Raw genomic sequence first — 229375 nt, 5'->3', positions numbered from 1 at the left:
CCCCTCATACTCGTCCATCAGCCTCCGTAGCGAGGCTTCGACATTGACGCCTATCGGTAGCCGCGTGCGTAGGTCATCCAGAGAGACCGGATTCTTAGACGAAGCAAGGATGGTCTCGACCAAATGGTGATCCTGAATGTGCTCACTCATTGCCGATCCTCTTCACGTAGATTGGCTCCATCAAGTCCGATTGCTTGATCTCTGCGATCCCGCTGCGCGCGAGTTCGAGCGTTCCGATCAGACTGGTGGCAATGTTGGATCGAAGGCGTAGACCGGATGCCTTCGGGATAAGGTCGACCAGGTTGGTCCATTCGCTGGGCATCTCGACCTTGAGACGCGTTATAGCCTCATCGACTGAAGCGAGGTCAAAGGGCTTCAGGATGCGAGGCTCGGCGACGAAGTCCTTTTCTTTCGGTGTTGGATACGCGGCAAGGAATTCGTGGAAGGAGACAACGAGACGGTTGCTCTGAACCCCTGCCCCGCCTGCACCACCTGGGCCAAACCAATCCTTGTTCAGCATGATTTGCTTCTGGATTTTATCGGCTGCGGTTTTGACGGCATCGAGGCGCTTCAAATGAAATGCCAAGGCGTCTTCAGAGAGTTCTTCCTTGCCGTCAGACTTGGGTTGTTTGAGCAGGATGCGCGACTTCAGGTAAGTCATCCATGATGCCATCACGAGCCAGTCGGCCGCGAGTTCCATTCTAAGGGCCATGGCCTTGCCGACGACGGCTTCAAACTGTGAAACGAGTTCCAGGATATCAATTTGCAGGAGATCGATCTTCTGGGAGCGTGCGAGTTCCAGCATTGCCTCAATCGGGCCTTCCCATGCTGAAAATCTGACAATGAAACGCTGATCGTCCTCATCGACAATCTTGTCTTCCAGAAACTCCAACCCACCTATCCCTTTCAAACAGAAGGGGAAGAGCTTGCGCCCTCCCCCTGATTTCGTTCCAGGCAGAGGAGCCTTAGAAGCGGATTGCCAGACCGACCGTGGACTTCAGGTCCTTGATCGTGACGTCGTCGTTCTTCAGGCGTGACTGGCTGACTTCGGTGCGGACAGAGATGTTGTCCTGGACCTTGGTTTCCACGCCCGCGCCGAAACGAATGCCATTGAAAGTTTCCTTGCTGCCACCAACCTCAATGTCAGCGCGCTCGTAACCGACGAGACCATAGCCGAGATACCTTGGCGAGAACTCATAACCGAGGCGACCCGTCGCGCCATAACCGAGGTCCTTCTTGATCTTCTCGCCACCGACTGACATGTCGAAGCCGCTGAAATCCAGATTGCCTTCGCCGCCGAGGTAAATCTTGCTGTAGGTCTTGCCGTAGCCAGCGTTCACGCGACCCGAGAACGAGCCATCCTTCTCGCCGTCGATCTTGGTGTTGCTGTAGAGACCATCGACGCCTGCGTAGAAGCCGTCGAATGCGCCATCAGCAAAGGCAGGAGCGCTTGCTAGAACGAGTGCGCCAGCTGCAATAATGAGTTTCTTCATTTAATTAGTACCTTTCTCACATCATGCCCTGCATGCACCTTTCGCTGCCTGGCGATGATTAATGGTTCAGGACTATATAAATGGTGTCAACTTAATTCGGCACGTTGTGTCCGGTAGTGTATTAAAGTGACTTTTATGTCCTCTTAGGCCTGATAAACCCAAATAACAGGTCATAAATGGCCTTTTACAGACTGCTCGTTGTGTGATTTCTTCCTTTCATCACGAGCATATATCATCTGACGCGAGCTTCCTCTGGAGATGAAACATGCGTTTGGATATCAATTTCGACTATACGATCTCATTTGTCCGTTACAGGCATCAGAACCCTGATGTGGCTCATGGCCGTTCGAATGTCGAAGTTGAAATTCGAGAGCTGTCTCCGAGCGAAGCACCATTGGTCGCCAAGATCGGCCAGAAGACAAACTCTATTCAGGATGAAGCCAAAAAATTCTCATTTAAAAAGGGCGAAGAGCCTCGTGAAATTCGATTCGTAGATGGGCGATATTTTGTAGAAAAATACTCGGTCGAAGAATTCAGTACGTGTCTTGAGAAAGGTTTCGAGGGGACTCTCTTTGATAAAGCCCATCCTAGGGTGTCGAGGGCTTTTGAACGTGAGATCAAGTACACGACGGGCGAGCAAATTCTGGCGGCCCAGCCATTTGGCGCACCTCATCGAACCATAAGTGACGACAAGGGTGCTCGAATGGCAAAAAGCCTCACGAAACTGGCCGAACAGCTTTTGATCGTCGATGGTGTTGTTTATGAAGAAATCCCCGAACCTGTGTTCACGATTTCTAAATACACCGACAAGCCTTCGGTCACATGTCGTGGCCAAAATTCTTTCTCTCAATTTGATTATGAAGAGCACTCAATCTACGGCCTACTTTCGGACAGAGGCGATACTACGTGCAATATCAACCTCGCACACAAGCATTCTCAAGGGGGAAATCGTAGAGAAATGCCGCACATAGAGGTCTTCGATCCCACAGTTTTTACATACGATGGCGACAACCGAGACACGATGCTTTTGGCGGCTTCTCTCAGAAATTGCTTGGACAAAGACGCCGCAAGCTTGCCTTTGCCGTACCTTCAGAAATGGTTCGATTTCCGCGACGCTTATGAAGACGCAGGAAATCGAGTGACTGACAGGTTAATTGCGGCAGTAAAGGAATTTTGTGAGATCGAGCTAAGCGCCGACTTAGTCGAAGACATTCGCATTGCTGCAATACGTGAAGGTGATGATCGCATGTACATGTACCGAGTGAAGAGTGAGGACAATCTTCACTCCGCTCGACAAGGAGTTCTTCGTGATGACCTAGATGGCATCAAATCTGCCGCTGAAAAAACTCTCAATCGCTGGGATAAAAGAGACGATCATGAAACGTGGCCGATCCTGTCAGGACCTATCTCTTCAATTAGCATCGGACAGAGAAATGTGATGGAACTCGGTTCAAAAGGGCATGTAGTTGATTGCTGCAAGCTCTCAGGAATGGATCTCGATGCAGCGACCAGAGCAGTCGAAAGTGGCAAGCGGATAATTGCATCTATTCACGCCTACGCAACAGGTAATCATGCGGTCGCTACTCTTGATGAGAATGACTTCATCGAGATCATTTCTCCGATTGATGAAAGCCTGCGTGTGGAAATGGAAGGCCATTTCGCTGAATTCGTTCGCGTCACCAATGAGGCCAGGCTCAAGGAAGAAGAGATGCTGGCATTCGAAACCATCAGCCTCGGGAGCTAATTAAATGCGCTTTGAAGTCCCAACTCATTATGAAACGAAATATCTCCTTCCGAAAAAGAGAAATGATGAAACGGCTGTGTTCTCGACGGTGGTCGCCGTTGACATTCGTGAGGTTCCTGCGGATGAAGCACCTATCGTTCATGTTCTTGGTGAGATGAAGCCGGAAATAGACCCTGACAGTTCGTTTCAGTATCGTGCACGATACCAAATGATCGACGGAAAATCTGTCGAAGTGCGCTCAATTGAAGGTGAGCTTTACGTTCAGATCGCCACTGTTGATATGCTTATGGAGCAGCTGAAAAGTGCCAAGAATGACGAAAATAATGTGTTTTCAGGCGGAACTTATGGTGGTCGATCAGCTGGTTTGTTCGGAGACAAGCGGTACCAAAAAGAGACATTGGCTTACTCGAACTTCCAGGACTATGAAGCTGCCAATAAAATAAACGGCGTGAGAAAGGTAAACTCACTCCTGGATGACACGACGCAGGCACTGCAGAAATATGCCGATGAACTGGCGATTATCGATGGTTTTGTCTATGAAAAAACTGTCGAGCCTGCGCTTTTGCTGACATACACGTTCGAAGGCAAGTTGCAGCTCTGCTTGTCTGAATCCCGTAAAAACCAGCTCTCGAAAACCAGGTATTATCTGCAAAGGAACGAGGACGCTTCTGGCATGCGGTTCGGCTTGGATGAATTGGATCGCGCGCTCGTTGAGGGCAAGCGGATTGCAGATGCTGCCGGGATTGAGTTTGTCAACCGGGTAGTTATTGACCGGATATCCCCATGGGAAATCGAGTTCCGTGGTGATATGGAGATGCTTTATAATACGGCTAAGAGTTTCGTCCATCATGTTTCGAAAAACGTCCGCGCCCTTGATAAGTATCTGGCAACAGCTTGGTATGATATGAGTATGGCGGTAGCGAAACATCATCAGCCGACAGCTGAAATGATTGATGCCATGAGGCGCGTGGAAGCCGCTAATTTGGATTCATTGGTTAACGACAGAGGGAATTCGGAATTCTCGACATTCAAGCACGACGTAAATTATGCCTGTCCAGCTAACTTCGTTAAGTCCGTTGCAGAGGTCAAGGAGGCGCTGCGTTTATGGGATAGCAGAACCCCTGGCGCTCTTGAATGGTTCGATACGAGCCTGAATGTTCTGCCTACTTACAGCGATAGCGAGCGAGCTTGGGAGGTTGTCGACTGTCATACGTTGCGCGACCTCGCGCTGGAGTATGACACCGATCTCTCAGAGTACCTGACAGCTGCCTTGGAAGGACGAGGCAACATTGTAGTTGTCAGTCCGATCAAGGGCGGCACCGAAGGCTCCAAGGCGATAGTGCTCGTTGAGACAAACGACAATGAGCCGAGGGTTGCTTCTTACGTCACCCGCCACGGCACCAAGCTTTCCGATGAGCATGGCACGCTTGCGCTTCAGCACGTCAGTAAGGGTCTGCAACTGGCTGAGGAGCAGAGTCTCAACGCGCAGTTCAGCCTGTAAGCAAATAGCCTGCCAAGCTGACAACTCGGCAGGCTGTTAAACTATCAGACGAACAGGTTATCAGGCCGCCCTAAGCGGCCTTTTCGTTTTCCTGCTCCTCGGCGATCTGTTCGAGCACGGTTGGAACCATGGCCTTTGCGATCTCGGCAAACATTGGAATGATGACCGAGTTGCCGAATTGCTTGTACGCCTGCGTATCCGAAACCGGGATGATCATCTCGGCCTCACCTGGGTACTCAAAGCCCATGAGACGTGCGCACTCACGCGGTGTGAGGCGTCTCGGGTTCTTGCCCTCCTGATGGATCAGGATCTCAGCGCCATCCTTGTAGTATCGAGCTGTCAGTGTGCGGGCGATGTCATTAGGGCCATGCATGCCGTAGCCGAAGCCGTTGCCCTTCTCCTTGTGGAGAGCGGCATGAGCCTGCAGGTATGCCCATAGACCGTCAGTCAGCGTGTATTTGTCATGGACCACGCCATCGGTTGCAAATCGATCATCGCCTTCAGGAGCTTCGCCTGGCGCATGTAGAATGTCTCCAAGCACGGGCTGGCGATTGGTTCTGGTGTTGACGGTGTCGAAATCGAACTGGAAACCGTCGCGGAAGCCGACAATCGCGATGCGAGGACGACGCTGCGGAACCCATGGCGTGCCTTCCATGATCTTCCATGCGATTGTATAGCCGAGTTCTTCCTGAAGGACGTTCTTTATCACCTCGAAAGTGCGACCCTTGTCGTGAGCAGCGAGGTTTCGAACGTTCTCAAGCAAGAATGCCTTCGGACGCTTTTCCTTGATGATGCGCGCGACGTCGAAGAACAGGGTGCCTTGTGTTTTGTCCTCGAAGCCATGGGGTGTGCCAGTTGAGTTTTTCTTCGAAACTCCGGCCAGTGAAAACGGCTGGCAATTATGGACAATAACGCCCTCTGCAACGTAGGAATTATCTTCTTCGACCTCGATATTGTAGACGGTAGCAGTTTCACCTGTCTTTTTGACGGACTTCACCTTTACCCAAGCATAATTCCCCTCGATAAATGTGAGGCCGTGATTGGTTGGGGCAAGCGTCGTGTGGTACTGAGCGCGCTGATTTACATTGCGTCCTTCGATCACCTTCGTGGGAGGGACGTTGGATCGCTTAACCGTCGCGACTCGACCGTAAACATTGCGAGCCAATCTCGCCATTTGAAGTGAAAGCGCTCTGTTGATGGATGTCGCCGAATATTTTTCAGAGTCCTTGTGCTTGTAGCCATCAGCGTCCATCCAGCCATTCCAAATCTCCTTCTGTGCGGATAGGGGCAGCGAGAAAATTCGTCGTGGAAGTTGCTTGCCGTCAGCACAGCGACCAAACTGAGCCAGAAATTCGACAAAATCCTTCGAACAAATGTGGAATTTAACGACGGTTCGCTCTGTAACTCTCGTGCAAGAGAACCCCGCCGCCTTAATAGCAGTTTCTAGATTGTCGGCGTCCTCTGTGCCAGTGCAAATTAGCACTTTACGAATACGAGAATTTTCTCGCCCTTCTTCTGTTCTTGGATAATCGGCGATCCATCCATCGCCTAGCCATCGACCTACAAGGTACCAGAAAGCGTTGCCGCTGAAAGGCTCATCGCCTTGGCTAAGAAATTCCGTGTCTACAGGCAGTGCGGCGTAGTGATCACCAGTTAGATCTTGTGCGGCGATCCATTCAGGCTCGCCAAATGTGTAATCATAACCACGACGAGCATTGTTCCATGAACGCTGCTTCTTGCGCACGTAGAAAGGATGTTCATCAGTCGTTTTGAACGATGGGATGCCTGTTATTTTGACGTCATAAAGTTCTGCATCATCGCGGCGCATGGCAGTTAGAACCTTGCGCAGCCGATGCTGATGAGTGGCGACCATGTCGCCAGCTCTGATGTCTTCGATAGGACGGAAGCGAGTCTCGGTCTCGATTAGAGTGCCAGCAGGGAAGCAGGGAAACCCTCCAACGAGAATGTCGTGATCAGGAATTTCCGAAGCTTCGACCTTAGTGATGTCACCAGCGACGGGATGCCCAACGCCGTAATTCGCCATGTAGGTTTCAAGCGCGTTTTGGTTCCATTCGCTCGTAAAAACGCATTCTCCACCTGCATTTTCGAAAGCCTTTCGAAGGCCGCCAATGCCAGCGAACAGATCGATAAAACGGAATTTATTCTGACTTTGATGTCGAGGCTCGGGCTGAAGAGCCTTAAGTTTTGTCGTAATTTCGACTGGGGTCGGCTCAGCGCCGTTCTCCCACTTCTTCAATTGGGCGGATTTAACGCCTAATTTCTTGGCGATAGCGGCCGTATTCTGCCCAGTGGCAGCGCGAAGCAGAAATGTTTCTGCATAAAATGGGGAAGCGTTTTCTGTACTCATACATAAATGCTTCCCCTTATTTCAATTTCTGGCAACAGGGAAATAATGAATAATTAAAGGAATTATGCGTTGCCTGCTGGAATCATGTCCTCCAAAGGAATATTTCCATCGGAAAACGCCTCTTCGACCTCATATTCATAGAGGTGCGGCATCACCAGTCCCAACGGAATTTCCAGAAGTTCCATTTCATCGAGGTTGATGTAACGGTCATCGCCTTCGTCCTCCATCTTGAAGTATGGACCGATAGGCTCGTTGTTCATGGCTTTCTGGATCAACATCGTGATCGGACATGACTCGGGTCCTGCCCCTGGAAGGTCTGGTTCGACCTCGATTGCCTCGGGGCGTGGCGACGTCGTAGAAACGATGGTCAAGTGGTTTGCATCCTCGTTTGAGGAGAAGCGCGCATAGCTTGCCTCATTGCGGATTTGAATCTGCTTCATCGCGGACTTCCGCAGCACAATCGTGCGACAGTCGGCAGTGAAGACGAAGAAGCCTTCGGAGTTCTCCGCCGTTTCTATCTCTTCGGTGAGCACCTGGAGATCGCCTGATGCGATACGATAGCGCCGCTCGTTGCCAGACTTAAGTTTCAGTATGACGAACCAGCGCTCAGGATCAGGATCGATGCCTGCGTCGACGAGAACCTGCAAGTGATCTTCCGATATCATGCGAGCGCGCATTTCTTCCAGCGAGATGCCTTCCTCGTCGAAGGCTTCTACGTGGCCCGCAAGCGTAGGGTAGATATCCTCAATGTCACATTCGAGCGCATCGGCGAGGGCGCAGACAGTATCGAAATGCGTGAATCCAATACATCGTTTGGCCATGGCGACCTCAAGCACGTCGACGTCTAGCTGTTCAGCCAGCTCGTGGATGGAGGTCTCGGCATTCTCGATGAGCTGGGATAATTTATTCACAATAATTCTCCGCACTAATTACATATTTATGGTCGGTGTGGGCGCGGTGTGGGTCAATCGAAAACGTATGCTCCGAAGGAAATATTCGCCTTTACATTCGATGTTTTGCTAGTAAACTTTCGACAGAAATCGCGGGGTATCGCGGTGCCATTTCGTAGAATATTTCTTTAACGCCCCGCGCTGGCAATTTTTCGCCCGTGTCAGTCGCGAATTCAAAGCCAGCTATCTGCTCTACGCCAATCCCTGCACGATTATGTTCCAGAAAAATTGGTGCGATGTGTCGCATATAGTCCTGGTTGGTAAGATGGCTTAAATCCACGATCCAGTAATCGATCTTGTTCATCGTCTTTGTTCTTTTATTCAGATCGACCATTTCGTTGTAGAGCGTAGCTTGATCCACTCTGGTGATGTGAGAACGATGTGCGTGTAGATCTCGTGCAAATTGCAGCTCGTCTTCTTCGGCTCGCAACATGCTGCGCGCAATTCCGTCGTGAAACGACATGTGGCACTTAAAACATACGATATAGAGGCCTTTTAATTGTTGCACTCCAATCGAGATATCTTTTTTGGGACGGTACCACTCCCAGACCTCATGGCATTCGACCTTATCAGCTCGATTATGGGTCTTCTCTGGAGCCATTCGATCCAGGAACTCTCCACTTCGTTTGCCGCAGATGACGCAACGATTGTCGGTCTTTGCGTAGTTGGTGGTGCGAATATAGTCCCACGTGACATCATCAAAGATCGTCCTGAGGTTCACCTTTTTTACGGTGTCCGGCTCCTGTGGGTAGAAGCGAAGTTTGGGTGGCTCCTGCCTGAAGGCGAGGGGCAGATATCGATCAAACGGCTTCAGATCGGTGTTTGCGGGGACGAAATAGCGCCCTGCTTTGGCGATATTAGGATCGTACTGGGCACCAATCGCCTTGGCATGAAATCCGAGGTTCTTCGGTATCGGAAGGTAGATGGGTTCGTGATACGACGGCTTATAAGGCAGGAGATGCTGATCAGTCGCCTTATCTTTCCTGATCACGGGAGGCATGACGATGGGGCGCTGTCGCCTTGCTTCATCCGCAAGCCCTTGTATAGCCGTGATCGCGTGGCCGATACCGTGCTCCGTGACAATCGGAAAGCGCTTCAAGTCTGAAACGATTGCGTGCATCTGCTGGCTGAGTTCCTGTGGCATCTCATCATAGGACGCCTTGTTCGCTGCCAAATCTTGCAACCGCTTGAGCATCTCTTGGATGCGCTGGAGCGCCTTCTTTTCGGTCGACAACACATTTTTCAGGTGCTTCATTTCTTTTGCATTTTGTAGGTATTGCTTTTTAAGAAGCGGCAGGCGGCGGTTCCATATTTTCCCGGAACCTATTTCCCACATATTTTTGGCCAAGGGTATGCGCGCCCAAGAAGGGCCTTTTGCGCTTTCTGTGATCGTATTTTTCAGCTGGAGATTGATTTCGTTGGTATTCTTGATTTTCTCGCTGAGATTTTGGATTCGCGTGCTTATGGACGCCTGACATTTATTGGCTATTATCGAAATTTGATCGACCGCGAATCTTATATTATTCGGCTGCTTCATCCGCCGATTCCCTTGACTAAATATTTTCCTTTAATTAAACCGCTAGCACGATCAGAAGAAAACCACACAGAGTGCTTGACCACTGATCGATAAATATGTCCTCATCTATGGATATGAAAACGAGCAGGATGCCGATGCTAACTAGAAAATTGCTGGGAATTATCTCTGCGGTCACATTGATGGTCGGGATTAACAATGCGAACGCACAGGATCGCAGCAATCCCTTCGTCGCGCCTCCGACCGAGGCCGAAGAACAGGCTCGTCAGGACGAACGCATGCGCAATATTGTGTGGGAACTGCAACCTGAGCTGAAATCTCTAATCATGCAGGACGTCTCTGCTGCGCAGGCGTCTCTGGAAATCAAAATGCGCAGACGTATTGATGCGGCGATCAAGGAAGTGTCAGCAGATGTTGCTAAGCAGGTCCCTGCGCCTTCCGCCGGTGGCGAAAACGGTGGTTCTGAAAATTCGCCGGTGGCCAGCAATATCCCAGAAAATTCCAAGTTCATTTCTTGCGTAAATGGAAAGGCGCTTTATCGTGACAGCAACAACACACTCTTCCAAGTGGCGGAAAGCGGCGACGGCATCAAGCATTGCTCTAATTAGCGCTGTTCTGGCTGGCTGCACGTCTTCGCTGCCAAAGCCAAACACGCTTCCCTCGACAAAGGCAGAGCAAGGGAAAATCGCTCAACAGTTCGTTGACGACACTCCTCTCGCCATTGAGCGGATCAAGGTGCCGAAGTCGTCGATGAAGGCTGTCTCGGTAGGTGCTCCGCTGCCGTCGCATATCGCCTCGATGCCTATCGATGTGAAGTTCCCTGCCGATAATGAAGCGACGCTTTCTTCGCTCGTACAGACATTGAGCGCTGTGAATGTCCAGGTGGCGTTCCAGTGGAGCAATCCGTCTCAGGGTGAGGATATTCTGAAGCGCAAACTTCCTTTTCTCGCATTCCAAGGCACGATTGGGGAAATGATGTCAGCCCTTCGAACGGGGCTTGGGATCGTGACCTGGTATGAAAATGGCCTGATCTACATTTCAAATCAGGAACGATATGCGATCACGCTGCCGCAGAATAAGGATATTCTTGATTCCGTTAAAGATGAGATCAAGAACCTTGGTGCGGACAATATCGTCGTTTCACTGCGCGGCGGTAAGATCATTTACACGGCGTCTCCGACGACGCAGGACCAAGTCATCGGTCCATTCCTTGATCGGATGGCTCGCAATCTAGCTGTCGTCAACCTTCAGGTTGCGGTCGTTAGCCTCGCATTGAACGATAAGTCCGATACTGGTTTTGACTGGAACAAGTTTCAGATCGCCCTCAATAGCACTCCTAAGGGCATCGATGATCTGACGCGTAGTAAAGAAGATACCAGTAATGGTTCAAGCGGCAACGACAACGGTAACGACAATGGCAGTGGCAGTGGCGAGTCACGCGGCACGCCTGGCGACCTCGTAGGTCATGCAATCGACCTGACAAACGCTGGCCTTACGTTGTCGAAGACCAATCTTGGTCAGGTGTTCGGCACATATGGGGCGGTAACGGTCGCTGGTGCCGTGAACTTCCTTTCGAATTTTGGAACGACCAACATTACCCAGAACGTCTCATTAAAGACGCTCTCTGGCTCTGTCGTGAAACTCCAGTCGGGTCAGGAAGTCCCGTATGTGAAGGGCGTTTCCAATACAAACAATGGCGACAATTCCATCGGCTCGACCGAAACTGAAAAGGTTGAGACTGGCCTCACTATCGAGATGAAGCCGCACTACGACTCTGATGCAGAAGTCGTCACGGTCGATGTCGATGTCAAGCTCGACGCGATCCTTGAGTTCGTAGAGCTGAAGGCTGGCAATCAGATCGGCACGTTAACGCAGCCTCTGGTCCAGAAACAGAATATGAACGACATCGTTCGTGTTCAGGCTGGCCGCACGGTGGTTATCGGTGGTCTCCAGTATGACAGCGATGAAAGCAAGGGCAATGAGCCTGCCTTCTTGCGCAAGCGCCTGCAGGATACAGGTCGCTCGGATAAGACCGCTGGTGCTCGTAGTCGGAATGTCACGCGCAACGCTCTCTTCATCATCCTCCGTCCAACTTTGACAGTATACGAAGCGGAGCGGTGACATGGCAGCTAATCGAGACAACTGGGTGCCGCTCAATGCCGTTGTTGGCTGGAACGAGGGCGTTGGAACCAAGAAGGACGCGGCTGATATTGCCAAGGGCTACATTGCCAAGCGCTTTACCGCGTCTGGTGCCAGCTGGTATGCAGTTGCTCCATTCCTTGGCGGCTATTTCTGGGAAGCTCAGGAAGGTGGTCAAGGCAAGGGGTATATTGAGTCCGTCATAGAGGCGCTGACCGAAGACCCTTCAAAGCAGTATTGGTTCCCGACAGGCGACCGTGCATTCCGGGTAATGATGCGCGACGGCAAGCCGATTGGCATTTTGCTATCTCAACGCGAGAGCCAAGAAGTCTTTGCCTCTGGTGTTCCTCCCCTTCTTCCGAAGTCGAAGATGTACCCTGCGCAGCGCAAGGGCACAGCAACGATGGCCGTGGGCATGGCAATGAGTGGTGCGGGTGCGCTATATTTCATTTCTGCGCTGACATTTTATGCTCTCGTCGCAAACCCAGGACCTTCGGTTCCAGCCGCAAACTTTGCGGAGATGCCGCATGCACAATGGAATCGGGTAGCCAACACCAAGGTGACTGAGATCGTGTCCAAGCTGGAATTTAAGGACAATGATTGGAACGCAGTGATGCGTGCCCATGATGTTCCAGGTTTGCAGGAATTGAAGGACAAAACGCAAAGCCTGCTCGATAAAGTGAAAGAAAATATCGAGCCGATGCCTGTGGCTGAGCCAGATCGTTTTTCGAACCTTGATGCCGACCCAGTTCCGCCACCAGCTGGTCCGCAGCCTGAAGGAGCGGCTAATGATCAGACAAAAGTTCCTCCGGTTGCAGGTAGCATCGAAGCCCTCAAGGAAGAGATTGCTAAGAAGAATGCTGCTCAGAACGCAAACGATGTAGGGCAAAATGGTGGAGCTGATCAGATTACTCCTGCCGCTGAAACGGAAGGAGAGAAAAAGTGAAATTTCGAACCGCTATAGGTGTCGGCCTAATTTTCTCTTCGTTTGCATTTTTTGGCGGTGGAACCTTAATTATTAGGGACGCAACGGACGTACAACTTCGTGCAGAACGGCAGATCGCGGCCACAGAAAGACAGTGCCTCAAGCTACTAAATACACTTCCGAATGCAAAGGTAACGCCAGTTAATGGCGATGTGACCGTTACAATCGGTAAGATTATTGAGCCTCGCAAGGCTTTAACTGACGCGACAGTGGCTGCTTTGATGTGCCCAAACAAGACGCTGGCTGATGTCTGCTTGGGAGATAAATGCCCAGGAGCAACGGATGGCGAGATCGCGCTCAGGCTTAGATTCGTGAAGGGAAAGTAATGCACTCTTTTTTCGCATGGATTTGGAATTTTGATTTTGACAATCCATATCTAAAGGCCTTTGATTGGATATCGGCTGTTGCAACCTTGCTATATGGAATTTGGGCGGAAAATACGCTTATTTCCATTGTCGGCATTTTTGGCTGTGCAATGGCTTGGTATCGTCCCGTCAGTCGTTATCAGCGCTGGCTCAAGAGTTTCGTTCAGAAACGATGAAAGGAAAATAATCATGGTCGATCTAAATTCGAAGAACGTTCGTATTCTGGACTGGGTGCTTGCGCTTGGCGTCCTTGGATACGGCATTTATTCGCATTCATGGATTATTGGCGCAATTGGTGTCGCTGGCCTCTGGGCAGCTTGGTACCGCCCAGCCTCGCGTATGTCGGCTTTCGTAAAGCGGGCAAAGAAGTAATTCTGACAGATTGAGTTTATTTATGAAATCGGACCTGGCGTCGAAGTTCTTAAAAAAGGTTGGATCGGTCTTTCGCCGCAACAAGGCGGTTGTGATCGATAGCACTGACCTGCTTGAACTCGACGCCTCAGAAGATACCGAAGCAGTCGATGGCGAAATTCTCACCCTCGACCCCATTGATCTGAGCCAGTTTAGAAAAGCGGCCGACGACCGACTTCGTGAAATCTGGGACGGACCCGCGTTTGATGAGCCTCGCGATGCTCTTGCTGGCGAAATAATAATCCATGGTGATCTAGACCAGCGTGAGGGTGATTACGCGAGTCAGGGGAGCATGCTGGCGCTGCCTGCCCCCGCCCCTATTCTTGCGGGAACTTCTTCTGCTGATTTCGATGCAATTTTGGTCGACAATGATCAGGGAGAGAGCTTGGATGAAGAGCGGGAGCCGAAGGCCGACCTCTCTTTTTCTTCTTCTTCAGAGGAAGACGCTTCACACGAACCTGCATTACCGATCATTGATGAGAAAGAGGAAGCAGGGTTTCCGGTAGATCCAGTCCCAGTTTCAAAGAAGCTTTTCCGTCCCGATGGCTCGGAGATGGGGCAGCATCGTTTTGGTCAGTATCTCGTCGAAAAAGGGCTGGTGACGAGCACGCATCTGGACGCGGCCTCTCGGGAGCAGGCGGTCACTGGTGATCGAATTGGTCAAATCCTGGTCAGCAACGGCCTTCTTTCGGATTCTGATCGGGTAAAGGCAATTCTAGCGACTTCGTCTGAGCGCATTGCACAGGAAAACGTCACCCGTTCGAAAATTCCGGTCGAAGTCCTTGAGGACATGCAGATCATTATTTCGGCTGAGACGGAGGACACTCTTTATGTGTCCACGGCGACTGACGAAGCGCGTGTGCTTGAAATTATCCGTGAATATTACGGTTTAATTGACGTAAAATTTGTTTCCTACGACCCGTCGCGTCTCGCTGGCTTTATTTCTCAAATGCAGAAGACGACCAATGTCGTCGACACTTCGAGCACAAAAGAAAACATGCTCAATAGAATTCTCTATCGAGCACTCGGGGAAGCTGCGTCAGATATTCACATCATGCCGCGCCGCAAGTCCTATTCGATCATGTTTCGTATCTTGGGCGTCCTGCGCATCGTTCATGAAGGTCCGCTCGATGAATATAACACCATGCTTGCCCAAGTTAAGGACAAGGCCTCGATGGACTTAGCCGAAAAGCGCAAGGCTCAGGATGGTGGTTTTAATATCGAGTATGCGGGTAAGGGCATTGATTTTCGTGTGGCTACTAACCCAATTGCCGATGGTGAAAAGGTTGTGTTGCGCGTTCTTGACCCTGATCGCGTCCAGCCAAGTCTTGGTAAGCTCGGTATTACCGATGTCGCCAAGTGGAGAAAGGGATTTAACCAGCAGCATGGCCTATGCCTTATCTGTGGCCCGACTGGTTCAGGTAAGACCACGACGCTCAACTCGTCGATCAAAGAAATCAATCGTTTCGAGAAGTCGATCTATACCGTTGAAGACCCCGTTGAGTATCGCATCCCATACGTCACGCAGGTGTCGGTCAACCCAGCCGTGGGCCTTACATTTGCTCAGGCTATCCGCGCTTTCATGCGATCTGACCCTGACGTCATCGTCCTTGGCGAAGTGCGCGACGAAGAGACCGCTCGAAATATGATCAAGGCTGCCGACACGGGCCACCTGGTTCTCGCTACCTTGCATACTGGTTCGATTGTCGGTGCCGTCAGCCGCCTTCGAGACCTTGGTGTCCCGCCTCGCGAGCTGCGTTACCTGCTCCGCTCGGTTCTTGTCCAAACCCTGGTCCGTACGGTTTGCACGGAGTGCCATGGAACAGGTGAAGGTCATGAAGGAGGTAAGTGCCTTAAATGTCATGGTACCAGGTACACTGGACGCACTGTGGTTTCTGAATGCGAGTATTTTGAAGACCCAACTGAGGTCGACAACATCATTAATGCGACTGAGCAGAACGTAAAACGTACATGGCCGACTATGGTTGAGGATGCCGTAAAAAAAATGCGTGCAGGTGTCACGGACGAATATGAATTGGTTCGTGTGTTTGGCGCGGCAGTTGAGCCATATCTTCGCGGTGACAAAGACATTCAGGAGATATACTCATCATGATGGCGTTGATAGTAGTTGTGATGGCAATCGCACTCTCAGCTCTCGTCGTATTTGGCGGAGTGAGTTACTATAGCCACGATATAGGTGTAAGAACAGAGACAGCTGCTGTTGTAAGGGCGAACTACGAGACACTTGTAAGTGGCGTCCTCAATTATAAGTCTGTGAATAATGGTCTAATGCCAGAAAATATAGATCAATTGGTTGGCTTTTTGCCGAACGGCAAGATTCCTCAGTTTCCGAAATATTCACGTGACTTGCAGCCTTATCAGTGGAAAATAGAAGGAGACCATTTATGTCTCTATCGAGTTCCCTCTAACCAGATTAATATGGGAATAGATCGTGGTATTTGGACATTTGTTAGTTCAATATCTAAGTCGCAAACGATCAAGGTTGATACGAATTGTGAGGATGCGGCGCATGGATCGGAAACGACGGAAAGCGTGGGGTTTAATTACCCATATCTCGCCGCTAGGCCCTCTATCGCACTACTCTTTAAGGTAAACTGATGGCGGTATTTATTGCACGCGTTGTGACGGACACGGGGATTAAATCAATCAAGGTTGAAGCTCTTGATTCCCAAGAGGCCGAAAAAAAGGCACTGCAGCAAGGTTCCCAAGTCCTTTCAGTAAAGCGTCGTTGGAATTTCGACCTTTCGACTGGAATGAGCGCAGGTGAGCGAAACACGTTCATGTTGCGGTTATCCTCGATGATTGGCTCGAAGATGCCTGTCACCAGAGCGTTGGATTTGATGGCAACTACATTTACAGGTCGAATCCGGAAATGTGCTCAAGGTCTGATGGCGCAACTTGAGGCTGGTAATACTCTGGCTGATGCCATCGACCATGATCGCAAAAATTTTCCAGTGGCAACCGCCGCTCTCGTGAAGGCAGGTGTTCAGGGAGGTGAGACTTGGAAGGCGCTGCGCGATGCGGCCGAGTTCGAATATCTGATATCTGGCATTCAGAAAGGCGCAGCTAAGGACATTGCCGCAGCAATCGGCACTTTTATTGTTTCAGCGGCCCTCATGATCAGCTCTGTCTATTATTTTGGTCCTCAAGTAACAGAGAACCCAATGTTCAAACAATCAGAAGCGGTCAACGTTGGCTGGATTGAAGTTGTTGGAAAAGTTCTGTGCGGAATTCAGGTTTTCATGTTGGTGGTTTTTGCACTTTTCTTATGGCTTGGCACTGCAGGGCGTGCGCTGGCTCCAGATTTTGCAGATAAGCTGATCCTTAAAATTCCCTACTACAAAGATCTCGTTCTCTCGCGAAACGCGTATGTGGTTCTCTATAAGTTTGGGTTGCTCGTTGGGTCCGGAATCCCCATGGAAGAATCCTTAGCCCTTACCGCTGAGGGGTCTCCAAGAGGGGCATTGAGAACGGATATTGAACGGTCACTTGTGTTCATCAGATCCGGTAAAACCTGGGCGAATGCATTGGAGACATTGCATCCGACTGACCGTGCCGCTCTATCTTCCTCGACAGACCGTGAGGACACGGCGAGGACGCTGGACATGCTGGCTCGCCAGTATCGAGACATGTATATGTCTCGCATCAAATCGTTTGCCCCTGCCCTTCAGATGGTCGCCGCTCTCTTCATGACGGCAGCGGGGGCGCTGTTATTCGGGTTGGTTATTTTGCCGATGCTCCAGTTTTCTGCGGGTATTTAAAAAAAACCGGAACTTTGGTTCCGGTAGAGACACATATTTGAGTCCGACGAAAGCAGCTACGACACACAATTGCCTTTTGAAAAAGCTGACATCTCGGTATATTAAAATTACTCGACCACGGTGCCCTCATGAGAGCTGTTGCGTCAAAGCCGACGTGGGAGAGTCTAAACCTGTCTAAGGAGCCTTCAAACGAGGCTCCTTTTCCGTTCATGGGGCGTATGATTGCTTTATCTCTGGCGGCTCTATGACTGTGATCAAAAGAGAACGTCCCGCCATTTTTGCCAGTTCTCGCGCATGGCGCTGTAGGTCACGCTTACATTCTTGAAAACATTCTAGTTCGATCTTGTCGCCATCAAATGTTCCAATGCGACCCCATCCCTTTTCATAGGCTTTCGCTAGGAACGTGTTTTGGAGTTCGTCACCTGGTTCGTATGAGTAATGACATGAGAAGATATGCCAACAGGGATGAGCATCACCAGCATCTTCCAGCCATTTGTTAGCCTTCTCGTCCAAATCTTGTTTTGCCAGTTCAAAGTATCCATTGAGGCCTTCTGGTTTGTCGTCCCCATCGTATGATTCAAAGAAATCTAGATGGCCGTAACTAGTCACACGATGAATCTCTCCAGATGGAGATATCCATCCGAAACAATCGTCACTGAGAAACGGCCGAATTATGCTAGCTAGCTCTTCTATCCTGCTTTCAACCTCAGGACTGTGATGTGAATGAGCGGAGGGTATGCCTGGTCGTGTTAGTCCTACATTTCTAACCATCGAATAGCTCCAATCGATTGGTACAAGTGTTGTTTGTCGGCCTGCATAGTGGAATCGGCAAATTGTAGCTTCGGCTCCTGCAGAGGAAGAACGTTTGTCTTTCTCATGTGCTGGGGGCGGACTAAAATTTATCTGAGTATTCCTGTTCAATCATAAAACGTCGGAATGCGCGTGCCGCAACCCGAGGTCGGTCATTTGTTTCTGTCGGCGTGTTTTCCAGATAAAAAAGGCCGACAGAAACCCTTTTTCAGAAATGTTTAGAAAAAAATGCATGCTAAATTTGTTGACCAATACAGACTCTATTTAAGTTTCGTAAAATCAATGTCTTAGACGCGAAATAAATCCCGTTTCGTGTGCTTGACGGTAATTAATTTGGGGCGAATTCTTAAGTTGTCAGGGTGCCAAAAACAAACAAACCGCCCCGGCAAGAAACATCATCAGGCTTAATTGTTAGCCTATTCAGGAAGGAATAATCATGTTTCAGCTTATCGTAGCCGTTATTTCCATCGCTCTTATCGCTGCACTCGCTATCGCCTCGATCTTCTACGGCGGCGACGCTTTCACGAAGTCTTCGGAAAAGGCCACCGTCACCACGCTCATCAACCAGGCTCAGCAGATTGCTGGCGCTGCCGCCCTGTACAAGACGGATTCTGGGGTTCGCGCGCAGTCCATTACTGATCTCGATGGTTCGGTCGCAAATTCGGTTCAGTATCTTTCTCAGATACCAGGCGGCACCAAGGTGACGAATAACGATACAGCGGCCGCAGGCGGCTGGCAGATTTCCACTGACGGTTATGCCTACATCCCGTTCCTGGGTAATGCTGATACCGTTTCCATTTGTGAGGAAGTTGTAAAGCAGCGAGTTGGCGTCTGCTTTGACGGTACGGATTACGGAACTGCCGTTGTTCCGACTGCATCGTCGCAGGCAACTGGCTTTGCCCTGTCTCTCTAATTCTGAGCGCTACCAGTTCTCGATTAGGGTCGGAGGGATTTCTCCTTCCGGCCCTATGTGAATGTTAGGGGTTTGTCATGTTTCAGCTTATAGCAGCAGTTGTCGGTATTCTGCTCCTCGCTATTCTCGTGATTGCAGCGTTGTATTACGGGGGCGGTGCCCATTCCGATGCGAAAATTCGTGCGGATTATTCTGGAAATATGAATACTGGCGCGCAAATTGAAGGTGCGTTGCGCCTATATTTCAATGACCATGCAATGTACCCGCCATCAGATCTTGAAAATGATGAATTACTTCAGTTTCTGGTTGATAATAAATATCTTAAGGAAATCCCCGCTGGCGATTGGACGGTGAATCCTCAGACGCTTTCACGGCCAATTAAGACACAGACTATCGAGGAATGCTCCGCGATGAATCGTGTTGCGGGCTTTAAGACCGACGCTTCGGATATCACGGGCGAACCCTACAAAGGCTGCCCACCATGTTCGGGCGCTGAGGGGACCCCTGAAGAGACGTTGGCCAACAAATATAAATCCTGGCCTGTCTGTCAGCTTATCAATTGATCCCTTCACGCTGTTCTCCTGTAAGGCGGGTCATATTGACCTGCCTTTTTTTACGCCTTTGTTTTTGGCCGATTTTATATCTTTGTTTTTAGATCCAGATCGACTGAGAGGTTATCCTAGTCACTCCAACTGGGATGGCGGATAGGTTTTAGTCCCACCAAAGAAAGTAGCTGGGGCCGAGAGCTTTAGCTCCTTTGGTTTTTAGCTTATTTCTCCGTCGAGTATCACTCGTTCCTAATAGGCGCATAGTCTGAAAATCTGGCGACGGTGAGGGCAAAATTCTCCTTCGGACACGACGCAAACTGAACAGCGAGTATCCGACCACGATCAATCCGCTAGGGTTTCCACGAATAATGGCTTTAACCAGAGTGCTTCAGGAATTGGTTTGCAACGCGGAGGGTCGGTGTATCCGGCGTGCTCGATTAATGGGGAGGTATAAGGGGCGGTTCGATCACAGCCCCTTATATTGTCAGTATGCGCAGATTGCGGTCGCCCGATGGGAGCCTGCAGACGGATTGATTGCCCAGGAACACGAATAGGACTGCGCATCTCGGTCAAGTTTCGAGCCAATCAGTGGCTCGCTACCTGCGGCCGAGCAACTGCCAGCCACGACCTTTGCTGTGGGGCCATATGCGCTACAGGTAGCTACGCATTCCGCACCAGAGCAGGACGTCGACACTTCTGGAAGCGGACTGAGCGTAACCGATGGGGTTGCAGATCCAGTGATTGCGAAAGAGATTTCGTTCTGATTGCCTTCAATCCGGCCTCCGCCACTAACCGATACCGTGTCCCGAGCGAAATCGGTTATAGAGGATGAGGCTGTGATCATTATGTTCGGCCTGCCACTCACGTAGAGCATGCCTCCGTTGATCTTGAAGACTGGCGAGGCCAAAGGAGCGACTGTCGCCGTCTGGTGTATCTTCACGGTTCCGCCTGCGATGCTCACAGGCGACGCCGACGCTGTGCCATATACGAAACTGTTTTCTCCGATCAGAACCGTGCCTAGGTCGTTTGTGATGGGGCCAACTTCTGAGTTGATGACGTCGAGAATGCCTTTTGGCTTCACTTCGAGGGTTGGAACGCTGCCAGTCAATTTCACGTTCTCGAACTTTACGCCGCCTGTGATTTCGAGCGGCGTCGCGGTTCCGGTGAAGTTCAGATTCCTGCTTCCGCTTTTATTGACAATTGAAATGCGCCTACCGTCGAGCTGGTTGGTGACATTATTGATTTCGTTAGTCGTGACGTTGACGTCCGTCTTCAGATTAATCGTGGAGTCGGATGGGCGATTGTAGGCAATGTTGTTGAGCGCGTCGGTCAGTTCCTCGGCCGAATTCACATCAATCGTAGTGTTGCCTTTTACGGTACCGAAGATGGGCATCGCGAACCCACCGTTTGCAGTCAGATTGAACGTGCCACTGGAGCCAAGGGACACTTCAGTACATACGAGGTCAGTTTCGGTATTCGGCGCAGGAGCAAGCAGATAGGCAACCACATTGGCGTTTCGGATTGCCGTCAGGATTTCTGGAGCCAGGCTGGGCGGTGCTCCTTCGGTTATATAGTCTCTACCATTAGCTGCTTCGAAGGCGTAAGCGCCCTGTGCTCCAGTCGGTGCCACGGCGCAATAGGTGATCTTTTTATCGTAGGCGGTGCGGCGGAAAGGGATGAATGAAGGTACTTCATTCGAGACAGCGCCGTTCGTCAATTCAACGGGAATCATGATCTTGCCATCATGAGTTTGAAGGCTCCCGCCAATCATATGGCTCATTTGAAGCATTTGCGCTTGAGTCTTTTGAATGCCAAGCGAAACTTCTCCCGATTTAATAAGGGAAAAGATGCTGTAACCAATGCCTGCGGCAAGGCTTATGGTAACAATCACGATGATCAAAAGCGCAATCATGAAACTCTCCGAAACGGCATCTACCTAATTTACGGCCGAAAAAGCTGTTAAGCAAAGCGCAAAACGTTTTAGATTTTAATGCGACGGAGTTTGAATCTCAAAATTGTCTGACGGGAACAATTCAGAGCGAATTCGTTGTGTCAGATGCACCCACAGGCAGGCTGTGTCTTCCGCATCGCCTCCAGCTGTGTGAGCAGTGCCTGTTCGTTCAATCCCCATCATCTCGAAAGCTTTGTTGAGACCGATTGAGGTTGTCGCACCAACCATCATGCTGAATTGCTGGCCAATGTTGTGGTACGCTTCGGAAAAGGGGTTTTCGATCTGCTTCCTCATGCAGTCGATCATTATGGCTTCGCGGTCATTTCCCCAAGCCATCCATGCTTTTGAAGCGGACCCCCAGTTCTTTTTCAGGGTATTGGCTACATCAACAAGCGGCCTTCCCTGCTTGCGCATGCGTTGCGGTGTGATCCCCGTCAAATTAGTGCAGTATTCGGAGATGGTTGAATATTCCGGCTTCACCAAATACGAATCTGTCTTCTTGATCTCTAGTCTCTCGACGTCTACCTCTGAGAGACCAATTTCGATAATCTCCGCCATCTCGCCCTCAGGCGCTTGGCCTTCCCAGCAGGTCAATTCGAAATCAACAACGAGAACGCGATCCTTCCGGACTTTGAATTTTCCAAGCATACGAACTCCAAACAAATCTGTGTGTTTCACACATGGTCACATAGGCCTTGGAATTTCCAAAGGTCGAAATCGTTGTAATGAGATTTTCGCCCCATTGACGAGGGCTTCAAAAAGTTCGAAATAGCGTTTGCGCGTAATCTGATAGGAAACAATCGCGTAGGGAGTTGAAAAATGAGTGCAGTCCAACAGTCGAAATCGACGGACGCAACGCTCACTCTTCCCGGTCCATATAAAGTCACCACATCTTCAAACGGTGATATGGCGAGCATATCAAGGTCCGGCACCAAGAGTGTTTCCGTCAAGACATCTTCCCTGGAAGGGATCAAAAGCGTTCTTACAAAATTCTGGCCAACGGGGAACGAGAAAATTGCCCCTGGCGCTACGATGGTCCTGATGGACACATTCTCAGGAGACGGGGCCAGAATAACGCTCGGCAGCCTTCTCGACCTTGCAAGGGTAATTGACGATCTCGAATTGATCGGAACAACTGCATCCGGCCAAGCTGCATCGGAAGCGCCCGCAAAGCGCAGAGGCAGACCTCCGAAAGCTGAGAAAGCAGAATCCTCCGCAACTGCACCAGCCCAAGCGGCCGCCCCAGCACCTTCAGCTCAAGCTTCTGAAGCTCCTCAAAAGCGCCGTGGACGTCCCCCTAAGAGTGCATCAACGGCATCCGCAGAGACGAAGACGGCCGATGCGCCCAAAACGGGCCGTGGACGGCGCAAGAAGGCCGTCACGGAGGCTAAGGCAGCCGAACAACCTTCGCCTCAATCGGCTCCTCAGAAACGGGGCCGCAAGCCAAAGGCAGCAGTCGCTACACAGAATGCGGCACCTGCCAAAGCTCCCAGCAGGCGAGGTCGTCCTCCAAAAACTGAAGCATCGTCACCGCTGTTGAGCGGAGCACCGTCATGGTTCGGAGGGCAATTCGAGCCTAGGTATGAAGGGAAGACCGCAAGTGGTGGTCAGTTCTCGTTGGAGAAGGTGCCGCTCAAGCTGGAAAAGCCAGGCTCAAGGCATGTGATGGGAGTCGCTAAAGAACCTCAGGATGTCATGGCTTGGGGATATGAAATCCGCTCCAGCGGCACTCATGTCGCTTGGGTGATCGTCTCGGGTCCAGCTCAATTGCATATCGTTAGTGACGATGGCACCCAAGCTGTGCCTCAAGCGTCTATTTCTGACGTGATGTCTACGATCTCAACGAGGGCACCTGCCAGTCGGAAGGCCGCCTAACCGAAGAGATTGAACTCCTGAACCCCTTCGTCGGGTTCGTCATTTCGGGTATGGCTCTTAACGGCAGTCAGCAGTCGAGAGCCATACTCCGAAACTTGGTCTCCTGAAATCGCTTTCAGTTTCGTGAGTTCCTCGATTGAGGTCGGTTGGGCTGAGATGATCTCTTCCAGTGCCCTATCCGTGACGACTGCAGATCGATCAATTCCGGACTCGGTCGCAATTTCCTCTCTGAGGCGGAGCAGGTCATCGAGCATGTTCCTCAAGCTCTCAGGCAAGCCAACACCTGCCCTCTTTTTCGGCATCATTCTGCGCTGGCGACCCATTGGAGTTAAGTGGACAACGTCGTTGCCCTTTATGAGGTCAAAGGCTTTTTCGCCGAGTTCGAGCGTGCTTGATTTGGTCGACCTCAAATATCCTCCGGCCACCAGTTGACGCGCCATCGACTGCCATTGCTTCCGATTGAAATCAGAACCCAATCCAAAGGTGGCTACGTCCTGATGGTTGTTGGCCATCACGCGTTCGGTGGGAAGCCCCTGCAGAACTTCAATGAGATACCCTGCCCCATATTTTTGTCCGGTCACGCCAACGGTTCTGACCAATAGATTGCTTGGTTTGGTCGCATTGTAAGTGACAGCTGGATACATACAGCGATCACAGGTTCCACATGGCTCTGGGAGATTTTCACCGAAACATCTGAGGAGCGTCGTTTTCCGGCAGTCAGGGCTTTCAACGAATCCCTGCATCATCTGCAATTTTCTGATGCTCAAGATCGCCTGCTGTCTTTCGGTCGAGTTTTCAGCGCTGTCTTCCAATTTTACGCGAAGGTGGCGCATCTGATGAACGACGTCTTTTGGCGAATAGAGAAGGACAGCCCTGCTCATCTGACCGTCGCGCCCTGCCCTACCTATCTCTTGGTAATATCCTTCCGCCGTAGGTGGCATCGTTGTGTGGATGACTAGGCGAATGTCGGGTTTGTCTATACCCATGCCAAACGCGATAGTCGCAACGGCAACGACGGGCTTCTCGTTCAAGAACTTATCTTGGTTGGCCCGCCGCACATCGGGTTCCATGGCTGCATGATATGGGATCGAGTTGATGCCATTCTCAATCAGGAGGGCGTGAAGTTCCTCGACCTTTCTGCGAGAGGAACAAAACACGATGGCGTTCTCGTCTCCGTTTTCTTTCAAAAGCTCAATGAGCTGACTCGTTTCGTCAGTCTTGTCCTGGATATCAATCGCGATGTTCGGGCGATCAAAACTTTCTATGAATTTCCGCGCATCAGTAATACCAAGACGTGTTGCGACTTCTTCCTGTGTGTCGGGATCGGCAGTCGCCGTCAGTGCAATTCTTGGAACATTGGGAAACAGATCGAGGAATTTTCCAATGTTGAGGTAACTGGCGCGAAAATCGTGGCCCCACTGAGATACGCAATGCGCTTCGTCGATAGCAAAAAGGGAAATCTTTGCACTCGACATGAGGCGCTTAAAAGAACCGAGGCTCAGTCGTTCTGGCGATATATACAGAATGTCGAGATTGTTAGCGGTTAAGGCTGCCTTTATCTCATCGATTTCTGTCCAGCTGGTCGTAGAAGTCAATGCGACTGCGCGTACACCTTTCTTACGAAGTGTATCTACCTGATCTTTCATCAATGCCAATAATGGTGAAAGAACGACTGCTACCCCGTCGCGCATAAGCGCAGGTACCTGATAACACAGCGATTTTCCTCCACCTGTTGGCTTGAGGACGAACGCGCTATGCCCATTGGCAACATGATTGATAATGTCGTCCTGTCCCGCTCTGAAGGTTTGGTAACCAAACACCCGATTTAAGACCTCGGAGGCCTTTTCTCCTGGGTTCTTTGCGCTAAAAGGAGGCAAAGGGAGCGATTGTTGGGCAGAATTGTGCGATGTTTCCCTATTGTTCTCCGCTTTTGGGGGTGGATTGAACGATTGGGAGGCACCAGACTGCATTTTTGACTGTTTCCATTGGGTTATTTGGTCTGCATTGGTTAAAAGCGGTTGCCGTGGCTGATGTTTAACCTTCAACAATGCTCGATTGCGTGGGCGCAATTGTCAATCTTGGAAGGGTGAGCTTCATCAAAAGGCGTCAAAACCAGTGCTGCGGGGGGATTAATGGCCTTCGAACGGGCAAAATCACCAAAAAAATGAACAAACCTAGGTCTTTTCACATATTTGCCTCTTGAAGTTCGAAAAAAAGAGCATATACAAGCCGTATGAATAACCGAGAGACGCCCTGAAAACGAATGATCCATCAAGAGATCGATAGGGCCGACTGGGAATTCTCAAGGAAGCCAAACAGAGTTTAACGTGGGAAGGATCACTCACATGGCAGAAGAAAAAACCACTACATTCGACCACCTGATGAATTTTATGACTGCCTATGTGCAGCATAATCAGGTCAATCCGCAGGATTTGCCGAACGTTTTCGAACGCGTGAAGAACGTGGTTTTCAACGTGGCAGGTGAAACTGGTGCGGCTGTGGTCCCGTCTGGTGCTACGACGACCGCAGCAGCTGAACAGCATGCTGCTCGTCGGGGTCGGAAGCCTCGTTCGTTGGTGGTTGGTGAAGTCGCCCAGGAGACACCCAGCGAAAGCGCGGGTGCTGAAGGTGGCGAAGAACGCTCACAAGAAGCCCTGCCGTTCCTGGCAGTGGTCGGCAGCGAGCCTGTCCAGAAACGCGGCCCCGGTCGTCCGAAGAAAAATCCCGAAGTCAGCTACCCTGCTCCGGCAACAGGCGAAGGGCAGCAGGGATATAAGTTCGCGCACATCAGCCGGACGCCGTTCAATAATATGGACCCCGAAGCCGCCATCAAGCCGGACTCCATTGTTAACCTGATTGATGGCGTCGAGCAGACCTTCATCAAGCGCGCTCTGGCAACGAAATACGGTATGACGCCGGAAGAATACCGTGCCCACTTCGGTCTGCGCCCTGACTACCCTGTCGTCGCTCCGAATTATGCGAAGAAGCGCCAGGAGATCATGAACAAGACCATCGCCAACCAGCGCGCCAAGGCAGAAGACGTATCGGCGGACAAGGTTTCCGAAGGAACGTCGGCTCCGCGTCGTCGTGGTCGCCCGCCGAAGGCCGCGTCGGCTCCGAAGGCTAACGAGGCCAAGACCGTGAAGCGCGGCCGTCGTCCAAAGAGCGATGAGGCCAAGGCAGCTTAAGCCTCGGTAATCTCAAAAAAGAGGGCCTCTCATATATGGGAGCGCCCTCTTTTTTTATTTGAAGTGCAAACAGCTATTGCTTTGGTTTCGCTTCGAAATTCATTTCCTGTTTAAGAAATAATTTTTTGCCTGTTCTAGGCTTTCCCACTATTTTTATTCTTGGCCTTGTTCTGTTCCTTGGATTGGATCACCCTTAATCGAGTACATCGTGGGGTTTCCTATGTCCGATGAAGAGTTGATTATCGAAGAAGATATCGAAAGCGTAAGTCCGCAGGCCAATGATGCCAAAGCGCGTGCGCGGGCGAAATCTATCGTCTCTAAGGCCATTCTATCATCTGCACAGCCGCTCGAATTCCGCGAGCAGAAGGATCGCATGCTGATCGGCATTTGGTATGCGGCGATGAACACGCTCATTGAATGTATGCAGGTCGAGGACGTTCTCTTGGTTCTTGCAGCCAAGATGCATCAGATTACGGGAACTGGCGATAACGCATTGTCCCCTCCCCGCACAATTTCCGAGAAGGCCATGCAGTCGTATATCGACTCCGTTGTCGAGGCAGGCATGACCATTATCGAGTGCCTGGAAAAGGCCCAGGAGCAGCTCGAAGAAGAGGAACTTGATGAGCTGTTCCCTGAGACAGTCTTGGATGCCGCCACTGTTGTCCTGCAGAAAGCGTGGGGGCCAGACCATCTTCGTCGGGCTATCCAAGAGCAAACCGCTCTGTTGGTTCGTGGTGTTATACAGCCTTCGAACTTCATGGAACCCTTGAAATATATGACGCCTGCAACTCCGAGCACTGCGAAGGCAGAGCCTGTAGAAGATGCGGTTCCCGTTCACGACGTTTCAGAAGTGCCCGCTAAACCTACCCATGTCATCGAGTATGTCGACCCCTCGCCCATCGTGATTAAGCGACGGCAGATCAACGAGAGAACCGTCACTGCCTACATCGCCAATGACGTGTCCTCAAAAGGGCTTAACGGATGGGCCTGCTGGGTGTCGTCTTCTGGCAATGACAGAATGGAAGAGACGCTTCATTGTGGGACTGTGCAGGATCAGAGCGGCCACAGCGGATGGGTTCAGGCACTCCATGAGTGCTTGTCTGTTATATGCGCGAACACAATGTCTGCACGTGGGCAGATCGAGCTATATTCCAAGGACTTCATGAGGGCGATTGAAGGTCAACCTGGCATGCGCATGCCGCATCACGAGGAGTTGTGGAAGGAGATCGACGCCGCAATCGAACACAACAATATCGACTTCAAGTGCTCCGCATTTACGCTGACAAAAAATTACGCCGAACGCTGTGATATGAAAATCCGGATACTTTTGTCTGGAGAGTGATGATTAATGCTTGCCGATGCCCGATTAATTGAATCAACATTGGTTAACTAGCAAACTCTAAAAAGGCTACTCTTATGCCAGAAGAGAATTACGTTGTTGTTCTAGACAAGGATCGCGATTTTTGCCGCCTGTTCCGGTCTAATTCAGAAGATGTTCCTGCTGGAGAAATCCTGTGGAGCGGAATGGGCCTGCGCCGTGGTTACGACGCGATGATCCGCTTGAATAAGGAACGGAAACCAGTCGAGATTTATTCGGTTTGTTCGACAAAATCCAAGAAGGGCCGAGAGATTTTCAAGCTCGTCAAAGGGCAGCCAAAAAAAGAGATTCATGTGCTCTCAATTCACGCTGAATATAAGCCAGCATGTGAAGAGATAAAGCGTTTAACTGAAGCACGGAACGCTGCCGAAGAGGCTGAAAAAGCTCATGCTCGCGCAATCATGAAGCGCGTTGGAATTCATTCGAAACGCATCCCAAAGTGGACTGCCAGGGATCTTGAATATATTGCGTGGCTGAAAGAAACAGGGAAAATGGCGGCTTGAGCTGGAGATAAATCGGTGCAACAATTTTTAAGCACCTTTTTATAACCAGGACCAATTCAATGCCGAACATGAAATTATCAATTGCACTAGCCGCTGTGCTGGCGCTCGCTGGCTGCACTTCAACTGAGATCTATCCGATCCATTCTGCTGAAAGCCGCGCGCAGTTTAATCGTGATTACGAAGCTGGCTATCGTTACCAGCATGGCATTGGCGTCCCACAGAATTATGAGCTTGCTGCTTCCGCTTATCGGCGTGCTGAGAAGGCTGGTGACGTTCGTGCGATGAACAATCTCGGTGTCATGGCTCTTCGAGGACAGCTTGGTGGGTTTGGCGGTTCTGGGGCTTCTGGATATTTTTCGAAAGCTGCCAAGGCTGGTAGCTCGAACGGCTATTACAACCTAGCCCTCCTGCAGGAAGTTGGCCGTGGAAAGCCAGACTATGCTGGCGCACTGCGCAACTACAAGATCGCCGCAGAGATGGGCAATGCCGCTGCTCAGGTCCGGTTGGCACAGATGTACCAGAGCGGTATCGCCGTTCCGGCCAACCCGAGTGTAGCGAAGTCGTACTTCGACATGGCCGCGATGGCGGGCAATAGCGAAGCGGTCGAGAAGATGAAGGCTGTCCATGGCCGTACGCTCACCGAGGTCGACATCGCTCGCCTGGTCGGAAGCGAGAATTGTGGGTGCGAGAACCCATCCCAGAAGGCCATGGCTGGCCGTGGCATGGTCGATCTCAAGGAGCTTGCAGACTGGGGTGACGCCCCTGCCCGCTATAATCTCGGTGTCCGTTACCTGAATGGCGCAGGCGCTCCAAAGAATGCCTCTGAAGCTGCTCGCTATTTCACTACAGCTGCACGTCAGGGCTATGCCCCTGCACAGCGTCAGTTGGCGCAGATGCACCTTCGGGGTGAAGGCGTTGCGCCGAGCAAGATCCTTGCGCACGCATGGTTGAACCTAGCCGCCCGCTCCACTGGCACGGATGGTGCCGACGCTCGGGCCGAAATGCAGAAGCTTGAGCTTTCGATGACTTCCTCTGAGATCAAGGAAGCTCAGAGCTTGGCGCAATCTGGAGCACTTAGAGGACGATGAAGAGAAGAGATTTCCTGAAGTTCGCGCTGGCAGGCATTCCGTTTGCCACGCAGGCCCAGTCGTCTCCAATCTCCTGGATTTTGGATACCCTGTCTGAGGCGTCTTCCAATGCCCACGTATGCGGAGAGCAGGACGCTGCAGTTCGTGGAACGCTGAAGAGGCTGAAAGGCGTGAGCTTCCCAGCTTCAGGAAAGGTCCTCGTGGTCAATATTCCGTCTGGAGTGGTCACGGCCTACACGAATGGCGATCCGGTTATCGAGAGCCGAGCTGTGGTGGGTATGGATATGACCCCTACCCCCGAAATGTCGACCCGTATCACCTATGTGCGGCCCAACCCGACCTGGACTGTGCCTCAGAGCATCATTCGTCGAAAAAACTGGAAGCAGAAGCTCGCCAGTGATCCCTCTTTTTTTGAAGAGAACGGGTTCGATATCGTGGTGAACGGTCAGACGATGTCGCCATCGGAAGCCTCGCAATATGCAGAGTCAGCATCCTCATTCATTCAGCGGCCGAGTCCATACAACGCGCTTGGACTGCTGAAAATTGGACTCCATAATGCGGACGGCATATATCTGCATGATACCAACGAGCCATCCAGATATGATTCCGATGTGCGCGCTGGTTCTGCTGGATGTGTTCGCATTGAGCATGTTCGCGATGTCGCGGCCTGGGCTTTGAACAGGACACGCGAGGAAATCGACGCATTGATCGATAGCGACGACATGACAGATTACACCCCGCCTAATCCAATCACGGTTATCCTTGGATATTGGACTGCGTGGCCAGATGGTGACGGCATTATTCGCTACTACCCAGATATCTATGGTCTGGACGGAGAGGGAGCGAATTGCGCGGGTGTTCCGATGCGAGATTCAAGTGATGGCTATCCGCAATCTTCGTCACCGAACGGGCGCTTAATCTGGCGTGAATACTGAGGAAAATTCTATGTTTGAACAGACATTAAAGATCGCTGGTTTCACTATAAATCTCGTTCTTTTGGCATTCTTTGGCATTTTGGCGTTGGTTCTTACTTCTTATGGTTTAAGCTTTTTGGCTGCTGCAGGCGGCCTGCCGAGCGCTTCCTCAGTAAGTTGGGCGCTGACGAACCCCATTGGGGTCATAAACAGTGTCGCTTTAGCAGTGACCACTGGTTCAATTTTTAGTGCAGTTATCAATTATGGTGGGGCTTGGGTAACAATGATTGTCGCCATGGGTGCATGGTGGATGACTGCTCTCGGCCTTCGTTGGTTATATTTTACGATTTCGAGAGCAGTATCTTATTGAATTTATTGCAGATGCCCTAGGCTTTTTAGAAGGACATCTGCAACTGATCTCCCTCTTCTTCCGGCACGTATGATGGCTCGATTTTGTAATCGAAAACCTCTTCAGCCCAGTCCGCCCAATCACGAGGAACTCCGATTTCGAGCGCTTTCTTGATTGTCATGAAGCGTGAATTTGCTTCAGCAAATGGACGATCAAGGGCCTCTGCACATTGTTCTCGCAGCATGGCGACATCTTCTTCATGGAATGAAGCCTTATTAGAATAGTAGGCGTCTAGCAGAATTCGAGCCTGGAAATCTCTTAGGCGGCCGTCTGTGAAATTAATCGCCAATTTCTTTTCCCATGTGTCTGCTCGATGAAATGAAGTTAACAAGGGCTTATCTTTGTCGCTGATGAAGCCGGAATAGATCTTTTCTTCCGAGGTCATGTTTGCGAGGCGTGGATGCGCATGCCCTCTGTATGCCTCTACTGCTTGTTCAGCTAAACGTCCCCCCTTGATTTCTTTGGCTTTCGCGATTATTGATTTGGTGTCGATGGACGGATCGATTGCTTTCGCAGTCATTTCGTCCAAGAAAATTGGAGCCATGTTGCTTTTGACAATCGGGAACGGGGTGTCTTTGGTGAACAAGGTCGCCTTTATGTCGTCGACCATATCTGGTATGTTGTCTGCTCTGAGATCAGCTAGAATCCATCCTTTCTGGTCGTTTGTTCCCAAGACTGCGCAAGGAATAACTTTTGCTTCTGAGAAAAATTGGAACAATAGCAGAGGTTTGCCGTTCCTATACGCGCCCGATAGCAGTTCTTCTTGTCGCGCAGGAAGGCCGCATCGCATCAAAGTGTGCCAAGCATTCGGTGTAGTGTTGCGAACAAGAGCCGCGATTTCGAGTGTCCCATACGCGTCAGCCAAGGCATCGTGTGCGTCTAGTTGGATTCCGTTTGCCTCGCAAAGCTTCTCTAAACGCCAGGTAAGCTTGCCCTCGTCACCCATTGGGACTTCCAAGGCATTCTCATTGAGTGTTTTTGCCAGACGAACGAGATGGAATACATCAAGCTTTGATGTCTTTTTTCCTGATGAAAACCAAGGGTTATTCAGATTTCTGAAGAGAGTTGTACGGATCAATTCGTCGTCGAATGAAGGTCCGCGAAATGTTACCAATGTTCTTTCCTGTCCATATCCAGGAACAAGAAATTTTTCCATCTTGCGTGCAGCTTCATATTCGGAAACACCATCCTCGTTATCGAGGTCTCTGGCTTGCATTTTAGTGACGGTCAAAGCCGTTGGAGATGGCACTACCCATGGAAGCCGCTTAACCCGGAAATTGATTTCTTCACTGATATTGAAGTCCAGATCAGTCTTTAAGCCGCCAAATTGCGTAATCTGCCCATGACGGATGTCTGCATCCGTAGCTTCAGTATCGTAGATAACGAGGTCTGACATGAATTCACTCCAGCATTTACATCAGAGTCCAATGGAAGTTCGCAATAGGCAAGCAGTAATGTCTAAGTCTGCAGCGTCATTACCCAACGTTATCGCGAGAGTTGTTAGGTGGGATGCCGATGGCGCTGCGAAGGTTGAGGTTCTTGCTGATGCGCCTGGTGTGCGTGAGGGGCAGGTCTATGTAGCCCGAGTTCGCATAGTCCCCGTTGGCTTTCAGCCGAGCGACTTTTCTGTTCTGAAGAAGTATGGCCTCAGGCTTGGTGGCATTGTCCTTATGCGAAAGGCAGAGGTGTCCGAAGACGGCATCCTCTTAGTGAAATCGGTCGAGACCATTGTCGCCCGCGAGACCGATAACTTCCCCGTCCTACTCAACGATGCTGCAGTTTGCATTCTCCCCCCGAAACAGGGGACGAAGATGGTGGATCGGGCAATCGTCGTCATAGGGATGGACAAATCAAAGACAAATGACCCCGTAGCCGACTTCAAGAAGAACCAGATGGGTGAACTCGACAAGGCCTGTCAGTTTGGTGTCGCTGGGATCGTCCTGACTGGTGAGGATGACGAAGGTGAGGTTTGCGAGACCATGATTGGCGGGGACAAGCCTCGGACTGCTGAAGAATTGATCGCCTTGTTCGAAGAGACGGTGCCATCGGCGATGATCGATGAAGCGACGTACTCCAGGTCGGCTTGGCGGGTGGCCCCCTACTTCCATATCGAGATTGACCCCGATAGATCTTCCAAGTTGTCAGCGCAGCGTCTTAATATCGAATACGGCGAAGGCGATGAGCTTTCATGGACGCGATCAAACGTCGTATTGCGAACGCTTGGGAATAGTTGGTTGCTTTGTGATGCATCAGCTGGGAATGATGTTATCCGGCAGGAAGCAGGCCTGCTGTTGGATGTCTTCGAAGAGGCCTAGTTCGGCCTGAATAATTTCTCGCTTGGCGTTTACCGCCGACGCAGACATACTGAAATGATCACGGGCCGCCACACGTCCTCTCGGGGAGTGTAAAAGGGCGGCCCTTCTTTTTTGCTTGACGGTCTGCTTCGGCGCTGATGTGTATTAACAACTTACAGGAACATAGACTGTCTTTTCTCTAAGGAGGACCAGACCTTGATCCCGTTCCGCTCAGCTGTGATCGCTCTTTTCCTGCTGTTTTTCGGTAGTATTCCTTCTTTTTCGGCATCATTCGATGAGAAAGCGATCTTCGACGCAATGGGTCGACTGGTAAGCACTTGGTCGGATGGGAGCGGCTTCAACGCAGGCTGCAGTGTATTGCTTATATCTCCCAACCTCATGATTTCTAACAAGCCTTGTGAAGGCCCTACCCTGATGCCATCGAAAGGAAGTTGGTTATGGGTTGGATTCGTGGCAGTCATTTATGGATAAAAGCCAAATCGGAATATGCGGCTTCGTTAGAACCACTTGAAAAGGGGAAATATTGGCAAATATACCAAGCATTTGGCAGTCCTTCTAAGGCCTACAAAGTGGCGAAGATTGCGAAGTCTCCACCAAAGCCGGGTGACAAGCTAACTGGGATTGCTGGATGGAGGCGAACCCGAATTTAAGGAGTGTCATGTCGGATACATGGAGGTTGGACCTGGCACCATCGTTTTCACCTGCGAGCCAATTCGTAATGGCGGACGTCCCCACATGCTCTTTAACAAACAAGGAGAGTTGGTGGCGTTGGCGATGCCGAGGATGTTTTACCAACCCCTCGATGAGAACGCGAAGGACTATTGGCCAGAGGGCTACCAATCTGCCCAATTGGTTTCTGATCTGGTAGAGCAGAGTCCCATCCTTGCGTCCATAGCTCGTTCTGGGAATGGATTTGAAGGTCTTACTCCGGCTCTGAAGATTGTAAACTGCTTTTCTGACGCCTCTGCAGCAAACAGGAGTGTCACAATAAAACAGGTTTTCCAGTGTTCGGTTTTTTGGGTTACGCCTCGTGCTCTAATGATGTGTAGTCTTGGGGAAACCTGCCCCGCGCTACCTGACACGGTGGAAGGTAGGACGTCCCTCGACTTCCTACTCACCGCTGAAGGGCTTAATCGCGACAGTCCGCTTGTGCTCCGCCAGACTGATATTCCGCGACTGCCTGACGCCGAGACTATTCAAAATTGCGACCGAACGACGGGTTATAAGGGCGGGTTCCAGACTTGTGTCGTAACCGAAATGAGCAAGAGGTTTGACCCTATCCTCAAATGTTTTCAGGGCCTCACGGATGGCGAGAAACTCGCCTGCTTTGTATCTCAGGCCAAGGACCCAGAGCTGACCAATCTGGTCGGTTGTATGGGCGGGGGAAACCCATCGATTAGCAAAATGATGGGTTGCGTGAAGAAGCAGGACGCTGTGGCTTCAGCCGAAAAGGCAAGAGACTGTATCGCAACCTCAACATCTATCGACACTGGGATCGATTGCCTGGTTGAAGATTCTTCGAGCATTGAAGGTAAGGTGGCCCACTGCATGGCCGCCATGTCTGACGATCCAATTAATGTGCTTGGATGAAGTTTCGGCTAACCGGATTTAAATGTGGGATGAAGAAATTCACCCCCATCATGGAATCGGTTATTCGCGCCGCTTAAACCATGGCCATGAGAGACCGGGACATAGACAGTTCCTGGTCTGTGACGATGGTTTAAACGGCGCACCGCGTACCCGCCGCAGGCCGACAGGCCTGAGCGGAGATCAGGTACCGACGATTTTAGCGTCGGATGCGGACGGCGGTAGCCAATCTTCGCCGTTTTAATTGCCTGATGAACGTCCTTCCAAAATCCGCATTCAGCGGGCAGTGCCTGATCCTTCCATCGGCCTGACAACCACCCTTCCTCGAATGTCGGAAGAACGTCTTTACACCCGCCAGTCACGGCCAAGCCGCGTCTGGCGATCTCTGCGGCGGAGGCGCACGCATCGGGTGCCTCAAACGCCAAATTTCCAATCGTGGTGGAATATCCACCCCACACTTCGATGACCTTGATGCCAGCCAGACGCGCCTTGCGCGTCATCATTGCGATCAGCAATGACCTGACCCAGTAGTTGATGGCCCTGTTGCGGGCTTTGTTCTTTCCGCCGCTACGCAGCTTGCCCAAGCCCTTCTCGAAGGTGATGAGGCCAATACCCCACTTGCGACACAGCCGGATCGTCCTGTCACAGATCTTGGCCAGCGCCTCACGCACCGTTTCGGCCGATGCATCGAGCGGAAGATCGAATTGAACGAGCTGATGCTCCAAAAGCTCTGTGAGGCTGAGTGTCGTTGGATCGACTATGTTCTGAGCGACGCTAATCCCGACGAAGTTCGGATTGAGGTCAATCCCAAGGGCACGACCTGAAACGACCCTGATCGGCGGACGTCGTTCCGGATGATCAGGCAAATCCTCAGGATCAATCGTGACATGAAGCTTCTGATCATCGATGCGAAATGTGATGTTGATCTTCTTTTCCGCCGCGAGCTTCGCGGCTTGCCGAACGACCTCACCCGCATTGCCATGCAGATGAGCCAGATCGAGTTTAACCAAACGCCACTGCAGCTTCTGACCCGTTACACGCGGCATGAGCATCGAGAAACTACAACTCAGCCCATCTTCTGCCAGTTTGAAGTGTCTGTTGCCAGCGTATTTCTTATCGCCTCTTGAACAGAACGGTCTAAGTCGCTTATTCCTCCACTCTGCATTATCGATCAGATTTTTATTACGACGTTCGAAGTCTTTGCGACCACCAAACAGCATCGACCCATCTGGGACGATCTTGCGCAAATCTCGCGCTTCGAGCGTGGCACAATGCAATACCCATGCGTCAACAATACCGCCTGCGAACCTGGCTTTTACAAACTCACGTAATTCTTTTTCCTTGAGAGTTTTTCCGTCCCGATCAGCATTTGCATAGCCAGTCCGCACAGCTGCTGAATAGACCCGCCGAACCGCTTCAATAAATTCACGATCTTCTTTACTACAGCGATATGGAATTGAAATGGTTTGCAATAAATGTTCCCGGTTCGTTCTAACTGAGATTTAAACCATTAATACTAAATGTCAATCAATAACCCACATTTGAATCCGAATAGCCGAAGTTTCTTCACCTGTCGCGCGGGCTAGGTCTGCAATTGAGTGCATTGGGTCTTCACAAGGACAAACAGACACAATGTACTGCCTGTCTAGGCGGATTCCTGGAGACGGCGCTCGGATAGCGGGCTGCTTATCTAAACAGAACCCTGAAGATAAGGTCATCTGCATAGCTGGAGACACCCCAGAGGTCAGAGCTGCTCAACGTGTTTTCAAATGTGTATTGGAGGGGCGAGATGTGAGTTCTGCGTTGGAGAACTGCGCCGATGGTGTCCTCGGCGAAAAGTCCAGGCGCAGTTTGGCTTGCATCTCGCGGTCAAATGGGGATCGATCAAAGATAGCGGAATGTGCAGTAGGAGCGGTACTGCCTCCTGAGGCCGCTCGCCTCGCTGGATGTGCGACCAGCAGTCAAGGGCCAACTGAATTCGCTTTGTGCGCTGTTTCGCCTGCGATGAACGAAGAGTGGAGAATCGCGGCTGAGTGCGCAACTCAGTCTGGAGGCGAACCCGTTTCGTTTGTTAGCTGTACCTCGGGTCGCTTGACTTTGCGAGAGCTGACGAAGTGTTTTAGGGGACAGATTGGAAAGGACTGCTTTGGACCTAACAATACCATCGTAGTCACGTTGAGGAATGCATTTCACGACCTGACTTACGGGCCTGGTGAAAACAATGAGATCGTTAAGGCTATCCGTGCCATTGGGGATCTTACTGGCGGGCCTAATTCGGTAATAAACAAGCCTAGCCAGATTTGGGGCGGAAACGAATCCATCTTCAACAAACCTGCCCAAATCTGGGGTGGTGATCACTCTGTCTTCAACGATCCCGGTCAGGTATTTGATCCAAGTCGCTGGAGGTTCTAGAGACCGTGCCCTTGCGGTGGAATCGGTCGTCCGAGGTCATTCCTTTGGCCCTCTCTCATGCTCCAGTCGTTTGGAATTATCCCCTCCCCCAGGTTGCTCATACAAAGCGAGGACCTTGGGGTGGGGCTGATCGTCTATGGCTTGGCTTGGATGCCCCTCCCCTATCGCGTTTTGGCGGTTTCGGATTTGATACCCTGGTCTAGTCCGAATGACTGTTTGCCAATCAGCCAAGCTGGGAAACAGGCAACATGCTAGTCTGATAGTTTGTGTGGAGCGCTCTACGGTCGTTTGCTCTCCACGAACGATAAGTGGCACCGACCTTGCGCGTAGCGCGTCGTAAAGCGCCGCCAAGCTTTTATCCCCTCAATCGGTCTCCTTTGCGGATCGACCTAGTGCTCCCATTGATCCAATTTCAGACTGCCAAAATGGCACCTTGGCAAGCTCTCAAACTATCAGATTGGCAGAGTGGCACTTTGTGCGTGCGGCCCCTTAGCCAGGCTCACTGTTTGGCAAAGTGTGTGAAAACGGGTTTCGCAAATTCATAGAATGCCAGATCAACAGTATGTTCGCCTGTGAAGCTGTTGGCTTGTCGGATTGAGAGGAAATCAAACTGCCATCTTGACAGCCTTTCATCTTGCTAGTTTGGGACTTTCCGAAACTGGTTGACCATTAAAATCACAGAGTGCGAGAAAGTCAGTCGCACAGCTTCACAAACAACTAAATAGCGCCTTTGGTAACTCATCAAGCTAGTAAGCTGAGAGCTTACCAGAGTGCCAAAGTGTCTGTCTGATAACTTGGTAGGCTGTCCGTCTGCCAAGAAATCAGTCTGTTGGTCTCATAAACAGCGCCTTTGGGAAACTCCCAGATTGTTTGAACATCAGCCCGCCAATGTCCCAAGCTGATAAAATGATAGTTTGACAAACGGGGTTTCTGAGAAACTGCGTGATTGTGAAACTGCTTGTATGCTGGTTTCACTGTTTAATCGTTTTGTTGTTCCGCAGATTGGCAATTTGCGGTTCTCTCGACCGGAGAGATTGATGGCTTAGGTCATTGGCAATTTGATAGTTTGACTGCTGGAGATCATAACAGTTTGATAAACTGTTAGACCAGCCCATGAGGGGCGCTGAACCCGATGGCCTTTCGAGGCCTGGGTAGCTCAGATGCCTCGTTCAATCTGGCAAGTTGTCAAACAAACAAACTATCAAACGTAATAAAAACAATGTGTTATGAGTGTCGACCTCGATGGGGCTTCTCCAGTTGATTGCTCCGATCCGTGTGGGATGCACAAACTAACAGATTGCCAGTTTGATAGGGCAAGAGGCGTTGTTGGTCAGATCATGAGACCTCGGATTCATCAGTCTGGCTGATCAGCTGATTGATAGGCGACCAAACTCGGACGTTGCGAGTTTGGCATTCTGTGCCCCGGTGAAATTGATAAAATGATAGTTTGATAGGCAGTCATTTTTCGGCTTTTCCAGTTTGATTTCTTGGCAAGCTAATATGTTGGTTGTTTGAGAAAAGCTGAGGCTGTGAGGCTATCTGTTTGGCAGAAGGGCAGAGTGGCAGTCTGTGCTTCTGTGAAAATGGTAGGGAGGTAGCCTGTTAAACCCCGAAAGTGAGAAGTTGCCAATCTGGTAGGTTCGCAAAAACACAAACTAACAGGTTTGCATCTTGCCAGTTTGACAAGAGGGTAGAATGGCAAAAACAGAGTCTGGCCAATTGCCAATCAAATGGCATGTGTGATTGCTGGTTTGTGCGATTGGTCGCTTCGGAGATTGGCAGATTCGCAGATTATGATTCTGCTCGGTTGACAGGTTGCGAATGACGCAAACCGTCAGTTTTGCAGTTTGCCTTAGTGTTTGAATGATATTTTATCGACCTGCCAAACGCACATAAAATCAATGTGTTACATTGCCAAACTGGTCGCCACCCAGCTTCTGAGTTTGTGAGGTTAATAGTTTGTTAACCAATTGGGATTCTCATGGTGGGCAATTCACGGTATTTGAAATGTGGGGATCGGCCCCCTGATTCGGGTGAAACAAAAATGGAGGGAAGGCTCGTTATGAGCGGCAACAGCCAAACACTTGCGACGAACAAGCTAACTTCTTCCGACAAGAAGAGTGCGTTCATGAATCGTGAGCCGCCGAAATCTAAGCTAGACATACTGAACTCGGGCCTTGCCGAGCGTATGCGGCAGGCACAGCATTATCCTGACGCCACACCTAGTGGCACAATCGTCGAACTGCAGCGTATGACGGAGATGGCGGCCGAGACCATTGGCCAACCTGCTCCGGCTCCGCAACCTGTTCAACCGCCTGTGCCACAGGCTCGCGTGGAGCATCCGGCTCCCGTGGTTCAGCAACAGGTTCCACTGGAAGACAAAGCGTCGGTTTCTGTGCCGGAAGCGGCGGTGGTTGCGCCATCAAAGAGGCCCAAAACCAAGTCAGAAAAGTCATATTCTCTGGATGATAGCACCCATCAGTTGATCGCCCGATTGTCGCGAACCGAAGCCATTCGCTTGGATCGGCGAGTGCCGACGTCAGAAATCCTTCGCCACATGATCAATTACGCGAAGGCAAATATGAAAGACGATCAAGTCGTGCCTACGGATGATGGCTTGGGCCTTCACGTTCAACGCGTTGAAAGGAAATAAGATGACCAGCATCGTTGGTATCTTGGGACGCAAAGGTGGCTCTGGCAAGTCGTTGCTCGCGCACCTGCTGGCTCATGGCGTGATGTACATGGGCGGCTTCTCTGTGATGATGATGACGGACGTCCGCACTGCTCGGCCACCAGAATGGGTCGATGCGCGCAAATATATGCTCGCGAGCGTCCCTCAGGGTAGGGACATTAAAGACATCATGGTGCCAATTCTGACTTATATGGAGGCGGTGCCGAATTCCGTGATGGTCGTCGACGGCGGAGCCAATCGCCGTAACATCGACTTCGTCGTTTCTGAACTCTGCGACATGATCCTGATCCCAACCGGATCTGGCGCTGAGGAGATGCAGGTCGCGGAGGCGGATTATTTCGAATTGGCGGCCTACTTCGAAACAAAGGAAATGAAGAGGGATATCTTTATCGTCCTGAATAAGTGGCCGGGAGAAGCCCGTAAACGGCACGCTCTGGAGAGCAAACCGCGCATTCGGGAAATGATCCATCGTTGGGACAGGATGGGTATCCTTTTACCTGAGGTGTTCCCCTACATTCAGTCGTTTAGCGACATGGCCGATGGGCAAGACCCCAAATATACCCCTCTCATTGATGGGAAGGCACGGGACTTCGCCAGGTTGATCACGAATCGGCTGGGATTGGATATCGAGAGGGACAAGGCCGAAGAAGAAGCCCGAAAGGCCTTGGCCGAAAACCAAGGTGAGAATTCGGCATCAGGTACCGAGCCAGTGCAAACGGCCGAAACCAATGAACCAGCGAGATCGGAGACAACTCCATCCGAGGAACAGCTCGCTTCTGCCGATAAGAGCGAACAGGTCCGTCGTCAGTTGGTGGAGCAAGTTCATGAAGCGCGGCCCGATCCGGCTCCGGCCAATCACTATCCCGAATTAATGCGGAAGACTGCATAATTCGGCTATAAATAAGCTTGTTTAGGGCTTCCGCTGACCACATACTTGGTTGTCGGAGGCCCTAAAAATATGAATATAAAAACCAAAATAGAAATAATTCTGGCAGAAATAGCCGCCATTTCGGAACAAATTCCAGAATCAAAGCAATTTGGTGACTTTCTTTCACGTGCAATTTCGGCCTCGGCAGATCGTGCTTCCCTTTGGGACTCGCGTCTCTCTACAGCTGCGAGATTGACCGTTGCTTCAAGCGCGATGGACTTCGTGTCCTACTTCCTTTCCAGTGGCGGCGATCTGACCTCAATTGCGGGCAGATTGAACAGGCTTGTCGACCAAGCGCTTGAATTTGCGCCTTTGCAGCTACCTGAGCACAAGCATGAAGACGGTGTGGATGCACCAGACCTCTGGAACGGTCCTGAAGGCGGCCCATTCACATATCTGGATAAAGACTATCCATTGATGCTGGTTCGTCGCCCACATCTCCCTGGTGGAAATTGGACTCTGCTTTATTCCAATATTCCAGTTTCATTCGGCACGACTTCAAGCGAGGCGGCTGAGAAGGCTGACGCCCTGATTGAATTGAGAGAAAAAGCATCGAATCCTTGCCATGCAGTCGACGCTTAATGTCAAAAGATGTAATAAAAAGGCCGAATATGATTTCGGCCTTTTTATTACATCGAGAGCCACAGCTGCCGCCCGAGGTCTTCACTGTGATGGAGCTTCTGGTCCGCGTGGGCCGTAATTAAAGGCCTTGTCCTTGGCGTTTTCGAGGATGTTTTCCAAACCGACCGTTTCCCTATATGGAGCAATGGGGTCTGGTTTTGGATGAGGGGGTGTCTTCTCAACAGCATTCATCAGAGGCTTCTTCAGCTGATCCGGAAGTGCGTTGATGATTTTTTCCGAGAGGATTTCCCATGGCTCACGGTCTGGATCGTCCATCATTCCCTTCAGGACGCGATCACAGGCTTGCTCGATGGCGGCAGAGATGCGCGGATCGAGAAGGGCAGGGGGGCTGGCCGCGATCCATTCCTTGCCCTTGCGAGTCAGGTTGAGATCCTCGTCGACGAGGCCACGGCTCATGAACTTGTCGATGTGGTTTGCCCAGGTCGAGGGTTTGCCTAGTCCAGCTTCGACGGCATGTTGCAAAAGGACGGTGTCAGCACGGCGAACAGTAACCTTGCTCTCGGGCCATGTTTCCTGACCAGGATACTGAGGGCCAACTTCTCGACGCCATTCCAGCTTTGATACGTAGGTTGCGACCTCTTCGCTGAACCCCATTTTCTTCAGATGGATGCCAGCCCGCTCGCCAACGCCAAACTGAAGCTCGTGAACCTGGCCGCTCTTGATCATGTCTCGGGCGATGAGAGTGCGAAGGCCTTCGTCGTGTCCCTGCTTAACTGGATCACGTGCGATTTCGGTACGACCAATCGGGTATGGAGCGTCGTGAACGTCAGTGTCGGGCTTGTCGGGTATAATATTCTCATCAAATTTGTAGCCGGACTTCTGAAGGGCCTTGGCGACCTTGCGTAGGACTGATCTGGAGATGCCGCGAGAGTTGGCGCGTGGATACGATACTCTTCCTGCCTCGTAGAGGCGCTGCATGGAGGTGGCGGCTTCCTTTGGCGACATGTCCATCTTGTCGCCCGCGCTCACCATGATGTCTGCAAGATTGCCTGGATGGCCCTGGGAACGTTCCTTGCGCTCAGAAGCGTCTAGGACAGGGAAACGCACGGCCTCAAGCTTCTTGGCGGTCTGGAAGTCGAGAGGGGCCTTTACGTCGCAGTCTGCGACCCATGGGCGGCCTTCTTTGGCAGGAGCCACTAGGCGAAGCCTGACGACAGGCGGCTCTTCCTTCTGTACCAAGCCGAGAAGTGCTGTACCTACTCGGCCGACAGCGACCCCGTCGCGTGAAAAGACCGAGCCGATCATTCGATCTACGATGGCTCGCGTACGGCCTGCAATGGCATCTCGCTTGAGAACATTTGAAGCGCCCTCGATGGATTCCAGAACGGACTCCTCATCCATTCCTCTCAGGCGAACTCTCAGTGGGTGAGCTTGAATATCGGCGATTAATTCGGCCACGTCCCATGCAATTACGTCGCCTTCTTCGTCAGCGTCCGTTGCGATAAATACGCGTTCTGCATTCGCAGCTTCATCGCGGATTCGTTGGCCGATTTCCGGTTCACGCAATTTGCGTTCGAATTCTCTAAATCCGCTGTCGATCCCGACAGGGGTCAGCCTGTCGGGCATTGAGTAGAGGTGCCCTTTCGTCGCTTGCACACGAGCGTCGATGCCGACGCTTTTTAGAATTTCCTGTATGTGCTTGGCCTTTCCTGGGGCCTCAATAACGAATAAATCGGGCATTTAAAACCTATTTACTTGGAGAAGATTCGCACCACCTTTTCGACTGCCTGTGCGATGACCTTACGCATCTTTTCCATCACCTGATCTAGGTGCTTCTGGAAGTCTTTTGCAAGGTTTTTGTCTTCGTTTGTACCTGAAATAGGTTTGTTTCCTTTTTGCAGGATGTCAAGCTGAGCATTGAACTTCTTGCTGAATTCTTCCGCATCGAAGCGGTCGCCATGGCTCTTTTCAAGCTTGGCAAAACTTGCTCCGGTTTTTTCAACCGCTTCCGCCATTCTTAGTCGGGCATCGGTGACGTTTTCCCACTGAGCGTTGAATTCAGGATTACTCATGGCATTGTCCAGCGCCAGCTTGGCTTGAACACTGGTGTTTTTGCCTTCCTGAATATCTGAAACCAACTGAGAAACAGAGATATTTTGCGCAGTGGCCATTTCAGCAAGCGCTTCGCCGCCGAGGCTTTTCCCGAACGTTTCATTCAGAATGCCGACTTCCTTGTCGAGAGCTTTGATGCTGTCCGACATTCTATGGAAATTGCTGTTCAACTGGGATGCTCGATAGTTCAGGACGCGCTCCGACAGGCCTTCTTTCGCAACCTTTCCGCTATTTCCAGTCTTGGAGAACATCTTGGCGAGAAGACCTGTGATACTAGGAGCGCCGCCGCCTCCCATCTGCTGTTGCATCTTTTCGGCAGCTTCAGCAGCCTTCTGAGCCTTTTGCTTGTTCTTGACCTCTGTCTGGTACAGCTCCTTCGCACGAAGCTTCTGAGCGTCGCCTGAGTATCCAAAATCGCCTGCAGCCTTTAGACATGCGGCGTAAATTGGATTGTTCTCGTTCAGTTCGTCTTCAGGCTTAGCTTCAGGGTTGGCTTCCGATGTGGCTTCTGGAGCCTGCGAAGACTCCCCTGAACCAGACGAAGGCGTCTCTGCTGCCTCTGCTGACGCAGCCTGTTCCGTGGACACCGCAGGTGCCTCGGCTTTGGCCTGTTGAGCCTGAAGATACGCGGCCTCTATCAGCTGATCTCGCTCACTCTTTACGGGCGCGGCTTCAGTAATAGGGGCCTGTGTCTCTGGGCTTACGACAACAGTTTCGTCATGAACTGCATCGCTATCGGCGGACTTATCGAGAGGTCCGCTGACGATGTGAGACTCTTCGTCAGTCTTTTCGATTTGTTCTTGAACCGCAAGGTCGCGCTTTGGAAGTCTCATTTATGCAGTCTCCTATTGTGACAATTAAGGGATTATCCGCTAATTAATGGCGGATAATGTCCTTTCGAGTATCGTCATTCATAATAGAAAGCTGGTTTGCAAGAATGAACCCGATTTTTTCGAGCATATCGTAAGATTCAAACTGCATGTACGTCTGCACGGCAACCATGTTTTTGATGCACTTCAGTGCATTGGTCGAAGTCTTGTCGCAAGCGCCGAGACGTTCGGAGTCGAGGAGGAAATTTCTCGACATGATTTTCATCCAGTCGTGATTGCTGATCCCAGCCTTATCGAAGTCAGCATTCTGGAAACCCGGCATCTTTTGGACGCTACCCTGCGCCCAATCGAGGAGTTTTTTATCCTTCTGTGCAACGCGGTTACCGATGTAGTCCGCAGCAACGCTAGTGGCTATGGCAGATCGGCTGGAGTAGCTGATGTTGTTTGCAGCCTTCTCACGTTCCGAAGGTTCATTGATCGTGTCCTTCGACAATGGGGTAACAGTCGAACCAGCGAATGCGTTCAGGACAAAGAGTTTTGCAGCGGCTTCGCGTTCTGGCGTATAGGTCGAGACTGCGCCGTCTTCCTGATAGAAAACCGAGTCAGCGGCACTGATGTCGGCATTTGGCTTCTCGCCAACCGCCGAGCAGAGACCAATATCAACGTCTGCCTGGGTCGCGTATTTGCAGTGTGCTTCGACGCGAGCAAGCATTGCAGCAGACTGGCCGTCCTTTGCGGGACCTTCTTGCCCCGTAAGGAACTTGTCGACCTCGACCGCGAGCTGGCGGGAATACTTCTTCGCGCCTTTACCAGCGGCACCGCCACGAGATCCGGTGATCACGCGGCAAGAGTTCGAACCTGATTCAGCATCACGGATCGCGTCAATACGAGCCTGCTCAATCGACTTGACTGTCGCACGGTCATCCTGCTGGTCGGCAAGCGTGTGTTCGGCACCGCTCTGTTCACGAAGATTGCCCGAGAGCTGACCAGTTGAGAGCTTCATTGCTTCGATGATAGCGAGCTGCATGGCCGCCAGCTTCTGGCTGAAATGGTTGGCGAGGTTCTTGGCGTTGCCGTTGGCATTACTATGGTCATAATATTTGCCGCAACAACTGCTTCCTGCCGTCTGAAAATCAACACTCAGCGACGTACCTAGTCCGGCCGGGTTCGATTGATTTGGCTGATTGGAACCACCTGTCGTGCCCGTGGACTGAGCAAAAGCGGCCGACGCCATTCCGAGGGAAGCAACGAGGGATAGACCAATTATTTTCTTTAGCATTAGATGCCTCCTATTATCTAATAATTACCGAAACAGCTTGCTCAGTGAAGCTCTGGAATTAATGTCATTGTTGTTTAGCGCATCGAATTTAGCAAACTTTGCGCCGTAAACGGTTTCTGCATTCGACTTCGGGTTATTGAACGGATTTCCGGTCTGAGCGTCCGCCATCGTCATTTCCGGTGTAAAACCGCCGTAATCTGCGGTCTGAAAGGCGTCGCTTCCGAAAGCGCCAGCGATCTGCTCAGCCACTGGAACGGCGGCATTACAGGACCAGTTTTGTAACTGATTGGTGAGATTTCCGAGCGATGGAGGTTTGAATAGAATATCTGCACCAGCATTCTGGAAGAGCTTGTCAAGGCAACTCATTCCGGCAAAGCCCGTCATGCCGCCCGTGGTCTGTGCCATACTGCTGAAACCGAATTCCTCGCTGGATGCCACCGAGACAATATCATTGACATGCTTGTTTGCTTGATCAACCAGGCCTTGCGCGATTTCTGGTTCACAGGTTCCGTCGACGCCTGTCGCGCCCGAGGAATTAGTAAAATTTGCGGTAGATTGATTTCCCAGCATGCCGCCATTCGGCGTGTAGCTATTGATAACAGACGACAGGTTAAATCCAGCGCCCTTTGACATCGCCTCACTCAGAATATTTCCGATGTTCGGGTTTGAAGAGTTCAGCTTTCCTGTTCTGAGGAAATTGTCGAATTCTGAAGTGCCAACTGTCATGGCACCCGCAATCATCGAAGATTCATCAAGCTTGAACCCGCCAATCGTGCCGCCAAGAAACTGATTGGTGCCCATGGCAACCAACTGCGACCATGTTGACTGAACGGCATCAACGGAAATCGGAAGTTTGGTTTCTCGCTCAAAGGTCTTCAAGCTAAGGTTATTTGCGCTCGCCAATGAGGCAAACAGCATTGTTGATGCAAGAGCCAGAGAAAGAACAAAGGTCTTTTTCATTAGCATTACTCCTTCCGATTGGACTCAATTCGGTCGGCAACTGTGTAGACGGAGCCATTCCATCCATAAGTTGCAAACCCCTTTGAGGTTTCCAAAGTTATATCGTTATATCCGTCTCGTTCAGTGATAACGCGAGACGCGTCTTTCATTGTCGATGAGCTGAGGATCGCATTCCATTTTCCATCAGTTTGCTTGACCACTCGGACAGGACATCCTGTCTTTGTTCCGCAAACGGACTTGCCGCTAAGTCTAAGGAGAACGAGGTCCTTCTTCTTCGAAATAGGCGTCGCAGAGTATTCAATCTTTACTCCGCTACCTGTGGCAAGCAGTTTGCCTGCGCCTTCGCCAAAGAACGACGCATAGCTAGCCGTTTGAGCAGCGGGCACTTCTTGCCACTCAATTGATGTCCACCGCTCATCTTTAGTAGGTTCAAACGATTTACTAAATAGATCCCATTGCCATTTCATTCCGTCGACGACGATATTGTCTGGTTGACGCTTCCCGACTTTGATATCGTCAATCTTTGTCGCATAGCGGTCGAAAACAACGTTCCATCTTCCGTCTTTGAAGTGGGAGATGGTTGTACGGCATCTCTGCATATCAGCGTCACACGAATTGGTGTGAACGAAGCGAGCGATGATTTCACCTACACCGTCGCTATCCAGATCTACGACAGCCGTCTGAACAGCAGCACCAACGCGATCAGCAAGGTATGACGAGAACATCACATTCACGAGTTCGCGTTCACGTGAATTCACCTGCTCTCTGAGTTCGACAGGCGCGGCATTTGCCGTGATTGCGATCAGTGAAGCCGCAAGTATTAGGGAAAGGCGTTCGATCATTTAAAGAGGTCTCCGATACGGGGAGTGCCAACGGAATCACCATTCGGCAAGCTGATGGAAACAGGGAAGGAGCCTGGGTTGCTACCCATGTTGATGCCGCTGAGAATTTCTCCCGGCTTCAGGATGCTACCGCCGTTGATGCCACTTCCGCCCATGGCCTTATTGAAGATCTGAGAAGCCTGCTCGCAGGCTAGATTCTTGACCATGTTGAGAATGCCGTCGAGGCTCGGTGGCTTGAAGAAGATGTCCATGCCACCGCCCTTCATCAGATTGTCGAGGCAGGTGGTGGAGGCGAATGAGCCTGGGCGCTGCGAGAAGTTCTTGGTGGCAAGATCACCGAAGGAGTCTACGTAGGCCGAGCGCTGTTGATCCAGCACGCTTTCCACTTCAGGCGCGCAGTCGTTCGCTGCCATGGCATTGCCCGCAACCGAAAGGCCAACCGTTGCAGCCACAACTGCAATCTTTATTCGCTTCGAAATACTCATATGCCACCTCCAGACTTCATTTCAAATTCACTTGCGACCTCAAAACCAGCGCCTCGAATAATTCCCAGCGTTGATGCATCGACGATGCTATGGGCCACCCTCGGCCCGAGCGATTCAACCAATGCTCGAATGTCTGCCATAAATAGCGGAGCCACTTTATCTGAGCCGTCTGTAGCACCGCCAGCGCTCTCTTCGTCAGTCATAAGCTGGATTGCCCGAACTACATCAGGATAGTCGCGGGCGGCGAACCAAGCAAGAAACCGAATGCGCTTTGGCCGACCAAAATCAGCGAAGATATCGGCCTTAGAGAGAACATACTCCAGGATTTCACGGCCGTTCTTTAGGGTCTCAAGTTCACGCACAATGTCGTTATCTTGATCAGTCGGCTTTAAATCCTGTTTGCTCATGCAAGAAGCGACGTCGTCCGGTAGGAGATCAAACCATTTTTCCATCGATTCTTTGCTTAACCAGTTCATACACTTGTTCCTTGCGGCATTTCGCTTGAAGATAATTCTATTAATTGAACATCTTGCAACAGTTCCAGGCAAGCATCTAGGAGAAAGAAATGGAAAACGTAACTCCAGCATACGGAAATAGGGTCGAACAGGGTGGTATCCTCGGCGATATTTTTGGACTTCCGTTTATGGCGGCCGATCAGGTCAGAGACCTTGGCGATGCCTTGACCCAGATGAATGAGCTGACTCCAGCTCCAGTTCCAACAAACGACGACACCTATGAGCTGACGCCTCCAGCACCTGGCCCACGTCGTTAAATTCCACGAAAAATAAGCCAATATTCCGGCCGAAAAATAAAATTCGATAATTAAGCACAAAAATCGTTGACACAGCTCGGGTTTGATTTCACCTTTAAATCATCCCGAGCAAACATTTAAGGAGCTTAATTATGTCGGATGATATCACCTCTGAATCCCAGACCATCGCCGTTGGTCAGCTGCGCGCCTTCATCGAACGCATCGAGCGTCTTGAGGAAGAAAAGAAAACTATAGCGGATGATATTAAGGAAGTATTCGCCGAGTTGAAGGGGTCTGGTTTCGATTCGAAAATTGTAAAGACGATTATCCGCCTCCGTAAAAAGGAAGATCATGAGCGCCAGGAAGAGGAAGCTATGCTTCAGCTCTACATGGATGCTCTTGGAATGAGTTAATTAAGACTTCCTATCCCATCAGTTTTACTGGTATAGTGAATGCAGGGCGGCTTGTTAACACAGGTCGCCCGTTTTCTATTGAGAAGATAGATATGCCAAGTTTAGGAGGCATCACCTCCTTCCACGGGTCGAGGCGTCCTGTGCTGACCGGAATAAAAACTCTTAGCTTAACGGGATTGAGGGCGCTTGAGTTCTTAATTCTGATATCAGGGCAATTCAACGCGATCCAGTCATGATTTTTAAGCCCGAAAACAATAGCGGCTGTCTTCCATTTAATACCCCCTAAAGCCTTGTTGTCGGTATCTGACCAGCAGAGAACCGGATTTTTCTCGTAAAGGCTTAGAGCAAATCGGCGAGCTGCCAAAGGTGTCAGATATAGGTCACCATTTTCATATTTCGCGCCGCCACGGATAATGAGACCATTGATCCACTGCATGAGGGGATGGCTTTCCATTTGTGACGACATTGATGACCTCGTTTTTCATCGATTTATTATTCAATGGTTGCGGTAGGGGCCGCCAGCTGTAAAGCTTTGAAGACAGATTGATTGATTGGGAGTGTCATATGACGTCCGAAGCCTCGATGATTGCGGATCTTGCGAACATTTTAACTGAGGGGTTGGATGGCTCGTTCACGGTTCTACCGGCGACTTTTTATGTTGCGATTATTCATCCAGAGCTAGGTCTTGCCGCTGTTGTCCCCACTGACAATGAGCGTCTTGCGCAGAATGCAGCCAGCGATCTTACGACCAAGGCAGCCATGGCGGGCATCGCCTGGCCTGCAGTTCATTTTGGCATCTCCCAATCGCGGGTAGCGCCCCCATGGTTGATCCGCGCTGGTGCAGGCAGCATTGTCGACATCACAACCAGCATGAAGATGTTGTCGGCGGCTCGCCCAGTCCTTGGAATGCAAGGGGCCTTGAGCGTCATCAATCAGCTGGTCAGCATCAAGAAGGCTGTGGAAGAGGTCGCGATAAAAACGACCGTAAAGCCGAAGCGGGCGTTGGATGAAAAGATGCAGAGGATGCTCAAAGTCAGCATCGAGCAGGTTCTGCAGGATCGCACGGCCTATTTGGCTGGTGTCGAGATAGATGCAGACGACCTTGCGTCTCCAAGTTTCATGCTGCCCGCATTGCTTGTATCCGCTGGGCTTAAATGGGCCATTCCTGTCGCATCAAAAAAAGGGCAGGGCGGGTTTCTGATCACGATGGAAAAAGATGACAAGGCGGTATTGGGATATACCGTTACCAAGATAAATCATTCGGCTCCGCTTCTTCTTTTCGTGCCGATGGTTGATGTTATTAGACGCTCATTCAAGAATGGCGAATGCATCATGGATGAAGTGGTTCAAGAGTTTTCGGATTATCTTGATCGGAATCAGCTTGATAACAGTGAACTTGGCGACATGGAAATAAATGCCGCGTCCAGATAAGGGATATTGAGGTTGGAGATATGACATTAAGACTGCCTAAAAGCCAAAGTAGAGATAATGGATTTGGCGCAGAAGCAGACATGATCTATCGCGAGCAGCGCGAGGAGAGATTTCGAACTAAGGTCGCGATTCAGCAGTTTCTGAACCACAATGGTCCGCTGTTCCGTGCTTTCGCCAAGGCAGGCACTTCGATCAATGAAGTTTTGGATGGGGACGTATTGCGCGTACATGCATCCAACGCCATGAAGTTGGCGGTCTTGATTGCGGCCGAGATCAACAAGAAGTCGCCTGAAGAGGTGACAGCTGCAGAAGCAAAGCCGTTTCGCACCGACGCTGCTGAATACGTCGCCGATCTTTGGTTGAGCAACAAACCTATTGATGTCGAAAAAGCGGCAAAGGAAATGGCGTCCGCAATCAATCTGGCTGACAAGAGCTGGGATTTCGACAGCTTCAAAGATGACAAGATGTCTGATGATGCATCCTTGATGATCTCAGCCGTATCTCTGGCAGGTTCCTTGTCGAAACTGGTTGACATCTACGATTTCCGTCTGGGCAAAGAGGAAGCTCTTGGCAAGGTGGTCAACTACGTTGTGAGAACGGCATCGAAGATGGCCTCTGACATCCTTCCTGGAGAAATTCGTGACGCTGATCGCCGGAACGTGACGCAGACGCTTTCTCGCAATCTTTGCTCGCTTATGGAAGCTTGCTATGAACGCAAGGCAATTGAAGTTGCCTCGCATCTTGAAGGAAGCAAAATGACCGAGGCCCAGAAGTCGAAGTGGCTGGCCGAAACAAAACCCGTCGATGACATTCTCAGGTCATTTTCCGAATGGTCGACTTGCTTCGGAGCGTTCGCCTTGGCCGCCTCTCAGGGAATGAAATCGCAGAACACTCCTGAAAAGGACAACAAAACGGGTCTTTGACGCCTTCACAGTCGAATTAATCTGATCCACACTGATTTAAGTGAAAATCTACGTGGATCAGATTAATGGACGCGATATTGCTCGACCTATCGCTGGCATATTCGACATTTGAATATCCAATTTTGACTGCATTTATGACGCTGGTTTTGTTCCTGACTGGCGCAATGTTTGCCAGCTTTACTGGTCTCGTCGTGCATCGAATTGGACATCTTTCAGAAGATGACTCGATCCTGTACGCAATTTCGTTCCCACCGTCTCGATGCGAGGAATGCGGCAGGAGGTTAGGACTGATAGACCTCATTCCGGTGATAGGTTGGGTCATCAGGGGAGGGCGGTGTCCAGATTGTCGATACTCGGTTCCAAAAATCTATCCAATCATAGAAGCCATACTGGGTATTTGCACGGCAGCCATTCCGTTCATCGTAGGGGATTTCGATTGGTGGGTTCTAAGCCTCGTCATTTTGCTCTGGACTGGGTTTCTGATCGCCTGGATCGACTATGAGCACCATATTATCCCTGAAGAGCTGACGTGGTTCTTACTCTTCGCTGGGCTTCTGGTGACGCCTGCCGTCTTTGATGTATATGACCGGATCATTGGCGCAGCTCTCTGCGCGGCGGCGATGTGGTCAGCCATGTTCGCCATTGGCATCGTGACGAAGGAAAACACGCATGCGGGAGGCGATGTCGCTTTCGCGGCTGTTGCGGGAGCATGGATCGGCGTCCAGTTTGTGCCGTGGTATCTGCTAATCCTTAGCGCACTCTACATCCTCCACGCCTTTCCTTTGCGGCTAAGGGGGATCAAGTGGGTGCCGATGGGGCCGTCACTTGTCTTGGCGCTTTTGATCTCAATGCTGATTTTGCATGCTAATTTTGATCGGCTTTTGTGAATTTCAAGGCAGTTCGCTTAAAATGTTTACGTTGGATTCTTACGGAGTCAGCGGCCCGTTTTTGTGCGCCTGCTAACTTGCGGAATAAGCGGAAGCAATATGGCGAAGGAAACTTATAGAGGCGAATTTGTTAGTTGGCGTGGCGAGCAGAAAAAGGGCAGGCCAGGCTTCGCGAGCGTTCGCTATGAGTCCAGCGGCCATTTGATTGATGCTGTTGCAAGCGGCCCCTTTAGTCCGTTGATGCAACCAGGTGAATGGTTCCTGGCAGAGGGAAAGGTTGTTCAGTCTGAATTCAGAGGTCAGCCACAGCTGAAGCTTTTTCTTAGTTCTGTATTGCCCGATCTGCCGCTTACGGAAGTTGGGGCCATCCAGATTTTTAGGACGACCTTCAATTTTGATCGGCACGCAATATCGCTAGATGCGATAAAGGAATTCGTGGCTAAACACGGTTCGAAGGTTGCGCTGAAGGTCGAAAAGAATCCCCAGTTGCTTTTCGAAATGTCGAAGAACCCAACTGAGTGCGGGCCGGAAATTTTAAAGGCTTGGAATCTTCGGGTTTCCGCGCGTGAGCCTTTCCGCGTTTTGGAAGCGGCTGGCGTCAGCGAAGTAGCTTTGAAATCAATTATTCAGTTTCATCGTGACAATACGATGAACATTATTAATTCCAACCCATATGAATTGGCGGAATTGCATAAGGTTGGATTTCTGGAAGCCGACAAAATTGGCAAATACAAGAAGATCGATAAGGGCGACCTTCGCCGTGTTCGTTCTGCGGTAAGGGAAGCCATTTCCGGCAATCGGGCTGGGAATGGCAGTACCTATTCGCCTGTGAACGAACTGCTTGATCAGCTTCCGGTAAAGGATATCGAAGACAAGGTCGCCCTTGGCGTTCTCTTTTCGGATTCAAGCCTTGATGTGACGCAAACCTCCGAAGGTTTCATCGCGCAAGATGTCGTCATGCGTAACAACGAAATGTTCATTGCCACCAAAGTCAGTGAAATGGTTGAGGCTGGCCTTAAGGCATCGAGCGATCACATTGATGAGGTGTCTGAGAAGGTGCTTTCTCAGCAGAAATACGCAGTGTTCGATGAAATTCAGAGGTCAGCCGTTATGACTTCTGCCAGAGAGCGTATTGCTATCCTCACTGGCGGTCCCGGCACAGGTAAGTCGACGGTGACGGAGGCTATCGCTGAGATTGCGAGCCTTACGTCTACAGGCCCAGTTATCCTTGGAGCGCCGACAGGTAAGGCCGCTGTGCGACTTACGGAGACGACCAAAAAGAAGGCCTCGACCGTCCATAGGGTGCTTGGAGCTAAGGGCGGTGCCAGTGTCTCTTTCGACTACAACGGAAGCAATCAACTTCCGGCTGGATGCACTGTTATCATCGACGAAGCGTCCATGTTGGATGTGGAGCTGACTGCGGCCTTGTTGGAAGCAATCCCATCGGACGGCAAGCTACTGCTCGTCGGTGATAAGCATCAGTTGCCAAGCGTCGGCGCTGGTTACGTTCTGGGCGATCTGATTGGAGCAGAAGGAGTGAATGGGATCAAGGTTCCCGTCTCGGAACTGAGCAAGGTCTATCGTTCTGATTCCGTGATCGCTACGAGCGCTGCAAAGATGCGCGAAGGAACCTTCAGTGCAGGGTTCTTGAGCAACGTAATGCGCGACGGCATCGTTATGTATGACCTGGATGGCCAGGCGATGGCGGACAAGGTCGTCTCGATGTTCAATGACGATCAATTGGATCGTTTTCAGGTAAATCATCTTTCCGAGATTGCGATTCTTTGCCCGCAGAGAACTGGAATTTGCGGTACCAATCAGCTTAATGAGATGCTGTCGAAGAAGCTGAACCCACGCGGCGCGGCAATCTTTAATGACGCGACGAAAAATGGCCCAAATGGTCCTCTGCCAAGGGTTGGAGATCGCGTCATGGTCACGAAAAACGACTATGAGCACGACATCATGAATGGCGATATTGGAACGATTAAGTCTGCAGCGAACGCGAAGAGCGCTGATGGTCGCCAGACCAAGGTTGTAAAGATCGAATTTGACTCTGGAAAAACGGTCGAAATACCTGAAAGTCGAGCGAGGGAACTGATCCTTGCCTACGCGATTACAGGTCATAAATCACAGGGAAGCCAGTACAAGGTCGTGATCATGCCGATCAGCCCCGATCATGAGCGCATGCTGGATCGCACGCTGGTCTACACAGAATGGACGCGAACGAAAGAAAAGCTGGTTCTCGTCGGTAATCGCGATTTGCTGGACGCTTCGGTCAAGAAGGTGACAGCAGGAGAGCGAAAAACCAGGCTGAAGACGTTTCTGGGTGAAAAACTCAGCTACATCAACGGTGTTGAAGCGAAGAAATCTGCGACTGCCATTGCGGTCTCGGGAAGTGCCATGTCTCGTCCAGCAAGGGTATCTCGACCTGCACCTTTGGCGAGACCTGCGCCTTTGGCGCGGCCTCCCGCATTAGGGCGTCCTGCTGCGCTAGAGCGACCGACACCTTCTCCAACATCTCCTGCGCCTGGGTTATCGCGTCCGTCTGGATTGGGCAGACCTGCGCCTGTAGCATCTCCAGCTCCTTCGGTTGTTCAAGCCGGAATGGGGCGTCCGGCATTCCAAGGCATGGGAAGGCCTCCAGTTCCTACAAAGTCGGCTGAACCAGAAGAAGAGACGATGCGCCCAAAATTCTAATTTCGGCGATTGTCCTTTAATTCTTGACCTCGAATTGCCCTTATTCGACAATAGATTAAATGGATAATTCGTCGTAATTAGGATTGAATATGTCACTAACTAGTTTTCTTTCCAGCGTAAGGTCTGCCTCCGATAGTCTTACAAAGAAGCCATTGTCTTCATTCTGTTTTTTGGAGACCGCAGATGGTGAGGACATCCTGATTGGGAAAGATGGTTCGATGGCATCGGTGGTTCGTATCGATGGTATCCAGCGAATTATCGGCGATGAGGAACTGGATTCCATTATTCACGACATGAACCTTAAAATGTCTCCTTATCTCGGCAGGGAAGGGCATTCTATTCAGGTTTGGTTCTGCCGTGACCCAGACCTCGCTACCCAGATGGTCAAGGACCTCGTTCGTCCTAGTCGAGGAGTGGCAAAAAAGCTCGGCCTCGATTTGGACGATTTGTTTCATTCCGAAGAAACGACGTTGCCGAAACACGTCGTGTGGGAAGGCTTTTACATGGTTCTGTGGACTCGATTGTCCATTCTGACCAAAAAGGAATCCGAGAACGCTCGTGCCGATCTGGTGCCGCCAAAGATGATGCCATCATTCGCCGATGCGCAGGATTTTACGCGTGTCAGCCGTGCCATCAAGGATCGTCATAGATCGTTCGTGCGCAATTTCGTCAGCGATCTTCGGCAAATGCAACTTCGTGCAGCTGTCCTTGAGACGAAGGAAGCTATTAAAGTCATGAAGTGGTCTGTGTACCCCGACCTCGTCGGGGCAGATTGGAAACCATCTATTCCAGGTACTACTATAAATATTCGTACTCCGGAATTTTCGGACTACGATGCCTCTCATTTGATGTGGCCGCGATTGGAAGAACAGATTTTTGACCGAGAAGGGGTGCGCATATCGCCTCGAATAGTCCAGCTCGGCTCAAAATATTTTGCTGGCATGGACATGGTCATTGGACCACAGGAAACGCAGTCCTTTGGTCATCTTCTCAATCGCATGCTTGAGGACGAATTCCCATGGCGTGTCTCCTTCATGATCGAAGGCGAGGGGCTACGGTCGATGGACGTCAAGGCGTTCCTTGCGTCGGTTTTCCAGATTACCAACAGTGACAATCGTCAGATTCACGAAGCCATCAAGGCCTTGAAGGCTGAACGACAGAGCGGAACCACCGTAACGAAGTTCCGAGTTTCGTTCGCGACTTGGGCAGATGTTGGTGAAAATGGCTTGCGGACGATTGAAGAGCGCGCTGCGCGACTTCAGCGTTCAGTAGAAGCGTGGGGCTATTGCCATGTTTCTCCGCTGGTCGGTGATCCGATGGCGGCAGTCATGTCTACGACCCTCGGATTGGATGTCGGTTCCACGGCCCCAGCTGGTGCAGTGCCGTTGCCTGACGTGATCGCGATGTTGCCTTGGAACCGAGACGCATCTCCTTGGAGGTATGGCTCCGTTCTGTTCAGAACTCCTGATGGCCGTCCTTGGCCGTATCATCCTGGTTCCTCGCTTCAGGACACCTTCATCGATCTGATCTTTGCTCCTCCAGGCAAGGGTAAGTCGGTTCTGATGAACACCATCAATCTGGCACTCTGTCTCTCGCCGTCGTCGACGACTGGAACGGGTGGTGCCCAGCTGCCGCGTATCGCGATCATCGATATCGGCCCTTCCTCGCATGGTCTGATTTCTGTTTTGCAGGAAGCTCTGCCGCCAAATCGAAAGCACGAGGTCGCCTACAAGCGTCTGCGGATGGATCATGAGCACTCGATCAATCCATGCGACACCCAGCTTGGTTGCCGTAAACTCTTGCCTCTGGAAAAGTCGTTCCTCCTGAATTTTTTGACCACGCTTGGAACAGAGCCTGGAGCGGAACGTGCTCCAGAAGGATTGGCGGGTATTCTCAGCGTCGCTATCGATGCCGTCTACGAGAAATACAGTGATCGTAGCCGTAAAGGATCACCGAAGCGCTACAATGCGAATGTTTCTCGTGCTGTCGACCGTGCGATCAACAATTATGCCATCCCGTATCAGCCAGGCGTCACCAGTTGGTGGGAAATCGTCGATGAACTTTACAAAAGAGGCGACACCCATACGGCAATGTTGGCTCAACGTCATGCCGTTCCTCGCATCGAAGATTTTCAGGCCATTTTATTCGACGATCAGATCACGGACATCCATGGTTCGGCAAAGACCATGACGACCGAAAAGGTCGTTGAGGTCGCAGCTCGTATTATAAATAGCGCAATTCGTGAATATCCGATCCTACAACGCCCAACCAATTTTGATATCGGCGAAGCTCGGGTAGTCGCGCTCGATCTTGATGAAGTGGCTCCAAAGGGTGGTGGTCCTGCCGACAAGCAGACAGCGTTGATGTACATGCTGGCGCGATTTGTTCTGGCTCGCGATTATTACCTTAATCCTGATATCATCAGCGACATTCCTGAGGACTATCGCCCTTACCATATTCCTCGTATCAGGCGTATTAAGGAAACCCCGAAGCGCATCGTTTATGACGAATTCCACCGTACTTCTAATTCGGAAGCCGTTCGCGCCCAGGTCATGATCGATATGCGTGAAGGCCGCAAATTCGGCGTTCATATCTGCCTCGCGTCGCAGATGCTCGAAGACTTCGATAAGAACATGATTGACATGGCGACAGGGCATTGGATTCTGGGCGTCGGCACCGAACGTGCAGTCCTCGAAACCCAACGGCAATTCGGCCTCAACGAGACGAGCACCGCAATCGTTCGCAGCCGTCTCAATGGTCCTCGTGAGGGCGGTGCTCCATTCCTTGCAGTCCTGAAGCTTAAGGAAGGCCATCACGAACATCTGTTGATCAATACGCTTGGGCCTACCAAAATCTGGGCGTTCTCGACGACCGCCGAAGACGTTGCTCTTCGTAATCGTCTATATGATCTGCTTGGTGCCGTTGAAGCCAGAAGGCGTCTATCTATTCGCTTTAAAAACGGTTCGGCTAAGAGCGAGGTCGAAAGACGGGTTGCGGTAATGATGGAGCGCGGTGGCACATCCGAGGATGAAGCCGAATCCGGCATCATCGAGGAGCTGGTTCAGGAAATTACGGCCATGCAGATGTAGCGGCATTGCAAAGGGGCGGCTCAAAGGCCGCCTCTCTTGTTTGATGCGCGCTGCACGGGTACCCTAGCAGAGACCAGCCTAGAGAATAGACATGAAGTTCGATTTGCCTGCTGGGCGGATGCCCATTGAAGCCCCCAAGCCTTTCAAAGTCGAATATCCGTATGGGAAGCCTGGAGATGGTTTTCGCATCTTCGCTCGTGAAGGCAAGGCGACTTGTGTGGCTTACCATAAAGGTGTCGACCCATTTCAACTATCGGGCATCGAGCAAGGCAATCTGTATCGCTATGGCCCAGGTGATGAACAATACGAGACGCTGAAGGCGAGCATGCAGCAAGACGGCTTTGTTGGTGGCGACGGCCAGCGGATTATCATCCATGTCGACGAGAACCGGAGCTGGGTTGCGGAAGGCAATCATCGCCTGAGAGTAGCCTTGGAGGTCGAACTTCCAGCGGTCGAGATCGAGGTTCGGTATTTAAACCGTTGCGACGAGGATTTCCTGCTTATTCCTTTTGATTACAATGATCCCGAAATTCGGGTGTATTCCGATTAAAGAATCGCGTTATCCAGAACGGATTATCCCTTCTAAAATTCGATAAATACCCATTCTCTGTGGATATTAGGTTGACCGAAACCTATTATCAGAGACAATATCTGGGACGAATTTAGGAGAGAATTTTGGACACAATTAAAAAGATTATCCAAGTGATCCGAGAGATTGGTTTTCGGAACATAATGCTCGCTTTTGTCCTCTCTGCATTTATCAGCATTTGTGGTGGGTCAATCGTCAGCCATTATTTTGGAGACAATGCAGCTGAGGTCGCCGATCTTTCCAAGGCTGAGGCTAAAGAAGTTGGGTACAGCGATTTTCTGAAGCTGGTCAAAGACCACAAAATTAGCACTGCTAAAATCCAAGCCAGCAAGGTTGAAGCGGTGGGTAGTGATGGCCAGAAATATAAGCTTAATCACGACCGTTGGTTATTTTCGACGTCTTTTCCCAAGGATCTTGCGGATGCTGGCGTAGATGTGACATTCCCTGGGCCTGAAGATAAGTCGGTTGGTGAAACTATTGGCTATGTGGTTGCCATAACACTCCAGATCGCATTCTTGACGCTTTTGGGTTTGGTGGCCTTCGTGTTCCTGCGGAGTGCCTCTGGTAGTATGTCCAACTGGCCAGAGCTTGCGAAGGAAAACACCATTCGTTTCGCAGACATTGCAGGGCAGGACGAAACCAAGTTTGAGTTGGAAGAAATCCGCGATTTTCTGTCGAATCCGGCTGCCTATGAAGCGACAGGTGCAAAGCCTCCGCGTGGTGTCTTGATGGTTGGACCTCCCGGAACAGGCAAGACCATGCTTGCACGCGCTGTGGCCAATGAAGCGGGAGTGAATTTCTTCGCTGTCACGGGGTCAGATTTTTCCGCGATGTATGTTGGCGTCGGGCGCAACCGTGTAGCCAAGCTTTTCAAGGAAGCGCGCAAACATGCGCCTTGCATCATCTTCATCGATGAAATCGATAGCGTCGCCCGGAAGCGTGGTGGCGGCTCCAGTGATGTCGGACGCGAGCAGGACACGACCCTCAACCAGCTCCTAACGGAAATGAATGGCTTCAAGCCTCGTGATGGCATCGTCGTCATCGGTGCTACGAACCGTATCGATGTGCTTGACCCAGCACTCACGCGTCCTGGCCGCTTCGACCGCCATGTCTTTGTGAACAACTCGGATATGGATGGTCGTAAGGCAATTCTCGAAGTCCACGTGAAGGGCAAGCCTATTGGTTCCGATGTCGATCTTATGGTCGTTGCGCGCGGCACTCCTGGGTTTTCGGGCGCTGACCTTGAGAACCTCGTCAATGAAGCCGCCATTGTCGCTGCTCGGGCCAAAAAGACGGTCATTACCGCAGCGCATTTCGAGGAAGCACGTGACAAGGTCCTGATGGGACTGCAGCGCAAGTCGCTCATCTTGGACGAACAGGAAAAGAAGCTGATCGCGGTCCATGAAGCGGGGCACGCTGTGGTGGCCACATTGACCAAGGGGTCTGATCGTGTTCACCAGGCGACGATCATTCCGCGAGGCGCGGCGCTTGGTCTGGTCATGCGTCTACCTGAGCGCGACCGTTTCTCGGTGCCGTTGAGCAAGCTCCTTGCCGATCTTGACGTCGCCATGGCAGGTCGCGCTGCTGAAGAGCTTGTTCTGGGTAAGGAGAACATCACCACGGGCGCTTCAGGCGATATTGATCAGGCCACGAGTCTGGCAAGGAAAATGGTCACCGAGTGGGGTATGAGCGAAGTCATCGGCATGGTTCGTGCCGTCGACGAAAATGGCAAGCCTACGGCGGCTGCAGAACCGGAAATCCGCAAGCTGATCGATGAGGCATATGCTCGCGCCAAGACCTTGCTGGAAACCCATCGAGACGCACTGGATCGTTTGACGCAGGCGCTCTTGGACAAAAAGACGCTTGATGGTACGGAGGTCACAGAGATCGTGACTGGCGTGGTGAATGATTCCGCAGCCTGAGGATCTCGGGCAACGGGAAGGGCGCTGAGATCACTCTCAGCGCCCTTCTTTGTGTTAAGTCTCGTCAGTTCACATGCGAGGGGCGGGACCAGTCTCAAGATTGAGTTCCGCCTCAGGCTTCACCGCCTCTGCGATGGTTCGCATGTGCCCGTTTATGGTCGTGCGCTCGCTGCCTGACGGGTAGGGATCGCCCTTGTAGTCGTCGCTCGCGTATCGGCCATCTTCCACGCCGTGAACGAGGTAGTCTGAGCATCCGCCTCTCTCGTGAATCTCATCGAATACCCATGCCTCGAAGGCGCGAGCAAAGAGTTCGTTCGGGCGTCTATAGTAGTCTGACGAACCACATAGTTTCTGGGCTTGGACGTAGTAATTGCTGTCGCCTTCTCCGTAATCGGTAACGCGCCCGTCATTTACTCGGGCAATCATATCCTCGACGTGCTTAGCTCGCGCCCTTCTGTCGTCAAGCCATGGCCCGACTTCCTTGAGGTACTTCTTGTTCGTTCTTTCAAGCCCATTTTCAATTATGTTTTTGATCGAAGTTTCGTGTTTCTCGATCTCTTTCGAGTAATTTTGGAGGCTTGTCGTCAGCCTTTCAATTATCTCTTCTTTCGTGAGAGGGCGTTTATAGAACGACTTCATCGTGTTGCTACACGCGTCGCCAATGGCCTCGGCGCGATGCGGTATGAGTCTCTTAGGCTCGATGCCAGGAATGTTCCATCCAGTCGCCGATGGAATACCACCTGGCACTTGCGCTGGAGTGCCCGTGCCTAGCCAGTGATCAAGCGCATGTGCGAATTCATGAGCAAGAGATCCGGCTCCAGAGAGTTTTGTCATGTTGATGACGCGCTGACCTGGCTCGTAATGGGCGGCGTATCTTCCGCTTCCACGTGCGCCGAAGGCCAGGCCAAGCGTGCCATCGAGCGAGAGTGCCTTTGGTTCCCATCCCATGACTTCAGCAAGGTCCATCAATGCCTCGTAGCCGAGGTTCAGAACCTGCTGGCGCTCAGCATTTGGGAGCCAATTTCCGAACTGAACGCCACGGAAGCCGAACGTCTCCAGAAAATCCTCAGGCGTAATGTCTTGACCACCACGGTCGTAAGTAAGACCTGTACGTTCCAGCTTGTCGAGGTGAGGGCGCTTTGGTTCAATCTTCTCGTCGCCCTTCTTGACAGCGCGCTTGGTGGTATTCTGTTTTGCCCATTCCCATGCAGCATCTTCGCTTTCGAATCCGCTCTTCAGGACCTTTTTCGAGCGCAAGAGAGTGAAGCCGCCGCCCCAGCCCCTTACGACCTTCATGTTGCGCTTCCAGTCGTTTTCCTTGGCTGGGAAACCTGCCTTGATCATGTCCTCCGCTTTGATTACGTCCGATAAGCTCAAAGAGAGTGGGGTGCTTGTGGTCTTGTAAATCACCCATTTTGCATTGCCGAGGCTGTTTTCCTTGGCGTGGGCTTCATATCGCCGATGGATATCTAAAACATCCTGAGTGGTTTTGCATGCCACCGCCATGTCTCTCACAAGGCCAACCAAATCTACAAAAGCTTTGCGCCCAGCCATAGGTTCGACACCGTGCCAAGTCCGAGGCTGTTGGGCCATCTGGTCGCGTATGATCTTAACCAGCGCCGCCGCCTTTGGCTCCATGCCGTTCTCGACCAGCTGTTCGTAGTCAGGCTTTGGCCAAATGTTATCTTTCTTGACGTGGAGAACGACTTCTTCGTCAGTCATGGACTCGACGTCAGCTCGCGACATTGCGTTGATGTGCCAGTCCTTGCGGGCACCCGCAATGAATTCGCCAGCATCTTCGATTTTGTTCGGTTTTGTGGGTTCAGACATGACTGACTCCTCCTATCACATTCCTGGCGCTCTGTTTTGAAGTTTCAGCTCTTCAGGAGTCGGCCATGCGTAGGCGTAGGTGCCCATGAAGTCTGAGAAGACGATGACATCGAAATGCTCATCCTTCTCGTTGTTGTATCCACGGTAGTGGCCGACAGGAGATGTCCTGTATCCAGGAATGATGTTTCCCCCTTCAAAAGGTGCGTCTTGTGAGACCAGGTCGGCATGCTCTTCGATAAACATAGCCAGAGGTTGACCTGCAGGTAGTTGTAGGCACGAGACGCGTTCAATCGGAAAGCCATCCAGAAGATTGTCCATATAAGAGCCGAATAGCGCGCGAATTTGTTCGACCATGAACTGAGGATGCTCTCTTATTTCGAACCATTCTCCTTCATGATGGTCGGAGTAGAGGTCCTTGAGGCCGAGGCTCTCGTAAGTCGGAGCGTTTTTGGCATTAATCTTGGCCATGAGGTCCATAAAGGACAGGCCGTCACGAAGATCGCTCGTTACGATGTCGAACATGCCGACATTGTATTTGTCTTCGACCTTGTCTGAATCGCGCAATTGCTGGGCAGTCATGCCGATGTCCATGATGTGCATCTCGGCACCTGCGACGCCGTGGCAGGCAGCATATTGGTCATTCAAAGTCTGCATGAATGAACAGAGTGACTTGCCGTCGTCGGTGACGCGGATAGCTGACTTCTTGAATTCCTCCAGCGGCATTGGACGTGAGCCGCCCTCGATGTGGACGACTTTCTCATCGAAGTTAATGGAATAGCGGATCGCTTCATTGCGGAACGGGTCACGAACCGCCCACATGCCTATGCCTTCTTCGTTTTCTGGAACTATGCAAATGGCGTTATTCAGCTGTTCATCCGAATATTGAACAGCATCGCCTTCCACATATGATCCTTCCCATTCTCCGTTGGGTTTTTGACGTAAAACGACGAGGTCTGAGAAAACGAATTTGGAGCATCCGGCGAAATTCATGATAATGCCAATCTGTTATCTGTTTATTTCGATAATGCTTGCTCGTGTGGTAGCTTTTCACAAGGAAATCTCTGCGTGAAATTCAGTTCGCGATGTGATAAAAAGGGCTTGCTCGAATTAAAGGAAGTTGAGAATGACAGCAAATACTGCTTGGCGTCTTTATCTTGACGACGATGCTGACGATGCACGCAGGCCGGATATCTCCGTTGAAAATCCTGGCTGGCGAATGCGAGCAGGACTACCGAAGAACCCGCCGTTCTTGCAGCATCTTGGAGGCTGGGTGATTGCGAAGAATTATCAGGAAGCCATCGAAGCAATCAACGCATTGGGCTTTCCAACCTTCGTTTCATTCGACCACGACATCGCGAGCAAAGAAACGGGTGTTGATGTCGCCAAGTATTTGATTGATATCGATCTTGATACTGGTGCGATGCCTGAAGACTTTGCCTTTGAGGTTCATTCGGCAAATCCTGTCGGACGCCGAAACATCATCATGTTGCTTGAGGGCTATCTAGGGCAGAAGGAATGGCCTTCTAATTCACCTAAGTGAAAATCCGCTCCTATTCAGGGGCGGCCACCGGAGCGGCTGGAATTTCGTTGTTTTCTTTTGAAGATGTGGCACATAGAGCCATCGTGCCAATCACAAGTAACATGCCTATAGTGGCCTTGATCGCTATGTTCCAGGTGTCCGTAGCTTTTCGCTTCGGGGATTCGTCAAACATTTCATCTCGTTTCATATTTAAAAACGGTGCGCCGTGCACGATTTTTCCCACTCTATAGCAGATTGGATAATTTCTTCAATATTTGAATATTGCGGTTTCCACCGAAGTTCGTTTTCCGCAAGGGTGGTATCCGCAACAATTATGGCTGGATCGCCCTCGCGCCTTTCTCCTTCGATAATTTTGAAGTCATTCCCTCCGATTCTATGGGCAATTTCGACGACTTCTTTTACCGAGGTGCCAACGCCTGATCCGAGGTTGATGGTGATTGATGGCTTGCCTTGCTGCAGGCGCTGGAGCGCGAGGATGTGTCCATGGGCGGCATCTGTGACGTGAATGTAGTCACGGACGCAGGTGCCGTCAGGTGTCTCGTAGTCGAAACCGTTGATCTGGATGCTGTCGGTGATCCCAATCCCTGCCATGGCTGCAAGCTTCACAAGGTGGGTAGGGCTGTCAGGCCATTGCGGCACACGTTGCTCCTTGTCCACGCCAGCGACGTTGAAGCATCTGACGATAGCGTAGGTGAAGTTGTATCGCTTCTGTGCGTCGGCCAGAATGGCTTCGAATGAGGCTTTGGAATCGCCGTACGGCGTGTTTGGAGCCAGTGGATGGTCTTCCCGAACTCTGTCTGTCTTTGGTTCTCCGTACACCGCCGAAACGGAAGAGAAGACGAACCTGCAGACGCCAGCCTGGAGTGCGGCTTCGAGCAGTGCTTGCGACTTGACGGTATTGGTTAGATAGGTCTGCTCAGGGTTGGCGATGGAGTAGGGGACTGAAGTCACGGCGGCCAGATGAATGACGGCCTTTATGTCATGCGCTTCGATGATCCGGGTCACAAGCCCGGTGTCTCCTATGTCGCCCATATAGAGCATCACGTCGTTATCAAGGGCTGATCTGCGGCCGACAGATAAATCATCCAGGATCACTACTTCTTGGCCTGAATTGATGAGTTCAAGAACGACATGACTGCCGATGTATCCTGCTCCACCCGTCACAAGAATAGTCATTGAATCACCGTGTCTTTCAATTCGTTATAAAGATAATATGTCCGCAACGATTACGCCACCGATTTATTTCGCATTGAGGTTCTGGATTTTCTCGACCTTTTATTATTGGCGGAGAATTGAGGAAAATGCCATGGAACAGAAATATCTGCGCAGCCCGAAATCGGCCGAAATAGATGGATCGATGGCTGAATATCTTCGAGATGTAAAATAGGCAGAGCTATTTTGATAGCGATCAGGAGCGGCTGTTGCCCCGAAGCCATAAGCAGGGGCAGTCATCATCACATGGTCAAGCCACGCTCAGGCGTGATGTCTTCAACAAGTGATTTGAAGCTTTGATCTACAAAGCCGTGCACCGAGGCAATGTCGTTCGCCCGTGCGCCTGCAGCCATCATGTTCGAAATCGTCGGTGACAGTTCGATCTCGCCTTCAAACCGCAATGGATCGCCGCTCCCGTTGATGAAGTCATGAAGGCCAAGAATGCCGCCTGTTACCTTGATTGGTGTGTTCCAATCCCTATGAACGATCTCCTCAATGGGCATACTGAAGGACACCAGAGGGGTGAAGCCAAACGGGCAATTGTCGATGGCGTAAACCAGTTCCTCGACGTCGATTAGCGACGGCCTAGTGTCGTCGGCTGCCTGTTGGACCGTCTCCCATGTCTGTTTTCGCTCGATTTCGAATGTGAATGCGTCGTCATCCAGTTCCCCGCCTAAATCGAGGTCATGAATTTCGAGGACGGCGGACTTCCATTCGTCAGTTGATATGTTGGTCAGCTTCAGAAACTCCAGAAACGCTCCGCTTGGCTTGATCGTCGTCGAGCTGCTCCGTTCTGACCAGAATGCTGTACATACCTCGGTCGGATCTGTCTGCCCCTCGGGCAGGGGCACATATGCGCAAACGGTGTTGATGCCTCTGACCGCATCAATCGGTCGACTGAGGTCGTGAGACCTGCCCGCTTCTATGGTCGCGTCGGAAATTGCTTCCGATGTCATCTCAGAAATTTCGTTGACGGATCTTTCAGGATGAAGCTGGCGGAGAATGTCGACCATTGCGTCATTGACCAGATGAAAGGCTCGGCTGTTTTTTATCTCTGCCTTCCACTCAGATCGTAATTCCTCCGACGCTGATGTGGGCTTAATATGGGATAACGCTATCTCTTTGTCGGCGGTTTTAAAGAAAGTGGATGCAACCTGATCGGCGAGCGATTTGCTAAACTGGCTTCTGTCATTCTGGAATGCGGGCGCGAAATGCTTCTTTGATGCCTCCTTCAAGATGTCTTGAACTGCAGGCGATGATAGACAAATAGCGATATCGTTCTCGAAAATACGTGGAATATTTCGAAACGAATCCAGATGAAAACTCGGCTTCCTAATGCGCATTATTGATATCCAAAAGAGCAGCGATCCTTTTCTAAAATCACTGCTCTTCAAGAAAGTTTCAAACAGTAGGCAACAGTGCGTCTTCTTCGGTGTTTTCACGATTAACCGAGTAGGCCTCGAAGACTGCTTCGCCGTAGTTCTTGATGACCATCTCGTTCATGAACTCGACGTCGGCTTCTTCGGGTAAAGACGAATTTTCAGACGCTTCTTCCACCTTATAGAGAAGGTCTTCAATTTCGTTCCCGACGACATCGGGGTCGACCTTGCCCTGTTTCACTTCGAGTAGATAAGCAGCTTCCGGACGAGGGAAGGTGATGAAGGACGTCTCGAAGAGTTCAAGGGCTTCGTAGCCGATACGCAATGCGTGGCTGAGAGCCTTCCAGTCCTTGCCCTGGCCTTCCTGAGCCATGCGAGCACGGCGACCGTAGTTTTGAACGACGTTATCGCAGATATCCTTTGCGTCCTTCAATTCGATGGTCGCCGCAGCAAGCTTGTTTGAGATCTTCAGATGGCTCAATTCCTTGCCGTCGACGGTCTTTCGGAACACTTCAGACACATGAGGTGATTTCACTTCAGCGACGATCATATGGAGATAGGCACCGAGCACCTTGCGTGGTCCCTCTTCCTTTACCAGTCGGTCAAGGATGACCTGCACCTTTTGGGCCGCGTCCAGACGCTCTCCCTTGAGACCGTGAGACATGGCCTGTTGACGGCAATAGCCAAGAAACTTCTGCGACTTGCGCGAGACAAGCAGGTCAGAATTGGCTTGCAGCTCACGCCAAACTGGATGGGTGTCGCCAATATGGAACTGATCGGGCGCAAACAGGATTTCGAGCGCCATCGGCTGCCCAGTTGTCAGCAATTGCATGTAGCGCAGAAGATCGTGTCTTTCGTCGTCGACATCATCCTTTGTGTTTGCGCGAGTGTCATCAGCGCCAACGGCCTTCGACCAATTGACCTTGCCCAGAAGAATTTGTTCGACGCTCGGCTGCACTACCGACTTGATGTCCATATCGGACGTCTCGGTGTTGGTTCCGAACAAATGCGATCCATGGGTGACTCTAACCAAAAATTTCTGCGGCACGATAAACTCCTAACGATGCCCGCAATAAATCAAAAAACAAAGAAAATGTAAATCTACATAATTCGGATTCTTGCTATGTCAATATTTCGCCGATTAATGTCGGCCTTTGTGGAGGACGGAATTGGGAGATAAAAATAATATATTGATGCGCTCGCTATCATCTGATATTCAGGGCCTAACAACCAAGGAATTGTCATGTTGAACCCTTTGAAGATTTTTGTGTTGAGGCGAAGACGACGTTGAGCATCCGCTCCGCCGTTCGGATTCACGCATCTATTTATCAAAGGAAAACATCATGAACTTCTTACAGCTTGCGGCTGCTCCAATTGCAGTTGCCTTTTCCAAATGTGCTTCAGTAGCGATTACTCCGGTTCTCAAGCCCAACCGTACTCCTGGCTTCGACTATCAGTGCAATGACGTCATGTCGGTTGCAGCATCTGCTGGCATGAAGCCGCGTGAGCTGGCGGACCTCATCGTGAGCGAGATCAAGTCTGATCCGATGTTTGCTGACGTATCAGTTGGTGGTCCAGGCTTCATCAATCTGAAGCTGGCATCCTGGTTCGTTGAGGAGCAGGTACTTAACATGCGGGCATCAGTCGACCTTGGTATTGAGAAGGTCGCGCCTGATCAGCTGGTTGTCATCGACTTCGGTGGCCCAAACGTCGCCAAGCCTCTTCACGTCGGTCATCTGCGGTCGTTCGTTATTGGCGAAAGCCTGCGGCGGATTCTGAAAGCGGTTGGCTATGACGTGGTATCAGACATCCACTGGGGCGACTGGGGTCTGCAGATGGGCATGCTTCTGCATCAGATCATTCAGCAGTACCCGGACGATTGGGCGGCTGAAGCTGTTCCCGAATTTGACGTCCATGTGCTCGAAGAAATGTACCGGACTGCCAGCAAGGCGACCAAGGAGGACGGGGCGGTTCTGGCAAGCGCCCGGAACCTCACTCAAAAACTTCAAGCTGGCGACCCCTATCTGCTGGCAGTCTGGAAGGAGATGCGGGAAGTCTCGCTGTCTTCGATCTCTGGCGACATCACAAAGCTTCAGGCACACTTCGATCTGATGCTAGGTGAGTCGGATGTGAATGATGCGTTGCCAGCCATGCTTGTAGAGCTGGAGGCAAAGGGACTGTCGCGGGTTAGCGATGGTGCGCTTGTCGTTGATGTCGCTGAAGGCCAGCCGCCACTGATCGTGCAGAAGTCCGATGGCGCAGCCCTCTATGGGGCAACCGATCTAGCGACTGTCGTGCAGCGTACTAAAGGGATGGGCGCGTCGAAGATTCTCTATGTCGTCGACCAACGGCAGGAACAGCATTTGCAGTCGGTTTTCGAAGTGGCGCGGAAGGCGGGCTTTGATCATGGAGCCGAATTGGCGCACGTCGCCTTTGGAACCGTTAATGGCAAGGACGGCAAGCCATTCAAGACGCGCGATGGCGGAGTTGCAAAGCTGACCGATCTGCTTGCTTCTACCGTTGAGCAGGCGAAGGCTCGTGTCAGCGACGGCAATCAGGAGATTGCGGAGAAGATCGCCATTGGTGCCCTGAAGTTCGCCGATCTGTCGACTGATCGTATCTCGGGCTACATCTTTGATCCCGAGCGGATGACCGCGCCTGAAGGAAAGACGGGGCCGTACCTCCAGTATGCGTGCGCTCGTATCCGCAGTGTCGTAGCCAAGGCGTCTGCCCTGCCATCTGAAGGCAACACGGGAAAGATCAATGTCGAGCACGAGGCCGAGCGGCAATTGTTGCTGACTTGCATTAGCCTTCCAATGGCCCTGCAGGCGGCCGCAGACCGTTATCAGCCGAAAGAGGTTGCTGAGTTTGCATTCTCGGTCGCCCAGGCGTTCAGCCGCTTCTACTCCGAATGCCAGGTCGTATTCGATGGGAAGGTCAACGCATCGCGGTTGGCGATCTGCCAGTTCGTAGAGGTCGTCTTGTCCGAATGCCTCTATCTGCTCGGCATCGAAGTTCCTGAGCGGATGTGAAGTTGAACTCTCAATTTCACTGAAACGGGCTATTTCACTGGTTGGTGAAAATCGTGGTTTCAGTGAAATTTCTACTGATCACCAGAAACGAAAAACCCCAGCTCTCAAGGGCTGGGGTTCGGGACTTATTCGGCTCCTCGTAGCTCGCGCCATTGGATGGAGTTGATGCCCATGAACATTATTGTGCGCTGGTTCAGCTTAGGCGTCAATTGCTTTACAGGCCCCGATTTAATCCGTAGTTTAATGGCAATATCCCTCCAATTATAATTGAAAAACAAATTTTCAGGGTTCTGGGCGGCTAAAAATGTTGGTGGTTGCTTGCTGGCCATGGTGAGAAGATCGACCTTGCAGAATTCCGGAGAATGAAATGACCCAAAATGCATCTGAAAATATACTGGACGCCGCCCTTGTCGTGATCGGCAAAGACGCCACCGTCTGTATTCTTGACCTGCCAGAACGACTTCGCGGAACGAAATTCGAGAATGTCGGATTCGATGACGATGGATTTTTCCTTACTAGCACTGATGGAGACAGATACGGCGTAAAAGACGGGATGTCGGCGGAGGATTACGAGCAATCGTGTTCGACTGGCCCATTTATGCTGCGCGAATTCGTTGGAGGCGAAATTCAGGCTGAGGAATACCAGGTTGACGCACTTCCTCGCACGCTTGGCATGAGTTTTGGAGCATAAGAGATGAAAGAAGGTGAGGTCATTGTAGGAACCGTTCGCGCCAAGCGGGATGACGATCAATACGTCGTTGTTCAGCGCGATGGTACTGTGCTCGATGTCACCTTCAAGGGCGATATCAAGCCTGCGATGGGCGGGGATGTTGTTGGACGTCTCCACTTTGACGATTTTGGCAAAGCTGAGATGCATCTGCGTGAGAGCGTTCTGGACGTGATCATGGAAGGCTCTCACCGCATCATAATGATGGGTAGCCGTACCGACATTACTGCACGCATGCTCGCCAAGCTTTTGGCTCGTTCTAAATCCGCAGTCGTTTCTCCTGGGACGGGGGTGTCGATTGAGCGTGCTCCAGTCAGTGAGGACGACCATTTGAATTGGGCGCTTGGGGCCTTCACGGACGAGGCGGCCCGCCGAGGTGTTGCATTGAACGTCATTGACGTTCAGGCGGTCGCTCGTTCCAATTGGGAAACATCATCGCTTCGTGACAGCTCGTTGCCTGCAGACGTGGAAGGCTCAATCAGAAGCTTGAATGACCTGACCGTCCTCCTGCGTGCTGGTTTCAAACCTTATTGCAGCCGCGTGACGGAAGAGATCACTGGCAACAAGGAAATCTCGCTGAATTTCATTCTGCCATACTCCCCGTTTGTGGGGCCTTCGGCCTATGGACGTGAAATCGCATCAATGGGCAGTCGAGCATTCCCACTGGTGAGTATGGACCTCGATGAGACGCGCAAGTTCTGCGCAGCCCGCACCATTGCACTCGGCCTGGCTCACAACTGTCTTGGTGCCTCTGAAGGACTGCAGGCGGACGTAGAAAGCTCTCCTCGTGCCCGCCATATCGCTGCTTGCTTTGCAGATGCAACGGCTGCGCTTTTGTTCCTTCGTGATGGTGGTCGAAGCACTGTTATCGCGGAGATGGCCGATCTCAAGGAGGCTTCACTGCACTACGGCCAGAGCCGTTTCCATACGACACCTGGCACGCTCAAGGACGGTGTGCTCGCACAGGCGACGCATAAGGCTTTGCGCGCGGCTTTTGCGGCTGACGTCCCGCATGATGCATCAATGAGAGACATCATCACGGTTGCGACAAAGATCGCAAAGAAGGTGGCATTGCCTGCTAGCCGTTTTGGCTCTGAAGATGGGCGTGATGTCGCTAACGAACGCGAGATGAAGTCCGCAGCGCTCGTGGCCAAGAACATCGGCATCAGCTTTGCGAGCATGGACCCTGATCAGAGGCAGGCAGTCGAAGATCGGTATCGCTTTGAAATCCAGCAGTTGGTGAGTGAGTTCTCGTTGAATGAAAATGCCAGTGCCCGTTTGGCTCTCTATGAGGGTTATAACGTCCCTGACGACCTCAAGGGCGTATTCGATGAAGAGGCAGGGCATTTATATGCGCTGTCGAACACGGCCAATGAGGTGACGAAGAAATCTGTCATAGACAGAGATCGATTAGCTACTCGCATTAAGGGAAGGCATGCATCCGATCTGGAAAATGATTTTGTCCAGTTTGGAGAGTCGTTGCCTTCACCTCGTCTCTAGGGTCTCGGAGCCGCAGTAGGCTCGATGACGCCCTCGCGAATGAGCGTATTGGGGCGATAACGCCAAGCGCTGTATGACAGGCAATGGAACGGCTCTCTATAAAGGGCCGGATTTTTCTCCAGCATCTCTCTCTTCAGCTTGCGATGCTCTGCGTAATGAGCGCTGGCGTTTTCCACGGACATCCAGGCGGCTTTCAATTTACCGCCACGTTCAAGGTAGTCGTCGATCATATCCAGCAGGAAGAGATTGGGAGCCGACTCTTTGCGGATCTTAAGGAGATACCGTACAGCCGCCGCTTCATTCCCTTCGCCAAGTCGATCAGCGATGATAGCCAGCGCCAAGGCGGTTGAACGAGCTACACCTGCCTTGCAATGAACCAGGAGCTTTCCACCAGCATGTTCGCGTCCGAAGCTGATGGCGGCTTCAACGTGCTGTATAGCGGGCATCGCGACCGTGCTTTGATAAGTGTCCACATCCTCAAACATCAGCACCAATTGGTCAGGATGCGGCTTCTTGTGAAAGCGAAGACCGTTGCGGAATAATGGGTCTTCAATAGTAAGAACCGCGTCAAATCTTCTTTTGGCGCGAGTTGCGCCTGAAAGAGATGTCACAGAGATGTTTAAATCCAGATCGTCAGTCATTATATTGGCCTTCCGTATTGAGGGCCAATTTTAATGTAATAGCTGAATATAATTCAATGCTTTAATCTTGCAGATAGGGTTCGGAGCTAAAAAGTTCCCAAAACTTCCACCATTCATCGATGGTCATGCGGCCTGCAAATGCCGCTTTGTGAACTCTTCCCTCTGGGGTGTCGTCCGTCGTGTAGCCTGTTATGTAGAACGTATACCAGAAGGGGGTCTTTTCGGGATACTGTTGTTCTACCTCGGCCAACAGTTCCAACGCCTGCTCTCTTGGGTCTTTAGCAGGAGCAGGAGGATAGATCGGTTGCAGGCCTTCAGCCTTCATGGCCTCCAAAACCTGATCCGTCACCACCTCTTCTCCTCCGCCGAAGAGGAAATCGAGTGTGTTTTCGTTCTTTCCTCTCAGATGGGCAACTACGTCCGCTGCCATGGACCATGAGGACAAAATCTCGGCCGTCCGCTTTTTGGTGTCGTGCCATCCGACGTTGCAGAGTGCTCCATATAGCTGTTCGGCAAATGATCGTGTCTGGGCCGCTTCTTTTAGGCGTGCGGAGGATAGGATCGTGTCTGGGAGGCTTGGCTTCTGCCAGGTCCTATAGGAGGTTTCTTGCTCTGCTGGTTGGAACGAGATTTCAGAGCCGAAAATTTTCAGTCTTCCGACTGTGTAGCTTCCGTCTTTGTTTTTTATTCGCCAGAGGCGGCCGAACAAATCAGCAGGAGTAACTTCTTCGATACGTTCGTTGTTTGGGAGGAGAACGTTATAAGCCTCCACCATATGGCCTGCGATCCAAAGAGCAGTCGCCTTGCCATGAGATGAAGACCAGAAAAGCTCTCCATCCCAGCGCAAGACGCCGTTCAATTCCACGAATTGTCCCCTTGGCAAATTACCATAGGGGATTGTCTTCATGGACCTGCTTTTGAAAGGGTGCATTCGGGACCTGGCGGCTTGAGCTGCAGAGTACGATGAGATGTGTTTATCTCATTCGGTCCCGAATGCAATATAGATGGTGTCCTATTTAAGCGACACGCAGGGTAGCGTTACCTTCCTTTCGGGCGACGATCATTTCGTGGATACCGCTTTCGATGAACAAAGCTTCGATTGCGTACTCTGCCATGTAATCGATGCCGAATTCTTCCGTGCGAGCGACAACATCTTCCCATTCCATCTTCGTGTACTGGCAGAAAGCCTCACGAAACTGCTCCCAGCGCGGAGCCGTGAAAGCGCCGATGTCGTCCTCGGAGTCCATTGCCTCGGTGAGAATGCTGGTTGCAAAGCCCTGCAGAACGAGAGGAACCCAGATCATCGCGGCGAAGGGCTTTTCCAGGTCGCTTCGAGAGACGTAGCTCGGGTTGAAAAGAACCGTGGGGCCATCAAAATCAGCGAAGGTCTGGAAGGGGAGAGCGTCGTCAGCATAATTCTCTTCGAAGCTGATGAAAGTCCAGCCATGGAAGAAGGAAGGATTGAGGTTGGAGGCAGGGGTCAGGGTGGTGATGTTGGTGGTGGTCATTTGAGCTTCTCCTGTAATTCGGCGGTTCGTGCCGCGCTTGTTGATGAAGCTTTTAGACCATGTGCCAATTCCAAAAACAAATGCGCAAACGGCCAGGATATAAGTGAAAATCGGGCTATCCCAGAAGGGATAAGCCTGACTGGAATTCAATCCAATCAGGCTAATTACTCAAATTGCTTGGAATTATTTAACTTCGCTTCCATACACAGGAACCGAGGGGGTCAACAACAGCAAAATGCAGGAATTTTGAACCTTCTTTTTCCAGTTCATTCCTTCTGTCATCGCACCAATCCGAAATTCGGTTGAGATCGGAGTTGAATGGAAAGAATGCGATGCGCCGCAATCCGTCGATGGAGTAGAGAAGGCCCCATTCCTGATTTGAGCAGCACGCCATGGGAAGGAGCTTGTCCTCGTCTTCATCCCATACGGGTGTGAGACCAGTTGCCGTCTGGATTGCTTTAATCTGATCTGCTGGAGGCGTAGACGGGCTGTCTGCCTGCGCAAACATCGACTGGATGGCTTCGTTCCAGCTCGGCCTGGCCTGCTTTGCCAACGCTTTATCGATTCGTTTGATGGCGATGGTCGCTTCGTCTTCGATGGAAGACATCGCAATTAGAATGACGGACAGCATATTTTGCAGCTCGCCCTTCTTGGAACTGGTAGCGTATGCAGCCTTCTTGTTTGCCTCTGAGCCGATCTTGTACAGCTTCTCAAAAATAGCGTGCTCTCTTGGAAAGTCGTTGATTTTGATTTTCTTCTGAGCGGCGATGACATCATCAATCACTTTCCGCAGAGTTGCACCGTTTGCGAGAACCAGATTGCTGAGCACCTCTTTCGTCTTCTGGCCCTTTTCAGGTGCGACACGGTCAGAAGAATTCAAACGCACTTGTTCGAGTGCGGAACGGATGAAATTTATATCTGTGGCCATAAGAAAACCTCTCCACGCCATTAGCGTTGTTGCCCAACAAATATTTAAAAAGAAGAATAGTCAACTATCTTTGTTGTGGAATACATGAAATAGAGGGGCATTTCGCCCCTTTCTTTTTGGCGAAATTACTCTTCACCGACCAGTTTAAACCATTCTTCTTCGTCGATGACCTTCACTCCGAGATCGGTAGCTTTCTTCAGTTTGCTACCTGCACCAGGTCCTGCGACCAGGATGTCGGTCTTTGCAGAGACGGACGATCCAACCTTTGCACCATAGCGCTCTGCCATTTCTTTGGCGCTGTCGCGTGTGAGGCGAACGAGCGATCCGGTAAAGACGACTGTCAGCCCCGTAATCGAAGAACTGATTGTCTCAACGGGCCTGGAGGCTTCGACGTTGAGGTGCTTCACCAGATTGTCAGCCATGGCTGCAGTTTCGGCACCTGCAAAGAACTTCGCCAGCGATTCAACTACTGCCGTGCCGATATCGTTGAGTTCGGTCAGTTCAGCGATAGCCTTCTGATCGCCATCAGCTACGGCTTGAGCGTTGGCACGGAACTGCTCCCAGTCACCATAGTGACGAGCGAGCGCCTTTGAGGTGCTCTGTCCTACATGACGGATGCCGAGCGCATAGATGACACGCTGCAAGGGGATTGTCCGCTTGGCTTCGATGGCCTCGAAGAGCTTCTTCACGGATGTCTTGCCATAGCCTTCACGGTTCTCCAGCTTCTGCAGGCTTTCGGTATTACGTGTAGCGAGGGTGAAGATGTCCTCAGGCGTGTTGATAGGCAGCGCGTCGTCATTGAAGAAGGCTTCGATCTGCTTGTCGCCGAGGCCTTCAATGTCAAACGCATCACGCGAAACGAAGAATTTGAGATGCTCCTTGCGCTGGGACGGGCAGATAAAGTCGCCTGAGCAACGACGAACTGCGCTCTCTTCACCGGTTGCGGTGATTTCCGTCACAACAGCTGTCTGAAGTTTGCATGGACAAACGGTCGGGAACGAGAAGGGAACAGCGTTCTCTGGGCTGGAAGCAACCGAAACGAGCTGCGGCACGACGTCGCCTGCACGCTGAACAACGACACGATCACCGATCTTGAGGCCAAGGCGGGCGATTTCGTCGGCATTGTGTAGCGTTGTGTTGGAGACGACGACACCACCGACGTTGACAGGTTCCAAACGTGCAACAGGGGTAAGAGCGCCTGTGCGGCCGACCTGAATGTCGATGCCGAGAAGGGTGGTGATTGCCTGTTCGGCTGGGAACTTGTGGGCGATAGCCCAACGCGGCGAGCGAGATACAAAGCCGAGGCGTTTCTGTGTGGCAAGGTCATCGACCTTGTAGACAACGCCGTCAATGTCGTAGGGCAGGCTGGAGCGTTCAAGGCCGATCTTGTTGAAATGCTCGATGACTTCCTGTGGATTGTCAGTGGAAATCATCAGAGGGTTCACTTTGAATCCCCAGGTTGCGAACAGGTTGACCACAGCCGACTGTGCATCTGCAACCTGCTCGGATAGTTCACCCCAGGCGTAAGCAAAGAAACTCAGATTACGTTCGCGCGTGACATTGGCATTGAGCTGACGAAGCGATCCAGCAGCCGCATTGCGCGGATTGGCATAGAGGTCGCGATTGGCTTTGGCGGCCGCTTCATTGAGTGCAAGGAAATCACTCTTGGCCATATAGACCTCGCCACGAACCTCGACGATGGCGGGCACGCCAGCAGGAAGCTTGTGAGGGATATCCTTGATCATTTTGGCGTTGGCAGTGACATCTTCACCGATTGTTCCGTCGCCACGGGTTGCCGCGTAAGCCAGCTCGCCATTTTCGTAGCGGATGGAAAGGGAAAGACCGTCGATCTTTGGTTCGGCCGTCCAACGCAGCGGAGTGTCATCAGAAATGTCCAGCTGACGGCGCACGCGAGCCATGAAGTCGTAGACGTCTTCTTCGGTGAAGGCGTTATCCAGCGAAAGCATTGGACGGGCATGGGTAATGTTGCGGAATTTCCCGGAAGGCTGTGCACCAACAGCGTCTGTGGGGGATTCAGGGAGTTTGAGATGAGGAAACTTCGTCTCAATCGCGATGTTGCGACGCTTGAAGGCATCATATTCGGCATCCGAAACTTTAGGAGCGTCGTTGGTGTGGTAGGCGATGTTGTGAGCGGCTAATTCTGCGGCCAGCCGCTTCAATTCTTGTCCGGCCTGCTCTTCAGTCAGTGCATCGATGGCGATTTGAGCTGTCATGAATTTCCTCTTTTTTGAAGCGCGGGAGAAAATTGGGATGGGAAGTCCCAAATATCTATTCTATTAGCGCTGGAATTGCTTTGTGGGTAACATTTTCCTGCATGTTTATCCAGCATTTTGTTGTGCATTCAAACATTTTTTGTTTTACAAAATAAATGAGGCGCAAAAAGCGCCTCATTCGCTTTTATTGATCAATTGCGATCTATGAAGTTGCTGACGCTTTGATAAATCCGCAGAAAAGGGGATGCGGATCGAAGGGGCGAGATTTCAATTCTGGATGATATTGAACCGCCACAAACCAAGGATGGTCCTTTCGTTCGACCGCCTCGACATATTTTCCGTCTTCAGCATATCCTGTGACGAACAGGCCAGCATTCTCCAGTTCCTTGAGATAGGCCTGGTTGAACATATAGCGATGGCGATGTCGCTCTGATATGACTTCGCTGCCGTAGATGCCTGCGACTTTGCTGCCTTCTTTGAGGTGGACATCAGCAGCGCCAAGCCGCAGAGAGGCCTTCGATGGTTTTTTCGTTCCTTTTGACTCTTTGAATCTGCTGTCGATCTTTCCAATGGCATGGATGACCGGAAACTCGGTCGAGCCGAATTCCTCAGACGAAGCGTCAACAATGCCTGTGCTTTGTACTGCTTCGAGGCAGGCAAATTGAAGCCCGAAACAAATGCCAAGGAAGGGGATGCCGCGTTCGCGCGCCAGCTTGATCGCCGCAAGCTTGCCCTCCTTGCCCCGAGATCCGAATCCGCCTGGGACAAGAATCCCGTCGACCTCACCGATATGGTTGATGCCAATCTTTTCGATCTCTTCAGGATCGACCCAGTGGATGGTTGTTTTGAGACGATTGGCTATGCCGCCATGGATGAGCGCTTCACTGAGGGACTTGTAGGCGTCCTTGAGCGTAGGCTTGCCGATCACTGCGATAGTGATGTCGTACCGAGGGTTGTGGATGCGGTTCGAAATGTCTTTCCAAGTGTCGACCTTCAATTGAGGTGCGGGATCAATGCCGAATGCGGCCAGCACTTCGCGATCAAGGCCTGCATGGCTGTAGCTCAGTGGGATATCGTAGATGCTGGAAACGTCGAGCGCTTCGATAACCGCGCTATCGCGGACGTTGCAGAAGGTCGCCAGTTTGCGGCGTTCATCTTCATCAATGCGGCGGTCAGAACGCACCAGCAGGATATCTGGCGAGATACCCAAGGAGCGTAATTCCTTGACTGAATGTTGGGTCGGCTTCGTTTTCAGCTCACCTGCAGAAGCGATATAGGGCAACAGTGTCAGGTGGATGTAAATTGCATCGCCTCTGGGCAGATCATTTCTAAGCTGGCGAATGCTCTCAATGAAGGGCATCGCTTCGATGTCGCCCACTGTCCCACCGATTTCGCAAATTACGAAATCGGACTCTTCGTTGTTGGAAAGGATGAATTCCTTGATCTCGTTCGTGACGTGAGGAATCACCTGAACGGTAGAACCATTGTAATCACCTCGCCGTTCCTTTTCGATAATCTGCTGATAGATGCGTCCAGACGTTGTGCTGTTGGCACGTGAAGCCGAACGCCCCGTGAAACGCTCATAGTGACCGAGGTCGAGATCGGTTTCGCAGCCATCGTCGGTTACAAACACTTCGCCATGCTCAGACGACGACATCATTCCTGCATCGAAATTGAGATAAGGGTCCAGTTTCTTGACTTGCACGGAATATCCGCGCGCTTGAAGAAGGGCTGCCAATGCGGCTGATGCGACACCTTTACCGAGCGAAGACACAACGCCACCCGTAACAAATGCATACTTAGTCATGAACTGGCTTTCTTATACTGACCTGATATAAAAAATGGTCGGCCATTGGGCAGAAAACCGCAACGGCAAATGCTTGAAAATATCGACTATTTATGGAGACGACATTTTCAACTGCTTGAAGCAGTCGGAGGCGCTTGATCGGGCTGGAGGATCAGATCAAGACGCTGGTTGAATTTTGCTCGTAATTTGAAATCAAATTGTCTACAAGTCGCTTTGTTTCTTCCTTTATGTATGCCGTAGCATCGATAATTTCGCGTGCACGCATGAACTCCATCGTACGGAAGTGGCTGACGTCCGGCTTGAGGATGAGATCTGGCCTGTGTATTGCCGTTTTCATATCAATCAGCGTCTTTTGAAAAATCTGACTGGCTCCGTAAGCGGTCTCGATGGTCGACTTCACCGGATTTAACGTTTTGGTTGTGCCAACGATATCTACACCAATAACGATATCAACCTCGCCCCTGAGGTATTCGAATGGCACAGGGTTGGTCGTACCACCATCAATCAACGTGCAATTATCGCGGAAAACTGGTGCAAACACAGTTGGAATGCACGAAGAAGCGGCCAATGCCGAGAGAAGGTGACCCGAGGTCATGACATGGTCGCATTCTCCGTAAAAATCGGTCGCTATCGCCTTGAATGGTATGCGCAGCTGTTCAAATTGATTCGGTATCGAAGAAGGCAGAAAACCCTCAAGTAGGCGCTCTATGTTGAATTTCATAACAGATTGCGGCCCCTTTGACATTAAGTCCCAGAGATTGCCTGATCTTGTTCTCCAGAATCTAGCATAAAGGCTTCGTCTGCTGGATATTGAATCGATTGCATATTCTTTTAGCTCTTTGCCAGACATCCCTGAGGCATAAGCAGCGCCCATAACTGATCCGATGGATGTGCCGATCAGTAATGATGGTCTGACACCCAGTTCATCAAGTGCTTCAATCACATTAATATGGGCAAAACCTCTCGCTCCTCCACCTCCGAAGGCAACGCCTATGCTAGGGGACGTAACGATGGGTGGGAATACATTGAGATTCATTCGTCAAGGCCCTTTTTGATAGCTCAAATTGTTAGAAAAATCCGAGGCTCCGATACCACGGCGATACAATGTCTAATTCATCCAAGATATATATTCCTACTTTCTCTATGAATGTTTCAATGGGGTCCAATCGACGAAAGGGGCCAGGCAATAGAAACGAGCATGATTTTATAATCTGCTAGTTGATTTTATTTCCGGCATGGCTATATGGGGAAACTGTTTGGAGCTTCGGCTCTGCCTTCAAACAGGGATATAAAATGACTGAAGACCATACTGTGCATGCGCAGGAAAGTGAAGCTATCGTTCACCTCACGGCGGATGTCGTAAGCGCTTACGTGTCAAACAATCCTGTTCCATCAGGAGAGCTTCCGAGGCTTATTGCTGACATTCATATTGCCCTTACAGGATTGGGTCCGTCTGGCAATTTCAAGGCTCAAGAGGTTGAAGAGAGAAAGCCTGCCGTTCCGATCAAGAAGTCCGTGACGAACGATGAAATCACCTGCTTGGAATGCGGGAAGGCCTATAAGTCTCTCAAGCGCCACCTCATGACCCATCACGGGGTAACGCCCGAGCAGTATCGTGATCACTGGAAGTTGCCACGTGATTATCCGATGGTCGCCCCCAGCTACGCTGCTGCCCGTTCGGATTTGGCAAAGACGATGGGTCTGGGACGCAAGCCGAGAGCGGCAGCCTAAGAAGCTGTCTAAAAGACGATTTAGAAAACTACTATTAAGGGGGGTGCCCAGAGGCGCTCCCCTTAACTCTTTTAGGACGAGAGCGATCACATTATGGCCTCGCCTGTTATATTTTGTCACCTGCTCGCTTAACGCCTTCGTTGTCTTTCATCGATAAAAGCCGTGTGCTGCTATAAGTGCAGAACCGGATCTGATACGATAAATTGTTGAGGGGTCTGCGTTTTCGCACCAAACGCATTGGATTGCCGCCTTCGGGATTTGGCGTTGACATCGAGAACAAACTCTCGGTTTCTGTATCCTGCTCATTCTACTGATAGCTCCATTACTCACGGATAATTAAACCGTGTTTCAGTTTATCATCGGTTTTTGGACTTAGTGGCAAAAACGCATCTAAGTCATTTAAATAACTTATAATATTGGCAATCTGATGGCTGATTTAAAGGTTTAAGCCGATCAAGATATAAAAGCAGTTTCCCCATTAAAATCCTTGGAATTGTTGTAGAGTCTCCATTTTCAGCTTAAATTAAAATCATAGCTTTAATTAGGAGAATATATGAGACATCTATCCAAGGTGGTTTTAGCCTGCGCTTTATTGTTGCCCGCGAACGCTTTCGCTGGTGAGGTTTTGTCTTCTGGGAAGGCTTCTTGGTATAAGTGCTGTTCTCGTACCGCCAACGGTGAGAGATTTAATCCTGACGGATTAACGGCCGCCCATCGTAGTCTGCCGTTTGGCACCAAAGTTCGTGTTGAAAATGTAAGAACTGGCCAGGCTGTGGTCGTTCGTATCAATGATCGCGGTCCATTCTCGAAGAATCGCATTATTGATTTGTCGCGCGGTGCTGCAAACAGGATCGGTTTGATCAATTCAGGCGTCTCAACTGTCCGCCTTAAAATCGTTAAATAAGATCTCGATTTTTGTCAGTCAATGAACAAGGCCCCGATTTCTCGGGGCCTTTCTTATTATCCGTGCGCTTCCTGATCTGGATGTTTAAAGTACGATTTCACCCAGGTCGACAACTGGTCAAGATAAGATGCAATCACTGGAACGACGATCAGTGTCAGAATTGTCGAGCTGATCAGGCCGCCAATCACAGCATGAGCCATCGGAGCGCGCTGTGCGCCTCCGCCTGCCATGGCCATCGCCAGCGGTATCATGCCGAAAATCATTGCTAGCGTGGTCATGATGATTGGTCGGAAGCGAACCGATCCAGATTTGACGAGTGCGTCGACGAATGACGTCCCTCGACGTGTTTCCTGATTGGCAAAATCGATGAGAAGGATGCCGTTCTTCGTCACCAGTCCCATCAACATGATGAACCCAATTAAGGAGAACATATTGAACGTGCTCCCTGATGCGAGGAGTCCCAGGATTACACCAATAAGAGACAGCGGAAGTGCAGCCATGATTGCCAGCGGTTGGACAAAGCTTCCAAACTGCGAAGCGAGCACGATGTAGATGAAGACAATCGCCATAGTGAGCGCGGTCAGCATCGGACCTACTGTGTTGGCCATGTTCTTGGCTTCGCCGCCGAATGAATGACGGTATCCGACAGGGAGCTTTTCGTCCGCAAGCATCTTCTGAATTTCGGTCGTGACTTCGCCGAGTGGTCGCCCTGTTACGTTCGCTGAAATCTTCACCTCGCGAGCGAGATCAGAGCGGCGGATTTCCATTGGGTTCTTACTCATCACGATGTCGGCAAACTGGTTCAGTCGAACCATCTGCGTCGTGCCGTCCTCATTCTTGCGGTCGGTGGCGACAAGCATGTTCGCGACATCATCGAGATTGGAACGCTGGTTTTCCGGCAGACGGACGACGATGTCGTAGGAAACCCCATCGTTGGCCGTCCAAGTGGTTACGTCTTCACCCTTGACCAATGGCGGGATCGTTCCAGCAACCTTTGCCAGATTGACGCCGAGGTCTGCAGCTCGGTCGTGGCGCAGCTTTATCGAGAGTGCATCCGAGGTCGTCTCAGCAGACGATTCGACCTCAATTATGCCGTCGATCTTGCCCATTTTGTCGATGAGGCCTGTTGCGATCCGCTCCAGTACCTTGTCGTCATCACCGAGGAGACTGATCTGTAGCGTCTTCCCACGTCCGCCAACGCCTTCCTGTGACACTGAGCTTTCAATACCAGGAATGAGGGCAAGGCGCTTTCGGACAGGACCTTCGATGTCGAACGACGACCTGGTGCGTTCCTTGAACGGTAGCAGCTCCACTTGCACCTTGCCTTTGTGCTTTCCAGAAGCGCCGCCCGTGTTGATCGTCGAGTAGGTTGAGGCAATTTCAGGGAATTCCTTGAGGGCGTTTTCGACCTGTTTGATTTTCAGTGTCGTGTAGTCCAGCGACGATCCTGTCGGGCCAGTTACTGCTACTTCGAAGCGGCCCTGATCGGCCTTTGGCGCAAATTCGACGCCTACAAGTTTGACCATGAACAGGCTGGAAACGAACACGATCATCGTTCCGGAAAGCGTCTTCTTGCGATGGATCAGCGTCCATTTGATGAAGCGGACATACTGGTTGGTCAGGCGTTCGAAGCCATGCTCAAACTTCACAAAGATGCGTCCAATCGGGCCGCGTTTTGCGTTCGGCTGAGAGGCTGGATCAAACCAGACCGATGACAGCATCGGATCGAGGGTGAAGCTCACGAAAAGCGAAATCAACACGGCGACCGAGACAGTCACGCCAAACTGGAAGAAAAAGCGGCCTACGATGCCTTCCATGAACGCGACAGGTAGGAAGACGGCGATGATGGTTGCGGTCGTTGCCAAAACAGCGATGCCGATTTCGTTCGTGCCATCGAGTGCCGCCTGGAAGTGGTTCTTGCCCATATGAAGGTGGCGGGTGATGTTCTCGCGAACAACAATCGCGTCGTCGACCAGAATGCCGATGGAGAGCGTCAAAGCCAGCAAGGACATGGTGTTGAGCGTGAAGCCAAGCATCTGGATCACGGCAAAGGTGCCGATTATGGAGATCGGCAAGGTAAGGCCCGTGATGACGGTGCTGCGCCATGAACCGAGGAATACGAAGACAATCGCAACAGCCAGCAACGCTCCTTCTACGAGGGTCGACTGAACTTGCTCGACTGACTCTTCGATGGATAGGGAGTTGTCGGCAATGATCCGCAACGTGAGACCGCTGTCGGCATATTCCTTGTTCAAGGTTTCGACGACTTTTTTGACGGCCGTGGCAACCTCTACGGTGTTGGCTTCCTGGCTTTTGACAATGTCGATGGAAACAGCAGGCTGGCCGTTTAGGAGGGCACGGCTCTCAGCGTCGGCAGCACCATCGTTGAAGGTTGCGATGTCACGGACGTAAATCGGCAGATCGCCCTTCTTGGCGACGACGAGGTCCATAAAATCGCGGGGCTGTTCAACACGGCCATCGACCTGCAGTGTCGTTTCCGTGAGCTTCGTCTTGATCGTGCCTGAAGGGAATTTCTGGTTCTGCTGACTGATCGAGGTAATCACCTGATCGACACTGAGGCCAAGGGCTTCGATGTCGTGTCGGTTGAGCAGGATTTCGAACTGACGACCTTGGCCACCAACAACCGTCGCCTGCCCAACGCCGGAGACGACGTTCAGGCGCTTAACGATTTTCTGATCGGCAATTTCCGTAAGCTCAGGGAGAGGGACAGTCTCCGAACTCAAAGCCACCGAAATGATTGGCTTGTCGGTCGGATTGAACCTGACCACTCTTGGCTTGTCTACGCCATCCGGAAGCAATTGCTCGATGGACGAAACCTTGTCACGGACATCCTGTGCCGCCAGCATCCCATCGATTTCGAGCTTGAACTGGGCGACGACGACGGAGCGTCCCTCGTATGAGGTGGAGGTCAGCTCATCCATGCCGCTAATGCTGTTCAGCGTTTCTTCGATCCGTCGAGTGACGTCCGTTTCAACGGTGTCTGGAGAGGCTCCAGGATAGGTCGTGATTACGACGACAACGGGGATGTCGATCTTTGGATATTGGTCTACGCCAAGCTTCTTGAACGAGAAAACACCAATGATGACGATGAACATCATCATCATGGCCGCAAAAACTGGGTGTTTGACACTGATTTTCGTCAGAAACATCGATTATACCTTCACAATCTTCACGCTATCGCCAACGGACAGACCCCGAAGCGGGCGTGTAAGAATTAGATCGCCAAGGGCGAGGCCATTTTTGATGACGACAATCTTGCCGTCTTCCCAATGGTCGTCGATCTGGACTTCGAGTTTGGCGATCTTGTCGTTCTCGATCTTCAGGACGTAATTCTTCCCATCCTCGTCAATCACCGATTCAATTGGAATAGCAGTCACGTTTTCAGCCGATCTGGTGATGATCTCGCCAGTGGCAAATGTGCCAGGCCATGCTTTCAGGTCTGGGTTCTGGACTTGCAGGAACACGGTAACAGATCGGGTGCCTTCGTTCGCAGCCGGAGCAATACGGATGACTTCGCCCTTAAGCGCGACATTCGAGACGTCGGTATTGAGTTCAACTTTGTCGCCAATAGAGACATGCGAAATGCTGCGGGTAGGAACCTCAACAGCGATCTCCAGCTCTGCAGTGTCGACGATGGAAAGCAGGTCTGCGTTGACGCCTACTGTCTCAGATGGCTCGACCTTCCTGGAATTGACCACACCGTCGTGCGGAGCTTTCAAAATCGTGTCTATGGCCGCTTTCCGGGCTGTTTCGAGCTGAGCCTTGTTGACCTCAAGCGTGGTTTCAATGGCTGCCTTTTCAGAACGAGCTTTGTCCAGAGCGGCGGCGGAGCTGTACCCCTTGGCACTCAGCGCCTCCGCTCTCGCTAACGCCTCTTGGGCCGTGTGCAGTTGTTCTTCGGCCGAACGAATGTTGCTCTGGCTCTGGGTAAGGGCGATGATCTGATCATGGTTGTCGAGGGTAACCAGCACGTCTCCTTTTTTGACTTTATCTCCGACCTTGAAGAACACTTTGTCGACAGTGCCAGACGACTTGGATCTGATAATCGTCGAATTCACAGGCTTCAGAGTGCCGCTTATGCGAACGCTCTCGGAGAGGTTTCGGAATGCAATGGCCTCAACTTCAGCTTCGTTTAATTCGAATACCTTCTCTTCATTTTTCATCGATGCGGCCGTATCAGCGACGACTTTAGGCGACATGAAGAAATAGCCGGAATATGCAATGACGCCTGCGCCAATAACGGCGAGGCCGATTTTTTTTAACATATGAAACCCCAGTGATTTATGCGCATGCACATATTTTCGGTGGAAAAAGTACCGCAAACAATACCTGCTTGCAAATGAATGGCCCGTGAATAAGCAAGAAATGTGAATATCTAACGAAAAATTAATGATCTCGCGATTTATTGCAGCTTGCGAGGCACTGCGTGATAGTTGTCCAAAACACAGAGCAGGCATCATGTCGGACATACCTCTACCAGTCGAGATGATTGAGGCCGAGTGCCCGATGGCTTGGGCATCGGAAAACCTTGAGTTCTTGGGCGCTGGTGATACCGCCTATGTTTATAAACATCCAACTGACGATACGAGGGTTATCCGTGTGTCGGACTATCCAGATGGATGGTTTCTGTATGCGGAACAGGCGTTGGACGCTTGCGACGATGACGAAGGCGAACCGTCTCCATTTTTCCCGAAGGTTTATTGGATCGGGAATAAAGATAGCACGCTTATTGGTGTTTCTGAACGATTGGATGAAATCGAAAATGGCAGCGAGATGGACGAACTGGTGGAAGCTATCTCCGCAGCTCTTATTTGTCAGGATGAGAAAGCATGGGCGTACCTTGACGAGGAGCTGCCTGATTTTAGGGAGTTCTCGCAGAGACTCTACGCTCGCATAGACCTCAAAGACGGAAATATCATGAGAAGAGGGGATCAGTTGGTGATCAACGACCCCCTCAGAGCTATCCCGCACGCAATGGAAGAAAGCTTCAGGGAGCGACACAGCTTTTCAACAAGGTCGATTCTTAAGCCGTGATGCCCGTGGTTCTAAGCGTTGCCTTCCTTTGTCCGTGGAGGGTGTCATCGGGCGAACTCGCTCAAGAGCTGTATTGCGCCGGATAGAGATGTTCCAGCTTGGTCGCTACAGCGTCGAGAACCTGTTCACACTTCTCTTCTGAAAGGTATCCGGCCTGGCGTAGCTTAGTCTCCATGTCGATCCAATATGGCTCGCCATTGGCGGCCAGATGCGCACCTTCGAGGTCATCGCTGACGGTTTCAGGTCCGAAGCCGCCTGCGTAGCCATAAATCTTGCCGTTAAGGCGCTCTGGCCAATCCGTAGTGCGAAGCCCGCGTCCACCGGAAGCGTCGAACAGAACGTGGTGGTTTTCAGCGGTAATCAGGCGAGCGACGTCGACATTGGCCTCGTTGTGTTGAGTGATCACAACGCCGCCAAATGATCTGATGGCTTCATCGAGTTCGGCAACTCCAAACGGGGCACGGCCCAGATTGAAATTCAGCTGCACGCGGCCGAAATTCGCCGCCAGTTCTCGTACATCATCGGCGTCGACTACAAACGAATTGACCGCTTTCCCGCAGACGTGGAGAGCAGAATTGATTGGCTTCGTCCACGGGTGCTTGGCAAAGCTTTCAATAAGCGACATCGGCCCGTAGCGCTCGTCCTTGTCTGCGGCCGTAAATGAAAGCAATACACCCCATTCGACGAATGGATGGCGCTCAGAAACTTCGGCAATCCAATCGAAGCTTGTTTCTTCGTCGACGCCTGTCAGGGTGCAATACTTGAACATTCGATCATTCCTTTAGTTTTTTCAGCCCGAATGCGATCCATTCGGCCTGCTGGATCAGCTTTTGGCGATCCACGTCCGCGAAATGCCTGAGGTTATCTTCGGGCACACCTGCATCAAGTGCTTCCTTGGTCTCGGGGTCTTCAGGATCGAAACCTTTTAAGCATTTCAGGATTTCCCATTCAAAAAAGTTCTTGAAATCCTCGTCAGAAGGCTCCCCATTCCCGTATATGCTAGCTTTGATCGACGCAATGGCGACAATCGCGGCAATAACGTCGTCACTTATACTGTATTCTGCAAGGCTTTCAATAATATCATTTCTTGTCATAAGAATAAATACCTACCCTAGTACGGAATCTCGTCGTCCAGTCCATCTGAATCCAAGAATTTATTTGTGGATTCATTCTTAGGAGCCTTAGCGACGTCACTGACGGGGGTAGCCTCGCCATCAGAGGTCTCTGCGGCAGCTTGGCTCCCCTTCCGAAGTGGCAAACGTCCAAGGCCACCACCAGCCTTTGCAGCGAATGGTGTGGATGCCGCAGGCGTTGCGGAGGCAGTCGGACGGGACATTGGGGATGAGAAGCCGCTCGATGTAGCAGGGCGGCTGACCGGAGCAGAGGTCTTGGCCATCGCAGGCTTAGCTTCCGAAGTCGCTGTTTCGTCAGCGTCGATGTCCATTGCGCCGATATCGCCAACATACTGAGGCACGATCACCTGAGCGTTGCCCTGGCGGTCGTAGTCGAGTTCACCCGTGAGATGAATTCGGGTGCCAACGGCCACGGTTTCGAGGAATGACTGAGCCATCTGATTGAAGCAGAGAACCGTGTGCTGAACCGTCAGCTTCTTCACGTCGCCATTGATGCGTCGAAAGTTCCATGTTTCCAGCTTGAACTTGACGTATTTCTTTTTACCTGAAGTTTCGAGGATCTCAGGCTTGGCTATGATGTTGCCAACCATAATTACGCGATTAATCGACGTCATAAATTTTCTCCACTATATCTTGTTGACAATGGTGATCTAAATAAACGATATGCACAATGAAAATTCGTCTTTTTATTCGGATTTTTCTTACAAATGCGCTCTTTGGTTTCCTGCTTTGTAAACTGAGCAAAAATTTGACTCGTTGAGCATTTGAGATTAGGTAGGCCCAATCTCAAACTTGGACGACATTGATGCTGGCTACCATTCTCGCCGAATACGATTCCGGCATGGTTTACCCCAATGGGTATCGTCACAGCCAGGTTCTTGAAGGTGTCAAGAAGAACTTGGCCATAGCTCCAAAGTTCGTCATGGACCCCCATGCTACGGCAATGGCAGCCAATGTCGCTTTGTCAAAGCCTTCTTCCATTCTGGCCGCGCTCGGTTTTATCAATCTTGCTGCCAGCCCCATGTGGATTGAATTCCTCAACCCGGAATTACGAAACGCTCTTGCTAATCTTGGTAGCCCGAATCTGAAACCTGAGAACTCCGTTGTTGCGTTAGAGCGAACAGGCTTCATGTTGCAACGAGACGGTGACACCTTGGTAATGGACTACGTCCACACTGCCAGAACCAGCAATAACCTCATGATTACTGATCTGGCACCCATTCAGGCATCCTATTCGTTAGACGATCTCGATGAAATAAAAAGCAAGTCGTTTCTTCATCTTATTGCTTACTGGCGAAAGCAGGCTGACGTAGAGCGAGTCGGTAAAGGACGTATTCGGGAGCACGACAAGTTGCTCTCGAATGATAAGGCGGAATTCTTTGCTTATTCGGAACTGGTGGATCGCTTCAGTTGGCGGCCGCATCCCGATATGAAAACTCTCAGACCGATCATGGTTTCTATGATGGGAGAGGAGAAGACAAGCGAAGTCGAGCGGCTACAGGCTGCAGAGATGCGGCGCTTGTTCATCATGCAGATTCTGCCCGCATTGATTTTGCTGAACTGCCGCAATGCGGTGGACGTCGAAAAGGTGCCAGCCCCTGACAAGCTCAACAAGCAACGAGCCAAGAAGGGGCGGCCGCCTATCTCCGAGCATAATGTGGTGAAAATCCATTTGTCCGCGACGCGAAAGAGGGTCTACGAGGCTCACGGAGGTGTCGGCCACAATGTAAGAGGCGGACTCGTCATCGGGCACTTCAAGGTCCGCAAGAGCGGCATTTTCTGGTGGTCCCCGCATTGGAGAGGCAGTCCGTCAGACTCCACCTCTCCAAAAACTTACGTGCTTACGCGCTGAGGGCCATTTCCTTCTCTTGGATTGCGAACACCGCATCGGCTGGCAAGTAGGCCTGCTGAAGCATCGGCCACGCGTTTTCGACACTGGCTCCGCCGAAGGTGGTTTCAATGAAGAACTTGCTGCGCTCATCGAGGTCGAAATAGGTTTCTTCCGTCAGCCATTGGCGAGCAGTGAGCCTGCGTAGCAGTTCGTCGATGACCATCACTCGGTCGGCCTGTGCGCATGCTAAGCGGCGCATGCCATCGGCTTCCACGGACAGCGCTAGACGGTCATTGCCAAGCGAGATCGCCTTGTTGCGCTCGATCACGACTTCCGGGCTGTGATTTTTCGAAAGACGGACAGCAGCAGCTGCCTTCTCACGGGCGAGCATCTTGATCAGTTGTTCGTTCTTTGCCTGGAAATCGGCATCGTCACCACGAATGAGCGCCTTCACGATGTCCTTGGAGACCTCCATCTTCTGATGGGTCGTCTTGGCCTTCTTGTCGATCTCCTGAATGCTATTCACGACGTCAGAAAACTCGAAGCGGTCGTCGTCGAGTTCCTGATGAATCTCCTGTTCGGCCATCGTGAGCTGATTTTGGAGTTCCTCTCTCTTGTTCTGATAGGCTGTCAGGAAGTCGTTCCAGCCCTTATCGACCGTCACGGCGGATTGATAGATGCTGGCCGCGTACATGAAGTCGATCTTGTCTGCGAGCCAGCTATCCAGCTTGGAGACAACCGGATTGGCCTTGTAATTGGCAGTGCCGTAGCTGCGGCGGAACAGATACTGGAAGGCTCTGTCCTGATCGAACTGGGTCATAATCGCAGGGTGCGATTCCTTGGCGTTGGCGTAGTCAGCACTCGCTTGCTTCAGCTGTGCATCGAGCGCCTTGAGGGTCGCCTTCAGCTCCACGACTTTCGGTGCCTTCTTCAACTTTTCGAGGTTGGCACGGGTCTTGGAGTTAAGTTGTTCCTTCATTTCACTGGCGCGAGCCTCAGCGGCCTTGCGAGCGCTCCGCAACTCACCCAGGCGCGTTTCGCATTCCTTGATGGACTTAATGGCTTCATTGGCGCGGCTCATCTTTGCGTCGATCATTTCACCAACGCGCTGGATGGAACCGCGAGCATCATTGAGCTTTCCTTCGCAAGCCATGTGCCAGCTGATGATCTCGTCAACGCGCAGCACGTTCAGGCTACGTTCCAGCCGGATCATCTTGGACGCGGTATTCCAGAGTGTCTTTTCGATGTGCGACTTCTGAAAAATCAGGGCTTCTTTGAGACGTACACCGCTAATCATTCAGCGAATTCCTTCCAGTTGATGAGCGCACGCCCATCGGTGTCGATTTCCCATTCAATCTCGCCAGTTTCGAGGTTGAGCTTGCCAAGAATTGGCTTGGAGAACGTTCCGTCCTCCTGCTTACTTTGAGCGAAATCGACGAACTGTTTTTCAGGGATCAAAACGGCCCACGACGATTCCTTCTTGGTTTCACCGCTGTCCATGTCCTTCACATCGACTTCGATTGGCTTGCCACTCATATCGTCGACCGCCTGCAAAACCAAAAAGTGCTCTTCTCGCATCTTTTTGACCTGCTTCTTGCCCTTCGCGGGCTTTTCGGCAGGCTCTTCGATTTCTCGCCAGAATCCGCTGGTCGCTTCTGCGCCCTCAACAATTTTGAGAACCGCATATTTCGGCTTATCTGGTTCAGGCTTGACCACGAGATCAAATGGGAAGCTCTTCAGGTTTTCCATCGACTGCTCAATGGAGCCGATTTTGGACAATGCTTCCTTGAGCGCTTGCTGGGCTTCGCCTTCAGTTATCGGAGGGGAGCTTTCACCAAATCGTTCAGAAAACACGATAGGTGACACGTCTTCGCTTTCCGGCTCGGCGGTGACAAGCGGCGCAGTCCCTTTCGGTTTAGGCTGTGAAAGCCGTTCCGTTTTATTTTCCTGATTGACTACAGGTTCATCAGGCGAAATTGGCGCTGTCTCCGCCGTATCCATGGATTGCTCTTCAGCATCCTTTGGCTTCTCGATTTCACTTTCGACAGGCTCGCTCGGAATATCGATAGGCTTTACCGATGTGCGTAATTCTTCGGTGTCGACGGTTTCAATCGTATCGTCGATGACAGGAGTTGGTGGGGTCGGCAGAGGCGCTTCGTTTTTAGCGATATCAAGCGACTGGGTTTCGATTGGCGGCAACGTCGTCACTCCACCTGGAGCGGAAACGAAACCAATGGAAGCGACCGTCAACGCAAGCGCTCCCAATGAGCCTGCAACAATGCGAGGCTTGGTTCTAATCAGCACATATGCCCGTGCAGCGAACTTGGTCAAAGCAGAATTCGAAGGCTGATAATCAGCTACGTCCGGAATATTCATTTCCGGAATAATCGGCTTTTTCTCGCTCGATTTATCCATTTTAGTTTTTATTCCTGTCGCCATTAGATCACATTAATTCAGGAATAATGGGAACCTCTTTGATGAGGATTGTCAACTCTATTTGCGCGTTAAAAAAGACCAAAATTAAAGCCGCAGCAGTCTCCCGCTACGGCTCAATTGGTGCAAAAAATCATAATTATTGAGAGGAGATTCCCTCAATTAAATCGAGCGGTCGAAGGTCGTGACACCATGCTTGAGGCGATAAAGTTTGCCTGGACGACGTCGCGGTTGTGGCTCTTCGAACTCGTCGGTTTCCTCAATCAGATCGAGGTCTGCAATTTTGCGGCGGAAGGAACTCATGTCGAGATCGACACCCATTACCTTGCTGTAGACCTCATGAAGCTTCGGCAGCGTGAACTTCTCGCCGAGTAGCTGGGCGGGGAGGGTAGAGTAGGCACCCTTACCGCGAAGACGTCGGATTGCGAAATCGAGAATCTCGTCGTGGTCGAACGCGAGGCCTTTGATCTCATCCACGGGGTGGATGGTAATTGGGTAGGTTTTAGAGGCGCTTCGAATCAGTTCGATAGGCGCTAGCGCGATAAAAGCAATGGAAGACGACCACCCGCGTGGATCGCGGGTCGCGTTCGCAAAGGTCTTCAGCTGCTCGAAATAGATGCCGGAAAGGCCCGTCTTCGTCATAAGGACGCGTTCGACGGCTGCATGGTCATCCTTGTCATCTTCGACATGCACATAGCCGCCAATCAGTGCCTTTTTCCCCTTGTAGGGGTCGGCCGCACGTTCGAGTACGGCAACGTTGAGACCGTTCTCGTCCATGGTGAGAAGAACGATGTCTACTGTGAGGATTGGGCGCTGGTAGCCGTCGTCTGCTGTCGTCATTTGGTTTCCTATCTGATCGTGAAACCACCATAGCACCATTTTTTTCGACATGGAAGTTGTAAAGTGCAATTTGCAATTTGCAACTTGCAACAAGTGAGCGTAGCTTTAGGTCAGGAAAGGAAATCGACCTATGAACGCCCAAGACATCCTCGCACTGAAAACCATAGACGCATCCACGCTCTTCCCAGGCGATGAGGCAGCTGTGAAGCGTGCGTACAGGAAGCTGGCGAAGGACTGGCACCCTGACCACAACGCCGCTGCTCAATCGCGGGATGTCTTCAGCCATCTAACTGCGCTCAAGGACGCTGCACTCAGCCGTATCGGGGCAGGTAAGCCTAAGGCAGAACTTCTGATGGCGAAGGCCTTCATGAAGTCGGGGCCTGGTCTGACTGGCGGCTACAATTTCAAATATCTGGCCAAGCGCAAGGCGGACCTCGGTGACGTCTTCATTGGCAAGTCCTCGCTGGCCTACGAAATCCCTGATGGGTTCGATGACATTGCGGGCGCAGAGCGCAGTCGTCTCCAGAACTTCAAGTTCGGCGACGCGGCGATGGAAAAAGAGATCAAGCGGTTCCTGCCGAAGCAGAAGGAATTTTGGGATCTAGGCCACAACGGCATCGTCTCCGTGATCGAGCGTCCCGTCGAATACATCCTGCTGATCGATCTTCTGAACCATTACGACGGAAAACTTCCTGCGGTTCATGTAGCCTGGATCGTCTCCAGCCTGATGAATATGGCCTGCTACCTCAAATGGGCTGGCCTCTGCCACGGTGCAATCTCGACCGCGAATGTGCTGGTCTCGCCTCAGTGGCATTCGATCATGCTGGTTGGCGGATGGGGGTTTGCCACTGAGTTCGGCAAACGGCCTGCGGCCCTGCCAGAGCGCACGACTTCGCTTCTACCGAAGCTGGTGGTCGCTGGTACCACGGTCGACGACAAGGTTGATCTTCAGCTCATTCGCGCAACTGCGCAGGAGCTTCTCGGTTGCCCCGGTGGTGGTGGCCTTCACAAGAATGCGGATGTTCCTGCCGCAATGCGCGAATGGCTTCTGCTGCCCCCAGATGATGGGGCGTTCAAGGATTATGCAGGTTGGTCCACGTGCCTGGATAAAAGCTACGGAAAACGGAAATTCGTGGAAATGAATGTAACACCTGCCGAGATTTACGGCTTTTAATGAAGGAGTATGACCATGGGAATGGGTCGTTGGAATAGTGGTGCTTGGGACAATTATGCCGCCAGTAATGTGGCTGGAAAAAGCCAGGCTCAGGTTTTCACCTCGCGCAACATGAAGCCGAATTATGATCCACGCGAGATCACGGTGCGTGAATCTCGGGACTCGGCCGATAATCCAAAATCGACGCCGATTATTCTTGCATCGGATGTCACCGGATCTATGGGCATGATCGCTCATAATCTCATGAAAGATGGTCTAAATACGCTGGCCAAGGAAATCTATGACCGGAAGCCAGTCACTGACCCGCATATCATGGTGATGGCGATTGGAGATGCAAAGTCAGACAGTGCGCCTGCTCAGGCAACGCAGTTCGAGGCAGATATCTCGCTAGCTGATCAGGTTCGCGAACTCTGGATCGAAGGCAATGGCGGCGGCAATGGGGGTGAATCCTACTCTTTGGCCCACTACTTCGCTGCAACCAAAACCGTTACTGACTCCTGGGAAAAGCGGCGCAAGAAGGGCTACCTGTTCACCATCGGTGACGAGCCAATCCACGACGGTCTAACCAAGGGCGAGATCGCGAAGATTTTCGGACACGATCCGCAGTCAAATCTCTCGGCTCAGGATTGCGTCGATATGGCTATGAAGACCTACGAAGTCTTCCATATCGTCCTTAAAAACGAAGGCTACGCGTCCTCGCGCAGTGGTTTGCCTGAAGTCTTGAAGCGCTGGCAGCAAATCCTCCCGCAGCGTGTGATCCTGCTCGACGATTACACCAAGCTGGCGGAAGTCGTTGTCTCGACGATCCAGGTCATCGAGGGCGCAAATAAGGCGGCGGTCGCAAAATCCTGGTCTGGTTCGACCGCTGTAACGGTGGCCAATGCCATCGAAAACCTTCCTGCAAATATTCAACAGGGCGGCGTTGTCCGTCTGGCTTCGTAAAAAAGGAGAACCAAAATGGGTACTGGTAGATGGGATTCTGGCGCATGGAGCAGTTATTCCACGGCGCATGTGGCTGGCAAATCATCAGCGGCTGTTTTTTCGTCGAAAAAAATGAAGGACGAATTCGATCCGGCCAAGATTAATGTCCGTGAATCGCGAGACTCCGCCGATAATCCGAATTCTACGCCAATTATCGTTGGCGTAGATGTGACTGGGTCGATGGGGATTATCGCTGATAATCTAATTCGAGATGGCCTAAATACGCTGGCGACAGAGATTTATGCGCGAAAACCAGTCTCCGATCCGCATGTCATGGCCCTCGCAATCGGCGACGCTTATGTCGATCAGGCACCTTTGCAGGCAACGCAGTTCGAAGCGGATATTCGTATCGCAAAACAGCTGCAGGAACTCTGGCTTGAAAAAGGCGGCGGCCCGAATGACGGGGAAAGCTATAATCTTGCTCACCTATTCGCGGCGGAAAAGACTGTCTCGGACGCTTGGGAAAAACGCGGGAAAAAGGGTTACCTGTTCACCATTGGCGATGAGCCAGTTCTTGAACAAGTGACTTCGGATCAGGCTTCGAAATTCCTCGGACTGCAGACGCCTACCCTTACGACCGAAGAATGCATTCGTATGGCAAGCGCCAAATACGAGGTTTTTCATGTGGTCATTAATGAAAAGCGGCGCGGCTTCGGCATCGATCCGATTGTCCAGTGGAAGTCGTTGTTGCCGCAGCGTGTGATCGTCCTCAATGACCATACGAAATTGGCCGAGACCATTGTTTCCGCAATTCAGGTCGCCGAGGGCGCGAAAAAAGCTGACGTCGCGTCGAGCTGGTCTGGCGGGACCAGCATGGTGGTTGCTGGCGCTATCCAGGACCTCGTCGAAGTCGGCGCTTCGACCGGAGTACGGCGTCTCGCCTAAGGGCGGGATGCAATCAACTCAGAAGGATTGAAGGTATGACGAAGAACATGGCGCTTGCAGTTATCGGGTCGGCCTACGGTGACGAAGGCAAAGGTCTCATGACCGACATTCTGGCACATGAGGGAGCAGATATCGTTGTCCGCTCCAATGGTGGCGCGCAGGCTGGGCACACTGTGACGACACCGGACGGGAAGCGCCATGTTTTCCATCACTTTGGTTCTGGGGCCTTTGCAGGCGTTGCCTCGCATATGTCGCAGTTCTTCGTTTCCCACCCGATGTTCCTGCTCAGGGAGTTCGACACCTTGAGAGAGATGGGCGCAAAGACGGTTATCACGACCGATCCTCGCAGCATCATCACGACGCCCTACGACATGATGATCAATCAGTTCATCGAGCAACAGCGTGCTGGCGGCCGTCATGGTAGCTGTGGCGTTGGCTTCGGGGAGGCGATTGAACGCAGTTTGCGCGAAGACCTTCGCATCACGGTCGGCGATTTGTTCAGCGACAAGAACATCAAGGACGTGCTGGTCAAGATTCGTTCGGAATGGGTAGATCCTCGCATGGCGGCTTTGGGAGGCGACCCCTTATCCGAAGAGCAGGCCGCTATCGTCGGTAACGACATGATCCTCGAACGCTTCATTCAGGACTGCGAGGACTTCAAGGCTATCGTTGGTATCCGTCAGGACAGCGACCTGGTTGGCAAGGTCCTGTTCGAAGGTGCACAGGGCCTGCTTCTCGATCAGGACTACGGCGCGTTCCCGCACGTCACCCGTTCAAACACAGGCCTCCTCAATATGGCGGCAATTGCGAACGAGGCGGGAATTGACGGTATCGACGTCCACTACATGACGCGGTCTTACACGACACGCCATGGCGCTGGCCCTATGGCGCATGAGGGTCAAGACATGAGTTACGTCGAGATCGTCGATCCAACCAACGTCCACAACGACTGGCAGGGGGCAATCCGCGCTGCTCCTCTGGACCTTGAGGTGTTGGAGAAGGCGATTGCCCACGACATTTCCCGCGTCGAGGGGCAGATCGAAATCGATGCTGGCATTGTGATTACCTGCCTCGATCAACTCGTGTCTGACGCCGTAGTTTATGAAACTGATAGTTTGACAAACTATGTGTCTGCGGAGCTGTTAGCCTGTGAGGTTGAGAGTGCGACGGGATTTGTCGTCAAAGGCACCTCGTGGGGACCGACGAGAGAAAGCTACCGCTTCAAAGAAGCGAGCCTCAAAATGGCAGTTTGAAATATCGGTTATGGCTTGCGTTGCCGGATGGGGAACCGAGGAATAGCGCTAGATCAAAGGCGCATGCCAGGCAGTTCGATCTGAGGCTGCAACGCGGCGGTTCTCATAATCCCAAGGGCCTCACGAACAATCTCGTCCTTCTTGGCGACCAGGATTTTGCACTGCAAAGCGGACTTGCCCTTAAGTGAGCAATCAAGATCGCGTAGCTCGGTGATAAGCCGATCAGGCAATTCAGCAATGGACCCAATCGACATTCCCTTGGCAAAAGGGCCGTTCAGGCGCTCGGGGCTTAAGGCAGCTCTGCGTGCCTGGTCCGGCGTTTCTGGTTCACGACCGTAATCCTGCGAGAAGGCCATCTTCGTTTGACCGAGGAGGGTGTGCAATTTAATGATGCCGCCAGAAACCTCGTCCACAAAGCCTATATTGTGCACAGAATTATACATCGTCAGACCGACGATATCGCCTTCCTTGATTTCTGACAAATCGGCTTCAAACATAGCGAAACACTCCAACTTCATTGGCATTTTTACTGGAGAGTTCGCAAGGCACACCGAATAATTGGAAATAAGCGTCCCTGCCTACAATTTATTTTCAGTAAACTTATTTTTGACGTTCATATTCGGATTTATTCAATGTAAATTGGTGGCAGCGTATGAGGTAACAGTATGAAGATTGATGGTCTGAAAATCTCTGTCGAAAACCGGAATAATACGGTCGTTACTCGATTTGTCCCGGAAGGGGAGGGGTCTTACAGGCATATTCGAGCCACCTTGGACGATCAAAATCGCGGTTTCGTGGAACTTGTCGAAGGAAATGACCCTCCTGGCATTGATGGAACCGAAGTGGTTTCCATTATTAATGGCAATGATCAGCTTCTTGAGCGTCTAGCTCGTGCGATGGCGGTGATCCATTTTCGCCTATTTGAAGCCGAAGACTGGTACACAGGAATTGACAAGGCGCTAATTGAGCGCGGTTTCCAGATCGGCACGACTGACGATGGACAACATGTCTGGATGACCCAATTGGCCACGGGTGCAGTGGTCATTATTTCCAAGACATTCGATGGCGGCATACCCTCGAATGAAAGCGAAAAAGCCTGCGTTATTTATCAGGACATGCAGGGTAACGCCGTAAAGATCAAGGAAGCGGATATAAAGGATATTTTGAAGCTCCTCGACAACGACAGTCTGCGCGGTCTCGTTAGATATGGCGGGGAAGTCGAGATCGAAGGTATGCACATGGAGGGATACACCCTTCACTAATGGAAATTAAATTAGGCCGAGAATTTTTGAAGTTCTCGGCCTAATTTTGTATCAAGCTGAGAAAGCCCGTACTTCGTCGTAAGTCTTCCAAGGAGTGTAAAATTCTGGCTTCGTGTCGGTATACGAAACCGCCTTGGTACGTATCTTGAATTCAAGCATCTCGTGCGCATCTGGATCGGCAAGGTACATGGGACCTTTGGCAATTCGACCACGGGAATGGTCGCGCGCCTTCGCGTATTCAGGCCAATGTGTTTCGATGTCGATATCCTCATCTCGCAGCATCGAGCAGACCTTGTGCAGGCCTTCATATGTGAACATGGCGTCGATGAGGAAGTGATCAGACGAGGAAAAAGTAATGATGTGTCCGAGTTTTGCGTCCGAGATATTCGCTTTGACATCGCGAGTGTGATCACCCTGTTTATCGCGTCGCATTGTGGACTTCAGCATCATGATAGGAGCGCCGGGATATTTCTCGTTGGCGATTTTTGCCGTAGCGAGAACGGCGAACATTGAGACTTCGAATCCCTCGCAGCCATAAATGTGATCGAAATCGAGCTTGGCTTTCTTTGTCGCGACATTATGGATCGTCGGGATTGTGCTGACTGTCGAGAGAAGGATCGCTGGCTCATACACTTTTCTATTTCTGAGGTCGACGGTCTCCGTCAGGCGCTTTATTGCGTCATGTTTGGACAGCAAATCATCGTCGATGTTATTTGCGACAATAATTGGAACAACTTTCGTCATGTGGTCACTCCGTGAACCCTCCCGGCCGTAAACGACCGGGCTTCCCGCCCATCTCAGACCACGGTCGGAGACAGGAGGAAGATTTTTGTCACTAGGCAGCCAAGGCTGCCGATGTCGCATCTGTTTTAGGCCTGAGGAACAAATATCGGCCGATCATCTCAGCCGCATGCAAATCAGCATCCCACTTCTTGCCGTCTGATGCGGCTTTGAAGGTTTTGCCGTTGCGCTGGGTCTTATCGACCGTTCCGTCACGCCAGTCCGTGCTACTGGTGTAATAGCTCGGAATTTTTACAGATGTAATGCCTCTCCATTTCAAGGTGTCTTCGGATCTCCGGCTGTACTGCCCCTTCGATCCATTGTTGTGCAGCTTGTTGAACGTCCGACCCTTATATTTCGGATCGTCGGTTGGCGTTGCGACAATGCTCAGGTCTTCAGAGACCACAATGGCATTGTATTTCTCAGCCAGTTCGGCCTTTTTATTCGCGATATAGCCGAACCAGGATTTCTTCAGACCCGCAACGGAACGGTAAATTCCGCGTCGCTTCTCTTTCAATTTTCCGACTGCGGAGAGCAGTCGGAAAAAGCGCCCATGCATCGCCATGTAGCGCTGATGTTCATCGCGTTCTGGTGTTTCCGGCACTAAATCTGATGGATCATTCCCTGCGAGGAAATTGATCTCGGCACGGATGTGGTTGAGTCGATTGTACATCTGGTCAATCTCGGATCGGAGGCCATCGATCTTCAGTGCCTGTTCGACAATACGATCCAGAAAGTCCTTGCCATCGAACTGCATCAGTTCGACCAGCACCGTCTCGTCGCCAGAGATGTTCTCTTCGAGAAACTTTTTAGCCTTGGACTTGGTGATCTTCTCCATGTCCTCGCCATTATGGCCACCGACACGGGCAATAGCATCGAGCGGGATTGGCAAGTTGGAGCGAACGACGGCGAGGCTTGACGTATTGGCATAGCCAAAGTCATCGCTCACGACAGTGTAACACTGCTCCAGCGACGATTTAACAGACGGTTTTGCGACCACAGCTTTGGCATTGCACAGCACTGGTCCAAGCTCCAGCACCAATGCCGCAGCTGTCGCGTCATCTCCGCCAAAGCGTTGCGCCACTGGAAAACACATCTGCAACGGAATTGAGATGATATTGCCACGAGAGACGGCCGACGTGAGCGGAAGAACATGTTGCGCGGGAAGTTGAGCGGCAAGACCATTGTTCAGCTTCAGCAATGCCCTGTCCAACACATCTTTTCCGCCTCTGACGGAACGATAGTCGAGATGGAGCTGGACGATAGCATCGTCTTTCCAGACTGGGCATTTGTAGCGGTTACGCACCACATCGGCCATGGCGCGAAGCGCCTCAGCCTGAAGAGGAGAAAGGTCCATGTCGGACTGTCTTAAGCCCTGAAACAGGTCGAGTGTCGCTTCGTAGTCCAACCCATCCGCCAGGTCCTGAAGCGCTGTTACGTCAGCATCGCTCAATCGCCAGGAATATTCCTCCGGCAGATTAACGAGTCTGAATGGGCCATCCTCGATTGGTGTATCACCAACTGTCGAAATGTTTTTGAATTTGCCTAATAGCGTATGCTGCGCTCGTTTCCACTGTTCCAGCACCGCTGATTTGACGATCAATCGTGCTTTTTCAGCCCATACTGCGTTCAGTCCACTTTTGGTAATTTCTGACTGAGTGACGACCATTAATCGATCAATATCTTTGGAACTAAAGACCGGATCGAGAACATCATTTGGCCAAACTGATGAGGCGAATTTGCCAAACGCGTCGATCATGCGCATACGCAAATCCGAAAGATCATGATTCAAAACGAAAGAGCCGATGTCGGCCATCCGTTTCATTTGATTCTTTGTTTTGCCTTTTCCGTATGCCAAAAATAATTCCCATTCCGAACTTCGACACCATTTGTTATAATGCCATTGTTTAAAAATCAATACTATTGTCATGATGGAATCATGGGCGCTTATATCCCGCCCCTGAAGGAGCGGGTTTTACGCGCATTATGATAAAATAATTCGCTCTGACAACTATTAGGCTGCCAGAGCGAATTGCTTGTGGCCAACGAATAAAGCGCCGAGGCTACGAAATTCTCACGAAATTTCGCTTTCGCTTACCGCTTGTGATCAGGAATTCCTGACCGGAAGAAAATTGGATTTTCCAATCCGTGACAGGCTCACCATCGATCTTCACGGCATTCCCATCAACCAGTCGCCGTCCTTCGTTGTTGGTGTTGCAGAAACCCAGCTCGACCATGATCGAGATCAGGCCCCTGACCCCGTCTTGCGACTGCACGATTGTGACATCCTGCGGTCGTTCGCCGTTGAACAGTCGCAACGCGCGCTGGTTGCACTTTTTTGCCTCTTCCACTCCATGGACAAGCCCAGTGACCGCGTTGGCAAGTGCTACCTTGGCGTCGTTGACCTTACCTGCGGAAAGAGCCTCGACTTCCGCTGGAGTGAAGTCGGTCAGCATCAGCAAGAGTCTGCCCACGTCAGCATCGTCGACATTGCGCCAGAACTGCCAGAAGTCGAACGGCGATAACTTCTCGGCCGCGAGCCATACGGCTCCAGTGGCCGTCTTACCCATCTTCTGGCCGTTGGCTGTCGTGAGCAACGGTGTGGTCAGCCCTAGCAGCTCCTTGCCGTCGCTACGGCGTGCCAGCTCGATGCCGTTGACGATATTACCCCACTGATCCGATCCACCCATCTGCAGGACGCAACCATGTCGCCTGGCCAGCTCCATGAAGTCGGCAGACTGCAACATCATGTAGCTGAATTCCAGCATGGTCAGCCCATCGTCCAGACGGCGCTTAACGGATTCCATCGATAGCATGCGTGCCAGCGTGAAGTGCGCCCCTACGTCCCGCATGAACGAGATCAGGCCGACTTCGCCGAGCCAGTCCTTGTTATCGACGACGATCAGGTTGCCAGCATGTTCACCGAGCACGGCTTCGATATTGCGACGGATGCCTTCGATGTTGCTCGATACGGACTCCTCGGTCAGCACAGGTCTGCTTTCCGTACGGAAACTCGGATCTCCGATGAGTGTGGTTGCGCCTCCAAGGAGTGCGATGACACGATGCCCATGGCGCGCAAGGCGGCGCATGGTGATCAGCGAGAGCAGATGCCCAGCATGAAGGCTGTCGGCCGTCGCATCAAATCCGACGTATGCGGTAATCGGGCCAGCCACGAGCTTGTTGTCGAGACTGACGATGTCCGTGCACTGATTGACCATTCCGCGTGCCTGCATGTCCTGAAGGAACGGGGAGGCGAATGTAGGTGTGACGCTCGTTTCCGTAAGCATTGTTCTGAATCCCATGTTGGCTAATTGGTAGTTTGGAAGCCGCTAATTGGGAGTCAGACCGCAAAATCGATGTCCCGATTAGCGGTGACATCGATGCATGTGAGATCGACGGCTGTCCGCTAGGTGAGCGGGCCGTAATAATAAACAGAAGCGTGGGTCACGATCTTGCACATGAGACCACCATAAAAATCTCAGGTAATTTTGTCAAACGGAATTATTCGAGAATTCGTACACCGCGTTTCGATTTGCAACGTTCGGCCAGTTTGCGAAGACCATTTCTGACCTTTGATGGCGCATTAATTGAATTCATGACGACGGTCCCAGTCTTATCGGAGGAGGTAACACTCACGGTGCCTACGTTGATCAGGCGCTGAAAGACATTCACGGTATGGACGGCGTCAATCACCCTATAAAGCTCGACCTCATCTTCTGTGCGTACCATTACTCCATAGCGGATGATCAGGCGTTCGCTGGTCAGAATAAATTTCTTGGTCGATTCCTGGAGGAAGCTCCAAAGAACTATAAGAGCCACTAACCCGGCTGGCGTAAATGGCGCAATATCTTGAATCTCACGTGGAAGGGGCAAGACAGCAATGAAGGTGCTCATCGCACGCAAAATGAAAGGATGGAGTAAAGCAGCCGCAAAAATGATCTCGATAAGAATTCGAGGGGCGAGTACGATGGCGAGTTTGCTTGGACCAGCCTGCCAATAAATCTTTTCGTTTCCATGCAGCATTATTTCGTTCCGATTAAGCTGTTTTGAAAACTATTATCGTTGAATAATTGGCTTGGGGCTACATTTTCATTTCGATGGTTTCGTCTTCGATTCCCAATGCCTCTTTCCATTCTTCGACATAATCGAAAGCACTGCCTGCGTATGGAGCGCGCTCAACTTTCCAGCTGATCCAGATGTTAGCAGCTTCTATTGCGCGGTCTTCTGGCATTCCGTGATCGATAAGCCATTGTTTCGCATCGGCCTCAAACTGATCGACAATCGCATACTGGCCATTCGTTGCGTAATATCTGTCGCACCCGCCATTCCCATCATTCTGTGCATGAATGACCGTTTTCCCGTTATGCGTGATTTCTGCTGTGAAACACGTCGTTTCCCGACTGGAAAATTTTGAAGTCGCATATTTTTTGATCCCCCAGGCGTCCATAGGATGTTCTGGGAGGTTTGGAAGCGGCTCATTCGAAATTGAGAGAAGGGTTGCAGGCACCTTGAATAAGGATTTTGCGCCGTCTTGAACGACTTCACATGTGGTGGCTCCGCCTTTGCGAACTATCCCATAAATGACTATGCCCTTGTTTTTAAATTCCACGCGGTCGTTCTTCATAAAAGTGGGCATCGCAGTCTCCGAAAATTCATAAATCCCATTAAAACAGACGGCGAAAGAAAAAAGCAAACATACAAGGTTTACGTCTTCCATTTAGTGAATAAATTTGTTAGCAAAAGGTAGCCGACAGAAATGGATGGCAGAAATTAAGGAGCGCGAGATGCGAAATGAGAAAGTCGTCTTCCGTTAGGTAACCCCTAATGGAGGCATAAATGCACTATCACAATCCTCGGGCTTCGATTGTTGGTCCGATCACAGTTCACGTTTCTGGCTTTTTGTGTTTGGAAAAGCGAACATATCCGAACTTGCCTTCGGCTGTATGGAACGTGGGTACTCGCAATCTGAGTTTTTCGGCAGATGCCCCTTATGTCATCGATGATGGCGGTTACTTTGGGCCTCGCCGCAAAATCTGGTTCTACGATGGCTGTGGCGATCTGATTTCTCCAGCTGTTGTGAAGCTGGTAGCAGATGAAATCCGCGCAGAGCGAGGTTCCAGATTTCGCAGATGGGCTAAGGAACATGTTTCGGAGGATCACTTCCGCCGTCTCCCTGTTCCGAATATCAACAAGCCTAGGCTTCGTCGTTCATGGGATCGCCATATTCGCACGACGCAGGAGCGCCGTATGAATCTTGAGGTCAAGGATGACGATATCTGCAGCGATCTTGGCATTCGCATTCGCGGCCGCCGTGCCAAGCTGCCCAGCTACTACGACGACATTCCTCATGCTCGTCGTGGCGACAACTGGAAGAACTATCGGAAGACACGGTGGAAATAGTGGAGAGGCGGCGTTCCGGCGTCGCCTTTTACATACTCATTCCGTTCACCGGAGCATTCCAACCCTGTTCAGGTTCCCAGTCGCCGACTGCCATTCCGTCGCGAGCGGCCACAATTACCGGACTGATGAACTCTCTTACTTTCTCGACGACCTCAGAGAATTCCATGTCGGCTCCGTGCTTCGAGAGTTTAGTGAAGTCCTTCCATTGCTTCTGCATCATCGGCAACCTGGCGTATTTGTCGCTCAGACCGTCGAACTCCTCTGGGATCGGATCGCGGTGTTGTGCGAAGGTGTTGGCGACAGCTGCCGACAGGTCCGCGCCTTCGAAGCTAAAATGCGATGATAGCCGCCAGATATCGAAATAGTCCTTGATGCGTGTGTTTACGGAGCCATGGCGGTACATGGCGTGCATTTTCTCGGCGATGGTCGTCTCGGCCGGATAAACGGCGATCATTGGGGGATTGATGAGAGATGGAAGGACTGTCGGGATTTCCATCAATTTTGCGTGTGGTGTGATCGCGTTGCCGTAGCCAATGTCTATGAGCATCCGCACGCGGGTTTTTCCAATCATTGCCAGCATCATGATCTTGCCGCCTGGGACGATCCCGTCGCGGTCCCGCATGGTCTTTATGTTCTCGGTGTCGAAAACCAGCCCGTCCTCACCGCTATGGCTGTTGCAGATACCTTTGATGGTGTTGGCGAAGTCTTCGATATTTCGTCCTTCCTGCATACCGTTGAAGTCCAGATCGTCGGTTGGGCGGGCCATGTCGCCATCAAACAGCGCGCTCAGGAGAATGCCGCCCTTGAGGCAGAACTGGTCCCGTTCGGCGCTCTCGCTGATGAGGCTGATAAGGCGGTCATAGGCATACCTGCGTAGCATCGTCTCCATCGGCACTCCGGTGGATTTCGATGTGTTCTTGAGCTTCGCCAGCAGGCTTTCGGACGGGTTCTTCATGGGCATCTCCTCGACCCATGAGACCTGATAGGCCTGCAAGGCTCAAACGTCAGAAGACGCGATGAAATGAAAAGCCGCTGGAGTAAGTCTGTACGAAGCTGATGAACTTCTCTGTGGCGATGTCGCTCATTTCGAGCTGCATTGCCATCGATCCGAGTGCAGCGGTTTTTCCGTCATTGGCCTGCAGATAGGCACCGAGGCACTGGAAGGCATGTTCGTCGACAATGCGCTCGTGTTGGTCCTTGAGGCTTGGGTTGTGGCGTGAATACCGCCACATGTCGACGACCGTCCGCTCTGGATTGGTAAGCTTCATCGGAACGCCGCGAAGCTGGATGGTTTCTACACCCACTTCGACGTCGATTGATCGTGTCCAGTATAGCGTCTCGAACTCAAGATAGAAGTCAGCGCCCATTTGCGGTGGCCTTTTGTCAGACGGTGGAAGGCCTATCCAAAGCTCGTTGGGTTCGACTTGCGTGATGTCGTGGATACGTGCGGCCGAGTACAGGTTGAAGATCACGTTCGGAGCGCGCTTGGCGACGAGCAGGTGGTCATCGAGAATGTGCGGTTCGAAGTCTGGACGAATGTAGATGCCGCGAACAGGGGAGGTGAGCAGGCCCCGCTCTGTAAGACGTCGCACTGCCATCTTTGATATACCCATGGTTTCAAGCTCGCCTAGGTCGTAAAGGCGCTGGTCATCGAGATGGCCAACGATCTGTTCGAGTTTGGAAACTGATGCCATGGTGTTACTTTCTGCGGAGTATAATCGTTTTACACCTCAAAAAGTAACATTGCCATAGGCAAGCCACCAAGTGTAATGACATCCGGTGCTTAGTTGGTGAGTGCGAGGCCCTATAGATGATTGAAATTTTATCAGACCAAACTGAGGCCAACGAAGCTTATTTTGCTTGGGTCAATGCGCTTCAAGAATGCAGCACCAGAATTAAACGGTCTTGGTGGATTGAGAACACGGCAATAACATTTCACAATCACGGACATGGAGAGAACGGTGAAATCACGAACCAAGTGATGTTTGCTCTCAGGTCAGACACCGCTAACAACATTGTCAAAATATCGCTCCCAAAAACCGCGCAGGCGGACAAAGGGCCTCATACGATACTTGGACGAGATCGTGATGGTTCGTTGTTGCTCTTGCGGGATGGCCGCTTAAATTCAAACAACGTATCTGCAGCAATCATAGACAACTTTGAACAGCTGACCAAACTCTCTCCGGTTGAAGTCAAGGTCGATGGACAACGGTCCTTGTGGAGGAAATGGTTCAAGGTTGCGAATCTCTCTCTTACGCCTGATGAGATCGCTTCGCAGACCGTGGAATTCGTGACAGCCTGTGCCATAGCACGATATTCCAATGTCGCTCTCGCTGAGAACAAATTAGCTGGGTCGTTCTCGCTAGGCCTTGGTGAGAAGGGCAAAACGTATACGGCAAATTACGTGGTAGGCAGTCGGGAGGTCCTGGCGCTTCATGGTTTTGTATGGGAAGCGCTGAAAAAGAAACTGGGGAAACGCCTGGAGAAGATGGGATTAAACGGTTTCGAAGTCGATGGCCTCATCCAGGACGCCAATCTGCTCATCGAAATCAAGACAGGTATCACGCCATACGACCTCTACACAGCTGTCGGTCAGCTAGCGCTTTACCCTCATCTGATTGGCTTACCATCCGACATGATGCCGATCTTGCTCGTGCCAGACCTGGCCGAGGTGTCTGAGCCTATGAAGCAAGCACTGCAGCAACACGGCGTTGAACTCTTTACCTACTCGGTCGATTTCAAGGGCGCTAAGCCAAAGGTCACTTTTTCGACGGGCTTTTTGCAGCGTTGCCGAGTGGCTGTATCCGCTCGGTGATCCTACTCATCTCGGATGGGGCCGAATGCAGTAATTTCGGCATCAAACCTGAACTTTATTCCCTAAAATAATTAACGAACGTCCGACCGCATACTAACATCGAGTGTGTTAGCGTGCGGCTTGGTTGTTAGCATTATGGATTAATTGGGATTGCATCACTTCCCATTATTCGCCTTCTTTCATGGTTGTTTCGTTCTGCTCAATTTCAATTTCTCGGACCCACTCGCGCCATATCGCGACCAAAAGCGCCATAAGAACGGGGCCGAGGAAAAGCCCGAGGAAGCCCATGGTCTTCACGCCGCCGATCAGGCCGAAGAAAGTTGGCAGGAACGGCAACTTGATTGGTCCTCCGACGAGTTTCGGGCGCAGCGTCTTGTCGACGATGAAGAGTTCCACCGCGCCCCAGACAAATAGCGCCGTGCCAGCCATGGGAGCGCCGCTGCCGACGAGGTACATGGAGACCAACGTGAATGAGAGGGGAGCGCCGCCTGGTATGAGTGCCATAAAGGCCGTCAGGACGCCTAGAGTGATCGGTGAGGGTGCTCCAGCCAGCCAATAGGCGATACCAAGCACGATGCCTTCTCCGATGGCGATTACAGTCATTCCAGTGACCGTCGAGCTGATCGTGGCAGGTACGACGCCCGAGAAACGCTCCCATTTCCCCGGCAATACGAATTCTCCGACCTTGTTCACCTGTGTCGCAATGGATGCGCCGTTTCGATAGACGAAGAATAGGGTGATCAGCATGAACAGGAGCGAAAGCGCCAAGCTGAAAGCAGTGCCGCCAGCAGCTAGAACGGTCTTTGAGATATTGCCGATGTTCGACCCGAAGACTGCTCCTAGCTCATTGAAAGCGCCAGGTTGTCCAAGATGCTGTGTCCATAGCTCGCTCAAATTGGGGCCGATGGACGGGAGATTTGCTATCCAAGCGGGCGTTTCGGCACCGACCTTGTTCACCTTGACGAGCCACTTCACCCATATTCCGAATTCGGCAATTGCATAGCTGAGAGCCATTGATATCGGGCCGACGATGAAGGCCACAATGAAGGCTATTGCAATCGATGCGCCAAGCGTTCGACGACTGCCAATAAAAGTGAGAAATTTCTCGTAAAGTGGCCAGCTCGCAAAGCCTATTACCAGTGCGGCCAAGACAGGAACGATAAACCCGTAAAAAAAATAAATTCCGGCTGCTACAACGAGGACGAGCAACCAGCGCGCCATTGAAATTGGACTGATGATGTATTCCTGCAAACGAGAATTTGCTGCCACGATGTGCCCCATCGTTTGATTGATGGGTTAATTGTCGCTCAAATATTTTTCCATTAAAACTGTTTTGCGAAATCACTAGGAATTTGTTTGAGCAATCAATCGCTTTCCCAGCGCTGCGTCGGCAGGAAGATCGGAAGCGTCGCCAATAATTCGTCCGTGGCGATTTAGTTGTTGTTTGCGTTGAGAGTAGCGGATAATTCTCAGAAGAGAGCAGGGGGTAACATGATGGGCGACGTGCAGAATAATTCGGGATCAAAAACGGTTCCTATCTCTGGCAGAGATTTCGATCTCAAGGATCGTTTCGAGAAGGCTATCTATGACGCGCTGAACGAAGAAGGGCAGATCGTTTTCAGTCAGACGAGCGAGCTTGGCATGCCTCGTATGGATTTGATCGCCGTTGTTGCGACCTGCGACGGCCATGATCTTGTTCTCGGTACTGCTTGGCTGGCGTATCCGACTGACGAACGGTTGCAGGTTCGCATTCGCTCCAGACTGCCTGTTGAGGTCGCCTGTGCGCGCTATGTGCCAGCTCGGAACTCAGAAGGAGAACGGGTGATCGATGTCCTTGAAAGGCGCATGGGTGCTACCGATGAACACATCATCGATGCTTTTGGCGACGGCGTGAAGTACCTGTTCCGCGAGGCTAATATGAAGGATGCCAGCTACCTGCTGCGCGCAAAGGTCGATGGGGACGATGAGACGCGCCTGATCGCCGCTTATGCGAATTCGGAAGGCGAAGTCATTGTCGGTTTTGACGTGCCGATTTCAGAATTCCAAGATTGGGTGAACGCGACCTTTGGGCCATCATTCCGGCTGTGAAGGACGGCACTACCGCCGCCCTTGTCTTCGTCGAAGATTGGCTATCAGCCTATTGAGCGGCCGCTGCTGCCGCTGTCTCTTTGAAGTAATCGACGCCCTTGTGGTCGGGATTGATTTCTCCGAGGGCTTCCCTTGCCTTCTGCCCAGGGTACTCCGCATCGATGTAGACGGATGTGCCGTCCAGTGATTTGTTGACCAGGACAATCGTGTCGAGAACCTCCGTGAAGGTCGCTCGCTTGTCCTCAGGTCCAGCGATCATGAGCTGCAAGCCCATGTCCTTGAAGAAGGTCAGCAAGGCCTGGGTGTTCGGAACGTCCAACTTGTTAAAGGCTTCGTCAAACAGTGCGAGACCCATACCAGTAGGTCTGGCATGCCCGTTGTGACCGGGGAAGTAGGCGCTGGCGAGGGAGGCCGCGATGGCAACGTAGAATGGTGCTTGCGCCTCACCACCGGAGCCTTTGACCGCCCGCGTTGATAGTGTCGTTCGTCCGCCTGCCGCGTCGGTCATGATGATCTCGAAGACGAAATACTGACGGTAGTCAGCCAGCGTGTTTGCGTCCTCGGCTCCTTCGATCATGCCTTCGAGTTCAACGACCGCATTGGCGATCTCTTCGTCGTCAAGCGCAACGGGGTCATCATTTGTCTGGCCACCGATCTTCATCGCCAGATCGTGCATTAAGGCAAAGCGCTGATTGACCTCGGATTCGAATGAATAGGTCTGTCCGGTGAACCTGTGACGAGACAGGAAGCTGTTCAGGGTGTCCATACGCTGATGGACCTTGTTGAGCTTTTCGGCCAGACGAGTGAGCAGGTCTTCCTTGAGCATCCGCCGCATTTCATCGGCCGCCTGGGTACAGGCCTCGCGGTGCTTTCGCAGCTCGTTGTTCTGAAGGCGGGATTGCTCGCCCATGACCCACGCATATCCGATGGTCATGTTGTCGGGGTCGATCTTCGGAACTTCGGTCTCCCAATTGGCCGAATACTCCGCCATTTCGCGGATTGCGCCTGCCTGCTCCCTGCGAACCTCGGCTTCGGTATTCTCCGCGATGGCCTTGTGGTCGTTGCGCATTGAAGCCAGCCAGGACTTCGGGTCCTTCCGGTCTTCCTCGCCACGGCGGATGTCGGCACGGATGCGTTTCAGCGTGCCAATGGCGTTCGGCTCGTCGATTTCGGGATCGAATTCGGGGATACGCTGGATTTCTGGACTGTTGAGATTCGCCCATGACTTCTTGCGCTGCTTGATTGCAGTGCGGATTTGTTCCTGCGCATGATCGAGCTTCGCGCGAGCAGAGGCGACTTCGCCTTGAAGGCGCTCGACGTTCGGTTCGATCTCTTGGGAAATCTCGGCCTGATAGAGTTCGCGGTCGCGCTCCATCGCCTCGATGTCTTCGAGAAGTTCCTTGGCCTCGGCATTGCCAATCGACGACTTGCTCTGATGGAGCGCTGTCAGCCTCTGCTTGGCCGCATTGAGAGAGTGTTCGAGATCGAAAGGAGACTGACCGTTCTTGATGATGTCGATGGCAATCGGGATGATTCGCGATGCCTCGCGAAGCAATTTCGTCGTGGTTCGGAGTTCGTGCAGCCTCTCGCGGATAGGAGTCAGATCGTTACGTAACGCTTCGCTTGTTTTCTCGCGGGCATTGCGCCCGAGTACGAGTTCACGCAGGTTACGTTGGACGGACAGTCCCATTCCCGATGAAGTTTTGCCGTTGCGCATGACCCCTCTGTCCAGGTGTGTGAGGTCCGCTTCGGTTTCGGCTTTGCGGAAGGAGCCAATCCGGACAGCAAGGAACGCCGCCGCGTGCTCGTTCTCCGTAGTTACCGCTTCAAGGATGCTTCCAGGCGGCGTGTGGAGCGAGATCGAGTGGGTGGTCGTGGTTTTGACCAGCGTGCAGCCCGAATAGCCGTCCCTGTCTTGCCACATGACGTTGAACGCCTCGTCCAGACGCTCCGGCTCGACGATAATGGCCTCGCGTCCGCGACCGAGCAGGGATTCAATCGCGTATTGCCAACTCTCGTCGGACACATCAACGACATCGCAGAGGGGGATCGGGTCCATATGCTTGCGCGCGAGGGTGCCGAGCAACTTGGTTGCCTGCGGAGACAGGATCGCGTTGCCGCCACCGCTGCGGCTCAACATCTGTTCGAGACGTTCAGCCTGCTCCTGTATGGAGCGCAACTCGTCCATCAGGGAGTCGGCCTTCTCGTGCAGAAAGACTTCAAGGCCCTCGATACCAAGAACGATGTCGACAAGCTCTTGAATCTGGCCGCCCTTGGCCTTCATGGCTTCGGCGGGGTCAAAACCATCCAGCATCAGGCGAGTGGCTTCCTTGGCCGCCTCCAGCGCATGAGCTTGTGTCGGGGTCATGAGGTTCTTGATCGGTACCAGCTGCGCGATGGAAGTCAGGGCTTCGCGTAGCTTCTTGTAGCGTTCCTTGGCGTCATTGGCATCGCGCTCGGCCAGCTTGCTTTCGACTTCAATTTGCCGAAGTCTTGCGGCTTCGTCGCCTGCCTGGGCGAGCGAGCGCTTTGCACGAATATCGTCGTCGAGTTCCTTTACCCATTGCCTGCGGGTAGCGAGAGCGGAGCGCTCGGTGGAGAGTTCCTGTGACTTACGAGAGAGGATTTCCTTCAGGGCCAGCACATCGTGAGCAGTGCGGCGGGTTTCGGCGACTGCCGAGGTGAACCGAGCGGCCTCGCTGCGCATGCGGGCGCGACCCCAGTTGCGGAAGCGCTCTGACAGGCGGGTAATCCGGCGAAGACGCGCTTCGACATCTTCGATGATCCGTTCGAGTTCCTGCCATGTGTTGATCGAAGTGCGAACGCGCTCGACGTCCAGAGGGTCTGGCTCCAGGACAAAGTCCCTGACGAACGTGGTGGGGTCGAAAATTGGACGGAATGCGAGCGCGTTGGAAAACGACCGCAGGAAGTGGCGTACATTGGGAGTGTGACCAGCGCCACGCATGACTTTCAGCACGTCATTCGTGAACTTCTCTGCCGACGTGCGGTACTCTTCCATCTGAGGATGGTTCTTGCGCATGTTGGCCGCAATCTCGGTCCATGGAGCCAGTGTTTCGCGTGCGCCGATGCGACGCTTGGCGTTCTCGACTGAATAGGCGTGACCAGGAACGATGAAACGAGACAGCACGTCTTCCCGTGAATCGCCTTCGCGCGCCGACATTGCAATGCCTATTGTTACAGGTTCCTTGGTTTCCTCATCACGGAAAACGAGGGCGAGAACTGTCTCGCAGCTCGAACGTAAAGGCTTTCCGCCTTCTGCTGGATCTTTGGTGAGGCCGAGGCAGTATTCCAGAACCGAACGAGCAGAGCGGCCGCTGGCGCTAGGGTTCAAGTTCAGGCGATTCTGGTTCGCTCCGGTGATGATGGTCTGGATGGCGTCCTGAATGGACGACTTACCAGCACCAGTTGGGCCGACCAGAGCTGTTGCGCCATCGATTTCGATGTCTTTTGCATCGATCAGATACCAATTCTGCAGACAAATGCGGGTAAGAATATGCATAAGTCGGCTCCTTTAGAATTTGGAGATAGATGAAATGCGCTTCACGTGAAGCGAAAAGCGATCACTAGCCTTCGTTGAAGCTGCTTAGGTCGACATCTGGCATGTCATCAGATTGATCAACACTGATAACTAGTTCTGGCTTTGACTCTTCTACCTTCAATTGAGAAGGCTTTTGGTCTTTGATTTCTGGGTTTGCAAGCCAGAGCTTCAGGTCCTCAATGAAGCTGTCGGGCGCGACGACATTCACACCAGGCAGAATCATCAAAGGTGACACGCGCTCAACACGATCACGCTCACCGACGCGCACAACGCCATAACGCTGGAAAAACCGCAGGATATCGAGCAGGGGGCGTTCATCAGGTGGCGCTGCCTGAGTGACGCTCTTGATCCGGTCGATCAAATCACCCGTTGTCGTCTCTACAATGCCGCCTTCCTGAACGTCCTGATTATTCACGCCTTCTTCCCACATCAGGCGTAGCGCGAGCAGAACGACTGTCTGCTCCTTGCTGAGGCGCTGATATGCAGCGTCATAGCGCGCCTGTTCCTGTGGAACTGACAAGGAAACCATCTGGTCACGGGGCGAAACGATGAGGCGATAGCCCATGCAGGCAAAATATGCCTCGAAATAGGACGAATAGGCACGAATGAGTTCATACGTGCGGCCAAGACCAGGAGAGGAAGAGTAAATGCACTGGCGGGTGATCAGCGCTTGAGTGCAACGCACCATTTCTTCTCTGGAAGGGCGCTTGCCAGCAATCGAGCCAAGCTTCCACTCCCCGTCGACGATTTGTTCAAACTCTTCAATTACTGTCGACATGCAGAGCCTTTGCAGATTTTTTTGACTTGATCACGAAGTCCTGACACTCGATCCAGTCGTTATGTAGTCTTGTTTCAAGAAATTCGAGTTCATACTTCTTGGCAATGTGGCCGTCGAATATGGACCGTATTTCACGTAATCTCTGAAAACACACGAAATCATCAACTGTGTTGATTTTGATCTCTGAGCCTTTGATTGAGACTTGGTCGCCAATCGCCTTCTGAATGAATTCCGCTAGCCGCTGCGGCGTAACGCGTGTGCGCTTCGTGTAGTCAGCCTTGGCCGCAATGAACAGCTCAAGGGCAGGATCTTTCTTGTTCTCGCGAAGGCCTGAAATTTCGATGGGAGGCTTTTCGCGACGCGGCGTCGGAATGTGAGCTGGCCCGACAGGCAGATATGTGGGCAAAAAAGGTGCCTGAAGGAGCTTCTCCTCTGCACTTTGAGGCATTTTTGTGAGCGCTTTCATCGTCTCAATGATGCGCGCTTCCGCAGAACGTCCGACGCGGTCCATGTATCGGGCCGTCGTCATTATGCGTTTCTCGATGCTGGCGGCCGTGTTGTCGATTGCCGCCAGATGGCTCTCGGTTCCCTCGAAAATAGCAATAATATTGCTCAGGTCGGCCGAAACCGTGAGTTCTCCCTGCACAGTGTTCTGCGCTCGGCCTTCACGCCAATAGGCTTCGCCGAGCGCAAACAAGAGCAGGGGATCATTCAACATCTTCTGTGCTTGATGAATGATCGTGCCTCTGAACCGAAATGGATTATTTTTGGTGTGCAACGTCTTGAAGTCAGCAATCAAATGACGCTGCACGAAGTCTTCGAAAAAATGACGGAAAATATCGCGAAGGTTATCCTGACGGACAATACGCTCCTCAACTTTTCGCAGTGACACTGAAACCATGCGCATATGCGCCATGAAGTCGCGAGCACCACGCAACGCGTTGCGAATATTTTCAGAACGCTCGGCTGGATGGCTGGCAGCACTTTCCAAGGAGGTCAAAACTGCGATCACTGCACCGCCATAAGTGCGCGTATCACCTCTTTCGATTCCGGCAAGCACGTGGAGCAAGCCGCTTGCATCAGGATCGAGATCGACCAGACGGATGTACCGATCCTTGTGCTCGATCATCCAGCCAGTGTCGACTAATCGCTGATAAATAGTGCGCGCACGATCTTCGAGCGCGGTCGCCCGCTCCTCTTCCTGATCCACAGTTTCATGGTTGCTGTATTCCCAGCGAGTGAGAAAATCTCCAATTTCCTGAATGACTTGCGCCCTTCTCGGGGCCTCAGCGGCCAGCGAAAAAGTCTTCTCATGCAGGTTCAAAAGGAGATCGGCATAGAACCTTCGTGAAGGCGACGCCAGCGGCTTAAACAGATCGGACGGTAGGACGTCGAACAATGCCATTTATTTGATTTCTGTTCGCCTCAGACAATTTTACGATATCGTCACGGTGTTGGTGCCTGACCCGTGCACAGACTTCTCCTGATACATCACCTTACGCACTGGAGTTTTATATTCCAGATATTCTCCGTTCCGAAAATAAACTGTGCTGGTCGGTGGAAGCTTCTTCAACTTCTCGATCAGTTCTTTCACAGTCATCGGAGCACCTGATTCACACGACGAGCAAACTGCGGGAGCAGGCTCGCTTCATGATCAAACCCAAGCATGCAACCTTGGTCTCTTACGTCAAAGACGTTTGTGCGCCAAGTCGGAAATGGAATTTAGCCCCCGTTTTTTAAGGTGATTAGGCAATCTTGCATAAATGGAGTCGGCCTGAAAGGCAATAGCCTTCAGCCGGTGGTTCTCCGCCATAATATTCTAAGGTATGTGCCTTCGGGGGAGGGGAATGGGAAAATCGTGGCTTACAGTCAGTTTGATGGCAATACTTCAGCTTTGTTTGATCAATATGGCTGAAGCAAGGACTGCGTATATTTTCCGCTATCTCCATGGTGGTGCTGGAGTTCTGACGGAACAACCAATTCCGGTTTTCTCGATGCGAATAGATGGACGAGGTCCATTCACTGTTGGGCAAATCTGGACGGCGACAGCAATTGCAGAAGGCATTCCGGCTGGTCCTGTCCGATATATGATGTCAGCAGGTCCGAGCTGGTTGTCCATTAATGCAAATACGGGCGTCATTGTTGGAACTCCTCCCGCTGCTGGGCCTCACGGGGAGGCTGTCTTTGTCGCCTCCGATGGTGTGGTCACCAAGGAGATCAGCCTGATCGTTGTGGCCAGCGACCCCCTGCAGGTTCAAAAGATACCTGACATTCTCCAGTTCCCAGATGCGACTATCGACAAAAAGATCGAGGTGTCTGGAGGGGCTGGAAGCTATTCCTTCAAGTGGAACAAAGACCACGATACTCAGCCCCCCGCATGGCTTCATCTGAGTGAGGACAAGGGGGAACTAACGGGTCTTGCGGAGGAGGGCGTATGGGACCTCTCGATTGAGGTCTCTGATCGAGACGGTCGGAAGGAATACGTGGATCTCAAGGTAGACGTGATCAGGGGGACAAACTGGTTTACCTATCTCAGGGGAGGTAGTCTGCAAGCCCAACAGATGGCTCTTGGACCGAATGGAGAGGCATTCATTTCCGGCACCATTAACTCCAGTCCGACAAAGACATTTATCGCGAAGGTCGACGACGAAGGTATCGTCGAGTGGATCAGGACCATTGAAATGCCACTGAGCGCACAAGCATTCGGGCTTGTTGCAAAAAACGGTTCGATCTATTTGTCTGGCACTGTCATTGATGACGGCGGTTCAGGACGTCGCTTCCTGATCGCAAAATATTCCCAATTTGGAACTCGCGAATGGCTCAGGGCGATCACTTCCTCTGGAGACGGCCAGTCAATTGCCGTTGGTGATGACGGAAGTGTCGTCGTGGTCGGTTCTAACTACTCCATCGCCAAAATGTCGGCCAATGGCGTGGTTCTCTGGTCCAGGAATTTTGGTGGCATGGGTAATGACGCGAGAGCCGTTACCATAGACGGTTCGGGAGGGATTTATGTAGGCGGCATGACCTATAATGGGGGCAACGGCCAAGGCGACGTATTGCTAGCGAAGCTTGATGAGAACGGCCAGAAAATCTGGGCGCGCACTTTTGGCGGCCCGTTGATGGAATATATCAGCAGCCTGACAATTGGAAGTGACGGTGCGCTCTACGGGACAGGTTACACGAGCCACGCAGGCGACATGGACATTCTTGCGGTCAAATTCACAACAAGCGGCAATCCGCTTTGGTACAAGAGAATTGGCATGAATCCGGGGCAGGATATCGGGCACCATATCGTTTCGGTTGGTGACGGTAGCGTCTATATCGCAGGTGAAGCTACCGTGGGTCGATCTAGCGATCACGAAGCCGTTTTTGTTCAGTTGTCCCCTTCTGGACAAATAATGCGAGCACGTCGTTTTGGCAATGTGCTTACGGATCGGGCCTACGGAATAGCTGCGACGCCTCGCGGAACGGTTTATTTGAGTGGCGTGAGCACTGCTTTTTACGACGAAGGTGGCACCCCAATGGCACTGGTTGCAAGACTGTCCCCGCAATTGCCTAAAACAGATAATTTGCCCGCTAGCGTTCAGTATCGTGACGTTTTATTCGGGATTTACGATGTGAATTTCGGATATAGCGACAGGCCTGGTTGGAACACATCTGACCTGGGCTGGTCTGCGACATCTCTCGATAGGTACGGTTCTACTGATGGCGGGCTTACGTTCCAAAATTACTCATTCGAGTGATGGGGGAGCAGACTTTCGCAGCCCCTCTCACAAAGAAGGAACATGGTTTTGTCCATCTTCAGCCTGTTTGAGGCTGTCGATCTGTTGTTTGATCGCACGAACTGAATAAAGCGGAATGCGCAGCGTCTCGGTGTTGAAGTGCACATGCCCGTTTGCCACCAGCGCCTGCACGAATTCCTTCCTGATCCCGAGTTCCTTTGCGGTCTCTTCGATATCGAGAGAGGTCCGACGAAGGCCTTCCTTATATGGGTTCAGCCGCCAATGAAGGGCTTCAACCTCATCACGGATATTTGGCCCCTCTTCCATGACGTGTGAAAAATCACTGCCGGATCGCGCGATGCCAGCTAGACAATGTGCAATCCCGTTGAACCACGCATCATCGTTTTCGTAGTTTTCTTCCCCGCCGCCATGGCCGCGAATATGCTGGATTTCGACATCAACGCCGCGCTCTGCAGCCATTTCAAGGACTGGATCGATCATGTCCTTGTAGTCGTCCGACTTCATGAGCGTATTGCTCCCAAAATCGGCCAGCGGCAGGAAGTCGGTCTTCAGAATGACACGAGACCCCTTCTTGCCAAGCCGGATAGCCTGAAACAGACCGTGGAAGGCGGCCGATAGCTCGCCATCTTTGGAAGTCGTAACTTCGTCGACAGGCATTCCTTGCATGATGAGAAAGCCATTGGCTCGAATGACGAACCCCATGCCGGAGGAAATCCGGTCGTGCGACGCGTCGGTATAGACCTTGATAATATTCTCGATATTTGGGCGCTCTGTCATCAATGACTTGCCTCAAGGAGTTGAGGGCAGGTGACCCTGCCCAGGTTCCGGTTACAGCCTTGGTTTGGCTACATGCTCTGGGCGAAGACTGTCCGTTGGCTCATTCAGGCCGATTACGACCTTCGGAGTCTTTCCGTCGAACTCGATGGTGCCAGCAACGACGTGCTCAGCGCGATTGACCTTCGCAGTGCGCGCCACGAATGCGCCATCGTTCTCGAAATGGGTTGCCCAGACGAACTCAACAGCCTCGCCTTTCAGGGCAGCCCTAACAGCATTTTCCAAGCGCGGAGGCATTGAAGCCATCTTGAATTTTTCGTCGTTGATTTCGCCAGCGAAATCATTGAATCCCATTCTCAGGTCAACGCTAGCGACCGCATCACCATCAAGGTTCTTAAAGGCGCGAATGATGGAGACTTCACCGTCGTCAGGATCAATTCCCAAGGCGTATTTTTCGAGGTAAGTTCCCGTGGCAGATGTCGCCGACCACTTGCAATCTTCAGATGGAAGCCACTTATCAACCTCAGCGTCCAGTGCTGCCCTGCTTTGTTCGAGTTGGTTAGCGTTTGAAACCTGCTCAAGGAAGCCAGCAAGCTTGTCAGCACCGCTGCTGCGATAATTGTCAAATTTGGTCCTGTTTCCGTCGAACGTAACATTGAATTCGCCATTATCAACATCAACCAAAACGGTGTTGCCGTCATTCAGGTGGATGCTAAAGCCTTCTTTACCTTCGGCCGTGCGCATTGGTTGGAATGACGCGTCAGGCAGGACGGCCTTGGCACGCTTATATGCCTCGATGAAAAGCGGATGAGTGAGGAGTTTTTGAGACTTGACCGTGTCGGGTTCGAACTCGTGGCCATGCTCTTTAAGAGCCTTCTTGATATTTAAGATAAGGGTAGCTTCAGTATCGACGTCCTCAAGAGCATTTATAGTCTGGAATTCCCAGCCGTCTTCAAGTTCTGTTTTCTCGACGTGCCAAAAGCTGACTGAAGCTCCACTCAGTGAAGTGCTAGATCGCAGTTGAACAGACACCACGGATTTTTGGCCATGGTCATCGATAAATTCCATCGAGTGATCCACTGACCCATCTTCAGCTTTGGTGAACACAGCCTTGAGGCCAAGGGATTTCAAAAAATCCGAATGCGCTTTTTGAAACTTTTCTGCGATATGGCTCACGGTTTTCTCCTAGTTGATCATCTCCTACAATTTAAGCGAACAGATCGCAAATCAAAAATTCATATTATTTCCGTTTTTTCTTGGCGCAATTGGGTCATATCAGTCCCGCGTAGCCTTGAGGCTCGAATTGACCACTCGCAATTTTTCGCTGAAAATAAACCATCACAGGAGCAAAAATGACTGCGAACATTCGAACCATTGAAGCCGCCAATAAACGCGCTGAGGAACTTAATCGTGACGAGAGCGTAATTCCTGCCGGACTCTACTGTTACAGCCGTAAATCTGGTTGGAAATACTGTGCGGATGGAACTCCATATTTTGAAACCGAGATTTGTCCGTATTGGGCTTCAAACCCGGACAAGGATGAGCAAGAGAGTGGGTACTGCGCTTTCTTAATGGCTGGGGACTGGGAAGCGGAGGGCATTGGCCTGCTGTGGGATCAATGCAAAGAATGCGGCATTAACGAAAATATCGAAGCGGTTCTTGAAGCTGCTGATGACGAATTTAAAAGATATGCAGATGACGAAGCTCATTGAACCGATCCACCAGGAAGAAATATTCGATGGTCGGATTAGGTATTTTGCCTCTCCGGTCTATCTGCAGACGCACCAGCCCGATATGCCATGGCATGTTTTTGACGATTTACTGAAATTGCTTTCAATTGATCAAGAAGCATGTACGCATTTTTTGCGTAAGCTACGGGGTGACTGGCCTGAACCAATTACAGTCGCTACGTCTCAAGGTCTTTTGACGATTGCGCCGCACTTCATGGCTGACGGCATGCTTGATGCAATAGGCCGGAGCCGAAAATTCAGGCCAGAGAATTTCCTGAAAATCAGGGGTGCGTATCGACGTAATTTGACTGCGGCCGTGCATAAGATGCTGCCGCATTATGGTCCCATCGAACGAATGTATTTTGTTTTGAATTGTGTGAACGAATAGGAGAGATCATGAGAGTCAAGAGTATTCTTATTGCGTCGGTGGCAGCGATTTTGGCCTCACCCGTATCGGCTAATTCGAGTGATGTTCGTGACGAGATTTATCGGGTTCGGGATTTCAACAAGGCGCTTGAAGGCGAAGTTCATATCTCCTCGTTTGTCTTTAACGACATCACAGGTGACGGAAACTATGGTCTTGGTGATACGCCTGTAGTCGACGTCTATGTCTCGTTGAAATCAGAAGATGGTTCGGGCATGCTTGTGCCCACAAATATTGATGGCTTTGCCAATTTTACCGCATCATCCACTCAAGAAGCCCCGCAGATCAAGCTCCCTGGAACATACACGTTTGAGGTTATACCGCCTCCCGGCTGGAAGGTGACAACGGGCAATGCGCTGCAGACTATCGAGATCGAGGATAAGATCGGTTCTCCAGGCGGTCTGGTGGCGAAGACTGTGCCGACGCTTGTTGGCATTTCTCGGGAAGGTGCTGGATCGGCAGGCCCTCTATCGCCGCATCCGCTTGTCAGAGGAAGTGGGAAGCTCGCTTTATCGCCTGAAACAACGGCCACGACCAAGATTGGGTTTGACGACATCATCGGGTCCATCGGCATCAAGAAAATGCCCAATGGGTATCACGGCCTGAATTGGCAGAACTGGGTCGTCTCTCATCAGCGCTTCTACAAGGGGGAAGGCTATATCAACGGGACGACCTCTGGAGAGTTCATAGCCTACAACGGTTCAGGGCACCCAATGGCGGTATCTCGCGACAAGCCGTTCGATTTTGTCGGTGGGCACTTCACATCCGCATGGCGGGAGGCTGAAGGCGAGATTGTGCATGTGAAAGCCTGGCGCGGTGACGAACTGGCTTATCAAGACGACGTCAAGCTATCTCGTTTTGGCCCTGTGTTTTTCCAGGCCAACTATGACCAGGTTACGCGGATCGAGTTCAAAACGGATCACTATTGGCAAGTGGTGACCGATGATCTGCAGTTCAGGCTGGATTGACCTCTCAATCAGCGGCGCGGGGCAGCTGCCTTGTCGCGATTGCGCGTGACGTCTTCGATTTCACGCCATATTTGCCGAGCCACATGCTTCAGGTTTTGAAGATCTTCGAAGGTTTTGGGCAGGTCGCCGTCCCGCAGCCACTCTCTAACAGGTCTGCGATCTGGGCCGACGCGAATGCTGGATGCGCCAGCTTCGATCAACGGACCAGCGATTTCAGGTGAATGCGTCACGACCATGAAGCCGAGGGTCTTCTCGGGCAGGTTCTTGGCGAAATCAGCGAAGACTTCGCCGAGCGCCTTGCGATAGCCCGCACCGAGGCCGATGTCCGGTTCGTCCAGGATCAACCAGTGCAGCTCGTTGCGTTCGCGGGCATTCTTCAGGCCTGTGAGAGCAGTATGCACGGAATTGTTTCCCGTAGAGTCGTCTTGCTCGCTACCGAACATCATGCCTCGCACGATACCGGAGTCCGTCCGCATATCCATGCCGACGCGCATGGCGACAAAACGCTGCTTGTCTCTCTTGGCAATCGCCTGGAGCTTGCCCTGGATGGCTTTGCAAAGAATGCTCTTGCCGCCAGCGTTTTCGCCTGAGATCACCCAAACGTCTGGCAACTCGCCGTCTTCAAGGAGGATCGGGCAGGGGCTGTCCTCACCGAAGAGATCGGATTCTGCGGCAACTTCGAGAATGGCCTTCGGTGAGTAATCGTTCATCGCTTCCTTCCAAACAGATGATCCAGCTCTTCCTCGCTTGCCTCGCGCGGCTCGTCCTTCGGCTGTTTCTCAACGAATTCCGGATGCTTGCTTTCGTCGATCACGAACCCAAAAGGCTGCCATCCGTTCGAATATTCTTCACGCGGGACAACGAATACCTTGGTGTCAACGGTGATTAGTCGGCCGTCCTCATATCGAGAGCGTTCGCCGCCTCTGGAGGCAGTGACTGCCGTCAGCTTGTTTCCATCCTCGTCTTCGAAGCTTCCAGCAGAGATACCGACCCAGTCGTTGGCATGCGCCGCATGGAAAAGCTGCTCATCGCGTTTCCGAGACTGGCCAGGAAGAATCTTATTGCCCGTCACCTTTTCGTATTCGTCAGGATATCCATTGATGATTGCTGCGGTCGCAAGTCTGATTTCTCTTTTGGTGAAGAACTGCGGAAGAGAAACGACAACTTTGTTGTATTCCCCGTCTTCCTCATACCAACCGTCGTTGTTGCGATATGGTTCTGGAATGAGTTTGTTGAGTTTTGCGTAGACCTTCATCCCGCCATGGCCAGCAGTGGAATGTTTGTAGATGCCACCCTCGGCATAAACGGTTGCTCCTTGGGACTTGCCCCACGGTGTTGACGTCGAGCTGCTGATCTCTGTCCGGCCCAACGCTTTCTTTTCATCCATGTGGGCCGCAATATCTGCCATCTCAGCTTTGAATGCGTCCAAGTCTTTGACGTTGCCGAGATGAGAATAAAAATCTCGCTCAGACATTGTAGAAATATCGCGTTCCTTCCCGAAGCTGTCGGCCATGGCGATGAAGAATTCACCGCTTCTTCCTGGTTTCATGCAATATGTGGACTTGCCTACCCTTGCAGCTGTAATTCCATCTGCGGTCGTTCCGTAAGTGACTTCGGTCGTCATGAATATCTCCTGTCGCTTTCAATCATCCTATGGAACAGGCCTGCAAGAACCAAATTACCCTAGGCCACCTTCTTCGACAGGCGAGAGGCAGCGTAAGGACCGATATTGCCGTCCTTATAGTGCTTGCGGCAAACCGAGACATAGCGGTTTTCGGCACCTACTTCCACGACAGGGCCGGACTTCACGATGGTGCCATCTGGGTTATATCGCAGGATCATGTTTGCCTTGCTTCCGCAATGGCAGGTTTGCTTCTGCTCCGCCAGCTTGTCAGCCAGTGCCAGAATGGTAGCAACCGATTTGCTGAACAGCTCGCCCTGACTGTTGTTCTTGAGGCCGTAGGCCATGACAGGAATATTCAGGCGGTCGACGATTTCGGATGCCTGATAAATATGTTCTGCCGTCATGAACTGAATTTCGTCCATCAGAACAGCCTGCACAGGATTCTTGCGGTGCTCTCTCTTCACGATCTCGAAAATATCATCTTTTTCAGATAGCGCGGTAGCGTCTTCTGAGAGACCGAGGCGCGATGAAATCTTGCCGACACCAGCGCGATTATCGATGGAACTCGTGAAGAGCAAGGTGCGGCTGCCATTTACCGTATAATTATGGTTGGCCTGCAGGAGCGCGGTGCTCTTGCCCGCATTCATGACGGCATAAAAGAAGTGGAATTTCGCCATTGATGTTCGTCCCTGATTTTTCGATTCAATCTATTTTGTGGGAAACAGATATTTCTTCAATACGAATAATTTCGCGTCACCAAATTGACGTGAATATTTTGATTTTTCAGGCCTTCGTGTTCATATGAAGCACTAATTTGGAGTGTCGGTATGGGTTGGGCGAACGCGAGTTATAAGGATGCGGTCATTGAAGCAATCGGCTTGCCTGTAGCCAACGGCAAGGCGGCCGCACGTCTGATTAGTCCCGTTGCCGATCTGTCTGATGAATCGCGCACGGCACTTCGTCGATACTCTGTCAGTGAGTTTGCAGGCCAGGAAGACGGAAAGGCTTTGAACCGTGCTCTGCTGTCGGGTGATCAGTCTCATTCTGATTGGGTTCGGTCGCTGGATGATGCCTTCGTCTGGGCCTTCAAGAAGGACATCCTTCTATGGCGCGGCGGCGAGACGTCTCCGAATGGAGAGCCTAATCCGGCATATACCTCTACGAGCCTGGTCGAGAGGCAGGCCCGTCAGTTTAGAAGTCGTGGAAGCGGGGCAATTGCCGCCATCGTGCTTCCGGCAGGCTCTCGGATCGCGCTTCCCAGCTATGTTTGGGGCGAAGGAGACGATGAACGCACATTGGGCGTCGTTCGTAGGGAGGTTGAGATCCTGCTGCCGCGTGGAACCCAATTCGGGCACATTGCGACCGTTGACCCCTTTGAGGGGCAAGGAAATTCCAGCGTCCGTGTTCGGGTCATGAGGGCGACCGTTCCCAACTTCGACATGGCTAAGGAGCAGGAGCTATCTGAGGCTCCAACGCCTGTCTGAACAGGGCTTCCAGTTTTTCCACCAGCTCGTCGCCTCTATAGGCCTTGTCGAGATCGGTTTCACGTATTGGACGATAGCTGACACATTGGAACGGCATGCCGGATAGTTCCGTGGCATTGAAGCGCTGGATGAAGGCATCGGGAGGCAGTGGACCGTCGAAATCCCACAGTTGGTCGTCTTTCAGGACGACGGCGTGATCAGCCCTGTCATCTGGTCTCACGAGCACGACAATGTCGCCACCGATGACCTTTCGTAATGCCTGTGCTGTGACAACACATCCGCCGTCGAAAGGTCCGCATTCAGCAGTCGTTACGATCTGCTCGTAGAACTCTTCGTGGATGGCTTCGATGCGTTCTTCCCATTCAGCGCCGTCCATGTCGACTATCGCATCCCTGGGGCTTCAGTGGGTTCTTCCAGTTCATGACCCCACATGTTGATGACGTTGTGAATGGTATCCAGCTGGTCCCACTGCTCACCTGTCAGGTTGTCGAGAGGGGCGTGAATGTCATTGACGATGGCGCATGTGGCAGCCCAAATCGCTCTGTGATGGTGCTCAGGAATAGCGACTGCGTAGCCATCTGGGATTTCGCCATTCTGTACCCTGTCGAGATCATTGAAAATTTTCATTGCGACCGTGTATTCGTCGTCTGACAGATCGAAGTCGATATCGATGGTTGAATGGCTGGTCGCCGCAAGGATCGCTTTGCGGTCGATGTCGGTCAATTGCTCTATCCACTGCATGGCGTGCCCCTTGTCCTGTCTCATGGATTATTGGCATCTGCCTTGCAAGCGACGAGGCTTCGTTGGTGATTTGCGTGCCGATCCATCTACAATGGCTGTCCAACGTAAGGAGACAAATATGGCCAAAAAAGTAGCTGTGCTGGTCGTTGAATTTGAAGACGACGAAAATGACATTGAAGACACCTCCGGCCTTGCAACGTGGGTTGAGGCAGCAATGGGGCGTAGCCGTAATGTAGATGTTACTGCTTACTCCACCCCTGAGGATTTGGCGGCCGACGTCAAAGAGGGTTTTAGCATTTATTCAAACCTGAATGACGCCCAACCTGTTGCGTCCGTTCAGGACACACCTGCTCCAAAAATGTAAGGTTCGCCGACATGGCTCTGACGGACGACGACCGCGACAACATTTATTCGATTAGAAGCGAATTTGGTTATAATGTTGTCGCCGAGGCGCTGTCAGATCAGGCGGTCAATTATTACCTCGCGGCTGCTGAAAGCAAAAAAGATGAAACTTACTTCGAAATCAGAAGTGCTGCTGGATATGTTCGCCACGTATTTCAGACGAACGCCTTTACCAATGACGGTTCCCTCGACCATTGGTTTGAGCTTCCGACCCTCGGAATACAGGAACTCGCACGCAGACAAAGAGAGTTGCGCACAAAGTGGGAGTCAGAAGTCACCGCTATCAGTGACGAAGAGCATGAGGCCATTGAAGCAGAGAGAGAACGGGTCTCCGATCTAGAAGATGAAGGCTTCTATGGGCGAACTGTGGCCTACACCCCTGAAATGAAAAACTGGATCTATATCCGTTTTGGAAAGATGCCCAAAACTGGAAGGTCCGCATTCGGTCTTATGGGCGAAGACAACGAAGATGGTGTTGATCCTTGGCGACAGGAACTCGGCAACATGACCCACGAGGCGGGCGTCTGCGTGTTTAAGGCATATCGACATCCAGATGTGCCAGATGCTTTCGTGCTGATCCAACCGCATTTCGAACTTGCCCGCTACAATGTCTCAAATGCAGAAGAGCATCTGCTGGCAATCATCCCTGATGCGGAGTCCCTTCAGGATATTCCAGTGATAAAAATTCACGGCGATCTGGTAACGACCAAGGGCCGAGATGGGACGTTGAGAGCAGATTTGGGTAGCGATGGCGAGTACCTGCTCGATACGGGCAAACCTCATGAGGTCGAGGAAATCGATATTTCCCGTGTTTGGGCAACTGAACGCGTCTCGGTAACTGAATTGCTTCAACGCTATCGTCGTTTTGACGACGACGGCGGCTTGAAAATCTGAAGGCTTGTTGCCATCGGATTTTTCCGATACAACCAGAATACCTAATTGGGAGATTTATGCGCAGCTTCTTAGATCGTTGAATTCTGCATCAGCAGAGTGGCCTGCAAAAGGCTGTAACGGCTTGCGCCAAAATTGCTCTCCATTTTAGGAACAATCCAATGACATTGAAGATCATGTCGCCACGGGCTGGCGACTCACGACACCTATTGCGTGCTTATACAACTCCGGTTTCGAAATGGATGCGATCATGAACGTCTCGCGTTTCGAACGCCGAATCCTCGAAATGCTGGCACGTGGCGGCCGCATCCAACCCGAAAAAGACGACCGAGGTAAAATCATCGACGTCGACTTCATCACTCGGGAAGGCTGGTTCATGGAGGGGGCGAATGTGGAGACGTTCAAGAAGCTCCGCGCCAAGAGGCTGATCGCCTCGCTCAATGGCAGTGCTTATCGCATTTCGAAGCACGGGATTCTAAGCCTGCAAATTGCTCGCAATGCATAAGGTTGTCGGCGGCCTCTGGACTTGTCTGGAGGTCGTTTGCTTCGAATGGCTCTATCGTGGGCAAATAGGCACGCACCAGAGCACCGTAATGAGCGAGAAGACCATCACCCTCTATCATGGAACTACTCCCGATAGCGCCGAACTCCTGATGCAAAACGGATGGCAGCCAAATAGCTTCGCCTCAGGGAGCCAGTGCGGGCAGACGCGGTTCCTTTATCTCACGACACAGCCAGAAGATGCGCTTTGGTTTGCGAACGAGAAGGGGTCGGAAACAGTTCTAGAGATGAAAGACGTCCCTTATTCCATGCTCAAGGTCGATCCCGAGGACGGCGTTAGCGACACCATAGAAGAAGAGGTTAGTTCGCCTCATGGATTGCCTGGCAAGGTCGTCCTCACCAAGGCAATCGATGCAAGTGCTTTTGAACTCTACGGGATACCCAAGCCCACTTTCCGCTAAGAAGCCTTCGCGGTATCCCTGAACTTTTCAGGGTGCTCTTTCTTTAGTTTCTCGATGTGGTCCAAAGCGATCTTCATGCCTTCATCGTCGGGAAGCTGAGTACCCTCGGCCCAGAACTCGTAGCGACGATGAGGTCGCTTGGGTTTGATGTATTGGACTTCACCCATCCGGTCGTAGGAATAGGTTTCCCCAACGTGCATGACCATCACGAAGACTGGTGGCCTGTTTTCGATTTGGGTCGGATCAACGAAGATCGGAGCGTGATTGTCCAGCTTGCTGGGGTCGAGTGTCCGAGCATCGATCCGCTTTGCGTATTTCGGCATCGCCAGGTAGGGGCAGACCTGCAACGCATATCGTGCGCATTCGTAATGCAACGGAGAGTCGTAGAAGACACCGTCTTCGGTTAGCGAGCTTGCAGGACCTCCCACGGACCAGCGTCCTCTCAGGAGCTTTTTCCCGCAAATCGCGCAGAGCTGTTCCTTGATGTGCTTTCTGCGGATCGTGTGATCATTGATCGTGAAGTGCGGATTTCCCTCCTTGTCGATCAGCACATTGGCTGGAATGGGATATCCTCTTTTGTCACGGCGAAGATCGCGCATGCGATCTGGGATAGGTACTTCAGTCCAGTGCATAGATTTCTCTGTACGATATGGAAGATAGCGATAAGACCGCGATCAAACCTTCCTCAGGGATGAATTCCTCGGGCGTTGTCTTGTTTGCTGGTGCCAGTGGGTTCGAGAGCTGATCGCCCTTTCGTTGTAATGAAGGCGGCCGTCGCAGGAATCTTGCCGTCTTTGACGGTTGGGTGAGCCGTAATCTCGGCCCATCCTTGTACGAGCGCATCGTCGAGCGCTTTCGACAAACCGGAGCCTACGATCTGGCTTTCGAGTAGCATGTCGTTTCTGGCAAGCCATTCCATGAGCTTGCGGGTCTTCGGCTTCATTTTGATACTCGTCACTTCGAGGAGAAGAAATACGCCGTTGGGCATTGAAGCTCAAGCTGCCGCATTCACACCTTTGGTGTCATCGAATGAGCTGCCAACGAAGATTTATAACTGGAATCGATTCTGAGGGCATATTGCGGGTCGACAAATCTTACAGCGGCTCTTTCGAGCATGTTGCGAGGATTGTAGGAATTGAAGACTTTACCCTCGTTCGTGAGGTCAAAAAACACATCGCTCGCGCAACCACCCAGTCCAGCAAAACCCAGATCATGGTTGGTGACTTCTCCGATGAAGACGATTGGCTTTTCATCTCCCCACCTCAGAGCCGCGTGAGTTGCGGCTTCTGATGCTACTGGCCAGGACATCAACAGAATATCTGAACTTTCGCCATAAACTTGAACTGCCCCAACGGCGTCAATCTTCTCGACGTCGAAATACATGCCTTCATTGTGTCCGTCATGACCTGATAGCAAAGTGGTTGCCTTGATCTCGACCCCTTTTTCGGAAAGCAGTTTTGCAAGGAGGCCATTGCCTGCAAAGACTTCGAGAACGCGTCGGCCGTCAATCCAGCGAACCAGTTCATCGATAAACAGAGGATCGAAAGTCCCCCAGGAAACAGGTTTGTTCATGGTGCCTCACCAAAGCGATATGGCGTCATCATGATGCGACTGAATGCGAGACACTAGCATAATTCCGAATATATGACTTCTTTGAAATCGTAACATCGTTGCCAAATAGCGAAGGAGCGGGGAAGGCGCAAGGCATATTAAAAATGCAACAATTGATTTCTTGAATTATATGAAAGCTTTGATAGAACGGTTATGGATTTAATAGCCAGGCAGTGGGACCATGAAGAGCAATTTCACATTGCCTGATTTAAAGGCACTGACACCGACATCTGAACGACCGGACTTCGATTGGACATCTATCGAAAGCCTGTGCGACGAGATGGCAGTCCTGAAGAACTGTAAGCAGGACAAGATCTTCCATGCTGAGGGCGATGTCGCCACTCATACGAGGATGGTCCTCGAACAGCTGGTCAGCGGTAAGGCTTGGCAGGTGATGTCCAAGGATGACCAGTTCAAAATGTTCTGGGCGGCGGTGTTCCACGATATCGGCAAACCTGGGACGACCCAAGAAGATGCCGAAGGGCGCGTGACATCGGTTGGTCACTCAAAGCTGGGCGCTGCGATGACTCGCGATCTGATGCGGGCTGCTGGCCTTGATCTCGTGTTGCGCGAAGAGATTTGCACCATCATCACCGCGCATCAGCTGCCGTTCTGGCTCTATGAACGCGAGAATGCCGCCAAGATGGCCTGCCAGTATTCTCTCTCTGCGGTCGCTTCTCAGTTGCTGGCGCATGCGGAAGCAGACGCTCGCGGCCGTATCTGTCAGGATCTGAGCGACCTTCTCCTCAAGATTGATCTCTCTAAGGAGGTGTTCGAGGAGATGGGGGTATTGGAGAAGCCCTTCGAATTCGCGAACGATGAAAGCCGTTTCGCGTACTTTGAGAAGGATGACCGTAATCCATGGTATGCGGCACACGAGGAGTTTCGCTGTGAGGCCACGCTTGTTTGCGGGTTGCCAGGCACAGGCAAGGACACATGGATTTCCAAAAATCTGAGTGATCTGCCCGTTGTCAGCCTCGACCAGTTGCGAGATGAACTCGACGTTGATCCCACTGGCAATCAGGGAACGATCATCCAGGCTGGGTTGGAGGAAGCACGCAAACACTTGCGGGCTTCGAGGGATTTCGTCTGGAATGCGGTCAATGTGACCAAGCTGAACAGAGAAAAGGTCACTCGGCTTCTGCGGGACTATAATGCGCGTATCCGGATCGTCTATCTTGAGGTCGAGCCATCACGCCTTCTCCGTCAGAACCATGAGCGCAAAGCGACGGTTCCCGTGGACGTGATCAATCGTCTCGCCAAAAAGCTTCAGCCGCCATCGGCGACTGAAGGGCATACGGTCGAATGGCATTTCGAAGGCCAGCTCGTGAGCATCAATGGCGTGCGATCCAGTGAAAGGTCGCCAAATCCGGCGATTTGAATTTGCGTGTGGTTCCTTGTTTGTCTGGTAGGTAGTCTAAAAACAGACAACAAGGAGTCACACATATGAAAAATGAAGACCAATGGAATGAAAGGTTAGGCGACACCCTCGATAACGACGGCACGACGCTTTTTGAAACCTATGGCGATGACCTGAAAAAGGTTCAGGCAGCTGATCCATTTACGGTATGGACTGTCATTGAGACTGAAAATGAGAACCAATATCTCCGCCCAGGATTTCATGTGGTCGATATGATCGGATACGTGATCTCCGAAAATCCCATTACGCAAGAAGAACTGAACTCCGGCGAATGGGACCCTGTGCTCTGGCTGGATCGAGCTGAATTAGATTTAGATGACTCTAATGACGACGATCTAGGCGAAACGTCGTCATTTCGCCCCTAAGTAGCTGTCGCGATGTTTTGAATAATTAGGCAGAAGTGACGGATAAAAAATAAGACACAGGCTGAGGTTGAATTTGATTTTGTCACAATTTGCTCGTAATATTTGGAAAATTGCCAAATAAGGGGATGAGAGTGCGTAAAATATCAGCATTTATTATATCAGCCGTCGCGCTTGCCATGAGCACTGGATTTGCCCAAGCTGCACGTGGGGACAACAGCGAAGGTCAGGGTGGTGGTGGCATTAAAATTGAATATTACCATGCCGACCCGTTGAGCCGCACAACTGGTAACAGCAATGTAGCGTATGACTGTCTAGTTCAGACTTGGGTTCCGCAATCATTGACTTGCAGAGGGAGTGACGCAAACGAACAGTTCGTGGATTTTTCGAATGATTGCCGTGTAATTCCTGGCCACATGCAAGATTCGATGGGAACCTGCTATAAGGATGAATCTGTCGTTGAGTTGTATTGTAAGGATGGCGGAACGCTCGAATACGTCTCGTCATATTTCGATAAAAAACTGAAATACCGCAGGGTAAATCCAAAAAAGCAAATGTGCAGGTATAAATATGTCCCAGCCCCAGAGCCTGATCGAGGCAATTACGGAAACCGGATGTAGTTGATTTTGGCAGGGCTTAGGTCCTGCCTTTTTCTTTGTCGGTTGCTGATAATAGATATTTTATAGCTACAAAATCAGTAGCGGTGACGGGACAAGATGAACATCAAAGATTGGATGGCAGGTAGCGTTTTTAAGAACAAAGACGGCACGCCGCTTGTCTGGTTCCACGGCACCGATTCCGAGGTCGACTTCAACGTATTTACAAAAACAGACGACTATTCAATAGGGTTTCATTTCGGGAACGCTGATGCCGCAAATGACCGCATCAATGAGATGTTTCGAATGGTGCCAAGGGATGAAAATTCGGGCGTCATAATTCCTGTCATCTGTCGCGCCCAAAGCCCGTTGAGGCTACCCGATCTATATGAATGGAGCCTAGATCAAATTGCGGACGCGATGCTGAATTGCGACCTAATCGACGACGTCGAGCACGAATGGTTGGTGCAGAGATGGAGACTTGAAGACGTGTTCGCGATCCTTGAAGAGAAAGGCTACGACAGCGTCGTCTACCTCAATGAATGCGAGCACAAGGAAGGAGAGGTCGACTCCATTTTCGTCTGGCGGGCAGAACTTCTAAAAAGTCCATATGCAGCAACTTTTGACCCGAATGACCCGCGACTGCTCCCGCAGAACAAGACATCAGAAGCCGATATAGAAAATTGGGAAATACTGGCCTCTGAAATAGAGGCTGCGAAGGAAGAATATCGGGACTTCGTCAATCAGTCTGCTGCGATAATTTCACCCTAAGGAATTAACGGTTGAATTCATCAAAATTGGAATGTAAATATCGAAATTGAAAGGTGGGTAATCACGACCATGCGTTCAATTCGACTTACTTCCTCAGTTCTAAACCCCTGGAAATCTATAGCCGCTGCTGCGTGCGGGATCATCGTATTTTCAACCCTGATTGCTACGGCATACGCCGATAGCCTCAACGCTTCGCTCGACCAAATAGATGGTAGGATGGACCGAATGATGGCAAGCCTGGATCGGTCAATCGCAAAGGCAGACAGGATCATTGCAGAATTAAAGGAACAAGGATATCGGCTGGAGCAGGTAACAACAGAGAACGAGATCGGACAGCCGCTTACCAAGTTCGAGGAACGAAATTGGTTGAGTGGCGGTGCCATGTGATCTGAAGGCGAGGCTGGTCTCTAGCCTTCAGATCTGATTGTCTCGCTGCGTTAGATTGGCAAATGGACCGCAAAAGGCTCGTTGCGATCTTCCTTGCGCGATTTAACGGAAGGACGCTTAACTGCCCGAGAGGCTTCCATCGCCGCAATGGTGGCTCTTAGACGGTCGCGTTCGTCCAACGCACGGGTCAATGCCGCACCAAGACCTTGCCAGCCGGATTCGGATTCATCTTCCTGGGCAAAGTCCGTTCGTAAGCAGATTACAGATTCCACGTAGGTCGCTGCTTCTCTGTCCATCGCGCGGAGCATGCAACGCTCCTCGTCAAGGCGGCTTAGGTAATTGACGAGGATTTCGGGATCGATCCGTTCCCCATCGTTTAGACGTTTGATGAGTTTTTTGAGGGCGCGATTAGTGACGTATTCAGTCATGCTGTACTCCATCAATTACGGTTGAAAATCCGTAATTCTGTTTAGGCTCCCAAATATCTGTTTGACAGTCAATCGAAAGGTCGATTTATTGATGCAAATATTATTTTTTGTGAGGGAAATATCCTGGTCGGGGTTCTACAGGTCTAGCACCGAAATTGAACCGTGCTTATCAGCGTGATGACATTCTCGCCAACACGCATTGTGATATTTGCAAGCGAAAGAAGAAAAACCTACAATGGTTTTCTGCCTGAGGAGTGCAACGAAAAATGGAAAAGCAGTGGCAGGACTTCTGTCAAAGGCAGGAGGAAGAGGAAGAGCAACGACGTCGGTTTGAGTCCGGCGACTGGTAAGGAGTAGGTCATGAACCTTGAGAAGGCGCTTAAGAAAGACGAGGAGTTCCTGGCACTGCTCAAGGACGAGGGCTTTGCCTGCGCGGCCTATGAGAGCTTCTGCAATCAGGTATATATCAACGAGCAGCGCGAGCGGTTCTCATGCTCGTGGCGCTATGCTGGCCGCATTGTTGCGGAAATGCGTGATGAGGGTGAGGATTATCTCGACTACTACCTTGGTGATTTCATCGAGCGCACTGGTCTTGATCGGGTGCCCTTACACAAGGACAAGGTTCAAGAGATCTATAACCGTCTTGGTTGGCGTCTGCTGACTGTCGACGATCAGGTTCAGGACTTTAAAACGGCTCTTGAGCTATTGAAAGAAAGGCGCGCACTTCCGAAGGCGGAGACGCCTGATTGGTATGAAGCGATCAAGGGATACATGAAGGGCTGGGATACCAGATTTGCAGGCGATGACCCCGTATCTGTCGTTCATCGGGCAGCCAATGATGGGCAGATCACCAAAGAAGAATACCACTTCCTGCATGATCGCTTTTTTATCGAGTCCGAAGCTGCCGACATTCTTGTGAAACAAGGTGTCGTGAAGAATAAGCAGTAGAGGATGAGGGGCGGTGACTGCTGAACAGTTTTAAAAATTATTATTTTGTAAAATTGTTGACGGTGACGTCTGAAATTGCTAATTGGAACCCCAATAAATCCCTCACGGGGATTTTCAAGAGGGGTTCGAACAATGAAGGCGTTTATTTTCTCCGATCACCAGTGCGACTTTTGGGGACAATTCACAGTGTTCCCAAAAAAGATTAATGCTGATGTCGCAATTGTTGCGGGTGACCATTCTCCTAATCTGGTTTCATCGGTGGTCGCTCTGTCGAGCTTGGCTGAAAAGATGCCTGTCATTTATGTACCAGGGAACCGAGACTACTACGGGACGGATTTCGATCAGGTCAACGAGCAGGCGCTTATTGCGGCCGAGAAGAACGGCGTTCGCTTGTTGATCAACGATTCATACGACATCAATGGTGTTCGCTTCATCGGTTCGACGCTTTGGACTGACTTTCAGCTCGACGGCGCTGAACGTGCAGCAGAACTCCTGCAGAGGAACTTCCTCGCGGACAACGTTATGATTGCTGACTGGTCTCCCGCGAGACAGCTGGAAGAACACAGGAAGGCTCGTTCATTTATCGAGAGCAAGCTAAAGGAGCCGTTTAACGGTCTCAAGGTTGTCGTTTCGCATCATACACCGCATCGCAACTCTGTGCATGCTCGTTACGATGGTTCACCCCATAACGGATGCTTCACGACCGATCTGTCTGCGCTGCTAGAAGACTTTTCGGCTCCAGACCTGTGGGTGCATGGTGCAGTTCACACCAACCATGACTACTTCGTCGGCAATTCGCGTGTGATTTGCAATAGTCGTGGGTACGTTGGAGAGAATCCCGAGTATGCCGAAAACTTCACTGTGGATCTGCTGCGTTTGAGGCCTTCGGCGGTCGTTCACTGAGGTTCCAATGGCTACGCTATTCCACGGTAAGGGCACGGACTATCATCCGCGCGTCCAACTGGTCGACAAGGTTCTTTCAGACCGTCTACAGGCGCTCGGATACCGAACCAAGCGCTACGGCGACGATTGCGTGTTCGCTTCGACGTCGCGAGATCAAGCTAGTGACCACGCTCGTGATGAAGACCATCTATTCGTGGCTGAACCATTGGAGGGTGCCAAGGTGATGATGGTTGTAGGCTGCAAGGATATGATCATGAAGTTTGAGTCTTGGTTGCGCGAGAAATCAATCTGGGGACACCGAGATGGGTCAGCTCGCTCACGTTTCATTTCCGACGTCCAAGGCGACATCGGAACGGTCGAGACATACCTTAGCCTTAACCGCATGAAGAATGTTGTCTCCGGCCTCGCTGACGAGTTCTTGGCGGAATTTGAAGTTCGAGAGATCGTCGTTGGTCCCCTGACACCGACTTGGCAGCCTTCATTGGTGACAATGAAGGGGAAGTGGTTGTCAATGGACCCATTAAGCTGGAGCCTGCACCGCCTGCTCCGGCGATGGCAATTTGAAGTTATTGGCTTCCTCGCGACGTTCTTAAAAGCGTGGGCCAGTGCTCTCACCAAAACGAATTTCGAGCACGCTCGTCAGACCGAGTTCACGCGCACCGAATGCACATGCGTCTTCGGATAGCGCAACATGCTCAGGACCGTCCTCTGTCTCCTCTGGGACAGCGAACTTCCCGTCGACATATTTCTCTACGTCGACCAGATCGCCATTGTTCGCATCAAATTCAAAGACGTATTCCGCATCCAGGTCGAAGTTGTGAGCGGGCCACTTCTGAGCGAAGGCCAAAAGCTCATCGACCTGCACAGTTACACGGTAGTTCTTTCCTGCATTTACAGCTTCCATATTTCAAATCCTTGTCAGTATCATTTTTCAAGAATCGCCGCGCTCAACGCAAGGGACAATTTCCGCTATTTATATGGATTTTCAGGGCGATGAGGATAAATAGCAAATACTCGCGTTAAAAAGCCAATTCACTTTCCTTTTTCTCGAAAAACAGTTGCCGATATTGCTTCCAAGTTGTATGGATCGCTGTAACATCGAGGTTCTAATGTTCAAAACGATCAACGCAGGGAAAACTTTTGGCATTCCGGTTTCAATTCATTGGTCTCTGACCGCACTCTTTTTGGGGCTAGGACTATATGGCTTCTATGAAGGTGGGGTAGCGCAGGCAGCGGAAAGCGTCGGGTTGTGGCTGATCGTATTTGTATCGGTCTTTTTTCATGAGTTGGGGCATGTCGCGGCTGCTAAGCAGTTCGGCATCACGGCGGTGTCTATCACTTTAAGCTGTATTGGTGGCTCAGCAAATTTTGCAACTCCCTTGGATAGGCCTCTTGCGCGCTTTGTAATCTCACTTGCTGGGCCTCTCGTTAATGTTCTTTTCGCGATTGCAAGCTTCATCGCCCTTCTTGCAATCCACCCCACTTTTGAAGTCAAATCCATTTTCACTCTCGAAGGATTTCTGATCGCGACAATCGCACTGAACGTCGTGTTGTTCTGCTTCAACATGTTGCCGATCTATCCATTGGATGGCGGCCAGATCATGCGTGCGCTTTTCAGTTCTGTTTTGAGCACGGAGAACGCCAAGCGAGTAACCTTTGTCATGACCGTCCTCGGCGCTATCGCTCTCGCGGTCTATGGCTTCTCTGAAAAGTCGTGGATCACGGTTGGCTTTTCGATTTTCCTGTTGCTGACTTCCTACTTGGAACTCGGTCGTGGGCTGAAAAGGCTTCAGAACGCGATCTCGTCTATGCGGACCAAAGAAGCCGTGGCCCAAATGCTCGACATTCAGTCGAAGGGCTTTGATCGCGAGCTTGTCGCCAAGGCGGTGGTTCCCAGCAAGATTCCAGGGCAGTTCGTTGCCTTCGACGCAGACGGTCGTGATTTCGCCTATGCTGCGCATTGGGCTGGTTACGAGAGCGTGGATGATCGTATCAGTCAGATGAAGGTAATCTTGGCCCACATGAAAACCGCGAAACGGGTCGGCGGAGCCTTTCGGTGGGTGTCTCAGTACGAACTGGAGGAGTTTGCGAAGGCTAAGCGCGAGGCTGAGCCTTCTGTAGGATAAGAGCCGTCGCTATGGCTTATGGACTGACGGTTGTGTCGATCATTGGGGCGGTCTCCCGTTGCTTAATGGGGAGCGGAGTTCGCTTCACTTCAGTCTCGTAAGCCTTGGCCCATGTGAAGAAGCCGGAATATCCCATAAGCTCTCGTTCGAGACCGTAGAGATCCTCACGGTCCTCGTCGGTGTAAGTCTCTGGATCGTAATCCGGCTCTGACGAAGGAATGTCTTTGTAGCGATGATGCCGCGCCTGCTTCTCGATCCTTGCGGCCAGTTCGATGGCTTCTTCGGCCGTTTTAAAGCTCGTGCTGCGGGTGTAATAGCCGTTGTCGCACGCTCCGCTGTTGTACTGATAAAATTGGTACTGGACTTCAAAATAGGACGTTGTTTCGGTCTTCACTGTTTCTCTCCTGAATGGCTGGTCGGAGAGGGGACGGCATTAGGCCATCCCCTCGGAAGGCTTGTCGCTCAGGCGGCGAACTCAGACTTCTGCTTTGCCACCCAATGCCTGCGAGCCACCTGCTTGATGCCCTTGCGAGCAGCCATCAGGGCATTGGCCTTCGAGCGAAGCTGCCAGCGGGTGTAGTTCCACTGATTGCGTTCCGTTTCGGTATCCGCAGTTTTGCGCATGACCTTCGCTTCACGTATTTCATGAGCGATTGCCTTGAAGGTCTGTTTCCATTCGGCGACCAGAGCCAGGTAAGCGTCGCGTTCAAGCGTGCCGATGGTGTCAGCAATCGTGTCAGCGATGTCTTCGCCGCGCTTATGCGTGCGAGCCAAGCTTACAAACTTGTTCAGGGATTCAGTGTTGAGGTTTTTCGGTTCCATGATGTTGTTCCTTTTATGTGGCCATCTGTCTGTTGGGCCATGTTGTCTTCGGTTGAATTTCAGTTCCGAGGACAGGAACTAGGGAGGAACCTTTGGCGCGATGCCATAAGAGGCTGCGCTAAATTTGGTATTTTGGGTTTCGGCCTTAGCCGTGCGGACGTCCCGTTTGAAAGAGCTACAACATCGATTTATTTCCCTTCGGTTGCGTTATGACCTAAACATGAGGGGCCTGAATTCGAAAATCAAGCCCCCATTTTTATTTTTTTACATCGATGGCGACATGTCTATTTCGATCTTCCGAATGTCCCAGCGCTTTATGGCCGAAGCGCCATGTTCAACGGACGCCAATATTTCCCTTTTGACGGCTTCATGCTCGACAAAGAGATCGGACCCTTCAAATTCTGAAACGACATCGCGAATTCTGTCAGCAACATTCTCAATTGCGTCTTGGGTTGGGTGGTCCAACGCTTTTCGGAATGCCGTCCGAAGCCTGAACCAGCTGAAGCCTTGCTCCTCAGTCATACAGAGAAGATGTTTTCCCGTAGTCTCACGTGTCATGAAATCGGCGGCGTTGAGAAGTGAGTATTCTTCGTCTGGGAAATCCGCTGCCTCAGGTATCAAAACGGTGGCGTTGGTATTGATCAGTTCTTCTCGAATTCGGTTCGCTGCAGCATGCTCTCTCAGAATGTCCGTGTTGTTAAGCGAGAAAACATCGAGATGAGTGGAGTTACCAACTATGTCTTGAACGCGCGATGTCCCTATGTCGAAAAGTGCTTTGTCTTCATGAAAAACACTGTGCACGGGTGGCGGGCATTTCGTGTAAAGTTGGCCATCAACGAGGATCATCTCATCGCATAGTTTCCGATAGAAATCGTATTGCGCCTCGTAATCGTTGTTGGCGATGCTCCGGTAATCTTCCGATTTAAAAGGGACAGCATTCTCGACCCTACCGTAGCCATTCAATGCGAAATAAGCGCAGCGGGAATCAGGATGTAAGTCAGCGAATGGATTTCTGGTCAGGATGCTCAGTTTCGATCCCTCGTACCATTTCAGGCATTGCCCGACCGAATATGATGAATCCATTTTTTGGGCGAAATCACTTGGGTCGAAATTCTGAAAGTATGGTTCCTGCATCCAGTTGCTATTTTCGAACCATCGAGTTTCGTTGATCGGCTGTCTGCTTAAGACTTCGTTTGTAATATTCAGGCCTGTGATGGCTACGGGTGCTTCGAGACTGCTGATTTCCTTGATTTCAAACGTCTCATAGGATTTAGCGATAATTACATCAACGTTCCGACACCCCTTCTTAACAGCGTCAATCCTGAACGGAACTGGTAGTCTTATTCTCATAGCGCATCTCCAATTTTCATTTGATGTTGGTCGTAAATTGAGCAACTCACAAAAGGCAGTATTGACTGAATAATTTTGATTGATTTCATCCCTTAAATCTGACAAATACCTTCCCCGAAGGAGAGTGTCATGTCTGCCCCAAAAGGTCTGCTGAGCAGAGACGATTTCAAGAAATACGTATTTGAACGTGATAACCATAAGTGCGTTATCTGCGGGGCACCTGCTGCTGACCCTCATCACATCATCGAACGCAGACTGTTTCCTGATGGCGGCTACTACGTCGACAACGGAGCATCCGTCTGTAACGAGCATCATTATCAATGCGAGACAACCGAGATTTCGGTCGATACGTTGCGCGAGCTGTGCGGGATTTCGAAGCCTGTCATTCCGCCGCATTTCGACGAGGATACGGTTTACGAGAAGTGGGGCGGTGTTGTCCTGGCGAATGGCATGCGTCTTCGTGGCGAGCTGTTCCATGAGGAGGGCGTTCAGAAGGTTTTGAAGGCGGGCGGAATGCTCGACCGCTACCTGCGGTACTACAAGTATCCACGCACACCGCATCTGCCGTTCTCTGCATACGTGACGTCCGATGACAAGGTCATTGCAGATTGGTCGCACCTAGTCGGCCAGCGCATCATCGTGAGCATCAAGATGGATGGAGAGAATTCCAGCCTCTATTCGGACTACATGCATGCCCGCAGCATCGACGGCCGTAGCCATCCGAGCCGCGATTGGCTGAAGCGTTTTTGGTCGACCTTTGCTCACGACATTCCAGAAGGTTGGCGTGTCTGCGGTGAAAACCTGTTTGCACAGCACTCGATCCGTTATGATGACCTCGAAAGCTTCTTCTATGGCTTCTCGATCTGGAACGATCAGAATGTTTGCCTCGGATGGGATGAGACCCTCGAATGGTTCGAGCTGTTGGGCATCACGCCCGTGAAGGTTCTCTACGACGGGCCGTTCGACCTGAAGGTTCTGGAGAAGTTGGCCAACGAGATTGACACGACAGTATGTGAAGGCTTTGTCGGGCGGCTGGCGGGGCCTATCCGCTACGGTGACTTCCAGCGGTCATTTTTCAAATGGGTTCGTCCAGCCCACGTAAAAACCGAAAGTCATTGGATGCACTCAGAAGTTGTGCCTAATGCACTCAAGAGTTGAGCTGAAAGCAACTTTCAATTGGAGAAACCATGAAGAAGGTCACTCGTCGGGAAGTCACGGAAGCCGTCTCAAAGGGCTTGGTGGACTTCGGCTATCCGGATTCTACTCCTGAGAAGGTCGATGAAATTCTGGCTGCCTATGTTGATGGGAAGCGTGGTGTTGAACTGCCACACGGCATTCTCGGCCGCTTTGCTGAATCTCAGCTGGAAGACCTCGAAAAAGCAGGATTGGATTTGAAGGCGCTGAGTTAACGACCCAGCGCCTTCGGCGTTCATTTCAGCAAGGTGTTCATCGAGCTATCGAGCTTAGTCAGCACGTACCTCAAAGAATCACAATCTCGATAGCCGACTTTCAGGAACTTTTTGACCCCGATCAGCGCGTCAGCCATTTCCTCACGGCATAAGAAATTAATGTAGTTCGTCGTGGGCAGATTCTGGCTCCTCTTGTAGCAAAATGATTTCGGTGGCAGCCGAACCCGACCGTCGTCATCCTCACCTTCTTCTTCCTCAGATGCCCATTCTGAAAGCAGGTTGAGAACTATATCGAGTTCCAGCTTGAACTGGTTTGTCCTTGCAGCTTCATTAATCGACAGCAGAACCCGTCCAAGTTCCTGATGAACCTCTGTTGGCAGTTTGCCTTCAGGACGCTCTATTGGTGCACCATAGTAAGTGGAGGTGGCCACTGCCTTCCCGCTTTGGCTGCTAGCTTTATGTTCAAATGGCGAAATATCACGCGCGTGTTGGGCTGGCGATTTGAACCTTATCTTGTCGGAATAGGCGAGATCGCAATTGGTTTCGGTGATTGGGGAGGGCATTTGGTTAAGTGTGGGCAGAATTCTTGCTACTGGATACCCGAGCTTGTTGTGTGTGATCAGGTACACTTCTTTGATCCGTTCGGGGAAATATATTCCGCCCCAATTGACCTTAACCACTGACCAATCGTTCCGCTCAGCCCAATCCTGACGTGCCTGGTGCAAGTGAGAGACTGAGTCAGCATATGGTTCGTCCAAGTCTATGTATCGCCTAGATTTTTGATGAAACCATCTGCTCCCGTGATCGCTGCCAGGAAGGGCCTCGTCTACAGTTATGCGCAAATCGGGACATGCCTTGTCCGTTGGGGAGATGAGTGTTGGAGTTGCTGGAACCAGGCCCGTTGCATCCATGAACTGTAATGTTCTGGCGGCATGCGCGAGTTCGATCATCGCTGTAGAGGCTTCAGGGCAGACAGTGCCCAACTCAAGATGATCACTAGCAACTCGCATAAAAACTCGGAGCGATCGATTGAATGAATAATGTCTCGCCTTGATGAGCTGATCCAGTGGTCGCGATAAACGCACCCGAATGGCCGTAGACCATATCTCCTCATCAGACGAGACGTGATGAGTTGCCGATAAATATACTTCGTATCGGCGTGGCACCTGGCTGGAGGTGAGGGTCTTGTTTGCTTCAGCGAAGTTTTTGAAGCCCGCGAGCTTTGATGTGAACTCTAGAGCCTGAGAATGCGTCATCTCAAGGCGTGGGCCATTGATCTTGGCGAACGTCTTTAGTTTTTCAATCCGCTCAAAATGCAGATTGTCGAATATGAAAGTTTCGGCGATGAAATCACCCTTCATAGAACAGTCTCCACGATCAAGAGAAGTGTCCCCGCCAACCACTTCACGACCATTGATTGTTCGATGAAGAGATAACTTAGTCAGATTTACTAGGCAGTGCTTTAATGGCTTCGCCCTGGGCGGGGCTTTCTTGCCGCTGCATCGACACGCTGGGAGGTCTATGCCACGACTGGGATCGTGTCAAATGACTTTTGTCCGTTGCGCCGACAGCTGGTAGACCGTGTCATGGGCTGCATCGATGAAGGAGATTTAGATGGCGGAACTGAAGGCAAACTATCGCGCTGAGGCGTGGATCAACGACAACGCAGTGGCGACTGGCGACAACTGGGAGTTCGACATTTCGGACGCCGTTCGCAAGATGTCAGGCGTTGATCGCGAAACGCTTCTGAACAAGCTGGCGCGTCATTCCAGCGACCTGGATAACATGGTCGACCTCGCTGGCTTCGAACCTGCCCATGACGGGCCTTTCACCGTTGAGATCGAAAAGCATGAGCTTGATGAGTTTATGGCGGCTGAAGGCCTCACTGGCGCACGTTATGTGATCGCAGATGGCGAGAATGGCTCTTGGACTCATATCCTTGACGGCAGGAACGACAGCGAAATCCGCTTCGTCTATGACCGAGAGGAAGACCGTCTCGTGTATTGCGAAATCCCAGGCGGCTTCAATCAGGACGGCCAGTATTTCGTAGCTGGCTCGGACGATGTCCATGCTGACGTCGAGGATCACCTGAAGAACGCGAATGAAGACGCCCTGAAGAACCCACTCGCGTGGGAGCTTCATATTTCCGACGAGTTGCCTGATTGGGTGCCGGAACCGTCAACTCTGAAGATGTGATTCCGATTTTCGGATAGAGAAAACGCCCACTCGTTCTTCCCGGAATTTAGTGGGCGTTTTCGTTTGTACCGATTTCATAGTCGCTTAGGCCTCGACGTCGTTGCGCCAAAAGCTGGACACCTATTTTTCCGCAATTATCGCGAACATAAATCTCTTATTAAATGGTCGTCTTTTGCTGGCCGACATGCCAGCCTTGTTTCCAGAGTGCTGACTTTTGGAAACTTTTGATGACTGATAATGCCGAGAATTTCGATGATCTATTTGCCGTACGTTCGCCACTTCCTAGTGTGTTTGTAGGCAATCTCGTCGACGAAAATCGCGATTTTGACTTTCATGACAATTCGGCTGCTGCACGGTTCCTGATGGAAAGCGCATTGAATGATCTTGGTGGCACTGCAATTACCGAATCCTCTCCAGAAAACGACGAAATCCTGTCAAATATGATGGTCTCTGAAGCGCTGTTCGCGCTTCGCCGCCAGGATGTTGTGACGTCGTGCAATTGGTATACGCATGCCATCCAGCGCATGGTTGCTATCGCGTCGACTCTTCACCCTGAGATTGGCTCGGATGAAGAAGCCGAACGCCATCCATCCAAACTGTTCAGGAACCGTGATGAAGCTAGAACGGTCCTCTTTGCGGCAATGGCCATAACTTCCCAGAACATCAATGTTCAGGACAACATGCGCTACGCTCTGGAGCAGTATCGCCATTTTCTGCGCACGGGCATGTTCAAGCCAAAAGCCTATGGTGCCAACGGCTCTGCTATCGAGAGCAACCTGGCACGTTTCAACTTCATCCTTTCCCGGGCAGACGGTGACCTGACGCGTCTTAGGAAGCTTCTGACCATGAAGCTGAAGATGAGCCAGCTGCAGAATATTGGTCGCAAGTACGGCATAGAAATCGCTGGTAAGGTCCTTGCCGACGAGACTGTCTATGGAAGCATGTTGTTTGGTCCCAAGGTGGGCAATGGCTTCTTCCAGAACCTGATGGGTAATCATGAGCCAGTCACAATCGATCTCTGGTTCATGCGCATGTGGGGCCGATACACAGGAACTCTTATACGTGACGAGATTACTGGGGACTCGCATGAGCGGCTGTTGAAGGGGATAAAGAAGTCCATGGAGAGCGTGCGTATGAAGGCTCTTCTGGAAAAGGACGGCCTTGCGCGCACAACGCGTGAAATCGAGGATATGGATGCCGCTGAACTCCTCGACTACTGCCGAAAATTGAAGCTGACCTGGGAGAAGATCAGACGTCGATACGTTGAAGGGAAAATTTCAAACTCATATGCGACGTTGGCCACACCGAAGAAGGAACGTCCGGCGAACAGCGTTGTTTCTGAGTTCAAAGCCAGACTAGGTTGGCCAGCGGCCGCTGACTCGATTGTCGGAGCTTTGGGCATGCCCGTAGATACTCCCAAAAATGCAACAATGCGCCGTTGGATTAGCAATATCGTTGCGAAGTCCATAGATAAATAAGTTGCGGGAGAATGGATACGAAATAACCGCCGCCGACTTGCAGGCTATCCTTTGGTATCCTGAAAAGGAGATCTACGGGAAATTAACTGGTCGGCCAGTTGAGCGCTTCAATATGTCATACGATGAGGCAATCTTACGGATAGCTCAATCAGAAGGAATAAAGGATGAATACATCGCAGCAGCATTACGCTCCTTGGGAGAGGACGGAATCGGACGATTTGCAGATATTGCAGGCATTGAACCAGGCTTCGGAAATTCAACTGAGTGGTCTAGTGGACGAACTTCTGCAGATGGCGGACGAGACGAGCGAGACGAGGAACTGACGCTCGGATTTTCTATGTAAAAAATCAAACAACGGCAAGTGGAAGGTGCGGATCAGATGATTTCCGCACCTTTTCCTTTTCGACATTCGCAGTCAGTTTCCTATGGAGTTGGCGGCATTTTCTTGCATAATGGACATCTGCAAAGGAGCGCTATTGTGAGCATGGATAAGGCAATTCGAGAGTTTGCCAAACTGATGGCCGAAGGCGCTCGAATTCGCGAGCAGCGTGCTGAGGAGGAACGTCGCGCTGACTACCAGGCTCGCGTTGAAGAGCTATTCAGCAATCATTCGACTGACGACATCAAGGCACTCTGGTATCAATTCGAGGCTTCAGAATATGTGCTAGACGAAGTCGAGGGATATTTAATTTACGACATTATGGCCGCGCTCAATCAACGCGGGGAGGGCGACCTCTGTCGGTACTGAATTCGGCAGATAAATAAGCACCAATTCTCAATTTTTAATTTGCAATTATCGCCTGTTTTTCGTATTTATTGCGCCAACAATTCAGACCCCTAAATTATGGAGAGTGGCGCTATGAATGTATCTGCAAAATTGCCGCGCATTGATCGCGGGGAAATCTCCAGAATTAAGGGTCGGGGAGCCAACACTTTCCTGATCAAAGGCGAGATGTCTCTATTTCAGCGAGACGGGTCCGGTAATTTCACGGAATTCGCATTAATTCGGGCTAAGCACCCGGCTTTTTTGGATGGCCGAGGTCTCGCAGAAGACACTATTACGTTCGATGATTATACAAAGCAGTATGTGATTAAGGTCAGAAGTGGGCTTTACACCGTCAACCTTCCAGACCGTGTAACCGCTTGCGCCGATAAGGTCGTGACGCGTGAGTTGCGAAGCGCTCGCCTGTCTGAACAGATGATCACCATCGGACCAGATCCGCAGCGCATGCGGCGTCACAGCGTTCTGTCCCGCTTGCACCGCTAAAGCGGTTGGATTTCTGAGTGCAATCCAGACATGACGGCTCGAAGGCAGTCTAGGCGTGCTCTGTCGTCTTCGGGGTTTGGCAGTCCTCCGATCTGATTGGCAAGCTCTGTGGCTGCTCAATCGATAGCCAGGCCAGCGGCCGGATCGAGGACGAGGAAAGAGCAATCAACATCGTTTCCTCATTGTCTCCATACTCAATGGAGTCATAGCCTTTGGCCAGGAAGGCAGCGCGCATCGCTGCGAACTCCTCCTTGGAAGTCACCGCGCCGCCATTTTCGTCATAACCAAACAGCTCGTAGTAGGAGAGGTCGCCGAACGGGTTCTCAACGTGAACGGCAGAGACCAGAACACGTCGGCCTTCATGGGCATAGGCAAATATGTTTTCCGGGTCGTCCGAGAAGAAGAAGCCGAGTGCGGAGTTGTTGTCCTCGCCAGTGCCGACGAAGGCTTCGTCAAACGCATCGAAACTAGCGTGCGTAGTGTGGAATACGATGCGTTCGTGTTCGTTTAGGATAACGTCGTCGAGAGGTGTCATGGTCGGAAGCCGTTCGCCTTCCAAGGGAGGTCGTCTTCTTCGAGCTTTTTGAAAGCCATGTCTCTCCAGTTCCCGATACTCGCATGAAATAGGGTTTCGCCTGTGTCATTCGAAACCGCTACCAGCACCTTCTTCTTATTGAAGACCCTGATTTTGAAGGTGTCGCGCTGCTCGCCGCTACGGAACCGAATTGGTTCCTCGAACTGGATGTAATCACCTGCCTGCAGCTTGGAGACGGACGCTCTATGTTCCAGTCGTTCGCGGCATTTTCTGCGCCACTCGTTTGACGTTTTGTCATCGGTAGGAGTGAGCAGGTCCAGAATGCGCTGAGGGCAATTTATCTGGTGGACACCGCATTGTTCCCCATATGCGTTGTATCCCATCTGGGGATAGTTGATGCCGTCTTCTTTCTCGTTCGCAAATTTGATCTGCATTATGTCGGCAACGACGGTCTTGATCCCGTATTTGTCAGTTTGCTCGACAGCGATGTAAATTTCGCTCATGTTGACCATGGCTGCATCGAGACAGCGCTGTTTCACCCCATAGTTTTCGCCGCTATAAACCTTGTCTAGCCATTCTCGAATGTTGCTCGGCTTTGAACCCCAACACCAACCCATAGTGGTCTCCAGTCTTGAATTCCTGTTTCCTCAAGACTGTGGAACGGGCCTGCTTACGACAAGCGATCAGTCGCCTTCCCATTTGCCAAAGCGTTCGACGAGTGCTGCTACCACTGCTTCTCGCCTCCCTTTCAGAGCGTCTGGACCATTCTTCCAACTCTTGTTCTTAGGTTGATCGAACCACTGCACGATGAGTGTAGAATCGTGCAGTTCGGCTCTGACGGAGGCGAGTGACTCAAGACCCCACCCTTGATGCCCTCTGTTAATCGGCGTCACCATCATTGACGGCAGTTGTTCCCATTGGGGTCTCGCAGCCTGGTAGAGGGTCGTGTCAATGACAAACCTATCGGATGGCAGATGGACGATCATATGACCTTGCCAGCGCTTCGGGTCTGATTTTGCTCTCAGGTCGGGATTGCCAATTCCCAGTGAGTGCAGTTCTTCTTCGCCTTTGAAAGCTCGGATGGCCACGAGTACAGGGCGCACTTCTGCGTCATGAAAGCCGATCTTGAACAAGAAATCTCTTACAGTGAGGGAGCACAGGACACAGCTTTGTTTTGATATGTCCTTAATGAATCTGCCTTGTTCATTGTAAAGCTGATGCAGATGTTCAGCGACGACAGCCAGCGCCTTCAACAATTTAGGGCGTGGTTCTCCACCGACGAGCATATCACCTAATTGCAAAAGGGCCTCCGAGTATTTCGCGGAAGCCCTACATAGGGGATGAGGATAGGACCGTAAAGGGGCGTTGGCCGTTAGCGCTGCAGGCTCACCAAGAGAACCAAACCTGCTCCAGCGTTTTTTGAGCTATTGTCGACGCCGACAAGACCAAATACCTGGGCCGCCACGAGTGGCAATATCGGCGATGCGATCATGACTGACAAAAACATTGCCCGGATGAAATATGCTGAAGCTACTGCGGTTCTCCGTGGATGATTGAACATAGGGTTACTGCTTTCCTTTAATGGTGCAGTGATAATTAATTGCGTGATAAAAATCAAGCGAAAATAGTGGAAATAATTAGATTAAATCCACAATTTACAGGTTCGATTTTAATCGACAGCAGATTAGCTGCGAAGTTCGAGAACGAGCTTCAGGTGAGTGCGATCTGACAGGTCAAATCCGAAATCCTTCTGCACACAGCGCCGCAAGAACGGTAGCGTGTAATGTTCCATGAAAATCGGGAAATATTCGAGCGGAATGCTCGCCATGAAATCTTCGTAATTCACAGGGAGATAGTTTTCCTTTGCTTCACGCTCCCACGAATGCGTATAGCGATACGTCAATAAGAAATGGGTCAAACTCCAGTTTTCATTGATCGAACCCCAGATAGCTTCCCACTGGTTCAGTTTATCTTTGTCGAAAAGCTGGCGAATGCGGGCTACCTGCATCGGGTCCGAAGCGCGGCTGGTGGTCCGGCTGACCATCATGTCCCTGATGGCGACATAGGAGAATAACTTCTCTTTGCCTCCGGCGCTCCAGATTTTACTCCAGACGTCCGCCATTGCCTGATCCGAAAGATAGCTGTGCATCTCATGGAGAACCGACGAGAGCACAACGCATGCATGGTGGCCGCGCCTTTTCTCATCCCTCACCAGAGCCTCAACTTCAGCCCAATCCATCGTGAAGATGATGCCGTCGTTGTCAGGGTTTGACTTGGCCAGCTCGATCATTTCAGGATCGTTGTCATAGCCGATCAAAATATATTGCGGGAAAAGCTTCTTGATGAAGCCGAGGAGCGTGCCGTCTGCGCAACCAAAATCGACGAACACTTCGGCGTCGACCTTATCGATGAAGGCGATCTTGTCGACCAGCGATTTCACCATTTCCTTGTTGTATTTTTCCATATTTGCGATTGGCGCAGTCATTTGTGAGTTCCTTTTGCGGGGCAAAATAGCCATTTATAGCAAGATGTCAATATTTATTGGGCTTAATCGGCGGCGATTTATGCTATTTTTTGAGCAAAGATTGCAGTCTGCTAAAATGGCGAAACGAACAAATTGGAGAATTGGGAAAATGTTAGCGGAAAACACTCATGAACAGAATATGAAGTCGGTTGCCTGGATTGCCTATGTGGCACTGGTAGCGGGCTTTTTTACAGGTGGCCTTGGCTTCTTAGTTGGTCTGATTATCGCTTATCTGAAGCGCCAAGAGGCCGCAAAGACGATCTACGGCACTCATTTCGATTACATAATTGCGACGTTCTGGTGGGGTGTTTTCGGCCTTCTTGCTGGATTCGCAACAATCTTTGTCCTCGTCGGCTTTCCGATCCTGATTTTCACGGGATTCTGGCTCCTGTATCGCCTCGTGAAGGGCACTATAGCGATGTGGGAAGGAAAGCCTGTTCGATAAATGGAGGCCGAATAATTCAAGCTACTCGGGAATACGTTCAGGCAAGCCAATTTCTCCTTAATTCCTAAATGGCAGGTTCAAACATGCATGTTTGGCGGCTATTCTATAAGGAACGGATTTTCTCAAGGTTTGTGGTTATGGAAGATATTCAGCTTAAATCGGCATTGGGCATCAAGACCCTTCTCGGCGTCAAAGGCCTTGGTCCGACGACGATGAATAAAATTCTTGATAAGTTTAAGACCCTTGGTGATGTGATGAATTCCTCTGAAGAGAATTTAAAAGGCGTGGCCAACGCACCTGTTCGTCGTATTCTGATGGAAGATCGTTCAGCAATTAGCCAAGCAGTTGATGCTGCGGAAGGAGAGCTGTTCGACGCTCGTGAAATGGGTGCGGTTGTCTTCAGTATCTTTGATGAAGGATATCCAAAGCGGCTGGCCGCGACGCCAGATGCGCCCCTTGTGATCTATACCAGTGGTGACATGAACCTGCTGGATCGCTCCGTCGCTTGTATTGGAACGCGCAGCCCAACTGATTTCGGTGCGGCCGTGGCTCGTCGTGTGACCGCGACATTGGGAGAAGCTGGCTGGACTATCGTTTCAGGTCTCGCAAGAGGTGTGGATTCGATTGCGCACAACGTCGCTCTTGATCTCAAGGTGCCGACCGCCGCCATCGTTGGCTCTGGAATCGATGTGTACTCATCGGATGCAGCATTCGATTTGGTCGAGCGCATCGTCAACAGTGGCGGCGTCGTGATCTCTGAGCAGCCTTTGGGTAAGGAGCATGATCCAGCATCACTCATTCGTCGAAATCGTATCCAGACGGGGGTCTCGGCCGCTACATTCTTCATGCAGGGCGACATGGATGGTGGATCGATGCATGCGGTGCGCTACGCTCTACTGCAGGGTCGCCCAATCTACGTTCCTGGCATTCCTGAGACCTACAAGGCAGAGGCATTGAACCACGCTGCGATCAACATGGCTCGCATGCCTGCCAAGGATTTCGGCAGGCTCATTGCTGCGAAAGACAGCATCATGGAGGCTATTGAGAACCTGCAACGCGACCATGTCGGCATCGAGATAACAGGTAGGGACTACTACCCTCAGATGCTGGCCGATCTGGATCAGCTCTTGGTTGACGAGCAAATGGATGCCACGCCGTCTGGTCCGTCCATGTGATGGCCTATTCGAAGCCTAGGCTCAAAGGTTCCCATTCAACCCCCGAATTCGCCCTGATTTTGCGAATGAGTTCGACCGTTTGCCTGCGGTCGATTTCGATAGCGCCGAGGCTCATCGCGCGTTGTCTACGCATGAGGCAGACATCATAGTGCGGCGACGATAGAGGCTGAAACCACGATAGCCTCATGCCGATCTTCAAAGCCATGTCATGAAGTTCATGTGGCGTGTCTGCTAGCATGTGGCACATGATCATATTGCGATACGGCGTACGCGTCTTGTCGACGTAAACAGCCATGGCTATTCGGCTGTCACGGTTTTGGGCTGCATAAGCTCGGGCCAGATTTCCGCAAGCAGCTCGTAACTTGCGTCGAAGTCCAACAATGCGAACTCCTGACGGCCTTGCTCGCTCCAGTCGACACCTTTGGTATAGCCGAGCTGGCGCAAGTGGGCGTTGATGGAGTTTACGACGCCCTTGTCGGCATAGGGATGTTCCAATCCGGTCCAATTGTCTTCGTACCAGTCGCGTGGATTGAATGAAGCCGTCGCGTAGCTATGAGCGTAAGTGATCACGCCGTCTTCGATCTCCGTATGTTCGGGCGCGACCTCGATCTTCAGCGAGATATCGAACGTCTTCTTCGTACCACGCGCCATACTCGCGGTCCCATTGGAGGTCACTGAGATAACCCCAAAATCCTTGACCAGCACGGATGGAGAAGATGACGGCCGTTCGGCAAGAGATTTGAGAGAGCGGATAATACTATCGGGATCAAGCTTACTACCGTCGCCAAGATTCGATGGTGTCATGCCATCCAAAAGCAAGAAGTCGATCTTATCCTTGGCGATCTCATTCGTGAAAAGCGGGTGGTGGATATAAGCGCGGAGTTCCGTAAGGCGGTCGTTTTCGCCTAATGGCGATCCGATGGTGAACAGGCATTTGTCAGTGCCCTCAGCCAGGACTGTAAGCAGGTGAGAAACCATTTGGTTCGTATTGTTTCTCTTAGCGACAACGGTTTCCGTAAATACGCGAATGGCTTCCTCAGCATGATCTGTATTATTCAAAGAAAATCTTAGTGTGTCATCGCGGAAGTGACCGCGATTTTGGTGAATGGCAAACACGTCAATAATTTTCATCGTCCTCTCCACTATGAAATGCTTATTTCACGAAATTCGTGAAAACTCAACTCTTGTGGGGCTGAGAATTTGTGCTTTCTTTGAATTCCCTTATTAATAAACATGAAGAGCGTCAATTTGCACCTTCGTAGATTGCATTATTTTCTCTTCAAATGGATCACTGATTGAATTGAAGGAACTCAATATGACCCTTGATCAAATTGAAGAAATGCGCTGCCGTGGAGCAAAGACCGAAAACGACGCAAAAGCCGCCGCGACTGCTGCAGGTTGGTATGAGAATGCCGATGGAGATTTTGAACGGAAGCTACCGAATGGGGCGCTCGACATCGTACATAATGTGTCTCCCAGCGATATCGGTGGCTGGTCTACTTTGTGCGACATGGAAGAGATCGAAGTTCTGGCGGAACCAGTGATCTTGATCGACGACGCAGCCCTCAAAGAGGCCGCCGATTATTATTATGACGTAGCCGAGGTTTATGAGAACGACGACATCGATCCAAAAGATCAAATCTCCGTTTTGAAATATGCATTTTCGTCGTCTGACTGCGATGATTTCGCTTATGTCCTCCACAAGCTGACGAACTATCGGGTCGTAGAACAGCGTTGGACAGGTCCCGATGGCTTTGGGCATCATTCTCTTGTTCAGGCCCATGACGGACGTCTGTTGGATGTCCATGGTTGGATCGATGAACTCACGCTGGAGAAGCGTTATGGCCTCGACCGCAAAGGGATTAGTTCCCGGCTGGAGGAGACGAAGCCAAATCCGATGTCAGATTTCGACAGCCATAATGAAGATGGGATAGAACCCAGACTCAGTCGCATCGTCTCGGTAATCCGCAACCTGCCATATGCGCCATTCAATGACCCTTGGTTTCAGAAACTCACACGAAAAGAGGTACCAGGGGTCGACATTCCCGACAGCTCTTTTGCCGCCCCGAAGCCAAATTGATCAGATTGGGCGCGGCATCTCGCTTGGTAGTCGCGCCTCGTATCTCTCAATGATGTCTTCGGTGAGCGGTGTCACCATACCCCACACGCCGTCAACATGAAATTTCTGACCAGTCGAAAGCTCGACCATCGAGCTGCCTGGCAGCGGCGAAGGACTGATAATCATTGTTTCGAGCTGTTCGTTAGAGAAATCGCAACTAAAGGTGATGGCCTCCTTGATCTGCTCCTCGTTGGTCATCTTTGAAATCTTCAGGAGCATGTCGTCAGCTCCAATGTTCGGCAGATGCTCGTCGATAATGTCGGAAATCATTTTGTGAGCGCCATCCTCATTCGGATACTTCATGGCATGTTCAGGCAGGAGGACATTCCAATCGAATAGTTTGTAAATAACCAAGCCACGTGCATCGCTCTCCGGGTCGACTTCGGCCGCGTCATCGAACATGTCAAATAGGGTGTCGTCGCCGACGAGATGATAAAAAATCCCAGGTGCCAATTTCACGGGCACTTTCTCCGATAGAATTTCAGCAAGCTGGTTTGCTGCTTCTCTTGTCTGAGGTGCGGACCAAGTTCCCATATTAATCTCCTTGAGTGGTATGCATACTCAACCTTCTCTGATGGCGATACGTTTCACAACACCGCATCGTCTGAAACATGAATGAGACTGCACCAATTGAGGAATAATCCCAAAATCGCTTGAGTTCTTTGACGGCTAGTCAATAATACAGATCTCAAATAATAGGAGACGTGGATGGGAAGCGCTTTTTACAACGCAATCGGATATGGCATGCCGTGGCATGATTTCGAGAATGAGGTAATTCTTGATTGCGAAGCGCATAAGACCAAGCAGGTTTTCGAAAACATCTTTGACAGTGCGACAGATGAAATGCTGACTGTTCCGCTGGAGGAACATAACAAGGTTTGGTACGGCACTGACCCTATCCCGTCGTTTAGCGAACTACGGCTTCTTTCAAAGACTTATACGGACGGAAACCGGAAACCTGCCGATATCGGAAGGGCGGAAGATCTCTATCAACTGGTCTTTGGCCCTGACGACCGTGATCCTCGACACATCATCTTTTTCCCAAATCTCACGTATCGGAAGGAATGGTGTCGTCGGAGTGACTACCTCGATCAGATGATTGAGCGCTGGCGGCCAGGTATGACGGAAGATAATTGGCGTCCTGAGGATCGCATTCGCTACCTGAATGAAGGTTTTGACGTTTTCTGCCATTACATCATGGAGCCTGACGGTACACCAATTCGTATGGACGATTATCGTTTCCCAATCACTCCGGAGGAACAGAGATGGAAGGAAAACTTAAAGGTTGTTCCTCAGATTCCGAGTGAAATTCGTTGGTATCTTAAGAAACTGGGTATCATGAACGATGCTGGTATTAATAAATTGCGCCCAATTATTGCTTATTGGTGGACCTGAACGATGCTACGGGGCAGGGGAGTTCTTGTAAGAGAAAATTGCGTCTGCAAATTCGCTGACTTTTTCGACGACTTCCCCAAAATCCTTCGGCATCTTTGTAGAGCGATTTGCCTGCACCAACCAGCGCTCCCATGCTTCCTGATTTGCGGCCGCGTATTCTGATGTGAGACCAGGGACTTCGCCAATGTCTGAGGGGATATCCTGGTTGCGATCCGTGAATGTGGTCTCCAACGCATAAGCGAGGTCAGCTCCGTCAATCCCAATCTCCGACAGAACGTATAGGTCGTTGTAGTCCTTGATGCGGGTATTGGTCATTCCGTTCTTGATGATGGCTGAGAGCTTTTCCGAAACGACGAATTCTGGAGGGGTCATCAGGATGCTGCCGCCTGAAACGCGAGGATGCATCGACTTGAAGCTGGTCGCAGCAAGGTTGGATGGCTTGGTGCCGCCGAAGCCGATATCGCTATGGAAATCGACGAACTTGGTGCCGATGTAGGCGCGGACCATCACGCGCAGGCCTTCGTGATCACCAGCGTGTTCCAGTTTCCTGATCTTCTTGAATTCGAATCGACAGCCGTCCTGGCAGTCGATCTCTTGGGCTGACTGGAACAGTGTGACGACGTCTTCGTGCTTCTCGGGGACGTGGAGATGAATGTCGACATCGTAGGTTGAACGAGCGTGTTCGGCGAGTTCCGGTCGTAGCCACCAGACCATACCGCCCTTGAGTACGACCTTGTCAGCTTTGTCAGCCATGTTCAGGCGGACGATGAAGCGCTCCATGACATACCTGCGCATGGCGTCGAGAGGATCGAAACCAGAGTTCTTCGCGCGTTGTCTGATGGATTCTGCGATCTGGTCGCCTGGCTGCATATCGGTAGTCCTGCTGAAATCGAAGTCACCTGATGATGGCTTCGACCTCAGCATTGGACAAACGAGTTAGTTGATCTGCGAGAGGTAGAAGTTCAGACGCTCGACAGCTTGTTCGCCCTGCTTCTGAGCGAAATCGAGCAACTCAGCGCGATCCACACCTTCAGCGATGGCTTCGCGAACGAGTTCTTCGACCGAGAAACGGTCCTGAGAGACGTCGTCACGGACAGCATCGACAACAGTGCGAACTGGATCAGCGAGACGATACCAGCCGCCCTCAACGTCCTTACGGACTTCAACGCGATCCAGAATGTTGTCCGTGACAACCGGAACCACATTCGAAGGAAGTGGCTTGCCGACATACTCTGGAAGCAGGGCGACGAAGTAGACATGCGTGTTGGCAGTCGTCCAGCCACGGAGAGCGGCTGCACTGACACCCGTGATGACGCCCTGCGGGCACAGCTTGCAGGTGTTGGAGAGTTCAGCAAGGGCGGCGGCCATGTCGATGTCATCGGATACAAAGCGGCTGGCTTCGAAACGTTCAGCACGTTCCTGATCTTCTGCCCAGACTGGTTTGGTGCCATCCATCAGATGACAAACGTCGTCGATGGAGAGGTTCAGGACTTCACAAGCCTCAACATAGGTGAGACCGTTGCGGTCCATCCAGCCGTTGAAATCTTCCTTTGTCCAGGCACTCGACATTATTTTCTCCTTATTCGTGCTCGATATAGCATTTTAGGAGGGCGACATCAACATCAAATTTGTTTATTTATTCAGATTTTCTCGAATATATTTGACATATTTAAGGTAGAAATGTAGAAGCCACATTAATACGCGCAGTACGCGAAGCTAAAGGAGATACTGGTTTGTTCAGTTATGGTTTGTGGGCGGCCGCGACCGCCGCAATTTTCATGATTAATGGCGTTCTCGTCACTGGTCGATTTTCAGTGGGGATGGGTATTCTCGGTGCCATCCTCGGCTGGGTTGTGTCTTATGTTTTCATGCTACCCCTCGATCCCTGGTTGGTTGAATCCATTTTCGCCATCCTGATCTTCTGGGCGATTTCGTTCTTTGCCTCTGCATTGTTCGCACGAAGTGAAGCAGAGACATTGGGTTTGGCGATTATCGCTTATGCTGTCGTATTTTTCGGGTTCCTCATTGTCGCGTTTGTGTCGACTCACGGCATGATTAATGCGGAAAAATACGCAAACCTTGTGAAGCCTGTAGTAGCCAGTCGTGATGCGGCAATGCCACTGACTGACCAGACACAGGTTCGCCTCGTGACCTCTGCAATGGCTCGTAAGCGGGCAGCTGAATTGATTTCCAGCTCTGATGAGCAGGGTGTCGGTTCGCGCGTCACTATCGGTGACATGTGGGGCAACGAAATCAATGGCAAGTTCTTCTGGGTGGCTCCGCTGGAGCATTCGAGTTTCTTCCGATACATGAATTTCGGAACGACGCCTGGCTACATCATGGTTTCACAGGCCAATGAGCTGGACACCAAGTTTGTTCAGAACCATCCGATCAAGATCGGTGAGGGAGCCTTCTTCAACGATTCTGTCGGTCGTCGCGTCTACTCGGCAGGCTATATTAATTACCGCTATGATGAGCCGATCTTTCAGATCGATCCTGAAGGCGTTCCGTATTGGATTGTGCCGCTCATGTATCCAACGGTAGGCTTCTCTGCCTATCAGCCAGTGAAGTGGGTCGTCATCAATGCGACGACTGGCGATTTGAAGGAATATTCGAAGCCTGAAGATGTTCCGGCATGGATCGACCGCGTCTACCCGCAGGAGAAGGTTGCAGAGCGTTTTGACGATTGGGGTTGCTACTCTCAGGGTTGGTGGGCTTGCGCGATCTCGGGCAACAACGTGATCCAGAGCACCAAAGGCATCTCTGTCACCATCGATCCGAATGGCAAGATCGTCTACTACTCTGGCACTCAGTTTCAGAACGCGAAATCGGAAGGTGCATCCTCTGGCGTTTATATCGCTGACGCTCGTACGGGCGACATCACCTTCTATCAGCGCGCTGGCATCACCGAAGAAACGGCCCGTGAGGTTCTGACGCAAGCATACTCGAACTACCGTGGCTACGAAGCTGCCGAGCCAATCCTGATCTCGATCAACGGCAACGAAGCCTACTTCTCGATTGTCGTGGATGGTTCTGGCGTTCGTAAGGGCTTCGCTATCGTCGCTCAGGACAACCGGAACATCGTCGGTATCGGATCGTCCGTACAGGCCGCTGTGACCGAATATAGCCGTGCTCTGCAGCGTTCCTCGCGCGACAGCGCCTTTGAGGCCAAGCATGACGCCGAGAGCGAAGCCATTGAAGGTCTCGTCGTGACGCACATGCCTTATGTCCAGAACGGTAAGACGAACTTCTACGTCTCGATTGACACGGTTCCGAACAAGATTTTCGAGATCACGGAAGAGAAGATCGGCGACATCGTGGTGACCAAGGTCGGTGATCCGGTTCGCATGGAGATCGAGAACATCAATCCTGGTGTCGTATTCGTGACGAAGTTCAAGAACCTGCGCGTCAACATCGCTGAGGAAGGTGTCCAGAGCATCGTCGACAACGAGAATAGCGAAGTGATGAAGCGGTATAAGATGGACAAGGAACGTCAGCGTCTCAAGGGCATCACTGATGGCCTGACCAGTGAGGAACTCGATAGGATGATTGAGGTCATCTTCGAAGAGCGGTCGCGTTGGAAAACTGGCGGTCAGCAGAATTAAAAATCTCCGAGATTATCCTCGGTGCAGACGCTCGCCTCCAAGTGAGGCGGGCGCTTTTTTGTTTAAAAAACGTTGACGTCTACCTGATTTTACTGCCCAATTATATAATTCAACGTCGGTATGCAGGGCCAAAAACCCCTTATCCCGAGCAAAATAAGAAAGGAATTAAAATGAATAATATTAGTTACAATCGTCCAGCATTGAATGAAGACGGTTCTGTTAAAAATAACGGCGCGTCCCTTCTGGAGTGCTTAGTGGTGTGGCTCGGGTGTTCGGCATTATTAGTCGGGGGTATGTTTGGATGTCGTAGCCTCATGGAGTACACGGAGCGGACAAAGGACTATACCGTCATGAATTACGTGCTAGTTGCCATGCTTGCTGCGTGCGTCTTTATATCAATTCTCTTAGTTCGTTTGATAAAGAGGGCTAAGGAGACAATGAACCACGAGGTCATGCTTGAACTCAAAGCTGATGTTTCGGCATCCATTCTCGATGTCGTTCCAGCTGTAATTGGACCGATTTGGAATGGAGAATATGCGCTTTCCGTTAATTATCATGATCGAAACAAGGCGACCCTTTCTGTGTTCGTAAATAACAAGTCTCCTGAGGTGCTTGGTTCAATTATGAAGGCAATCCGAGAAAATGGAATTTCCGTAACTCGCAATCAGAGTGGACGGGACAAGGATTTTGCTCCCGAATATCGATAAACAAATTGAGGGATTTCGAAAGCGACTACGGCGGTGCTTTGTCGATTGCAGGCGACCAATGAACTATGTCGGCAAGCCATCATCTGGATAGACTAATGACCAATATCAAAACTGAAATCATTCGACGCATGGAGATCGCAGCGGGCATGTTTGGCTGGTCTCCAGCACACGTTGAAGGCTTCAAGGCAGGTGTGGATGAGGCGCTTGGAAAGACCGACGACATTTACGACATAATTTGGAAGGAGTTCGATCAGGACGATATCGACAGCTTCTACTTTAAGAAACGAGAGACGGAATTGTCTCATGATGATTTGGTGACACTCGGCCGTTATGAGGCCTGGCTTACCGTGAGATCATGGCTAAGACCTGATCCAGATCCAACTCTCGATGCCGCTACCAGAGAAGCGCATTCGTGGTGGGACTCCGAAGTGTGTGGCTGCGCGAAAGAGGATGCGGACATCGAGGTCGACAAGCAGTTTGATATTGATCAGCTGCTCACCATTCAATCTCGCGAAGAGTGGATTAAATGGCTGGTTGAACAGCACAAAATCCACCTTTCTGAAGGCTCGGCAGGCTACTCAGATTTGGTCCTAGAGAAGCACCACACACCAAAGTTCGTCGTCGATAACGGCAATGATCAGGGAGTGGCCATTCTGGACGGCTGGCACCGTTTCGCTGCCGATATTGCCACAGATACTCGGCAGGCAGTTGCCGTTATAATCCGGCCGAAGCCGTCGCTCGATGATGACGGCAACAAGTTCACCATCTGATAAGCTAAAGTTTCAGTCCTGAATGATGTTCTCAGAAGGGGAGAAGCGCGCCTGATCCATCGTCATGCTTTGGAGGCCAGGATTCATTCTATATCTAAATGGACGGGATGAAATAACGCAAAACAAAATAAAAACTCAAAATTAATTGACAAATCCATTTAAATTCTGCTTATTGACAGGAATATGTATCCAGATAAAGGGGCCTGAACATGGGTTGGAAAGCAATTAAAGAGCATTACGAAATCAAGCACAATGTTCACGTTAGAGGAGGGTTGATCACCATTGGATCAGCATACGTCCCAGATATTATCGCCTTCGATTTTGAAGGAAAAATTCACAAGAAGGACGACTTGTTTGTGCGCGAAGGCAATGAGCTGGATCGGGTTTATAAGGCGCTTGTATCCGATCCAGAACTGCTTCTCAAATTAATCAGGCAGGAAGACGTCTTCGAGCGTTCGATCCGCGTCTACTCATACGAAGGCGCTGAAATCACAGAGCATTTCTGCGAAGAACTCGGTTGGCCAAATCTTACCCATGACGGCCAAATGATGTACAATAATCGATTCACTACTGATCGCAACGAAGCCATTGAATGGGCGTTGGAGGATGCCGAGTCTGCCGTGGAATGGGAAGATAAACGGCTTGGCGACCTTCAAAAAGAAATTGAAGAAACCAAGACTCGACGAGATCGATATGCTGCTAACATCGAAACCCTGAAGGCACTTTCTAGCTCTGAAGGAAAGTGAGCACGGCTGCTTTGTACAGGCTAAGCGAAGTAATCAAAAATCAGGAGAAAAACTCATGGGCGTTAAAGCCATCAAGGAACACTACAAAATTGGTCATATCGTGCATAAGGTTGGCGACAACGTTTATATCGGGTCGCCCATGGTACCGGATTTGATCGGCATCACAGCTGAAGGTGTGATCATCAAGCCTTACGAGGATTTGTGGGATCGGAAAGGCGAACTCATGCGGTATCAAAATGAAATCAAAGCTGATCCCAGCCTGTTCGTAGAGCTTCTAAACAAGGCAGATGAATTCTCGGAATCGACCATTGTCTACACGTGGGATGGCAACGAGATCGTCGAGGATACGGCCGAGAAGCTCGGATTTCCCAACACCACGCATTCTGGTGTTCTTCAGTACGACAAGTCGCATTTCACAGATAAACGCGAGGCTGTCGAATGGGCATTGAAAAACGCGAATTCAAGCGCCGAATTTTACAATGAGCGGATCGATGTCCTGAAAAAGGATATCGAGGCTGTAGAAGCCAAGGTCGCCAAAAACAAAGGCGATGCCGAAATGCTTACGCGAATGCTGGAGGATATTGATAGCGGGAATCTGGTTATTAACGACTGGAAACGAAAATAAGATTTTGGAATGTTAGAGGCGCGGGGATTTCGTAATTAATTGCGGGGTTCTCGCCTTTTTATTTGAATAATTTATTGACAACCCATTCAATAATGATATTAATTCTCGTATCCAAAAGGGGCGAGAAATGTCGAAGACAATCACTTATGCAATTGGTGATGTACACGGTCGAGCTGATCTTCTGAATGCGATTATTGCTCACGCTGTAAATGACGCCTCTACCCATGGTGCCGCGCCCCGTTTTATCTTCCTCGGCGATATCTGTGATAAAGGGCCTCGTTCGCGTCAGGCCATGGACATGGTTGCCGAAGCTCTCGTTGAATACGAAGGTTCTATCGTCCTCAAGGGCAATCATGACGATCTATTTCTGAAGGCCATTCACGAGCGTGATCGCCGTTATGCAGCCGCTTGGATTTCGCGCGGCGGCATTGAGACGCTGGCTTCTTATCACTACGGTGACCTGAACGAGGCTATCGAACTCGTGCGAACCATGCATGGCGATCACCTGCGTATGTTTGCAACCGCCAAGTCGATGGCTGTCGTAGATGGCATCGTGTTTGCTCATGCTGGCATCGATCCGAAGGCCTCGCTGGCTGATCAGAACGAGAAAGACCTGATGTGGATCAGGGACCCGTTCTTGGAATATGTCGGCCATCTGCAGAACGTAGTCGTGCACGGCCACACTGTCGTTGGTGACAAGCCTGTCGTTACCGAGAACCGTATTTCTATCGACACTGGTGCTTATGAAAGTGGCCGTCTGACTGCCGTCGCAATTGAAGATGGCTCGTACCGCTTCTTTCAGACCGATGGCAGTGCGAAATCTGTCGTCGATGTTGAACCAATTCGCCTTGATCGCGGTCTCGGTACTGTGCTCAACAAGAATGAATACGTTGAATTCGCGATGGCAGCTTAAGTTGGGTTACTTGGAACGGGAAAATGAAAATCCATAAGAGAGAAATGATCGTTAACAAGGCTGAGGCCAAGTTCGGACTCGATTCATCCAGTCATTTTATCGAAATCGGTGAAATGGAATATGCCGATGTATATTTCGTATTCAACGAGATTGAGCGGTACTGGATCGCTGCCGCGCGCCGTGGATTGTCTGAAACACAGGCCGCAACTGAATGGCCCACCTATAGCCTCCCTGAAGATCCGTTGACCTCGTCCCTGAAGATGCTCGGCGATGTGTTCGCAACCTCTGTCGCTGAAAACCAGCTGACTTATGGTGAGATCGCCCGCATCCTGTCGACCCTCCGGTCTTCTAAAGCCAAGTATCACATCCGGGCTGAGCGTCATCCCGAAGATCCAGACAAGCCAGGAGGCGTGGAGTGAGGGTCGAGCTGTTCGTCAATCTGGATAACAATACAGGCATCGCCGCGCTCGATGGTGAGCCGCTGACATCAGTTGATCAGCTCCCGTCGTTTCTGGTTGAAATTCATTCGTTCCCAGATGGCAGGACAGCTGAATCTTTTGTGCAGGGTCTCAACTATGTTGGGCTGGGGAACAGCGTCGTCTATGACTGGAATGTCGGCACCACCGAAGCAAACAGAATTGTCATCATCGGTCGCCTTGATGAACCTCGTCGTGAAGGAAATGCAGTCAACGACTGTTTGAAATTCGTAGACCATACTTACGGCAAGCACGACTCGGCAGCCATCGCTCGCCATCTGGACAGAGTCACTGCAGAACGTGCACGGGATCATGCTGCTGATTCCACTGCCGCGCAGCCAATTCTCGACGCATTTGTCGCTGCAGGCGGATCGCGCTTTGAAGGGCAACCAACTGGCTTTGAATTTGGCCGTGGATTCCTGCGTGTCAAAAACTCTCAAGGCGACTTGATGCAGGTGTCTTTCAAGGAGCCTTCTGGTCCGTATTCGGTCGAAACCTCCTGCGGTGAACTTTTCCAGTTTCATCCTCAGCATAAAGCACTCGTTCACTCGATCTTGCAGGAGAACGGATTTGAGACGGACGAGTTCGACATCAAAGTGAGCGGTATTGCCACCATCTCCGAAGTGATTGTGATCTCTGAAAAAATCTCGTCTGCATTGAAACAGGCTGAGGAAGCCAAGACGAAGGCCATTCGTGATGCCTATGTCGCTACGATCAAGATGACCCCGAAACGTAAAAAACTGCTCGCACATGCCCATTCTGCGGGCGGCCTGCATGCTTACAGCAAGCGATCCAATCCTCGTGCGAGATGCGGTGCGTTCGACATTAGCAACGGTGAGATCAATGATCTGATGACAGCTGGTTGGATCGAGAGCGGTGGTGTTGGTTATGTCGTCACCGAGAAGGGGCGACTGGATGCGGGCATCTTGGAAGGAGAAATGGCATGAAACAGCCGAAGATTGGCGATGAAATCGAATTGTCGGTGATGGATGACGACCTGGGTCGAAAGGTCCAGTTTGTCGGTGAGACGCAGCCTTATGCGGATCAAGGGGTCTTTGATGTTCTGGACCAGTTTGGAGAACATAGCCTGGTCGAGTACGATGGCCACACTTGGTCGACGGTGAGTCCGTTTGCGGTTCTAGAGACGTGGTGATGGAAGAAGACGAATTCGAGATTATTGCAATTGAGGAAGCTGACCTTTGGGGCGGCCCTGAACACCTCGTGTCCTTTCATCCAGATGAAGAGGGCCGCTTGATTGGCTTGTTGCCGCTTAAGCGACTTGCCGAGTTCAATCCATTCGAGATTTCGCCTTGGCACGACGGTGAAGGCGTATCCATCGAAGGTGTGAAGGCGGCGATTGAGGCTTCCCGCTTCGAAAACGAGCCATATTCAGCCGTCAAATCTGTTTATGATCGATCTTGGGGCGCGGCCAAACACGAAGAGCGGATCGCCTATCTCGTTCAGAACGGCTCCGATGAGCCAATCGAGATCGAGTTCAATTCACCTGATGGCGGCTCGACCAGCGTCTATGATGGATATCATCGTCTGGCCGCAGCCATATACAGAAATGACGAGACCATTCGGGTTGAACTCGGCGGTTTTCTCTCTGGATCTGTTACAGCTCTGGGAATAATAATTCCGGACTACCAGCGACTTGGCAAAATCGAAGATAATGCTTTGAATTTTTAAACAATATACCGTTTATTTTCTGGATAATTTTGTTGCTATTTATATGTCGTTGGTGTTTAAATGCCCGCGAAGAGGAATTTAATTATGAGCATCGAAAAGTTAGAGAAACTTACTGATGAAGTGAAGGCAATTTGTGCAGCTTGGTTTGGCATGCTTGAGCCGAATAAAGGTGTGCTTCGATTTGGCATGAAGGCGGTTCGTCCTACCAAGCGTGCTCAGGATGCGTTGGACACTCTCGTAAGCGACGGCATTGTGAAGCGCATGGAGGAAGCTGATGGCGGCGTCCAATACGTGCCGATCATTGATTGCAGCGATCTGTTGCCGTGGTTTGAAGCAAACCATGATCGCCAGGATTTCGTTGGGGCATTGGTCGAAAAGACTGATCCGAATGCGGATACGAAGATGGTTATCACGATGTCGCCTGACGGCGATCCGCGTGTCGTGGTCATGCACAGTTTCATGAATGACATTATGAAGCTGACGCGTGAGCAGCATCAGCAATTTCTGTTGTTCCTTGACAATTGGGGCTATTTCAAACCGAAGAAGAAGGATGACGCCCTTTATCGGGATCAGCTTCGATCTATGATCTCAAAATCTCTCAAGAAGACGCGAGAGATTTCCAGCAAGGACGCTGGTAAGTAGGAGATCGAAGAAATAGGCTTTGAAAGCAGGATAAATGCATAACGCTAAAACCATTATTGAAAACAAGGATGCATTCGTAGCGGGCCTTGAGAAGCGCGGTTACACGCGTGACGACGCTATTTTCATTTTCGAGTTTGTTCGCGACAGCCGCGATGCCGTGAATGAAGCAAACTCGGAAATCGAGACGAAAAACCATGAGATCAAGGTTCTCTCCGCGAAGATCGGTGCCTTCTACAAGGCTGGCGACAAGGTGTCGGGTGATGCTCTCAAGCAGGATGTCGCGACGCTGAAGGAAAGCATTTCGTTGCTGGAGGTCAGGGCGAATGCGGTTGGTGATGCTCTGAATGATCGCCTCGCTACGTTCCCCAACCTCCCGCTCGATAGCGTGCCTGCTGGTGCTGACGAGAAGGCAAATGTCCTCGTTCGTACCGTGGGCGTGGCTCCTGACATGGGATTCGAACCCAAGCAGCATTTCGAGCTTGGAGAAGAACTCGGCGGGCTTGATTTCGAGAGCGCTGGCCGCATCTCGGGTTCGCGCTTTGTCGTCCTTCGTGGTGCCATCGCCAAGCTGGAACGTGCGCTTGGGCAGTTCATGCTCGATATGGCCGCCAAGCACGGCTACGAGGAGTGCCAGGTGCCGCTGCTGGTGCGCGAAAACGCTATGTTCGGTACAGGACAGCTTCCGAAGTTTGAGGAAGACCTCTTCAAAACGACGGATGGCAGGTATCTGATCCCGACTGCGGAGGTCTCGCTCACCAATCTTGTCGCGGATCAGATCGTGGAGACGGAAAGCCTGCCGCAGCGCTTCACCGCGCTTACCCCGTGCTTCCGCTCGGAAGCTGGTTCGGCTGGCCGCGACGTCCGTGGCATTCTTCGTCAGCATCAGTTCAACAAGGTCGAGCTGGTGTCGATTGTGAAGGAAGAGGACGGCGAAGCGGAGCTGGAGCGCATGCTAGGTGCTGCTGAGGCTGTCCTGCAGGCGTTCGAGCTTCCGTACCGCGTGATGTTGCTCTGCGGCGGCGATATGGGCTTCAGCGCCCGCAAGACCTACGACATCGAAGTCTGGCTACCTGGTCAGAAGACCTATCGCGAGATTTCGAGCTGCTCGTACTGCGGCGACTTCCAGGCCCGTCGCATGAATGCTCGCCACAAGACGCGCGGCCAGAAGGGCACTGAGTTCGTCCACACCCTCAATGGTTCGGGTGTCGCTGTCGGCCGCCTCCTGATCGCGATCATGGAGAACTATCAGAACGAGGACGGCACCATCTCGGTCCCGACCGTTCTTCGCCCTTACTTGGGTGGCCTTGAACTCATTCAACCGAAGTAATTTCGGTTGCGACATCGCTGGGGCGTCATGGTTACGCCTCTTGCGCCAGCCTATCGGAGCTTCGACCGCGAGGAAGGCAGGGCTATTATTGGCATTCGGCCACGTTAAAGCGGGTGAACTATGGCATATTCTCGATTTGATTCCTTAGTCGATAGGCATACAGAAATACTGCAGGATATTGAGACTATCGAGGCATATCCCACAATCGATCCGAGCGGGGATAAATTGGCTGCCTTAAATAAGGAACTGATAGACATCGAAAAAGAGCTTGATTCCTTGGGTGTGTCAGAAGGCTAACCGTTGCCGTTTGCTGATTATTGAAATCTCATAGAGGTGATAAAGAAAAATATAAGAAGGTACGATGGAATACGATTTTATTGGAGATATTCACGGTCACGCAGATGCGCTTGAAGCGCTTCTAGACAATCTGGGCTACGAAAACAAAAATGGCGCATACCGTCATTCAAATCCGAACCGGATGGCTGTTTTCTTGGGCGATCTGATTGATCGCGGACCCGACCAGCTCCTTTCCATCGACATCGCTCGCCGCATGCGTGATGCTGGTACAGCCCATGTTCTGATGGGCAATCACGAACTCAACGCAATCGGCTACGCTACTCCTGTTCCTGGCACCAAGTCTGGCCGTCACATGCGTCTTCGTGGACCCAAGAACCGCTTTCAGCACAAGGCGTTCATAGAAGCCGTTGGTGAAGACAGCGATCTCCATAAAGAAATGGTCGAATTTTTCTCGACCCTGCCCGTTTCCTTCGAGACTGATGAGTTACGAGCTACGCACGCGTGCTGGCACCCCAAGTCTCTCGATGCTCTGAAGCCTCATCTAAACGAAGACGGCTCCATGAAGCGCGATGCTCTGTTTGCGAGCTTCGAGCAGGGCCATGACCTCAATAGCCCTATCGAGATCGTTCTGAAGGGATTGGAAGTCGATCTGCCGGAAGGGTTCACCTTCACCGACAAGGGGGGCGTTGTCCGGCGCAAGTCGCGTATTCAGTGGTGGAAAGACGACGCCACGAACTATCGCAACGCTGTTATGCCGGAAGAAGGCCTAGAGGACCTGCCTGAGATCGAGCTACCGGATCATCTGAAGATCGCGCCATCGAACAAGCTGACGTTCTTCGGTCACTACTGGATGAGCGGAACGCCATATCTACTCTCGCCTAAGATCGCTTGTCTCGACTTCTCGATTGCGAAGGATGGCGTTCTGGCAGCATATACGTGGCGTGGTGAAGACCAGCTTCTCGATGAGCATCTGACTTGGGTGAACAAACCGGATCTCGTGAACGGAATGGGGCGATAGCACATTCAATAACGGATAATCTCAGTGGTCCATAGGGAGGCGGCAGATCAGGCATTTCTCATCGAGATGATTTGGCTGTTCGTGCCTGCAGCCGTGCGTCTTGCACATGCGCCGAGGTTTTGTCGGAAATAGCCAGTTGAGGAGTGCTCTCATTTGAAATCCTTTCGAAGGACTAATTAGCAAGATAATCTTCAAATTGCCAGCGACAATAGGAATTATCCTGTATTATTATCACAATGAAATATCAATAAATCAGATTGCAAAATTCCTGTGTCGGTGGAGATAAGAATGTCAGGCTCGCCAGCCATTAAACATCGTCGTATTTATCAGATTGAAGCCAAACCCCGCACGCTCAAAGTCGCATGGGGTCGAGATGATATTTATAATTCGCCAAGCATTGTTTATGCCTTTGGCGGCCACGGGGCGCGAAGCAGCGACGCGCACTTACTGATGTCGATTTTTGAGGACAAACTGAGATATACGAACCTCGTCTCGATCCTCGAAGAGCGTGGCTATGACAAAACAACTCTAAAGTTCTCGGTTGCCCTGAAGCCAGAAGGCGAGGCTCCAGCAACAAACCGCAAGCGCTACTCACTGAAGAAAGCCAAACCAGGCGAACTCAGGGTCTATTGGGGTTACCCTCCAGAAGACAGACATACAAAGCAGCTTTGCTATGTCTGGGGTGGAGCAGGAGCCGCGAGGCCGGATGCGCGCGTCGTGAGCAACGCATTTGAGGAATGGGACGTCAATAATCCCGGCCGTGAGCGGCTAGAGAATGAGTGGTCTCGCTTGGGATATGGTCGTGAGCAGATTCAGCGGATGCTTGGGCCGAAGGAGCCTTCAGAAACGCTGCTTGAGGCGTTGATCCAGCGCGGATACGACATGGATACGCTGCACTTCTCGATCCGACAAAAAGACGCCGCCTAGCAGGAGTAGACGGCGTTTTTGGCGTTATTCGTTTTGGTCAGAATAATGGACGACCAGCGATCATGATATGGGACAACTGAAAGCCGAAGAGCCAGGTGGCTGCGAAAAGCGCAGAGCTGAGTATCGGCACTACGCGTCCGGCAATGCCCAGCTTCGGTTCCTGGTCTGCGCCTGTTTCCTTGCGCATGCGCCTTTTGACGCTCGATTGGATCATCTTGCTGGTGATGAAGTAAGGGGCGAGAACGTAAAGGACCAGGAATATGGTCCCTATGCCGCCATGGGATATCACCCACGGAAGGTCCATGTACTGCGTCCCGAGCCAGAGCAGGAAGGTTGCGAGTAATGGCAGTTTGAATGTCTTCCTGACGGTCGCTTTCTCGTGGTTTTCCATGCAATGACGGAAGGCGACGAATATCGGCCTTGCAGCTTCCTGACTTATCGAGCCGAGGCTGTCCTGCTGGATTTTCTCTGCCCACTTTGCGCCATGGGTGTCGTCGCGATCCCATCCTTTCCTCAGGGCTTCATTGATGAGCGGGTGCTTCGCCATCTGGGCCAGAAAATCGGATGGCGAAGCATTCGCCAGCTTCTCAGCGTGCTTGGCTATTTCATCAACGGCTTCATCCAAATACGGGCTATACCAGACCCACGGCTTGTCAAACATGATGTACCTGGCTGAAATCGGCTTGTTCTTGTACTTGCCATCAAGCGTCAGCTTTAATGCATCGATCTTTATGATCAGCCCATGTTTGGCCTTTTCCAATGTCGGATTTTGGTCCAACTCGACCTTGTGCATGGTCATGGAAGGGGACTGCAAGCTCTTTGTATTCGCGTTTGCGTATCCGCTGTGCATCCAATCATGAAGCGGATAAAATTCATCCTCCAGGAACGTCGAATTTACCATATTGTGTTTAAATTCGGCGGTGTATTTGACGCCATAGAAGTCAGTCAAAGCACCTGTTTGCTGACAAGTGCCACATCCGATATCTCCTGCACCATCACACGATCCGCAAGTGAGCTTCATAGTCCCGCCGCAATCGCCGCAGCGTCTGCGTCCTGAGCCAAGGCACAAAGAACATGGGGCAGTATGCCGACTGGTTGATGGGGCCGCTCTTCCCGTTCCGCCGCAATGGAAGCAACCAACTGTGCCAAAGGTGCATTTGTAGCAGGCGGTCGTGCCATGCCCACTACAATTGGAGCAGCTGTTAGAGCCGCGACCGCTACAGGAAGTGCAGGAATAACGGTTGCGAGCAACGTGTATGTCAGCAAGCTGGACTTTCCTTTTTCCAGCTTTTACGAATTCTTTTATGAACTCTGGTTTTTCGTATTTCCCACGAAGTTCAGACGCCTTGTCGAGCTGCATGGCGATAGCGGATTTGTCGCTTAGTAGTGGGAACCTGTCGTCGTTGGACGCTCCCGCGTGCGTATCTGTATAAAGATCTATGTCGAAAATAACGTCAGTCTTGAATAGTGCTACACACCTTGAAGTTTCATGATCGAGATCCGCAAAATCGTTTTCATCAACGCTCTTGGCGTCAATGAAACGTGCGTTATCATTCATTCTGTCTTCAAGTATCTGGCCAATCGATTCAATATCCTCATCGCTGACCAGTTGCGTTTTTGCATCCATTTAAAAGTGCCCCCAAACTCTCAAATGACGATTGCCGCAATTACGCGGCAATGTCTATGATTTTTCCGCTCGCCATGAAAACGATCAATCCCCGCTTGGCCGAATTCATTTTCATATAGTCTGACATCTGGTCGCGGTAAAATTCAATAGTTGCCGCTGTCGGACTTCTGTCAGATTTCCAGTCGATGACCGTTTCGATCTCACCACGGTCGGTAATGTCGGCCGCGTCCATGATGCCGAACGTAACGCCTTCGATCTTATCGTCCTCGTATGATGAGCTGGTCGCTACCTCTGGCACCAGACGATGACGGATCGATGCGATTTGCGGCAATGCCAGCGTCTGCATGATCTCCTTGGCCATGACGCGAGCATCCATGTCTTTGATCTCATCCTCTTTGGAAGCGATCATTTGCTGGATCAGTTCGCGCGCACGGTTCTCGACTTCTGGCTCATTGTCCTTCAGTTCGCCAGTCAGGATTTCTTCCATCAGCTTGTGCATGACAATGCCGCGTTCAGCACTGCCCTGGACGAATTCGGAAGGGTCGGCGACTGGCTCGGCGTCGATCAGGTCATCAAGCGAAATCCGCAAACTCGATGCATGGCTTTCGTGGCGGGAAGGGGTCTTGTTGATGATAGGCTTCTTGGCCGCGAGGATCGCAGCGGTCTGCTCTGCGAAAGTCTTCGCATCCTGATTATTGACGGTAATGTCGCGCTGCACGCGCATCGCGTTCGAGAAGCCTTCCAGCTCCATCGTTTGGATGTCCTGCAACTTCAGGTCCGTAACCGTTGCCCACTGCCTTTCGGTAGTCTTCTCGTGCACGGGGACGACGAGAAGATCGCGTGCACGTGTGGTGGCCACATAGAGCAGGCGAACGCGTTCGTTGTGGGACTCCTGATCTGAGATTTGCTTCAGTTCGCTATAGCCGTTTGGCTGGAATCCAAAGAACGGCATCGAGATTTGACGCGAGCTGACGTCGACGACCAGAGGCTTGGAACGCATGATTTCGGTCATCGTGTTGATGACGAAAACCACAGGCCATTCCAGCCCCTTGGAAGAGTGCATGGTGATGATGGAGACCGACTGATCTTCACCGTCTGGATGTGCTTCGGCGATGCGTTCGCCATCCTCCCAGAGTGAGCGGACTTCGTCTGAGAACGCGCGCAGGCCACGGGTTGTATAAGGACGGCTCATTTCGAGGAAGCGGTCGACGTTGGCAAGCGCACGGTGTGGAGACTTGGAATGGCGAGCCTTCACAGTTGCCCGAACATTGAGCACATCGACAGCGCTGGAAAGGACGTCATAAGGCGTCGTGTATTTTCCAGAGTTGCGAAGCGCATTCAGCTGGGCCAGCACCGTCTTGAGCACAGGGTTCTTGATCAGGCCTGTGTCGATACCAACGTGCAGATGAGCAAGTCCGCCGTCTTCCAGCTTTGGAAGACCGTGCGCTGCATCAAGTAGCTCAGTTTCTGTCATACCAACCAGCGGGCCGCGCAGGAGAGCGCCGAGAGCAAGGTGGTCACGCGGATCGGCCAGAACGCGAGTGATCGCAATCATGTCCTGAACTTCCTGACGCTGGAACATGCCCTTACCAGCCTGCGTGGCGACAGAGATGCCTTCTTCTTCAAGGGCATGTTCGTAGCGCCACAGATCGGAGCCAGTTGGCGCGAGCAGAGCTATGTCAGACGGTTTGCATGGGCGGGTAGCACCGAGTTTCTTGTCGAAGACGGGGAAGGTGTTGATCAGCCTGCGCGCCATTTCTGCAATCTGACGGGCTTCTTCGTCACGTGTCTCGGCAATGGTATCCAGTTCGCCAATCTTTATGGTCGCCACGGACGGATGTTTGCTGGTGTCCTGACGGAACGGATCGAGTGCGGTGAAGCCTGGCTGCGAGGGAGCGCTCAACGGAACGTCAAAGACGTCGTTGACGTAATCCAGAATGCCTTTGCTCGAACGGAAGTTCGTCGAAATCTTCAGGATCGACGTCGAGTCGTGCTTTTCGAGAAGGTTGCGCATATCCAGATAGGTCTTCACGTCTGCGCCACGGAAGCGATAGATGCCCTGCTTGGGGTCACCCACAAGGAAGATCGCGCCTGGACGCGGGACCCATTCGCCATCGGCATCGCGGTCGAAGCAGAGGTGCTTGAAGATTTCGGTCTGGACCGGATCGGTGTCCTGAAATTCGTCGACGAGTACGTGCTTGTAGCGCTGGCCAAGAGCCTTGGCGATCTCGGGATAGTTTTGCAGGAGCTGGCGGGTGGCGACGAGCAGGTCCTCGAAATCGAGAGCGGCACCCTGACGCTTACGGTCGCGATAGCGATCAAGCATCGGGCGAATTTCGCTCTCTAGGATCGTGAGGGCGGCTGACGCAGCCATGGTCTTCAGAGCTTCGTAGCCAGCCGCAATCTCGTTATAGCGTTCGGTCGCTTCCGTGTTGCAGTCTTCGCCGACCTTCTTCGAAGGCGCGGCGGCCTGCCACTTGCCCTTCATCTTGTAGACGCGGAATCCGCCATCAACCTTGAGAACGGACGAGGACAGCTTCAGCCGGATGATGTTCATCAGCGCCTGATGCTTCGGCAGTCCCATGGAGGCGAGCAGCTCTTTTCGCAGTTGCGCGAAGTCCGCACGAATGTCCTCATTGCCTTCAGCTTCAAAGCCAAGGCCTGCAATCCACTTCTCGTATTTTTCGATCTGATCAATCAGCTGATTGGCAGGAGCAAGGTCAAATTCCTGCTTGTGAAGGAAGAGGTCTGGCGAACCGCGAAGCTGGTCCGCGAGACGGCGGATCGTTTCGATAGCTTCTTTTGTGTCGGAATGGGTGGCCACCATCTCAGTGATGATGTCCTTGTGATAGTCCTCACTGTTGAGACGCTCACGAATCCATTCGTTGAACACGTCTTCGAACAGAAGCGAGGCCTGCGTAGCGTCGAGGATCGCAGCGCCTGGATCGATGTCGGCTTCAACGGGATAAGGCTTCAGAAGGCGCTTGCAGAAACCGTGGATGGTCGTGCAGGTCATCTCACCGAGGTGATGCTGTGCTTCCTGCAGTCTTGCCTGGCCTTCGGGATCGATATTTCCGCCATCATAGGATGCGCGAAGGTCGGCTGGGGGTGTGCCTTTCAGAACGTCGTCAATCGTATCACTGACGCGGCCCATCAGTTCCGCAGCGGCCATTTCCGTAAAGGACACAGCTGCGATGTCGCGAGGGTGAACGCCATTGGCGAGCATCGAAATGATGCGTCCCGCCATGAGCGAGGTCTTGCCCGAGCCAGCGCCCGCCTCAACCATGAGGGTGCGATTGATCTCAAGAAGGGCAGTGCGACGAGCTGTCGAGTCATTCAGCATTACTTGTGCTCCCAAATCTCTGCCGCTTCACCGATACGATCCAGGAACGTCTGGTTTTTGCGCAGCAGGTAGGTTGCTGCGGCGTTTGCTGGCAGCGCAAAACGCATGTCGTTATATGCTTCACTGGTGCCGATGCCTGGGATTGCGTTACCGCTCTCCAGAGATTCCTTGGCGATCAGCACTCCATTGGCGACCTGCGCCAAAACTTCATCCGGTTCTTCCAGCACTGCGAAGGTTCCGGTTTCCGGATAGAGCAGGCCAGTTTCAACCTCAGCATTGCCACCCATCAGCGACTTCACGACGAAGCCGTAGATGGCGCGCTGAATTTCGTTGCCACCACCGATGATGAGGTCGTCGATGTTTTTCGGGGTCTTGCCCGACTTGTAATCGATAACGCGAGCCTTCGGCGTCGACGTGGAAAAATCCAGACGGTCAATGATGCCCTGCAGCTTCAGGCCCGTCCCAGGAATTGTGACTTCCTGCTCGATGTCCCACGGGAAAGATTCCTCTTTCAGCTCAATCTTGCCGCCGAACGGAACTTCCGCGTACGTCACCTGATCTGGATATCGTTCAATCTCGCTCAGCAGTGCCGCTTTTGCGAATTTGGTGGCACGCTCCATCATGCCGAACCAGATCAGCTTTGGCGGGATCGGCTTCGACATTTCGACGCGCATGCCGACATTGATCGACTGTTCGTCAATCGTGCGAGAAATGTCCTCTGGTGAGGCATTTGCGAAGCCGCCCTTGCGGATCAGCTGGTCGACAGTCTGCTTGAGAATGTCGTGGACGATGTTGCCAAACTCGCGGGCATCGGCAAACAGCGGAGCGTCTTCATATTCAGGGGCGCTGAAGCCAAGCGCATATCGCCATACAAAGCCAATCGGATCGCGCAGAAGCAGGCGAATAGACGTGGCGGAATGGTATTGGTCGAAGACGTCTTGGATGCGTGGATGGCTGGGGGCAATCAGACCATCATGTGCAGTCAGGTCCTTGGAGCGCCAATTCTTCCAGCAAGTAGCAGCCGAAATTGCGTGCGGTGATACCGCATATTCCTTGTCACGGGCAAATAGGCGGTCGGCTTCCGAGAAAGCGTGATCTGGACGATCAGTGAGCTGAATAGGCTTGGCGCTGTCGCGCTCGATCTGCGTAACCAGACGGCTGACGCCCAGTTGACGGCTTTCAGCATCACGGCGCGGCCACGAAAGGACGAGCAGTTTTTCAGTCGTTGCCTTGATCGTATTGTAATCGCGACGGTCGATATCCGAGCGCGGCATAGGATCGAGGATATTCGATGGAATGATGTAGTCGGGGATCAATGCGTCTTCGCCGGACTGACGTGGCCAGTCGCGGGACGTGAGGCCAATCAGACGAACATATGGACGCGGCGACGCAGCCAGCTTTTCAGCAGACATGAAACATGCAGACGAGTGAGGGTCTTCGCCATCATCAATGCGCTGCATTGGAATTGTGCGGTCGAGTGCGGCGGCGGGACCTTCAAGAAGCGCGGCATCCCAGATCTTCTTTGCCTGACCATGAAACAGCTTTTCTCCTGCTTCCGCCGCAACCTCGATGCCCTTGGAGACGAGCGTCAGAATGGGAAGCAGGATGTTCTTGAGTTCAGCGAGCTGCGGTTTGCTGTTCAGCGTCTTTTCCCAACGAGGCAGTTCGGTGAGTGCGGCATCTGGTCGGAAGTTGCGGCTCCAGTCGCCTGGAAGGCCTTTTACGGCTTCCGAACCAAGTCCCTGCAGGAGATCGAGAAGGCGTTGGACGCGCTTCTGTGAGAGACCACGTAGCAAGATATCGGCAAGAGCGCTTGCCGCCTGACCTTCGATGCGATGGACGCAGGAAATGCCGTGAGCGAAATGAATGCCGAGCTTGCTGTCAGAGCAGACCGCCAGCATGTGTTCGTCATAAGCAGTCGTTGAAACGCTTGCGATAGCGATGTCACGGGGCAATACGCCTTCCGACATCAGCTTACGCGCCCAACGTACGGACTCTATGACCTCGTGAAGCGCGGTGCCGCAGATGTATGATTGGACTTCTGGTGTCTTAGGCTCAGAGCGCTTTACCTTCAGCGCTTCCCCAATCCATGGCGACACCTCTCGCGGACCAGCATTCCATTCGATGTTGATGTGCTTGGATACAACAGTGATCAGAGGACGCCAGACCGGATGAAGTTCGGTCATACCGCTCATTGTCACGTCGCCAAAAATGGACGGGGCGTGGTGAGCACGCGTAATCGCGATTTCGATAATGTCGTTTGGCCGCTTCATGTGAGCGGGGAGAGCGGCTACGACAGCATTTTCCAGCGAAAGAATTGACTGAATACGCTTGTGATCCTTGATGGCTTCGATATCCGGGCGCGCGAGCCACAGTTTCATCAGCGTGTCCGCTGCGGCCGATGTCATCCCCGGCAGGTCCTTGATTGGCTCAAGCTCGCCAATATCGGTTTCAGGAAGAACTTTACCGATAATTTCCTTGAGCGTGCGGGTGTCGACCATTCGCAGGAAACCCCCAGCGAGACGCTCGGCGAAATGTTCAATAGCCATTACCTGAGTGCCGCTGACCTGTTCGCGGGCCAGGCGCAGTCGTTCGGTGCGCAGTGCCAGACGGCCATTGACCAAAATGGTTTTTCGAAAACCAAGCCCATTAATTGCTTTCGTCATGCGTAAAGCTGCCTTTTCCAATACGGGTCAGATATCTGAACTCCATTTGATTTTCAATTAAATTTGTTGACGAGTAAATGATTTTATTCGCTTCCGCAACATTCCTTCGAATTTGAGGAATGTTTAAATAAGGGAATAGCAGACAATAGGCAGCCGAGATCGGTAATTATCTCTCCCCTCAAGGCTCTCAGTCCGTAAATTCAAGGCTTGCAATCCGCATAAGTCGGCAGGAAAACAGGGAGAATAATTAAAGGAGATTTATACGGAAAATTGCAGAAATAAGCGAAAATATGTTGACATTGCAGGACGAGTAAATTACCTGACATTTAGAAAAAGCCGTAAAGCGCCACAGGGGTTCAATTGGCGATCTGAAAAATCTCACGCAATCGAATATGCTCTGAAAACGAAATTGTTGAAAGGAAACAACGCGAATGACCGAAGTGACGAAGACTGCCCCGAAATTCCTCCAGAAGGCTCTTGATAGCCTGAAGGTGCTCGGCGTTGGCTCGCCTGACACTGGCACCGCTCCAATTGTCGATCTTCTGAAGCGAATTTCCGATGTCGACGAAGATCGCGTTCTCGTTATTGCCCGCACGCTGTCTCACCAGCAAAATTTCGATAGCCTGGTTGCGAACCAGATTTCCCAGATCAATTTCGGCAATCGTTTCGACGAAATCGTAAAGCGTTTTGACAGCATTCGCGATGACTCCAAGCGTCTCGTCGTGCAGGCTGAACGTTCTGCTCCGACCCTCGGCGACCGCGTATCGAACGTCGTCATGAAGCTCACTCGCGGTGACATTTCGGATCGCTTCGACGCCATTCGCAAGACGTTCGACGCAGTGATCAAGGACGTCGGCAGTCAGGTCCAGCGTGAGAGCGCTATCCTTGAGGCCTATGCGGATTTTCGCAGCTCGATCAAGGAAGCTGAAATCATCGCATACGAAGTCAAGGCTCTTCTCGATGAGGACCTCAAGGCCGCTCAGGCGAAGGTTGCAGACGCAATGACGCTGGTGCAGCAGGCCTCGGATGCGTCTCCGCAGGAAAAGAGCCGTCTCGAACTGGAACGCGATGAAGCGCAGCGCGCCGCAAAGGCCGTCGAAGATCGTTGGCAGATTGCGACCGACCTCGCCAACAATCTGCAGGTTTCCTACTCCGTGACCGAAGTGACCATGGCGAAGCTGGCTGAATCCCACATGGCGAAGGATCGCCTGTTCAAGCAGTCGGTTGCTTTCATGAGCACCAACAGTTCGGTTCTGACAGCGCTCAAAGCGACCTACACGGGTCTGCTTGGTCTCCATGAAGCCACGCAGGCTTTGGACGCTATGCATGATGGCATTTCCAAGAGCCTTGAAAGCATCGCTGATGTCGGCACGAAGGTTACCGAAAATGCGCTCCGCAAGGGTTATGGGCCGAGCATTCGCGCCCAGTCGGTGAAGAAGCTGGTCGACTCGGTTGTCGAGTTCCAGGAAAACAGCACCAAGATCATTGCTGATATGCGCAAGGATTCGGAACAGAACGCGAAGGAAATTCGCGATTATGTCGAAGATGGCAAACGGCGCATTGCGGATCTGGTTGCCAGCGGCAAGGCTCCTGGCCTGACCGTTAATGCTTAATTCTCGGCATGGGGCTGGAATGGTTCTGGCCCCATGTTTCCTGCTTAAATCGACAAGGGAATAGGCGGAATGTCAGCTATTGCAGTGAAAAATGCTCCAACACTTGAAGACGTTTTGATGGCGGCGGATACCGTCGACACGATCCGTCATGAAATGGCTATTCAAGAGACAGAGATGCTCTCGGATGACCGTCGTGCGGCTCTCAAAGCGCGCCTTCGTCAGTGGTATGAATCGCAAGGCACCGTTGTCTCGGACGAAATTATCGAACGTGCCGTCGATGATATGGACAAAAATCGCTATGTCCACGAGCCGCTTGCGCCTGGGTTGCCGCGCCTTTTTGCTCGCATGTGGATCAATCGTGGCAAAATCGCCCTCCGCACAGTAACCGCGATTGCATCAATCGGTTTTCTGTACGGCTCTGCCGTATTTATTCATAGCGAGTTCGTTGTTAAGCCTCGTGAGCGCGCTGAAATTGCCGCCAAGGCTGAACAGGAACGCATTGCTGCCGAACTGAAGTTGGATGTCGAAACTCGCCTTCCGCAGGCGCTGAAGAGCGCTCATACGGCCGCAGTCACTGCTGCGACGGAATACAAGGACGACGTTGCCAAGGCGCATGCAGACAATCTGCGCGATGCGACACTACAGTTTCTTGAAGCGAAACGCGTTGCGGATGCGCGGAAGAATATCGATGCACTCAATGAAATGGCTTCGTCACTGAAGGCCAAGGCTGAAATCGCAACTTTGATCAGCACTTTTGAGACAACTAAGAGTGAAACTCTGAAGATGTCTATGGACGAGGGCGCAAAGCGTTCGCTTACGCCGCTATTCGGCAAGGCCGAGGCTGCGGCTCGCAAGGGTGACGTCGTTGCCTTCAATGCCGCCAAGCGAAGCCTCGACGAGCAGATCAATCGCATTCAGTCGCCCCTGATGCTTCGTATTGTTGATCGTGCAGGCGTTCGTTCAGGTGTCTGGCGCACTCCCGATAACAATCGGACGAAGGTTTATTACTTGATCGTCGAGGCGTTGGACGTGAATGGTGTTGCTGTGCCTTTCCCGATCAAAAACTTTGAAACGGGCAATACCGAGACTGTGACGCATTGGGGCATCCGCGTTCCTGAGGCGACTTACAACAAGGTTGGTCACGACAAGCAGTCGGATGGTGTCATCGACGATTTCGAGGTCGGCAAGAAACCTGCTGGCACGCTGGAATTCAAGTGGTCAATTCCGCAGCAGAATAATCAGATGATCACGCGCTGGTAAGGAAGGGGATATTTAAATGGCTACAGGAAGAGAAATCGCACACAAGCTCGCCAGCAAGCGTGATGAACTCCAGCGTCAGGCGCGTATCGTCACCAGTCAAATTGCTGGTCTTGAGCGTGAACTGAGCGGTGTGGTTCAGGAGCAGGCAAGGCTTCTTCAGCAGCTGGCCGCGATCCATCTGAAGCAGGACATCGCTCTGCCGAAGAACATCGAGACCATGTTGAAGTCTCGCGAACAGCGGATCAACGAAGCCAAGGCGACCATCAAGCAGGCTGAGCAAAAGATCGCTGAGAAGCGCGAACAGCGCGAAGTCGTGGCTCGCGATACCAATGCGGCCTTTGAGGTCTATGACAAGGCTAACAAGGAAGCCAATATCCGTTACGAGGAAGACGAAGAGGCTATCCGTCTGCGCAACCACTTGGCGGGTGTGACCGAAACGCTTGAGAGCCTTGAGCGCAAGCTCAATCGCGCTAAGGCGGAGCTTGCTGACAAGCGCGTCGCTTACGAACAGGACCCTTTCTTCGCGTATCTGATCAAGCGCAATTTCGGCACGCCTGAATATAAGAGCTTCGGCCTGACTGCCCGTATCGACGGTTGGCTGGCGAACCTGATTTCGTTCAAGCGCAAGAAGGGTGACTACGATATCCTGCACGCGATCCCTGAGTGGTTCAAAGAGCGCATGCAAAAGGTCCATGTCGATCATGATGCAGATGCGGCCGCATTGGACGTAATCTATCGTCAGACCCATGAGCAGGTATTTCCGCTCAAGGAGAAGGTCGATAATTCGAACAAGCAGCTGAAGCAGATCGACAGCGATATCTCGACGCTTCGTGCCGAAGTTCGTCAGGCGTCTGAGTACATTTCAGAAGCGGCTCACGCGACCGACGAAGATCTGTTCCGTATCACCAAGACCTACGCAGAACAGCTGGCGAAGCTCGGCATTAGTGATCTTCATGCTCTGGCGCGGAAGACCGAAAGCACGGAAGACGATCAGCTGGTAAATAAAATCAGCGCTCTGGAAGCCAGCCACGATAACATTCGCAAACAGATTCTCCAGCTTACGCCTGGCAAGCTTGAGTTTGAGAAGCGGATGAATGCGCTGGATGAGGCAGAAAGCAAGCTGCGTCGCCGTGGCTGGAGCGGTTCGTCTGACCGTTTCAGCGACAAGGTCGATGATCGCATGATCGATAATCTGGCAACGGGTGTGATTACGGCATCGGTGTTTTGGGACGCGGTTCAGCGCTCGCATCGTCCGTCTGATGACTATTACTCGTCATCAAGGGGCAGTTCGTCGTCGAGTTGGGGTGGTTCAAGCTCAAGCAGCTCCAGTAGCTCGTCCTCGTCGTCTTGGGGATCGGACTCCTCCAGTGGTGGTTTCGGCGGCTCGTCTTCCTGGTCTTCGGGTGGCGGATTTGGCGGCGACGATTCATCGACTGGAGGTGGCTTCTGATGCACCTAGTTGAGAAGGCAATCGCGACCTTTCTGATCATGCTGTTGTTCGTCTGCGGCCTGTTCGCTTGGAGAAATCATTCGGAACCTGATGTTCCTGTGAAGAGCTATGCGAAGGCCAACACGTTTGTGGTGGCCTCGGAGGCTTCATTTTTGCGGTATCGCGCCAAGGCGCACACTGCCGTGACGGAGAGCGTTCGATGACGACGTGGGAAATCACGCTTCTGGCGATGATAGCGCTGGTCGGCCTTGAACTCGGTCTTCTGACTTTCGGCCAGAAGGTACGCGTTGTGGATCATGTGGTTGATAAACGCTTCGGTCTGAAAATGGTCATGACGGTCGAAAGTGCTGGATGGCACATATTCGGCAAGCTGCGGATACAAAGGCAGTTCGTTGGATGGGAAGGCGAGTGGCTCAATGTTGATACCAACAAGCGACCGAGTCCGACGACAGAGAGGCTTCTTCAACGTCTCTGGAGCGTCCTGAAATAATGAAGGCGGCTTAATGGCCGCTTTTTTCGTTTTCGAACAATTTGCGAATTTCACATGCGCTGCGTTTGAGGCTCGTCGTTGTCATGGTCGATCACCAAGCCCTTGGTGTAGTGAACCTCATCGAAAATCAAAGGCTGAGGTGTCTTGTTGAGCCTATCTGCAGTCTCCCGAAGAGTTTTGGCAAAGCTTATAAAGATGATACGGTCGCGCAGGGCGACGGAATTAACCTTCGTCATTAAACGTTTTCCTCCCACATGCCTTATCGTGATTACGAATGCATTTGTGATGAATTCAGGCGCATCGCTTCTTCAAATTCTTGCATGATCGCAATGACCTCATCCGGCATGGTCATGAAATCTTTGGAGCCTTTTTCTCTAAATAGTCGGGGCAGCGCCGCTGGTAGCTCGTCCTCGTTGAGAGGCATAAACTCGCGAATATGTTTGTCATTCCTATAGCTGCCAGCCAGCCAGTTACATGTATATGGTTCTTTTTCCAGCAGCGTGCGCATTTGAGGAATGTAACGCGCGACCATTGGCGGAACGTGCTTGGCAATTTCTTCAATTTGCCAAGGTGCGGGATCACTATCTAAGAGTGAGAACGCTGCACTGCAAAGCTCTACTGTCCTGTATGGTAATGGGACTATGCCGAGATTTGCGGGGCTTCTGGTTACGGCATTTAAGAATGCATCGTATGGGATCATGATCTGTTTGCTGTGAACATAAGCGAGCGTTTCCGGCGCGTCTTCCATTGCTTGAACATACATTTCTGCTGTTCTCGCATCCTTAGGGATATCGTTAATAGCGAAAGCACTATTCGCGATGGCGTGATGGCACAATTCCGGTGTCAGAAAGCGCTTTGGAACCGATGCAATTGCGGCTGGGGAACGTTCCACAGCCTGCTTGCAGTGTTCTTCCGTAATGACGCTTATTCCCGTTCTGTTGAAGTCCGTAGCTACATCCAATATGCCGATATTTGAGGCTCGATATTCAAGAAATTTACTCACAAATTTTGATGTTAGATATTTCGTTGGCACGTACTGCGTGTTGTTGCCAACGTCGTGAATAGCAAATTCAAACAGGAATTCCTCTGAAACAAACCTGAACAGGTCATTCTCTTGTGCAAACTTGGCACCATCGGTTCCAGAGTGCATGAGGCCACTCTCAACTATTTCTGATGTGATCATGGAAAGTGGGACGCGGGCCAGGTTGTATTTGGCGAACTGCGGCAGGATTTCCTCGGTGAGGTATTTGTGAGGTGGCGTCACGAAACTCTCGTTTCTTGTGTAAGCTCCGAAACCTTCGGTATACGACTGCCAGAATTTATCACTCTTATACTGGTCTGGGAATTCCTTGGTTAGCTGAGTTGCAAACTTGGACACAGCAGGAAGCGATTCATTCCAGTTGTCCATTAGGCGCTCGGCACAGCTTTCAATGAATTTTGCGTCTTCAGTCGCGATTACGTTTGCTATGAGCTTTGATGTCCCCGCTTTGTCGTAGTCGCTACTGTTGAACGGTATGACATCGACAACCTCTCCGTTTTTGGACAGAGAGATGCAACTTCCCTCGCGGCCTCTATTCCCAGGGAGAAGTCTTCTGTCGTTCTCTAATTGAAGGAAGAGCAGCCATTTTGCGTATTTGGAATCATGAATTTTCAGAACCCATCCGTCCTCAGACCGAGCCAATTCGCGATCTGCAATTTCATGGAATTTCCTCTTAAGGGCTTCAATGGTTTCTTTGTCGAGCAGCTCTGGAGGGCAGTCCTCCGGATAGTTCAAGACATTCAAGTCAGCGTTTTCGAAGCAATCGACCAGATCTTTGCGCAGGAGGTCGAGTGCGGCTTGCGGCAACCGCTTGACCATCTGCCCGAAATCTTGAGTAAGGTCCTTTGCGTCGCATATTGTCATCGTCGAGACATGCGCTTGGTATTTCTTGCCATCAGGGGTGATGAAGATGCGTAGCGGGCTGGTCTCCATATAGGCTCGATAATGCTCGTCAGTTTCCATTCCCGTGCACCAGCGCGTGCCTTTGGCCCACCAGCGGGATGCGAAATGGGTATTGGGGGAGACAACTATCCATCCTTCAGTCAGCTCGCCATCTACCAACTCGCTCTCGGCAAGCGCCTTGGCACGTTCCCTGCGCTTTTTCTCGCGCCCGCCAGGGGTTGAATCTTCGTTGTCTTCCTTCGGGAGGAAGCCCTCAACGATGGCCCAGACAGCCTGTTCCGTCTTCATGCGGCCAATGTCTCGCTGTTCGACTGGGAGGCGGTGTTTGTAGCGATTGAAGAGTTCGAGTGTGACCTTTACGCGGTCACGATCCTCATAGCGAAAATTACCCGAGACATAAGTGCGGCATAGCCAGTCGGTGTACTCGCGCTTCTTCGTTGGATCGATATCGATCAGGAAGTCCATCGGATTGGCGTCCTGTGGATGCGAGCTATCCTTCGCCTGCCTTTCGCTCAGGCGCTCGTCCCATTTTTTCTTGAGAAAGAGCAGTCTTGGTGTAATTGCCATATGAAATCTCCTTCAATCAGGAGACCAGTTGGCGCTGCATGGAACCAGCTGTCCAAACATTCCGAAAACGACAACGCTACATGGCCATCGTCATAGGAGCATCTACAAGCTGTCTCGCAAGCAGACCGTCAGGATCAGTGCTGATGGCGGTCATTTTGTCAGCGTGCATCAGCTTCTGGAGACGTTCAGGTAAAACCGTGTCGTCATCTGGAAAGAATGAATGGATAGGATCATTCGGGGCATAACGCCTGGAAAGCGGACGGTTCCAGCCGGAAGTGTGCGTCCTTAAAGGACTGTCGAGGGTGCTATCTCGCCGCGCTTTAATTGCGGCAAGTACGCGTGGCGGCACATGAGCGACTGCGTCGGCGACGTGAGCGAGCAATGCGGCTTCGCACATTTCGATGGTTCTATAAATCAGCGGAACTCGCGAGAGAGAGCTGCCAACAATGGCAACGCCGTTTCTGAATTGCTCATAGGTTAGATAGCAATCTGTGTTGACGAAGACATTTGGAGAGACGCGTAATGCCATTTCTGTGACAGCCGGAGTTTTCCATTTTTGATTCAGCTGCTGGAATAGGTTGCCGTTCATAGATACAGCCTTAAGAACCAGTTCCTCTGTCACAAAATGTTCTGGAATGTTGATGATCGCGTTAGGCACAGTCGAGACGACCTCGTCGATTAGCTCATGCGTCAAATGACGGTGGTCAACGTGATAGATAGCTGTCGGATGTTCTTTGACGACGCTATGGAACAATTCCTGGGACAAGCGCTCGTATGGAATATAGGCAAGACCTTTGCCCTTCTTCCATTTAGCTGCAGTTGCGATTGCTTCATCAGAAATCATGTGCTCGTGACCGTGATAAGCAACGCGGCTGATGTTCTCAGGTGTGTCTGCAACGAAGATATCGACGCGCTCAGGAGTGATCATTGATTGAGGCAGGATGGTCAGAAGATTGTATTTCGCCAAGGCGTCGGCCATTTCTTCCGAAATGTAACGCTCGGCAACCGGAATGGTGAGATCATTGTTGTTACGAAGCTTTTTTGCCGCCTTGGCGAAGTATGCGTCCCACGTCGCCTGATCGAAATATTCGTCTGCAAAAGCTTTGCCGATGACATTGACGAATTTATTCGGGAAATTATTATTTCTCTCCCATAGGCCAAGCATGCTGGACGCGCACTTGCGAATAAAATCTACGTCCGTCGTGTTCTTGATCTGATCGCACAGCGTGGCTCCATTAGAAGAGTCGTAACAGTGGGCGAGCACTGTCTCGGCCCGCATCAGGATGACGTCTGCTCGCTGTCCACCGCGTCCGAATTCATTCTCAGAAATCAGGCCGAATGCCCACATCGATAGCATGGACGGAAGATATTTCAGCAAGTAGCCGTCTGAGTTTTCGGCAAGCGTAACGGCTTGATCAAAACCTTCCTGTTTGGCTTTTTCGATCATGGATTCAGACCGTAGCGGAGCTGGAATTCTTGAAAAAATGCCTAGCTTGTCCATGGATCGAATTGCGTCATCCTGCAGCATTTTGAGCGCAGGCGCAGGGATTTGATCGAGGAACGCGTTATTTGAGAGTCTGCGGTCGGCCGCATCGCAGAATGTGAGTGTAGCTACATGTGCCTGGAGCTTCTCTCCCGATGGCGAAATAAAGACGCGTAGAGGACCACTTCGCACATAGTTGTTGAAATAGGCAGGCTTCTTCATGCCCGTACACCAGCGGGTGCCTTTGGACCACCAGCGTGCTGCAAAATGGGTTTTCGGGCTAGCGACAGTCCAGCCATCAAGGTCCTCGCTTTCGAGGATGTCGCTTTCGCTAAGCGCTTTGGCTTTCTCTTGTCGCTTCAGCTCCTTGCCTTCAGCTAGTTCTTCTTCCCCGTTCTGAGGAGTGAAGCGCTCCACGATCTCCCATAGATCCTGTTCGCTTTTGAGAAGGCCAATGTCACGTTGCGCGACAGGCAAGCGGTGTTTGTAGCGATGGAAAACGGCGAGGGTGTCGGACACGCGGCTGGCGTCTTCGAGTAGGAATGATTGACCGACATATGTGCGGCAAACCCAGTCGAGATATTCATGTCGAGGAGTCGGGTCGAACGAAACGAGGCTTTCAACGCCTTTGAAATCGTCTGTCCTGGAATGATCGTCATTGGAACGCTCCATTACACGTTCCTGCCATTTTTCCATTAGAAATAGAACTCGCTTCGATTTTTCCATGGCGTAAATTGCCTCGACAAACGAGGCCGCTCCTTTCGACAAGCCTTTATTCGAATTAAAAGGTGGGATTGTCTAACTTATTTAAATGGAAAAGTCTCGCCAAAAATAAGGAATGAGGATTAATTACCTGCATTTTTACCGTGTAGCGTGAAAAAAAAGGCGCTGGATTTTCCAGCGCCTTTTTCTATTCTCTTGTCGAACTACTTGCCTTCGGCAGGGGCTTCGACAAGGTCGTCGACCTTCTTGGCCTTTTTGCCTGCGCCGCTGGTTGCGGTGCCGCTTTCGAGGGCAGCTTCAACAGCCGCCGTAGTAGTTGCAATCGGGTTGCCGTTTGTCTGACCAGCGATCATCACCACGCGGCCGCCATGCTGGCCAACATCGCGCAGAGCATCACGTTCGTCGATTCCTGCGAAGAAGTTCATCACGTCCTTACCCGTAATCGAGGAGTCAGGGAGGTCACGCAAGAAGGCGTTGATGGCCTCCGCGTTGCCCTCAGCCACGATCTTGCGAAATTCCTTGAACGCGTTTGCCTTTACGACGAGGCTCTCACCTTCGGCATTCGCCTTGGCGACCATTCTGATGCGCGTTGCCTCGCCTTCTGCAGTGGCAGCAGCCTGCAGCTGAACAGCGACCAGCTTGGCCTGATAGGCTTCAGTGAGTTCCCTCGACAGCTGTGGCTGGTCGATCAGAACGTTGATGATGTTGTAGCCGTAATCATGAAAACGGGTCTCAAGATCGCTTTGCACACTGCGCTCGAATTCGTTGGTCGAAGAGAAGACCTCTTCAACGTTCATCGTCGTGATCTGCGCACGCATGGTATTTTCGATGTACGAGCGGATCTGGACTTCAGGATTTTCCAGCATGTAAGCGGCTTCGTAGGCCTTGTTTTCGTTGGCGACGTACTGGACACGCACGCCGAGGGAGATGTTGGCACGGTCCTTCGTCAGCGACTTCACTTCAACTGGAAGCTCGGCAATGACCGTATGCTTGGTCATGTCGACTATTTCAATCGGGTACGGGAGCTTCAGGTGCAAACCAGGCTTCAGAGTGCGGAAATATCTGCCGCCAAACAGAACGGTGGTCTTGAACGTCTTCTCACGGACCATAACGAAGCAGGATCGAACGAGAATCGCAATCACCATGCCAATAATGATGGTCACGAAAATCTGGAATACGAACGCGAAGGGATCGGAGGAAGCAGGGTTGAGGACGTAGGCTGATGGGTTAATCACAAAAAACTCCTTTGATGGATTTGAACACGCATTATCGCGTAAATACCTGTCTTAAAATCCCCACTTAAAAAGGCGTTGTCAATAATTTTTCTGAGAAAATAATTTTGTGGGTTCTCCCTCGGCACGTTCTTGATTTAAGGTGTATTGGTAGGAAAAATAAGAGGATAGGAATGCACATGAGTATGTTGAAAACTCCAGGTGGTCTTGTTTCGCTTGCGCTGTTGATCTCATTCACAGCGATTGCAATCGCACTGGGGCTTGAGCATATCGGCGGCTATCTGCCATGCGAACTCTGCTATAAGGGACGGATTTCGCACTATGTTGGCGTTCCATTGCTGTTGTTGACGCTGGCTTGGGGTGCTGCGCCATATCGAAAAATGTATCCGATGATTGCTTTCACGTTTCTCATCTATGGGTACAGCCTTGCTATCTCAGTTTACCATGCAGGTGCTGAGTGGAAATTCTGGGATGGTCCGACCGCATGCGGCTCTCTTAATTTGAAATCCGGAGTTAATGCCGCTGACTTGCTTCAGGCTATTCAGAAGACGCAAATGGTCTCATGCACGGAGCCTGCGTTTCGTATTCTCGGCGTCAGTCTATCGGGAATGAACGCCTTGGTCTGCTTGGCAGTTATGGCTTTGTTGGCAATGGCTCTGCTGAAAATCTGGCGTCAACGCATTTCAAAATGGCTGTGAAGCAGTGCGGCATCTATGCAACAATGATGTCGCACATTATTATTCTGATTGTTTCATGCGATCTCTGAATTGACATTTGGAGAAATTAAGTGGAAAAGAAAGAGCATGAAAGAAAAAGAAGATGTTTTGGGTAAATCCCAGTTAAAAGCCGAATTATTAAATCCGAAGTCAAATAATTCACCAACGAAGCTTCCGATCCCAGGACGAGATTCAATTCTCGTGTGCACCGTAGGCGGTACTGGTCAGATCGGAATGAACTGGACCCTCTATGGCTACGACGGCGAGTGGGTTCTTGTAGATGCAGGATCGGCTTTCGCTCCTCGCGACATTGATGGTGTCGAAGCCATTTTTCCTGATTTGAATTCCCTGAGAGACGTTCTGCCGAGGCTTTCTGGTCTCGTAGTTACGCATGCTCATGAAGACCATATCGGTGCCGTTCATCGCCTTTGGCCAACTATCAAGTGTCCGATCTACGCAACCCCGTTTGCTACCAAGGTTCTCCAGAGTCGCTTCGCTGAAGCCGGAACGCTGGGCCGAGTAAAGATGCGCCAGTTCCAGCCTGGGAACAGGCTGAGGGTCGGCAACATGTATATCGATACAATCCGCATGACGCACTCGGTGCCGGAATGCGTTGGCCTCGTATTCGATACGCCTGTCGGCAAAGTCTTCCATACGGGCGACTGGAAATTCGATCCGCATCCAGTTGTTGGTCGCCCAACCAACATGAAGGCCCTTCAGGCATTGGGTGACGAAGGCGTTCTGGCCATGATCTGTGACAGCACCAACGCTGATCGGCAGGGTTCGGTCACTTCGGAGCGCGATGTCGCCACTGGTATGGCGAAGGTGTTCAAGAAGGCTCAGGGCCTCTGTGTCGTTAGCTGCTTTGCTACCAACATTGCCCGCGTCGCTTCCATCGGCCGCGCTGCAGCCGCCACAGGCCGCCAGGTTGCTCTTGCTGGTCGCTCTTTGCGCCGTAACGAAGAGATCGCACGCGATCTTGGCCTGATGGATGGCGTCATGCCTTTCCTGAAGGAGCCATCGCATCTGCGGGGCTTGGACCGTCGTGAAATGGTTTTGATCTGCACGGGCGCGCAGGGTGAACAGAATGCGGCTCTTGCCAAATATGCGGCTGGTGAGAATTTCCGGCTTCCAGCTGTGCATCAGACCGATACCGTCGTTCATTCGGCCCGCGTCATCCCCGGCAACGAAGAGGATCTCTATTCCATCTTCGATACGCTCCGCTCCAAGCAGGTTCGTATCCTTGAAAAGGAATATCGCGGTTCCCCGCTTCACGTTACTGGCCACGCTGTCGGGAACGAGATTGCCGCCATGTACGAGATCGTACGCCCGCGCTTTGCGATCCCCGTTCATGGTGAAGATCGCCACATGGAAGCCCATGCCGACATTGCGCTCAGCAATGGCGTCGAGCAGGTCAGTCTGCCGCAGGAAGGCACTGTGTTTGCGATCAATCAGCAGGGCATCAAGAAGGTTGCTCATCTGCAGGTCGATCTCGTCGCTGAACGGGCAGGATATGAGCGAGGCATCTTCGTGCCTTGGGACAGCAACAATCCCGAAGCGGTCTATGACCACTTCGACGCAACCCCGTCACCGATGGTGGCCTAGGAGGATCGATGGCTCGCAAGAAGCCCATGAACCATAATGAAGAGATGGTCGGACGATACTTTCCGAAACATCCCAAGCATCTCGATACGGTGATGTCCTGGTTTGTTGGTTCAGACGGCGATTTCAAAAACAGCTTCCCTCCAGACGATAGCTATCTGAAGCCTGCTTTCAAACAGGCTCGCCGGAATGGTTGGGTGCGGTCGACGAAGTTTGGCCTCTCAATCATGGGTGCGAAGGCTGACATGCTTTGGGAGATCACCGAGAAGGGGAAGCCTGAAGCCCTTGCTGCGCGAGAACGTGTAGATGCAATCAAGGCGGCCCAGGAGGAATGGGGCGAGGATTGGCTGAGATTATATAGAGAGCGGCAGAAGGCATATAAGGAAGCACAATCTGCTATCGACGCCGCTAATCCTTCTGCTGCAGTTTAGGAGATTGTCATGTCTGAGCCAGTTCTCACAAAAATCGACCACACAAATCAGGTTCTGCAGGGATTCCTGGAACAAGCCAGATGGCGCGTCGAACTGGATGGGACTCATATTGGTGATGTATGGCGCGGTGAGAACGGTCGCGGAGTGAGGTGCTGGTTCGGCGAATCCGTTGTTCTCAAAATGGAAGTGCCATTAATGAATTCCGCTGTCGTCAGTGGATATTCGCGGACGACCAAATCTCACACAGTCAGTGAGCTTGTAGATTGGCATCGCCATCAGGACAAGACGTTTGAAATGGGCGACTGGACCTTTCACTGCTGGGAAGAATTTACAGGTTATGGGCAGACAAGTAGAACCTTTATGGCAGTCAATCGTGTCGATGGTCGCATGAAGTCATTGCATGCCAAACATAATTCCGAAGAAAAGCCTCGCGAAGGCGCGGTCGGTGGAATTGGCTGGCATGTCACCTTCTATCGCGGGAACCATCTCTTTGTGGCGTCAGAATATCCAGACGTCGAAGCAGCCGTTGAGGTTTTGCTACCTGAATTGGATAGGCCTGCATCGAAGGAAGAAAAGCGGCCATCACATTTTTCTACAAACGTGACGAGATTTTATTACAACGAAAATCCACACCCAAAATTCTAGAAACTGCAATCGAAACTCAATTTCAGGGATTGTTGGTTGGGATGGGCATGTATTCGCAAGCCAGTGTTCACGACTCGGCGGCAGTTTCGGGTTCCTTTAATACATTATTTATCGATAAAAAAGTAAGTCGAAGTCCCATAAATAAGCTGATTTCGCTTGCTGGCAATTTTATTTTCTGTCAATAGTTGCCAAGTTATCAACCTTTTGGGGAGTTTGTGAATGGCGTCTAAATCCACAGTTCTACGATCATTGTCGGCCGCTCTAGCTGATGCAACGGCTTTGAAGCCAGTCAGAATGGCTGTGGTGGCGCTTGCCCTATCAATTCTTGCTTCCCCTTCATCGGCTGCGTCTTCTGAACCTTTCTCACCTGATCGAACTCAGCGATGGATCGGTGCACCCGCGTGGTCCAATTATTACGCTGGCTGGAAAAATGAGGATTCCGGCTTAAACACGATCTGGGCACAAAACTATGCAGTCTTCGGCCACGAAGGTTTCGTCAAGAATATCTTTGTTGAACCTAGCGTCTCGTTCAGGGGAATTCGTTTTGAAGCTGATGGTTATTTGTTAAGCGGCAATCTCACTGTCGGCTGGCCTGGCGACGCAGTAATTGATGCCCAAGCGGATGCTCGTATTGACGCGAATATCAACGGCTTTGGGGGGATTACGAAGATCGGCTCTGGGGAACTGGTGCTTGGTGGTTCGAATACTTATTTTGGTGATACTCGCGTTGAAGGCGGTACTCTTCGCGTAGTGCATAATTATGCGCTTGGCGACCTTGGCAATAAGCTCGTGCTCAAGAACGCGACCTTCGGCAATGCCGTGAATTCTGGTGTATCGGTAACTCATGACATTGTTCTGGAAGGAGATGGCACTTTCGATGTCCCTAACTTCTCGTTGGGAATTTCTGGCAATATTTCCGGTAATTTCGATCTGCATAAAACCGGACAGGGGATTTTCGGCATCTCAGGTCAGAACAGCTATCGCAACACCTATATTGAAGCTGGAGAATTGCTCGGCACCGCCGATGCGATCAAAGGTGACGTATATAATGCAGGTAAGTTGCAATTCCTCCAAAATTCAGACGGACGCTTCGATGGTTCTATCAAGAACCTTCCAGGTTCTCAAAGCCGTGGCAGTGTTTCCAAAACGGGGGGTGGAACCCTTACGCTTGGTGGAATCTCTGAACAGGACTGGACCCTTGAGGGCGGCGGTCTCTCGGTAGATGCCGACAAATTCAAGGGTGGGATCACCCACAGCAACGGGAACACCAATTTCACTCTGAACCATAGCGGTGACACTCGGTATGCGGGCGGCGCTATTAAAGGTTATGCCGATGTAACCATTGGTGGTTCGGGAACGCTCATTCTGGGGGGAACCCACTCCTATACGGGTGACACTAATCTGAAGAGCGGCGCACTCAAGCTTGAGTCTGATGCGTCAATTGGGCCGATGTCTCTCTTGACCGTACATAGCGGCGCAACGCTTTTTGGTTCGGGTGCAGTCGGCTCCACCATTGTTCGTTCAGGTGGCACTATCGACATGAATGACCCTTCCGGCTTGCTTCAGGTTAACGGACACCTCACGCTCGAAGCTGGTAGTTCGCTCAATTATACGCTTGGTCGGGGTGCTATTGATCCGACCTCTGGAACTAGCGGCCGCCTCGCGATCACAGGCGATTTGAATATCGTCGGCCCCACCCTGAATGTTTTCCAGAGTTCCAATCCATCGGACGGCAATATCGGTGGCGGCTATTACCGTTTGGCCACCTACGGCGGCAACCTAAACTTCAGCAATTTAATGTGGAATATGCCCCAGTTGCCAGTTGGGACTTTTGCGAATCTCTACTTCGGTGGCGGCAATGTCGATCTCCTTGTCGCCAGCTTGGGAGATAACTCACTCCAGCATTGGCAAGGCGGCGACGGATACTGGACTGATTGGAGTTCTCGCTGGCTGAATCAGGATGGAACGTTCAATTCTCTTTGGGCTTCCAAAACCGCCGTCTTCAAAGACGCAAACGGTTTTCAGGGAGGTGACATTGATGTTATTGGGCCGCAGACCTTCCAAGGGCTGCAGTTCGTCGACGATGGTTACACCCTCGGCGGAATTGGCCCCCTTGTGATCGATGGCAGCACTCGCTCTGACGGCAATGCTGAAATTCGCGTTCTAGCTGACAATGCGGTCATCAATACACAGATTGCGGGTTCTGGGGGTCTTACAAAGACTGAAGCTGGTCGCCTCGTTCTCAATGGGAATAACGGCTATGCGGGAGGCACTTCGATTCTGGGTGGCATCGTTGCCGTTTCGTCAGACGCTAACCTTGGAGCGGCCTCAGGTGGCGTGACGCTCGCTGGCGGTGGCCTGCAGGCAACAAATAGCTTCAGTACGCAGCGCGAGTTCAATCTCGCACGGGATGGTCAGATTGCGGTGGATGCCAATAAGGTATTGAGACTCGACGGGACAGTTTCTGGGCAAGGTGATTTACACAAAACTGGAGACGGTCATCTCTATCTGACCGGACAAAATACCTACGGCGACACCTATGTTCATGGCGGCTCCTTGATGGGCGACACATCTACGATCAGTGGAGATGTCTATAATGCTGGTTGGATTGATTTCACCCAAAATTTCGATGGTCAATTCAATGGCTCGATTAAAAATCTCGTAGGCGCTCCTTATGCTGGCAATGTCCAAAAAAGAGGAGCTGGCACGGTAACGCTTGGAGGTGTGTCGGAGCAGGATTGGTTCTTGAATGAAGGTGGCCTGAACATTGACGCTGACAAATTTAAAGGTCGCATCAGCTCTAGCGCTACAGGGACATCTGTCACTCTGAACCACAATGGCGATACGCAGTATTCTGGCCGCATTTATGGTTCTGCTGACGTCACCATTCAGGGCAACGGAACTCTCGTTCTTGGCAACGATAACTATTATTCCGGCAAGACTGATCTCAAGAGCGGTAGCCTCCATATCAACACGGGCAAGTCGATTGGCATGTCGTCCATGCTGACGATCCATGACGGTGCGGCTCTGATCGCATCTGGCGGGGTCGGCAATACGACTGTCATGTCTGGAGGATCGATCAATGCCACCAATCCATATTCTGCTCTCTGGGTGGAAGGCGACTTGAAATTCGAGGCTGGCAGCTCGCTGAACTATGCTCTCGGAGCAGGCGCATCGAGACCGGAACTCAGCACCAATGGCCGCATCAACGTATCCGGAGATCTGGCTCTCAACACGACGGTCAACTTCTACCAGAACAGTGATCCGGCCGCTGGTGTCTTTGGTGCGGGCTACTATCGTCTCGCAACCTACGGCGGCGCGCTTGACCTGACTGGCTTCACAGTCGGTGATATGCCGAACGTGCCGTCTGGTCATGATGTGGCGTTTACCTCTGGCGACGGATATTTCGACCTCTTCATCAATTCGCCAGGCGACAACAGCATCCAGCATTGGCAGGGAGGCACAGGCTCGTGGTCGCCTGTGAGTGACAACTGGTTGAACCTGAACGGATCTGCACCGACTGCCTGGGCTTCGAACATCGGCGTATTCAAGGACGCTAATGGCCATCAGGGCGGCGATGTCTTCGTCATGGGTCAACAGAAGTTCAAAGGCCTGCAGTTTGTCGACAATGGTTATGTTCTCGGTGGCGTTGGTCAGCTGGCCGTAGACGACAATTCCGAACTCCGCGTTCTGTCTGATGTCGCAACGATCAACACCCAGATCACGGGCAATGGCGGTATTGCGAAGACAGAAGCTGGCAAGCTCGTCCTCGGCGGCAACAACAGCTACACGGGCGGAACGACCATCTACGGCGGCACCGTCGCTGTCTCGTCGGACGTCAACCTCGGTGCAACATCGGGCGCTGTCACGCTTGCAGGCGGTACGCTTCAGGCAACGCAGTCGTTCAACTCGCAACGTGCTATCAATCTGAACAAGGACGGCCAGATCGTTGTCGATGAGAACAAGCGTCTGCAGCTCAGCGGCACCGTCGCAGGTGAGGGCAATCTCTTAAAGGGCGGCGCTGGTACTCTGGTCCTTGCAGGCGAAGGCAAGTACGGCAACACCATCGTCTCCGGTGGCCAGCTGATCGGCAACTCGACCTCAATCAGCGGCGATATCCTCAACGGCACTTCTGTTGTCTTCAATCAGAAGCACGACGGCACCTTTGCTGGCCAGATTGCTGGTTATGCTGGTGAGAAGGGCACGATGATCAAGCAGGGTCTCGGGAGTCTCACACTTGGCGGTGTCTCAATGATCGACTGGACCGTTGATGAAGGCACCCTTGTTGCCGACGCTGCCAAGTTCGGTGGCAACGTCCTCATCAATTCCGCAGGCACCTTCGCATTCAACCAGCCGATCAACGTCACCTATGGCGGCGTCATTTCGGGCGACGGCAACTTCGTAAAGAAGGGCGGCGGCGTTCTTGAGCTGACTGGTAACAGTTCTGGCTTCAAGGGCACGATCACCATCATCGACGGCACGATCTCGACTGGCACGAAGTCAAACGCTGGTAGTCTTGGTGGCGACACCGTTATCGGTGAAGGCGGCTTCCTGTCGGGCGTCGGCACGGTCGGTAACGGCCTTGGCTCCGTCCTGAAAGTTGCTGAAGGCGGCACACTTGCACCCGGCAACTCGATTGGCACTCTGACGGTCAATGGCAATCTCGTCATCGAACAGGGCGCTGTCTACGAAGTTGAAGTCAATCCTGAAGGCACCGAGAGCGACCGCGTCAACGTCAAGGGCAACGCCACCATCAATGGCGCTTCGGTTGCTCACATTGGCTACAACGGCAACTACGCTCAGAATTCTCGCTACACGATCCTGAGCGTGGACGGCACGCTGACTGGTTCCTTCGGCCAGATCACCTCCGAGTTCGCATATCTCAATCCAACCCTGCTCTATGACTACGATGCAGGTAAGGTTGACCTCGAACTGGCTCGTAACGACGTCAAGTTCGCCGCCAAGGGCACGACCGCCAATCACTTTGCTACCGCCAACGCGATTGAAAGCCTCGGCGCAGGCAATGAAATCTACGACGCCTTCGTTGGTCTCCCAGACAATCAGGCAGTTATTGCTGCTGGACTCGACAGTCTCTCTGGCGAAATCCATGCATCAGTGACCTCGGCTATGATTGACGGCAGCGTCTATGTTCGTGACCTCGCCAACAACCGCATGCGTGTTGCTCTCGGCGGCATCGAGCTTCCAAGCGACAGCAACCAGACTGCTCACATGGGCGGATACAACGTCTGGGGTAGCGCGTACGGTGGCTGGAACAAGCTCAACGGCAATGGAAATGCCGCTGAAGTGAAGCACAACACTGGCGGCTTCGTTGTCGGAGCAGACAAGCTTGTAGATGGCGATCTGCTGGTCGGCGCATTCGTTGGCTACGGTTCGACCTCGATCAACGGTCGTGGTTCGGCTTCAGTCGATAGCTACCATTTGGGCGTCTATGCCGCTAAGCAGATTGACAAGCTCGCACTTCGCGGTGGGGCTTCCTACTCGATGCATGAAGTCGAGACTGATCGTGTTGCTGGTTTCGTCGGTTATGGTCCGCAGAAGCTGACCTCCAGCTACAAGGCTCATACCACACAGGTCTTTGGTGAAGTTGGCTACAAGGTCGAAACCAAGGTTGCGACGTTCGAACCATATCTCGGTCTGGCCTATATCAACCATCAGGCAGACGGTTACGCCGAGAAGGGTGGCAAGGCTGCTCTGAAGGGATCGAAGCGTAAGGTTGATGCCACTGTCGCGACGATTGGTGTGCGTGCAAGCAAGGACGTCAAGATCGGCAAGACGAACGCCAAGGTGACCGTAGGTGTTGGTTATCGTCATGCGTCGAACAGCCTTCCTGGCGTGACGATCCATCAGTTCGATGAAGGTTCTGCATTTGCAGTCTCGGGCGCTCCGATTGCTCGCAAGGCGGTTATTCTGGAAGCTGGCGTTGATGTTCCGCTGTCGAAGCGTGCGAACCTGAACGTTCATTACCAGGCTCAGATTTCATCGAGATCGACGCAGCATACAGTAGGTGCAAGATTCACCTACAAGTTCTGATGACGAAAACCCCGCTCTGGCGGGGTTTTTTATTGGAAGCCTGTTTGATGAACGGGTTTCAGACGTGAAGTTGCTTGTTGCCAAGAACTAAAGCGTAGACTACCGCTGCAATGACGTTCAAAGGAGTTGCGGAAAAGTGGTCGACATTAAACTGCTGAGGACCGACGACGTAAATAAAACGCTGTGCTCCCTTATCGATGAGCACGACGAATTTCACTGGGCTGTTGCATGGGGAAGTATGATGAATGCAACCAAGGCCCTTCTCAAGAACACGGAAAAATTCAGGGACGTCACTTTTGGCGTCGCCTTCAGCCAAACGCACCCTGATCTCGTCGATGCACTGCAGGGGATCGAAAGAGCGCGGGTCGCCACGAAGTTCGTCGGCGGCACCTACCATCCGAAGGTTTACGGTTTCCGTTCTGGAGACCGTGCTGAAGCCATCGTCGGTAGCGCCAACTTCACTTTTGGAGGCCTCGATAAAAACTGGGAGGCCTCGATCCAGGTGATCGGTGATATTGCCGATCCATTTTTCGTCGACATTTTCAAATTCACCAAAGAGAGCGCTAAATATGGTCAGGCGGTCACACCGGATTTCGCCGCAGCCTATCGTGCCAGCTTTGGTCGCGCCTCGCGAATGGCAAAGCCTCCACGTGATCCGATGGATGGCATAAAACTGATCAACCCAACTGTTTTCACATCGCCTTTGGTCTCGATGGATTGGTCAGAGTACGTGGCTGAGATCAAGGCGTCGGAACACCATGACGTAGCGGAGAGCCTAACCCTTCTTCGTATCGCGCAGAAGTGGCTTGCTTCCGTAAGATCGTTTTCGGACCTCTCACCTGAGAAACGCAAGGCGATTGCAGGCCTGCTCGGGGAGAGGCAGAAAATTTCTCCAGATCTGGATCACGATTGGGGATGGTTCGGTTCCATGAAGGGAATGGGCGACTTCTTCAACCGGATCAACGCAAACGATAGGCATTTGGCCCGCGCTCTCGATAGCATTCCGCAAAAAGGGGAGGTCACCAGCGACCACTTCCGAAATTTCGTGAAGCATTTCCGGAAGGCATTCAAGAATTCAACCCGGATGGGTGGTGTCCCAACTGCCAGTCGGCTCCTGGTTATGAAGCGCCCAGACACATTCGTCTGCATCTGCAAGCCTAACATCGTTGAAGCGGCATCTCGCATGGGCTTCTCGCGGACGACATTGGAATTGGATGACTACTGGGACAAGGTCGTCGAGGTGCTCAGACTGGCGAAGTGGTACAACACGGACAAGCCCGACAATGCCGAGGGTGAACTGTGGGAGAACCGTGCCGCCATGCTCGACGCGATCTTCTATCGTCCAATTGTGTGAGTGGGCCGCGCGATATCGTCGCCTCTAAGATGTTGTCTCAGGGCTTCGGTCCTGCCCTGAGAGCAAGCTCAGCAGCAAAATCGGCGAGCCATTGCCTAACGCGTGGGATGCAGGAACTGATGGATTCCTTGAAGTCTCCACTATAGATGAAGTCGTCGTCCTCACCGTGTGGATCATCCAAAGCCGTGACGTCAGCGGCGTCTTCATTGAGATCCAGAACTTCGTCATCGACCAGAGTGAAGACGTGGTCATAATTCCCAGCGATCTCGCCACCGAATACCACGCTCGAAAACAAAGCACTGAACTTGCAGGAATCCGATAGATCGGTTGGGGCGGAGCGGTGCCATATCGATCCCACGAGCTTTCGATTTTCTTCTTCGCGCTCGTTGTAGCGTTCGGCCCACTTGCCCAAGAGAAATTCCTTGGCAAAGGCGATATTTTCGTCGTTGACTTCGATTGGGAATGGTTCGCAGTCGAGTTCTCTGAAACGCATTTAAGGCACCTATGGATAAAGACTATCCTCGAAATAATGGCCGAATTTATTTGCAAAGCTCAAACTGCGGTTGTCACATGCAACCACCTGATCAACGATAGGCTGTTGAGAGCATATGTCCGCAATAAAGAGGGGCTATCCGTCATTTGAGGTTGGAACTGAGTTCCGACCTCAAATGACGAATTTTTCATTACAGGAGTTACCTCCTGGCGCTTGGCTAGCCCTTGGCCGTTACGACTAAGCTGGACCTTCTCGGCACGGCCGATCAATCCAGAAAGACCATGGCGCAGATGACCTGTACCACCACACTCCCGCCAGTGACGGGTGTAGGGTCTGGGACGTTTAACTCGTCCAGACAGCCTTTGCTCTTCATGAGCCTTTTTCAGTTCCTTGTTCACCCCGCTCCATTCCGACCATACATGCCTCAGCTTCTTCCTTACAGGTGGAGCAAGGGTGACATGTTCGGAGTTGTTGAGTGGGACGGTGACCGACCCATCAACGTTGCGAGGTAATCCCTCGGAAAGTTCCATAGCCCTGCGGGCGATGGAAACTGCGGCGGCCGTGTGGACGCTCAAGCCATAACGGCGAGCGAACTTCACACGACCGATCAATGAGGTATAGGCGGGGTTCACCCGCCGATGTGCGACGCGGTTGCGCGCACAGGCTGACGCCAGTGCTGCATCGAAACTGTTGTAACTGAGCGAGGACAGCATCCGGGCGTATTTTGCCCCATCCTCGGCTTTGAGGTCACGTTTCTTCCGAGCAAAGTCGAGCTTCTCGCTGATGATCGGAACGTTATAGCTCCGAGCGAGATCGACGATCTGTTTGGCGCATTTGCGGATCAGATCCTTGGCCTCGCCTGTGCTCAGCCCATATGTGTTGAGTGGAAGTGTCCAGGTGCGTACTGGGTTCCCGAAGCGGTCGATGTGAGCCAGAGCGACGTGGTTCGCATTGAAGTCGACGCCCAAAGCTCCGACCGAATAATTCGGCTCGATCCAATACAGCTTCTGGTCGACAGTGACGCTGACCTTCCAGGATGTTTCATCCTTCAAGAACGAAACGGTGACTGGTTGTTTATTCGCTAATGCCTCGCGAATGACTTCTGACCCATGGTTGAAAGACAGAGATTTAAAGCGAACGATATAAATTTGATGAGCCTGATGTCTGGCACGCTCTTGGGCCATGTGCTTCAGTCTGTCAGGTAAGCGTAATTCAATGTCGAAGAAGCCGTCATCTCTGACAGACAATCTTGCAAAGTCATTTCCGTTTGGAGCGGCGGCATTTCCATCGAACTTAAAATGCCTATTCCGCGCCTCACGCCATGCCTTTAGCCATTCTTTGTGATCTTTAAAACCGTTCTCTTCGAGATGATATTGGGCCTTGAACAGCTTCTTCGTTCCGAAGCAGATCGACGGATTGGAAAATTTCACCTGCTCTACGTCAAGTTTGTCTCTCAGGTTTCCGAGGCGACGCTTATTCTGATGTAGCGCCTTATCAGTTACATCAATCTGCAGCTTCAGTTTCCTGAGTTTTTCGACCGCAACGTAGTATTCTCTGATCGACCGTTTCAGTCTGGCATATGCCGAGGCATGACCGGAATCCGATGCCGATTTAAATCTGACGCAACGTTCCTGCCAGACTGACATGTCCTGTTCGAGTTTGCGAACCTCGTTGTTAATCGTACCGAGCTTCTTCTCGCGCTTTTTAATGTCGCCTTCTTTGCTCTTGATTTTAGCCTTGAGCGTCTCGATGCGATCCTTGGCCAATTCCTTGATCGAACTGAGTTTCGCCTTAAGCTGGTTATGAGCCATGTTTAAATGGGTTGAGCCAATGCCAAGCTCCTTGTAAAGATTGGTATGGAGATCGCCCTTCCATTCACGTCCCGCTTTAAGCTTGGCATGAATGACGCGTTGCGCATGGTTCATGACGGAACTATATTGATCCAACAAGTTGGCGAGCGGACGCAATTCTTCCGCTCTTAAATCTAGCCGCGTCTCAAACGTTCTGATCAAAAATACCCGCCAATCCCAGAATAGGAATTAATTCTATGCACAATTTATTGACGCGTCAACCTCAGATGGCGGATAGCATAAAGAGGTTGGTCGCCGCAAGCGCAATTTCATAGGATGAAGCCCCTGTGTTAGGCCTTGTGGCGACCTCGAAAATCTCGTTAGCGTGTACGCGAGCGTATTCCTAGAAATGCGTTAATTTAAAGCTTTTCCGAATTATTTTGGGTAATTCCCCCTTCATCTTTTTTCTTTGATGGCCGCCAGCTCCGATCGGACGACATTTCCTTTAATAATTTCGAAATCTGATCGAAAATCAGTTGCAAACTCTTGACCGCACATCTAATAAGGCCCAATTAAATTGGGTATGTGCGTTTCCACGCGAAACTCGAATTTCGAAAGCAAAGGAGCTATGAATGGAAGTTTTGGGTATTTTGCTAGCTATCGTGGCCGTAATCGGCCTGTTTCTTATTTTCGGCTACAACCGTCTGGTTCGCCTCCGCCAAAACGTTCGCCAGGCGTCCAGTGATATCGATGCTCAAATTCGTGCCCGCAGCGATCTGATCGGCAATCTGGTCAACACGGTCAAGGGCTACGCTTCCCATGAAAAGGACACGCTAGAAGCCGTTCTGAAGGCTCGTGCGGCCGCCAATGGTGCTACTTCGCCAACTGGTGTCGCTCAGGCTGAAGGCATGATGACTGCCGCTCTCGGCAAGCTGTTTGCTGTGGCTGAAGCCTATCCCGATCTGAAGGCTAACCAAAACTTCCTCGATCTCCAGCGTGAACTCTCCGATATCGAGAATAAGGTTGCCGCTTCCCGTCGCTTCCTGAACAGCTCTGTCGCTGAATACAACAGCGCAATCGAAGTGTTCCCAGCCGTCCTCTACGCTTCGGCGTTCGGCTTCAAGGCTGAGACGATGTTCACCCTGACCGACGCAGATCGTCAGCAGGAAGAGCGCGCCCCTACGGTTTCGTTCTGATTAGGTCCAGAGAGGTTCTAGTCGAATGATCAAAGCAACGGGCAGTCAGACCCAAATCTGGAACAACGGCATCAAGTCGGTGTTCCTTCTGGCCATGTTCCCTGTGTTCGTGGCCCTGATCGTCTATGCAGGTCTCATCGTTCAGTTGGGGCTTGCAGGAATGCCCGTTATGGAGGCCTTGGAGGCTGGATTCTACGCTCTGCCTCCAACCATTCCTTACGTCGTAATGGGCGTTGGAGTCTGGTTTGTGATTGCGTTTTTCCTGAACGTGCAACTGATCAATCTTGCCATGGGTGCGAGGTCCGTATCCCGCAAGCAGGAGCCAGAACTCTACAATCTGTTGGAGAACCTTTGCATCGCCAAAGGCATGCCGATGCCGAGGCTCAGTATCATCGAAACCGATGCGATGAACGCTTTCGCCTCCGGCCTTACAAAGCGCCAGTATATGGTCGCGGTCACGCGTGGCCTGATGCGCAAGCTGAACAAGGATGAACTGGAAGGCGTGCTTGCGCATGAGCTTGCTCACATCAAGCATGGCGACGTGCGTCTGATGGTGATCGCTAGCGTCTTCGTGGGCATCTTCACGTTGATCATGGAGTTCTTGTTCAGGAATGGTGACATTCTCGTTCGTGCCCTAGGCTCGACGTCATCGAGCAAGAAGAGTAGCAACGATAAGGGTGGCGGCTTAGCCGCGATTTTGGTCCTGATCCTGATCGCTTTTACGATCTTGATCGTCACGCGCGTGCTCTCCGTCATGACGCAGCTTGCCCTGTCGCGAACCCGCGAATACATGGCCGATCTTGAGGCCGTTCGGATGACCAAGAACCCTGACGCTATGGTGTCGGCTCTTCTGAAAATCTCAGGTCGCTCCGATGTTCAAGGCGTGCCGAATGAAGTTCGGGGCATGTTTTTCGACAACGCTCGGTCTTTTGCTGGCGATCTGTTTTCGACGCATCCGACCATCGATAAACGAGTGAAGTCTCTTATGACTTATGCAGGTGCCAGAGCGCCGTCCGCAGCGCCTGCAATGCCTGCAAGGGCTAATGCAGGCCCTTGGGCTTGAAGCCAACGATCCGCCTGTCAGGCCATCCAAGGCAGGCGGATTTGATCCGCTTTCGATTTGAAGGCAGCTTGCGCGATATTGAGTACGCGCTTTGCACTATGGCGAACAAATAAGAGCTTTACGGCCATCAGGAAGATTAAGCTAATCGTCAACGGATGGTATGCCCCAACACGAACTATCAAACCGAACACCAGGGCTAGGATGGCGATAGCCATCATGATGTCGACGGACTGGCCGATGGCCGCGAATTTAAAATGGCGATTGATTGCTTCGCCCTGCATTTCTCTAAGCTTCTGATCGACCTCGGCTACATATGCTTTTCTGAGTTGGATTTCTTCATCAGTTGGATTGCCCTCTTTGATGGTTTGTTGAGCTAACTCATTGAATGCGGCTGAGGGCAGTACCATTTTCCCCTTGGGTAGGGCTTCGGTTCTTAGACCAGCGAATCCACGCATAAAACCCATTTCAGCCCACTTTTTCATTGGAGCCGAAAGCTGCGACACTATCTCATCGCTGTCGTATTTTCTTTTCATATCATCATAGGGAGTCATTGTTATGTCCTTGGCGGGGTTTTGTTTTCTCCAGTTATTAGGATGAAGATCGTCTATCTTTATTTCAAGAAGATCAGCGTCATCGCCCTTGTTGAAGCTAAGGATTTATGGCTAAAATGATAGGAAACATAGGGATTTTCCGATATGAAGACCGCTAAGATTTTTGCGTTTACGTTCGCTTTTTCATTCCTTGCGGGTGCGTCTGTCGCCGGTGCCGCTGACGACGCTCAATATAAGAAGCTCGGCCAGTGCATGGCATATACCGCAATCAAGAATGGTTTCGATGGAAAAAACATCATTTCTCCGTTTGCGGCAGACATCCTGGCGACGCTCGGAGACGAGTTCATGTTCGAGGCTTCAACCCTGAATATTTCCGAACAAGACGCTCAGAATTTTGTGGTCCAGAAGTTGGTTGAATACAACCTGCAGGTCGAAGAGCGTGGAGCGGACTCGCTGAAGAATGACCATGATGCGAGTTGTCAGGCCCTGATTGACACCTTCGGAAAGTGAGTTAGTCAGGATGTCTGCCGCCTACATTCTGAACGTGTTTTCGCGTTCCATGCCTGGGAAATCGCGCGTTTGCAGTTCATCGTCCATGTAGTCCTGAATGGCCGTAATGCGCTTGGTTTCGTCTTCGTGAACCTGATGAATAATATCAACCAAAGAGCGCCGAGCTGGCTTGGCGCGGAAGACATCCGAAATCTTTTTAAGAAGGCTCGTCTGAGGCGCATCCTTCCTCATCTGTCCGTTGATAACCACGCCCTCCGGAAAATAGCAGTCTTTGCCTATTGTCTTGATTGGGCTGCCGTCGAAGGAACTGTAATTGTTGGTAGAGCTGTTGCCCTCTCCGATCTCGGTCAAATTCGGACATTTTATGAAACCTATTCCATCGGTCGCCACGAGATTTTTTGGAGTTGATCTGAGATTTATGTTCTTGTTGATCACAAACTGCCCTTGAATAGTCATGTTGTCAGGAAGGGACGCGATCTTGGGATAATTGTCATACAGGAACATGCTTCCGTGGACTGTGATGCCGTCTGGAAGATTGTAGATGTCATGGAAATCGCCATTGGCGTCCATGACAAGGTGGGGAACGGCAACAGGCTCCATAGCCTTCAGGTCGAACTCTTCGATCAACGGCCGGATGTATTTGTTGACGATCTCCTCATCGACAATAACGCCGTTAAAACCCGCTACTGAGCAAATTGCAAAGCGATTGAGGGCGATGCCCGCTAGAACATGTCCATTCGCATCCCTGATAGACCAGTAGCTGCGCTTACCGTTCTCAAGGTCGTCCTTGTTGAAAATCCCCCAGAACCGGATGTTGCTATTCATGTTCATGATCTCGCGGCGGTATGCTTCATTCGCGGTTAGACGCACGACATGAGTGCCATCCGGAAAGCCTGTTACGTAATCCTCGTAGTCCGGCATGTCTGGAAGGCTGAACGGGCCGCCGTTCTCAGCCTCTGCCACCGCAAGTGCCATGCGCAGATCTTCGACACAGGTGATGCCCTGGAGCCGTGTTGGAAGGCCATTGCGTCCTTTGGTGTATGGCCACTCTTTACCGCTGTGAGCTTCAGCAATCACCCAGTCGATCACATTGTCGACGAGCTTTGCCTCGTTAGGATCAAGATAGAAGTTTTTGCTGTTTTCCGTTGCGACGGTCAGGATATTGGCCAAAACATTTTGGATTTCCGGCACCGAAGTTCTGGTGTCGATCAATTTACGCAGATCGGTGAGAAAATACATTTGATGGCCTTCCATTCTTGATCATGGCCATTTTACGAGTTGATAAGCGCAATGGACAACGGCGCATATGATATTTGCTAAAAGAGGTATTTTTGCTGAACAGTGAATATCCCCAAAACAGCAAATATGGATTTCAGAGTCGCCGTTTCGAACGCAAGGCGTCGGCGGCATCCATCAGTGTGGACGCGTAGTCGTCGGGAATGTCTGTCTGCTTGGATTGCTTATCGATGAAATCAGCGAGCGCCCTGCGTGCGTCGCCGACGTCTTTGCCCAGGACTAGTCTTGCAGCTGCAAGGGCGATCTGAAGGTGACGTTCTTTTTCGCGTTCGCGGAAGCGTGAAACCCGCCGCTTCACGCCTTCTTTCGTTCGGTCAGTCTTGGTCACGTATCCTCGCGGTAGACTTACTTCTTGCTCCATGGGAACACCCAGCTCAGGTCGCTGAGGGCATGGGCTTTTTCGTAGAGCTTCTTAGCGCGAACCTTCATGAAAATATAGGTCGGAATGTAGATTATTGGCAGCACCGACAACACATTGAGAGCGGCCGACGCGGCTTCTTTCTCGTCGTCGAAGAATTGGGTGGCAACGATAGCGATCAGGAATGTCAACACGACTGTTCCAAAAAAGGCGTCAGTGCCCTTTCTTTTGCTCTTCTTGAATTTTTCAACGAGATCGCGTTCACGAGTTTCAAGTTGGGCTACAATATCATGAACGTAGTGGTGCCTTTGCTCTATTTCCTCATAGCTGTCGGTGCTACGGCCGTACTTGGCTTCATATTCGAGGTATTGTCGGCGCAACCTTTCGCTCGGCAAGGCAGCTGAATCTATGTCTCGGTCGATACGGAAATACCCTGTAGAGAACCCCATTTTTGAAAAGGCTACGAGGTCCGCCAGTATCTTGTCTGCGGTGTCTACTGTTGGTTTCTGGTCGGACATTAAGATTGGCCCCATAGGATAAAACGTTGGCGGTTGCCGGGATTTCCGGCTTCCCGCTTGATGTTGAGATACTTATTTTTGAACGATTTCCTGCCCATCATGAAACACCCAATGGCAGTGATGAGGAGTACGGTCGATGTGGCAATCGCAAATGCGTCTTGCTGCATTCCGATCATGAAGACGATCAGCATCATCGAGAGGGCGGCAAGGAAGAGTGCGCTTAGACCGTCCCGTCGCAAAGCAAAATAGCGCTCAAGAAGGGACAATTCCCGTTCTCTCATGTCCTTGAGTACGGCTTCCATGTAGCTCAGGCGGCTATTCATTTCCGCTGATGTCACTGTTTCGATGCCCGAGATCAGGGAAATGCACATCTGCTCTCGAACGTGTACGCTAGGAAGCTTCTCAATTTTTTCCTGGGCGAGGTTCAGATCGACTTGGAAAAAGCTGGCCCAAAAGCCCGAGTTTGCCCATTTCGAATAATTCGAGAGCGCCGCCTCACATGAAGATTGAACTGCTTTTGCGTCGAGCACGACCATTATGCCTCCCTTTTGCTGATCGCCACGCTTTTAGGCGGACGAATGCCAAGTTCCTCGTATGCTTTATGGAAGATAGGTCTAGTGATATTCCTCTCTTCGCTCACATCGAGAAAATGGTATGATACCATATACCCCTGAATAAATCCGACGCGAAGACTAAGAGCATTTACGCCGATGTATTTTGCATCGAGCATTGCGTCTTCGATGAGTTTTTCTATTAAATTCGAGACATGGTCATTGTCTTCGGTGTAATGGCTGTCAGGACGATCTCCATCAGAAGCCATTAATTTTTGCCTGCGTAGCATGGTGGAATGTAGATTGCCGAGGACCTGGAGTGACGCCCTGACGATGGGGTGGCCTGAAAAATCTTCGCCGAATTTAGGTTCATTGAAGGAGAAAATGCGGGTCAGGTTCGGATGGCGAGCCATGATGATGCCGTAGGAATAGCCGAGCCAACGACAAATCTTGTCGCGTGGAAGGTCGGGGCGATGACTCGCTTCCATCACAAGCCTTCTGAGATAGCTCGGCCGCATCTCCTCTGGATGGTTTTCGTTGGTCAAGGTGTCCAGATACGCAAGGAGAGCGGGAAACTGCTCTTCAAGCGGCAGGAGATTGAAGCTCATCGAACAAGCTCCTGCGCGAATTCGAAGGCAAGCTCCAAGGTCGGGAACTCTGCGTCGAGATCGGCTGGTGTCGACCTGATCCGATAGTTCTGGTCGTATGGCCCATGAGTTAGCCAGATGCCGAGCGGCTCAAGCTTCTCAGCAAGCGCATGCACACCTTCCGAAATGGGCAAACGCCACATATTGTCGACTTTTTCGATTTCGATACACACGCGAGAGAATTCGCGTTCCAGAAACTGTTTGCATTCAGCTTCGGTCACATCGGGATGCAGGCCCACCACGGTGCTTGAATCTCGATGGTATGACGTGATGGACTGCTTTTCGCCCCAATTCGCCAGTCGGTCCTTGAGGTTCTGGTCCGCCATCAGTTTGCCGTCGCCGTTCTGTCTGAGGTCGCCCTTTTCGTCGAACCAAGCAGTGACAATGCCATCGATTTCATCGATATCCACGACGTCGTGACAGGCATCTTCATAATGATCGCTATCGAGTTGACATTCGATGGTGGCCTTCACCTCTGAGATGAGTTCGGCCAGCAGGCTTCTGTTCGAGGGGTCTGCATCTTCATCGTCTTCGTCATAGAGATCATCCCAGCAACCCAGAACATCACCGACTGTAAGGCCCTTCCAGTCATCGCGAATTGTGTCCCACGCATAAGGGCGGCCGTTCTCTCGAATCCACTTCTCGAAGGCTTTGTGACGCTCGGCGTTATCGCCCATTTCAAAGATGTCCTTTGGCATGCTGTATTGCATAAGCAAGGTCTCGACATCGGCGAATTTCTCACTGAAGTCGTCATAGAGCAGCTCATTCTTGGATGCGGAAGCAAGCACAAAGGAGGCGGCGTTGACATCGACCATTTCTCGGAAAATGCGGTCTTTTTTCCTCTCCAGCCGCTCTCGGTATCTATTCAATTCAGAAAACTGGCGGAAACCCGCACTGCCGCCGATCTGTTCAAAGAATGTCTTCGCATCGGAATGAAGGTCGTTTTCGTATAGATCGGCCGAATTGGCGCTATTGATGATGCCCTCAAGATGATGACGTGGCATACCCTTGTAGATGGGTAGATGCCCGTAGTCAGTCTGTCCGTTTGCCAACTTTTCAAGCACGACAAGAGCACGTCGGCTGTCAAAACTTAGAATGACATCATCCATGTTGATGTCGCAGACAAAGTTGCCGTGTACGTCTGTGGCTTTGGTCTTAAAAGTCGGGAGCTTGGCCAATTTTTAACCTCATGATTTGAGGCTCGATAATACCGTTTTCCTGAATCAATTCGCAAGCGAAAATGAATCGCCTATTCTAATTAAAGAAACAAATTTGCGATTTATAACGAATATCGGCCGCCAACATTTGTGCTGGTGACCGATATGTATTCTCTTGTGAGTGCCTGCTTAGTTCAACAAGTCGGCGGCATTCTCCGCCATCTTGATGGCACGGAACATGGCCATTTTGCGCAACAGGTCAGGCGAAATCTTTTCTCCTGTACGCTTTGCCCTTTTCATGGCCAGCTTCAGAAGCATTTTCATGTCGCGCGGGACAATCGACGGGAAGAGCTGCTTGAGTTTCTCGATCATCTTGTCATCCATTTTCAACCCATGAAGGGAGGCAATCTGCCGCCAGCTCTCTGTAACGAGATCACCCTTCGGAGCCTCGTAATCGATGATCGCCAAGGCGCGACTGATGAATGCATCGTCGATATCGTCGGGACGATTAGTCGTCATGAACAGAAGGCCTGGATAGTATTCCACCAGCTGGAGCATTTCGGCGACGATTGCATTCAGATTGATGTTGTCGCCACGCTTGGCGATGTAGATGTCGCACTCATTGACGAGCAGCGGGCAATCCCACCTTGCGGCCCATTCCAGATATTGCTTCATCCCCTTGGTGACTTCCGCAACCGTAGTGCCGAGTTTTCCGGCCCTGAGCACGATCAGAGGAACCTTCTTGTGCTCGGAATAGAGTTCGCCCGTGAGGGTCTTGCCGACTCCGGGAGGACCTTTGCAGATGATCAGGTTGCCAGCGGTTTTGCCTTCGACGAAGTCATGCGAGAAGTCAGTCAGATCGTCGGTCAGCATGTCGAGCAGATCGTGATGGGATTCCGGCAGAACCAGATGCTTGAGCAGGTCTTTGTAGACATATGGTTCAACCAGGCTGCCATTGATCCAATGGAAATCGTGCCCTTCGAGGTCGAAGACCCTGACCATTGGGTGCATCGGGCACGGAAATTCTCCGGTGTCATCGGTCTTTGTTTCGGCGTCCATCATGTCGTTGTACGCGCCAAAATCGCTCGACGACAGATCGTGGATGACACGAGCTTTGTTCAGGGTGACCTCCTTGCCACTGTATCCGATCCTTACAGTCCTGCCGTTGGCTACGAACTGCTTTGCGAATTCAGGCATGATGATCTCGCGGTAGCGCGCAACCTGAGCTTCGTGCTCAGCGATCAGCTCTTTGGTTTCCTTGAACAGGTCAAAGTCGGAAAGAATCTTGGAAATTCTGCGGTTGGAGACCTGATGGCGGTAAAACGAAATAGTATCCGTTTTCGTCTCCATCTTTCCGCTTCTTTCTGAAATTCCATAGGCGGCGATACGCATGGCTACGAAGTGATCTTCCTTGTCCTTCTGGCGGTGATTTTCCGTGTCGCACATCTGGATCTTCGTCACGAGATAGGGATAAAGCTGGCCATCCTTTTCACGACGGAAAATCCATTTATTGATTTGGCCGTCTTCCAGATAGCTCTTCAGAAGATCGACGAGACTTTCCAGCCCCCTTACCGTCTGGTCCTTTTTTCCAAGGCGGCTTTCAAGGATCGAATCCAGCATCCGCACGTTGCGCATGATGTCAGCCTGCTTAAAGGCCGCAGAAAGCTCGTAGACCGCATCATCGGACAACTTCGAAAGATCGATTTTGATTTCCTTATCTGGATCATTTTTCCAGTGGGAATAATAGTTTTGTGATTTGGCAAAGTCCTCATGCTTGAGGCCATTCAAGATAGAGGCTGGGACTGGGAAGCTCATTGATGAATCCTTTTGTTGCGGCCTGTTTATTTTTCTCATAATTAATTGTCAATATTATTTTCGAGTTTTTTGAATGATTGACGGCCGATTATCAGCCGAGTATGGATAGCGTATGCGTATTTGGATTTTGTCCGACTTACATATTCCTGAGAGCGATGCGATTAAGCTCGTGAAGCCGGATCGATACCCGCAAGCCGATGTTTGCGTGTTGGCTGGCGACGTCACCGATTCTATGCATCTGGGGGTCAACTGGGTTGGCAAAGTAATCCGGCCTCGGATGCCTGTCGTCTGGGTGCCTGGCAATCACGAGTTCTATGACACATCCATCGAAGGTGGCCGCAAGAACGCTAGGCTCATCGCAAATGCGCAGGGTGTGACCTTCCTCGACAATAGCGCTGCAGTCATCGGTGGTGTGCGCTTCCTGGGCGGTACACTGTGGACGGACTTCGCAATCGATGCTCCAGCCTCTGGGGATGAGCGCGAGACCGCGATCAAGAGCGCCATGTGGGCCGCAAGGAATGGGCTGGCAGACTACGTCAACATCTACCTGCAGACGCCCAAAGGAGATGGGGTGATCCCACGTCACATCAGACCTGCTGACCTCGCGCAGCTGCATCAGGAAACGAGGGCTTTCATCGACGATACCTTGGCTGTCCCGTTTGACGGCAAGACCGTTGTGGTGAGCCATCACGCTCCGCATCGGAAATCGCTTCACCCGAAATTCGAAGGCGATGCCACGAATGGGGCATTCGTGTCCGATTTGTCGGACGTAATCGAGAGGCGACAACCTGACCTATGGGTGCATGGTCATGTGCATCAGCCGTTTGATTATCTGGTGGGCAAGACACGCATTATCTGCAATCCACGCGGCTATGCCATTGAAAATGAAGCGTTTGAGTTCGGAAAAGTCATCGAAATCTGATTGTCTCAGGCACGCCGATGTTTGATCCTGATATGATATCATAAAATCATTCAGGAGGAACAGATGTCGATATTGAAAGACTGGATGGAAAAGGAGATTTCGAACAAGACCTTTGTTATGTCTCTTGGTATCATGGCGGCCCTTAATGTCACGACCGATGGCGTCAAACACTATATGGGCATGACCGATCATCCGACCGAACTGGCTAAGGTCGCTGCGTCCATGGAACAGGCTGAGAGTCTGGCTCAGGAACAAATCAGAATGTTCCCAGCGCATTATAGCCGTCTTCGTACGATGCTTCTCCAGGGCAAAACTGAGGAAGCTCGGAAATACGGACGTGATTTCTTTGAGCATGTTCGTAACGTAGGAGCGCGTTTGCCTGCGACGATGCAGTACGGAATCGAGATGACGGCTAAAGTTGATGATGTTCGCGTCGACTTTTATCAGGCGTTGAATGCTCTTGAGCCTGCCTTGGCATCAAAGGACCAGGGGAAAATCGAAACTGCTGTGATGAATCTCTATGTAGCCTTGGACGATAAGCAGCGATTTGACATATCGGAAGAGGTGGAGCCGTTGCCTACTATGGGACGTTGAATCCCCTGCATGAAAAATGAACCCGCCAATCGGCGGGTTTTTCATTGAAACATTTTAGGTGCTTATGCGACCTGTTCGGTTGAAGGATGGAATTTCACGAAGTCAGATAGCTTCTTTATGAGCACTTTTTCAGCAATACGGTTCTGGGCGGGCTGCTGAAGTGCCGTCAGTATTTTGTCGAGGTGGTTTTCATGCTTCTGGAGAAGCTCCATGGTGCTCTCAATTTGGTGCGCCTGAAGCAGGAGCATCAGTATGGGACCGTATTTGTCGTCGATTGGAGCGGTCTTTGCAGCCGCAACAAGATTGTTCTTGTACTGGATGGAATCCTGCTCGTGTGCTAGGCACCCGCTCTCAATCACATCCACGAATTCGACCGTTTTATCGACTTCCATAGAGCGCGATACCAGCAGACATATAATCAACAGACGTTCAATTCTGGTCATAGACAATTCTCGCCTTTATCCCTTCAAAGGTAGGCTGCATATCGAAAACCAGCAAGCTCGATTTTTTCATTGTGAGTGTCATGCCGGTGCCCAATAATCCATCCAGAGAATTGGGAGAAAAACCATGTCAAAACTTTCTGAATGGATGGCCGAAGCCACTGAGAACAGGCTCTTTACCGCCGCTGTAACAGCCGCCGCACTCACTGGCGCGATTTACGTCAATAGCGGCGAAACCACTGTAAATCTTCAGAATGATCCGGTCATTACTGCCTACGAGCAATCCGTAAATATGAGGAACGACCTTGTCGAAGGTGAGTTCGCAACACTGAATGAAAATTACTGGCATCTCAGTGACATGCTGGAAGAAGGCGATGTGAACGGCGCTATCGAACTTGCGGCTTCGATGAAGCAGCATATTCAGGACGTGAAAGACAACCTGAACATCGTTGCACCTTATAACCTTGAGGTTGCTGGTCTGGATAATTCTGATGGAGCGAATCTCAACATGCTTCAGGAAATCTACAACAATCTCGAAGTAGCCCTGAAAACGGACAATGTCGGTCTCTTCTCAGACGTGGTCGCCCAAATAAATGAGGTGACGCAAAATGGTGCTGAAGGTGAGGAATATGCTGCTGCGTCGCTTGGCAATGGCATGTAATTGAGGACATTTTTGAGAATTGGGGTCTCGGAGAAATCTTGAGGCCCTTTTTTGTAGATATTGTCGGCATAATTTTCCAAAGATTTAGGTTGACGATACGGAAAATAAGTCCTCCCATAGGACATGAATTCCAAGAAAAAGAGGACTCGCTATGGGCATTTTTAACGGCCGTCTGGATCAATTTCTGGACGTCGACCACCTGCGTTCTTTCGGCTCCACACCACACTGGTTCGGCCTCGGATTTATCCAGCTGAAACTCACCAAGGACACCCGAATTCACTTCTGGCATCCTGAGTTGCTGGCCGACACGCCGGATGAGGAACTCCATGATCATCGATATCGGTTCCACTCGCATATTCTCCTCGGCAACATCACCCACGAAGAGTGGTTTCTGGAAAACTCGCCGGAAGGCGACCACGAGATCGTTCAGGTGTCCTGTAAGCCTGGCGATAGCAAAGACCCTGTTCCGGTCGCTCGCGGCTTCCTGCGGCAGGGCAGCACCTATCACATGAGCGCTGGCACCAGTTACGAGTTCGCTGAAACTGGCTTCCACCGCATCCGTGCCACGAAGGCAATCACCTACCTGGAGCGCGGCCCGATCACCAAGGATCTGGCGAACGTCATCCGTGAAGTGAATGCTCCGTCTGTTTGCCCATTCGAGCGCAAGATCGATGCTGGCCTGCTCTGGGAGTACATCGCCGACCTTTTGCCGAAGAAGTCGAAGCCCGGATATCATCTGACCGAGATCGAGAAGGGCGTTCTTGGCGAACCTTCCAAAATTCTGGAAGAGGTCAACGAGTTCATGGATGCTATAAAACAGGGCGTGGACATCATGGCCTTGGTGGAGCTGGCTGACCTTCAGGGTGCTATTGAAGCCTATCTGGACAAGCATCATCCATCGATCTCGCTTCAGAGCCTGCGCGAGATGGCTGCGGTTACAGCAAGGGCATTTGCGAATGGTCGCCGTTAATTGGGAATATCTGGTCGCCGCGCTTCAATGGTATGAGGCGCGTGGTTACAAGCGTGTCGACCTTCCTTGGCATGCCAGTCTAGAAGCGATTCAGTCGACACTGGACGATCTCGGCCGCTCCTACGAACTGGGAGACCTGGGTCTTTTGGTCGGGTCTGCGGAACAGTCGTTTGTCGATGCCCTGATGAACGGCACGCTGGGGCAGGGGAAGTTCGTCTCGCTTACCCCGTGCTTCCGTAAGGAACCTGTTTTCGACGCCACGCATCACCCATATTTCATGAAGGTCGAATTGTTCGATACGAATGCTTATGATGGCACGGATTTCGAGATTGCTCTCGAAGCTCGAACATTCATGACTGAGATATCTGGAATATCTCCTGACGTCGTTCCGACTGAAATTGGCTACGATCTTGAGATAAATGGCATTGAAGTGGGTTCATATAGCTCGCGTAAATATAAGGGTTACGAGTGGACCTGTGGAACGGGAATCGCGGAACCGAGATTTTCAATCGCTATTGCCAGATAGTCAAATAAAATATTGACAATAATTCGAATTCCTTTAATTAAGGCGAAAAAGGAGTTCGGTTTATGAAAGAGAATTTTGAGAGCACTGTTTATGCGGACGACCAGTCCGACTACAAGAACGGCGTTCGGCATCTGTGCTTTGTCGAGTATGAGGAGGGCGAAAAGCCATCACGCTGTGTAGTCGATGTCGATCATCCATCGTCATGCGACTTCGGAATTCTCCCGAGTGGCCGCGAGCGTAAATCAAAATGGACTTGCCCGCACTGGAAGCCGCTGGAGAAGACCCTAGCCGCTTTGGCCGTCGCCAATTGATCGCGATAAGAGCCTCTTTCTGGAGGCTCTTATCGCCTCCAGAACCTTCGGTTATGGTCAGCGCATGAAAATTGACGACAAGATTCCGCTAGGCAGGTGGTACAAGCTGGTTGGGCGTGAGGCAGTCCGTTTGGAAGGCTTTCCAGGCCCAGGTGAAGGTATAGATGCTCCAAATCGGCAGATAGCGCTGACGCGCACCGCTGTTTCAACGATCTCAACGGTCTTCCTGTCCCTAGATCACAATCATTTTCGCGAGGGTCCGCCGCATATCTTCGAGACTATGGTGTTTGAGCGTCAGGTCCAAGCACTCGGGGATAAGCAGCAGAAACTCGACTTTCAGCACGATTACGGCCTCCTTGCTCGCTACTCGACGTGGGACGAAGCCGAGAAGGGGCATGCGAAGATTTGCGACAGGATCAAAGAGGCTGAGGCTACTTCGATCCGCATGATGTCACCGAAGCTGCGTAAGGTGCTGATCGAGGCTCAACAGGAAGCGGAATTGGAAAACCAGAGCGATTGAAACGAAACGGGCACCGATTGGTGCCCGTTTGTGTTCTGGCCAAGGCTACTTCAGCGTCACAGTCATCTGAAAGTTCTCTTTCTTGCCGACGACCTTGCAGCCTTCGAGTGCAGGTTCGGCTCCCGCTAGCGACAGAATCTTCCTGCGCTTCTGATCGGTATTCGTATGGCCTTCGACGATGTAGGGAACTGCGTCGCAACCTTCCGCCTGCTTATAGAAGATGCCGACGATTGGGCCGTTCTTGATGATCGTTCCACGGAACAGGACGTTGTTGCCAGTGGCTGAAATTACGCCCTTGCCATAGTCAACGATCACCTTCTTGCCGTCGAGCGTGCCGGACTTGGTGTCCTTGGAGAAGTCGGATTTCTCCAGCTTCGTCTTCAGGGGCTGAATGTCATAGGGCGTGACATTCGGGCATAGCGTCCACCACATTGCGGCCACGCCGATGCCGCCGCCAGCGTATGACATCGGAACCTTCTTGCCCTTGGCATCCTTGAAGATTGGGTAGCCACGCCAATTGGCGTCCTTGGTTTCCTTGCCGATGTACTGGTACTGTTCCCCATCGGTGTCAGTAAGAAGTCCGGTTTTGCAGTTGGCGGATGCCTGGTAGACCGTGTCTTCCATATAGTTGCCGACGCATTCGTCCTTGTCTTCCTCGGGACGATTGGCATCGCACCATTCAAGAACCGATTCCTTGGTCATGCGAGCCGAGGCCTTCGCATTTTCGGTCGCGAGACCCGAGCTTTCAAAAATCCGGTAGTCTGGGTTATCACGACCGATAGGCAATTGCATGTTGTCTGGTGTGACCAGCGCAAGCGCAGAAACCATCAAAGTAGATATCAGCACAAACATTCTCCTCAATGCACCAACGAGTTGGCTGTTCGGTATTTACGGTGCCTCTATCGGAAAAACAATGCCTCAGATGTATCGCTTGTCGAATGCAGAAATTAGCTCAAACAATGGGATTAAGATGGTTGGTGGGAATTTGCCGGAACCATATTTTATACGTGACCTCAATGGTCATGGCATCGCAGAAATGAAAAGGAAATTTGGAATGAGAATGGTTCCGGCGTGCATTGAAGACGTCCTGTCAGGGCGCACATTTTACCAGCAAAATGATGATCGTAGTTTTTCAGAGGTCGATCTGGGTAATGGTGCCTATGGCGTCACAATGGGTGGCCCAGCATTTTTGTACCGTTATCATCGTCGCGATAACGGTGACTGGAACAATGGGAATATCTACGTTACAGAACATTCCCTTGAGAATTTCCATAAAGCGACTGGAAGCTATCCTCATCTGTGGGTCGATGCAAATTCTCGCATCAGCAACGCTGGCGAAAAGAGCGCTCTCGAACTCCTGATCCGTCTCGATATCATTATCGACAGCTGCAGCCGCAGCAAGGCGGAGAAATACATCTGCCCACTAGTCGACGCTCATCCTGAAGGCGCTATGGGCGTGCTTAACGACGGCTACAAGCTCAATCGCATGCGCTACATCCTTGATATGGCTGATGACGGTTCACTGAGCTTCAGAATGGACCCGAAGGAAAGCTATTTGCTTAAGCCTGAGCATTTCCTGAGCAATCTCAAAGACGCTCCTGTCGTTCGCGAGATCACCGCAGGCCTGGCCGCTCATCGAGAGCTTTCCAAAGCGCCTGCCATGGCCATGTAGGAGGAGTTCGTGGGCGATTCTTGTCATCCATCAGTTCGAGGATAGCTACCAGGAGGACTGGGTGGCCAACGCGGGATGACTTGTTCGTGGTACATGTGGCGACGACAGCGATGACTTTAGCTAACAGGAAGCCCTCACTGATGTGTTTTTATTCATCCAGCGAGACGCTTCCACCAAGGCCGAATGGCCATCGCATGCCAACGGTCGCGATCCTGTTCGGCCGCGTCAGCACGACGCCGTTCCGACACTAGCAGTTCTCCGATAGTTTCAAGCCTCGCCTGCATTTCCCGAACGGTGGGACTGTCACTGGGACTGTCACTGGGACTGTCCTCATGACGTGTCAGGGCCTCGACTGGGACAAGGATTCTCAATGTCCCGTCGTTCCCGGCCACCTTCTGCCACTTCTTCCGCAGCACCGTTTTCCGGGCAGATTCAAGCTTCACGCCCAAGCGGACGGCTAGTTCTCGATATGTTAGGCTCTCTGTCGTCATAGGATTGTCCTCGTGACTATCCCTAGGGACTGTAACAGGGACAGGTTAAGGCATTATCAACCATGGTTGCGTCATCAAACGATAGGTTGATATTTGGCCGTATAGGCACTCCCGACCAGCATCGCCAGAAAGGCATGGAGTGCCCGCAGGGGCAGGGGAGCGACCAGGCGAACAATCACGGCAGGTGCTGAACGACTATGTCAGCCCACAATCGTCACTTCGCAAAGTTCATTTTAATGCGAGGGTAGCATTGAAATAGCGAGGATCTTCGCTCACGTCTTCGCCTGCCCATTCAGGCAGCTCAATCTCGGTGTCGAGACTTGGCAACTCGATCTCTGCAAGAACGAGACCTGCGCGCCGACCAGCGAACACATCGACTTCCCACTTGAGGCCGTCGTTGGCATTGATCAGATGGCGCGTCTTCTCAAGAATGCGTGTGCCGCACATTGCCAGCATTCCCTTGGCGTCTTCGAGCGGGATTGGGTACTCGTATTCTGGCCGTGCGATGCCTTCGCCCTTGCCCTTGATCGTCAGAAGGGCTTCCTTGTCGTCGATAATCCGAAGGCGAACTGCAAGAGTTGGCTCGCCAACGAGATATCCCTGAATAATGTGATAGCTACTGACGACGTGCGCCTTCCAGCTGTCGTCTTTCACAAGGAACTTGCGTTCAATTTCTACAGCCATTCATTTCTCCAATTTTTCGTCTCGATTCTCAATTTGCATGAACGTCAAAAAACAGCAAGAGAATTGGGCCTTTTATCCTAAAATAGATACTCTCTAAAATTTACAGAAGTGACGGTTCCGACCTGAATTTGCCGACAGATGGCGACAAGATGGCAAAGTCGTTCAACGTAGGTTTGAGGATCAAGGTTTAATCATCTTGGAAATCAACGCTTTAAATGGCAATTCATGAATTTGGTCTCAATTTTTGTTTGAGCTAGAAAAGAGCAATTGCCCGCGATGGATAAAAATTGAACAATAAATAAGTTATTGCGCGAATGATTATCTCGCCGTTTTTGGAGAACTGTTTTGAATAATTCAAAAATCAGAAAAACGCTTCTTATCTCAGCTCTGCTGGCGACCTCGTTTCTGACTGCTTGTGGAGGCGGTGGCGGTTCGGATGGTCCCAGTAATCCTGGCAGCGGCGGCCCTGGCAATGGTGGCGGCGGTGGAGGATGGACACCACCACCTCCACCGCCGGGTGAAAACCCGCCATTCTCTGAAATCGGTGAAAAATACATTCCCGCGCTCAGATATGTCGATGTTGTAGGAAACAAGGCTATCGATGCGCTTCGTGATCCAGGCCGAGCCATTCCATCTGCAGTTCAGGGCATCGGTCGATCTGCCAGCGCATTCTTGGCGAACGTCCCGGTTCCACGGCAGGCCTCCTATCATATACCCGTAATTTATAAGACGAGAACGTCGCGGACGATGGCCACCCTTGGCGCTCACGATGCCTACGCGCGAGGTATCACGGGACAGAATGTTGTGGTCGGCGTCGTGGACACTGGCTTCAGCGGAGAAGGCAAATATCTGAAGGACAAGATTGTCGCCTTCCGCAATTATGTTGAAAATAGCCAAGAGACCAATACGAACCATGGCGACAGCGTTTCCATGATTATTGCCGGAAATGCCGATTCATCTTGGCAGAATAATGCGGGCTATGTTGGCGGCATCGCTCCAGGAGCCAAGGTTTCTCAGGCCCATTTATTTGATCGTGGCGGAAGCGTTTCATATTCCACATTCGATCAGATTTATTCCAACATGCTGAAGGATGGAGTGTCGATTGTGAACCATTCCATCGGAACCAAGAGTTGGAGCCTTTCAGAGGGCGGTACCGTTGGGGCGGGCATCGATTATTTCCGTCAGATAGCAGCCAAGTATGTCGATCAGCATGGTATGTTGCTTGTCTGGTCAGCGTCCAACGACTCCAAGGACTACCCAGGTGATTGGGGTGCAATGCAGCTCACAGATTCCCGTCTGCAGACGGGCGGTTACCTGACGGTCGTTGCCGTCAACGATGCTGGAGAGATGCCAGGATATTCGAATAAGTGTGGTCCTGTCGCAAAATACTGCCTCGCGGCTCCGGTCAATATCGACATGCCAACCTATGCCTACGAGAGCGGTTCTCAGTTATTTGCGGGCACATCGGCGGCAGCACCTGTGGTCTCGGCGTCGGCCGCCCTCGTGAAGCAGACGTTTCCTTATATGAAAGGCGACCAAATCGGGCAGGTTCTGCTCGGTACTGCGCGTGATATCGGTGCCCCAGGTGTCGATCCTGTCTTCGGTTACGGTATGGTCGACGTCGCCAAAGCCATTCGTGGCCCCGGCAAATTCGATTGGGGTGACTTCAATGTCTCGTTTTCTGGCGGTTCAGTTTGGCAGAACGACATCTCCGGTGCTGGCGGTCTCGTGAAGAACGGCAATGGCACTCTTCGACTGGCTGGAAACAACACCTACACGGGCGGGACCACCGTCAATGATGGTGCGCTGGTCGTAAATGGTATGATCATTGGCAACACCTACATCGGAGAAAATGGCATTGTTGGTGGCGATGGCCAGCTCGGTAATGTTACTTCCAAAGGCATCTTGCACGCAGGCTGGCCTTACACTGGCACGCTCAAGGTCAACGGCAACTACGTCAACGATGGCGGCTCGCTGTCGGTTGTACTCGGCTCCAAACTCGATGTTGCAGGAACTGCGACGATCAATGGTGGCCTTCTCGCTATCGATGGTGTGGAGAATGCCTATGTCCGCACTGGGCAGACGAGCGTTATGTCTGCTGCGGGCGGGATTACGGGAAATTTCGGAAGTTTCGATTTCCGACCGACCTATCTCGTCAACGGGGCCTATCATCTGACGAGTAACGACGTTGTCGTCAGCTATGACGTAGCCTCGATTGCTGAGAGCAACATTTGCGGTAGCTCGAACGCCTGTCAGTCTGCAACGCTGATCGAAAAAAGTGTCGCATCTCAGGCTGACAAGACTGGCGAAACATCAGTTGTGCTGGCCTCAAACGACCTGATTAAACTGGGAGCTGGCATTCAACAGCTCGACACTGCCGAAGCAGTCAGGAATGCCCTCGAAGAGATCTCAGGCGATGTCCATCCGTCTATGGTGCAGGCTGGCCTTGTCTCGCTTGACATCCCTATGTCCCGCATCAGCAACCGTCTCGATGAGCTTCGTCTGGATCGCAATCTGACGACTGGCTACTGGATGGACGGCATCGGTGGCGTAGGCGGTCTGAAGGGCAGAAACGGTGCGTCAGACGCTGTCTACGCTCTGGGCGGCGTTGTTTTCGGCATGGACAAGCGAATTTCAAGCGATCTGGTCGCTGGCATATACGGCGGTTGGAATACGATGAAGGCCGAGGTGTCCGGTCAGGCGAACGACAATCATATCGACACATATTTCGGCGGAGCCTATGCGGGCCTCAACCATGACAAGTGGGTTCTTAATGGCCAGGTCGCTTACGGGCGTCAGAAGTTCGAAGTCACTCGTTCGATTTTCGGTCTCGGCGATCAGCTGGGTACGGACTATCGCGGCAATGTCTTCGCAGGCAAAGTCGAACTCGGTTACGACATCGCGCAGCTGGGTGCTTACACCATCACGCCGTATGTCGCTGGGACCTACATACACTCGCGCACAGATGCCTTCTCTGAAGCTGGCATTGGCGGCGTAGAAAGCGGCAAATCGAACACCGATCTGTTCCGTCCGGAAGTCGGGGTGAAGTTCGGCGGCAAACGCAAGCTCGGGAGGGGCGATCTTGGTCTCTATGGCAAGGTTGCCGTCACTCGTGACATCACGAAGTCCCGCCGTGATCTCTCGATCAGCGGTTCGGAATTCACGTCGGAAGGTGCACATCGCGGCAAGACCAACGTCGTTCTGGGTTCAAACGTCGAATACGGCTTCAATGACAAGCTGTCGGTTGTGAGCGGCGGTGAAGTCCAAATTCCGACTGATGGCGGGAAGCTGGCGACGTCGTTCAATGTCGGCTTGAAGCTGAAATTCTGACAACAAAAAGGGCGCTTCGAGCGCCCTTTTAATTCTTATATTTGCTCCCCAGATTACATGCCGATTGACGGCGCAGTGCCTTCATCCTGCTCAAAGGTGGGCTTCTGATTGTTAAGTTCGACCACCATTTCGAGAATGGTTCTGTCCATGTCGGCGTCTTTATGTGGACGCGCTAGCACATCGAGTTGCCGCAGCTTCTCGGTGACTTGATCGATACGCTCGATGGTCGTTCCATGTTGAACGTGGAGTTTGTGATCATTCCGGCGCGACCTGAGGCCACCTAAAATGCTACCAGCATCAATTGCTGTGGCGACGTCGACTTCAGCTGCCGTTCTGTCTTTTAGGTGTCGAATTGCCGCCCTGATTTGATTTCGTGCCGTTCTATCGATGAATGCACTATCGTCACGATATTCAGCGATCTCCAACGCGGCTTCAGCATCCGCGATAAGATGCCTGTCGATGGTTTCGGCCGCGATCTTTACGTGCGTGTTCTTGAATAGCCTCGCGACCTCCTTATCGAACGCGTGTTCTAAGATCGTCGAAAGCTCATCATCGGGATCGGAATAATAGCCAATCCTGAATTGCTCGAAATCCGGTAGCTGAAGAAGGATGGTTGTCTTCTGGAGCAGAGACAGCTCGTCCTTCGTACCTTTGCCGACTGCATATGCAATGGCGCTCGCAATGCATGCGTTGGCCGCGAGCGGACGTTCAAAAACGTTGTCGTCAATCTGCTGTTCGACGTATTCCTCTACGCGTTCTTTGATCGTGTTGATATCCATCATTCCCCCAATAAATATGGCGTAAAGAAGGGCCATTGCTTGTTCTGGTGTTTCTGAGGCTAGTGGACAACCACGAAAGTGACCACCTGCCTAAGCCGCCTCGGGCGTCAGAAACATCCCGCAAGAAGCTTTGACGTCGAAACCAACGCGTGGGATGACCTTTACGCGGTTTGCATCGCTGACCTCAGCGCGCAGCACCGATAGAAATCGCTCGATCTGCTCCTCGGAAGCTTCCTTGGATTTGTCGTTGGCCGGATTGTATCGGACGAGATTGAAATCCCAATTCAGGCCAGCCTCGTTCGCCAGACGCGCCGCCTCACGTGCATTGGCCTCGCTGTCGTTTTCACCATCGATTAGCGCCCAATGTAGAATGACGCGATTGCCAGTGACTTGCTGCCATTTAGCAAGCCAGGCAAGAGCCTCTTGCGGTTGCAGGGCCTTGGGAATCCAGCGCTTACGCCATCCTGGATCGGTGTTGTAGAGCGAATAGTAGAAGTCAATCGCTGGACTGGTTTCATCCCATAGAACAGTAGGATCGAAAGCGCGAAAATCGGTCGGTAGAATGCTGGAAATCTTGATGCGCGGGAACAGTCCACGTTTCTCGGCCGCGAGCTTTAGATCATTGAAGAGATGTTTATTGACCATTGGATTGGTCATCGGCTCGCCACGAGCCATAAAATTGTAATGGACGATCTTGGCTTCTGGGTAGACTGCCGAGGATAGAACGGTCTCAGCCTGTTCGAGCATCTGCTCGCGTGTTAGATTCATAGCCATCGTCTGGCCAGTCTGAGTCAGATGGCAGAAGCGGCAGGCCTTATCGCAGCCAGACATCGACGAAATATAGACGATAAATCGCTCTTTCAGGCGTTGCACGAAACGGGTTTCGACCATGCCGCCGTCGTCGGTTGCCTTCGAGAAATTAATGCTGGGATCGAATTTCGACGGAAGAATTTCGTAGCCATTCACATATTTCGTCGACATTTGCTCTCCTTAGGTCGGGGCCAGTCCATAGAAGAGCGTCGATAACGTAGGCGTGGCCTGTTTTCCGTTATTCCATTTAAATCCGCGCTCATTCTCCAATGACAAGCGAGGCCAATATTCCTTATTTTAATGCCGAATTCAATCTAAATTACGGAATAAATAGCCGCACCACGAATTAAGAAAATCATGTGATTGTCATCTTTAAAAAATTCGTGCATACACAATGATGAAAGGAGTTTTCAGATGAAACTGTGGCCACTATCGGATCTGCACCTGGAATTTGACGACATCTCGCACCGATTTAAGGTGCCTGAGGGTGTGGACGTATGCGTGTGCACGGGTGATCTGGTCAACAAATCTCCAGCGCGCGGCATCGAATGGATTGCCGAGCACATCAACGTTCCAACGATCTATGTCGCTGGCAACCACGAATATTATCGTGGATCGCTGGTCGATGGTCTGGCTGAGGCTCGCGAAGCTGCCAAGAAATACCCGAACATTCACTTCCTCGAAAACGACGAGGTGGTGATCGACGGCGTTCGATTCATTGGGGCAACGCTATGGACCGATTACAAGCTCATGGGGGATCAAGGCTTGGGCATGATGTCCGCCCTTGGCTCAATGAACGACTTCAACCAGATCAAGTATCGGAAGGAGCCGTATACCCGCCTGATGCCGAAGCATTTGCTCGACATGCATATTGCATCGCGGGCTTTCATCGAGGAGGCGCTGGCTCGACCGTTCGACGGCAAGACCGTTCTGGTAACCCATCATGGCATTCACCCACTGTCAGTGCACAGGCGGTTTGCTGGCGATCCGTTGAATTCGTCGTTCGTCTCGAACCTCGATGACCTGATCTATGAGTACAGGCCCCACCTGTGCCTGCACGGGCACGTTCATAACTCGTTCGACTACCAGGTTCATGACACTCATATCGTCGTCAATCCTCGTGGTTATGTGAACGAGAACCGCGACTACCAGTTCGATCTCATCATCGACCTGGATGATCCTCGCTACCAGTTCCAAGGGGGAAAGCGATGAAGCCATTCTTCCCTTGGCGCTTCATATCTCCCCGTCGCGGCTACTTCCGTGAAATCAAGGTAGCTCGCGCCTGTCCTGAGATCAGGCATCTGATCGATAAGGCTGCGTTCTATAAGTTATGCGAGCGATTTACGATGTTGCCCTTGGCGATCATTTTTGTGATGGTGTTGCCGTTTGTCTATCTGATCGAGTTTTGTAAGCGTGTCTTGAGGTTTTTGCCTCCGCTCTTGCCAGACTTCAGCAACCGCAGGCGCAAGGTCATCGATGAAATCTACGAGATCGTCCCCCTTGAAGAGATGCGCGAGCGCGCTGGTTTGGAACCGCTTCCGAAGATCACCTCCAAACGCAATGGTAAAGAGGTCGATGGCGCTGAGGCTGGAATTCTAACCGCTGTAGAAGAGCGATAGCATCATTGGTCGAAAGGGATTTTCATGAGCATCTGGGGTGACTTCTTCAGCAATTTGTTCGGGACAGGTCCGATGCCTGCTGCTCCCAAGAAGGAAGAGCAGACAGAACTCACGAACGATGAGATTGATGTCATCACGCGGTTCGCAAAGGGAGACCGAGCGGTCAAAGACGAAGCCATTGCGATCTATCGGAAGCATCGTTGGACAAGCGACCCTTGGGCAAACATCTACCTTGGCTTTATGTCTGAAGTCGACACACCGATTCCCGATCTGGCTCTAAGAGCGAGATACAGAGACTCTATCGTGAACGAGGACTCAAAAAAGGCCTAAAGGTCACTTCCGACAAAGCTGAACCAGTGCTTGTGCGCCAACGATTATCCTAGAGTGACCCATAGCTATCTTCAGCTCGAAGGTCAAAGCAGAAGTGGGCTACTTTAGGTCGAAAATCTCTATTCATCGGAAGCACGAGTGGTAGGATATCTAACAACAGCAGCCGCAGAGGACTTTTTGTTTCTGACGGGAACGTCTCTCAAGTTCGGAATTATCCAAAAGACGATATATCTCGAACGTATGTCCGTGCTTTCACAGATCGGACAACCGAACGATGTTGCCACTTCTTTTGCGCAAGAAATCATGACGAAAAATAATTGGCACGTTAACGATGATGAATGGGGTCATGATGCAAGCGAGTTGGTGCAGGGGAATGAAAATGCGGTCTCGGTTGAACCCTCCACACGCTATGATGATCATGATGACTATAACCACTTCGTGGGCGATGCTGGTGAATTAAAGAATTGGCACTTCAGAACGATAGATCCAGATTATTTCCCGTCTGTTCCCCATGGACATTGGGAAAATCGCGACAAACCAAAACTCGATGCCTATCTGGGTTGGGTTTACGAGGGATCGAAGCAGACGGGTCGTCTGAAGAGAAAAAGTATCGTTGATCTGTGGAACAATGAAAAGTTCCGAAAAATGGCCGCTGAGGCGATAAAGTATTATCTGACAAATCATCCTCATTATAAAGGGTGGCGCGTAGCTGATCCGCTCCGATTGCCTCGGAGGCGTAAACCCTTCTAGATGAGGGACGCATTCTGAATCCGTGCGCGTTTGCCTGATAAGGTCGGCTACACCCGTTGCGGTTCCAACAAAAAAAGGAATAGTCTCGGGACTTCGGTCAGTAGATTGAGCAGGGGCGCTCTTATGCAATCGTTGGGAATGTCGCTGGCGGCGGTGCAAATAATATTGTTCGCTCTCATGAACATCGTCGGCACATGGTATTTTGTGCGCGTGACAAGTGTCGATCCTTTATCTCCGCAACCTGAACCCTTGTCGGGGATCGAGCGGTCGTTCGAGCGCGTATGGCTGGTCCTCGATTGGCTTTCGCTTCTCTACCTTCCCGCTTTGCTTTGCGGGGTAGCTGCAACCGCAGGCGACAACGTGTACGCTCTAGGCCTGCGTAATTTCCTCTATGCTTGGCTGATGGGGCGCATAGTTGTGCCTATTATCGCTCCAGAGGAGGACATACCTGTCGATATCGGCTTTATCGGCTACATCAGGCGGCGATATAAAGATTTCTGGCAAACCTTATTGATGCTACCGATCAAAAAGGTATTGATTTTCGGGCTATTCGGCTGGGTTATCAGTATCCTATTCTCGGCAATTGGTCTTCTGGATCGACTGCAGACGTCATATAACGACGCATTACCCTTTGCAGGCTTTCCAGTTTTTGTAGAGTCGATGTCGCCCCGACCTCCGTTGACCCCTATGTCTGCAGGGGCTTTGATGGCCTTTGGACTTTTCCTATCAATGCGCATTTCTGCATTCATGACCTTGGTGCACAGATTTCCTATGTGGGTATTATTTGTGACAATGACTGCTGGCGTATGCCTCTTGGGGCGAACGCAACTTTTTTCGGGGATCGATTATACGGCCTGGCCGACTTGGCCAACTACAGCGGAGTTGGTGGCAGCTTGCATTTCGGTGGTTCTTGGGACAATTCCGCCGCTAACCATTGCCTTCCTCAGGCGGAAATCTCGGGCATTCGCTAGGGCATAGAAAGTCTGTCAGCGAGCATTCTCTCGACGGTGGGAAGCAGAAGTCCGATTCCCACTCATAGGAAACCAACATCCGACCTAACGCAGTCGCCGACCCACTGCCTGGTCAGGCGGCGAGTTGTTCGTCCTCGGCTTCACGCTGAGATAGGCCCCACATGTGGCCGAACGGATCGAACAGGGCGGCGGATCGGCTCCCTCTATCGTCCAAGCCAATTTCGTTGCGAACGGTGGCACCAGCGGCAAGGGCCTCGGCGAACACGGCATCGAGATCATCAACAGTCAGCCGCAAAGAGGCGCTGACAGCTCCTGCGGATTGAGGATGGAAGGGACCGCCGAGAGAAGAGTTGGCCTGCCGCTTGGGATTTGCGCCTACGACGGAGACGTTGAGCGTTCCCAGTTGCAGATCGACTGCCATTAGCTGGCCTTCATGGTCGTGGGCTTGGATCGGCTTTGCACCAAAGGCGGCGACGTAGAAGTCGGCTGCGTCCTTCTGGCGACCGTGTTCAACAAACAGGGACAGGGCAACGCTGATTTTGCTCACGACGGTCTCCTTGGGATGAATCACAGCCGAACCTTAGCAGAACAAAACCGGAAAGTTCACCCCATTTGAGGGTGACCTGTGCGGGCATTCGTCGCGAACTTAGGAATGGCTTATAAGGCGTGCGTAGTGTCTGTGCGTCTCTGGAAGGATTTTCGAGGAGATGGACGATGTAATCCTGTATCGGCCGTCCGGCCTCATCTCGAAGCGCTCGACATCCCAGTCTCCGAGATAGTTCCGTCCGGTGATCGTCCAGGACTCGCCCCAATACTCGATGTGCCTGCCTGTAATGTCCGTGCCGTCTCCAAGAAGGTTTGGTTCTCAAATCGTCCTACGCTCGGATTCGGCATCTGGATACTCCAGAAATCACATGGACAGGGCGGGCGCAGCGTCCTTGAAGAGTTCCGGCTTCTGCTCGCGGAGGTATTCAAGAACCTCCCGCATGTCGACGGAACAGCGATTGTAGCGTGGGCTTCCTCCGCATATGGACCATTCGAAGTGGCCGTCGTCACACCACTTCTGCATCTGCTCGATCATCTCCTCAGAGACTTCGAACCTTTCATAGCCAGTCGAACCGCCAATGAAATGGATTGTGCCGTCTTCCATGCGCATTTTGATTGGCTTCTGCCATTCGCGCATAACGTACTGCTCGTAGTCCTTTTTCTGAGGCTTTGCCGTCAGTTTGAAGCCTCCACCGCCTGGCGTCACGTAGCGCTCGCCGATTGCTGCAAAGGAAGCATTGATTTCGCGAGCCGTCGCTTCATATCGAGCTTCGCGTTCCTCATAGGCATCCATTCGAGCGCGCTCTTCCGGAGTCGCCTTTTCACGCATTTCCTGTAGCAATTTTGCAAAATCAACCATGGCTGTTCCTTTACATTTTCATTTGTATATCAGAATTATCTTCATTCTGAAAATCAATTTCGAGCCTGTTTTTGATTTCTTCTTTAATTGCCGATGGGTTTATGATGTCGCCCCGCGCCGCGAATTCATCGACCAATTCATTCATAAAATCGATGTCCTTGAGGGATGAGACTGAACAAATTGCGCTGGTCAGCATCTCACGCGGAACACGAACCGACTCCGCTTCATCACCGTGAGAGGTGTCGTAGATTATTTCATCGAGAATTGTTTGTTCCAGTTGCGAGCGCATGATTTCAACCATTCTGTCGCCTTCTCTGGGGTATCGAGCTTCCGCCGCCAGTTGATAGACTGAAGCTCGGAACTGAAGTCGGGCACCTGTAGAGTAATTGTCCCAGCTGCTCTCAATGCTTCCTTCGTTGGAAAGCTCCTTAGCCATTTCCATGATTTCAATTCGTGACAGGCTCAAAGGAATCCGTTCACGCAGGAGGAGCTTCACCATGGCGTTCTTTGTAATTTCATCAATTTTCGGAGTCTCAATCTCAGAGCGCTGAATCGATTGCGCCTGGTATTGCGCCTCGCCTTCGTATTTCAATTGAAGTCCGAGTTTATATTCGTCCTTCCAGAAATTCACCTCAGACTTCTCGATCAGGTCTTGTTCCGCCAATTGCTCAATCAGTTTGTTGACTAAAGATACGTCGTCCATATCAACCGATTTTTCTATGGCGGTGTGAATTCTTGTATGGGTGACGCCCCCGTGATCGTAGTCATCTTCGGCAATAAGGCCTTGAATGAGTTCGACCATCGAACCTTGGATGATTTGGGAATAGTGGTTCACGGTCGCATCATCGGCTCGCGGGAAACGTGTTTCCGCTGCCAGTCTGTACATATCCGCTTCCCAATTGAGGTGCGAAGCAGTCGAGTAATTATCAGCCATCCCGCGCTCATAGCTCGCCTGACGGTCTTTTTTGTCTGCTATCTCATTCAGGGCCAGACGCGATAGCTCTTGCTCTTTCACATTCTCTCGAAGCAGATAGACGATGGTCTGGGTGATCGCGTCCTTAAGTTCTGGGCCAAGCGGCTTTGTGGACATTGTTATCTCGCTATTGAAATTTCTCATTTAAATACGCTAAGCAATATAGTTGCAAAGGTCTATTCGGTTTGCTAAAAGTTGCCAGCCATTAAATGGGAAGGTTTTTCAGTGATGAAAATGACTGAGGGTTTTCTGGCATCACTTTAAATGAGGGTTCAATGTCAGAAAAATCTCTAGGTTCCAAACGCGTAATTGCTGCTTATGCGGTAGGTAATGCGTTGGAATGGTATGACTTCATTGCATATGCGCTTCTGATATCCACAATCTCGCGATTGTTTTTCCCGGCAGACAATGACTTTATGTCACTGCTGTTCGCCTTTGGGACATTCGCAGTTTCATACATTGTCCGACCGCTGGGCGGTATTGTCTTTGGTGCTTACGCTGATGTGCACGGGCGCAAGAATGCCTTGTCCTTGACATTTCTTTGCATGGCTTTCGCCACGACTCTCCTGGCCATGCTACCTACCTACGCGACACTGGGAGTCCTTGCTCCGATCCTCCTGATTGCTTTGCGTTTCATCCAGGGTTTCTCGGCTGGAGGCGAGTTCGGGAGTGCTACTGCGGCTCTGATCGAAGTCGCTCCTCCGCATCGCAAAGGCCTTTTCTGCTCCATTCAGCTGGGCACACAGGCTTTGGCGGTCTTGCTCGCAGCGATCATAATCTTTGCACTGACGAAACGTCTCTCGCCCGAAGACTTCGACTCATGGGGCTGGAGAGTGCCATTCCTGATTGGAGCGCTTCTGTGCCCAATCGGACTCTATATCCGCACCAAGCTTCATGAGACCCTTGAGTTCGAACGAGCGCGTCGTTCGCAAACGATCAGCCTTCAAACACCGATTTCGGATCTGACGACTGGCCACCTGAAGCAGTTCCTGTCCGTTGTATGCCTCTTCGCAGCGATCACGGGGCCGAACTATATCAACACAGTCTACCTTCCGAGCGTCGTCACTGAGTTCTATGGACTTGAGCGGCAGGACGCGATCCTCGGCGTCCTGATAGCGGCCATTGTGATTAGTATTGCCGTTCCGTTCTTCGGATGGCTGTCCGATAGGATTGGCTCCAAGAAAGTGGCTTTGGGAGGTATGGTAAGCGGTGTGTTGGTCTATGCGGCTGTCTACACCAACTTCGTCAGCAGCCCGTCGAAGGAGAGCTTTGCGCTTCTGCAGGCACTTTATGCGATCCCGTACTCAGCAGTGCTCGGTGGGGCGTGCCTGATCGCCATGGAGCGGTTCCCAGTGCTTGTGAGAGCCACGGGGAGCGGTACGAGCTACAACATCGCAACCATCGTCTTTGGCGGAATGGCTCCGTTCTGGCTATTCGCGGTCGCCCTCGTGATCGGAAGCTACGGCCCGCTGATCTACTTCGCCCTTCTCGCCGTGCTTGGCGTCTATGGGGTCAGGGGTGTCGAAGGGAAGAAGATGATCGGCTCCATGAGATCGGTGGAGAACTGACAAACAAAACGCCCCGCAACATCAGTTATCGGGGCGTTTGAATGAAACTGGTGCGCCTTACCGTGGTGTACCGACCTCTAAGGGTGCGCTTGTCGCGGCGTCCTCTCGGAAGCCCAGTTGTCCGCGACTGTTATAAGTTTTCCCTCGAAGGCGGCAAGATGCAAGCGCCTTCCTCACATCTTGGGCGTGAGCGCATCCTCAATCGGCATTTCCTTGCCATCTACGATCACTCGGCCTGCCTTTTTGAAGGCTTCGAGAGTGGAAGGTTTGATTTGATCCGTAACGAGTTCGAGCACGAGTTCTCGTGAGAATCCCTTCGGGAGGTGCATCGTCAGCGTTTCA

General features: G+C 51.6%; 225 protein-coding genes (2 of these 225 only partly in view). 122 read left to right on the top strand and 103 right to left on the bottom strand.

The genetic code is table 11. The annotated features are described in order from the left end of the window. The 3 genes from scpB to QU595_RS13330 form a co-directional block, all read right to left on the bottom strand. Positions 1 to 150, bottom strand: the 5' end (the start) of a protein-coding gene (gene scpB, locus QU595_RS13340; protein WP_315922718.1) for an SMC-Scp complex subunit ScpB. 432 nt of this gene lie to the left of the window's left edge; only the first 150 of its 582 coding nucleotides appear in the window; the start codon lies at positions 148 to 150; the stop codon falls past the left edge of the window. Further along, entirely contained in the window at positions 143 to 892 is a 750-nt protein-coding gene (locus QU595_RS13335) for a ScpA family protein (RefSeq protein WP_315922716.1), read from the bottom strand. Before QU595_RS13335 ends, scpB begins: the two co-directional genes overlap by 8 nt. A gap of 73 nt (positions 893 to 965) precedes the next feature. Continuing rightward, entirely contained in the window at positions 966 to 1493 is a 528-nt protein-coding gene (locus tag QU595_RS13330) for a porin family protein (RefSeq protein ID WP_315922714.1), read from the bottom strand. A gap of 265 nt (positions 1494 to 1758) precedes the next feature. Between QU595_RS13330 and QU595_RS13325 the strand changes: the two genes are divergently transcribed. Beyond that, positions 1759 to 3237, top strand: coding sequence for a hypothetical protein (locus QU595_RS13325; protein WP_315922712.1), 1479 nt, complete (start codon positions 1759 to 1761; stop codon positions 3235 to 3237). Between the two features lie 4 nt (positions 3238 to 3241). Further along, positions 3242 to 4738, top strand: coding sequence for a hypothetical protein (locus QU595_RS13320; RefSeq protein ID WP_315922710.1), 1497 nt, complete (start codon positions 3242 to 3244; stop codon positions 4736 to 4738). A gap of 70 nt (positions 4739 to 4808) precedes the next feature. On the opposite strand, the gene dcm is transcribed toward QU595_RS13320, so the two are convergent. From dcm to QU595_RS13305, 3 genes are all read right to left on the bottom strand, one after another. Then, positions 4809 to 7106, bottom strand: coding sequence for a DNA (cytosine-5-)-methyltransferase (gene dcm, locus QU595_RS13315; protein WP_315922708.1), 2298 nt, complete (start codon positions 7104 to 7106; stop codon positions 4809 to 4811). 62 nt (positions 7107 to 7168) lie between these two features. Then, a complete protein-coding gene (locus QU595_RS13310; RefSeq protein ID WP_315922707.1) occupies positions 7169 to 8017 on the bottom strand; it encodes a hypothetical protein in 849 nt (282 codons plus the stop codon). 91 nt (positions 8018 to 8108) lie between these two features. Beyond that, entirely contained in the window at positions 8109 to 9593 is a 1485-nt protein-coding gene (locus QU595_RS13305; RefSeq protein ID WP_315922705.1) for a hypothetical protein, read from the bottom strand. Between the two features lie 128 nt (positions 9594 to 9721). Here QU595_RS13305 and QU595_RS13300 point away from each other — a divergent pair, with 128 nt between their 5' ends. Genes QU595_RS13300 through QU595_RS13260 form a run of 9 tightly spaced genes read left to right on the top strand, consistent with a single transcriptional unit; the run spans position 9722 to position 17272 of the window. Continuing rightward, complete coding sequence (locus tag QU595_RS13300) at positions 9722 to 10198, top strand: hypothetical protein (protein ID WP_315922704.1); 477 nt, start codon at positions 9722 to 9724, stop codon at positions 10196 to 10198. Further along, on the top strand, positions 10131 to 11711 hold the full coding sequence (locus QU595_RS13295; RefSeq protein WP_315922702.1) for a type II and III secretion system protein: 1581 nt from the start codon (positions 10131 to 10133) through the stop codon (positions 11709 to 11711). Before QU595_RS13300 ends, QU595_RS13295 begins: the two co-directional genes overlap by 68 nt. Before the next feature lies 1 nt (position 11712). Next, entirely contained in the window at positions 11713 to 12675 is a 963-nt protein-coding gene (locus QU595_RS13290) for a hypothetical protein (RefSeq protein WP_315922700.1), read from the top strand. Further along, positions 12672 to 13040 carry a hypothetical protein gene (locus tag QU595_RS13285; protein WP_315922698.1) on the top strand — a complete coding sequence of 123 codons (369 nt, stop codon included), beginning with the start codon at positions 12672 to 12674 and terminating at the stop codon, positions 13038 to 13040. Before QU595_RS13290 ends, QU595_RS13285 begins: the two co-directional genes overlap by 4 nt. After that, positions 13040 to 13255, top strand: a complete 216-nt coding sequence (locus QU595_RS13280) for a hypothetical protein (protein ID WP_315922696.1) — start codon at positions 13040 to 13042, stop codon at positions 13253 to 13255. The genes QU595_RS13285 and QU595_RS13280 overlap by 1 nt, the downstream gene beginning before the upstream one ends. 13 nt (positions 13256 to 13268) lie before the next feature. Continuing rightward, positions 13269 to 13451 carry a hypothetical protein gene (locus tag QU595_RS13275; RefSeq protein WP_315922694.1) on the top strand — a complete coding sequence of 61 codons (183 nt, stop codon included), beginning with the start codon at positions 13269 to 13271 and terminating at the stop codon, positions 13449 to 13451. A gap of 22 nt (positions 13452 to 13473) precedes the next feature. After that, positions 13474 to 15603 carry a GspE/PulE family protein gene (locus QU595_RS13270; RefSeq protein WP_315922693.1) on the top strand — a complete coding sequence of 710 codons (2130 nt, stop codon included), beginning with the start codon at positions 13474 to 13476 and terminating at the stop codon, positions 15601 to 15603. Then, positions 15600 to 16109: a hypothetical protein gene (locus QU595_RS13265; RefSeq protein ID WP_315922691.1), complete on the top strand. Its 510-nt coding sequence runs from the start codon at positions 15600 to 15602 to the stop codon at positions 16107 to 16109. The genes QU595_RS13270 and QU595_RS13265 overlap by 4 nt, the downstream gene beginning before the upstream one ends. Continuing rightward, on the top strand, positions 16109 to 17272 hold the full coding sequence (locus QU595_RS13260; protein WP_315922689.1) for a type II secretion system F family protein: 1164 nt from the start codon (positions 16109 to 16111) through the stop codon (positions 17270 to 17272). The genes QU595_RS13265 and QU595_RS13260 overlap by 1 nt, the downstream gene beginning before the upstream one ends. A 207-nt stretch (positions 17273 to 17479) precedes the next feature. Here the strand turns inward: QU595_RS13260 and QU595_RS13255 are convergent, their stop codons facing one another. After that, positions 17480 to 17881, bottom strand: coding sequence for a hypothetical protein (locus QU595_RS13255; RefSeq protein ID WP_315922687.1), 402 nt, complete (start codon positions 17879 to 17881; stop codon positions 17480 to 17482). A 637-nt stretch (positions 17882 to 18518) separates the two neighbouring features. On the opposite strand from QU595_RS13255, the gene QU595_RS13250 reads away from it, so the two are divergent. Next, positions 18519 to 18995 (top strand): hypothetical protein, encoded by a 477-nt coding sequence (locus QU595_RS13250; RefSeq protein WP_315922685.1) that lies wholly within the window; start codon positions 18519 to 18521, stop codon positions 18993 to 18995. A gap of 77 nt (positions 18996 to 19072) precedes the next feature. Further along, positions 19073 to 19558: a hypothetical protein gene (locus tag QU595_RS13245; RefSeq protein WP_315922684.1), complete on the top strand. Its 486-nt coding sequence runs from the start codon at positions 19073 to 19075 to the stop codon at positions 19556 to 19558. A gap of 469 nt (positions 19559 to 20027) precedes the next feature. On the opposite strand, the gene QU595_RS13240 is transcribed toward QU595_RS13245, so the two are convergent. The 3 genes from QU595_RS13240 to recQ form a co-directional block, all read right to left on the bottom strand. Continuing rightward, positions 20028 to 21455 carry a hypothetical protein gene (locus QU595_RS13240; protein ID WP_315922682.1) on the bottom strand — a complete coding sequence of 476 codons (1428 nt, stop codon included), beginning with the start codon at positions 21453 to 21455 and terminating at the stop codon, positions 20028 to 20030. A 75-nt stretch (positions 21456 to 21530) separates the two neighbouring features. After that, positions 21531 to 22142, bottom strand: coding sequence for a 3'-5' exonuclease (locus tag QU595_RS13235; RefSeq protein ID WP_315922680.1), 612 nt, complete (start codon positions 22140 to 22142; stop codon positions 21531 to 21533). 1223 nt (positions 22143 to 23365) lie between these two features. Further along, on the bottom strand, positions 23366 to 25339 hold the full coding sequence (gene recQ, locus QU595_RS13230) for a DNA helicase RecQ (protein ID WP_315922678.1): 1974 nt from the start codon (positions 25337 to 25339) through the stop codon (positions 23366 to 23368). A 375-nt stretch (positions 25340 to 25714) separates the two neighbouring features. Between recQ and QU595_RS13225 the strand changes: the two genes are divergently transcribed. The 6 genes from QU595_RS13225 to QU595_RS13200 all read left to right on the top strand — a co-directional run bounded on the left by QU595_RS13225 (position 25715) and on the right by QU595_RS13200 (position 30810). Next, the gene (locus QU595_RS13225; RefSeq protein WP_315922676.1) at positions 25715 to 26557 is read left to right on the top strand and encodes a MucR family transcriptional regulator; all 843 of its coding nucleotides are present in this window, start codon (positions 25715 to 25717) and stop codon (positions 26555 to 26557) included. 220 nt (positions 26558 to 26777) lie between these two features. Beyond that, complete coding sequence (locus QU595_RS13220; RefSeq protein ID WP_315922674.1) at positions 26778 to 27899, top strand: hypothetical protein; 1122 nt, start codon at positions 26778 to 26780, stop codon at positions 27897 to 27899. Positions 27900 to 27973: 74 nt separating this feature from the next. After that, positions 27974 to 28438, top strand: a complete 465-nt coding sequence (locus QU595_RS13215) for a hypothetical protein (protein ID WP_315922672.1) — start codon at positions 27974 to 27976, stop codon at positions 28436 to 28438. A 59-nt stretch (positions 28439 to 28497) separates the two neighbouring features. Further along, entirely contained in the window at positions 28498 to 29526 is a 1029-nt protein-coding gene (locus QU595_RS13210; RefSeq protein WP_315922670.1) for a tetratricopeptide repeat protein, read from the top strand. Continuing rightward, positions 29523 to 30461 (top strand): L,D-transpeptidase family protein, encoded by a 939-nt coding sequence (locus QU595_RS13205; RefSeq protein WP_315922668.1) that lies wholly within the window; start codon positions 29523 to 29525, stop codon positions 30459 to 30461. Before QU595_RS13210 ends, QU595_RS13205 begins: the two co-directional genes overlap by 4 nt. Before the next feature lie 10 nt (positions 30462 to 30471). Then, positions 30472 to 30810: a hypothetical protein gene (locus tag QU595_RS13200; protein WP_315922666.1), complete on the top strand. Its 339-nt coding sequence runs from the start codon at positions 30472 to 30474 to the stop codon at positions 30808 to 30810. 25 nt (positions 30811 to 30835) lie between these two features. On the opposite strand, the gene QU595_RS13195 is transcribed toward QU595_RS13200, so the two are convergent. Next, positions 30836 to 32245 carry an exonuclease domain-containing protein gene (locus tag QU595_RS13195; protein WP_315922664.1) on the bottom strand — a complete coding sequence of 470 codons (1410 nt, stop codon included), beginning with the start codon at positions 32243 to 32245 and terminating at the stop codon, positions 30836 to 30838. A gap of 58 nt (positions 32246 to 32303) precedes the next feature. On the opposite strand from QU595_RS13195, the gene QU595_RS13190 reads away from it, so the two are divergent. Together QU595_RS13190 and QU595_RS13185 are read left to right on the top strand one after the other, a co-directional pair. Continuing rightward, entirely contained in the window at positions 32304 to 33164 is an 861-nt protein-coding gene (locus QU595_RS13190; RefSeq protein ID WP_315922662.1) for a hypothetical protein, read from the top strand. Positions 33165 to 33899: 735 nt separating this feature from the next. Continuing rightward, positions 33900 to 34754 (top strand): hypothetical protein, encoded by an 855-nt coding sequence (locus tag QU595_RS13185; protein WP_315922660.1) that lies wholly within the window; start codon positions 33900 to 33902, stop codon positions 34752 to 34754. 8 nt (positions 34755 to 34762) lie between these two features. Here the strand turns inward: QU595_RS13185 and QU595_RS13180 are convergent, their stop codons facing one another. Further along, on the bottom strand, positions 34763 to 36223 hold the full coding sequence (locus QU595_RS13180) for a hypothetical protein (RefSeq protein WP_315922658.1): 1461 nt from the start codon (positions 36221 to 36223) through the stop codon (positions 34763 to 34765). Positions 36224 to 39225: 3002 nt separating this feature from the next. Here QU595_RS13180 and QU595_RS13175 point away from each other — a divergent pair. The 3 genes from QU595_RS13175 (at position 39226) to QU595_RS13165 (ending at position 41365) form a co-directional block, all read left to right on the top strand. Beyond that, entirely contained in the window at positions 39226 to 39816 is a 591-nt protein-coding gene (locus QU595_RS13175; RefSeq protein ID WP_315922656.1) for a hypothetical protein, read from the top strand. 1 nt (position 39817) lies between these two features. Then, a complete protein-coding gene (locus QU595_RS13170) occupies positions 39818 to 40744 on the top strand; it encodes a hypothetical protein (RefSeq protein WP_315922654.1) in 927 nt (308 codons plus the stop codon). 69 nt (positions 40745 to 40813) lie between these two features. After that, complete coding sequence (locus QU595_RS13165) at positions 40814 to 41365, top strand: hypothetical protein (protein WP_315922652.1); 552 nt, start codon at positions 40814 to 40816, stop codon at positions 41363 to 41365. An 81-nt stretch (positions 41366 to 41446) separates the two neighbouring features. On the opposite strand, the gene QU595_RS13160 is transcribed toward QU595_RS13165, so the two are convergent. Genes QU595_RS13160 through QU595_RS13130 form a run of 7 tightly spaced genes read right to left on the bottom strand, consistent with a single transcriptional unit; the run spans position 41447 to position 48349 of the window. After that, positions 41447 to 43105 (bottom strand): DNA topoisomerase, encoded by a 1659-nt coding sequence (locus tag QU595_RS13160; protein ID WP_315922650.1) that lies wholly within the window; start codon positions 43103 to 43105, stop codon positions 41447 to 41449. A gap of 11 nt (positions 43106 to 43116) precedes the next feature. After that, on the bottom strand, positions 43117 to 44310 hold the full coding sequence (locus QU595_RS13155; protein ID WP_315922648.1) for a hypothetical protein: 1194 nt from the start codon (positions 44308 to 44310) through the stop codon (positions 43117 to 43119). Positions 44311 to 44353: 43 nt separating this feature from the next. Further along, positions 44354 to 45586: a hypothetical protein gene (locus tag QU595_RS13150; RefSeq protein WP_315922646.1), complete on the bottom strand. Its 1233-nt coding sequence runs from the start codon at positions 45584 to 45586 to the stop codon at positions 44354 to 44356. Between the two features lie 24 nt (positions 45587 to 45610). Further along, positions 45611 to 46546, bottom strand: a complete 936-nt coding sequence (locus tag QU595_RS13145) for a hypothetical protein (RefSeq protein ID WP_315922644.1) — start codon at positions 46544 to 46546, stop codon at positions 45611 to 45613. Positions 46547 to 46551: 5 nt separating this feature from the next. Further along, positions 46552 to 47388 (bottom strand): hypothetical protein, encoded by an 837-nt coding sequence (locus tag QU595_RS13140; protein ID WP_315922642.1) that lies wholly within the window; start codon positions 47386 to 47388, stop codon positions 46552 to 46554. Continuing rightward, positions 47385 to 47873, bottom strand: coding sequence for a hypothetical protein (locus QU595_RS13135; RefSeq protein WP_315922640.1), 489 nt, complete (start codon positions 47871 to 47873; stop codon positions 47385 to 47387). The genes QU595_RS13140 and QU595_RS13135 overlap by 4 nt, the downstream gene beginning before the upstream one ends. After that, positions 47870 to 48349 carry a hypothetical protein gene (locus tag QU595_RS13130; RefSeq protein ID WP_315922638.1) on the bottom strand — a complete coding sequence of 160 codons (480 nt, stop codon included), beginning with the start codon at positions 48347 to 48349 and terminating at the stop codon, positions 47870 to 47872. Before QU595_RS13130 ends, QU595_RS13135 begins: the two co-directional genes overlap by 4 nt. An 89-nt stretch (positions 48350 to 48438) precedes the next feature. On the opposite strand from QU595_RS13130, the gene QU595_RS13125 reads away from it, so the two are divergent. Both QU595_RS13125 and QU595_RS13120 read left to right on the top strand, forming a co-directional pair. Then, a complete protein-coding gene (locus QU595_RS13125) occupies positions 48439 to 48645 on the top strand; it encodes a hypothetical protein (RefSeq protein ID WP_315922636.1) in 207 nt (68 codons plus the stop codon). A gap of 131 nt (positions 48646 to 48776) precedes the next feature. Continuing rightward, positions 48777 to 49037, top strand: a complete 261-nt coding sequence (locus tag QU595_RS13120; protein ID WP_315922635.1) for a DUF2312 domain-containing protein — start codon at positions 48777 to 48779, stop codon at positions 49035 to 49037. 10 nt (positions 49038 to 49047) lie between these two features. Here the strand turns inward: QU595_RS13120 and QU595_RS13115 are convergent, their stop codons facing one another. Then, complete coding sequence (locus QU595_RS13115; protein ID WP_315922633.1) at positions 49048 to 49503, bottom strand: hypothetical protein; 456 nt, start codon at positions 49501 to 49503, stop codon at positions 49048 to 49050. A gap of 98 nt (positions 49504 to 49601) precedes the next feature. Here QU595_RS13115 and QU595_RS13110 point away from each other — a divergent pair, with 98 nt between their 5' ends. From QU595_RS13110 to ftsH, 7 genes are all read left to right on the top strand, one after another. Beyond that, a complete protein-coding gene (locus tag QU595_RS13110) occupies positions 49602 to 50468 on the top strand; it encodes a hypothetical protein (protein ID WP_315922631.1) in 867 nt (288 codons plus the stop codon). Between the two features lie 80 nt (positions 50469 to 50548). Continuing rightward, on the top strand, positions 50549 to 51391 hold the full coding sequence (locus QU595_RS13105; RefSeq protein WP_315922629.1) for a hypothetical protein: 843 nt from the start codon (positions 50549 to 50551) through the stop codon (positions 51389 to 51391). Between the two features lie 65 nt (positions 51392 to 51456). Further along, entirely contained in the window at positions 51457 to 52278 is an 822-nt protein-coding gene (locus tag QU595_RS13100; RefSeq protein WP_315922627.1) for a prepilin peptidase, read from the top strand. A gap of 99 nt (positions 52279 to 52377) precedes the next feature. Beyond that, entirely contained in the window at positions 52378 to 54975 is a 2598-nt protein-coding gene (locus QU595_RS13095) for an AAA family ATPase (RefSeq protein ID WP_315922625.1), read from the top strand. Between the two features lie 218 nt (positions 54976 to 55193). After that, complete coding sequence (locus QU595_RS13090) at positions 55194 to 58064, top strand: ATP-binding protein (RefSeq protein WP_315922623.1); 2871 nt, start codon at positions 55194 to 55196, stop codon at positions 58062 to 58064. A gap of 91 nt (positions 58065 to 58155) precedes the next feature. Next, positions 58156 to 58614, top strand: a complete 459-nt coding sequence (locus QU595_RS13085; protein WP_315922621.1) for a hypothetical protein — start codon at positions 58156 to 58158, stop codon at positions 58612 to 58614. Between the two features lie 125 nt (positions 58615 to 58739). After that, the gene (gene ftsH / locus QU595_RS13080; RefSeq protein WP_315922619.1) at positions 58740 to 60575 is read left to right on the top strand and encodes an ATP-dependent zinc metalloprotease FtsH; all 1836 of its coding nucleotides are present in this window, start codon (positions 58740 to 58742) and stop codon (positions 60573 to 60575) included. A gap of 69 nt (positions 60576 to 60644) precedes the next feature. Here ftsH and QU595_RS13075 read toward each other — a convergent pair whose 3' ends face one another. Both QU595_RS13075 and QU595_RS13070 read right to left on the bottom strand, forming a co-directional pair. Continuing rightward, complete coding sequence (locus QU595_RS13075; protein ID WP_315922617.1) at positions 60645 to 62405, bottom strand: LPD1 domain-containing protein; 1761 nt, start codon at positions 62403 to 62405, stop codon at positions 60645 to 60647. 15 nt (positions 62406 to 62420) lie between these two features. Next, positions 62421 to 63308 carry a hypothetical protein gene (locus QU595_RS13070; RefSeq protein WP_315922615.1) on the bottom strand — a complete coding sequence of 296 codons (888 nt, stop codon included), beginning with the start codon at positions 63306 to 63308 and terminating at the stop codon, positions 62421 to 62423. A 220-nt stretch (positions 63309 to 63528) separates the two neighbouring features. On the opposite strand from QU595_RS13070, the gene QU595_RS13065 reads away from it, so the two are divergent. Next, positions 63529 to 63945, top strand: a complete 417-nt coding sequence (locus QU595_RS13065; protein WP_315922613.1) for a cyclic-phosphate processing receiver domain-containing protein — start codon at positions 63529 to 63531, stop codon at positions 63943 to 63945. 10 nt (positions 63946 to 63955) lie between these two features. Here the strand turns inward: QU595_RS13065 and QU595_RS13060 are convergent, their stop codons facing one another. From QU595_RS13060 to QU595_RS13045, 4 genes are all read right to left on the bottom strand, one after another. Next, positions 63956 to 64117 carry a hypothetical protein gene (locus tag QU595_RS13060; RefSeq protein ID WP_315922610.1) on the bottom strand — a complete coding sequence of 54 codons (162 nt, stop codon included), beginning with the start codon at positions 64115 to 64117 and terminating at the stop codon, positions 63956 to 63958. Positions 64118 to 64134: 17 nt separating this feature from the next. Further along, positions 64135 to 65121 (bottom strand): UDP-glucose 4-epimerase GalE, encoded by a 987-nt coding sequence (galE, locus tag QU595_RS13055; RefSeq protein WP_315922608.1) that lies wholly within the window; start codon positions 65119 to 65121, stop codon positions 64135 to 64137. Positions 65122 to 65399: 278 nt separating this feature from the next. Next, entirely contained in the window at positions 65400 to 66500 is a 1101-nt protein-coding gene (locus tag QU595_RS13050) for a hypothetical protein (RefSeq protein ID WP_315922606.1), read from the bottom strand. A 58-nt stretch (positions 66501 to 66558) separates the two neighbouring features. Next, entirely contained in the window at positions 66559 to 67584 is a 1026-nt protein-coding gene (locus QU595_RS13045) for a DNA polymerase beta superfamily protein (RefSeq protein WP_315922604.1), read from the bottom strand. Positions 67585 to 67879: 295 nt separating this feature from the next. Between QU595_RS13045 and argS the strand changes: the two genes are divergently transcribed. From argS to QU595_RS13030, 3 genes are all read left to right on the top strand, one after another. Continuing rightward, positions 67880 to 69568, top strand: coding sequence for an arginine--tRNA ligase (argS, locus tag QU595_RS13040; RefSeq protein ID WP_315922602.1), 1689 nt, complete (start codon positions 67880 to 67882; stop codon positions 69566 to 69568). 367 nt (positions 69569 to 69935) lie between these two features. Further along, positions 69936 to 70259, top strand: a complete 324-nt coding sequence (locus QU595_RS13035) for a hypothetical protein (RefSeq protein ID WP_315922600.1) — start codon at positions 69936 to 69938, stop codon at positions 70257 to 70259. A 3-nt stretch (positions 70260 to 70262) separates the two neighbouring features. Beyond that, complete coding sequence (locus QU595_RS13030) at positions 70263 to 71795, top strand: hypothetical protein (protein WP_315922598.1); 1533 nt, start codon at positions 70263 to 70265, stop codon at positions 71793 to 71795. Here the strand turns inward: QU595_RS13030 and QU595_RS13025 are convergent. The 7 genes from QU595_RS13025 to QU595_RS12995 form a co-directional block, all read right to left on the bottom strand. Beyond that, on the bottom strand, positions 71792 to 72436 hold the full coding sequence (locus QU595_RS13025) for a hypothetical protein (protein ID WP_315922597.1): 645 nt from the start codon (positions 72434 to 72436) through the stop codon (positions 71792 to 71794). The two genes, QU595_RS13030 and QU595_RS13025, sit on opposite strands and share 4 nt — an antisense overlap. A 61-nt stretch (positions 72437 to 72497) precedes the next feature. Then, entirely contained in the window at positions 72498 to 73343 is an 846-nt protein-coding gene (locus tag QU595_RS13020) for a hypothetical protein (RefSeq protein ID WP_315922595.1), read from the bottom strand. A 109-nt stretch (positions 73344 to 73452) separates the two neighbouring features. Beyond that, positions 73453 to 73944: a hypothetical protein gene (locus QU595_RS13015; RefSeq protein WP_315922593.1), complete on the bottom strand. Its 492-nt coding sequence runs from the start codon at positions 73942 to 73944 to the stop codon at positions 73453 to 73455. Between the two features lie 187 nt (positions 73945 to 74131). After that, entirely contained in the window at positions 74132 to 74872 is a 741-nt protein-coding gene (locus QU595_RS13010; protein WP_315922591.1) for a hypothetical protein, read from the bottom strand. 125 nt (positions 74873 to 74997) lie between these two features. Beyond that, positions 74998 to 77106 carry an NAD-dependent DNA ligase LigA gene (gene ligA / locus QU595_RS13005; protein WP_315922589.1) on the bottom strand — a complete coding sequence of 703 codons (2109 nt, stop codon included), beginning with the start codon at positions 77104 to 77106 and terminating at the stop codon, positions 74998 to 75000. A 202-nt stretch (positions 77107 to 77308) separates the two neighbouring features. Continuing rightward, positions 77309 to 78913: a CTP synthase gene (locus tag QU595_RS13000; RefSeq protein WP_315922587.1), complete on the bottom strand. Its 1605-nt coding sequence runs from the start codon at positions 78911 to 78913 to the stop codon at positions 77309 to 77311. Between the two features lie 151 nt (positions 78914 to 79064). Continuing rightward, entirely contained in the window at positions 79065 to 79949 is an 885-nt protein-coding gene (locus tag QU595_RS12995) for a patatin-like phospholipase family protein (protein ID WP_315922585.1), read from the bottom strand. 257 nt (positions 79950 to 80206) lie between these two features. Between QU595_RS12995 and QU595_RS12990 the strand changes: the two genes are divergently transcribed. Next, complete coding sequence (locus tag QU595_RS12990; RefSeq protein WP_315922582.1) at positions 80207 to 80644, top strand: MucR family transcriptional regulator; 438 nt, start codon at positions 80207 to 80209, stop codon at positions 80642 to 80644. A 553-nt stretch (positions 80645 to 81197) separates the two neighbouring features. Continuing rightward, on the top strand, positions 81198 to 81548 hold the full coding sequence (locus QU595_RS12985; protein WP_315922581.1) for a septal ring lytic transglycosylase RlpA family protein: 351 nt from the start codon (positions 81198 to 81200) through the stop codon (positions 81546 to 81548). A gap of 56 nt (positions 81549 to 81604) precedes the next feature. Here QU595_RS12985 and QU595_RS12980 read toward each other — a convergent pair whose 3' ends face one another. Together QU595_RS12980 and QU595_RS12975 are read right to left on the bottom strand one after the other, a co-directional pair. After that, complete coding sequence (locus QU595_RS12980; protein ID WP_315922579.1) at positions 81605 to 84718, bottom strand: efflux RND transporter permease subunit; 3114 nt, start codon at positions 84716 to 84718, stop codon at positions 81605 to 81607. Positions 84719 to 84721: 3 nt separating this feature from the next. Continuing rightward, on the bottom strand, positions 84722 to 85834 hold the full coding sequence (locus QU595_RS12975) for an efflux RND transporter periplasmic adaptor subunit (protein ID WP_315922577.1): 1113 nt from the start codon (positions 85832 to 85834) through the stop codon (positions 84722 to 84724). A gap of 124 nt (positions 85835 to 85958) precedes the next feature. On the opposite strand from QU595_RS12975, the gene QU595_RS12970 reads away from it, so the two are divergent. Then, positions 85959 to 86603 (top strand): hypothetical protein, encoded by a 645-nt coding sequence (locus tag QU595_RS12970; RefSeq protein WP_315922575.1) that lies wholly within the window; start codon positions 85959 to 85961, stop codon positions 86601 to 86603. Between the two features lie 61 nt (positions 86604 to 86664). Here QU595_RS12970 and QU595_RS12965 read toward each other — a convergent pair whose 3' ends face one another. The 3 genes from QU595_RS12965 to QU595_RS12955 are packed head-to-tail and all read right to left on the bottom strand — an operon-like array spanning position 86665 to position 88350. Continuing rightward, complete coding sequence (locus QU595_RS12965) at positions 86665 to 87372, bottom strand: hypothetical protein (RefSeq protein WP_315922573.1); 708 nt, start codon at positions 87370 to 87372, stop codon at positions 86665 to 86667. Between the two features lie 4 nt (positions 87373 to 87376). Further along, positions 87377 to 87697, bottom strand: a complete 321-nt coding sequence (locus QU595_RS12960; RefSeq protein ID WP_315922571.1) for a hypothetical protein — start codon at positions 87695 to 87697, stop codon at positions 87377 to 87379. A 17-nt stretch (positions 87698 to 87714) separates the two neighbouring features. Beyond that, positions 87715 to 88350, bottom strand: coding sequence for a single-stranded DNA-binding protein (locus QU595_RS12955; RefSeq protein WP_315922569.1), 636 nt, complete (start codon positions 88348 to 88350; stop codon positions 87715 to 87717). Positions 88351 to 88541: 191 nt separating this feature from the next. Here QU595_RS12955 and QU595_RS12950 point away from each other — a divergent pair, with 191 nt between their 5' ends. Then, positions 88542 to 89588, top strand: coding sequence for a hypothetical protein (locus QU595_RS12950; protein ID WP_315922567.1), 1047 nt, complete (start codon positions 88542 to 88544; stop codon positions 89586 to 89588). Here the strand turns inward: QU595_RS12950 and QU595_RS12945 are convergent. From QU595_RS12945 to QU595_RS12935, 3 genes are all read right to left on the bottom strand, one after another. Beyond that, positions 89578 to 90864 carry a hypothetical protein gene (locus QU595_RS12945; protein ID WP_315922565.1) on the bottom strand — a complete coding sequence of 429 codons (1287 nt, stop codon included), beginning with the start codon at positions 90862 to 90864 and terminating at the stop codon, positions 89578 to 89580. The genes QU595_RS12950 and QU595_RS12945 overlap by 11 nt on opposite strands. Then, positions 90861 to 91982: a DUF6384 family protein gene (locus QU595_RS12940; protein WP_315922563.1), complete on the bottom strand. Its 1122-nt coding sequence runs from the start codon at positions 91980 to 91982 to the stop codon at positions 90861 to 90863. The genes QU595_RS12945 and QU595_RS12940 overlap by 4 nt, the downstream gene beginning before the upstream one ends. A gap of 180 nt (positions 91983 to 92162) precedes the next feature. After that, positions 92163 to 92840, bottom strand: coding sequence for an NrtR DNA-binding winged helix domain-containing protein (locus QU595_RS12935; protein ID WP_315922561.1), 678 nt, complete (start codon positions 92838 to 92840; stop codon positions 92163 to 92165). 130 nt (positions 92841 to 92970) lie between these two features. Between QU595_RS12935 and QU595_RS12930 the strand changes: the two genes are divergently transcribed. The 4 genes from QU595_RS12930 to QU595_RS12915 are packed head-to-tail and all read left to right on the top strand — an operon-like array spanning position 92971 to position 97133. Beyond that, a complete protein-coding gene (locus QU595_RS12930; protein ID WP_315922559.1) occupies positions 92971 to 94014 on the top strand; it encodes a hypothetical protein in 1044 nt (347 codons plus the stop codon). 15 nt (positions 94015 to 94029) lie between these two features. Then, positions 94030 to 94956 carry a hypothetical protein gene (locus QU595_RS12925; protein WP_315922557.1) on the top strand — a complete coding sequence of 309 codons (927 nt, stop codon included), beginning with the start codon at positions 94030 to 94032 and terminating at the stop codon, positions 94954 to 94956. Positions 94957 to 94971: 15 nt separating this feature from the next. Further along, positions 94972 to 95880 (top strand): hypothetical protein, encoded by a 909-nt coding sequence (locus QU595_RS12920; protein ID WP_315922555.1) that lies wholly within the window; start codon positions 94972 to 94974, stop codon positions 95878 to 95880. A 35-nt stretch (positions 95881 to 95915) separates the two neighbouring features. Continuing rightward, complete coding sequence (locus QU595_RS12915) at positions 95916 to 97133, top strand: adenylosuccinate synthetase (RefSeq protein WP_315922553.1); 1218 nt, start codon at positions 95916 to 95918, stop codon at positions 97131 to 97133. 53 nt (positions 97134 to 97186) lie between these two features. Here QU595_RS12915 and QU595_RS12910 read toward each other — a convergent pair whose 3' ends face one another. Next, entirely contained in the window at positions 97187 to 97630 is a 444-nt protein-coding gene (locus QU595_RS12910) for a hypothetical protein (RefSeq protein ID WP_315922551.1), read from the bottom strand. A 168-nt stretch (positions 97631 to 97798) separates the two neighbouring features. Between QU595_RS12910 and QU595_RS12905 the strand changes: the two genes are divergently transcribed. Beyond that, the gene (locus QU595_RS12905) at positions 97799 to 98395 is read left to right on the top strand and encodes a hypothetical protein (RefSeq protein ID WP_315922548.1); all 597 of its coding nucleotides are present in this window, start codon (positions 97799 to 97801) and stop codon (positions 98393 to 98395) included. A 51-nt stretch (positions 98396 to 98446) separates the two neighbouring features. Here the strand turns inward: QU595_RS12905 and QU595_RS12900 are convergent, their stop codons facing one another. The 5 genes from QU595_RS12900 to QU595_RS12880 all read right to left on the bottom strand — a co-directional run bounded on the left by QU595_RS12900 (position 98447) and on the right by QU595_RS12880 (position 103811). After that, positions 98447 to 99139: a hypothetical protein gene (locus QU595_RS12900; protein WP_315922546.1), complete on the bottom strand. Its 693-nt coding sequence runs from the start codon at positions 99137 to 99139 to the stop codon at positions 98447 to 98449. A gap of 91 nt (positions 99140 to 99230) precedes the next feature. Beyond that, the gene (locus tag QU595_RS12895; RefSeq protein ID WP_315922544.1) at positions 99231 to 101105 is read right to left on the bottom strand and encodes a hypothetical protein; all 1875 of its coding nucleotides are present in this window, start codon (positions 101103 to 101105) and stop codon (positions 99231 to 99233) included. A 133-nt stretch (positions 101106 to 101238) separates the two neighbouring features. Continuing rightward, positions 101239 to 102462 carry a tyrosine--tRNA ligase gene (tyrS, locus tag QU595_RS12890; protein ID WP_315922542.1) on the bottom strand — a complete coding sequence of 408 codons (1224 nt, stop codon included), beginning with the start codon at positions 102460 to 102462 and terminating at the stop codon, positions 101239 to 101241. A gap of 214 nt (positions 102463 to 102676) precedes the next feature. Beyond that, the gene (locus QU595_RS12885; RefSeq protein ID WP_315922540.1) at positions 102677 to 103198 is read right to left on the bottom strand and encodes a PH domain-containing protein; all 522 of its coding nucleotides are present in this window, start codon (positions 103196 to 103198) and stop codon (positions 102677 to 102679) included. Positions 103199 to 103256: 58 nt separating this feature from the next. Further along, positions 103257 to 103811: a hypothetical protein gene (locus QU595_RS12880; RefSeq protein WP_315922538.1), complete on the bottom strand. Its 555-nt coding sequence runs from the start codon at positions 103809 to 103811 to the stop codon at positions 103257 to 103259. Between the two features lie 200 nt (positions 103812 to 104011). Here QU595_RS12880 and QU595_RS12875 point away from each other — a divergent pair, with 200 nt between their 5' ends. After that, positions 104012 to 104575: a hypothetical protein gene (locus QU595_RS12875; protein ID WP_315922536.1), complete on the top strand. Its 564-nt coding sequence runs from the start codon at positions 104012 to 104014 to the stop codon at positions 104573 to 104575. Positions 104576 to 104603: 28 nt separating this feature from the next. On the opposite strand, the gene QU595_RS12870 is transcribed toward QU595_RS12875, so the two are convergent. Beyond that, positions 104604 to 105530 (bottom strand): nucleotidyl transferase AbiEii/AbiGii toxin family protein, encoded by a 927-nt coding sequence (locus tag QU595_RS12870; RefSeq protein WP_315922534.1) that lies wholly within the window; start codon positions 105528 to 105530, stop codon positions 104604 to 104606. A 49-nt stretch (positions 105531 to 105579) separates the two neighbouring features. Beyond that, entirely contained in the window at positions 105580 to 106269 is a 690-nt protein-coding gene (locus QU595_RS12865; protein ID WP_315922532.1) for a hypothetical protein, read from the bottom strand. Positions 106270 to 106385: 116 nt separating this feature from the next. On the opposite strand from QU595_RS12865, the gene QU595_RS12860 reads away from it, so the two are divergent. Next, entirely contained in the window at positions 106386 to 107390 is a 1005-nt protein-coding gene (locus QU595_RS12860) for a hypothetical protein (RefSeq protein WP_315922530.1), read from the top strand. A gap of 165 nt (positions 107391 to 107555) precedes the next feature. Here the strand turns inward: QU595_RS12860 and QU595_RS12855 are convergent, their stop codons facing one another. After that, a complete protein-coding gene (locus tag QU595_RS12855) occupies positions 107556 to 108611 on the bottom strand; it encodes an AI-2E family transporter (protein WP_410000507.1) in 1056 nt (351 codons plus the stop codon). A 270-nt stretch (positions 108612 to 108881) separates the two neighbouring features. Here QU595_RS12855 and QU595_RS12850 point away from each other — a divergent pair, with 270 nt between their 5' ends. Further along, positions 108882 to 109478: a hypothetical protein gene (locus QU595_RS12850; protein ID WP_315922526.1), complete on the top strand. Its 597-nt coding sequence runs from the start codon at positions 108882 to 108884 to the stop codon at positions 109476 to 109478. Between the two features lie 49 nt (positions 109479 to 109527). Here the strand turns inward: QU595_RS12850 and QU595_RS12845 are convergent, their stop codons facing one another. The 3 genes from QU595_RS12845 to QU595_RS12835 form a co-directional block, all read right to left on the bottom strand. Next, positions 109528 to 112998 carry an SbcC/MukB-like Walker B domain-containing protein gene (locus QU595_RS12845; RefSeq protein ID WP_315922524.1) on the bottom strand — a complete coding sequence of 1157 codons (3471 nt, stop codon included), beginning with the start codon at positions 112996 to 112998 and terminating at the stop codon, positions 109528 to 109530. Between the two features lie 64 nt (positions 112999 to 113062). Beyond that, positions 113063 to 113815, bottom strand: a complete 753-nt coding sequence (locus QU595_RS12840; protein WP_315922522.1) for a DUF4194 domain-containing protein — start codon at positions 113813 to 113815, stop codon at positions 113063 to 113065. Beyond that, a complete protein-coding gene (locus QU595_RS12835; protein WP_315922520.1) occupies positions 113799 to 115220 on the bottom strand; it encodes a Wadjet anti-phage system protein JetA family protein in 1422 nt (473 codons plus the stop codon). Before QU595_RS12835 ends, QU595_RS12840 begins: the two co-directional genes overlap by 17 nt. Positions 115221 to 115662: 442 nt before the next feature. On the opposite strand from QU595_RS12835, the gene QU595_RS12830 reads away from it, so the two are divergent. Continuing rightward, on the top strand, positions 115663 to 117558 hold the full coding sequence (locus QU595_RS12830; RefSeq protein WP_315922519.1) for a hypothetical protein: 1896 nt from the start codon (positions 115663 to 115665) through the stop codon (positions 117556 to 117558). Positions 117559 to 117585: 27 nt separating this feature from the next. On the opposite strand, the gene QU595_RS12825 is transcribed toward QU595_RS12830, so the two are convergent. Both QU595_RS12825 and QU595_RS12820 read right to left on the bottom strand, forming a co-directional pair. Continuing rightward, positions 117586 to 118335 carry an RNase H family protein gene (locus tag QU595_RS12825; RefSeq protein WP_315922517.1) on the bottom strand — a complete coding sequence of 250 codons (750 nt, stop codon included), beginning with the start codon at positions 118333 to 118335 and terminating at the stop codon, positions 117586 to 117588. 51 nt (positions 118336 to 118386) lie between these two features. Next, positions 118387 to 119508, bottom strand: a complete 1122-nt coding sequence (locus QU595_RS12820) for a hypothetical protein (protein WP_315922515.1) — start codon at positions 119506 to 119508, stop codon at positions 118387 to 118389. Positions 119509 to 119684: 176 nt separating this feature from the next. Here QU595_RS12820 and QU595_RS12815 point away from each other — a divergent pair, with 176 nt between their 5' ends. From QU595_RS12815 to QU595_RS12805, 3 genes are read left to right on the top strand one after another with little or no spacing between them, the layout of a single operon-like run. Beyond that, positions 119685 to 120044 (top strand): hypothetical protein, encoded by a 360-nt coding sequence (locus QU595_RS12815; protein WP_315922513.1) that lies wholly within the window; start codon positions 119685 to 119687, stop codon positions 120042 to 120044. Further along, positions 120028 to 120450, top strand: coding sequence for a hypothetical protein (locus QU595_RS12810; protein ID WP_315922511.1), 423 nt, complete (start codon positions 120028 to 120030; stop codon positions 120448 to 120450). Before QU595_RS12815 ends, QU595_RS12810 begins: the two co-directional genes overlap by 17 nt. 8 nt (positions 120451 to 120458) lie before the next feature. Next, positions 120459 to 121454 carry a hypothetical protein gene (locus tag QU595_RS12805; protein WP_315922509.1) on the top strand — a complete coding sequence of 332 codons (996 nt, stop codon included), beginning with the start codon at positions 120459 to 120461 and terminating at the stop codon, positions 121452 to 121454. An 8-nt stretch (positions 121455 to 121462) separates the two neighbouring features. On the opposite strand, the gene QU595_RS12800 is transcribed toward QU595_RS12805, so the two are convergent. Genes QU595_RS12800 through QU595_RS12790 form a run of 3 tightly spaced genes read right to left on the bottom strand, consistent with a single transcriptional unit; the run spans position 121463 to position 123755 of the window. Beyond that, positions 121463 to 122164: a hypothetical protein gene (locus QU595_RS12800; protein ID WP_315922507.1), complete on the bottom strand. Its 702-nt coding sequence runs from the start codon at positions 122162 to 122164 to the stop codon at positions 121463 to 121465. Continuing rightward, positions 122161 to 123078: a DUF7007 domain-containing protein gene (locus QU595_RS12795; RefSeq protein ID WP_315922505.1), complete on the bottom strand. Its 918-nt coding sequence runs from the start codon at positions 123076 to 123078 to the stop codon at positions 122161 to 122163. The genes QU595_RS12800 and QU595_RS12795 overlap by 4 nt, the downstream gene beginning before the upstream one ends. 59 nt (positions 123079 to 123137) lie before the next feature. Then, the gene (locus tag QU595_RS12790; protein ID WP_315922503.1) at positions 123138 to 123755 is read right to left on the bottom strand and encodes a thymidine kinase; all 618 of its coding nucleotides are present in this window, start codon (positions 123753 to 123755) and stop codon (positions 123138 to 123140) included. Positions 123756 to 123905: 150 nt separating this feature from the next. On the opposite strand from QU595_RS12790, the gene QU595_RS12785 reads away from it, so the two are divergent. Beyond that, positions 123906 to 124562 (top strand): hypothetical protein, encoded by a 657-nt coding sequence (locus QU595_RS12785; RefSeq protein WP_315922501.1) that lies wholly within the window; start codon positions 123906 to 123908, stop codon positions 124560 to 124562. On the opposite strand, the gene QU595_RS12780 is transcribed toward QU595_RS12785, so the two are convergent. Both QU595_RS12780 and QU595_RS12775 read right to left on the bottom strand, forming a co-directional pair. Continuing rightward, complete coding sequence (locus QU595_RS12780) at positions 124522 to 124938, bottom strand: hypothetical protein (protein WP_315922499.1); 417 nt, start codon at positions 124936 to 124938, stop codon at positions 124522 to 124524. The genes QU595_RS12785 and QU595_RS12780 overlap by 41 nt on opposite strands. 5 nt (positions 124939 to 124943) lie before the next feature. Continuing rightward, entirely contained in the window at positions 124944 to 125285 is a 342-nt protein-coding gene (locus tag QU595_RS12775) for a hypothetical protein (RefSeq protein WP_315922497.1), read from the bottom strand. Positions 125286 to 125421: 136 nt separating this feature from the next. On the opposite strand from QU595_RS12775, the gene QU595_RS12770 reads away from it, so the two are divergent. From QU595_RS12770 to QU595_RS12755, 4 genes are all read left to right on the top strand, one after another. Next, the gene (locus QU595_RS12770; RefSeq protein WP_315922495.1) at positions 125422 to 125667 is read left to right on the top strand and encodes a hypothetical protein; all 246 of its coding nucleotides are present in this window, start codon (positions 125422 to 125424) and stop codon (positions 125665 to 125667) included. A gap of 11 nt (positions 125668 to 125678) precedes the next feature. Beyond that, positions 125679 to 126599, top strand: a complete 921-nt coding sequence (locus QU595_RS12765) for a hypothetical protein (RefSeq protein WP_315922494.1) — start codon at positions 125679 to 125681, stop codon at positions 126597 to 126599. 247 nt (positions 126600 to 126846) lie between these two features. Next, positions 126847 to 127101: a YjhX family toxin gene (locus QU595_RS12760; protein WP_315922492.1), complete on the top strand. Its 255-nt coding sequence runs from the start codon at positions 126847 to 126849 to the stop codon at positions 127099 to 127101. Between the two features lie 88 nt (positions 127102 to 127189). Further along, entirely contained in the window at positions 127190 to 127558 is a 369-nt protein-coding gene (locus QU595_RS12755) for a hypothetical protein (protein ID WP_315922490.1), read from the top strand. On the opposite strand, the gene QU595_RS12750 is transcribed toward QU595_RS12755, so the two are convergent. The 3 genes from QU595_RS12750 to QU595_RS12740 form a co-directional block, all read right to left on the bottom strand. Then, positions 127555 to 128190 carry a hypothetical protein gene (locus QU595_RS12750; RefSeq protein WP_315922488.1) on the bottom strand — a complete coding sequence of 212 codons (636 nt, stop codon included), beginning with the start codon at positions 128188 to 128190 and terminating at the stop codon, positions 127555 to 127557. The two genes, QU595_RS12755 and QU595_RS12750, sit on opposite strands and share 4 nt — an antisense overlap. A 53-nt stretch (positions 128191 to 128243) precedes the next feature. Then, entirely contained in the window at positions 128244 to 128501 is a 258-nt protein-coding gene (locus tag QU595_RS12745; RefSeq protein ID WP_315922486.1) for a hypothetical protein, read from the bottom strand. A 65-nt stretch (positions 128502 to 128566) separates the two neighbouring features. Continuing rightward, positions 128567 to 129130: a hypothetical protein gene (locus tag QU595_RS12740; RefSeq protein WP_315922484.1), complete on the bottom strand. Its 564-nt coding sequence runs from the start codon at positions 129128 to 129130 to the stop codon at positions 128567 to 128569. A 220-nt stretch (positions 129131 to 129350) separates the two neighbouring features. Between QU595_RS12740 and QU595_RS12735 the strand changes: the two genes are divergently transcribed. From QU595_RS12735 to QU595_RS12715, 5 genes are all read left to right on the top strand, one after another. Further along, the gene (locus tag QU595_RS12735; protein WP_315922483.1) at positions 129351 to 130550 is read left to right on the top strand and encodes an AAA family ATPase; all 1200 of its coding nucleotides are present in this window, start codon (positions 129351 to 129353) and stop codon (positions 130548 to 130550) included. A 65-nt stretch (positions 130551 to 130615) separates the two neighbouring features. After that, the gene (locus QU595_RS12730; protein WP_315922481.1) at positions 130616 to 130954 is read left to right on the top strand and encodes a hypothetical protein; all 339 of its coding nucleotides are present in this window, start codon (positions 130616 to 130618) and stop codon (positions 130952 to 130954) included. Between the two features lie 131 nt (positions 130955 to 131085). Beyond that, positions 131086 to 131571 carry a hypothetical protein gene (locus tag QU595_RS12725; protein WP_315922479.1) on the top strand — a complete coding sequence of 162 codons (486 nt, stop codon included), beginning with the start codon at positions 131086 to 131088 and terminating at the stop codon, positions 131569 to 131571. 96 nt (positions 131572 to 131667) lie between these two features. Next, positions 131668 to 132318 (top strand): hypothetical protein, encoded by a 651-nt coding sequence (locus tag QU595_RS12720; RefSeq protein WP_315922477.1) that lies wholly within the window; start codon positions 131668 to 131670, stop codon positions 132316 to 132318. 225 nt (positions 132319 to 132543) lie between these two features. Continuing rightward, positions 132544 to 132705: a hypothetical protein gene (locus QU595_RS12715; protein WP_315922475.1), complete on the top strand. Its 162-nt coding sequence runs from the start codon at positions 132544 to 132546 to the stop codon at positions 132703 to 132705. A gap of 50 nt (positions 132706 to 132755) precedes the next feature. On the opposite strand, the gene QU595_RS12710 is transcribed toward QU595_RS12715, so the two are convergent. Beyond that, a complete protein-coding gene (locus QU595_RS12710; RefSeq protein WP_315922473.1) occupies positions 132756 to 133133 on the bottom strand; it encodes a hypothetical protein in 378 nt (125 codons plus the stop codon). A gap of 360 nt (positions 133134 to 133493) precedes the next feature. Here QU595_RS12710 and QU595_RS12705 point away from each other — a divergent pair, with 360 nt between their 5' ends. The 5 genes from QU595_RS12705 (at position 133494) to QU595_RS12685 (ending at position 137110) form a co-directional block, all read left to right on the top strand. Continuing rightward, positions 133494 to 134081 carry a hypothetical protein gene (locus QU595_RS12705; protein WP_315922471.1) on the top strand — a complete coding sequence of 196 codons (588 nt, stop codon included), beginning with the start codon at positions 133494 to 133496 and terminating at the stop codon, positions 134079 to 134081. Positions 134082 to 134213: 132 nt separating this feature from the next. Further along, positions 134214 to 134984, top strand: coding sequence for a metallophosphoesterase (locus tag QU595_RS12700; protein ID WP_315922469.1), 771 nt, complete (start codon positions 134214 to 134216; stop codon positions 134982 to 134984). A gap of 7 nt (positions 134985 to 134991) precedes the next feature. Further along, on the top strand, positions 134992 to 135669 hold the full coding sequence (locus QU595_RS12695; protein ID WP_315922467.1) for a hypothetical protein: 678 nt from the start codon (positions 134992 to 134994) through the stop codon (positions 135667 to 135669). Between the two features lie 6 nt (positions 135670 to 135675). Then, positions 135676 to 135981: a hypothetical protein gene (locus QU595_RS12690; RefSeq protein WP_315922465.1), complete on the top strand. Its 306-nt coding sequence runs from the start codon at positions 135676 to 135678 to the stop codon at positions 135979 to 135981. Positions 135982 to 136093: 112 nt separating this feature from the next. Next, complete coding sequence (locus tag QU595_RS12685; protein ID WP_315922463.1) at positions 136094 to 137110, top strand: site-2 protease family protein; 1017 nt, start codon at positions 136094 to 136096, stop codon at positions 137108 to 137110. Between the two features lie 16 nt (positions 137111 to 137126). Here QU595_RS12685 and QU595_RS12680 read toward each other — a convergent pair whose 3' ends face one another. From QU595_RS12680 to QU595_RS12670, 3 genes are all read right to left on the bottom strand, one after another. Beyond that, positions 137127 to 137504, bottom strand: coding sequence for a hypothetical protein (locus QU595_RS12680; RefSeq protein ID WP_315922461.1), 378 nt, complete (start codon positions 137502 to 137504; stop codon positions 137127 to 137129). Between the two features lie 68 nt (positions 137505 to 137572). Further along, positions 137573 to 137932, bottom strand: a complete 360-nt coding sequence (locus QU595_RS12675; protein ID WP_315922459.1) for a hypothetical protein — start codon at positions 137930 to 137932, stop codon at positions 137573 to 137575. Between the two features lie 264 nt (positions 137933 to 138196). Continuing rightward, complete coding sequence (locus QU595_RS12670) at positions 138197 to 139282, bottom strand: hypothetical protein (RefSeq protein WP_315922457.1); 1086 nt, start codon at positions 139280 to 139282, stop codon at positions 138197 to 138199. A gap of 129 nt (positions 139283 to 139411) precedes the next feature. Here QU595_RS12670 and QU595_RS12665 point away from each other — a divergent pair, with 129 nt between their 5' ends. Both QU595_RS12665 and QU595_RS12660 read left to right on the top strand, forming a co-directional pair. Beyond that, positions 139412 to 140440 carry an RNA ligase family protein gene (locus tag QU595_RS12665; protein WP_315922455.1) on the top strand — a complete coding sequence of 343 codons (1029 nt, stop codon included), beginning with the start codon at positions 139412 to 139414 and terminating at the stop codon, positions 140438 to 140440. Positions 140441 to 140469: 29 nt separating this feature from the next. Beyond that, on the top strand, positions 140470 to 140691 hold the full coding sequence (locus tag QU595_RS12660; RefSeq protein WP_315922453.1) for a hypothetical protein: 222 nt from the start codon (positions 140470 to 140472) through the stop codon (positions 140689 to 140691). 20 nt (positions 140692 to 140711) lie between these two features. Here the strand turns inward: QU595_RS12660 and QU595_RS12655 are convergent, their stop codons facing one another. After that, positions 140712 to 142052: a hypothetical protein gene (locus QU595_RS12655; RefSeq protein ID WP_315922451.1), complete on the bottom strand. Its 1341-nt coding sequence runs from the start codon at positions 142050 to 142052 to the stop codon at positions 140712 to 140714. A gap of 253 nt (positions 142053 to 142305) precedes the next feature. On the opposite strand from QU595_RS12655, the gene QU595_RS12650 reads away from it, so the two are divergent. From QU595_RS12650 to QU595_RS12630, 5 genes are all read left to right on the top strand, one after another. Then, the gene (locus tag QU595_RS12650; protein WP_315922449.1) at positions 142306 to 142887 is read left to right on the top strand and encodes a hypothetical protein; all 582 of its coding nucleotides are present in this window, start codon (positions 142306 to 142308) and stop codon (positions 142885 to 142887) included. A gap of 227 nt (positions 142888 to 143114) precedes the next feature. Beyond that, positions 143115 to 144365, top strand: coding sequence for a hypothetical protein (locus QU595_RS12645; protein ID WP_315922447.1), 1251 nt, complete (start codon positions 143115 to 143117; stop codon positions 144363 to 144365). Between the two features lies 1 nt (position 144366). Then, on the top strand, positions 144367 to 144708 hold the full coding sequence (locus tag QU595_RS12640) for a hypothetical protein (RefSeq protein ID WP_315922446.1): 342 nt from the start codon (positions 144367 to 144369) through the stop codon (positions 144706 to 144708). Between the two features lie 135 nt (positions 144709 to 144843). Continuing rightward, the gene (locus tag QU595_RS12635) at positions 144844 to 145113 is read left to right on the top strand and encodes a hypothetical protein (RefSeq protein WP_315922444.1); all 270 of its coding nucleotides are present in this window, start codon (positions 144844 to 144846) and stop codon (positions 145111 to 145113) included. A gap of 111 nt (positions 145114 to 145224) precedes the next feature. Then, a complete protein-coding gene (locus QU595_RS12630; RefSeq protein ID WP_315922442.1) occupies positions 145225 to 145632 on the top strand; it encodes a hypothetical protein in 408 nt (135 codons plus the stop codon). A 49-nt stretch (positions 145633 to 145681) separates the two neighbouring features. Here the strand turns inward: QU595_RS12630 and QU595_RS12625 are convergent, their stop codons facing one another. The 4 genes from QU595_RS12625 to QU595_RS12610 all read right to left on the bottom strand — a co-directional run bounded on the left by QU595_RS12625 (position 145682) and on the right by QU595_RS12610 (position 148652). Next, positions 145682 to 146167, bottom strand: coding sequence for a hypothetical protein (locus QU595_RS12625; RefSeq protein WP_315922440.1), 486 nt, complete (start codon positions 146165 to 146167; stop codon positions 145682 to 145684). Then, the gene (locus QU595_RS12620) at positions 146164 to 146784 is read right to left on the bottom strand and encodes a DUF6927 domain-containing protein (RefSeq protein ID WP_315922438.1); all 621 of its coding nucleotides are present in this window, start codon (positions 146782 to 146784) and stop codon (positions 146164 to 146166) included. The genes QU595_RS12625 and QU595_RS12620 overlap by 4 nt, the downstream gene beginning before the upstream one ends. A gap of 66 nt (positions 146785 to 146850) precedes the next feature. Continuing rightward, on the bottom strand, positions 146851 to 147468 hold the full coding sequence (locus QU595_RS12615; protein ID WP_315922436.1) for a hypothetical protein: 618 nt from the start codon (positions 147466 to 147468) through the stop codon (positions 146851 to 146853). 383 nt (positions 147469 to 147851) lie between these two features. Then, a complete protein-coding gene (locus tag QU595_RS12610) occupies positions 147852 to 148652 on the bottom strand; it encodes a class I SAM-dependent methyltransferase (protein ID WP_315922434.1) in 801 nt (266 codons plus the stop codon). Positions 148653 to 148800: 148 nt separating this feature from the next. Between QU595_RS12610 and QU595_RS12605 the strand changes: the two genes are divergently transcribed. Further along, complete coding sequence (locus QU595_RS12605) at positions 148801 to 149136, top strand: hypothetical protein (RefSeq protein ID WP_315922432.1); 336 nt, start codon at positions 148801 to 148803, stop codon at positions 149134 to 149136. A gap of 137 nt (positions 149137 to 149273) precedes the next feature. Beyond that, positions 149274 to 150311 carry a DNA-processing protein DprA gene (locus tag QU595_RS12600; protein WP_315922430.1) on the top strand — a complete coding sequence of 346 codons (1038 nt, stop codon included), beginning with the start codon at positions 149274 to 149276 and terminating at the stop codon, positions 150309 to 150311. Positions 150312 to 150315: 4 nt separating this feature from the next. Here QU595_RS12600 and QU595_RS12595 read toward each other — a convergent pair whose 3' ends face one another. Both QU595_RS12595 and QU595_RS12590 read right to left on the bottom strand, forming a co-directional pair. Continuing rightward, positions 150316 to 150606, bottom strand: a complete 291-nt coding sequence (locus QU595_RS12595) for a DUF4031 domain-containing protein (RefSeq protein WP_315922428.1) — start codon at positions 150604 to 150606, stop codon at positions 150316 to 150318. Between the two features lie 2 nt (positions 150607 to 150608). Next, positions 150609 to 151442 carry a hypothetical protein gene (locus QU595_RS12590; RefSeq protein WP_315922426.1) on the bottom strand — a complete coding sequence of 278 codons (834 nt, stop codon included), beginning with the start codon at positions 151440 to 151442 and terminating at the stop codon, positions 150609 to 150611. 184 nt (positions 151443 to 151626) lie between these two features. Here QU595_RS12590 and QU595_RS12585 point away from each other — a divergent pair, with 184 nt between their 5' ends. Beyond that, positions 151627 to 152391 carry a hypothetical protein gene (locus tag QU595_RS12585; protein WP_315922423.1) on the top strand — a complete coding sequence of 255 codons (765 nt, stop codon included), beginning with the start codon at positions 151627 to 151629 and terminating at the stop codon, positions 152389 to 152391. Here QU595_RS12585 and QU595_RS12580 read toward each other — a convergent pair whose 3' ends face one another. Beyond that, positions 152392 to 152964 carry a hypothetical protein gene (locus tag QU595_RS12580; protein ID WP_315922421.1) on the bottom strand — a complete coding sequence of 191 codons (573 nt, stop codon included), beginning with the start codon at positions 152962 to 152964 and terminating at the stop codon, positions 152392 to 152394. Positions 152965 to 153138: 174 nt separating this feature from the next. On the opposite strand from QU595_RS12580, the gene QU595_RS12575 reads away from it, so the two are divergent. Further along, the gene (locus QU595_RS12575; protein WP_315922419.1) at positions 153139 to 153825 is read left to right on the top strand and encodes a hypothetical protein; all 687 of its coding nucleotides are present in this window, start codon (positions 153139 to 153141) and stop codon (positions 153823 to 153825) included. Between the two features lie 6 nt (positions 153826 to 153831). Here the strand turns inward: QU595_RS12575 and QU595_RS12570 are convergent, their stop codons facing one another. Both QU595_RS12570 and QU595_RS12565 read right to left on the bottom strand, forming a co-directional pair. Further along, positions 153832 to 154695 (bottom strand): nucleotidyl transferase AbiEii/AbiGii toxin family protein, encoded by an 864-nt coding sequence (locus QU595_RS12570; protein WP_315922418.1) that lies wholly within the window; start codon positions 154693 to 154695, stop codon positions 153832 to 153834. 66 nt (positions 154696 to 154761) lie between these two features. After that, a complete protein-coding gene (locus QU595_RS12565; RefSeq protein WP_315922416.1) occupies positions 154762 to 155394 on the bottom strand; it encodes a hypothetical protein in 633 nt (210 codons plus the stop codon). Positions 155395 to 155558: 164 nt separating this feature from the next. Here QU595_RS12565 and QU595_RS12560 point away from each other — a divergent pair, with 164 nt between their 5' ends. From QU595_RS12560 to QU595_RS12495, 14 genes are all read left to right on the top strand, one after another. Further along, complete coding sequence (locus QU595_RS12560) at positions 155559 to 157430, top strand: hypothetical protein (protein ID WP_315922414.1); 1872 nt, start codon at positions 155559 to 155561, stop codon at positions 157428 to 157430. Further along, on the top strand, positions 157403 to 158137 hold the full coding sequence (locus QU595_RS12555) for a hypothetical protein (RefSeq protein ID WP_315922412.1): 735 nt from the start codon (positions 157403 to 157405) through the stop codon (positions 158135 to 158137). The genes QU595_RS12560 and QU595_RS12555 overlap by 28 nt, the downstream gene beginning before the upstream one ends. A 95-nt stretch (positions 158138 to 158232) precedes the next feature. Beyond that, positions 158233 to 158907: a hypothetical protein gene (locus tag QU595_RS12550; protein WP_315922411.1), complete on the top strand. Its 675-nt coding sequence runs from the start codon at positions 158233 to 158235 to the stop codon at positions 158905 to 158907. Positions 158908 to 159116: 209 nt separating this feature from the next. After that, positions 159117 to 159653 (top strand): hypothetical protein, encoded by a 537-nt coding sequence (locus QU595_RS12545; RefSeq protein WP_315922409.1) that lies wholly within the window; start codon positions 159117 to 159119, stop codon positions 159651 to 159653. A gap of 55 nt (positions 159654 to 159708) precedes the next feature. Then, positions 159709 to 160278: a hypothetical protein gene (locus tag QU595_RS12540; protein ID WP_315922407.1), complete on the top strand. Its 570-nt coding sequence runs from the start codon at positions 159709 to 159711 to the stop codon at positions 160276 to 160278. Between the two features lie 127 nt (positions 160279 to 160405). After that, on the top strand, positions 160406 to 161191 hold the full coding sequence (locus tag QU595_RS12535) for a metallophosphoesterase (protein WP_315922405.1): 786 nt from the start codon (positions 160406 to 160408) through the stop codon (positions 161189 to 161191). 23 nt (positions 161192 to 161214) lie between these two features. Continuing rightward, on the top strand, positions 161215 to 161610 hold the full coding sequence (locus QU595_RS12530; protein WP_315922403.1) for a hypothetical protein: 396 nt from the start codon (positions 161215 to 161217) through the stop codon (positions 161608 to 161610). Continuing rightward, complete coding sequence (locus QU595_RS12525; protein ID WP_315922401.1) at positions 161607 to 162614, top strand: hypothetical protein; 1008 nt, start codon at positions 161607 to 161609, stop codon at positions 162612 to 162614. The genes QU595_RS12530 and QU595_RS12525 overlap by 4 nt, the downstream gene beginning before the upstream one ends. Then, positions 162611 to 162820, top strand: a complete 210-nt coding sequence (locus QU595_RS12520) for a hypothetical protein (RefSeq protein WP_315922399.1) — start codon at positions 162611 to 162613, stop codon at positions 162818 to 162820. The genes QU595_RS12525 and QU595_RS12520 overlap by 4 nt, the downstream gene beginning before the upstream one ends. Next, positions 162820 to 163356 carry a hypothetical protein gene (locus tag QU595_RS12515; RefSeq protein ID WP_315922397.1) on the top strand — a complete coding sequence of 179 codons (537 nt, stop codon included), beginning with the start codon at positions 162820 to 162822 and terminating at the stop codon, positions 163354 to 163356. The genes QU595_RS12520 and QU595_RS12515 overlap by 1 nt, the downstream gene beginning before the upstream one ends. Before the next feature lie 84 nt (positions 163357 to 163440). Further along, entirely contained in the window at positions 163441 to 163998 is a 558-nt protein-coding gene (locus tag QU595_RS12510; RefSeq protein ID WP_315922394.1) for a hypothetical protein, read from the top strand. A gap of 34 nt (positions 163999 to 164032) precedes the next feature. Then, on the top strand, positions 164033 to 165325 hold the full coding sequence (gene serS, locus QU595_RS12505) for a serine--tRNA ligase (protein WP_315922393.1): 1293 nt from the start codon (positions 164033 to 164035) through the stop codon (positions 165323 to 165325). A 361-nt stretch (positions 165326 to 165686) separates the two neighbouring features. Continuing rightward, positions 165687 to 166640, top strand: coding sequence for a metallophosphoesterase (locus tag QU595_RS12500; RefSeq protein ID WP_315922391.1), 954 nt, complete (start codon positions 165687 to 165689; stop codon positions 166638 to 166640). A gap of 288 nt (positions 166641 to 166928) precedes the next feature. Further along, a complete protein-coding gene (locus tag QU595_RS12495; RefSeq protein ID WP_315922389.1) occupies positions 166929 to 167567 on the top strand; it encodes a hypothetical protein in 639 nt (212 codons plus the stop codon). Between the two features lie 37 nt (positions 167568 to 167604). Here QU595_RS12495 and QU595_RS12490 read toward each other — a convergent pair whose 3' ends face one another. Genes QU595_RS12490 through QU595_RS12480 form a run of 3 tightly spaced genes read right to left on the bottom strand, consistent with a single transcriptional unit; the run spans position 167605 to position 175203 of the window. Further along, positions 167605 to 169194 carry a hypothetical protein gene (locus QU595_RS12490; RefSeq protein ID WP_315922387.1) on the bottom strand — a complete coding sequence of 530 codons (1590 nt, stop codon included), beginning with the start codon at positions 169192 to 169194 and terminating at the stop codon, positions 167605 to 167607. A 40-nt stretch (positions 169195 to 169234) separates the two neighbouring features. Beyond that, a complete protein-coding gene (locus QU595_RS12485; protein WP_315922385.1) occupies positions 169235 to 172537 on the bottom strand; it encodes a UvrD-helicase domain-containing protein in 3303 nt (1100 codons plus the stop codon). Further along, positions 172537 to 175203, bottom strand: a complete 2667-nt coding sequence (locus tag QU595_RS12480; protein WP_315922383.1) for a PD-(D/E)XK nuclease family protein — start codon at positions 175201 to 175203, stop codon at positions 172537 to 172539. The genes QU595_RS12485 and QU595_RS12480 overlap by 1 nt, the downstream gene beginning before the upstream one ends. Positions 175204 to 175634: 431 nt before the next feature. Here QU595_RS12480 and QU595_RS12475 point away from each other — a divergent pair, with 431 nt between their 5' ends. The 5 genes from QU595_RS12475 to QU595_RS12455 all read left to right on the top strand — a co-directional run bounded on the left by QU595_RS12475 (position 175635) and on the right by QU595_RS12455 (position 180016). After that, positions 175635 to 176816 (top strand): cell surface protein, encoded by a 1182-nt coding sequence (locus tag QU595_RS12475; protein WP_315922381.1) that lies wholly within the window; start codon positions 175635 to 175637, stop codon positions 176814 to 176816. Positions 176817 to 176885: 69 nt separating this feature from the next. Further along, positions 176886 to 178076 carry a DUF6384 family protein gene (locus tag QU595_RS12470; protein WP_315922379.1) on the top strand — a complete coding sequence of 397 codons (1191 nt, stop codon included), beginning with the start codon at positions 176886 to 176888 and terminating at the stop codon, positions 178074 to 178076. A 16-nt stretch (positions 178077 to 178092) separates the two neighbouring features. Then, on the top strand, positions 178093 to 179526 hold the full coding sequence (locus tag QU595_RS12465) for a hypothetical protein (protein WP_315922377.1): 1434 nt from the start codon (positions 178093 to 178095) through the stop codon (positions 179524 to 179526). Then, positions 179526 to 179729 (top strand): hypothetical protein, encoded by a 204-nt coding sequence (locus QU595_RS12460; RefSeq protein WP_315922375.1) that lies wholly within the window; start codon positions 179526 to 179528, stop codon positions 179727 to 179729. The genes QU595_RS12465 and QU595_RS12460 overlap by 1 nt, the downstream gene beginning before the upstream one ends. Then, complete coding sequence (locus QU595_RS12455; protein ID WP_315922373.1) at positions 179726 to 180016, top strand: hypothetical protein; 291 nt, start codon at positions 179726 to 179728, stop codon at positions 180014 to 180016. Before QU595_RS12460 ends, QU595_RS12455 begins: the two co-directional genes overlap by 4 nt. Before the next feature lie 50 nt (positions 180017 to 180066). Here the strand turns inward: QU595_RS12455 and QU595_RS12450 are convergent, their stop codons facing one another. The 4 genes from QU595_RS12450 to QU595_RS12435 form a co-directional block, all read right to left on the bottom strand. Further along, on the bottom strand, positions 180067 to 180252 hold the full coding sequence (locus tag QU595_RS12450) for a hypothetical protein (RefSeq protein WP_315922371.1): 186 nt from the start codon (positions 180250 to 180252) through the stop codon (positions 180067 to 180069). A gap of 32 nt (positions 180253 to 180284) precedes the next feature. Next, entirely contained in the window at positions 180285 to 182525 is a 2241-nt protein-coding gene (locus QU595_RS12445; protein WP_315922369.1) for a hypothetical protein, read from the bottom strand. 76 nt (positions 182526 to 182601) lie between these two features. Next, on the bottom strand, positions 182602 to 184734 hold the full coding sequence (locus QU595_RS12440; protein WP_315922367.1) for a hypothetical protein: 2133 nt from the start codon (positions 184732 to 184734) through the stop codon (positions 182602 to 182604). Between the two features lie 200 nt (positions 184735 to 184934). Next, the gene (locus QU595_RS12435; protein WP_315922365.1) at positions 184935 to 185966 is read right to left on the bottom strand and encodes an SPFH domain-containing protein; all 1032 of its coding nucleotides are present in this window, start codon (positions 185964 to 185966) and stop codon (positions 184935 to 184937) included. Between the two features lie 176 nt (positions 185967 to 186142). Between QU595_RS12435 and QU595_RS12430 the strand changes: the two genes are divergently transcribed. The 6 genes from QU595_RS12430 (at position 186143) to QU595_RS12405 (ending at position 196762) form a co-directional block, all read left to right on the top strand. Further along, entirely contained in the window at positions 186143 to 186661 is a 519-nt protein-coding gene (locus QU595_RS12430) for a disulfide bond formation protein B (RefSeq protein WP_315922363.1), read from the top strand. 105 nt (positions 186662 to 186766) lie between these two features. After that, positions 186767 to 188284 carry a ribonuclease J gene (locus tag QU595_RS12425; RefSeq protein WP_315922361.1) on the top strand — a complete coding sequence of 506 codons (1518 nt, stop codon included), beginning with the start codon at positions 186767 to 186769 and terminating at the stop codon, positions 188282 to 188284. An 8-nt stretch (positions 188285 to 188292) separates the two neighbouring features. Continuing rightward, positions 188293 to 188712 (top strand): hypothetical protein, encoded by a 420-nt coding sequence (locus QU595_RS12420; RefSeq protein WP_315922359.1) that lies wholly within the window; start codon positions 188293 to 188295, stop codon positions 188710 to 188712. 9 nt (positions 188713 to 188721) lie between these two features. Continuing rightward, positions 188722 to 189357 carry a hypothetical protein gene (locus QU595_RS12415; RefSeq protein WP_315922357.1) on the top strand — a complete coding sequence of 212 codons (636 nt, stop codon included), beginning with the start codon at positions 188722 to 188724 and terminating at the stop codon, positions 189355 to 189357. Positions 189358 to 189651: 294 nt separating this feature from the next. Beyond that, entirely contained in the window at positions 189652 to 195408 is a 5757-nt protein-coding gene (locus QU595_RS12410) for an autotransporter domain-containing protein (RefSeq protein WP_315922355.1), read from the top strand. Positions 195409 to 195544: 136 nt separating this feature from the next. Beyond that, the gene (locus QU595_RS12405) at positions 195545 to 196762 is read left to right on the top strand and encodes a phospholipase D family protein (protein ID WP_315922353.1); all 1218 of its coding nucleotides are present in this window, start codon (positions 195545 to 195547) and stop codon (positions 196760 to 196762) included. A gap of 37 nt (positions 196763 to 196799) precedes the next feature. On the opposite strand, the gene QU595_RS12400 is transcribed toward QU595_RS12405, so the two are convergent. Then, positions 196800 to 197255, bottom strand: a complete 456-nt coding sequence (locus QU595_RS12400) for a hypothetical protein (protein WP_315922351.1) — start codon at positions 197253 to 197255, stop codon at positions 196800 to 196802. A gap of 59 nt (positions 197256 to 197314) precedes the next feature. After that, positions 197315 to 199267, bottom strand: a complete 1953-nt coding sequence (locus QU595_RS12395) for an IS200/IS605 family accessory protein TnpB-related protein (RefSeq protein ID WP_315922349.1) — start codon at positions 199265 to 199267, stop codon at positions 197315 to 197317. Between the two features lie 410 nt (positions 199268 to 199677). On the opposite strand from QU595_RS12395, the gene QU595_RS12390 reads away from it, so the two are divergent. Beyond that, positions 199678 to 200241 (top strand): LemA family protein, encoded by a 564-nt coding sequence (locus QU595_RS12390; RefSeq protein WP_315922347.1) that lies wholly within the window; start codon positions 199678 to 199680, stop codon positions 200239 to 200241. A gap of 25 nt (positions 200242 to 200266) precedes the next feature. Continuing rightward, complete coding sequence (locus QU595_RS12385; protein WP_315922345.1) at positions 200267 to 201304, top strand: M48 family metallopeptidase; 1038 nt, start codon at positions 200267 to 200269, stop codon at positions 201302 to 201304. A gap of 17 nt (positions 201305 to 201321) precedes the next feature. On the opposite strand, the gene QU595_RS12380 is transcribed toward QU595_RS12385, so the two are convergent. Next, positions 201322 to 201855, bottom strand: a complete 534-nt coding sequence (locus QU595_RS12380) for a hypothetical protein (protein WP_315922343.1) — start codon at positions 201853 to 201855, stop codon at positions 201322 to 201324. A 144-nt stretch (positions 201856 to 201999) separates the two neighbouring features. On the opposite strand from QU595_RS12380, the gene QU595_RS12375 reads away from it, so the two are divergent. Beyond that, positions 202000 to 202365 (top strand): hypothetical protein, encoded by a 366-nt coding sequence (locus tag QU595_RS12375; RefSeq protein WP_315922341.1) that lies wholly within the window; start codon positions 202000 to 202002, stop codon positions 202363 to 202365. A 21-nt stretch (positions 202366 to 202386) separates the two neighbouring features. Here QU595_RS12375 and QU595_RS12370 read toward each other — a convergent pair whose 3' ends face one another. The 7 genes from QU595_RS12370 to QU595_RS12340 form a co-directional block, all read right to left on the bottom strand. Continuing rightward, entirely contained in the window at positions 202387 to 203604 is a 1218-nt protein-coding gene (locus QU595_RS12370) for a hypothetical protein (protein ID WP_315922339.1), read from the bottom strand. 133 nt (positions 203605 to 203737) lie between these two features. Then, positions 203738 to 203989: a hypothetical protein gene (locus QU595_RS12365; protein ID WP_315922337.1), complete on the bottom strand. Its 252-nt coding sequence runs from the start codon at positions 203987 to 203989 to the stop codon at positions 203738 to 203740. A gap of 17 nt (positions 203990 to 204006) precedes the next feature. After that, positions 204007 to 204537 carry a hypothetical protein gene (locus tag QU595_RS12360; protein WP_315922335.1) on the bottom strand — a complete coding sequence of 177 codons (531 nt, stop codon included), beginning with the start codon at positions 204535 to 204537 and terminating at the stop codon, positions 204007 to 204009. Continuing rightward, a complete protein-coding gene (locus tag QU595_RS12355) occupies positions 204537 to 205073 on the bottom strand; it encodes a hypothetical protein (RefSeq protein ID WP_315922333.1) in 537 nt (178 codons plus the stop codon). The genes QU595_RS12360 and QU595_RS12355 overlap by 1 nt, the downstream gene beginning before the upstream one ends. Next, entirely contained in the window at positions 205073 to 205696 is a 624-nt protein-coding gene (locus QU595_RS12350; RefSeq protein ID WP_315922331.1) for a hypothetical protein, read from the bottom strand. Before QU595_RS12350 ends, QU595_RS12355 begins: the two co-directional genes overlap by 1 nt. Then, on the bottom strand, positions 205693 to 206913 hold the full coding sequence (locus tag QU595_RS12345) for a hypothetical protein (RefSeq protein ID WP_315922329.1): 1221 nt from the start codon (positions 206911 to 206913) through the stop codon (positions 205693 to 205695). Before QU595_RS12345 ends, QU595_RS12350 begins: the two co-directional genes overlap by 4 nt. 168 nt (positions 206914 to 207081) lie before the next feature. After that, complete coding sequence (locus QU595_RS12340) at positions 207082 to 208707, bottom strand: AAA family ATPase (RefSeq protein ID WP_315922327.1); 1626 nt, start codon at positions 208705 to 208707, stop codon at positions 207082 to 207084. Positions 208708 to 208819: 112 nt separating this feature from the next. On the opposite strand from QU595_RS12340, the gene QU595_RS12335 reads away from it, so the two are divergent. Both QU595_RS12335 and QU595_RS12330 read left to right on the top strand, forming a co-directional pair. Next, entirely contained in the window at positions 208820 to 209629 is an 810-nt protein-coding gene (locus QU595_RS12335; RefSeq protein ID WP_315922325.1) for a metallophosphoesterase, read from the top strand. A gap of 63 nt (positions 209630 to 209692) precedes the next feature. Beyond that, positions 209693 to 210223: a hypothetical protein gene (locus tag QU595_RS12330; protein WP_315922323.1), complete on the top strand. Its 531-nt coding sequence runs from the start codon at positions 209693 to 209695 to the stop codon at positions 210221 to 210223. Positions 210224 to 210285: 62 nt separating this feature from the next. Here the strand turns inward: QU595_RS12330 and QU595_RS12325 are convergent, their stop codons facing one another. Next, on the bottom strand, positions 210286 to 210666 hold the full coding sequence (locus tag QU595_RS12325; protein ID WP_315922322.1) for a hypothetical protein: 381 nt from the start codon (positions 210664 to 210666) through the stop codon (positions 210286 to 210288). A 124-nt stretch (positions 210667 to 210790) separates the two neighbouring features. Here QU595_RS12325 and QU595_RS12320 point away from each other — a divergent pair, with 124 nt between their 5' ends. The 5 genes from QU595_RS12320 to QU595_RS12300 all read left to right on the top strand — a co-directional run bounded on the left by QU595_RS12320 (position 210791) and on the right by QU595_RS12300 (position 213651). After that, complete coding sequence (locus tag QU595_RS12320) at positions 210791 to 211324, top strand: hypothetical protein (RefSeq protein WP_315922320.1); 534 nt, start codon at positions 210791 to 210793, stop codon at positions 211322 to 211324. Between the two features lie 151 nt (positions 211325 to 211475). Then, positions 211476 to 212294 carry a hypothetical protein gene (locus tag QU595_RS12315; protein ID WP_315922318.1) on the top strand — a complete coding sequence of 273 codons (819 nt, stop codon included), beginning with the start codon at positions 211476 to 211478 and terminating at the stop codon, positions 212292 to 212294. Further along, on the top strand, positions 212281 to 212820 hold the full coding sequence (locus QU595_RS12310; protein WP_315922316.1) for a hypothetical protein: 540 nt from the start codon (positions 212281 to 212283) through the stop codon (positions 212818 to 212820). Before QU595_RS12315 ends, QU595_RS12310 begins: the two co-directional genes overlap by 14 nt. 62 nt (positions 212821 to 212882) lie before the next feature. Beyond that, the gene (locus QU595_RS12305) at positions 212883 to 213131 is read left to right on the top strand and encodes a hypothetical protein (protein ID WP_315922314.1); all 249 of its coding nucleotides are present in this window, start codon (positions 212883 to 212885) and stop codon (positions 213129 to 213131) included. Positions 213132 to 213195: 64 nt separating this feature from the next. After that, positions 213196 to 213651: a hypothetical protein gene (locus QU595_RS12300; RefSeq protein ID WP_315922313.1), complete on the top strand. Its 456-nt coding sequence runs from the start codon at positions 213196 to 213198 to the stop codon at positions 213649 to 213651. A 45-nt stretch (positions 213652 to 213696) separates the two neighbouring features. On the opposite strand, the gene QU595_RS12295 is transcribed toward QU595_RS12300, so the two are convergent. Further along, positions 213697 to 214479 (bottom strand): hypothetical protein, encoded by a 783-nt coding sequence (locus tag QU595_RS12295; protein WP_315922312.1) that lies wholly within the window; start codon positions 214477 to 214479, stop codon positions 213697 to 213699. On the opposite strand from QU595_RS12295, the gene QU595_RS12290 reads away from it, so the two are divergent. Further along, entirely contained in the window at positions 214445 to 215323 is an 879-nt protein-coding gene (locus QU595_RS12290) for a hypothetical protein (RefSeq protein ID WP_315922310.1), read from the top strand. The two genes, QU595_RS12295 and QU595_RS12290, sit on opposite strands and share 35 nt — an antisense overlap. Before the next feature lie 719 nt (positions 215324 to 216042). Here the strand turns inward: QU595_RS12290 and QU595_RS12285 are convergent. After that, positions 216043 to 216498, bottom strand: a complete 456-nt coding sequence (locus tag QU595_RS12285; RefSeq protein ID WP_315922308.1) for a CYTH domain-containing protein — start codon at positions 216496 to 216498, stop codon at positions 216043 to 216045. 345 nt (positions 216499 to 216843) lie between these two features. Here QU595_RS12285 and QU595_RS12280 point away from each other — a divergent pair, with 345 nt between their 5' ends. Then, positions 216844 to 219828 carry an autotransporter domain-containing protein gene (locus QU595_RS12280; protein ID WP_315922306.1) on the top strand — a complete coding sequence of 995 codons (2985 nt, stop codon included), beginning with the start codon at positions 216844 to 216846 and terminating at the stop codon, positions 219826 to 219828. Between the two features lie 53 nt (positions 219829 to 219881). On the opposite strand, the gene QU595_RS12275 is transcribed toward QU595_RS12280, so the two are convergent. Further along, positions 219882 to 220643 carry a hypothetical protein gene (locus QU595_RS12275; protein ID WP_315922304.1) on the bottom strand — a complete coding sequence of 254 codons (762 nt, stop codon included), beginning with the start codon at positions 220641 to 220643 and terminating at the stop codon, positions 219882 to 219884. A gap of 54 nt (positions 220644 to 220697) precedes the next feature. Beyond that, entirely contained in the window at positions 220698 to 221588 is an 891-nt protein-coding gene (locus QU595_RS12270) for a hypothetical protein (RefSeq protein ID WP_315922302.1), read from the bottom strand. Between the two features lie 243 nt (positions 221589 to 221831). Between QU595_RS12270 and QU595_RS12265 the strand changes: the two genes are divergently transcribed. The 5 genes from QU595_RS12265 to QU595_RS12245 all read left to right on the top strand — a co-directional run bounded on the left by QU595_RS12265 (position 221832) and on the right by QU595_RS12245 (position 225094). Then, complete coding sequence (locus QU595_RS12265; RefSeq protein WP_315922300.1) at positions 221832 to 222629, top strand: metallophosphoesterase; 798 nt, start codon at positions 221832 to 221834, stop codon at positions 222627 to 222629. Beyond that, entirely contained in the window at positions 222626 to 223036 is a 411-nt protein-coding gene (locus QU595_RS12260) for a hypothetical protein (protein WP_315922298.1), read from the top strand. Before QU595_RS12265 ends, QU595_RS12260 begins: the two co-directional genes overlap by 4 nt. Positions 223037 to 223060: 24 nt before the next feature. Next, on the top strand, positions 223061 to 223366 hold the full coding sequence (locus tag QU595_RS12255) for a hypothetical protein (protein ID WP_315922296.1): 306 nt from the start codon (positions 223061 to 223063) through the stop codon (positions 223364 to 223366). 138 nt (positions 223367 to 223504) lie between these two features. Continuing rightward, positions 223505 to 224116, top strand: coding sequence for a hypothetical protein (locus tag QU595_RS12250; RefSeq protein WP_315922294.1), 612 nt, complete (start codon positions 223505 to 223507; stop codon positions 224114 to 224116). A 123-nt stretch (positions 224117 to 224239) separates the two neighbouring features. Further along, the gene (locus QU595_RS12245; RefSeq protein ID WP_315922292.1) at positions 224240 to 225094 is read left to right on the top strand and encodes a hypothetical protein; all 855 of its coding nucleotides are present in this window, start codon (positions 224240 to 224242) and stop codon (positions 225092 to 225094) included. 105 nt (positions 225095 to 225199) lie between these two features. Here the strand turns inward: QU595_RS12245 and QU595_RS12240 are convergent, their stop codons facing one another. From QU595_RS12240 to QU595_RS12230, 3 genes are all read right to left on the bottom strand, one after another. Further along, positions 225200 to 225634, bottom strand: a complete 435-nt coding sequence (locus QU595_RS12240; RefSeq protein WP_315922290.1) for a VOC family protein — start codon at positions 225632 to 225634, stop codon at positions 225200 to 225202. 363 nt (positions 225635 to 225997) lie between these two features. Continuing rightward, positions 225998 to 226492 carry a hypothetical protein gene (locus tag QU595_RS12235; RefSeq protein ID WP_315922288.1) on the bottom strand — a complete coding sequence of 165 codons (495 nt, stop codon included), beginning with the start codon at positions 226490 to 226492 and terminating at the stop codon, positions 225998 to 226000. Positions 226493 to 226502: 10 nt separating this feature from the next. Beyond that, positions 226503 to 227582, bottom strand: coding sequence for a hypothetical protein (locus tag QU595_RS12230; RefSeq protein WP_315922286.1), 1080 nt, complete (start codon positions 227580 to 227582; stop codon positions 226503 to 226505). Positions 227583 to 227740: 158 nt separating this feature from the next. On the opposite strand from QU595_RS12230, the gene QU595_RS12225 reads away from it, so the two are divergent. After that, on the top strand, positions 227741 to 229033 hold the full coding sequence (locus tag QU595_RS12225) for an MFS transporter (protein WP_315922284.1): 1293 nt from the start codon (positions 227741 to 227743) through the stop codon (positions 229031 to 229033). Between the two features lie 173 nt (positions 229034 to 229206). On the opposite strand, the gene QU595_RS12220 is transcribed toward QU595_RS12225, so the two are convergent. Beyond that, positions 229207 to 229375, bottom strand: partial view of a hypothetical protein gene (locus QU595_RS12220; protein ID WP_315922282.1) — the 3' portion only. Its footprint extends 488 nt past the window's final position; only the last 169 of its 657 coding nucleotides appear in the window; the start codon falls outside the window, past its right edge; its stop codon occupies positions 229207 to 229209.

Origin of the sequence: Mesorhizobium sp. SP-1A (assembly GCF_032460275.1) — a bacterium.
Lineage (GTDB): Bacteria > Pseudomonadota > Alphaproteobacteria > Rhizobiales > Rhizobiaceae > Mesorhizobium.
The sequence above is the reverse complement of the archived record's forward strand: the minus strand, read 5'-3'. Positions and strand labels throughout refer to the sequence as shown.

Bases quoted from the DNA above. Each gene is read 5' to 3' on its own strand.
- QU595_RS13330 (WP_315922714.1), bottom strand. From the start codon at position 1,493: ATGAAGAAACTCATTATTGCAGCTGGCGCACTCGTTCTAGCAAGCGCT.
- QU595_RS13325 (WP_315922712.1), top strand. From the start codon at position 1,759: ATGCGTTTGGATATCAATTTCGACTATACGATCTCATTTGTCCGTTAC.
- QU595_RS13320 (WP_315922710.1), top strand. From the start codon at position 3,242: ATGCGCTTTGAAGTCCCAACTCATTATGAAACGAAATATCTCCTTCCG.
- dcm (WP_315922708.1), bottom strand. From the start codon at position 7,106: ATGAGTACAGAAAACGCTTCCCCATTTTATGCAGAAACATTTCTGCTT.
- QU595_RS13305 (WP_315922705.1), bottom strand. From the start codon at position 9,593: ATGAAGCAGCCGAATAATATAAGATTCGCGGTCGATCAAATTTCGATA.
- QU595_RS13300 (WP_315922704.1), top strand. From the start codon at position 9,722: ATGCCGATGCTAACTAGAAAATTGCTGGGAATTATCTCTGCGGTCACA.
- QU595_RS13290 (WP_315922700.1), top strand. From the start codon at position 11,713: ATGGCAGCTAATCGAGACAACTGGGTGCCGCTCAATGCCGTTGTTGGC.
- QU595_RS13280 (WP_315922696.1), top strand. From the start codon at position 13,040: ATGCACTCTTTTTTCGCATGGATTTGGAATTTTGATTTTGACAATCCA.
- QU595_RS13275 (WP_315922694.1), top strand. From the start codon at position 13,269: ATGGTCGATCTAAATTCGAAGAACGTTCGTATTCTGGACTGGGTGCTT.
- QU595_RS13270 (WP_315922693.1), top strand. From the start codon at position 13,474: ATGAAATCGGACCTGGCGTCGAAGTTCTTAAAAAAGGTTGGATCGGTC.
- QU595_RS13265 (WP_315922691.1), top strand. From the start codon at position 15,600: ATGATGGCGTTGATAGTAGTTGTGATGGCAATCGCACTCTCAGCTCTC.
- QU595_RS13260 (WP_315922689.1), top strand. From the start codon at position 16,109: ATGGCGGTATTTATTGCACGCGTTGTGACGGACACGGGGATTAAATCA.
- QU595_RS13250 (WP_315922685.1), top strand. From the start codon at position 18,519: ATGTTTCAGCTTATCGTAGCCGTTATTTCCATCGCTCTTATCGCTGCA.
- QU595_RS13245 (WP_315922684.1), top strand. From the start codon at position 19,073: ATGTTTCAGCTTATAGCAGCAGTTGTCGGTATTCTGCTCCTCGCTATT.
- QU595_RS13240 (WP_315922682.1), bottom strand. From the start codon at position 21,455: ATGATTGCGCTTTTGATCATCGTGATTGTTACCATAAGCCTTGCCGCA.
- QU595_RS13235 (WP_315922680.1), bottom strand. From the start codon at position 22,142: ATGCTTGGAAAATTCAAAGTCCGGAAGGATCGCGTTCTCGTTGTTGAT.
- recQ (WP_315922678.1), bottom strand. From the start codon at position 25,339: ATGCAGTCTGGTGCCTCCCAATCGTTCAATCCACCCCCAAAAGCGGAG.
- QU595_RS13225 (WP_315922676.1), top strand. From the start codon at position 25,715: ATGGCAGAAGAAAAAACCACTACATTCGACCACCTGATGAATTTTATG.
- QU595_RS13220 (WP_315922674.1), top strand. From the start codon at position 26,778: ATGTCCGATGAAGAGTTGATTATCGAAGAAGATATCGAAAGCGTAAGT.
- QU595_RS13215 (WP_315922672.1), top strand. From the start codon at position 27,974: ATGCCAGAAGAGAATTACGTTGTTGTTCTAGACAAGGATCGCGATTTT.
- QU595_RS13210 (WP_315922670.1), top strand. From the start codon at position 28,498: ATGCCGAACATGAAATTATCAATTGCACTAGCCGCTGTGCTGGCGCTC.
- QU595_RS13205 (WP_315922668.1), top strand. From the start codon at position 29,523: ATGAAGAGAAGAGATTTCCTGAAGTTCGCGCTGGCAGGCATTCCGTTT.
- QU595_RS13200 (WP_315922666.1), top strand. From the start codon at position 30,472: ATGTTTGAACAGACATTAAAGATCGCTGGTTTCACTATAAATCTCGTT.
- QU595_RS13195 (WP_315922664.1), bottom strand. From the start codon at position 32,245: ATGTCAGACCTCGTTATCTACGATACTGAAGCTACGGATGCAGACATC.
- QU595_RS13190 (WP_315922662.1), top strand. From the start codon at position 32,304: ATGTCTAAGTCTGCAGCGTCATTACCCAACGTTATCGCGAGAGTTGTT.
- QU595_RS13185 (WP_315922660.1), top strand. From the start codon at position 33,900: ATGCTCTTTAACAAACAAGGAGAGTTGGTGGCGTTGGCGATGCCGAGG.
- QU595_RS13175 (WP_315922656.1), top strand. From the start codon at position 39,226: ATGAGCGGCAACAGCCAAACACTTGCGACGAACAAGCTAACTTCTTCC.
- QU595_RS13170 (WP_315922654.1), top strand. From the start codon at position 39,818: ATGACCAGCATCGTTGGTATCTTGGGACGCAAAGGTGGCTCTGGCAAG.
- QU595_RS13165 (WP_315922652.1), top strand. From the start codon at position 40,814: ATGAATATAAAAACCAAAATAGAAATAATTCTGGCAGAAATAGCCGCC.
- QU595_RS13160 (WP_315922650.1), bottom strand. From the start codon at position 43,105: ATGCCCGATTTATTCGTTATTGAGGCCCCAGGAAAGGCCAAGCACATA.
- QU595_RS13155 (WP_315922648.1), bottom strand. From the start codon at position 44,310: ATGAGACTTCCAAAGCGCGACCTTGCGGTTCAAGAACAAATCGAAAAG.
- QU595_RS13150 (WP_315922646.1), bottom strand. From the start codon at position 45,586: ATGCTAAAGAAAATAATTGGTCTATCCCTCGTTGCTTCCCTCGGAATG.
- QU595_RS13145 (WP_315922644.1), bottom strand. From the start codon at position 46,546: ATGAAAAAGACCTTTGTTCTTTCTCTGGCTCTTGCATCAACAATGCTG.
- QU595_RS13140 (WP_315922642.1), bottom strand. From the start codon at position 47,388: ATGATCGAACGCCTTTCCCTAATACTTGCGGCTTCACTGATCGCAATC.
- QU595_RS13135 (WP_315922640.1), bottom strand. From the start codon at position 47,873: ATGAGTATTTCGAAGCGAATAAAGATTGCAGTTGTGGCTGCAACGGTT.
- QU595_RS13130 (WP_315922638.1), bottom strand. From the start codon at position 48,349: ATGAACTGGTTAAGCAAAGAATCGATGGAAAAATGGTTTGATCTCCTA.
- QU595_RS13125 (WP_315922636.1), top strand. From the start codon at position 48,439: ATGGAAAACGTAACTCCAGCATACGGAAATAGGGTCGAACAGGGTGGT.
- QU595_RS13120 (WP_315922635.1), top strand. From the start codon at position 48,777: ATGTCGGATGATATCACCTCTGAATCCCAGACCATCGCCGTTGGTCAG.
- QU595_RS13115 (WP_315922633.1), bottom strand. From the start codon at position 49,503: ATGTCGTCACAAATGGAAAGCCATCCCCTCATGCAGTGGATCAATGGT.
- QU595_RS13110 (WP_315922631.1), top strand. From the start codon at position 49,602: ATGACGTCCGAAGCCTCGATGATTGCGGATCTTGCGAACATTTTAACT.
- QU595_RS13105 (WP_315922629.1), top strand. From the start codon at position 50,549: ATGATCTATCGCGAGCAGCGCGAGGAGAGATTTCGAACTAAGGTCGCG.
- QU595_RS13100 (WP_315922627.1), top strand. From the start codon at position 51,457: ATGGACGCGATATTGCTCGACCTATCGCTGGCATATTCGACATTTGAA.
- QU595_RS13095 (WP_315922625.1), top strand. From the start codon at position 52,378: ATGGCGAAGGAAACTTATAGAGGCGAATTTGTTAGTTGGCGTGGCGAG.
- QU595_RS13090 (WP_315922623.1), top strand. From the start codon at position 55,194: ATGGCATCGGTGGTTCGTATCGATGGTATCCAGCGAATTATCGGCGAT.
- QU595_RS13085 (WP_315922621.1), top strand. From the start codon at position 58,156: ATGAAGTTCGATTTGCCTGCTGGGCGGATGCCCATTGAAGCCCCCAAG.
- QU595_RS13075 (WP_315922617.1), bottom strand. From the start codon at position 62,405: ATGTCTGAACCCACAAAACCGAACAAAATCGAAGATGCTGGCGAATTC.
- QU595_RS13065 (WP_315922613.1), top strand. From the start codon at position 63,529: ATGACAGCAAATACTGCTTGGCGTCTTTATCTTGACGACGATGCTGAC.
- QU595_RS13060 (WP_315922610.1), bottom strand. From the start codon at position 64,117: ATGTTTGACGAATCCCCGAAGCGAAAAGCTACGGACACCTGGAACATA.
- galE (WP_315922608.1), bottom strand. From the start codon at position 65,121: ATGACTATTCTTGTGACGGGTGGAGCAGGATACATCGGCAGTCATGTC.
- QU595_RS13050 (WP_315922606.1), bottom strand. From the start codon at position 66,500: ATGCGCATTAGGAAGCCGAGTTTTCATCTGGATTCGTTTCGAAATATT.
- argS (WP_315922602.1), top strand. From the start codon at position 67,880: ATGAACTTCTTACAGCTTGCGGCTGCTCCAATTGCAGTTGCCTTTTCC.
- QU595_RS13035 (WP_315922600.1), top strand. From the start codon at position 69,936: ATGACCCAAAATGCATCTGAAAATATACTGGACGCCGCCCTTGTCGTG.
- QU595_RS13030 (WP_315922598.1), top strand. From the start codon at position 70,263: ATGAAAGAAGGTGAGGTCATTGTAGGAACCGTTCGCGCCAAGCGGGAT.
- QU595_RS13025 (WP_315922597.1), bottom strand. From the start codon at position 72,436: ATGACTGACGATCTGGATTTAAACATCTCTGTGACATCTCTTTCAGGC.
- QU595_RS13020 (WP_315922595.1), bottom strand. From the start codon at position 73,343: ATGAAGACAATCCCCTATGGTAATTTGCCAAGGGGACAATTCGTGGAA.
- QU595_RS13015 (WP_315922593.1), bottom strand. From the start codon at position 73,944: ATGACCACCACCAACATCACCACCCTGACCCCTGCCTCCAACCTCAAT.
- QU595_RS13010 (WP_315922591.1), bottom strand. From the start codon at position 74,872: ATGGCCACAGATATAAATTTCATCCGTTCCGCACTCGAACAAGTGCGT.
- ligA (WP_315922589.1), bottom strand. From the start codon at position 77,106: ATGACAGCTCAAATCGCCATCGATGCACTGACTGAAGAGCAGGCCGGA.
- QU595_RS13000 (WP_315922587.1), bottom strand. From the start codon at position 78,913: ATGACTAAGTATGCATTTGTTACGGGTGGCGTTGTGTCTTCGCTCGGT.
- QU595_RS12995 (WP_315922585.1), bottom strand. From the start codon at position 79,949: ATGAATCTCAATGTATTCCCACCCATCGTTACGTCCCCTAGCATAGGC.
- QU595_RS12990 (WP_315922582.1), top strand. From the start codon at position 80,207: ATGACTGAAGACCATACTGTGCATGCGCAGGAAAGTGAAGCTATCGTT.
- QU595_RS12985 (WP_315922581.1), top strand. From the start codon at position 81,198: ATGAGACATCTATCCAAGGTGGTTTTAGCCTGCGCTTTATTGTTGCCC.
- QU595_RS12980 (WP_315922579.1), bottom strand. From the start codon at position 84,718: ATGTTTCTGACGAAAATCAGTGTCAAACACCCAGTTTTTGCGGCCATG.
- QU595_RS12975 (WP_315922577.1), bottom strand. From the start codon at position 85,834: ATGTTAAAAAAAATCGGCCTCGCCGTTATTGGCGCAGGCGTCATTGCA.
- QU595_RS12970 (WP_315922575.1), top strand. From the start codon at position 85,959: ATGATCTCGCGATTTATTGCAGCTTGCGAGGCACTGCGTGATAGTTGT.
- QU595_RS12965 (WP_315922573.1), bottom strand. From the start codon at position 87,372: ATGTTCAAGTATTGCACCCTGACAGGCGTCGACGAAGAAACAAGCTTC.
- QU595_RS12960 (WP_315922571.1), bottom strand. From the start codon at position 87,697: ATGACAAGAAATGATATTATTGAAAGCCTTGCAGAATACAGTATAAGT.
- QU595_RS12955 (WP_315922569.1), bottom strand. From the start codon at position 88,350: ATGACGTCGATTAATCGCGTAATTATGGTTGGCAACATCATAGCCAAG.
- QU595_RS12950 (WP_315922567.1), top strand. From the start codon at position 88,542: ATGCTGGCTACCATTCTCGCCGAATACGATTCCGGCATGGTTTACCCC.
- QU595_RS12945 (WP_315922565.1), bottom strand. From the start codon at position 90,864: ATGATTAGCGGTGTACGTCTCAAAGAAGCCCTGATTTTTCAGAAGTCG.
- QU595_RS12940 (WP_315922563.1), bottom strand. From the start codon at position 91,982: ATGGATAAATCGAGCGAGAAAAAGCCGATTATTCCGGAAATGAATATT.
- QU595_RS12935 (WP_315922561.1), bottom strand. From the start codon at position 92,840: ATGACGACAGCAGACGACGGCTACCAGCGCCCAATCCTCACAGTAGAC.
- QU595_RS12930 (WP_315922559.1), top strand. From the start codon at position 92,971: ATGAACGCCCAAGACATCCTCGCACTGAAAACCATAGACGCATCCACG.
- QU595_RS12925 (WP_315922557.1), top strand. From the start codon at position 94,030: ATGGGAATGGGTCGTTGGAATAGTGGTGCTTGGGACAATTATGCCGCC.
- QU595_RS12920 (WP_315922555.1), top strand. From the start codon at position 94,972: ATGGGTACTGGTAGATGGGATTCTGGCGCATGGAGCAGTTATTCCACG.
- QU595_RS12915 (WP_315922553.1), top strand. From the start codon at position 95,916: ATGACGAAGAACATGGCGCTTGCAGTTATCGGGTCGGCCTACGGTGAC.
- QU595_RS12910 (WP_315922551.1), bottom strand. From the start codon at position 97,630: ATGTTTGAAGCCGATTTGTCAGAAATCAAGGAAGGCGATATCGTCGGT.
- QU595_RS12905 (WP_315922548.1), top strand. From the start codon at position 97,799: ATGAAGATTGATGGTCTGAAAATCTCTGTCGAAAACCGGAATAATACG.
- QU595_RS12900 (WP_315922546.1), bottom strand. From the start codon at position 99,139: ATGACGAAAGTTGTTCCAATTATTGTCGCAAATAACATCGACGATGAT.
- QU595_RS12895 (WP_315922544.1), bottom strand. From the start codon at position 101,105: ATGACAATAGTATTGATTTTTAAACAATGGCATTATAACAAATGGTGT.
- tyrS (WP_315922542.1), bottom strand. From the start codon at position 102,462: ATGCTTACGGAAACGAGCGTCACACCTACATTCGCCTCCCCGTTCCTT.
- QU595_RS12885 (WP_315922540.1), bottom strand. From the start codon at position 103,198: ATGCTGCATGGAAACGAAAAGATTTATTGGCAGGCTGGTCCAAGCAAA.
- QU595_RS12880 (WP_315922538.1), bottom strand. From the start codon at position 103,811: ATGCCCACTTTTATGAAGAACGACCGCGTGGAATTTAAAAACAAGGGC.
- QU595_RS12875 (WP_315922536.1), top strand. From the start codon at position 104,012: ATGCACTATCACAATCCTCGGGCTTCGATTGTTGGTCCGATCACAGTT.
- QU595_RS12870 (WP_315922534.1), bottom strand. From the start codon at position 105,530: ATGAAGAACCCGTCCGAAAGCCTGCTGGCGAAGCTCAAGAACACATCG.
- QU595_RS12865 (WP_315922532.1), bottom strand. From the start codon at position 106,269: ATGGCATCAGTTTCCAAACTCGAACAGATCGTTGGCCATCTCGATGAC.
- QU595_RS12860 (WP_315922530.1), top strand. From the start codon at position 106,386: ATGATTGAAATTTTATCAGACCAAACTGAGGCCAACGAAGCTTATTTT.
- QU595_RS12855 (WP_410000507.1), bottom strand. From the start codon at position 108,611: ATGGCGCGCTGGTTGCTCGTCCTCGTTGTAGCAGCCGGAATTTATTTT.
- QU595_RS12850 (WP_315922526.1), top strand. From the start codon at position 108,882: ATGATGGGCGACGTGCAGAATAATTCGGGATCAAAAACGGTTCCTATC.
- QU595_RS12845 (WP_315922524.1), bottom strand. From the start codon at position 112,998: ATGCATATTCTTACCCGCATTTGTCTGCAGAATTGGTATCTGATCGAT.
- QU595_RS12840 (WP_315922522.1), bottom strand. From the start codon at position 113,815: ATGTCGACAGTAATTGAAGAGTTTGAACAAATCGTCGACGGGGAGTGG.
- QU595_RS12835 (WP_315922520.1), bottom strand. From the start codon at position 115,220: ATGGCATTGTTCGACGTCCTACCGTCCGATCTGTTTAAGCCGCTGGCG.
- QU595_RS12830 (WP_315922519.1), top strand. From the start codon at position 115,663: ATGGGAAAATCGTGGCTTACAGTCAGTTTGATGGCAATACTTCAGCTT.
- QU595_RS12825 (WP_315922517.1), bottom strand. From the start codon at position 118,335: ATGACAGAGCGCCCAAATATCGAGAATATTATCAAGGTCTATACCGAC.
- QU595_RS12815 (WP_315922513.1), top strand. From the start codon at position 119,685: ATGACTGCGAACATTCGAACCATTGAAGCCGCCAATAAACGCGCTGAG.
- QU595_RS12810 (WP_315922511.1), top strand. From the start codon at position 120,028: ATGACGAAGCTCATTGAACCGATCCACCAGGAAGAAATATTCGATGGT.
- QU595_RS12805 (WP_315922509.1), top strand. From the start codon at position 120,459: ATGAGAGTCAAGAGTATTCTTATTGCGTCGGTGGCAGCGATTTTGGCC.
- QU595_RS12800 (WP_315922507.1), bottom strand. From the start codon at position 122,164: ATGAACGATTACTCACCGAAGGCCATTCTCGAAGTTGCCGCAGAATCC.
- QU595_RS12795 (WP_315922505.1), bottom strand. From the start codon at position 123,078: ATGACGACCGAAGTCACTTACGGAACGACCGCAGATGGAATTACAGCT.
- QU595_RS12790 (WP_315922503.1), bottom strand. From the start codon at position 123,755: ATGGCGAAATTCCACTTCTTTTATGCCGTCATGAATGCGGGCAAGAGC.
- QU595_RS12785 (WP_315922501.1), top strand. From the start codon at position 123,906: ATGGGTTGGGCGAACGCGAGTTATAAGGATGCGGTCATTGAAGCAATC.
- QU595_RS12780 (WP_315922499.1), bottom strand. From the start codon at position 124,938: ATGGACGGCGCTGAATGGGAAGAACGCATCGAAGCCATCCACGAAGAG.
- QU595_RS12770 (WP_315922495.1), top strand. From the start codon at position 125,422: ATGGCCAAAAAAGTAGCTGTGCTGGTCGTTGAATTTGAAGACGACGAA.
- QU595_RS12765 (WP_315922494.1), top strand. From the start codon at position 125,679: ATGGCTCTGACGGACGACGACCGCGACAACATTTATTCGATTAGAAGC.
- QU595_RS12760 (WP_315922492.1), top strand. From the start codon at position 126,847: ATGAACGTCTCGCGTTTCGAACGCCGAATCCTCGAAATGCTGGCACGT.
- QU595_RS12755 (WP_315922490.1), top strand. From the start codon at position 127,190: ATGAGCGAGAAGACCATCACCCTCTATCATGGAACTACTCCCGATAGC.
- QU595_RS12750 (WP_315922488.1), bottom strand. From the start codon at position 128,190: ATGCACTGGACTGAAGTACCTATCCCAGATCGCATGCGCGATCTTCGC.
- QU595_RS12745 (WP_315922486.1), bottom strand. From the start codon at position 128,501: ATGAAGCCGAAGACCCGCAAGCTCATGGAATGGCTTGCCAGAAACGAC.
- QU595_RS12740 (WP_315922484.1), bottom strand. From the start codon at position 129,130: ATGAACAAACCTGTTTCCTGGGGGACTTTCGATCCTCTGTTTATCGAT.
- QU595_RS12735 (WP_315922483.1), top strand. From the start codon at position 129,351: ATGAAGAGCAATTTCACATTGCCTGATTTAAAGGCACTGACACCGACA.
- QU595_RS12730 (WP_315922481.1), top strand. From the start codon at position 130,616: ATGAAAAATGAAGACCAATGGAATGAAAGGTTAGGCGACACCCTCGAT.
- QU595_RS12720 (WP_315922477.1), top strand. From the start codon at position 131,668: ATGAACATCAAAGATTGGATGGCAGGTAGCGTTTTTAAGAACAAAGAC.
- QU595_RS12715 (WP_315922475.1), top strand. From the start codon at position 132,544: ATGATGGCAAGCCTGGATCGGTCAATCGCAAAGGCAGACAGGATCATT.
- QU595_RS12710 (WP_315922473.1), bottom strand. From the start codon at position 133,133: ATGACTGAATACGTCACTAATCGCGCCCTCAAAAAACTCATCAAACGT.
- QU595_RS12705 (WP_315922471.1), top strand. From the start codon at position 133,494: ATGAACCTTGAGAAGGCGCTTAAGAAAGACGAGGAGTTCCTGGCACTG.
- QU595_RS12700 (WP_315922469.1), top strand. From the start codon at position 134,214: ATGAAGGCGTTTATTTTCTCCGATCACCAGTGCGACTTTTGGGGACAA.
- QU595_RS12695 (WP_315922467.1), top strand. From the start codon at position 134,992: ATGGCTACGCTATTCCACGGTAAGGGCACGGACTATCATCCGCGCGTC.
- QU595_RS12690 (WP_315922465.1), top strand. From the start codon at position 135,676: ATGCTCAGGACCGTCCTCTGTCTCCTCTGGGACAGCGAACTTCCCGTC.
- QU595_RS12685 (WP_315922463.1), top strand. From the start codon at position 136,094: ATGTTCAAAACGATCAACGCAGGGAAAACTTTTGGCATTCCGGTTTCA.
- QU595_RS12675 (WP_315922459.1), bottom strand. From the start codon at position 137,932: ATGGAACCGAAAAACCTCAACACTGAATCCCTGAACAAGTTTGTAAGC.
- QU595_RS12670 (WP_315922457.1), bottom strand. From the start codon at position 139,282: ATGAGAATAAGACTACCAGTTCCGTTCAGGATTGACGCTGTTAAGAAG.
- QU595_RS12665 (WP_315922455.1), top strand. From the start codon at position 139,412: ATGTCTGCCCCAAAAGGTCTGCTGAGCAGAGACGATTTCAAGAAATAC.
- QU595_RS12660 (WP_315922453.1), top strand. From the start codon at position 140,470: ATGAAGAAGGTCACTCGTCGGGAAGTCACGGAAGCCGTCTCAAAGGGC.
- QU595_RS12655 (WP_315922451.1), bottom strand. From the start codon at position 142,052: ATGAAGGGTGATTTCATCGCCGAAACTTTCATATTCGACAATCTGCAT.
- QU595_RS12650 (WP_315922449.1), top strand. From the start codon at position 142,306: ATGGCGGAACTGAAGGCAAACTATCGCGCTGAGGCGTGGATCAACGAC.
- QU595_RS12645 (WP_315922447.1), top strand. From the start codon at position 143,115: ATGACTGATAATGCCGAGAATTTCGATGATCTATTTGCCGTACGTTCG.
- QU595_RS12630 (WP_315922442.1), top strand. From the start codon at position 145,225: ATGAATGTATCTGCAAAATTGCCGCGCATTGATCGCGGGGAAATCTCC.
- QU595_RS12625 (WP_315922440.1), bottom strand. From the start codon at position 146,167: ATGACACCTCTCGACGACGTTATCCTAAACGAACACGAACGCATCGTA.
- QU595_RS12620 (WP_315922438.1), bottom strand. From the start codon at position 146,784: ATGGGTTGGTGTTGGGGTTCAAAGCCGAGCAACATTCGAGAATGGCTA.
- QU595_RS12610 (WP_315922434.1), bottom strand. From the start codon at position 148,652: ATGACTGCGCCAATCGCAAATATGGAAAAATACAACAAGGAAATGGTG.
- QU595_RS12605 (WP_315922432.1), top strand. From the start codon at position 148,801: ATGTTAGCGGAAAACACTCATGAACAGAATATGAAGTCGGTTGCCTGG.
- QU595_RS12600 (WP_315922430.1), top strand. From the start codon at position 149,274: ATGGAAGATATTCAGCTTAAATCGGCATTGGGCATCAAGACCCTTCTC.
- QU595_RS12595 (WP_315922428.1), bottom strand. From the start codon at position 150,606: ATGGCTGTTTACGTCGACAAGACGCGTACGCCGTATCGCAATATGATC.
- QU595_RS12590 (WP_315922426.1), bottom strand. From the start codon at position 151,442: ATGAAAATTATTGACGTGTTTGCCATTCACCAAAATCGCGGTCACTTC.
- QU595_RS12585 (WP_315922423.1), top strand. From the start codon at position 151,627: ATGACCCTTGATCAAATTGAAGAAATGCGCTGCCGTGGAGCAAAGACC.
- QU595_RS12580 (WP_315922421.1), bottom strand. From the start codon at position 152,964: ATGGGAACTTGGTCCGCACCTCAGACAAGAGAAGCAGCAAACCAGCTT.
- QU595_RS12575 (WP_315922419.1), top strand. From the start codon at position 153,139: ATGGGAAGCGCTTTTTACAACGCAATCGGATATGGCATGCCGTGGCAT.
- QU595_RS12570 (WP_315922418.1), bottom strand. From the start codon at position 154,695: ATGCAGCCAGGCGACCAGATCGCAGAATCCATCAGACAACGCGCGAAG.
- QU595_RS12565 (WP_315922416.1), bottom strand. From the start codon at position 155,394: ATGTCGAGTGCCTGGACAAAGGAAGATTTCAACGGCTGGATGGACCGC.
- QU595_RS12550 (WP_315922411.1), top strand. From the start codon at position 158,233: ATGACCAATATCAAAACTGAAATCATTCGACGCATGGAGATCGCAGCG.
- QU595_RS12545 (WP_315922409.1), top strand. From the start codon at position 159,117: ATGGGTTGGAAAGCAATTAAAGAGCATTACGAAATCAAGCACAATGTT.
- QU595_RS12540 (WP_315922407.1), top strand. From the start codon at position 159,709: ATGGGCGTTAAAGCCATCAAGGAACACTACAAAATTGGTCATATCGTG.
- QU595_RS12535 (WP_315922405.1), top strand. From the start codon at position 160,406: ATGTCGAAGACAATCACTTATGCAATTGGTGATGTACACGGTCGAGCT.
- QU595_RS12530 (WP_315922403.1), top strand. From the start codon at position 161,215: ATGAAAATCCATAAGAGAGAAATGATCGTTAACAAGGCTGAGGCCAAG.
- QU595_RS12520 (WP_315922399.1), top strand. From the start codon at position 162,611: ATGAAACAGCCGAAGATTGGCGATGAAATCGAATTGTCGGTGATGGAT.
- QU595_RS12515 (WP_315922397.1), top strand. From the start codon at position 162,820: ATGGAAGAAGACGAATTCGAGATTATTGCAATTGAGGAAGCTGACCTT.
- QU595_RS12510 (WP_315922394.1), top strand. From the start codon at position 163,441: ATGAGCATCGAAAAGTTAGAGAAACTTACTGATGAAGTGAAGGCAATT.
- serS (WP_315922393.1), top strand. From the start codon at position 164,033: ATGCATAACGCTAAAACCATTATTGAAAACAAGGATGCATTCGTAGCG.
- QU595_RS12500 (WP_315922391.1), top strand. From the start codon at position 165,687: ATGGAATACGATTTTATTGGAGATATTCACGGTCACGCAGATGCGCTT.
- QU595_RS12495 (WP_315922389.1), top strand. From the start codon at position 166,929: ATGTCAGGCTCGCCAGCCATTAAACATCGTCGTATTTATCAGATTGAA.
- QU595_RS12490 (WP_315922387.1), bottom strand. From the start codon at position 169,194: ATGGATGCAAAAACGCAACTGGTCAGCGATGAGGATATTGAATCGATT.
- QU595_RS12485 (WP_315922385.1), bottom strand. From the start codon at position 172,537: ATGCTGAATGACTCGACAGCTCGTCGCACTGCCCTTCTTGAGATCAAT.
- QU595_RS12480 (WP_315922383.1), bottom strand. From the start codon at position 175,203: ATGACGAAAGCAATTAATGGGCTTGGTTTTCGAAAAACCATTTTGGTC.
- QU595_RS12475 (WP_315922381.1), top strand. From the start codon at position 175,635: ATGACCGAAGTGACGAAGACTGCCCCGAAATTCCTCCAGAAGGCTCTT.
- QU595_RS12470 (WP_315922379.1), top strand. From the start codon at position 176,886: ATGTCAGCTATTGCAGTGAAAAATGCTCCAACACTTGAAGACGTTTTG.
- QU595_RS12465 (WP_315922377.1), top strand. From the start codon at position 178,093: ATGGCTACAGGAAGAGAAATCGCACACAAGCTCGCCAGCAAGCGTGAT.
- QU595_RS12460 (WP_315922375.1), top strand. From the start codon at position 179,526: ATGCACCTAGTTGAGAAGGCAATCGCGACCTTTCTGATCATGCTGTTG.
- QU595_RS12455 (WP_315922373.1), top strand. From the start codon at position 179,726: ATGACGACGTGGGAAATCACGCTTCTGGCGATGATAGCGCTGGTCGGC.
- QU595_RS12450 (WP_315922371.1), bottom strand. From the start codon at position 180,252: ATGACGAAGGTTAATTCCGTCGCCCTGCGCGACCGTATCATCTTTATA.
- QU595_RS12445 (WP_315922369.1), bottom strand. From the start codon at position 182,525: ATGGCAATTACACCAAGACTGCTCTTTCTCAAGAAAAAATGGGACGAG.
- QU595_RS12440 (WP_315922367.1), bottom strand. From the start codon at position 184,734: ATGGAAAAATCGAAGCGAGTTCTATTTCTAATGGAAAAATGGCAGGAA.
- QU595_RS12430 (WP_315922363.1), top strand. From the start codon at position 186,143: ATGAGTATGTTGAAAACTCCAGGTGGTCTTGTTTCGCTTGCGCTGTTG.
- QU595_RS12425 (WP_315922361.1), top strand. From the start codon at position 186,767: ATGAAAGAAAAAGAAGATGTTTTGGGTAAATCCCAGTTAAAAGCCGAA.
- QU595_RS12420 (WP_315922359.1), top strand. From the start codon at position 188,293: ATGGCTCGCAAGAAGCCCATGAACCATAATGAAGAGATGGTCGGACGA.
- QU595_RS12415 (WP_315922357.1), top strand. From the start codon at position 188,722: ATGTCTGAGCCAGTTCTCACAAAAATCGACCACACAAATCAGGTTCTG.
- QU595_RS12410 (WP_315922355.1), top strand. From the start codon at position 189,652: ATGGCTGTGGTGGCGCTTGCCCTATCAATTCTTGCTTCCCCTTCATCG.
- QU595_RS12400 (WP_315922351.1), bottom strand. From the start codon at position 197,255: ATGCGTTTCAGAGAACTCGACTGCGAACCATTCCCAATCGAAGTCAAC.
- QU595_RS12390 (WP_315922347.1), top strand. From the start codon at position 199,678: ATGGAAGTTTTGGGTATTTTGCTAGCTATCGTGGCCGTAATCGGCCTG.
- QU595_RS12385 (WP_315922345.1), top strand. From the start codon at position 200,267: ATGATCAAAGCAACGGGCAGTCAGACCCAAATCTGGAACAACGGCATC.
- QU595_RS12380 (WP_315922343.1), bottom strand. From the start codon at position 201,855: ATGACTCCCTATGATGATATGAAAAGAAAATACGACAGCGATGAGATA.
- QU595_RS12375 (WP_315922341.1), top strand. From the start codon at position 202,000: ATGAAGACCGCTAAGATTTTTGCGTTTACGTTCGCTTTTTCATTCCTT.
- QU595_RS12370 (WP_315922339.1), bottom strand. From the start codon at position 203,604: ATGTATTTTCTCACCGATCTGCGTAAATTGATCGACACCAGAACTTCG.
- QU595_RS12360 (WP_315922335.1), bottom strand. From the start codon at position 204,537: ATGTCCGACCAGAAACCAACAGTAGACACCGCAGACAAGATACTGGCG.
- QU595_RS12355 (WP_315922333.1), bottom strand. From the start codon at position 205,073: ATGGTCGTGCTCGACGCAAAAGCAGTTCAATCTTCATGTGAGGCGGCG.
- QU595_RS12350 (WP_315922331.1), bottom strand. From the start codon at position 205,696: ATGAGCTTCAATCTCCTGCCGCTTGAAGAGCAGTTTCCCGCTCTCCTT.
- QU595_RS12340 (WP_315922327.1), bottom strand. From the start codon at position 208,707: ATGAGCTTCCCAGTCCCAGCCTCTATCTTGAATGGCCTCAAGCATGAG.
- QU595_RS12335 (WP_315922325.1), top strand. From the start codon at position 208,820: ATGCGTATTTGGATTTTGTCCGACTTACATATTCCTGAGAGCGATGCG.
- QU595_RS12330 (WP_315922323.1), top strand. From the start codon at position 209,693: ATGTCGATATTGAAAGACTGGATGGAAAAGGAGATTTCGAACAAGACC.
- QU595_RS12325 (WP_315922322.1), bottom strand. From the start codon at position 210,666: ATGACCAGAATTGAACGTCTGTTGATTATATGTCTGCTGGTATCGCGC.
- QU595_RS12320 (WP_315922320.1), top strand. From the start codon at position 210,791: ATGTCAAAACTTTCTGAATGGATGGCCGAAGCCACTGAGAACAGGCTC.
- QU595_RS12315 (WP_315922318.1), top strand. From the start codon at position 211,476: ATGGGCATTTTTAACGGCCGTCTGGATCAATTTCTGGACGTCGACCAC.
- QU595_RS12310 (WP_315922316.1), top strand. From the start codon at position 212,281: ATGGTCGCCGTTAATTGGGAATATCTGGTCGCCGCGCTTCAATGGTAT.
- QU595_RS12305 (WP_315922314.1), top strand. From the start codon at position 212,883: ATGAAAGAGAATTTTGAGAGCACTGTTTATGCGGACGACCAGTCCGAC.
- QU595_RS12300 (WP_315922313.1), top strand. From the start codon at position 213,196: ATGAAAATTGACGACAAGATTCCGCTAGGCAGGTGGTACAAGCTGGTT.
- QU595_RS12295 (WP_315922312.1), bottom strand. From the start codon at position 214,479: ATGGTTTCTGCGCTTGCGCTGGTCACACCAGACAACATGCAATTGCCT.
- QU595_RS12285 (WP_315922308.1), bottom strand. From the start codon at position 216,498: ATGGCTGTAGAAATTGAACGCAAGTTCCTTGTGAAAGACGACAGCTGG.
- QU595_RS12275 (WP_315922304.1), bottom strand. From the start codon at position 220,643: ATGGCCCTTCTTTACGCCATATTTATTGGGGGAATGATGGATATCAAC.
- QU595_RS12270 (WP_315922302.1), bottom strand. From the start codon at position 221,588: ATGTCGACGAAATATGTGAATGGCTACGAAATTCTTCCGTCGAAATTC.
- QU595_RS12265 (WP_315922300.1), top strand. From the start codon at position 221,832: ATGAAACTGTGGCCACTATCGGATCTGCACCTGGAATTTGACGACATC.
- QU595_RS12260 (WP_315922298.1), top strand. From the start codon at position 222,626: ATGAAGCCATTCTTCCCTTGGCGCTTCATATCTCCCCGTCGCGGCTAC.
- QU595_RS12255 (WP_315922296.1), top strand. From the start codon at position 223,061: ATGAGCATCTGGGGTGACTTCTTCAGCAATTTGTTCGGGACAGGTCCG.
- QU595_RS12245 (WP_315922292.1), top strand. From the start codon at position 224,240: ATGCAATCGTTGGGAATGTCGCTGGCGGCGGTGCAAATAATATTGTTC.
- QU595_RS12235 (WP_315922288.1), bottom strand. From the start codon at position 226,492: ATGGTTGATTTTGCAAAATTGCTACAGGAAATGCGTGAAAAGGCGACT.
- QU595_RS12230 (WP_315922286.1), bottom strand. From the start codon at position 227,582: ATGTCCACAAAGCCGCTTGGCCCAGAACTTAAGGACGCGATCACCCAG.
- QU595_RS12225 (WP_315922284.1), top strand. From the start codon at position 227,741: ATGTCAGAAAAATCTCTAGGTTCCAAACGCGTAATTGCTGCTTATGCG.